Source organism: Pseudomonas sp. MWU12-3103b (assembly GCF_023100615.1).
GTDB lineage: Bacteria > Pseudomonadota > Gammaproteobacteria > Pseudomonadales > Pseudomonadaceae > Aquipseudomonas > Aquipseudomonas putida_A.
This window is the reverse complement of record NZ_JALMEY010000008.1, coordinates 1-230,686: the sequence shown is the minus strand read 5'-3', so window position 1 is coordinate 230,686 and position 230,686 is coordinate 1. Positions and strand designations below refer to the sequence as shown.

Sequence of the window (230,686 nt, the reverse complement as noted above, 5' to 3'; positions counted from 1 at the left end):
CAACTTCGTGAAAATCGCCCAGCGCGTGCCGGTGCGGATCACCATTGATGAGGGGCAGCAGGAAGAGGAGCGCTTGCGCCCGGGGATGTCGGTGGTGGTCAGCATCGACACCGCAGCGGGCGACACACAACCGCATTGACCTGCGCAGATCAAAAATGTGGGAGCGGGCTTGCTCGCGAAAGCGGTGTGTCAGGCGATATTTTCGTATCTGATACACAGCCTTCGCGAGCAAGCCCGCTCCCACAGTCTGATTGGGTTTATCCAGCAATCATCGGCGGCAGGGTACCGAGCAGGGAGACGGCCGCCACCGCACCCATCCCCAACAACCACTCCAGCACCACACTGCGCTTGAGCGCGCCCATCCGCTGTTCGCAATCATCAATGCGCAAGCGATTGAACAGCGCCAGCGCGAGCATGCCCAGCACCAGCAAGGCCTTGATCAGCAGAATCAAGGCAAACCCTGCAAAGAGCGGCGTCGGCCACCATTGCCCGGTCAGCACGCGCACGTTGATCAACCCGGTGATCAGAAGGCCGCCAACGATCGCATAACCGACACCGCTGAAGCGTTGCAGGATCCGCCCCATCGCTGTGCTCGGCTGACGCAGGATCAACACCAACAGCAACAAGCCGCCCAGCCATGCAGCGACGCAGGTCAGGTGAACGATCTGGTTGAGGATCAGCAGTTGCCCGCTGAGGCCGTCGAGCATCGCGCCGTGACCGACCGGCGCCAGGGTCGCCAAGAGCAGCGCACTCAAGCCCAGGCGCAGCAGCACATTCGAACGCCACGGTGTGAACAGCAGTGCCAGCAACAGCGCGTTGATCAGCAGATGCCAGCGCCAGACCTGGCCGAAAAAGGTGTTGCCGAGCACCACGCCAACAGTGTCCGGATCGAACGCTGCCGCCGCCGAACCGGCCATGCTCGCGGTGATCAACAGTGCCCAGGTGACACCGCTGACCAACGCAATCGCGGTCAGCCCACGCGCCAGTCGCGCCAGATGCCGATCCAATGTCGGCACTGGTGCCTTGAGCAGCAACGGCCGAAACAGCCAGGCGCCGAACAGCATCAACACCGCGCTGAAATGCACAAAACGGCACAGCACCAGCGCTTCACTCATGAATTACTGACCAACCTTGAACTGGTAGGCGCCTTCGCTCTTGTGTGTGTCGACCGACACCGCGTGCCATTCGACTTTGTATTCACCGGCGGCGAGTGGTGCGGCGGGGGTGACGATCAGGGTTTTCTTGTCGCCTTCGGTGGTCAGCGGTTTGATTGCGACCGGGGCGCCGTCGTGGGTCAGGCTGACTTTGGTGAAACTGGCTTCGACGCCTTCAGAAAAGGTCAGGCGCAGATCGGCCGGCGTGGCGACGGTACTGTCGGCGGCCGGGGTGGCACTTTTCAGGTGGGCGTGGGCGAAAACCGAAGATGCGGCGAACAGCGAAGCGAGCAGGGCAGTGGTGGTCAGGACGTTCTTGAACAGCATCGCGGATACCTCTGAGGCAGGACAAAGAAGCGCCAGTTTAGCCATGCGCCGGCCTTCATACGAAGTTTTGTTTGCAGCGGTCGCCCCGAGGCCAGAGCGGATGCTAGTCTTCAACAACGTCGTTGTCAGGGAGCCCTCATGGGCAATCACAAGATCGAGATCCGTCGCAGTAACGTCGAGAAAATCCTGCTCGCGGCGGAAAAAGTCTTCGCCGAAAAAGGCTTCGGCGGCACCGCCATGGCCGACATCGCCGCCGAAGTGCAACTGCCGCGCTCCAATCTGCATTACTACTTTTCCACCAAGAGCGAACTGTACAGCGCGGTGCTGTTCGACCTGCTGGAAGTGTGGAAGCAGGACGCACTGTGCTTCGAGATGTTCGATGACCCACGGGTGGTGCTCAGCAGCTACATCCGCGGCAAGATGAACCACTCGCGCAGCCGGCCGCACGGCTCGAAAGTCTGGGCTAACGAGATCATCCACGGCGCGCCAACGTTAGGCGAGGCGCTGGATGTCAGCCTGTATGACTGGGCGAAAATGAAGGAAGCGAAGATCCGCCAATGGGTTGAGGACAAGCGGATTCTGCCGGTGGAACCGTCGAGCCTGCTGTACATGATCTGGGCTTCGACCCAGCATTACGCCGACTTCGACCATCAGGTGAATATTCTCAACGAGCATCAGCCGCTGTCGGACATGCAGTTCGAACGGGCGGTGCAGACGGTGACCAGTGTGATATTGCGCGGGATCGGGTTGGAGCCCTGAAGCAAAAGCTGACCCTCACCCCAGCCCTCTCCCGGAGGGAGAGGGGGCCGACCGAGGTGTATTTAGAGGTACATCGACCTGAAAGACCGGGTCGATTATGGATTCAGAGCGCAGCTCTAGCAGCTTCGGTTATGGATTCACAGCGGAGTTCTATCTGTTTCGGTGATGGATTCAACGCAAGACTTTCACGTCGGTGCAGTTCGTCAATATCCCCCGGTCGGTTCCCTCTCCCAAGGGGAGAGGGCTAGGGTGAGGGGGCTGTTGGATCAGCCGGCGATCTAGACGGCAACGTGGTAAGGATTCCTCGGATCATGATTCCAGTCCAGAAACGGCTTGCCGGTTTCCATCGGCACCATCTCGATACAGTCCGCCACTGGGCAGGTGATCTGGCACAGATTGCAGCCGACACACTCATCATCGATCACTTCATATTTATGCGTGCCGTCAGCCTGTTTCAAGCTGCTGATCGCCTGGTGTGAAGTGTCTTCGCAGGCAATGTGGCAACGCCCGCAACCGATGCACGCGTCCTGGTCGATCCTGGCGATCACCTGATAGTTGATGTCGAGGTATTTCCAGTCGGTGGTATTGCCCACCGCGCGCCCGGAAAACTCGGCGATGTTGGCGTAGCCTTGGCTGTCCATCCAGCGCGACAGACCGTCCTTCATCTCCTCGACAATCCGGAAACCGTGGAGCATCGCCGCCGTGCACACCTGCACCGCGCCACTGCCCAACGCCATGAACTCCGCCGCGTCACGCCAACTGCCGATGCCACCAATGCCGCAGATCGGCAGGCCCTGGGTCTGCGGATCACGGGCGATCTCGGCGACCATGTTCAGTGCAATCGGCTTGACCGCCGAGCCGCAGTAACCGCCGTGGGTGCTTTTGCTGCCGACGGTGGGCAGGGCGACCATGTGTTCCAGATCGACGCTGGTGATCGAGTTGATGGTGTTGATCAGCGACACCGCATCGGCGCCCCCGCGCTGCGCAGCGCGTGCGGCGATGCGGATGTCGGTGATGTTCGGCGTCAGTTTGACGATCACCGGTAGCGAGCAATAGGTCTTGCACCAGCGCGTCACCTGCTCGACGTACTCCGGCACCTGACCGACCGCCGCGCCCATGCCGCGCTCGGGCATGCCGTGCGGGCAACCGAAATTCAGCTCGATGCCATCGGCACCGGTGGCTTCCACCAGCGGCAGGATGTGTTTCCACGATTCCTCGACGCACGGCACCATCAGCGAGACGATCAGCGCACGGTCCGGCCAGTCCTTCTTGACCTGGGTGATTTCGCGCAGGTTGATCTCCAGCGAGCGGTCGGTGATCAGTTCGATGTTGTTGATGCCCAGCACTTCACGGTTGTTGCCGTAGTGTGCCGAGTAGCGCGACGAGACGTTGACCGCTGCCGGGTCCTCGCCGAGGGTTTTCCAGACCACGCCACCCCAGCCGGCCTCGAAGGCGCGGACCACGTTGTAGGCCTTGTCGGTCGGTGGCGCGGAGGCCAGCCAGAACGGATTGGGCGCTTTGATACCGGCGAAGACTATCGAGAGATCGGCCATTTATGCAGCCTCCACGTTGAGCATCAGTTGCGCGTTGATCGCTTCGGCGGCGAGTTTGCCATGCTGCACCGCTTGCACGGTGAGGTCCTGATCGAGGCTGGTGCAGTCGCCACCGGCATACACGCCGGGAATGCTGGTGCGCAGGTTGTCATCGACCTGAATCCGTTCGCCCTGACGCTTGAGTTCACGGGCCAGCGGGTCGGCGAGGGCGCTGCTGTCGAAGGCCTGACCGATGGCTTTGAAGATCGCGTCGGCGGCCAGTTCGAAGGTCTCGCCAGTGGTTTGCAGGCGACCGTCGACCAGTTGTGTACGGGCGAAACGCATACCGCGCACCTTGCCTTGCGCGTCGAGCAGCACTTCCTCCGGTTGTGCCCAGGTCAGCAGGCGCACCTGATTGGCTTTGGCGATGTCTTGTTCGTGACCGGTGGCGCCCATGTCCGCCGCACCCCGGCGATACACCAGATTCACATCGCGGGCACCGAGGCGGGCCATCTGCACGGCCATGTCGATCGCCGTGTTGCCAGCGCCGAGGACGATGCAGCGTTCGGCCAGTGGCAGTTGCGTCAGGTCATCGGCCTGGCGCAGTTCACGGATGTAATCGGTGGCGGCGAGCAGGCCTGGGGCGTCTTCGTGCGGCAGACCGAGCTGTTTGCTGGCGTTGAGGCCGAGGCCGAGGAACACCGCGTCGAACTGCTGATGCAGCTCGCTGAGGGTCAGATTCTCGCCGAGTTTCTGTCCGTGACGGATTTCGATGCCGCCGATCTGCAGGAGGAAATCCAGCTCCTTCTGCGCGTAGTCGTCGACCAGTTTGTACTTGGCGATCCCGTATTCGTTGAGGCCGCCAGCCTTCTCCCGTGCTTCGAAAATCACCACGTCATGCCCGTGCATCGCACTGCGGTGGGCGCAGGACAAACCCGCTGGCCCGGCGCCGACCACGGCGATGCGCTTGCCGGTGCTCGCCGCACGCTGGAACGGGTGCTCGGTGAAGTGCGCGTTGTCCACGGCGTAGCGTTGCAACAGGCCGATCAGCACTGGCGCGCATTCCTGGGCGTTGTTGCGCACGCAGGCTTGCTGGCAGAGGATTTCCGTCGGGCAGACCCGGGCGCAACTGCCGCCGAGGATGTTCGCCGAGAGAATTTTCTGCGCCGCACCGGGCACGTTGTCCTGATGGATGTTGCGGATGAACGACGGAATATCGATCTCGCTTGGGCACGCGTTGACGCATGGCGCGTCGTAGCAATACAGGCAGCGCGAGGCTTCCAGATGCGCCTGCCGGGCGTTGAGCGGTGGCGCCAGATCGGTGAAATGGCCGGCGAGGGCGGCCGCGCTTTCGTGCGGGTGCGGGAGATGGTTCAGGGTCTCGATCACGGTTTTGTGCCTCACGGTTATTGAGGTTCTCTGCCTCTGATGGGCAGTGGTTTTTGTGTTGTCTGGACGGGCCCCTTCGCGAGCAAGCCCGCTCCCACATTTTGGAATGCGTACACCCTGTGGGAGCGAGCTTGCTCGCGAAGGCCGAAGGCCTGGATTTCAGCGTTTCACAGCCGTCGGCTTGTGCCTCTCAGCCCGCTTGCTCAGCAAGTCAAACACCGCCGGATACGCCGGCCGTTCGATGTACCGCCCGGCCCCACGCTCGGCGCGCAGGTCGCCGTCGGCCCAGACCACTTTGCCTTGGCTGACGGTATGGCTCGGTACGCCGCGCACGGTCTTGCCTTCGAAAATGTTGAAGTCCACCTGCTGATGGTGGGTCTTGGCGGAGATGGTGCGGGTGCCTTGCGGGTCCCACAGCACCAGGTCGGCATCGGCGCCGACGCGGATCGCGCCTTTGCGCGGGTAGAGGTTGAAGATTTTCGCGGTGTGGGTGGAGGTGAGGGCGACGAAGTCCTGCATCGACAAACGTCCGCTGTTGACCCCTTCATCCCATAGAACTGCCATGCGGTCTTCGATGCCGGCGGTGCCATTGGGGATCTTGCTGAAGTCGTCGCGCCCGGCGGCTTTTTGCTCGGCGCAGAAGCAGCAGTGGTCAGTGGCTGTGGTGTGCAGATTGCCGTTTTGCAGACCGTGCCACAGCGCTTCCTGATGCCCGCGCGGGCGGAACGGCGGGCTCATCACGTAACCGGCGGCGGTCTGCCAGTCCGGGTGCTGGTAGACACTGTCGTCGAGCAGCAGATGCCCGGCCAGCACTTCGCCGTACACCGGTTGACCCTTGCTGCGGGCGTAGGTGATTTCGTCCAGCGCTTCCTTGGTCGAGACATGCACCAAGTACAGCGGCGTGCCGATGGTCTCGGCAATACGAATCGCCCGGCTCGCCGCTTCGCCTTCCACCTGCGATGGCCGCGACAGTGGGTGCGCTTCCGGCCCAGTGATGCCCTGGGCCATCAACTTGCGTTGCAGGTGATAGACCAGCTCACCGTTTTCCGCGTGCACAGTCGGTACCGCGCCGAGTTCCAGGCAGCGTTCAAAACTTGCCACCAGCGTGTCGTCGGCGGCCATGATCGCGTTCTTGTAGGCCATGAAATGCTTGAAGCTATTGATCCCGTGATGGCTGACCAGCTCGGCCATTTCCTCACGTACTTGCTCGCTCCACCAGGTGATCGCGACGTGGAAGCCGTAGTCCGATGCCGACTTCTCGGCCCAGCCGCGCCACTGATGAAACGCTTCCATCAACGACTGCTGCGGATTGGGAATCACGAAGTCGATGATCGAAGTGGTCCCGCCAGCCAGACCCGCAGCGGTGCCGCTGTAAAAGTCTTCACTGGCCACGGTGCCCATGAAAGGCAGTTGCATGTGAGTGTGTGGGTCGATGCCGCCGGGCATCAGGTATTGGCCGCTGCCGTCGAGCGCTTCGGCGCCGGCGGGAACATCCAGGTTCTGACCAATGGCTTTGATCACGCCGTCGGCGCAATAGACGTCGGCGCGATAACTTTCATCATGGGTAACAACGGTGGCGCCACGGATCAACAGAGACATTCCGAGTTCCTCGCAGGCATGACCGACTTGTGCCGGTTCTAAATGTTTTATTGATGTACAACGCTGATCGGCGTATTCCTGTCAGCGCTGTCAGGAATAGAAGCTAGTCGCAGTTTTGCAATTGATCAAGATTATTTTTTATAAGCTTATGTCTGTTTTAACTGTATGAAAAATAACGATAAAAACTGCAAATCACCAAAATGGTGAGGCTGTTCACCATTTTGACGCACTTGACAGGATGGAAATATGAGCAAGATTTCCTATGTGAAATCAGCCGCTTGAAGTTGAGCTGCGGTTGAGCGCCCGTGATGAAAAAAAGTGCAGTGCACCAGATTGAGTCCTGACAGTTCGAACAACTTGGCAAACGTTTGGCCTGAGCGTGCAGACAAGTTATCGCGGACTCTTTCGGTGAATAATTAAAACCGAGCAATATCAGAAAGTTGCAATGTGTTTGAACCACGGCCCTACCGTTAAGCGGGGCACCCGGCACGTTTATTGATGCCGCCGCTGACACCATGGCCGGTACACGAAAGTTGTCAGTTCCTCCGGCCATCGTCCGGCTCGCACCCCGTGTGCAGCCGCCTGATGAGCAAAAAAATAATCAGAAGAACAGTGGAGCGGCCATGCAACAGAACAGATCGCAAGTGACCGAGCGCGACGGCTTGTTCGAACTCGAAGCCGGCAGTGACGTCCTCGACAGTCCCCGTTACAACCACGACATGGCACCGACCAAGGTGCGCGAACGAACCTGGAATAAATGGCACATCACCGCGCTGTGGGTCGGCATGTCGGTGTGCGTGCCGACTTACACCCTCGGCGGCGTACTTACCGCGTATTTCGGCCTGACCGTCGGCGAAGCGCTGATGGCGATTCTGCTGGCCAACGTCATCGTGCTGATCCCGTTGACCCTCAATGCTTTCCCCGGCACCAAGTACGGCATTCCATTCCCGGTGTTGCTGCGCTCGTCATTCGGCGTGCTCGGTTCCAACGTGCCGTGCCTGATTCGTGCACTGGTGGCGTGTGGCTGGTTCGGCATTCAGACCATGTTCGGCGGGCTGGCGATTCACCTTTTTCTCGGCTCGATCTTCGACGGCTGGAAATCCCTCGGCGGAACCGGCGAGGTGATCGGCTTCATGATCTTCTGGTCGCTGAATCTGTGGGTGGTGATCCGCGGGGCCGAGTCGATCAAGTGGCTTGAAACCCTGTCCGCGCCGTTGCTGGTGGCGGTCGGCATCGGCCTGCTGATGTGGGCGATGCCCAATGTGTCGATGACCGAGCTGCTGGCGATTCCACCGAAACGCCCGGAAGGCGCGAGCGTGGTCAGTTACTTCGCCGCCGGGCTGACGGCGATGGTTGGCTTCTGGGCCACGCTGTCGCTGAACATTCCTGACTTCAGCCGTTACGCCAAGAGCCAGAAGGACCAGATCCTCGGGCAGATTTTCGGTCTGCCGCTGACCATGTTCCTGTTCGCTTCGCTGGGTGTGGTGATGACTGCCGCGTCGGTGAAACTGGTCGGCGTGACGGTGTCCGACCCGGTGAGCCTGATCGGCCATATCCAGAGCCCGCTGTGGGTGGCGGTGGCCATGGCACTGATCATCATCGCCACGCTGTCGACCAATACCGCAGCGAACATTGTCTCGCCGACCAACGACTTCCAGAACATCGCGCCCAAGGTGATCAACCGCACCAAAGCGGTGTTGCTCACTGGTTTCGTCGGGCTGGCGTTAATGGCCCATGAGTTGCTGAAAAAGCTGGGGCTGATCGTTTCCGATGTCAGCCTGGAAACCGTGTATTCAAACTGGCTGCTGGGCTATTCGAGCCTGCTCGGGCCTATCGCCGGGATCATGGTGGTGGACTATTTCCTGATCAAGAAACAGCAACTGGACCTGGCCGGGTTGTACCGCGATGACGTCTATCCGGCGTTGAACTGGGCCGGGTTTACCGCGTTTGGCGTGCCGGTGGTGCTGACCCTGCTGTCGCTGGGCAGCGATGCGTTCAGTTGGTTTTACAGCTACGGCTGGTTTACCGGTTCGGCGCTGGGTGGGGTGATTTATTACGGGTTGTGTTCGATGCGAAGCAGCCCCTCTGTTGTGAAATCTTCGGTGTGAGGAATGGCCCCTTCGCGAGCAAGCCCGCTCCCACAGGGTGAACGCATTCCAAATGTGGGAGCGGGCTTGCTCGCGAAGACGGCCTCAAATACACACAAGAACTGCCTGTAGAAACTCATAAAAAAACTGCCTGAGGAGATCAACATGAACGCAGCCGTAGACGTTCTGCAATCCACCCATCAGCACATCAACCGCGACCGCCTCTGGGCCTCGCTCATGGAACTGGCCAAGCTCGGTGCCACGGTCAAGGGCGGGGTCTGTCGCCTGGCCCTGACCGACCTCGATCGTCAGGCCCGTGACCTGTTCGTGCAGTGGTGCAAGGACGCCGGGTGCAGCGTCACGGTGGATGAAGTCGGCAATATCTTCGCCCGTCGTCCGGGTCGCAATCCGAACCTGCCACCGGTGATGACCGGCAGCCACATCGACACCCAGCCCACCGGTGGCAAGTTCGACGGCTGCTTCGGCGTACTCGCCGGGGTCGAAGTGCTGCGCACCCTCAATGACCTCGGCGTGGAAACCGAAGCACCGCTGGAAGTGGTGGTCTGGACCAACGAAGAAGGCTCGCGCTTCGCCCCGTGCATGATGGGCTCCGGGGTGTTCGCCGAGAAATTCACCCTTGAAGAAACTCTGGCCAAAGTCGATGCCGAAGGCGTCACCGTTGGCGAAGCCCTGAATGCGATCGGTTACGCCGGGTCACGCAAGGTCAGCGGACATAAGGTCGGTGCCTATTTCGAGGCACACATCGAACAAGGCCCGATCCTCGAAGACGAACAGAAAACCATCGGTGTGGTACTCGGCGCACTCGGGCAGAAGTGGTTCGACCTGAAGTTGCGCGGCGTCGAAGCCCACGCAGGGCCAACCCCGATGCACCTGCGCAAGGACGCGCTGGTCGGCGCCTCGGTGATCGTTGGTGCGGTCAACCGCGCCGCCCTCGGCCATCAACCCCACGCCTGCGGCACCGTCGGTTGCCTGCAAGCCTACCCCGGTTCGCGCAACGTCATCCCCGGCGAAGTGCGCATGACCCTTGACTTCCGGCATCTGCAACCGGAGCGGCTGGATTCGATGATCAGCGAGGTGAAACAAGTCATTGAGGCGACCTGCGAAGAACACGGCCTGACCTATGAACTGACCCCGACGGCCGACTTTCCGCCGCTGTATTTCGAGAAGGGTTGCGTCGAGGCGGTACGCGGCGCGGCAAAAGGCCTTGGCCTGTCGCACATGGACATCGTCAGCGGCGCCGGGCATGACGCGATCTTCCTCGCCGAACTTGGCCCGGCGGGGATGATCTTCGTACCGTGCGAAGGCGGGATCAGCCACAACGAAATCGAGAATGCCGCGCCGGATGATCTGGCGGCTGGGTGTGCGGTGTTGTTGCGGGCGATGCTGGCGGCTTCGGCGATGGTGGCGGAGGGGCAGCGCGCGGCCTGAAAACGCGGCGTGATCTGTGGGAGCTGGCTCGCCAGCGATGGCGGTGGACCAGTCGACACTGGATTAACTGAAAGTCCGTCATCGCTGGCAAGCCAGCTCCCACAGGTTTTTGTTCAGTTGAGTAAAGCGATCAGCCGGGCCGGTCATTCTTGCCCGCTGTGCCCTGGCGTCGGTCGGGGCCGTTGGGGTTGCCGATATCCAGCAACCGTCGTTCTACCAGCACATTCTCCAGCGCCTGACGCTCGACCGGCGCCATTTGGTGTTCGCGCTTTTTCAGCTCCAGCAGAATCGGGCTGGACCAGGTGCGATAAGTCTGTTCGATGTTGCGACGCGACGTCATCAGTCTCTCCTTGATCAAGAGCCCGGTGGATCTGGCAGGGGCTCAATCCGATGAGGGGGTAACCTTAGTCGAGAATCCCCGAGTCCGCGAATGCCGGGCTTTTCTGTGGGAGCGGGCTTGCTCGCGAAAGCGGTGGTTCAGTCGGCACATTTGCTGAATGACACACCGCATTCGCGAGCAAGCCCGCTCCCACCAGGGATTTTGGGAGATATTTGGATCAATCGTCGACGTTCATCATCGCCTGCACACCTTCCCATGCCTCGGCGCGCATCCGTTCGATATCCAGCCCCGGAATCACGCCGTTATCGACCACGATCCGGCCGCCCACCAGGCTGTACTTCACCGTGATCGGTTCTCCCGCGACCACCGGTGCAACCGCACTGTCGTGGAAACCGAAGAAGCGTGGGTGATCAAGGCTGTAGATCACCAGATCCGCCGCTTGCCCGATTTCCAGCGTACCGACCGCGCCCAGTCCCAATACCTGCGCGCCGCCCGCCGTGCCCCAGTGGATCACGTCTTCGGCAGTGGTCGCCGAGGCGCCTTGTTCGGCGCGGTGGATCAGCCACGCGGTGTTGGCTTCGCCGACCATGCTTCCGGATTCGTTGGACGCGACGCCGTCGACGCCGAGGGAAATCTGCACGCCGGCCTCAAACATTTGCGGCACCGGGGCGACACCGCTGCCGAGGCGCGCGTTGCTCACCGGGCAATGCGAGATGCCGGTACCGGTCTGGGCGAGCATGCGGATTTCGCCGGGTTGCAGGTGCACGGCGTGGGCGAACCAGACGTCGGGGCCGAGCCATTCGTGTTCGGCGACGAATTCCACCGGCAGGCAGTTGTATTTCTCGCGGCAGAAATTCACGTAGTTCTGCGTTTCCGACAAATGCGTGTGCAGACGCAAACCGAGGCCGCGCGCGGTGTGCGCCAGTTCGCGCAGCAGGGTCGGCGGCAGCGAAAAGGTCGGTGTGGTTGGCGCGACGACCACCCGGCGCAGGGCATCCGGGGTGTCCTGGTGATACAGCGATTTCAGTCGCTCGATATCGCCGACCATTTGTTCAAGGCTTTCCGGTTGCAGCGCGGTTTTCGAGAAACCCGGGTGCGCGCTGGCGGATTCCAGCGCGCCACCGCGACACAGCACAAAGCGCAGGCCGAACTCATCGGCTAGATCGAACAGCAGGTCCCCGGTCTCGGTGGTGCCGTGGGCGTGGTAGAGATAATGATGATCGGCGCAGGTCGTCACCCCGGACAAAAGCAATTCGACCATGCCCAGCCGAGCGGCGATCCGCGCCAGTTGCGGGGTAAAGCGGTTCAACCTTGGGTAGGGCACGCTCGCCAGCCAGCCTTGCAGATCCTGATTCAAACCTTCGGGCACGGCTTTGAGCAGGTTCTGGAACAGGTGATGGTGGGTGTTGATCCAGCCCGGATAGACCACGCAGTTGCGTGCATCGATCACGCGCTCGCCGGGTTGCGCTTGAAGGTCGGCGGCCATTTCGACGATGCGGCCGTTGACCACGCGAATGTCCACCGCACCGGCCCGGGCACGCGGGCCGCGCAGGCCGGTCATCACCGCCAGCGGGTTTTTGATCAGGATGTTTTGAAGTCGAGTCATGGGCAGGCTCCAGTCAGAGAATGTGCGAGGCGGATTTGCCGGGTGTGGTTTCTGGCACGCTGACGCCGTTGAGCGCCGCGTTGAGCAGCACCGACACCAGGCAGGCGATGACCACGCTGCTGTGCAGGAACGGCTGTGACCACTCGGGCATTTGTTTGAACAGGGTGGGGGCGAGCACCGGTACCAGCGCGGCGGCGATGGTGAAACCGACGATCAATACGTTGTAGCGATTGCGCTCGTAATCGACCTTGGCCAGGGTCTGGATCCCCGCCGCCGCGACCACGCCGAACATCGCAATACCGGCGCCGCCCAGCGCCGCGGTCGGCATCGACGCGATGATCGCCCCAGCCTTGGGCACCAGCGCAATCGAGCACATCAGCAAGCCGCTGACCGCCACCACCCAACGGCTGCGCACGCCGGTCAGGATCACCAGACCGACGTTTTCCATGAAGGCAATGAACGGAAACGCGGCGAACATCCCGGCGATGGTGCTGGCCAGGCCATTGGCGCGCAGGCCATTGACCACTTGCTGGTCTTCCACCGGTTTGTCGACGATGTCGCCGATGGCCACGAACAGCCCCATCGACTCGACCATCTGCACGATCATCACCACCACCATGGTCGCGATAGGGATCAGGCTGAACGTCGGCAGGCCGAAGTAGAACGGGTAGGGCACGGTCAGCCACGGCGCCTCTTCAACACTGTGGAAATTGCCCATGCCCAGACCGTAGGCCAGACCGGCGCCGACCAGCATGCCCACCAGCACCGCCATGTTGCGCAGCAGCGGACTGCCATAGCGATTGACCAGCAGAATGGTCAGCAGCACCACCACCGCCACCGCGAGAAATGCCGGGGCGCCGAAGTTGCTCGCGTTGCGCCCGCCACCGACCCATTCATAGGCGATGGGGAACAGCTGCAAACCGATCACCGTGACGATGCAGCCGGTGACCACCGGCGGGAAAAACCGCCGTAATCGGCCCACAAACGGCGCCATCAGCAGGGTGAAAATCCCCGCGCCGATCACCGCGCCGCAGACTCCCGCAAACCCCACTTCGGGGTTGCTGCCAATGGCAATCACCGGACCGACGCTGCTGAACGCCACGCCTTGCAGGATCGGCAGGCGTACACCGAATTTCCAGAAGCCGACGGTCTGCAAAAGGGTGGCGATGCCGGAGCAGAACAGCGTGGTGCTGATCAGCACAACCGTGTCGGCGTGGGACATCTTCAGGGCGCTGGCAACAATCAACGGCACGGCGATGGCGCCGATGTACGAGACGGCCATGTGTTGCAGGCCGAGGGTGAGCATCTGTCGCACCGGCAGAACGCGGTCGACGGGGTGCACGGTGGAGGAAGGAGTGGCTGACGACATGGAATCACCTCTGGCTGTTTTTATGCGGTAGAGAGGGGTATTCGTCTGATGCCGCGTAGCGCCAGAACACGGTGTAACCCTGTGGGAGCGGGCTTGCTCGCGAAAGCGTTGTGTCAGTCGACATCACTGTGCAATGACCCACCGCATTCGCGAGCAAGCCCGCTCCCACATGTTCTGCGCCAGGCGAAAGAACATCAGTCATTCGTGCTGCGAAGCCGCCATCCACCGGCTCCGATGCCTTGTTCAGCCTGCCAGGCAGGCGGCAAAGCCCTGGTTCAGCGCCGCACGGTCCAGGTCGCGGCCGATGAACACGATCTTGCTCGAACGGGGCTCCATGCCCCAGGCGGTCGAGGCGCGGAATTCCACCAGGCTGTGCACGCCCTGCAGCACGTAGCGCTGGTCTTCGTTGGCCACGGCGAGCACGCCTTTCATGCGATAGAGGTTGTCGGCCTGGGACGAGCGCAGCTCGCTGATCCAGCGGTGGAACGCCATCAGATTGACCGCGCCGTCGACGGTGATGCCCACCGATGACACGCTCGGATCGTGTTCGTGGTCTTCTGATTCATGGTGGTGGTCATGGTCGTGATGCTCAGGTTCCGCGCCGATTTCCATAAGCTTCTGCGTGCACTCGAACGCACCGATGCCGAGGATTTTCGTCAGGTCGATCTGCGCGTGGGTGGAGGTCACCAGATCTGCGGTGGCGTTCAAACCACGGATCTTGCCGCGCAGAATGTCCACCTCTTCAGGGCTGACCAGATCGACCTTGTTGATCACGATGCGGTCGGCGCAGACGATCTGATCCACCGCCTGATTGTCGACGCCATCCAGTTGCAGATCCTCCAGGTGCTGGGCGATGTGCTTGGCGTCGACCATGGTCACGATCGCGTCGAGTTCGACTTCTTCGGCAATCGGGTCATTGATGAAAAAGCTCTGCGCCACCGGGTACGGATCGGCGAGGCCGCTGGTCTCGATGAGGATGTGATCGAGGCGCACCGGGCGCGCCACCAGCTCGCGGACGATGCGCACCAGGTCCTCACGAACCTCGGCGGTGCAGCACACGCAGCCGTTGACCATTTCGTAGATCTCTTCGGTCTCCGAGCTGAGCACCAGATCGCCGTCGATGCCGACCTCGCCGAACTCGTTTTCGATCACGGCAATCTTGCGCCCGTGGTTTTCCTTGAGGATGTAGTTGAGCAGGGTGGTTTTGCCGGCACCGAGGAAGCCGGTGAGGATGGTCACGGGGATTTTGGTGTTGGGGGTTGGGGCGTTGAAGGGGGTGTTCATCTGGAGCTCCTTGATGGACGCGGATTTGCTTTGGGTGGGAGCGGGCTTGCTCGCGAATGCGGTGGTTCAGCCACCATCATTGTTGAATGACCCACCGCATTCGCGAGCAAGCCCGCTCCCACAGGGTTCTCGGTGTTCTTTCCAGCGGGTGGCAACGCCGGCATCGAGGCCGAACAGGTCGAGCACCCGGCCGAGGCTGTGATCGACCATCTGCGCCAGGCTCTCGGGCCGGGCATAAAACGCCGGCACTGGGGGCGCGATGATTCCGCCCATCTCGGTGACGGCGGTCATGTTGCGCAGGTGGGCGAGGGTCAGCGGGGTTTCGCGGGCCATCAGCACCAGCGTGCGGCGTTCCTTGAGGGTGACGTCGGCGGCGCGGCCGATCAGCCCGGAAGACGTGCCGGTGGCGATCTCCGCCAGCGTGCGCATCGAACACGGCGCGACCACCATGCCCAGGCAGCGAAACGAACCGCTGGCGATCCCGGCCGCGACGTCATCGGCGCGGTGGTAGTGGCTGGCGAGCGCAATGACGTCGGCCAGTTTGTAGTCGGTCTCGTGGGCCATGGTCAGCAGCGCGGCGCGGCTGATGATCAGGTGGCTTTCGATGTCCAGTTCGGCGAGCAATTGCAAAAGACGCACGCCGTAGATGAAGCCGGACGCGCCACTGATGCCCACCACCATCCGCTGACGGTTCACGATGCCAGCCCTTTGAGCAGTTGCCGGGCACGTTCGAGCACGTTCTGATCGAGCTGCGCCTTGATCCCGTCGAAGCCAGAGCCACGGGTGGCGTCCAGGCCCATGCGCGAAGTGGTGCCGTTGACCGAGGACGACGGATCCAGCGGGCTGCCGGGCAAGCCGTCGATCATGAACAGATCCAGATGCGGCTGGAAATGCGTGGCCAGCGCCCACAACACTTGGCTGTCGTCAGTGATGTCGATATCGCTGTCCACCGCGATCACGCTTTTCAGATAAGGATCCCAGCCGAGCAGGGCCAGCATGATTTGCCGCGCCTCACCGTCGCGGCTCTGATCCAGTGCCACGTAGCAATGAAAATGCGTGCCGGAGTTCGGGTAATGCACGGCGGTGACGGCGGGGAAACGCGCCTTGAGCTTTTCGCTCATTTCCGCTTCGCGCGGCAGCCGGGCGAGGGTCAGGTGTTCGGCGTAGCGGCCGCCCATCACGTCCACCAGCCAGGCGTCCTTGCGCCGCAGCAGGGTGTCGACGCGCAGCACGTTGTTGGTCGAGCGATCCGAGGAGTAACCGCTGAACTCGCCGAACGGGCCTTCCTCGGCGTAGGCCGTCGGGTCGATGGCGCCTTCGAGGACGAACTCGGCGTATGCCGGGACGCCGATGCCATAGCGCGGGGTCTTGACCAGTTCCAGCGGCGCGCCGAACAAGCCGCCGGCTACGGCGCGTTCATCGCTGCCGTAGGGCAAACGCGCCGCTGCCGCGAGCATGAACATAGGGTGCGCGCCGACCACCATCGCCACGCGCAATTCTTCGCCGCGCTCACGGGCGGTCTGCAGCATCCGCCACAGGTGTCCGCGCGAGTGCAGGCTGGTCGCCAGGGACTGGCGAGCGTGGCGCATCGAGCGGTGGTAGCTCATGTTGGCGATGCCGGTCAGCGGGTCCTCGGCGATGATGATCGCGTTGGTGATGTACGGCCCGCGATCGCTGTCGAAGTGCTTGAGCATCGGCAGCAGCGCCAGATCCACGGCTTCGCCTTCGAACACTTCATCGAGCACCGGGCCGCTTTCCACGTAGCGCGGGGCGATGGGCTGGTTGGCGCGACGCTGGAAGGTTTCGTGCAGTTGTGCCGGGGTGACATCGAACAACCGGGCAATGCGGGTGCGGGAGGCGAACAGGTTAGTTGCCACCGGTACCTTGAGGCCGCCGACGTTGTCGCAGATCAGCAATGGATCGCGGCCCTGTGTGGCGAGGGCATCGACCAGGGCGGTGATGTCCTGATCGGCAGAAAGGGTTTGGGTGATGGTCAGCACATCGTCCGGGTACTCACGGCGATAGGCGTCGATGAACACGTGAAAATCCTGAGAATCGCCGAGCGTCGAACGGGTCATGGTTTCACCTCGTAAAAAGCAGGCACGCAGGGGTGAGAGGGCGTTCGATCGAGCAGCAGTTGGCCTGCCGGTCGAGGGAACGCCGGGTCATCTTCGTGCCTGTAAAGTCGCTGTGTAACTGTCGTAACACGGCCCCAATGTGGGAGCGGGCTTGCTCGCGAATGCGGTGGATCAGCCACCTTCATTGTTGAATGACGCACCGCTTTCGCGAGCAAGCCCGCTCCCACATGGATTGTGTGTGGCTACAAGTACGTGGTGGTCAGGCGAATATCCGCCTCAACCAGATCCTTCGGCGGTGGCGTCGGCTCGATCCCGCACAAACGGGCGATGTTGTTGCCCAGGTAGTCCTCCAGATGATCCTCATCGATGCCCAGACCTTGCGGCGCCGGTGAGCACAACACCTCCAGTTCGCGCAGCCACATGCCCGGTTCGTTCGGCGGCGAGTCGGTGCCGAACACGATCTTGTTGCGCGGCAGCTCCTTGGCGAATTCGACGATCCGCGACTGGAAGCACCAACCCGATTCGCAGTACACGTTCGGCGTGTCCATCGCCATCCAGAACGCCTCGAACGAGTAGTTGCCGCCGGTCTGGATGCCGAAGTGGCCGATGATGAAATTGACCATCGGGAACTCACGGATGATCGGGTAGAACATCGTCGGAATGGTGTACGGGCCGTCGCCGGTATGGATCAGCACCACGATGTTGTACTTGGCGCAGACTTTCATTGCCGGGCGCAACCAGTCCAGCGCCCGATCCGGGCGATAGCCGTGCATGTTGGCGTGCAGCTTGAGCATCTTGAAGCCGTATTCCTTGATGTGGAATTCCAGCTCCGCCGCACCGTTTTCCGGTCCCCAGCGCGGGTTGAAGTTGAAGTTGCCGATGAAGCGATCCGGGTACTTCACGCAGAGTTCGGCGACGTACGACATGTAGTCACGCACGCCCTCGCGGCCACGGCGGTTACCGTCGCGATAACCGGTGTTGCCCGGTGGCGGCTGGATGAAACCCATGTCGATGCGGCGCGGTTTGCCGTTGATCATGTACGGGCCGTCCATCAGTTTGAGCATGCGCTCGCCAGTGAACGGTTCGCCGGTGTGGCGCCAGGCTTCGTCGACCAGATTGGTGGGGTGCAGATGGGTGTCGATGATCATCGGTTCAGCTCCTGGCCAGTTGCGTGGTGACGGGGCGCTTGAGTTGCGCCTCTGCTTCGGAAACGGAACGCGGCGGCGGGGTCGGTTCGAGGCCGATCATCCGCGCGGTGTTGTTGCCCAGGTATTCCTCGAGGGTGTCTTCGTCGAGGTTCAGGCCTTGCGGCGGCTCGTGGCACAACACTTCGAGCAGGCGCAGCCACATGCCCGGTTCGTTCGGCGGGGTGTCGGTGCCGAACAGGATCTTGTGCGTCGGCAAGACCTTGGCGAACTCGACGATCCGCGATTGCAGGCACCAGCCCGATTCGCAGTAGACATTGGGCAGCTCCATCGCCCATTGCATCGGTTCGAACACGTAGACCCCGCCGGTCTGCACGCCGAAGTGGGCCATGATGAAATTCACGTTGGGGAATTCCTTGATCATCGGCACCCATTCCGACGGGATGCTGTACGGCCCGTCACCGGTGTGCAGCTTGACCGGAATGCCCAGCTCGGCGCATTTCTCGAAGCACGGGCGCACCCAGTCCAGTGCACGATCAGGCCGGTAGGCGTGCATGTTGGCCTGCATCTGCACCATCTTGAAGCCGTGTTCCTTGACGTAGCGCTCGATCGCCTCGACGCCGTTTTCCACGCCGCAGCGCGGGTTGTAGACGAAGCAGCCGATGAAACGATCCGGGTAGGTCTGCACCATTTTCAGGGTGTAGGCCATGTAGGCGTCGATGGATTCACGGCCCGAGAGTTCGCCGTCGGTCCAGGTGTAAATGGTGTTGCCCTGCGGCGGCTGGATGAAGGCTTTGTCGATCCGGCGAGGTTTGCCGTTGACCATGTACGGGCCATCCATCATCTCCAGCAAACGCTCGCCGGTGAACGGGTCACCGTCATGCCTCCAGGCGAGGTCCACGAGATCCGTGGGATAGCAGCTGATATCGATGATCATTGAAGTCGATCTCCTGATAGCGGGGAAGGGAGCCTTGCGGCTCTCGGCATCCACGCCCCGGGCTATCGGCCATTTCTATGCGCAGCACTCGCGCATTCCCTCGCCTGTTCGCATCCGGCCCGGGTGGGTGGTTGCTGAGGGCGAGTATTGGAAGGCGGGGGAGGGTTCGTACAATATTAATTGGGTGGGGTGGTGATACTTCTGGGATATGGGCCTTGGATCAAGAGCCTTGCCCTCACCCTAGCCCTCTCCCGGAGGGAGAGGGAACCTACGGAGGTGTCTTTCGGTTTACATCGACCTGAAAGATCCAGTCGATTATGGATTCACAGCTGAGCTTTCACGTCGGCGTAATTCGTCAATATTCCCCAATCGGTCCCCTCTACCTCTGGGAGAGGGAACTTACGGAGGTGTCTTTCGGTTTACATCGACCTGAAAGATCCAGTCGATTATGGATTCACAGCTGAGCTTTCACGTCGGCGTAATTCGTCAATATTCCCCAATCGGTCCCCTCTACCTCTGGGAGAGGGATAGGGTGAGGGCAGCGTTCTCAAGCGTACACAGAGCCAACTGTTTGATGACCTCAACCACCGGCGCCACACGCTCGGCCTGCCCATGCGGCCAAACCGCATACAGGTTGTAATGCGCAGCAATCTGCGCCTCGTTCAACGCCACCAGCCGCCCATTGCGCAACGCATCGGCGGCGAGTAAACCGCGCACCAGCCCGGCACCAACCCCGGCTTCAGCCGCCGCAATCAGGTTCGCCGCATTATCGAAAATCACCCGCGCCGCTGGCTCTACCGGGGGCATTCCGGCCGCATCCAGCCACGGAATCCACGAGCGCCGCGTATAGCCCAACAGCGGCAATTCAAGAATCTGCGCCGGGCTCAGCGGCAACTGCAAACCATAGCGTTCAAGCAGCGCCGGTGAAGCCACCGCCAGCACCCGGTCGCCGCAGATCTGCGTCATCTCGCAGTCATCCCAATCGCCATAACCGTAACGCAACGCCAGATCGACCCGCTCAAACGTGCTGCGATCACTGCGTGGCATCGACAGCAGCGTCACCTCGTAATCCGGAAGTCCGTCGAGCAACTCCGGCAGGCGCGGATTGAGCCAGCTCTGCGCCAGTTCACTGTCGACGTCCAGGGTCAGGCGTTGCGCCACGCTGCGGTTTTTCACCGAGGACAGCGCCCGGTCGATCTGCGCCAGACCGTCCGACAGCACGCTGGCAAACAGTTGCCCGGCATCGGTCAGGTTGCTGCCGCCGCCTTCACGCACGAACAGCGGCTGGCCGATGAATTCTTCGAGAGCGCGGATTTGCTGGCTGATCGCGCTGTGCGTCAAGTCGAGCTTGCGCGCGGCACTGGAGAAACTGCCGCTGCGCGCCGCTTGGATGAACGCGCTCATGGACTGCACCGACGGGTATCGCTTGTACATGTTGTTAGTCCTGCTTACACCGGTTGGCAGAAATCGTCGCTGGCCGCGTGTTGCGTGGGCTTCCAATAATCGGTCACCAGGCCCGCACAAAGACGGGCCGCTCTTTTGGAGCCTGACAATGATCGCATTCACGGTTAACGGCGAACGACGCGAGCTGGATGAAGCGTCCCCCTCCATGCCCTTGTTATGGGTACTGCGTGATCAACTGAAACTCACCGGCACCAAATTCGGCTGCGGCATGGGCCTGTGCGGTGCCTGCACCGTGCATCTGGACGGCGTCGCGGTGCGTTCCTGCCAGCTGCCGCTGGCCGCCGTCGCGGGCCACAGCATCACCACCATCGAAGGCTTGTCGCCGACACAAAATCATCCGCTGCAACTGGCCTGGGTCGCCGAAGATGTGCCGCAATGCGGCTACTGTCAATCCGGGCAGATCATGTCCGCCGCCGCGCTGCTCAACACCGGCGCGGCGGTGACTGACGATTCGATCCGCAATGCGATGTCGGGGAATATCTGCCGTTGCGGCACTTACGCGCGGATCAACAAAGCGATCAAACGTGCGGCGAACGCGCCGAAGGAGGCGTGATGAGCCGGCTCGACGACACCTTGCTCGAACCGTCCCGCCGGGTGTTTCTCAAGCAAGCGGCGACGGTCGCTTCGGGCCTGGCGATTGCCTTGTATCTGCCCTCCGGCAGCGCCGCCAGCGACCCGAAAGCTCCGGCGCCGGCCACCGAATTCGGGCCCAACGCCTGGGTGCGGATCTTCCCCGACGGCACAGTGAAACTGGTGGTGCACAAACACGATTCCGGCACCGGCACGCAAACGGCGTTGGCCGCGTGTGTGGCCGAAGAGCTGGATGTGAACCCGATGACCGTGCAGGTCATCACCCCGGAAGATCCGTTCTTCGAGACCTACATTCATCCGGTCTGGAAAGTCTTCTCCACCGGCGGCAGCACCAGCGTGTCGCTGGAGTACGAACGCTTGCGCATGGCCGGGGCCACGGCGCGGGCGCTGCTGATCGCGGCGGCAGCGCAGCAATGGAAAGTCAGCCCCGACAGCTGCAGCACCGAAGAAGGTCGGGTGGTTCATCTGCCCAGCAAACGCAGCCTCGGCTACGGCGAACTGGTCGGCGTGGCGGCGCATTTGCCGGCGCCGGCCAGTGTCACGCTGAAGGATCCGACGCAGTTCAAATACATCGGCAAACTGCGGCACAAGCGCGATGCCACGGCCAAGGTCTGCGGGCGCTTCAAGTACAGCATCGACGTGCAGTTGCCGGGGATGCTGGTGGCAGTGATTCAGCGCGCGCCGGTGGTCGGGGCGAAAGTCGTCAGCGTGGATTCGGCGGCGGCATTGCAGGTGCCGGGCGTGCGCCAGGTGCTTGCAGTCCCCGGGCGCCCGGACGTGCTCGGCGGCAATCTGGAAGGCGTCGCGGTGCTGGCCGAGACGTTCTGGGCGGCGCAGCAGGGGCGCAAAGTGCTGGAGATCAAATGGAGCGATTCGCCGCTGGCCGGGTTCGACAGCGCGGAACTGGCCAAGGCCCAGGCTGCCGCTATTTCCGACCCGAACAGCCAGACCATCAAAGCCATGACGCATGGCGATGTCGGCGCGCAATGGCCGCACGCGGCGCAACTGATCGAAGCCGATTACCGCATGCCGTACAAGGTGCAGAACCCGCTCGAGCCAATCTGCATCACCGCGCACGTGCAGGACAAGGCGATCACTTATTGGGGCGGCGTGCAGGTGCCGTCGTCGGCGCTGGAAGCTGCGCAAACCGTATGCGGCATCGCCAAGGAGAAGGTCACCATCAATGAGCTGGTGTCCGGCGGCAGCTTCGGCGCGCGGGAGGCCAAATACTGGTTGTTCGAGGTGGCGTATCTGGCGCAGCAGATGGGTGTGCCGGTGAAATTACTGAACAGTCGCGAAGATGAAATGCACGCACTGTTCAATCACCCGGCGACGCTGCACCGGGTCAGAGGCGCGCTGGATGCCCAAGGCAAACTCAACGCACTGCAACTGCACGCGGTGTCACCGGCCTCGCCGGAGCAGTGGGAGCCGGGCTATTTCGAACGCCCGGATCACATGGATTACAGCACTACCGAAGCGATCACCGCGTGGGACTTCGCCTACCGTCCGCCGCACCTGGAGTTGAACTGGGTCAAGCACGAAAGCCATGTGCCCAGCGGCTGGTATCGCTCGGTGAGCTTTATTCCCAACGTGTTCGCCGTCGAGAGCTTCATGGACGAGTTGGCGCATGCGGCAGGCGCGGATCCGCTGGCGTTCCGTCTGGCCAACATGCAGGAGCGGCCACGGCATGTGGCGGTGCTCAAACAGGCTGCCGAACGCGCCGGATGGGGCCAGTCATTGCCGCCGGGCACTGCGCTGGGGATTGCGACCCATCAGGGTTACAGCAGTTTTATTGCGGTGGTGGCGCGGGTCGCGATGGTCGATGGCCAGCCGAAAGTCGAGAAGCTGACCTGCGTGGTCGATTGCGGTCTGGCGGTTTCGCCCGGCGGGGTCGAGGAGCAGATCTACGGCGGACTGATGTGGGGCTTGGGCCATGCGTTGTTTGATCGCCTCGACATTCAACAGGGCAGGGTGGTGCAGAGCAATTTCCACGACTACCGCGTGACCCGCATGTCGGACATGCCGGCCACCGACATCGTGGTGCTGGATGGCGAGCCGGGCAAGCCCGGTGGCGTAGGCGAGTTGGGCAGTCCGTCGGTGGCGCCGGCGATTGCCAACGCCTTGTTTGCGCTGACCGGCGTGCGCCAGCGCTCAACGCCGCTGAGTCTGGGGTAAGCGCCATGGACCTGCGTCTGCTGCGGTACTTCATGGCCCTGGCCGATGAGCTGCATTTCGGCCGCGCCGCCGAGCGTTTGCACATCTGCCAGCCGCCGCTGAGCCAGCAGATTCGCCTGCTGGAGGAGGAGTTGGGCACGCCGCTGTTCGAGCGCAGTCACCACCGGGTCGAACTGACAGCGGCGGGGCAGATGCTCAAGGAGCAGGCGCCGCTGGTGTTCGAACAGCTCGAACGAGCGCTGGACCTGACCCGTCAGACCGGGCGGGGACAGCTCGGCGAGCTGGAAATCGGTATGATCAGTTCGGTGATGGTCGGCGTGCTGCCCAAGGCCTTGCATCTGTTTCGCGAGCGCTATCCGCAGGTGAACTGGCGGCTGCATGAAATGACTCCGGCGGCACAGGTCAAGGCGTTGAAGGAAAAGCGTATCGACGCTTGCGTGTTCCGCGTCGGTTATGACGATCCGTTGCTGCGCAATGAGTTGCTGATCTACGAGCCGATCCATGTGGTGATGCCGGCCGATCATCCGCTGGCCAAGCGCGAATTGCTGGCCCCGGCGGATCTGGCCCAGGAGCCGTTTGTTGCGCTGGAGCTGAAGCAGTCGCGGTTCGCCAACTTCCTTTATCAGTGCTGCATTCAGGCCGGATTCACCCCGCAGATCCGCCAGCAGGTGATCGAGGTGCAGACCTTGCTCAGTCTGGTGCGCGCGGGTTTCGGGGTGGCGCTGCTGCCTGCTTCTATCGAGCAGTTGGCCCCGGCGGGGCTGGTGTTTCGCAAGCTGACACCGGCGCTGCCGGAGGTGCCTTTGTATGCGACTTACCGGGCGGATGATGCCTCGCCGGTGCTCAAGCTGTTTCTCGATACGTTGCGGGAGTTGGTGGAAATGTCGGGCCAACCTTGATCCCCCTTGTGGGAGCGGGCTTGCTCGCGAAGGCGGAGTGTCAGTTAAAAATCAGTTGAATGACACACCGCCTTCGCGAGCAAGCCCGCTCCCACAGGGGGACTGTGGTGGTGCGGGAATTTATGTTCGGCACGATCACGAACGCCTGCGGTCGTAATCTTCACACGCGAATTCCCTGTGGAGATCCAATGAGCCAGGAAGTCCTGACCACTGAAACTAACCGTCGCCAGCTGCAGCAGATCATCGCCGGGCTGTCCGACGGGGTGATTCTGCTGGAGCTCGATCAGAGCATCCTCTGGGCCAATGAGGCGGCGCTGGCGATGCACGGTGTCAGCCGGATCGGTGAGCTGGGCACTAATGCCGATGAGTATGCCAAGCGCTTCAGCCTGCGCTATCGCAACAATCATACGGTGCCCCCGGAACACTACCCGATCAGCCGCGCTGCACGCTGCGAAGCCTTTAACGACGTGCTGATCGAAGTGTCAGCCGTGAATGATCCCGAACACGTCTGGGTGCACAGCGTGCGCAGCATGATCCTGACTGATCGCGAAGGGCAGCCGGAGTCACTGGTGCTGATCATGAGCGACGTCACCGATTGGGCCAACGCCGAGCAGCGCTTCGAAAAGACCTTCAATGCCAACCCGGCGCCGGCGGTGATCTGCCGCCTCAGCGATTTGCGCTACATCAAGGTCAATCCGGGGTTTCTGGAGATGACCGGTTACACCCGCGAGCAGGTGATCGGCACCTCGGCCTATGAAATCGACATCTTCGAACAGGCCGAAAAAAAGGATCTGGCGATCCAGCGCCTGCGCGATGTGGCGACCATTCCGCAGATGCAGGCTCAACTGCGCCTGCCCGATGGCGGCAGCAAGCAAGTGATCGTCGCCGGGCAGCCTCTAGTGCTCAATGATGAGGATTGCATGCTGTTTTCCTTCGTCGACATGGAGCTGCGCCACAAGGCCGAAGTGGCGCTGCGTCAGAGTGAAGAGCGCTTTGCCAAGGCGTTCCGCCTGACTCCGGTGCCGATTCTGATCTGTACCGCCGACGAACAGCAGGTGATCGATGTCAATCAGGCGTTCCTCGACACCCTGGCGTACGAGAGTGACGACGTCGTCGGCAAAACCGTGACGCAGCTGAATTTCATTGACGACGATGGTGCGCGGACCCGACTGCTGACCGCCTTGGCGAAAAGCGGACGAGTGGATCGGGTCGATGTGCGGGTGCGCAAGAAGGACGCGGATCTGCTGGAGTGCGCGGTGTCTGCGGACACCGTGAATATTCAGGACACGCCGTGCTATCTGCTGGTGCTGATGGACATCACCGAACGCAAGCGCACCGAGCTGGAGCTGGTGGCGGCGATTGAAGAGGTGATGAAAGACGCTTCGTGGTTCAGCCGGACGCTGATCGAAAAACTGGCCAATGTGAAGAAGGTCAACTCGCCGCAACTGCCGAGCGTGTCGTTCACTGACCTGACGGCGCGTGAGCGCGACGTGCTGGGGCTGATCTGCGAAGGCCTGGCTGACAAGGAGATCGCCGCCCGCCTGAAGCTCGCACCGAATACGGTGCGCAATCATGTGGCGACCGTGTATTCCAAGCTGGATGTACACAGCCGCAGCGAGGCGATTGTCTGGGCGCGGGAGCGTGGTCTGTTTTCTGGCGAGCGCGGCGCGAAGGGTCAGCGGTAGGTGCAAATGCACTAGCTGATGCGGTGCAAATGCAGGTTCTGGTGAGATAGGGCAGTTCTTAGTCTGTTGGGGTGCGATACGAGCCTGTTGGCTTGGGATCGTCTCCCTTCGAAACAGCTAAAGGAACAGGCTCCATGATGAATCTTGCGCAGTTGCGCGCCAGCCTCGAACAGAGTTTTTCGCCATTGGCGTGCGAGTGTTCAGTGGATGGGGATCATTCGCTGACGGTGAAGTTGTATCACCCGGATTCGGGGCAGGTGGATCTGGTGATCAGCGGGTTGAAGCTCAATGCGTTGCGTACGCCGGAGGCTGTGGCGGCGTTGGTTGATGAGTTGCGGTATGAGTTGGAGAGCAATTCTTTGCGGGCTGCTCGGGATCCGGATATGGCCTAGGGTTTTGGTGTTGGTTTGTTTTGGGTGTATATCCGTTGCTGCGGGTGTTGCTGATTAGGGTTCCGCCCTTACGGCGGGTCACTTTTTCCAGACGCCGAAAAAGTAACCAAAAAGGCTTTACCCTGACGTTCGGCCCTCGCCTAGGCTCGGGTTCCTTCGCTGCGGGATTCATCCGGGGGGCAGCGCCTACGGTTTGCTTCGCTGCACCTCCTCTCGCTGTGTTTGGCTGCGCCAAACGGTCGCTGCGCTCCCACCCCCGGACAAATCCCTCCACTCAGCCTGCCGACGGGCCCTCAGATCAAAAGCGGTACTCGAGCTAACGCTCATTGTGTTGAGTGGGGCGGCTTCGCCGCATGGGGGGCTCGCTCTCTGAATTGCAGGAGTCAGCCTGCTGGTGAAGGCGGCCTGACAGCCGACCCATTTCCAACTGAACACACCCATTCCAACTGTGGGAGCGGGCTTGCTCGCGAAGGCGGCCTGACAGCTGACCCATTTCAGTCAGGAATACTCAACCCCTGTGGGAGCTGGCTTGCCAGCGATGGCGGCCTTCCAGCGAACAGATTTCTTGCTGACGTACTCCTTCAATAAGGTCTGCTCCCCACAAAATCGACAGCCAATTCCTCCATCCCCCTCCATTTCACTGGCGCTTACAGGGTGGTCGGCTATAAAGAATGAGTGGTCAGGTCTTCCGTCATCCGCAGTATTCGTGCGCGATTGCGGAAGTGGCTCTTCCATTCATCGCGGGTCGTCCTATGAATAATCCTGGGAAACGCGTGTATCTGCCGTTGTCGCTGGCTTTCTCTGTCGCGCTATTGAGCGGCTGCGCCAGTCCTCCGCCACCGCCTCCTGCTGCACCGCCACCACCGCCGGTGCGTACCTGTCAGACTCTGGAAAACACTCAGGTGTCGGGCGATATGTATGTTGACGAGCAGGTCACCCGGCATATCACCACCACCCGGTGTGTCACACAGTAGTGCTGTAGGGGTGCTTGCCGGTGCACTTTGTCAGGCAATTACCCAAAGTCACTGTCTTACGGATAACCCCTGTGGGAGCGGGCTTGCTCGCGAATGCGGTGTGTCATTCAAGGCAATGCTGCCTGACACTCCGACTTCGCGAGCAAGCCCGCTCCCACAGGGTTGTCAGAGAGATCAGGACAGGAACCCACCATCCACATTCAGCGAAACCCCGGTGGTGTAGCTCGATGCATCACTTGCCAGATACAGCACCGCCCCGGCCATTTCACTCGGATCGGCCACGCGCTTGAGCGGGATCTGCGTCAGTGCCTGCTTGAGGATCGCGTCATTCTTCACCAAGGCCGAAGCGAATTTGGTGTCGGTCAGGCCCGGCAGCAAGGCGTTGCAGCGGATGCCGAATTGCGCGCATTCCTTGGCGAAGACTTTGGTCATGTTGATCACGGCGGCCTTGGTCACCGAGTAGATGCCCTGGAACACGCCCGGTGAAATCCCGTTGATCGAGGCGACGTTGATGATGCTGCCGCCACCGTTTTCGCGCATAAGCTTGCCGGCTTCCACCGACATGAAGAAGTAGCCACGGATGTTCACGTCGACAGTCTTCTGGAACGCACCCAGATCGGTGTCCAGCACGTTGCAGAACTGCGGGTTGGTGGCCGCGTTGTTCACCAGAATATCGAGGCGACCGAACTGTTCCTTGATGCCGGCGAAGACCTGGCTGATCTGTTCCATTTCACCGATGTGGCAGGCCACGGCGGTGGCGTTGCCGCCAGCGGCGATGATGGCGTCGGCGACGTGCTGGCAGCCTTCGAGCTTGCGGCTCGAGACGATCACGTGGGCGCCTTGCTGTGCCAGCAGTTTGGCGATGGCTTCACCGATGCCACGGCTGGCGCCGGAGACGAATGCGATTTTGCCGTCGAGGTCGAACAACTGAGTCATGGACATAAAGGTTCCTTGGTGTGGGCCGTCAGAGGCTCGATTTCGCAATGACCTGCAGGCTCATGTGCTCCAACAGTTTGTTCATGTGAATGAACTGCGCGAAGCGTTTGTCCTGAGTCTGGCCGTGGTAGAAGCGGTAGTAGATCTGCTGCACGATGCCGGCCAGACGGAACAGGCCGTAGGTGTAGTAGAAGTCGAAATTGTCGATCTGGATGCCCGAGCGTTCGGCGTAGTAATCGACGAATTCGCGTCGAGTCAGCATGCCCGGGGCGTGGCTCGGCTGGCGGCGCATCAGTTGCACCGGTGCCGGATCATCGGCCTGAATCCAGTAGGCGAGGGTGTTGCCCAGGTCCATCAGCGGATCGCCGAGGGTGGTCAGTTCCCAGTCGAGCACGCCGATGATCTGCATCGGGTTGTTCGGGTCGAGGATCACGTTGTCGAAGCGATAGTCGTTGTGGACGATGCTCGAGGTCGGATGGTCGGCCGGCATCTTGTCGTTGAGCCAGGCTTTGACTTTCTCCCAGTGCGGCGCGTCCGGGGTCAGGGCTTTTTCGTAGCGCTCGCTCCAGCCTTTGATCTGACGGGCGACGTAGCCTTCAGGCTTGCCCAGATCGCCGAGGCCGCAGGCGTTGTAGTCAACCCGATGCAGCTCAACAAAGCGGTCGATGAAGCTCTTGCACAGAACTTCGGTTTTCGCTGCATCGAGGCCCAGTTCTGGCGGCAGGTCGGAGCGCAGGATGATGCCCTTGACCCGTTCCATCACATAGAACTCGGCACCGATCACCGACTCGTCGGTGCAGTGCACGTAGGCTTTCGGGCAGTAGGGGAAACCGTCGCGCAGTTGATTGAGGATGCGGAATTCGCGGCCCATGTCGTGGGCGGATTTGGCCTTGTGGCCGAACGGCGGCCGGCGCAGCACGAACTCCTGCTGCGGGTATTCCAGAAGGTAAGTCAGGTTCGACGCACCGCCAGGAAACTGGCTGATCTGCGGGGTGCCGGTCAGGCCCGGAATGTGCGCCTTCAAGTATGGATCGATCAGGCTGGCATCGAGTTCTTCGCCAGAGCGGATCCGGGTGGACTGGTCAGTAAGCGCCATGCTTATCCCTTCTGCTTATTTTGGAGGCCAGACATCATTGGCTAATCTAATGGCGCACTCGGGCGGCCACAAGCGCGCAGCGGTCTTATAGGTTAGCGTGTTGCAGGATAATCAGCGTTTCGAATAGGTACGGCAGCAGGGCGCTGCCGGCTCTTTTCAATGCACGCGTTGGTTGTTGAGCCTGGGGGGCAGGGCGATGGGCGTCAGCACCGGTTGCCCTGAGAAGAACGCCACGAGGTTTTTTCCCACCAGTTCCACCGTGCCTTGGGTGGCCTCGGGTGACAGGCCGGCGACGTGTGGCGTGAGAATCACATTACTCAGGGTTTTCAGCGCATCCGGCACCTGCGGTTCGTGATCGAACACGTCCAGTGCGGCGCCGGCAATCCGCCGTTGCTCAAGGGCGCTGATCAGCTCAGCGGTGGCGATCACACTGGCCCGCGCGATGTTGACGATGAAACCGTTCGGGCCAAGGGCGTCGAGCACCGGGCGAGTCACCAGATGCTGGGTGCCAATCCCGCCCGGCGTGGCGACGATCAGAAAGTCCGAGGCCCGCGCCAGTTCGGTCGGCGTCGAGCAGAACGTATAGGGCACATCACTGCGCAACTGACGGTTGTGGTAACTGATCTGCATGTCGAAACCGAGGTGAGCACGTTTGGCAATCGCCATGCCCACCGCGCCCAGGCCGAGAATGCCCAGGCGTTTATTGGCCAGCGACGGGCGCATGATCTTCGGCCATTCACCCCGGCGCACCGCCGCGTCGCAGCGCGGAATGTCGCGCACCAGCGCCAACAGCATCGCCATCGCATGATCGGCCACCGACGAGGCGTTGACCCCGGCACCATTGGTCACGGTGATCCCGCGATCGCTGGCAGCCTGCAGGTCAACGTGTTCATAACCGGCGCCGATCACGGTGATGATTTTCAGCGCCGGCAGGGCGGCGATTTCCTCAGCGGTCAGTCCCAGCGGGCCACGGGTCAGCACCGCGTCGATCCGTGCGCCGTGGCTGGCGATGGCTTGCGCACGTTCGGCAGGGGTTGGTGCGAGGATCAGATGAAAGCCCTGATGCTCGAGAATCGGCAAATAGTCATTGATGGTTTCAACCAGTACCAGAACGGTGGCGGGCATTGCGCGGCTCCTGTGATCTATGATGGTGTGGTCGCGAAAGTCGTGTCAGAGTGCTGATTCCAGAGCGGTTTGGCAATGGTGGCCGCAGCCCCGCTTCAGCCAGTGTAGGAGCTGAAACGGGGAGCGCGCGGGCGCTTCGTCAGAAGCTCACGTCGGCGCTGTTGATCAGCCGTGCAAATGCTCCGCCGAGGGTGGCGTTATGGTGCTCGATGATGACCTGGGCGGGTAATGCCGGTGTGTCCATGCAAGTGTGGGCGTCGGCCACCAGCAACGGTTTGAAGCCCAGATCGGCAGCGGCGCGGCAGGTGGCGTCGACGCAGAACTGAGTTTTCATGCCGACCAGGTAAAGGTCGTCAATCTGATTAGTGTTGAGCTGCTGCGCCAGATCGGTGCCATGGAAGGCGTTGGGTCGGGACTTGTCGAACACGTGGTCGGACTCGGCATCCAGTTCGAGTTCCGGCAGCAGTTGCCAGAAGGGGCTGCCGGCGGCAATCGGCGAACCTGTCGGGCCGGTGTGGCGTACGGCGTAGATCGGCACGTGTTGCTGGCGTGCCTGGCGGATCAGCTGCTGGATGTTGGCGAGCACACGCTCGCCGTCGTGGGGTTTTTCCGGGCCATGGAACAGACCGACCTGCATATCGATGATCAACAATGCTGCGGACATGATGTTTCTCCTTGAGGGCTGCAAAAGCCGCAGGGACGGGAGAAACAACAAGGCCCCGTCCATTGCTGGCGGGGCCTTGGGTTCACTGCGCTGGATTCATCTCAGGCAGCAACACCACGACCCGCCGGTGGCGGTCGTGGTGGTACGGGTGAGGTGCAGCGGGCGAAGGTTCATGCCGCCGATCATGCTGGCGGCGGCGAAGGGCTGTCAACTGGCGTATTGAGCGATGCCGTTGCCGAACGACCAATTCTCCTTTTTGACTTCCACCAGATTGATGAACACGTCTTCCATGCGAATGCCCAGTTGGGTGTTCAGGCTGTGCGCGATGGTCTGGTACAGGGCTTTTTTCTGCTCCAGCGTCCGACCTTCATTGAGGGTGATCTGGATGATCACCAACTGATCGCTGCGCTGGATGCCCAGGTATTGCGGGTCGAAGATGAAATGCTCGCCGTCGTGCTCGTTGAGGATCTGGAAATTATCGTGTTCCGGCACATTGATGGTGCTGCGCATGGCGGCGTAGATCTGCTCGCCGATGCGTTTGGCGAAGGTGGGGTCGGTGTGCTTTTTGATTTCGACGCGGACGAGGGGCATGGGCAGAGACTCCGTGAGGCAGGGGACTGATCTCACGCTAGAACATGTCGGCCAGATTGAAAGTGTAGGGTGATGAACTCGCCGCTGTTTTTGTACGAGGCTACCTACGTTTTTCGCGGATTTTGCCTACGAATTTGGCGGATGCGTCTGCTACCGGAATGGTGATGAACGCGAAATCATGGAGGCACAAAGTAGCTTGGGCAGTGACTACCAACAGCCAAGGAAGGCAAATGCTTCAAAACAATCGAGAACACCTGGAACTCGAAAGGATAATGAGCGAAATACGGAAACTGGCGGCCGAGAGAAAAAAGCTTATAGCGGAAGAAAAGAAGTTGAGGTGGGATACGTATTTTTATCCGTTTGCGGTAGTCACTGGGGTGTTGACCGCAACAGCAGCCGTAGTAGGACTTTCACTCAAGGTTTAAGTGTTTGCGTTTGTACCATTCAGACCCCTCTCTAAAAAAGGAAATCGCCATGAGTACATTTGACCGTCAGGCCATGATTGAACGGGCAGATCGAGAATACGATGAGGACGTTGAAAGAATGCGCATTAAAAACAAGGGCGATATGTACCCAATCTGGGGAATGCTGGCGTTCGGCCTGTTTTGCATGTCACTCGGATTCATGCTGGCTCGATCAATCTGATCAAGTCTTCCCGCTCGTATTACATTGGGACTTGCCGGAAAACGACATCTCACGTATCCGGAGCCGACAGCCATTTTCCCGAAAACGACAACCCGCTGATCTGCTCCGCACAACCATTCCTCAGCTAAGTCTTTGCTTCTGCTCATTTATCGCGGAGAATCGCGCCCCTGTTTCGGCCGGAGCATGTCTGTCGGTTTTTTCCGACGCGTCCTGACCGAGTGGCAAGTGACCGGAATGCGGAGATCCGACCGGATGAATGATCAGGCCAATAGCGTCGACGCACGCTATGAAGCGGCAGCACCAGCTGAACTGTCGAGCTGGAATCGCCATGACACCACGTGGATGTTGGGACTGTTCGGGACGGCCATTGGCGCCGGTACCCTGTTTTTGCCGATCAACGCGGGTCTGGGTGGCTTCTGGCCGCTGGTGATCCTCGCGCTGCTGGCCTTCCCGATGACATTCTTCGCTCACCGCGGCCTGACCCGCTTCGTGCTCTCCGGTCGCGAAGGCGCCGACATCACCGAGGTGGTCGAGCAGCATTTCGGCATCAAGGCCGGCGCGCTGATCACCCTGCTGTACTTCTTCGCCATCTTCCCGATCCTGCTGATCTACAGCGTCGGCCTGACCAACACGGTCGCCAGCTTCCTCGAACACCAACTGCACATCACGCCGCCACCGCGCGCGCTGCTGTCGTTCGTGCTGATCCTCGGCCTGCTGGCCGTGGTGCGTTGCGGCGAGCAGGCGATCGTCAAGGCGATGAGCCTGATGGTGTATCCGTTCATCGTCGCGTTGCTGTTCCTCGCGGTGTACCTGATTCCGCACTGGAATGGCGGCATTCTCACCACCGCTTCGCAAGTGCCGGCACCGTCGGCACTGCTGCACACACTGTGGCTGGCGATTCCGGTGATGGTGTTCTCGTTCAACCACTCGCCGATCATCTCGGCCTTCGCGGTTGATCAGAAGCGTCGTTACGGTGCCAATGCGGAGCAGCGCAGCTCGCAGATCCTCTGCCGCGCCCACCTGCTGATGGTGGTGATGGTGCTGTTCTTCGTCTTCAGTTGCGTGCTGACCCTGTCGCCGGAACAACTGGCCGAAGCCAAGGCGCAGAACCTGTCGATCCTGTCGTACCTGGCCAACCACTTCAGCAACCCGGCCATCGCCTTCGCGGCGCCGTTGATTGCCTTTGTGGCGATTTCCAAGTCGTTCCTCGGCCACTACATCGGTGCCAGCGAAGGCCTCAAGGGCCTGATCGTCAAGAGCGGCAAGCGTCCGGGCGCCAAAGCGCTGGATCGTATCGTGGCGGCGTTCATGCTGGTGGTGTGCTGGATCGTTGCAACCCTGAACCCGAGCATTCTCGGGATGATCGAGGCCGTCGGCGGTCCGGTGATTGCGGCGATCCTGTTCCTGATGCCGATGTACGCGATTCGTAAAGTACCGGCGATGGCGCGCTATCGCGGTCAGGCGTCGAACGTATTCGTTACCCTGGTCGGTCTGGTGGCCATTTCGGCGGTGATTTATTCGCTGACGGCGTAAGCCAAAGCGCCAGAGACTCAGCTACAGTGGCCGCTGTGCGTGATACGCACAGCGGCTTTTTTTCGTCTGGAGACAGTGGATTGTCGAGCGCGCCCCAATCTGTAGAGCCACCCAATCGCTGGCAGGATATCCTCGCCGGTCTGTCGATTGCCGGTCTGCTATTACCTGAAGCGGTCGCCTATTCGACCATCGCCGCACTGGCGCCCCAGGCCGGGGTGATTGCGCTGTTTGCCGGGTTGCTGTGCTATGGGTTGTTTGGCACCAGCCGCTTTGCCATTGTCTCAGCCACGTCTTCGTCAGCGGCGGTGCTGGCGGCGGCCACCGCGACCATGGCTAATGGCGACCCGCAGCTACGCGCGACGCTGGCGGTCGGGTTGGTGCTGGTCACCGGTGGGCTGTTCTTGCTGGCGGGGATCTTTCGTTTCGGCAGCGTCACTGCGTTTATCGCCAAACCGGTGCTGCGCGGCTTCGCCTTCGGCCTCGCGCTGACCATCATCCTCAAGCAGGTCGCCAGCGTGGTCGGCGTGCACCTGATCGACGCCAATCTGGTGCGCTTCGCCCCGCAACTGCTCGAACAACTGCCGCAGTGGAACTGGCCGGCGGCGGCCGTCGCAGCGGTGGCGTTGCTGCTGTTGGGACTGTTCTCGCGCTTTCCACGGGTGCCAGGCGGTTTGCTGGTGGTGGTGATCGGCATCGTCGCTGGACAATGGCTGAACCTTCCGGCGTATGGCGTGAACATGATTGGCTTGATCGACCTGAGCCTGGAGGTGCCAAGCCTGCCGGTGCTGCCGTTTGCCGACTGGCTGCGGCTGGGGGAGGTGGGGTTTGCGCTGGTGATGATTCTGTACGCCGAGTCGTACGGCTCGATCAGTTCGTTCGCCCTCAAGCACGGTGATCGTGTGACCTCCAACCGCGATCTGCTGGCACTCGGCGCAGCGAACTTGTTGTCCGGATTGTTCCATGGCATGCCGGCGGGGGCCGGGTATTCGGCAACGTCGGCGAACGAGGCCGCTGGCGCGACTTCTCGCTGGGCCGGTGGGGTGGCGGCGCTGGTGGTGCTGGTGATCGTGCTGACGGTGCTGCCGTGGATCGCCCTGACACCGGAGCCGATTCTGGCGGCCATCGTGGTTCATGCGCTGGCGCGGGGCTTGAGTCTGCAGCCACTGGGGCGCTACTTCGTCTGGCGCCGGGATCGGCTGCTGGTGCTGTGCGCGGTGGGGGCGGTGTTGGTGCTGGGCATTCTCGACGGCTTGCTGGTGTCGGTGGCCATCAGCGTGTTGCTGATGCTCAAACAGATGTCGGCGGCGGACATTCAGGTGCTCGGTCGGATCGACGGCGGCCATGATTTTGTCGATCTGCAGCGTCACCCAACGGCGGTGACTGAGCCGGGAGTGCTGATTGTGCGGCCCAGTGAGGCGTTGTTCTTTGCTAACGTCGAGCGAGTTCTTGGTGCAGCTTTGCACTTGATTCGTCATTCGGACGTGGCGCTGCACACGGTGATTCTCAGTCTGGAGGAAACCCCGGATCTGGACGGCACCAGCATTGAGGCGATCCAGGAGTTCTTCCTGCGGGTGCATCAGGAGGGCAAGCGCCTGATTCTGGCGCGACTCAAGCATGAGGCACTGGCGGTGCTGGAGGTGTTGCCTGAAGTGCAAGCAAATGGCGTGACGCTTAGCGGGCTGAGCGTTGATGGCGCGGTCCGGCAAGCCCTCAAACTCAACACTTAACCCCCCTGTAGGAGTGAGCCTGCTCGCGATAGCGGTGTGTCAGTCGATACAAATGTATCTGACACACCGCTATCGCGAGCAGGCTCACTCCTACAGGGGACGGTATTCCAAGGCATAAAAAAACGCCGCGCATCTCACGATGGGCGGCGTTTTCTATTGCTTTGTAACGTTAGGCTTGAACGACTGGAATCTTGGCGTTCGCAGCTGCTTCACGGAACTCGGCGATCTGGTCGAAGGACAGGTAGCGGTAGACATCGGCCGCCATGCTGTCGATCTTGCCAGCGTATTCCATGTACTCCTCGACGGTCGGCAGGCGACCCAGGATCGAAGCCACGGACGCCAGCTCGGCCGAAGCCAGATAGACGTTCGCGCCGTCGCCCAGACGGTTCGGGAAGTTACGGGTCGACGTCGAGACCACGGTGCTGTTCGGCTCAACGCGTGCCTGGTTACCCATGCACAGCGAGCAGCCTGGCATTTCCATGCGTGCGCCGGCCTTGCCGTAGATGCCGTAGTAGCCTTCTTCGGTCAGTTGGTGAGCGTCCATCTTGGTCGGCGGCGACAGCCATAGACGGGTTGGCAGCTGACCCTTGACCTGATCCAGCAGCTTACCGGCAGCGCGGAAGTGACCGATGTTGGTCATGCACGAACCGATGAACACTTCGTCGATCTTCTCGCCAGCCACGCTGGACAGCAGACGGGCGTCGTCCGGATCGTTCGGCGCGCACAGTACCGGCTCGTTGATGTCGGCCAGATCGATTTCGATGACTTCGGCGTATTCGGCGTCGGCATCGGCTTCCATCAGCTCAGGGTTGGCGATCCAGGCTTCCATCGCTTGCGCGCGACGTTCCAGGGTACGTGCATCGCCGTAGCCTTCGCCGATCATCCAGCGCAGCAGGGTGATGTTGGACTGCAGGTACTCGGTGATCGACTCTTTCGACAGCTTGATGGTGCAACCGGCAGCCGAACGTTCGGCCGAGGCGTCGGACAGTTCGAACGCCTGTTCCAGGGTCAGACCTTCCAGACCTTCGATCTCCAGGATGCGGCCGGAGAAGGCGTTTTTCTTGCCTTTCTTCTCGACGGTCAGCAGACCGTTCTGGATAGCGAAGTAAGGAATGGCATGAACCAGGTCACGCAGGGTGATGCCAGGTTTCATTTTGCCTTTGAAGCGCACCAGGATCGATTCCGGCATGTCCAGCGGCATGACGCCGGTGGCAGCGGCGAACGCGACCAGACCGGAACCGGCCGGGAACGAGATGCCCATCGGGAAACGGGTGTGCGAGTCACCACCGGTACCTACGGTGTCCGGCAGCAGCATGCGGTTCAGCCACGAGTGGATGATGCCATCGCCCGGACGCAGGGAAACGCCGCCGCGGGTCATGATGAAGTCAGGCAGGGTGTGGTGGGTGGTCACGTCGATCGGCTTCGGATACGCCGCGGTGTGGCAGAAGGACTGCATCACCAGGTCAGCGGAGAAGCCCAGGCACGCCAGGTCTTTCAGTTCGTCACGGGTCATCGGACCGGTGGTGTCCTGAGAGCCCACGGTGGTCATCTTCGGTTCGCAGTAGGTGCCAGGACGAACGCCTTTGCCTTCCGCGAGACCGCACGCCTTGCCGACCATTTTCTGCGCCAGGGTGAAGCCCTTGGTGCTTTCAGCCGGTGCTTCAGGCTTCTTGAACAGATCGAATGCTGGCAGACCCAGTTCGGCGCGAGCCTTTTCGGTCAGGCCACGGCCGATGATCAGCGGAATACGACCGCCGGCACGGACTTCGTCCAGCAGCACAGGGGTCTTCATTTCGAAGGTGGTGATGACTTCGTCGGTACCGTGCTTGCAGACTTTGCCAGCGTGCGGGTACAGGTCGATCACGTCGCCCATGTTCATGTTCGACACGTCGAACTCGATTGGCAGTGCGCCGGCATCTTCCATGGTGTTGTAGAAGATCGGAGCGATTTTGCTGCCGAAGCAGAAACCGCCAGCGCGCTTGTTCGGCACGTAAGGGATGTCGTCGCCGAAGAACCACAGCACCGAGTTGGTTGCCGATTTACGCGAGGAACCGGTACCGACCACGTCACCGACGTAGGCGATCGGGAAGCCTTGACCGCGCATTTCTTCGATCTGCTTCATCGGACCGGTCTTGCCTTGCTCGTCCGGAACGATGCCGTCACGGGCCATTTTCAGCATGGCCAGGGCGTGCAGCGGGATGTCAGGACGCGACCAGGCGTCTGGTGCCGGGGACAGGTCGTCGGTGTTGGTTTCGCCGGTGACCTTGAACACGCGCAGGCTGATCTTGTCGGCCAGGACAGGGCGTTTCTTGAACCACTCGCCATCAGCCCAGGATTGCAGCACGGCTTTGGCGTGAACGTTGCCGTTCTTGGCTTTTTCAGCCACGTCGTGGAAGGCATCGAACATCAGCAGGGTGTGCTTGAGTTCTTCGGCAGCCACTGGCGCCAGCTCGGCGTTGTCCAGCAGTTCAACCAGAGTCACGATGTTGTAGCCGCCCTGCATGGTGCCGAGCAGTTCTACAGCGCGCTTCTTGTCCAGCAGAGGGGAGGTGACTTCGCCTTTGGCCAGGGCCGACAGGAAACCGGCTTTGACGTAAGCGGCTTCGTCCACTCCTGGTGGTACGCGATTGGTGATCAGGTCAACGAGGAAAGCTTCTTCGCCAGCCGGAGGATTCTTCAGCAGCTCGACCAGGCCTGCAGTTTGTTCGGCGTTAAGCGGCTGGGGAACGATACCCAGGGCTGCACGCTCTTCGATATGTTTGCGGTAGGCTTCAAGCACAGTTATTACCCTCATCAGTGGTCCCAAATGGGTGTCCGGGACGCTCATCCCGAAATTGCCGTACTCATGCACCGCACGACGTTGTGGGTCGTTTGGCCAGAATTACCGGCAATTCCTTACAGAAGCTGCTTTCAAAGTTTTACGCCTGCAGAACGGGGAGCTGATGAGGGTTGGCGTTGGGCTTTTCCCCGCTGGAAAAACCCTTCGCCAACACCGCTCTGAAGGAACGACTGTGCTCGTGACGCTTTGAAAACAGCTTCTAACGGACATTGGCGCCTTAAAAGGCTGGCTGATTCTACGGCAAAAAAAATTTAAAGGTAAGTCGCGCTCTATTGGACTTTGGTGGCGTTGTGCGCGGGCGAGGCAAACCGCGAGCCAGCGCTTGCCCCTGACGTTTGAGGGGTGATCAATGCCCGACAAAGGGCTAACATGCCGGCCTGTTCCGCGTTTCAGTGTTTTGCCAATTTATGCCCAATCAGACCATCAAGACCCCCTGCGTCGGCCTCTGCTCCACTGTTTACGGAGATCTGGTGTGCCGTGGCTGCAAGCGTTTCCACCACGAAGTGATCCACTGGAATGGTTACGGCGAGGAGGAAAAGCGTGCGGTGTGGTTGCGTCTGGAGCAATTGCTGTCACAAGTGATGGCGAGCAAGGTCGAGATCTTCGATCCGGCGCGCCTGCGCCAACAGCTGGAACAGCGCAAGATCCGCTTCGTGCCGCATCAGTCGGAATATTGCTGGGCCTATCAGCTGATTGCACGCGGAGCGCGGGTGATCATTAATCTGGAAGCCTACGGGATGGTGTTGCTGCCGGAGTTCCGCGACTGGAACCTGCCGGAGTTGCGCGATGCCATTGATCGGGAATTCTTCCTGCTGTCGGAAGCGCATTATCAGCGCTATATCGCACCGGGCTTCCTCAAGGACGTCTTTGGCGCCTGAAGATCAAAAGCTTCGCGAGCAAGCCCGCTCCCACAGGAGATTGCATTCCAAATGTGGGAGCGGGCTTGCTCGCGAAGACTGACTTTCAAACGCCGCAGTCCTTAATGCTTCACCGCCAACTCCACCAGATGATCCTCAACCTCCTGCGGCTTGAGCACCAGCACGTCGCTTTCCAGAGCATCCAGCACCACTTCGGCGGTATTGCCGATCAGTGCGCCCGACAACCCGGTGCGCGCCACGGTGCCGATCACGGTCACTGCCGCCTGCAGCTTGTGCGCCATGAACGGAATCAGCACATCCGCCGGGCCTTCCTCGATGTGCAGGTGTTCGTCGTCCACATCGAACTCGGCCTGAAACGCCTTGCACTGTTCGCGGTATTTCGCCTCGATGGTTTCCTTGAGTTGAAAGGTCGGATCCGCTGCCGAGAGCATGGGTGACGGATGCGCCGTGATCACATGCAGATGCGCCTTGGCGAGGCTGGCAATGTCGTAGCCGTGATCAATGATCGTGGTGTGCAAATGCCGGTGTTCGCCATCGGCATTGCCCACGTCCACGGCCGCAAGAATCACCCGGTCTTTCCAGGAAGTGGATGTTTTTACCAATAGCACCGGGGTCGGGCAGTGGCGCAGCAGTTTCCAGTCCGCCGGCGTCAGCAGAGCCTTTTTCAGCGCACTGTCGGGATAGTGCTGCTTGATCACCAGCCCGCAGCCTTCGGCCTGCTGCACATCGATGATGGTTTCATGCAGGCTCTCGTTCCATGCCTGTTCGGTGGTCGCGCTGTAGCCATCCGCCAGCAGCGCGGCTTTGAGCACGCCGAGCATGCCGGCGTGGTCGTGCTTGCGGTCGCACACCAGCAAGTGGAGATGGGCCTGGGTCACGCCGGCGATCAGCTTGGCGCGCTTGAGCGCCAGGCTTTCCGAATGTTCGGGTTCGATGACCACCAGAATGCTGCGAATGGCTTGCATGAGCGGAGTCTCCAGCAAAGAAAAGGCACGGCGTTGCACAACTATAGTTGCTGCTCATGCGCCTGCGACTTGATGCATATCAACGCCTGCGACTGGTGGTCTGCGGGCAGGCCGGTATAATCGGCGCCCTTCGCGCCAATACCTTTACCGTGAGCCCCATGATCCTTCCCGAAATCCACGAATTCCTTGGCTGCCGCACGCCCGACGCCTGGGTCCAGGCGGCACTGGCCGATCAAGAAACCCTGCTGATCGACCACAAGAACTGCGAGTTCAAGGCCGCCAGCACCGCGCTGAGCCTGATTGCCAAGTACCATTCCCACGTCGACCTGATCAATATGATGTCGCGTCTGGCCCGGGAAGAACTGGTGCACCACGAACAAGTCATGCGCATCATGAAACGCCGCAAGATCGAGCTGCGCCAGTTGCACGCCGGGCGTTACGCCTCGGGCCTGCGCAAAGTGGTGCGCAGCCATGAGCCGGTGAAACTGGTGGATACCCTGGTGGTCGGTGCATTTATCGAAGCGCGCAGTTGCGAGCGTTTCGAAGCGCTGGTGCCGCATCTGGACGAAGAACTCGGCAAGTTCTATTTCGGCCTGCTGAAAAGCGAGGCGCGGCACTTCCAGGGTTATCTGAAACTGGCTTACCAGTACGGCGACGCGAAGGACATCGCTCAGGTGATCGACAAGGTGCGTGCTGCCGAGCAGGAGCTGATCGAGTCGCCGGATGAAGAATTCCGCTTTCACAGTGGTGTGCCGGCCGCGGCCTGAAACACAAACTGTTAAAAACTCTTAAGAGTATGAAATATCACCGAGAACCGGCCCCTGCGACCGGTTTTTGCTGCCCGAAACAACGCCTCGCCGACGAATCCCGCCATACTGTCGCCCACTTCACACATGGGTTGGCAGACGGTCGTTATGGATAACCTGGGTTTTGGCAAAGTCCTGCTGGTCGAAGACGATGAGCGTCTGGCCACGTTGATTGCGCACTTTCTCGAACAACATGGCTACGAGGTGCGCGCGGTGCATCGCGGCGATCTGGCAGTGGCCGCGTTTCTCGAGTTCCAGCCCAAAGTGGTGGTGCTCGACCTGATGCTGCCGGGGCAGAGCGGCCTGCACGTGTGCCGGGAAATCCGCAGCGTGTCGGACACGCCAATTGTCATCCTTACCGCCAAGGAAGACGACCTCGACCATATTCTCGGCCTGGAATCCGGCGCCGACGACTACGTGATCAAACCGATCAAACCGCCGGTACTGCTCGCTCGGCTGCGCGCCTTGCAGCGGCGGCAGATGCCGGAAGCTGGCGTGGTCAGTGCGCTGGAGTTCGGGCGCTTGAGCATCGATCGCAGCTGTCGCGAAGTGCGTCTGGCCGGCGAGATCATCGAAATGACCACCATGGAATTCGAGCTGCTGTGGTTGCTGGCCAGCGCCGCCGGCAAGACCCTGTCCCGCGATGACATCCTCAATCGCATGCGCGGTATCGCTTTTGACGGGCTCAACCGCAGCGTCGACGTGTACATCAGCAAGTTGCGCAACAAACTCAAGGACAATCCCCGCGAACCGGTGTGCATCAAGACCGTGTGGGGCAAGGGGTATCTGTTCAATCCGTTCGCGTGGGAGCTGTAGATGCTGCGGTTATTCCTCGGGCTGTTTCTGGTGATGACGGTGGGCCTGGTCCTGGCCCTGCAAACTGTCGAGCGTACGTTCGATGCCTTGCTCGACTATCAGATGCAGGACTACAACCGCGAGGCGGTGCGTGGCCAGGCCTGGACGCTGGGGGAGTTGCTGCGCAACCTCGACGGCCCGGCCCGTGAAAAACAATTGCAGGCCCTGCGCCCGCACTATGGCCTGGGGTTGACCTTGGTCGACGCCGATCAACTGGCGCTCAGCGACGAGGAAAAAGCCGAGCTGGCGCAAGGCTTGCTGGTGATCCGCGACAAATACACCCAATACATTTCAGCCATCGACGGCGGCTCGCAACTGCTCAGCATTCGCTTGCCCGCCGAACCCAGCCTGATGCCGTTCTACATTGCCGGTGCCTACTTGATGATCGCCGTGCTGATCGGCTGTGTGTTGTTTTTCTGGGTGCGTCCGCACTGGCGCGATCTGGAAAAACTGCGTCTGGCCGCCGAGCGCTTTGGCGACAACGACCTGTCGGTGCGCATTCAACTGTCCAAGCGCTCGAACATTCGCGATCTGGCTGAACACTTCAACCTGATGGCGGCGCGCATCGAGAGTTTGATCGCCAATCAGCGTGAGCTGACCAACGCGGTTTCCCACGAACTGCGCACGCCGATTACGCGATTGTCGTTCGAACTCGACCAGCTCAAGCAGCAACCGGACGCCAGCCAGAACCGCGAACTGATCGCCGACATGTACGCCGACCTTGGCGAACTGGAAGAAATGGTCTCCGAGCTGCTGACCTACGCCAGCCTCGAACGTGGCGCGACGGTGATCAAGTGCGAAAACATTCAAGCGGCCAACTGGCTCGACAGCGTGGTCGGCAGTGTGGCGCTGGAGGCGGAAGCGGCGGGAGTGCAGTTGCTGATTGGTGATTGCCTGCTCGACACCGTGCGCATCGAGCCGCGGTTCATGGCGCGGGCGGTGATCAATCTGCTGCGCAACGCCATTCGTTATGCCGAGCAGCGAGTCGAAGTGACGCTGGTGCGCAGCGGCGATTACTACGAAGTGCGGGTCAACGACGACGGCCCGGGTGTGCCGGTGGAAGGTCGGGAGAAGATCTTCGAGCCGTTCTCGCGGCTGGATGCCAGTCGCGACCGTCGTACCGGCGGTTTCGGCCTGGGTCTGGCGCTGGTGCGGCGGGTGTCGCAGTCTCATGGCGGGCAGGTCGAGGTCGGGGAATCAGTGTGGGGTGGGGCGTCGTTCCGGATGACCTGGGCGCATCTGGACTGATTTGTGTAGACAGGTTGGGCCCTATCGCGAGCAGGCTCACTCCTACATTTGGAATGCATTCCCTTGTAGGAGTGAGCCTGCTCGCGATAGGGCCATTAATCACAACACCCCCCCTGTCATTTGACCAACCCCAACCGCTCATGCCACTGCGCAATCGACTCCTCGGGATACACCGCAAACTGCTTGTCCTTGGGCTTCGCATCCACCTCGACCCAGGCCGCCTTCGACCCCAGCATCAAATGCGTGTGCTGCGGCGGCACCGGCAGTGGCGTATCGATGGCCGAGGCGAATGGATGAATCAACTCCGGCCATTCCGGGCTGAACAGCCACAAGCCGCTGCCGCACTGTGAGCAGAAATGCCGCTCGGCGGTGCTGCGATGGGCACGTTTTTCACCTGCTTCCTTCATCTTCGCGTGGTAGATGCTGATGTGCTTGCGCCCCTGAACCTTGAGGCTGGCCGCATCGCCACCGAGGTTGATCGCGTAGCCGCCACCGCCTTGAGTCTTGCGGCAGATCGAGCAGTAGCAGCGTTGATAGGGGTAGGGATGGGCGCTGGTCAGGCTGAAGGTGACGGCGCCGCAATGGCAGGAGCCTTCGAGGTGCATGTTGGGCCTCCGGTTGGCTGAAGTGGGTGCGGTTGAGCCTAGAAGATTTGTGGTGATCATGTTGACGCCTTCGCGAGCAAGCCCGCTCCCACAGGGGAACGCATTTCAAAGTGTGGGAGCGGGCTTGCTCGCGAAGAACGATAACGCGGTGCCACTGGACGCCTGCTCAAGGCCCGGTCAGCATGTCCCAAAAAAAGGCACCCCAACCCATGCGAAGACTCCCATCACTGGCCGCCCTGCGAACCTTCGAATGCGCCGCCCGCCACGCGCATTTCGGCCGGGCTGCCGCCGAGTTGTGCGTCACCGACAGCGCGGTCAGCCACCAGATCCGTCAGCTCGAAGAGCAGCTCGGCGTCTCGCTGTTCATCCGCGAAGGCCGGCAGATCCGCCCGACCATCGCCGCCGGACGCTTGATGCAAAGCCTGCAACAGGCCTTCGAACTGATCGGCGAGGCCTGCGATGAACTGCGCGATCCTTCCTCGCTGGCGGTGTTGCGCCTGGCGGTCACCGCCGAGCTGGCGCAAAAGTGGCTGATGAACCGCCTCACCGATTTCTACGCACGCTATCCGCACATCACCCTGCATCTCTACGAACAGCCGATCGACGCCAGCGCGCCGGGCGAAGACATCGACCTGGCGATCACCTACGGCACCGGCCCGGTGGACAGCAGCGCCTACTTCGTACGGCCGTTGCCGGCGCTGCAGTTCTTCCCGGTATGCAGCCCGGGGCTGTTCAACCAGGGCACTCTGAAAACCCCGAAAGACCTGGCGCGCCACTGCCTGCTGCATGACGATCAGGACGGCAAGACCTGGACCGCCTGGCTGACCAGTCACGCCGGCGATCTGCGCCCGCAGCGCCAGTTGTATTTCGCCCATGCCGGTCTGGCGCTGGAAGCGGCGGCGCAGGGGCAGGGTGTGGCGATGGGCGACAACCTCACCGCGCAGGAGGACTTGCTGAGCGGGCGGCTGGTGCGGCCATTCACCTCGAGCATGACCGCGCTGGGCCAATACGCGCTGGTCTGCGAGCGGCTGCGCCTGGAGCGGCCGGCGGTGGCGCAGATGCTTGAATGGTTCAACGATCAACTGGCCGATTGATGAGTTGAATTCAACTGTTCCGCAATAATCATCGTTGGCGGGCCAGCCGTCCGCGACCGTAGCCTGTGGTCATTCCCAACCCCAAGACGAGGTTTGACCATGGCACGTTTGCTCGACTCCACCCCCAAGCGCGACGGCTTCCGTCTGCCCGGCGAATTCGAAGCCAAGTCCGGCTGCTGGCTCGGCTGGCCGGAGCGCAACGACGTGTGGCGCAACGGCGCGAAACCGGCGCAGAAAGTCTGGGTGCAGATCGTCACCGCCATCTCCCACAGCGAACCGGTCACCGTGTGTGCCTCCGCCGCGCAATTCGCCACTGCGCGCCGCCAGTTGCCGCCGCAAGTGCGCGTGGTCGAGATGACCTGCAACGACACCTGGTTCCGCGACAGCGGTCCGTGCTTCGTGGTCAACGACCAGAGCGGCGAAGTGCGTGGCGTCGACTTCGAATTCAACGCCTATGGCGGCCTCGACGGCGGGCTGTACTACCCGTGGGACAAGGACGATCAGATCGCCAGCAAGATCCTCGAAATCGAACGCTTCGACCGTTACCGCGCACCGCTGATTGCCGAACTCGGCGGCATCCAGAGTGACGGCCAGGGCAGCATCCTCACCACCGAACAGTGCCTGCTCAACCGCAATCGCAACCAGCATCTGGGCAAGGATGAAGTAACCCGGCGCCTGACCGATTACCTCGGCGCCGAACAAGTGATCTGGCTGCCACGCGGCTGCAAGTTCGACGAAACCGATGGCCATGTCGATGACCTCGCCTGCTTCGTGCGCCCCGGCGAAGTGGTGCTGCAGTGGACCGACAACCGCGACGATCCGCAATGGGAAATCTATCAAGAGGCCTACGACATCTTGCGCAGCACCCGTGACAGCCGTGGCCGCGAGTTGATCGTGCACAAGCTGCCGCAACCGGACGTGCTGGAGTGGACCGCTGAGGAAGCCGAAGGCCTCGATCAGCAGGACAGCACCCACACCCGTCAGGCCGGCACCAGAATCTGTGCGTCGTATATCAACTACTACGCCGGCAACAGCTCGATCGTGGTGCCGCTGTTCGGTGATCGCAACGATCAGGTGGCCATGGCGACTCTCGCCGAGCTGTTCCCGCAGCACAAGATCGTCGGCATCGAAAATTCCCGGGAAATCCTCCTCGGTGGCGGCAACGTCGCGTGCATCACCATGCCGCAATACGCCGGCACGTCTAATCGCAAGGGGGTGTGATGATGGGCCTGCACAAACTGACTCAAGCGTTATTGCTGGTGCTTGCACCCCTGTGTGTGCAGGCCGCCGACACCGCCAGACCGGTGGTTAATCTGTATATCTGGGGCGAGTACCTGGCCCCGGATACGCTGAAGAACTTCGAGGCGCAGACCGGTATTCATGTGGTCGCCGATCACTTCGATTCGCTGGAAACCGTGGAGACCAAACTGCTCACCGGACGTAGCGGGTATGACCTGGTACTGACCGCCGGCCAGCACCTGTCGCGGGCCATTGAAAGCGGTGCGATCCAGCCGCTGGACAAGGCGCGGGTGCCGCATTTTGCCGGAGTCGGTGACGAGTTCCGCCAGCACATGGCGGTGTTCGATCCGGGCAACCGTTATGCCGGTATTTATGCATGGGGCACCACCGGTGTGGGTTATCAGGAGCAGGCAATCAAGCAGCGTCTGTCGAACGCGCCGACCGACAGCTGGGCGATGCTGTTCGACCCGGCGGTGGTCTCGAAATTTGCCGATTGCGGAGTGAGTCTGCTCAACGATCCGAACGAGGTGTTCGCGGCGGTCATGAAGTACCTGGGCCTGGACATCAACCGGCAGAACCTTGATGACTTGAAACTCGCCGAGCAGCAACTGGCGAAGATCCGCCCGTACATTCGCTACTTCGACAACGATCTGAACATCAGCGACCTGGCCAACGGCAATACCTGCGTGGCGATGTCGTGGAATGGCAACGTGGCGATTGCAGCAGGGCAGGCGCAAGCGGCGAACAAGCCGTTCCAGCTCAGTTACCGTATCCCCAAAGAAGGCACGTTGATCTGGTTTGACGCCATGGTCATTCCCAAGGATGCGCCGCATCCGCAGGCGGGGCTGGCGTTGATGGATTACCTGATGACCCCTGAGGTGATCGCGCCGATTACCGACACCATCCACTACGCCAATGCGATCACGGCGGCGGATGGTCTGGTGGATGCATCGATCCGTAATGATCCGGGGACGTATCCGTCGGAGGCGGTGCGGGCTTCGCTGTACAGCAAGAATGACAATGGCAAGGCGTTCAATCGGGCTTTGATTCGGGCGTTCAGCAAGTTGAAATCTGGCCTCTGAAAAGCCAACCCTCACCCCAGCCCTCTCCCAGAGGGAGAGGGAGCCGACCGAGGAGTCTTGCGTAATACATTGACCTGAAAATCCTGGGCGACTATGGATTCGCAGCAGCTATTACAGGTCGGCAAACATCTCCAGTCTCCCCCAGTCAGTTCCCTCTCCTGGAAGGACAGGGAGCCAACCGGGGCGACTATGGATTCACAGCCGCTATTTCAGGTCGGCGGATATCTCCAATCTCCCCCAGTCAGTTCCCTCTCCCTCCGGGAGAGGGCTAGGGTGAGGGCAGCGGTTTTGGCACGCGCCACAAATACCACGCCGCCACCGTCCGATACGGACTCCACGCCAAGCCGATCTCGATCATCTGCCTGCGCGTCGGCTGTACCTCCAGCGCCTTCAAGCGGCGATAGCCCTCGCGCACGCCAAAATCATCCGCCGGCAGAATATCCATGCGCTCCAGGCTGTAAATCAGCAGCATCTCCACGGTCCAGCGGCCAACCCCGCGCAGGCTGACCAGGCGTTCGATCAGCGCTTCATCCTCCATTGCCAGCGCGGTGGGATAATCCGGCACCACACCGTCCAGCGTTGCCCGGGCGATGCCCTGAATGGTCGCAATCTTGCCCGCCGAAAAACCGCAGCCGCGCAGTTGATCGAAGTCGGTCGCGAGAATCTGTTCCGGCCGGGGAAACGTCTGCCCCGGAAACAGCGCCACCAGACGCCCGACAATTGCGTCCCCAGCCTTGGCGTGCAGTTGCTGATAAGCAATTGCCCGCACCAGCGATTCGTAAGGGTCACGCGCCGGGTGCGGTTGATGCAGGCACTGGCCGACGGCTGCAACGTGGCGCTGCCAGTCCTCGTTGAGCGCGGCCAGAAATTCGCTGGCCGCCTGATAACGATCCGGCATGCTATTTCAGCAGTCCGTTGACTTCGCCGTAGGTCAGCGCCTTCAGGTCGTGGGTGTCGAGCTTGCCGCTGGCGAGGAAGCTTTTCACCAGCGAACCCATCGCGCCGTAGAGGAACTCGGCGATCCCGGACCCGGCGCTCAAGCGCCGCACGCCCAGAGCTTGCAGCTCGGTCGGCGACGGCAGGCAGGCGAAGCCGAGCACGTTCACCGGCAGTGACGTGCCCTTGCAGATTGCCTCGATTTCATAAGCGGCGGTCACGCCAGCGGCAAACAAGCCATCGGCCCCGGCGGCCTGGTACAACGCTGAACGGTGCAGGGTTTCGGCGACGCGATCCTCGGCCGGTACCAGGCCCTTGAGGTAGACGTCAGTGCGTGCGTTGATGAACAGCTTCACACCACGCTTCTGAGCGATCTGCCGTGCTACTTCGATCTTGCGCGCCAACAGCTCCGGGGCGCCGCTGCCGTCCTCGATATTGATCCCGACCGCACCGGCGGCGAGCACCGCGTCGACCACTTCGGCCACACGGCCAAGGTCATCGGAATAACCCGCCTCGATGTCCACGCTCAGCGGCACCTGGATCACCCGCGCGATGGATTCCACGGTTGAAATCAGCCGTTCGAGGGGCAGGGTGTTGCCGTCTGGATAGCCATGCGCCCAAGCGACTGCCGCGCTGCTGGTGGCGACCGCTTGCCCACCCGCGTGCTCGACCAGCCGCGCGCCTGTGGCGTCGGCGACGTTGGTCAGGATCAGCAGACCTTCCTGGTGTAACTGGCGGAACCGAGTGTCGAGCGCGTTCATCGAAATCCCTTCTTGTGAGTGGTGCGAAGCGTCAGAAAGCCAGTGGTTGCGTGAGCTGCACCGCAGCGTTTTCCAGCCTCAGCAAAAACGCCTTGCGCGGCTGTCCACCACCATAGCCGGTCAGCGAACCGTCCGCACCGATCACCCGATGGCACGGGACCACGATCGACAGCCGATTGTGCCCATTGGCCAAGCCTACCGCGCGACTGGCGCCGGGTTTGCCCAGGCGTGAGGCGATGGCGCCGTAGGTGCTGGTCTGGCCATAGGGAATTTGCAGCAGTTGCTCCCAGACTTGCTGGTCGAACGCGCTGCCGGGCAGATGCAGCGGGACGCTGAATGCACTGCGCGTCCCGGCAAAATATTCGTTGAGTTGCTCTTCGATCTGCCGCAAAGGCGCGTTGTGTCCCGGGGCGACCACGTAGCCATGACGGCTTTGCAGCTCTTCGACTTCGCGGGTCAGCGCCGGGCGATCGAGAAACTCCAGCAACACCAGTCCGCGACGTTCGGCCATGGCGATCATCGGCCCCAGCGGCGTGGTCAGGCGGGTGAACAGCAGCGGTTCACTGTTGGCCGCGCGGCCCGGGGTGATGTGGAACGACTTCTGGAACGCATCGCGAAAACCGCTGAGCGATTCGTAGCCGGAGTCGAACGCCGCATGGTCAATCGAGGTGCCTTGGCGAATCCCGCCCAGCGCCATACCGAGCCGGCGCGTGCGTAGCCAGGCATGGAAGGTCATGCCGAAATGCTGTTTGAACCAGCGCCGCAGCTTCAGCGGTTCGATGCCTTCGGCCAGCAGTTGCGCATCGCTCCAGCGCATTTCCGGGTCGGCATCGACGGCGGTGAGCAGGCGCTGCACCCAGTCGGGGGCGATGGCTGCGGCGTCCAGCGGTTTGCAGCGCAGGCAGGCGCGATAACCGGCGCTCAAGCACTCATCGGCATGGGCGAAGAATTCGACGTTCTCCGGTTTCGGCTTGCGCGCCGTGCAGCTGGGGCGGCAGAAGATCCCGGTGGTTTTCACGGCCGTGAAGAACACCCCTTCGTAGGCGGTGTCGCGTTCGAGCATGGCGCGAACCATCTCGGCGCGGGGTGGCAGGAGTGCGGTTTGTATGTTCATGGGCAGAGCTTAAATCCAGGATTTCGATGGCTCCACCGAAAAATCGACAGTGAATTTTTTCGATTCTGCACCACAATCAGCGGATCGCCGATTCGCTGGAGCCAACCATGCCACCGTTCATCATTCAACACATCGATCACATCGTCCTGCGTGTCGCCGATCTGCAACGCAGTATCGAGTTCTACCGCCAGGTCTTCGGCGCCGAGGTGGTCAGGCACAACGAACCATTGGGTCTGGTGCACCTGCGCGCCGGCACCTCGATGATCGACCTCGTCGACTTGCAAGGCGAACTTGGCAAAAGGGGCGGCGGGGCGGCCGGTGCCGAGCGGCGCAACGTCGATCACTTCTGCCTGCGCATCGAGCCGTTCGATGAGCCGGCGCTGATCGAACACTTGCAGTCCTGCGGCCTGAGCGTCGAAAAAGCTGCCAGACGCTTCGGCGCCGAGGGCTACGGCCTGTCGTTGTATTGCTTCGACCCGGACGGCAATCAGGTCGAACTCAAAGGGCCGTCCGAGGCCTAGGTATCACGCGCGTTTCGCCAGCAACAACACCGAAGCCGCTGCCGACAACAGCCCTGCGCAGCAACGGTTGAAGATCCGTTTGCCGCGCGGCTCGGCGAACCAGCGGCGCATGTGCAGGCCCATCCACGCGTAGGCGCCGATGGCAATCCATTCCAGCAGCAGAAACAGCGCGCCGAGCACGGCGAATTGCGCCGCCACCGGGCGGCTCGGATCAACGAATTGCGGCAGAAACGCGGTGAACAACAGGATCGCCTTCGGATTGCCCGCCGCCACCAGAAACTCCTGACGTGCCAGCCGCCAGAACCCCACCGACGCTCCTGCGACCTGCTGCTCGGCCTCGGGGTTGGCCCGCCACAGTTGCCAGGCCAAGTAAAGCAGGTACGCCGCGCCGATGATCTTGATCGCATGGAACAGCCATTCCGAGGTCTGCAGCACCACCGACAGTCCCGCGCCGGCGAGGGCGATCATTGCGGCGAATGCAACGATTCGCCCGATACCGGCGGCGCAGGCCCGACGATAACCGTAGCGGGTGGCATTGCTCACCGACAGCAGGTTGTTCGGGCCGGGGGCCATGTTCAGGGCGAAACAGGCCGGGAGAAACAGCGAGAGCGTGGCGAGATCCATGGGCTTGGGCTCCAGAAGCGATGACGCTTTTTTATCACAGGCTGAGGGCGCCTTGACCCGTACAGTCACGTGGTGCTGTCGCGGTACAGCATCGGCAGCCCTTTAATCGAGTCGAACTTTTCTGATTCTTCAGAACTCTGAAAGGTCAGAAGGCGCTGGTTTCGTCAGAAAAATCTGTGCGCCAAGTCAGAAAAAGGCGTTTGCCGTGTAATATCCGTCCAAAGCTGCAAACACCCTGCCGGCCCCGAAGCGGCCCCACCAAGAGCGATCTACATGCAAGCAAAGGCCCGTGAAGTTTATGTGCCACCGGTGCTGCAAGATCTGCGAGCCGGCACTGCCGAACTGCACATCGCACTGGAAAAACGTCTTCCTTTTTTCTCCGATACCCTCGATTCCAACGCTTTTTTGCGGTTGATGCAGGCCTACTACGGCTTTTATCGACCGCTGGAAAGTGCACTGCTCGACAGTGGCGTGATCCCGGTCGATTTCGATCTTGCGCCACGTCTCAAGGCACCGACCCTGTTCAATGATCTGAGGGCCCAGGGTCTGTCGGTCGAGGCTATCGCCCGTTTGCCGCTGTGTCAGGCGCTGCCCGTGATCGACTCCAACGCTGCCTGTCTGGGAGTGACGTACGTGCTGGAAGGGGCAACCCTCGGCGGGCAGATCCTGCGCCGCGAAATCGCCTCGCGGTTGAGCCTGAACGCCGACAATGGCGCGGCATTCCTCGACATTTATGGCGCCGCCACCGGCCGCCGCTGGCGCGCTTTCATTGAATACCTGGGCAGTCGATCGCTGGATGCGAGCGAACGTGAAGCCGTGGTTGCGGCGGCCCGAACCACATTCAGTTGTTTCGAGCGCTGGCTCGAAAGCCGGGAGGTACTGGCATGAACCCGCAAGACCAAGAAGCCTTTGAAGAACTGCTGGCCAACTGTGCCGACGAACCGATCCGCTTTCCCGGGGCAATCCAGCCCCATGGCCTGTTGCTGACCCTGAGTGAGCCGGCGCTGGAAATCATTCAGATCAGCGCCAATGTCGAGACCCTGCTGGCACGCCCGGCGCAGGAACTGATCGGTCAGCCGCTGCACCAATTGCTGGGTGAGACGCACGCGGCGGCCGTGCGCGAGGCGTTGCAACAACCGGTATTTGCCGATGCCGCACCGCTGCACTTTCGCCTCAACGGCACCGCGTTCGAAGGTCTGCTGCACCGGCATCAAGGCGTGTTGATTCTGGAACTGGAAATCCACGTCGAGAACTTCCAGCCGCGTAACGTCGCCGGCAACCAGACCCATCTGGGGCGCATGCTCCAGCGCTTGCAAGCGGCCACTTCGCTGCAGGCCCTGTACGACATCAGCGTCAAGGAAATCCAGGCGATGACCGGTTACGACCGGGTGCTGATCTACCGCTTCGAGGAGGAGGGCCACGGTCAGGTGATCGCCGAGGCGTCCGATCCGTCGATGGAAGTGTTCAACGGCCTGTTTTTCCCGGCCTCGGACATCCCCGAGCAGGCGCGCGAGCTGTACCGCACCAACTGGCTGCGGATCATCCCGAATGCCGATTACCAGCCGGTGCCGCTGGTGCCCAAGCTGCGCCCGGACACCCAGACCCCGTTGGACCTGAGTTTCGCCACCCTGCGCAGCGTCTCGCCGATTCATTGCCAGTACATGAAGAACATGGGCGTGCTGTCGTCGATGAGCATCTCGCTGCTCAAGGGCGACAAACTCTGGGGCCTGATCAGCTGCGGCAACCGCCAGCCGTTGCATGTGCCGCACGAACTGCGCAGCGCGTGCCAGACCATCGGTCAGGTGCTGTCGCTGCAGATCAGTGCTATGGAAGCGCTGGAAATCAGCCGCCAACGCGAGGAGAAAGTCGAGGCGCTGGCGCTGCTCAATCAAGCCATGATCGACTCGCCGGAAAATGTCTTCGATGGTCTGGCGCAGCAACCGCAAGTGCTGATGGCGCTGGCCGGGGCGGGGGGCATTGCGATCATCGAAGACAAGCAGTTGCACCGTTATGGCAACTGCCCGGAGCCGGAAGACATTCGCGCCTTGCACAAGTGGTTGCAGGAAACCGGTGAGCCGGTGTTCGCCAGCCATCATCTGGCGAGCGTCTATCCGCCAGCCGCGCAGTTTCAGCAAGTGGCCAGCGGCGTGCTTGCCATGAGCCTGCCCAAACCGGTGGACAACGGGGTGATGTGGTTCCGTCCCGAGGTCAAGGAAAACATCAACTGGAGCGGCGACCCGCGCAAACCGCTGGATCTGGAAAATTCCGACGCCGGCCTGCGTCTGCGTCCGCGTACTTCGTTCGAAATCTGGAAAGTCGAGATGGCTGGAATCTCCACCAAATGGAGTCACGGTGATCTGTTCGCGGCCAATGACCTGCGCCGTTCGGCACTGGAAAACGACCTCGCCCGTCAGGTGCGCCGTGAGCAGGAGGCGGTGCGCGCCCGTGATGAACTGGTAGCGGTGGTGTCCCACGACCTGCGCAACCCGATGACGGTGATTTCCATGCTCTGCGGCATGATGCAGAAGACCTTCAGTTCCGACGGCCCGCACACCTCGCGGCGCATCTCCACGGCGATCGACACCATGCAGCAGGCGGCCGGGCGGATGAACACACTGCTCGAAGACTTGCTCGACACCTCGAAGATCGACGCCGGGCGCTACACCATCGCCCCGCAGACCCTGGATGTCGGGCAGATGTTCGAGGAAACCCAGTCGCTGCTCGGGCCACTGGCGCTGGACAAGGACATCAGCATCTCGTTCGAGGCCGATCCCGACCTGAAAATCCACGCCGACCCGGAGCGCCTGTTTCAGGTGCTGTCGAACCTGATCGGCAACGCGATCAAGTTCACCCCGCGCAAAGGTTCGGTGGGCGTGTTGGCCAAGTCTGACGGCAAAGAGATCGTGTTTACCGTGCGCGATACCGGCGAAGGCATTCCCAAGGAAAACCTGGCGCGGGTGTTCGACCGTTACTGGACGGTTAAGGAGGGCAACCCGACCGGAACCGGACTGGGCTTGTACATCACGCAGGGGATTGTTGAAGCCCATGGCGGGCGGATCGAGGCCAGCAGTGAGCCGGGTGAGGGCACGGAGTTTCGGTTTACGGTGCCGGCGCTGGTCGGGAACGACTGATAGCCGTACATCGGGACAAGAACAGCCCGGCGGGTGAATGCCCGCCGGGCTGCTGCTACTCGCAGTTAAAGGCTTGCCAGTGTTCCATCGACGCCATGAATTGCGCTGAATGCTTCTTTCGAAAGCGGGTTGAAACGGTTGCGTCGTAGCTCGCTGATTGCGAACAACGCACGGCCTGTGCGGCCATTGCCGTCACCGAACGCATGGAAACCCACAACCGCACCGAGCAGTTGCTTGCCGAAGTGTTCATGAGCGGGGTTCAGTATTTTCAGATGATCCTGCATCAACGCGAAGCCGCTGATGTCGCTAACATATTTCGCCTCATTCAAGCCCACGCGAACGACGTCGGCGGTGGCGGGCGCGATCCTAAGATGTAACTGCGCTATGACCGCAGGATCGGTCAGCGATTTACTGCTGGCCGCGTATTCGCGCAGTGCCGCGACGATGCTGTCAAAGTTGTTACCTTGCGAGTTCGATGCATAAACAATCCATGCGCCGGCTCGCTCGGCATTATCGCTGAGGCCTCGTATGTTGTATCGCGACTCATCCAATATCCCATTGTAAGGGGCGGCGCCCAAGTCCTGTTTCAGCAGATTCTGCTGATAATTTTTGATGTAGTTAGCTTTGCGGACTTCGACCTCGGTGAGCGTTGCCAGCGAGGTTGCATATGCATTGGCTAGTGTACGAGTAGAGCTGTAGTCGAACGCATTTTTGGACATGAAGGTTTTTAGCAGATCTTCCACAGCCGTCTTGCCAATCAGTTTCTCAAGCTCTTGAGCTGATTGCAGTTTGCGTGTGGTATCGAGAATCGAATTCCGGAAAAGGTGATCCAGCTCAAACGCGCTGACATCCTTGGGGAGCGCAATGGTCTTGTCAGTCATGCGAGTCAGGATCTGGCTTGTGCTCTCGATGGTGTCATCCTTGAACAACGCTCTGGCATGCGCCAGCGTCGGCAACGTCATGCGAATCTCTGCTGCAACCCCGGTCTTGCTCAGTGCCTTGACCAGATCGTACGAGCCGCTGCTGGTACTGCTCAGCGCTCGGAGTTGTCCGGCTCCGGCCCGGATGACGGTATGGCCGAAATGGCTGAGTTTCATCACGCCTTTGCCGACCAGTCTGGCGCCACCGTAAACCAGCTTCGGAACGCCATCGAGCGGATTGAACACCGACAGCGCTACGCTTGCGCCGACCTTGCTCAGGCTTAACAGTCTTGTACTGCTGCCCAGCGCCTTGCCGAACGGCCCCAGGGCTCCGGCAAAGACGAAGAGGATCGCGGTCAGGTCCATCACACAACTGAATATGGCGCCGCTGCGAAGATCCGGGTCACTGGAGGACAGGCCCCTGATGCATTGGCGGAACGGGATGACGACGTCGAGAATGGTTTCGGTGATGTTGTCCCAGTCATCAAGATTCTTCTCCAGGGCGGTTTTGTCGTAACTGATTGCATAAAACTGATCGTAATGGGTCGGCGGATTATGTTCGGCAATGATTTCGCCGATCTTGTTGAAACGTTCCGAGTTGAAACTGTGCATAGGGCTACGCGTAAAGGGTAGCGCGTCGTCAGGCTCATCGAATTCGGCAAAGCGTTCGAGAATGATGCCCGGCCTGTCTCGCAGCTCCTCGCCCAAGGGGGCCTGGCCTTCGAAGTAGGCGGTTTTTTCGATTCGCGTATGAAGATACGTCAGCGACTTGAAGTCGTTGTCGCCGTTCGGCCCTTCGGTAAACCATCCGATCTCATCGAGTGTCTGGCCGCGGACGTAGGCCTCAGCAAGAGCCGGATTATTGCGGCAAATGCCTTGCAGGGGGAATATCTCAAAACAGTAAAACTGCAATCCATACTTGCAAAACAGCAGGGTGCCGAAGCGCGCTGTTTTACGTGGATCAAAAGGCACAAAGCTGCTGTTTATCGGGGTTTGTATGGAGAATTCGCGAACGATGAATATGGCTGCCTTGCCAAATTCAAGTGCCATCCGTTCTTCCTGTGGCAGTCGTGAAAGTGTCAGGCGCATAGTGGTGTTGATGGCCGCTTTGTATTGCTTGAAGTATTCTTTTACTTTTGCCTTGTAAAGGTCATTGATTGGTTCGAGTCTCAGCAGATCCGGATGTGCCTTGTAGATACTTGTGCCGGATTGCCTGTCATAGTCCTTTTTGAACAACAGGTTGCGCGTCATATAAACATCAAGTACGGAATGATAGTTGCGTTTGAATCCGTATTCGACCGGCAACGATATTTCTGTCGTCGGATCGCAATCAATGTCGTACAGCTCGGCTTTCGCCAGCTTGCGCCGACTGACCGGTGGGGTGGCGAGCGTTGTCAGTGCGGCGCTGATCGCGTCGAGGTGGGCGTTGTATTGGCTGGCTGCCTGCTTGAACAGTTCCTGGGTTGGCAGTTCATTGGCATTTTCCGGTTCCAGGCCATTCAGCATCGACCAGTCCATGATGCCTTGCAGGTTTGCCCAGTCATGCAGGGTCTGCTGTTGCGCACTGGTGGGCAAAATCGCGCCCAATTCAAGCAACTTGTCATAGGACATCTGACTGGACAGGCCCGGCGCGACGCTCTCGGCCAGACTTACCGATTTGCGCAGAATTACCCAACCAGGCGTGCCGATCTGCAGAGTTGCGGGTGTCCTGACCAGGAACTCAGGTGCAAGTCCGGCGAGGATCAGTTCCAGCGTCATGGGAACTGCATATTCCTTGATACGTCGGCGTCCGAGTGCCTGTTCCAGTGCCAGGTTGACCTCATGGGAGGTAGCCTGCACGTAACCTGGGTTATAGATATTCTGCTCGATGAAGTTCTGGTTCTTGTCTTCGCGACCCAACGACAAATCCAGCATGACCGCTGCGACCAGCAGGCGACTGCGCTGCGCTGTGCTCAGCACAGTCGCATTGGCCATGGACGGTCCATTCAACGCTTCAAGGCAGGACTGGACGAAAGCTCTGGCTTCTTCGGTCTCGATCAGCAGTGTCCAGGCGCGACGCGGGTATTCGCGCAGGGCTGTCGGCGTCTCTTTCTTGAGCAGTGCAGCCGCCAGATAATTGATCAGCGGTTCCGTGCGCGGCTCGCCCTTGTCCATCAACTTATGGATGACCTGGTAGATAGCCGATTGCTGATCTTCGTCGATGCACAGCTCTGTTGCGCCGGTTTCGTTCGATATCCCCCAGTAGTTGCCATGCGTGGGCGGCAGCGGCAACGTCAGTTCGAGCCAGGCAATCAGGTTTTGCAACTGATCTGCGGTCTCGGGCAGGTTCAGTTGCTGGAACTGCAGCCAGTTGAGCAAGGGCAGACGGTCGCTTGAAGACACGATGCCGCCTGTCATGACTGCACTGCTGGCCAGCAGTTGCAGGTCGGCTTTCAACGAATCAATCTCGTTGATCTGCTGGGTGATATCAATGCGCTCGATAAACGTCCCGACAGTTGTTTCGATTTCATGGACTTGAAAGATTTCGCCCTTTTTATTGACCAGTGTCCAGTTGTCATCATTGATTTTTAACGTATCGACGATTGCAACGAATTGTGGCTGACGTACCAGTTGGCGCAGGACGATGTGTGCCGAAAAATGCGCTTGATTGAATAGACTTCCCTCAAGAGTCGATATGCACAGTTGTTTGTTATTAACACGGTTGGTGGGGTAGGCATAGTTGTCGCTGGCCTTGGCCTTTTCCCACTTTCCGAGCATGGCTCTCATTGTCTGCGCAATATCACGTCGCTCAACTTGCTCACTTGATAAGGGGGCAGGGGGAAAAAGATTGGTTAAAGTCGTCATTGGGTGTCAGTCCTTCCGTGGCTTTATAAGTGGGTCAATAACGGGTGCCGCGAAGATTTGTTTTCGCGTGGCGACTATATCGGCGCAACCAGGGTTTGTTTTGCAGTATTGGTTTCAACGTATGTTTCGTGTCGGTCGATACGAGGGCAATTTTGTTCAATACAGCAGGCCGTGCCTTAGTTAGCCTGAGTCTCTTTCTCCCCACTCTGCAGCAGGTGCGTAATGAGTCTGATTGTGTCGATGGCGGCGTTTGCGCTGGTGGCGTCCATAACCCCGGGGCCGGTGAATATAGTGGCGCTGAGTTCCGGTGCGCAGTTCGGCTTTCGGGCCAGTCAGCGGCACGTGGCAGGAGCGACGCTGGGTTTTGTGCTGTTGCTGGTGCTGATGGGCCTGGGGCTGCATGAGGTCCTGAAACTGTGGCCATTTCTGACCCGGGTGGTGCAATTGGCCGGGGTGGCGTTTCTGTTGTTCATGGCCTGGAAACTGGCTGCCGATGATGGCCAGTTGCATGCCGGCGAGGCGGGTCGGGCGCCGTCGATGTTGTACGGCGCGGTGATGCAATGGCTCAACCCGAAAGCCTGGCTGGCGTGTGTGGCAGGGATGGGCGCGTTTGTCGCCGATGGCGAGGCACGGCTGGTCTGGCAGTTCGCCGCGGTGTATCTGGTGATCTGTTATCTGTCGGTCGGTTGCTGGGTCTATGCCGGGACGTTTCTGCGTGGGTATCTGGGCAATCCGAAGGGGATGCGCCTGTTCAATCGGTTGATGGCCTTGTTGCTGGCGGCGAGCGCGGGTTATCTGCTGTTGCCGTGAGCCCGGCGCCAGGATCAGCCGCGATATTGGCCGGGAGTCGCCGCCAGATGCTGTTTGAATGCGCGCTGAAAATGCGCCTGATCGGCAAATCCTGCCTCCAGTGCGACATCAGCAATCAACTGGCCGCTGCGCAGACGTTCGCGGGCGAACTGGATGCGCTGGTTGACCACAAACGCGTGCGGAGTCATGCCGTAATGCTGCTTGAACGTACGGATCAGATACGACGGTGACAACTGCGCCGCCGTGCAGATGTCCTCCAGGCTGAGCAGGTCAGTGCAGTGTTCGCGAATGAAGTCGGCGGCGCGTTCGAGCTTGAAATTCGGTTCGCGCAACGGTGGTTCAGCCGGGTTCAGGCGAAGTTGCAGATCGCTGAAAAACTCCACCGCTGCGCTGTGTTTGCGCAGTACGTCCTGCTGCTCGTCGACAAGGGTGGCGTAAAGCCCTTGCAGGTCACGAAACAGTCGCGGGTCATCCAGATGAGTAGTGGAAAACCGCCGAAACTCCTGCTCCGCACTGAACTCCAGTTGATGCTGCAAATCCGTCAGCCACGGCGTCTCGACATACAACATCAAGTACGACCACGGCTGATCATCGATCGGATTGCAGGCATGCACGTCGCCGGGATTCATCAGCACCACGGTGCCGGCGGCGACTTCGAACGTCGATTGCTCATGCACATAAATGCTCCGTCCGGCGGTGATCGCACCGATCGAAAAATGCGCATGGGAATGACGCGAGTAGCAGACCTCACGGCCATCGGCGATGGCCCGCGCTTCGATGAAGGGCAGGGCATCGTCGCGCCAGAAGCGAGGGGCTTTTTCAGGATTTTTGGCGGCAGCGTGTTTCATCGTTATGGTTCCCGGCGGGCCAGACACCGGAGTGTATTAGCTCTGGCCGGCGAAGGCCCGCTCCAGTTCGGCGATGTCGAGTTTTTTCATCTTGAACATGGCCTGCATTGCCCGTTGCGACTTGCTGGTGTCGGGGTCCAGCATCATGTGCATGAACGCCACCGGCACGATCTGCCACGACACCCCGAACTTGTCCTTGAGCCAGCCGCATTGCTGGGCCTCGACCGGGCCGCCTGCCGACAGGTTGCCCCAGAAGTGGTCGACCTCTTCCTGATTCTGGCAATTGACCTGAAACGAAATGGCCTCACTGAACTTGAACATCGGCCCGCCGTTGAGGCCGGTGAAGGTCTGGCCGTCGAGTTCGAAACTGACGGTCATCACCGCGCCTTCCGGCTTGCCGTGAAATTCCTGGCCAACCTTGCTGTAGTGGGTCAGGCCGGTGATTTTCGAATGATCGAAGATCGAGCAATAGAACTTCGCGGCGGCTTCGGCCTGATCATCGAACCACAGGCACGGTGTGAGTTTTTGAAAGCGTTGCATGGCAGTCATCCTCGGCAGGTTAGACACGCAGGATTTACAGCGTAGTCAGTCCTTGGTCGAATGGCGGTGCCGTAGATCGACAAGTGCGGCGCTTGCTGACAAACCCTGTAGGAGTGAGCCTGCTCGCGAAAGCGTCGGCACATGCGGCAACGAGCCTGTCAGACACTCCGCATTCGCGAGCAAGCTCGCTCCCACAAGGGGTTCGAGTCGCCCCGGTCAGCGCCGTTCGGCGATCAGCAACAGCGACTGCGGCACCGGGCTTTGCGGATGCTGCGGCTCTTGCAGGCTGACCAGGTGAAACCCGGCCATGTCCAGCGCGTTGCACCAGCTCGACAGCGTGCGGAAATACCATGGCATCGGCTGCCACTGGCCCTTGAATCCGGCGAAGGACTCTTCACGCCAGCCATCCTGATAATTGCCCGCCGCCACGGCCCACGGATGCAGGGTCTGAATGATCATGGCGCCGCCCGGAACCAGCAACGCATGCATTGCGGCGAGCAATGGAATGATGTCCTGATGCAGCAGCGAGAAGTTGGCGCAGATCAAATCGTAGTCACGGCCAATATCAATTTCGGCGTCGACCAATGCCGCATAACTGGCAACATGCAGCTTGGCCGAACCGGCCTCGCGTGCAGCTTCTATCAAGGTCGCATCGCCATCGACGCCCGCCGAATCGATACCGCGATCCGCCATCGCCCGCAACATCCAGCCTTCGCCGCAACCCAGATCCAGCACGCGTCCCGGTTGGCGGCCCATGATCGCCAGCAGGATCGCCTGATCGGTGACCTGCTGACGGCTTTCGATGGCACCGCTGCGGATCGCGTCGATCCAGGCATCAGCGTTGGTGTGCCAGCTCTGTAACAAGATGGATTCAGGGGAGGGCATGGAGCGGTCTCCGGTAAAGGCCGATTGTGGGCGTTCGCTTGTTGGCTGCTATGTTCAAAGGCTGAACAGAGTCTGGCAGAGGATAGACACCATGAACTCATTAACTGGCGGCTGCCTGTGCGGCGATGTGCGTTTCGAAGCATCGGGCCAACCTTACCGCGTCGGCATCTGCCACTGCCTCGATTGCCGCAAACACCACGGCGCGTTGTTTCATGCCTCGGCGATATTTCCCGAGAATGCGGTGACCGTCAGCGGCAAGACCGGCGAGTATCAAGGGCGAGTGTTCTGTCCGCGCTGTGGTTCGCCGGTACTGGCGCGTTCGGGTGATGAAATTGAAGTGAATGTCGGCTCGCTGGACGCGCCGAACCAGCTCAAGCCGACTTATGAACTGTGGACTGTACGGCGCGAGTCATGGTTGCCGGCGCTGCCACTTGCGCACCACTACGAACGTGATCGCGAACGCACGGGGCGCACCGAGGAATAGCAAAAAGTCCGGGCAAGCCCGAGTCCCCTGGTGGGAGCGGGCTTGCTCGCGAAAGCGGTGGTTCAGCCAACTCGATATCGACAGACCGATTGCCTTCGCGAGCAAGCCCGCTCCCACAGGATTTATGTTGGATAGATAGAATTGTTTGCACCACCGACCTTGGTGGGAGCGAGCTTGCTCGCGAAAGCGGTGATTCAGTCAACCTGATATCGACAGACAGATAGCCTTCGCGAGCAAGCCCGTTCCTACAGGGGAGTCAGCTGACTTCGGTTATCTCAACCGCGAATAAACGCCAGCAAATCGGCATTGATCGTCGCCGCCTCAGTCGTCGGCATCCCGTGCGGAAACCCCGGATACGATTTCAGCGTGCCATTTGGCAGCAGTTTCGCCGACAAAGGCCCCGAGTTCGCATACGGCACGATCTGATCATCCTCGCCGTGCATCACCAGCACTGGCACGGTGACCTTCTTCAGGTCTTCGGTGAAATCGGTCTGGGAGAAGGCGACGATCCCGTCGTAATGTGCCTTGGCGCCGCCGATCATGCCCTGACGCCACCAGTTGCCGATGATCCCCTCGGAAGGCTTGGCGCCCGGGCGGTTGTAGCCGTAGAACGGGCCAGTGGGAATGTCGCGATAGAACTGCGCACGATTGGCCGCCAGTTGCGCCTGAAAATCGTCGAACACCGATTTCGGCAAGCCACCCGGATTGCTTTCGGTCTGCACCATCAACGGTGGCACCGCGCTGATCAACACGCCTTTGGCGACGTTGTCCTGACCATGACGGGCGATGTAGTGGATGACCTCGCCGCCGCCGGTGGAGTGGCCGACATGCACCACGTTCTTCACCCCCAGGTGCTGAACCACCGCCAGCGCATCGTCGGCGTAATGGTCCATGTCGTGGCCATCCCAGACCTGGCTCGACCGTCCATGGCCTCGACGGTCGTGAGCAATCACCCGAAAGCCCTGGGCCAGAAAGAACAGCATCTGCGCATCCCAGTCGTCCGAGCTGAGCGGCCAGCCGTGGTGGAAGTGGATCACCGGGGCGTCCTTCGGGCCCCAGTCCTTGTAGAAAATATCGACGCCGTCTTTGGTGGTGACAAATCCCATGTTCGCTACTCCTGACCAATGTGATGGGTAACCCGCGCGCCAGTCGCAGATCGATCGTGGTGGCTCGGGTGAGAGCCGTTATCAGCGGTAGGATTAAAGTCGACATTTTCAGGGACTGGCATGACCGGTGGTCGCAACGTCTGGCTTCACGCGCAAATTAGGCTTTGCTGAAAGGGATAAGCCGAGGCGCGCACAGGCTTCGATGGCCGTAGCGACGCCCCTTCAGAACACCGTGAGTCTGAGGAAAATCCCCGATGCTGACCTTGAATATCAATGGCAAGGATCAGGAGCTCGATGTGCCGGCCGACATGCCGTTGCTCTGGGTCCTGCGTGACGTTGCGCACCTGACCGGTACCAAATTCGGCTGTGGCATGGCCCAGTGCGGCGCCTGCACCGTACACGTCGATGGCGCACCATTGCGTGCCTGTATCACGCCCGCCACCGCCGTGGCCAACGGGCAGAAAATTCTCACCATCGAAGGCCTTTCGACCGATGGCTCGCACCCGGTGCAGCAGGCCTGGGCCGAACTTGATGTGGTGCAGTGCGGTTACTGCCAGTCCGGGCAGATCATGTCTGCCGCCGCGCTGCTGGCGAAAATCCCCAAGCCCACCGACAGCGATATCGATCAGGCGCTCTCCGGCAATATTTGCCGCTGCGGTACCTATCCGCGAATCCGCGCGGCTGTGAAACGTGCGGCCGAGATCGGCTGATTGGGAGATAGACGATGAACAGTCCTGTATCGCGTCGCGGATTTCTCAAGGGCAGTGCCGTGCTGGGTGGCGGTCTGGTGGTGGCGTTTGTCGTCCCCGGTGCCCATCGTTTTGCTCTGGCGGCGGAGAATGAAGGCAAGGTCTTCGCGCCGAATGCGTTTTTGCGCATTGCCGCCGACAACAGCGTGACTGTGTTGCTCGGGCATTCTGAAATGGGCCAGGGCATCTGGACCGGCCTGACCATGCTGATCGCCGAAGAACTGGACGCCGACTGGTCGACGATCCGCGTCGAGCACTCGCCGGCCTCGGCGGCCAATTACGGCATGCCCGCGTTTGGCGGGATGCAGATTACTGGCGGCTCGACCTCGACCTGGATGGAATTCGACCGCTACCGGCTCGCCGGGGCCACGGCGCGGCAGATGCTGGTGGAAGCGGCGGCCAAGCGCTTCAACGTCGCTGCGTCGACGATTCGCACCGAGTCCGGCGTAGTGATCGCCGGCGATAAACGCGCGACGTACGGCGAACTGGCGGACGCCGCCGGGCAACTGCCAGTGCCGGATCCAAAGTCGATCACCTTCAAGGAGGCCAAGGACTGGAAAGTCATCGGCAAACCGACCAAACGCCTCGATACCCCGGAGAAAATCACCGGCCGCGCCAAGTTCGGCATGGACGTGCAATTCGAGGGCTTGATGACCGCGATGGTCGCCCGTGCGCCGGTGTTCGGTGCCACGGTCAAATCCTTCGAGGGCGCCGAGGCACTGGCGGTGCCCGGTGTGCACAAAGTGGTACAGGTGCCGACCGGTGTGGCGGTGATTGCCGATCATTACTGGGCGGCGAAACTTGGTCGCGATGCGCTGAAGGTCGATTGGGATCTCGGGCCGCACGCTGACCTGAGCAGCCAGGGCCTGCTCGACAGTTTCCGCAAACTGGCAGCGACACCGGGCACTTCCGCCAGCCAGGCTGGGGATCCGAAAGGCAACTTCGACAAGGCGGCGAAGAAAATCGACGTCGAATACAGCGTGCCGTATCTGGCGCACGCACCGATGGAACCGCTGAACTGCACAGTGAAGATCAGCGCCGAAAAGTGCGAGATCTGGACCGGCACGCAATTCCAGACCCTCGATCAGATGGTCGCCGGCAAGATCACCGGACTCAAACCGGAACAGGTGGAAATTCACACCGAATTTCTTGGCGGCGGATTCGGGCGGCGGGCCAATCCGACCTCGGACTTCGTCGCCGAAGCGGTGCAAGTGGCGAAAGCCGCGGGGCTGCCGGTGAAAACCGTGTGGTCCCGCGAAGATGACATTCGCGGCGGGTATTACCGCTCGATGTTCCTGCATCAGGCACGCATAGGCCTGGACGGGCAGGGCATGCCGCTGAGCTGGCAGCATGTGCTGGTCGGCCAGTCGATCATGGCCGGCACCATGCTCGAACAGACCATGGTCAAGAACGGCATCGACGCGACTTCGGTCGAAGGTGTGGCCGACAGCCCGTATATCAAGGGCCTGGCCCATCAACAGGTCGAGCTGCATTCGCCGCAGACCGGAATCAATGTGCTGTGGCTGCGTTCGGTGGGGCACAGCCACACCGCGTTCGTCATGGAGTCGCTGATCGATGAGATGGCCACGGCGGCGGGCAAGGACCCGATCGAATATCGACGCACCTTGCTCAAGGACCATGCGCGGCATCTCGGGGTGCTGAATCTGGCGGTGGAGAAGGCCAACTGGACAGCGCCGTTGCCTGACGGGCATGCATTGGGCGTGGCGGTACACGAGTCGTTCGGCAGTTATGTGGCGCAGGTGGCCGAGGTCTCGCAGGACAATCTGGCGATTCGCGTGCACCGCGTGGTGTGTGCGGTGGATTGCGGGATAGCGGTCAACCCGCAGAGCATCGCGGCGCAGATGGAATCGTGCATCACCTTTGGCCTGGGCATGGCGCTGCACAGCAAACTGACGCTCAAGGATGGCGCGGTGGTGCAATCCAATTATCACGACTATCAAGTGCTGCGGCTCAACGAGATGCCGCTGGTCGAGGTGCATATCGTGCCCAGCAGCGACAAACCCGGCGGTATCGGTGAGGCCGGGGTTCCGCCCACAGCGCCGGCGGTGGCCAATGCCGTGTATGCGCTGACCGGGCAGCGCTTGCGTGAACTGCCGCTGCAACTGTCGGGGGTGTGAGATGAAACGACATCTGCTGTTGGGCACGGTGATATTGCTGGGGCTGGGCGGCTACGCCTCGGACCTGTTTGCCGATGATCAGGAGGCGCTCAAGGCGTTCGGCACGGTGCAGAAGGTGTTCCAGAGCCCGCGCTGCCAGAACTGCCACATCCCTGGCGACTCGCCGCTGCAGTTCGACGCCGGAACCCCGCACGCGATGAATGTGGTGCGCGGTATGGACGGCAAGGGCGCTGCCGGTTTGCCTTGCGCCACCTGCCACGGCGAGACCAATCCGCCGGCCAATTATGGCCTGCATGCACCTCCGGGAGCGCCGCACTGGAGCTTGCCTCCGGCGGCGCACAAGATGGCGTGGATCGGCCTGCCACCCGACAAGTTGTGCGCAATGATCAAGGACCGTTCGAGCAATGGCGACCGTGATTTCACCGCGCTGATCAAACATGTCAGCGACGACAAACTGGTGTTGTGGGGCTGGAACCCCGGAGCAGGGCGCGCACCGGTGCCGGTGCCGCATGACATTTTTGTGGCCCAGTTCAAGCTTTGGGCCGATGCTGGCGGGCCATGTCCGGTGGCGGGCGGTTGAGTGTGTGAGTCGCTGGCGAATCAAGCTACTCTAACGGTCATTGACCCTGATGGAGTGCGTGATGCTGGCCCCGATCAAACCCGCCAATGAAGCCACCCGAATTCAAGCGTTGCACGGCTTGAAGGTTCTTGATTCGGCGCCGGAGGAGCGTTTTGACCGGCTCACGCGGCTGGCCAAACGCCTGTTCAACGTGCCGATTGCGCTGGTGACGCTGGTGGACAAGGATCGGCAATGGTTCAAGTCGTGCGTCGGGCTCGAGGTCAACGAAACCCCGCGTGATGTGTCGTTCTGTGGGCACGCGATTCTTCAGGACGAATTGCTGCTGGTGCCTGATGCCAAGCAGGACAAGCGCTTTCATGACAATCCGCTGGTCACCGGCGAGCCGAAGATTCGTTTCTACGCGGGCTACCCGCTGACCGTGCCCAACGGCAACAAAATGGGCACGTTGTGCCTGATCGACATCAAGCCGCGTGAACTCGACGACGAGGAGCGTGCCCTGTTGCGCGATCTCGCCGGCATGGCCGAGCAAGAGTTGATGGCGGTGCAGATGGCAAGCATGGACGAGCTGACGCTGCTGTCCAACCGCCGCGGCTTCAAGACCCTGGCCCAGCATGCGCTGGACGCCTGCAAACACCGGGACAAACCGGCGACGCTGCTGTTTTTCGATCTCAATGACTTCAAACAGATCAATGATCGTTACGGCCATGCTGAGGGCGACAGTGCGCTGAAGACCTTTGCCGATGTGCTGCGCATCGCTTTTCGCGAGAGCGACGTGGTCGGGCGCCTGGGCGGTGACGAGTTCGTGGCGCTGCTGACCGGCTCCAGTCACGTCGAAACCACAGCGATCATGGCCCGGCTCAAGGAAATCCTCGACGAGCGCAATGCGATGTTGCAGCGCGGCTACGAGATTCGCTTCAGCGTCGGCCAGATCGAATACGATCCGCAACGCCATGAAACGGTAGATCGACTGCTGGCCGATGCCGACGAGGCGATGTATGCGCACAAGCAGGCGTTGAAACGGCGCTGATTCGGGCCTCATCGCTGGCAAGCCAGCTCCCACAGGCTTATCGGCTGCCCACGAAATCCAGATACACCGCAGAACCCTGTGGGAGCGGGCTTGCTCGCGAAAGCGTCCGGTCAGGCGATATCCATGTCGAATGTGCCGGCCTCTTCGTGAGCAAGCCCACTCCCACAGGTTTATCGGCTGCTCACAAAATCCAGATACACCGCAGAACCCTGTGGGAGCGGGCTTGCTCGCGAAAGCGTCCGGTCAGGCGATATCCATGTCGAATGTGCCGGCCTCTTCGTGAGCAAGCTCACTCCCACAGGTTTATCCGCTGCCCACAAAGTTCAGGCGCATTGCAAAACAGTGTGGGAGCGGGCTAGCTCGCGAAAGCGTCCGGTCAGGCGATATCCATGTTGAATGTGCCGGCCTCTTCGTGAGCAAGCTCACTCCCACAGGTTTATCGGGTGCTCACAAAATTCAGGCATATCGTAAAAACAGTGTGGGAGCGGGCTTGCTCGCGAAAGCGTCCGCTCAGGCGATATCCATGTCGAATGTGCCGGCCTCTTCGTGAGCAAGCTCACTCCCACAGGTTTATCGGCTGCTCACAAAATCCAGATACACCGCAGAACCCTGTGGGAGCGGGCTTGCTCGCGAAAGCGTCCGGTCAGGCGATATCCATGTCGAATATGCCGGCCTCTTCGTGAGCAAGCCCACTCCCACAGGTTTATCCGCTGCCCACAAAATTCAGGCACATCGTAAAAACATTGTGGGAGCGGGCTTGCTCGCGAAAGCGTCCGGTCAGGCGATATCCATGTTGAATGTGCCAGCCTCTTCGTGAGCAAGCCCACTCCCACAGGTTTGTCGGCTGCCCACAAAATTCAGGCACATCGTAAAAACAGTGTGGGAGCGGGCTTGCTCGCAAAAACGTCCGGTCAGGCGATATCCATGTTGAATGTGCCGGCCTCTTCGTGAGCAAGCCCACTCCCACAGGTTTGTCGGCTGCCCACAAAATCCAGATACACCGCAGAACCCTGTGGGAGCGAGCTTGCTCGCGAAAGCGTCCGGTCAGGCGATATCCATGTTGAATCTGCCGGCCTCTTCGTGAGCAAGCCCACTCCCACAGGTTTATCCGCTGTTCACGAAATTCAGGCTCACTCCTAGAGGGGATTTGGGGTGTTCAAGACATTGCAGGCACAAAAAAACCCGCCGATTGGCGGGTTTTTTATCGGCAGAACGAAGATTACTCTTCGATGTTGCCCATGGCGGTGGTGTTGAAGCCGCCGTCCACGTACATGATTTCACCGCTGATGCCCGACGCCAGGTCGGAGCACAGGAAGGCGCCGGCGTTGCCGACTTCTTCGATGGTGACGTTGCGGCGCAGTGGGGTTTGCGCTTCGTTGGCGGCCAGCATCTTGCGGAAGTTCTTGATGCCCGAGGCTGCCAGGGTACGGATCGGGCCGGCCGATACGCAGTTGACGCGGGTGCCGTCCGGGCCCAGGGAGCCGGCCAGGTAACGCACGCCAGCTTCCAGCGAAGCCTTGGCCATGCCCATCACGTTGTAGTTCGGCATGGTGCGCTCGGCGCCCAGGTACGACAGGGTCAGCAGGCTGCCGTTGCGGCCTTTCATCATTTCGCGGCCAGCCTTGGCCAGGGCCACGAAGCTGTAGGCGCTGATGTCGTGAGCGATGCGGAAACCTTCACGGGTGGTGGCTTCGGTGAAGTCGCCGTCCAGTTGGTCGCCCGGGGCGAAGCCGACGGAGTGCACGATGCAGTCCAGGCCGTCCCACTTCTTGCTCAACTCTTCGAAGACCTTGGCGATTTCTTCATCGCTGGCCACGTCGCACGGGAAGCACAGCTCAGGGCTCGAACCCCAGCCTTGAGCGAATTCCTCAACACGACCTTTCAGTTTGTCGTTCTGATAAGTGAAGGCAAGCTCAGCGCCCTCGCGATGCATGGCGGCAGCGATGCCGGATGCGATGGACAGCTTGCTGGCGACACCGACGATCAGTACGCGCTTACCGGCGAGAAAACCCATGTGTTGCTCCTCTTTCAGGTTATTGCGCAGTGGCTGGTGCCAAAAAAGCGGCTTCCAGCAACTGCTGTGTATACGGATGTTTGGGGGCGGCAAAAATATCTTGCGCGTCTCCCTGTTCGACCACTTGGCCATGCTTGACCACCATCAGCTGGTGGCTCAGCGCTTTGACGACAGCCAGGTCATGGCTGATGAACAAATACGTCAGGTTGTACTTGGCTTGCAGTGAACGCAACAGCTCCACCACTTGCCGCTGCACCGTGCGGTCGAGCGCGGAAGTTGGCTCGTCCAGCAGGATCAGCGCCGGTTTCAGCACCAAAGCCCGGGCAATGGCGATACGTTGCCGTTGCCCACCGGAAAATTCGTGAGGGTAGCGGTGCCGGGTTTCCGGATCCAGACCTACCTCCTTCAATGCCGCAATAATCGCCGCTTCCTGCTCGGCCGCGGTGCCCATCTTGTGAATCCGCAGGCCTTCGCCAACGATGTCGCTGACGCACATTCGCGGGCTCAGGCTGCCGAACGGGTCCTGAAACACCACCTGCATCTCCCGCCGCAACGGGCGAACCTCGTTCTGCGTCAGGCAGTCTAGCTGTTTGCCCTCAAAGCGAATCGCGCCTTTGCTGCCGATCAGCCGCAAAATCGCCAGACCCAGCGTGGATTTGCCGGAACCGCTTTCCCCCACGATCCCCAGCGTCTGTCCCTGAGGCAGGCTGAAATTGATGCCGTCCACTGCCTTGACGTAATCCACGGTGCGCTTGAGCAGGCCTTTCTTGATCGGGAACCAGACTTTGAGGTTCTCGACTTCGAGCAGCGGCGCCCCGATTTTATTGGTCGCCGGGCCTCCGCTGGGCTCCGCGCCGAGTAATTCCCGAGTGTACGGATGCTGCGGCGAACGGAACAGCTCTGCGCACGATGCCTGTTCGACGATGCAACCGCGCTGCATGACACATACGCGATGCGCAATTCTTCGCACCAGGTTCAAATCGTGACTGATCAGTAGCAGCGACATGCCCAATCGAGCCTGAAGTTCCTTGAGCAAATCGAGGATTTTCAGCTGAACGGTCACGTCCAGTGCGGTGGTCGGCTCGTCGGCGATCAGCAGTTCCGGCTCGTTGGCCAACGCCATGGCGATCATCACCCGCTGGCGCTGGCCGCCGGACAATTCGTGGGGCAGGGCCTTGAGGCGTTTGTGCGGCTCGGGAATGCCGACCATCTCCAGCAGCTCCAAAGTGCGCTTGGTCGCGACTTTGCCGCTCAGACCCTTGTGGATGCCGAGGATCTCGTTGATCTGCTTCTCGATCGAGTGCAGCGGGTTGAGCGAGGTCATCGGCTCCTGAAAGATCATCGCGATGCGGTTGCCACGAATATGCCGGATGGTCTTTTCGCTCAGCCCCAGCAGATTCTGCCCGGCATAGTTGATGCTGCCGGCCGGATGGCGGGCCAGCGGGTAGGGCAGCAGGCGCAGGATTGAGTGCGCCGTGACCGATTTGCCCGAGCCGGACTCGCCGACCAGCGCCAGGGTTTCGCCGCGTTTGATGTCGAAGCTCACGCCCTCGACCACCCGGTGCAGCCGCTCGTTCAAGCCGAACTCGACGGCGAGGTCGCGCACTTCGATCAGATTGTCCTGATTCATTTCACTTCCTCGGGTCGAAGGCATCGCGAGCGGACTCGCCGATAAACACCAGCAAACTCAACATCAGCGCCAGCACCGCGAACGCGCTCATGCCCAGCCATGGTGCTTGCAAGTTGGATTTGCCCTGGGCCACCAGTTCACCCAGCGACGGGCTGCCGGCCGGCAAACCGAAGCCGAGGAAATCCAGCGCGGTCAGGGTGCCGATGGCGCCGGTAAGAATGAACGGCATGAAGGTCATGGTCGAGACCATCGCGTTGGGCAGGATGTGGCGGAACATGATTGCGCCGTTCTGCATGCCCAGCGCCCGTGCCGCACGTACGTATTCGAGGTTGCGGCCACGCAGGAACTCGGCGCGCACCACGTCGACCAGGCTCATCCACGAAAACAGCAGCATGATCCCCAGCAACCACCAGAAATTCGGCTGGACGAAACTGGCGAGAATGATCAGCAGGTACAGCACCGGCAAACCCGACCAGATCTCCAGAAAGCGCTGCCCGGCCAGATCGACCCAGCCGCCGTAAAAGCCCTGTAAAGCGCCCGCAATCACGCCAATGATCGAACTCAACACCGTCAGCGTCAGCGCGAACAGCACGGAAATGCGGAAGCCGTAGATCACCCGTGCCAGCACATCGCGGCCCTGATCGTCGGTGCCCAGCAGGTTGTCCGCCGAGGGCGGGGCCGGGGCCGGGACTTTCAGGTCGTAGTTGATGCTCTGGTAGCTGTAGGGGATCGGCGCCCACAACACCCACGCATCCTTGGCCTTGAGCAGTTCGCGGATGTACGGACTCTTGTAGTTGGCTTCCAGCGGGAATTCGCCGCCGAAGGTGGTCTCCGGGTAGCGCTTGATCGCCGGGAAGTACCAGTGGTTGTCGTAATGCACCACCAGCGGCTTGTCGTTGGCGATCAGCTCGGCGCCGAGGCTCAGGCCGAACAGGATCAGAAACAGCCACAGCGACCACCAGCCACGCTTGTTGGCCTTGAACAGTTCGAACCGGCGGCGGTTGAGAGGGGACAGGTTCATCTCAATGCTCCCGGCTGGCGAAGTCGATGCGCGGATCGACCAAGGTGTAGGTGAGATCGCCGATCAGTTTCACCACCAGACCGAGCAGGGTGAAGATGAACAGGGTGCCGAACACCACCGGGTAATCGCGGTTGATCGCCGCTTCGAAACTCATCAGACCGAGGCCGTCGAGGGAGAAAATCACTTCCACCAGCAACGAGCCAGTGAAGAAGATGCCGATGAACGCCGACGGAAACCCGGCAATCACCAGCAGCATGGCGTTGCGGAACACGTGGCCGTAGAGCACACGATTGCGCGTCAGGCCCTTGGCCTTGGCGGTGACCACGTACTGCTTGTTGATCTCGTCGAGGAAGCTGTTTTTAGTCAGCAGGGTCATGGTCGCGAAGTTGCCGATCACCAGCGCGGTCACCGGCAGCGCGAGGTGCCAGAAGTAGTCGAGGATCTTGCCGCCCAGGCTCAGTTCATCGAAGTTGTTCGAGGTCAGCCCGCGTAGCGGGAACCAGTCCAGATAACTGCCGCCGGCAAACACTACGATCAGCAGAATCGCAAACAGGAACGCCGGAATCGCATAGCCGATGATGATCGCCGAACTGGTCCACACGTCAAAATGGCTGCCGTGCCGCGTGGCCTTGGCGATCCCCAGCGGGATCGACACCAGGTACATGATCAGCGTGCTCCACAGCCCGAGCGAGATCGATACCGGCATCTTTTCCTTGATCAGGTCGATAACCTTGGCGTCGCGGAAAAAACTGTCGCCGAAATCCAGCTTCGCGTAGTTCTTGACCATGATCCACAAGCGTTCCGGGGCCGACTTGTCGAACCCGTACATGTGCTCGATTTCCTTGATCAGCGCTGGGTCGAGGCCTTGCGCGCCACGATAGGCGGAGCCGGCCACCGAGACCTCGGCACCGCCACCGGCGATGCGGCTGGTGGCGCCTTCGAAGCCTTCGAGCTTGGCGATCATCTGCTCCACCGGGCCGCCGGGCGCGGCCTGGATGATCACGAAGTTGATCAGCAGGATGCCGAACAGGGTCGGGATGATCAGCAGCAGTCGCCGAAAGATATACGCCAGCATCTGATTACTCCGTGCCCACAGGGTCGGCTTGCAGTTTGGTTTCGACTTCTATGGCGGGTTTTGCGTCGGGCTTGACCCACCAGGTGTTAATCCCGATGTCGTATTTGGGCGAGACTTTCGGGTGACCGATGTGGTTCCAGTACGCCACGCGCCAGGTCTTGATGTGCCAGTTGGGGACCACGTAGTAACCCCATTGCAGCACTCGATCCAGCGCCCGCGCATGCGCCACCAGGCTGCTGCGCGAGTCGGCGTTGATCAGGTTTTCCACCAGTTGATCGACGATCGGATCCTTCAGGCCCATGGTGTTGCGGCTGCTCGGTTTGTCGGCGGCCGCGCTCATCCAGAATTCGCGCTGCTCGTTACCCGGCGAGTTGGATTGCGGAAAGCTGCCGACCATCATGTCGAAGTCCCGCGAACGCACGCGGTTGATGTATTGCGAAACGTCGACGCGGCGGATCACCAGATCGATACCGAGGTCGGCCAGATTGCGTTTGAACGGCAGCAGCACGCGTTCGAATTCGGTCTGCGCCAGAAGGAACTCGATGACCACCGGTTTGCCGTTGGCGTCGACCATTTTGTCGTCGACGATCTTCCAGCCAGCCTCCTGCAACAGCTGATAGGCCTCGCGCTGCTGGGCGCGGATCATGCCGCTGGCGTCGGTCTTGGGGTTCTCGAAGGCTTCGCTGAACACCTGGGCCGGCAGTTTGCTGCGAAACGGTTCGAGGATCGCCCGTTGCTCGGCGTCGGGCAGGCCGGTGGCGGCCATTTCCGAGTTCTCGAAATAGCTGCGGGTGCGGAAGTAGGCACCGTTGAACAGCTGTTTGTTGGTCCATTCGAAATCAAACAGCAGGCCGAGCGCCTGCCGCACCCGCACATCCTGAAACACCGGACGGCGCAGGTTGAAAACGAAGCCCTGCATGCCGGTCGGGTTGCTGTTGGCGATCTGTTCCTTGATCAAGCGACCTTCGGTGACCGCCGGGATGTTGTAAGCGTTGGCCCAGTTCTTCGCGGTCATTTCCAGCCAGTAATCGAACTGGCCGGCCTTCAGCGCTTCGACGGCGACGGTGTTGTCGCGGTAGTAATCGGTGGTCATTACGTCGAAGTTGTAGAACCCGCGATTGACCGGCAGATCCTTGCCCCAGTAGTCCTTGACCCGTTCATAGCGCACCGAGCGCCCGGCTTTCACTTCGGCGACCTTGTACGGGCCGCTGCCCAGCGGGATCTCCAGATTGCCCTTGGAAAAATCACGACTGGCCCACCAGTGTTTCGGCAGCACCGGGAGCTGACCGAGGATCAGCGGCAACTCGCGATTGTTGGTGTGCTTGAACTTGAACAGCACCTTGAGCGGGTCTTCGGCGATGGCCTCTTCGACATCGCTGTAGTAGCCGCGAAACAGCGGCGAGCCGTCCTTGGTCAGGGTCTGGAAGCTGAACACCACGTCTTCGGCGCGCACCGGATGGCCGTCATGAAAGCGCGCTTCCGGGCGCAGGTAGAAACGCACCCAGCTGTTGTCCGGGGCTTTCTCGATCTTCGCGGCGATCAGGCCGTACTCGGTGAACGGCTCGTCGAGGCTGTGCTTGGTCAGGGTGTCGTAGATCTGCCCGACATCATCGGCCGGCACGCCTTTGCTGATGAACGGGTTGAGGCTGTCGAAGCCGCCGAACCCGGCCTGACGGAAGATCCCGCCCTTGGGCGCGTCGGGGTTCACGTAATCGAACTGCTTGAAGTCCGCCGGGTATTTCGGCGGCTCGTTGTACAGGGTCACGGCGTGTTGCGGGGCGGCAATCACCAGCCCGGCGAACAGCAGACCGCTGGCCTGCACGAGCAGGGCGCGGATGGGCGTCATTTATTGTTCTCCGAAGATTTCAGCCACCACGCGCTCAGGCCCAGGGTGTAGGGCGGCGTGGTGACGAAGGCCAATCGGTTGCGGTAGGCCAGTCGGTGATAATTGAGGTACCAGTTGGGAATGCTGTAGTGCTGCCAGAGCAGCACGCGGTCCAGCGCCTTGCCGGCCGCGACCTGTTCGTCGCGGGTTTGCGCGGCGAGCAATTGTTCGAGCAGGTGATCGACCACCGGGTTGGCAATACCGGCGTAATTCTTGCTGCCCTTGACCCCGACCTGACTGGAATGGAAGTACTGCCATTGCTCCAGACCCGGGCTGAGGGTCTGGTTGAGGGTCATCAGTATCATGTCGAAATCGAACTGGTCCAGACGCTGCTTGTACTGGGCGCGATCCACCGTGCGCAGGCGCGCGTCGATGCCGATGCTGTTGAGGTTCTCGATGTACGGCTGGAGGATCCGCTCAAGGTTCGGATTGACCAGCAGCAGTTCGAAGCTCAGCGGCTGCCCTGCGGTGTTTTGCAGGCGCTGGCCGTTGAGCTTCCAGCCGGCCTCGGCGAGTAGCGCCAGCGCCTTGCGCATGGTTTCTCGCGGGATGCCACGGCCATCGGTTTGCGGCAGGGTGAACGGCTCGGTGAACAGCTTGGCCGGTAGTTGCTCCTTGTACGGCTTGAGCATCAGCCATTCATGCCCGACCGGCAGCCCCGTCGCGGAAAACTCGCTGTTGGGGTAGTAGCTGGTGGTGCGCTGGTAGGCGTCGCTGAACAGCGCGCGGTTGGTCCATTCGAAGTCGAACATCAGGCCCAGCGCTTCGCGCACCTTGACGTCGCTGAAGGTCGCGCGTCGGGTGTTCATGAACAGGCCCTGGCTCTGGGTCGGGATCTGGTGCGGGATCTGCGCCTTGATCACTTCGCCACGGCGTACCGCCGGGAAGTTGTAACCGTTGGCCCAGTTCTTCGCCTGATGCTCGATGTAGATGTCGAATTCGCCGGCCTTGAACGCTTCGAAGGCCACGTCGCTGTCGCGGTAGAACTCGACTTCCATGCGATCGAAGTTGTACTTGCCGCGATTGACCGGCAGGTCCTTGCCCCAGTAATCCTTGACCCGCTCGAAAATCAGCTGCCGCCCCGGCGTCACCGAGGTGATGCGGTACGGGCCGCTGCCCAGCGGTGGTTCGAAGGTGGTGGCCTTGAAGTCGCGATCCTTCCAGTAATGCTGCGGCAGCACCGGCAACTCGCCGAGGCGCAGGATCAGTAACGGATTGCCCGAGCGTTTCATCACGAAACGAATGCGCTGCGGGTTGAGGATGTCGACCCGCGACACTTCCTGCAGGGCGGTGCGGTACAGCGGGTGGCCGTCCTTGAGCAGTGTTCGGTAGGAGAACGCCACGTCGTAGGCGGTGATCTGGGTGCCGTCGTGAAAGCGCGCTTCCGGGCGCAGATTGAACACCACCCAGCTGCGATCTTCGCTGTACTCCACCGATTGCGCGATCAGGCCATAGCTCGATGCTGGCTCGTCGCCGGACGGTGAATACTGGCCGGTGCCGACCATCAGCGGCTCGTTCAGCTCGTTGATGCCGTACTGCAGGAAATTCGGCGTGGTGACCGGGCTGGTGCCCTTGAACGTGTATGGATTGACCGTATCGAAGGTGCCGAACGCCATCACCCGCAACGTACCGCCCTTGGGCGCTTGCGGGTTGACCCAGTCGAAGTGGGTAAATCTGGCCGGGTACTTGAGCGTGCCGAACTGCGCATAACCGTGACTTTCGGTAATCGTCGCGCTTGCGGGTGAGCTCAAGGCCAGGCTGATCAGGAGCAGGAGGAGGGGACGCTTCAAGTCAGATCCGATCCAGGCGGCTTGGGCTTTGTGGGCCGTACAGTAACAGCTTGTCTGGACAGGAAAAAGACAGAGGTTAATGTGGGGTTAATCGGCAAGGCCAAGAGCCCCTCACCCTAACCCTCTCCCGGAGGGAGAGGGGACTGACCGAGGTGTTTATGAGAAGTACGCCAACCTGAAATATCGAGTTGAACCCAGGTTTGAAAAAAAAACCAATCTGCTCCCTTTCCCCCTCGCCCCCTTGGGGGAGAGGGTTGGGGTGAGGGGGGAGAAATTTTGAGGGCGCCAACAAAATCAAGCCAGGCGTCAGGCGAAAAAAAGCCCCTGAAAATTCAGGGGCTCTTCTGTCAGTGCGGCTGGTAAACCGTGAGCATCTGCCCGGGCTTGAGGGCCTTGCCGGCACCCGGGTTCCAGCGCTTGAGATGCTGCATCTCGACGTTGAAACGCTTGGCCACCACGTACAGGGTGTCGCCACGCTTGACCTTGTACTGGGTCTGCTGCTGGCTGTCGGCCTTGCCTTTGGGCTTGCTGTTGGCGGCGATCACCGTGTTGACCCGGCCACCGCTGCGCGCCGGGGTGCGCTTGGTGTTGTCCTGCATCACCAGGGTCTGGCCGACCTTGAGGTTTTTGCCGGTTAGCTTGTTCCAGCGCTGCAGGTCCTTGACTTCGACCTTGTTGGCCTTGGCGATGGAACCGAGATTGTCGCCGCGTTTGACCCGATAGGCGCGCTTCAGCTTCGCCACTTCAGTCGGGTCGGCACCGTCGAACACCGGCTTCAGCGAGCGCGGGCTGATCAGCTCTTCAGGCCGCATGGTCTGCAGGCTGGCGGTCAGCAATTGCGCCTTCGACGTCGGCACCAGCAGATGCTGAGGGCCGTCGATGGTGGTGCGCTGCTTGAAGGCCGGGTTGAGCTGGAACAGCTCGTCTTCGTCGATGTTGGCCACCGCTGCGACCTTGGACAGGTCCATGCGCTGGTTGATTTCGACGACCTGGAAATACGGTTCGTTGGCGATCGGGTTGAGGTTCACCCCGTAGGCTTCCGGGGCCAGTACCACTTGCGACAGGGCTAGCAGCTTCGGTACGTAGGCCTGGGTTTCCGCCGGCAACGACGACAGGTTCCAGTAATCGGTCGGCAGGCCAAGCTTCTCATTACGCTCGATGGCGCGGCTGACCGTGCCTTCACCGGCGTTATAGGCCGCCAGGGCCAGCAGCCAGTCACCGTTGAACATGTCGTGCAGACGAGTCAGGTAGTCCATCGCGGCGGTGGTCGAGGCGGTGATATCGCGACGGCCATCATAGAAGCGGGTCTGGCGCAGGTTGTAGTAACGACCGGTGGACGGAATGAATTGCCACAGGCCCGAAGCGTCGGCCCGGGAATAGGCCATCGGGTTGTAGGCGCTCTCGATCACTGGCAGCAGGGCCAGCTCCAGCGGCATGTTGCGCTCTTCGAGACGCTCGACGATGTAATGAATGTAGAGACTGCCGCGTTCGCCGGCGTTCTCCAGAAAGGACGGGTTGCTCGCAAACCACAGCCGCTGCTGCTCGATGCGCGGGTTGACGCCCAGGCCGTCCTGCAGCTGGAAACCACCGCGCATGCGCTCCCAGATGTCCTGAGGCACCTGCGGGCTAGGCTTTTCGCTGAGCCAGATCGGTTTCTGCTTGGCTCGCGCAGCAATGTTCGGCGTATGGCTCGCTTCAGGCTGCGGAGCATGGCTGGAACAGCCCGCCAACGTGGCGGACACAGCCACCGCGATGGCTTGCGCCAGGCGGGTCAGCGTGTCTGAATTGACGGACTTACGTATGGATGACGACATTGGCTGGAAGTAAGTTCCGGGCAAAAATGTCGGGCGATTCTAGAAAGCGCACCCCCTGCGGTCAACCATTCAGAATTTTTGTACCAGCTGGTGAGTCACTTAGAACTTATCTTTCCATGCCCGCAGAGCCGCAAAAACCTCACTCGGCGCCCGGTTTTGAGCGCCTGCCCGTTCGTCCACTTTTTGTGTAACTAATGTTTCAGCGGTACGCAAAAACGGATTTGTGAGCTTTTCCAGGGCCAGGGTCGAGGGCAGGGTCATCACGCCTTTTTCCCGTTGTTGGGTGACTTTTTCCAGACGGGCGGCAATGTCCGGGTTACTCGGTTCGACGGCCGCGGCAAATTTCAGATTGCTCAGGGTGTATTCATGGGTGCAATACACCAGCGTATCCTCGGGCAAGCTGGCGAGACGGCCGAGCGAGTGGTGCATCTGCTCCGGCGTGCCTTCGAACAGGCGTCCGCAACCGGCGGCGAACAGGGTGTCGCCGCAAAACAGCAGGCCGTGGTGGTAATAGGCAATGTGGCCGAGGGTGTGACCGGGCACCGCATAGACATCGAAGTCCCAGCCGAGGACGCTGACCTTGTCGTTGTCCTTGAGCGCCACGTCGCGCCCCGGGATGTTTTCGCTGGCCGGGCCGTAGACTTTGGCGCCGCTCGCCGCTTTCAGGCGTTCGACGCCGCCGACGTGATCGTGATGGTGATGGGTGATCAGAATGTCGCTCAACACCCAGCCCGGGTGCGCGGCCAGCCAGGCCTGCACCGGCGCGGCATCGCCCGGGTCGACCACGGCGCAGCGCTGGGTACGGTGATCCTGTAACAACCAGATGTAGTTGTCGGTGAACGCGGGCAGGGCACTGATCTGTATCATCGTCGGAATTCGCCAAGCGGAAAACATTGGCGCATCTTAGAGCTTCTAGCGGCGTTGGAGAATGACATGACCGATAAAGCGTTCGCTCAGGCCGATCCCGACTGGCTGGCGTTGATCGGCGCGGCCCGTGAATGGCTGGCCGGCCCGCTCGGGCAATTTCTGCTGGATGAAGAACGGCGCATGCTCGAAGACGAGTTGGGGCGGTTCTTCGGCGGCTACCTGGTGCATTACGGGCCGTCGGCCCAGACCCCGCCGTCGGCGCCGCAGGTGCAGCGCAACGTGCGGCTCGGCGCACCGTTGCCGGGTGTCGAGATCGTCTGCGAGGAACAGGCCTGGCCGTTGAGCGAGCACGCCGCCGACGTGGTGGTGTTGCAGCACGGTCTGGATTTCTGCCTGTCACCCCACGGTTTGCTGCGCGAAGCGGCAAGCAGCGTACGCCCCGGCGGACATCTGCTGATCATCGGCATCAACCCCTGGAGCACCTGGGGTTTGCGCCACGTATTCGCCCACGACGCCTTGCGCCAGGCACGCTGCATCTCGCCATCGCGGGTCGCCGACTGGCTCAATCTGCTGGGCTTTGCGCTGGAGAAACGCCGCTTCGGGTGCTATCGTCCGCCGCTCGCGTCGCCCAAGTGGCAGGCTCGACTGGCCGGCTGGGAACGCAAGGCCGGCGACTGGCAGCTGTCGGGCGGTGGCTTCTATTTATTGGTCGCGCGCAAGATCGTGGTTGGCCTGCGTCCGGTGCGTCAGGAGCGCCGCGAGCCGATGGGCAAGCTGATTCCGCTGCCGATGGCCAAGGTCAACCGCCGTCGTATCGAACCGTAAACCTTCTTTTTATAGTGGCCGGACTTGTTCCGGCCGCGGCCATCGTCGATCCGCGATTGACGGGGCCAGGCATTTTTCTGGATAGAGTGGCATGAGCGAAAGCGTCGATAGCGTAGAACTGTTCACCGACGGCGCCTGCAAGGGCAACCCCGGCCCGGGCGGCTGGGGCGCCTTGCTGGTGTGCAAGGGCGTCGAAAAGGAACTGTGGGGCGGCGAAGCCAACACCACCAACAACCGCATGGAACTGCTCGGCGCCATCCGTGGCCTCGAAGCCTTGAAGCGTCCGTGCGAAGTGCTGCTGGTGACCGATTCGCAATACGTGATGAAGGGCATCAACGAGTGGATGGCCAACTGGAAAAAACGCGGCTGGAAGACAGCGGCGAAAGAGCCGGTGAAAAACGCTGATCTGTGGAAAGAGCTGGACGAGCAGGTCAACCGGCACAAGGTCACCTGGAAGTGGGTGCGCGGGCACATTGGTCACCACGGTAACGAACGGGCTGACCAGTTGGCCAACCGTGGGGTGGATGAGGTTCGCGGATACAAGCAGAGCTGATTCCCTCCGTTGCACCGAGTCGTGGCCTTCGCGAGCAAGCCCGCTCCCACACTGGATCTCCTGCGTACATCAACATTGTGACCACCGCAGATCCTGTGTGGGAGCGGGCTTGCTCGCGAATGGAGCGACTCGGTCTACCTGAAACACCCCCACCGAGCGTGTTAACATCGCCGCTTTTGCACGATTGACCCCGTTGAGAATTGAACACTGATGGCCACCAGATCCGTTATGATCCTCTCGATTGTCAACGCCTCTGTAAAAAATATTTTTTTGCCCCCAAACTCCCGCGTCCTCTGATCCCCAGAGGCCCACCGCTTCCTGAAAAACCTCTGAATTCGTAAAAAGTGTAAAAAAGGGCCCTGTTTGGGCCCTTCTGTTTACATTCCTTCTGGGTCTGTCTGGCGATCTATCAATCAACGCCTGCAGCAGATCTCCAGCAATTGACGTTTGCTCCTGATGTGGCGGTGACTCGCGCGGATCTTGGTATCCCAATGGGAGGAGGGAAACCTAGTCAGATCTACTGTTGGCTTTCAGCAGACCACTAGAGCAGTGCCGTTGCCAGTATTATGATGGCCACTTTGAGGTAGGACTGTTTGGCAGTGACTGCCGTTGGGAATGACGGCGCTCGGCGTCCTTGAAACCTCAGAGTCGTCAGGCGCACGACCAGAAAGCCTAAGCCCCTGCAACTTCCTGTCTTTGAAATAGCCAGGGATATGGCGCCATTAGTTATGAAAAGGTGTTTTTACTAAACATGATTGATGAAATTGAAACGAAGCACGGCGTCAAAGAAATCTTTCTGGTTATGCAGGGAGGAGGCGCAAAAGGCATTGCTCATGCAGGTGGGCTCATCGCGATCGAAGAAGAAAAACTGATCGTAAAGGGTGTTGCGGGTACGTCGGCTGGATCTATTGCAGCGGCGCTTGTGGCCGCAGGCTATTCGGGGAGAGATCTAGCGGATCCTGAAGAGAAAAAGCACATTTTTCTTCGCCCTCCTTTCGGGAAGAAGAAGGGTGATTTGCCTTATAGCAAGCCCACGCAGCTATTCACCCTGCAAGGTTGGCTGATTCTATATTTGCTCAAATCGCTGCCTGGCCTGTTCAAGGGGATTCTGCTCCCGGTTAAAAAGACATGGGGTCTGATGCTCTGGTGGTGCTTCCTCATTGGCCTACCCCTTGGTGCGTTGATCGGGCTGGCAATGAGAGCGCCCGAGGCCTTTGATGCATATTCGACTGGGTTGTGGCAGCTCGTAGTGCTCGTAGCCCCTTGGACATTGGGTTTTCTGATCATCTGCCTTGTTTGGGCGTTGTGGGGGATTACTTCAGTACGGAATGTTCGAAAAATCATCGATTTGACTTTGGCAAGAAAGCTAAAGGAACGCTTGGAGAAAGTCGGCATCAAGAAGGATGGCGATATCACTTTTGAGGACATGGAGAAGGCGGGTTGCCCGTCCCTCAAGATCATCGCCACCAATACGGCGACGGAGAGCCTTGAGCTGTTCTGTGCCGAGCGAACGCCCGACGTTGCAGTTGCAGATGCAGTCGCTGCATCCATCTGTCTACCTATAATCTTTAAGCCGAAGAAGCTGAGGTTTACCCGAAGAACTCCTTTTGATGACCTGCCGATGACTGGGAGGTTTTTGGATGGAGGGCTAGTCTCAAACCTTCCAGCGTGGGCATTGGATGAGGAGAGATTGCTGCACCCAGGTGTCCCTACGATTGCTTTGAGCTTGTCCCCCCCATCGCCGGTAAACAGTAAGTTTTGGATCTCGGCGCTGACAGGCACGGTTGTCAATGGATCAAGCGAGGTTCACACGCGGACGCCTAACAAAATTCTGACTGTCGCGCTGAGTACGAAAACAACACTTCTGGATTTTGATTTACCAGCAAACGATGTTTACAAGGAGGTTGCAAATGCGCGAAGCAGGGTCATGCAAGAGCTTTCCATCGCGCTTCGAGGGCCTCTGGTTCTCCAAGAGGCTGTAGAAGGGTTGTATGGGGAATTACAAAAGGTATTTTCACTTTTCCGTGGCTCTCTTTATCGCGGGCATGCAAAAGATCGTCTACGTGTGGCAATTGCGGTGCAGCGCGGGAACTCCATGAAGTCACTGTCAACAGCGTTTACCTATGGTTATCGCAAGGATGACCCCGATGAGCGGTTGACAGTCTTGATCAAAGATAGCCACCCGGGCGCTGCATGGCTGGGAAGGGAAGTCATTGCCGACGATCTAAAAAATGGTGTTCGACCACGTCACACAATTTCTCCATCGTCGTGGGCAGATAGGACGTGGATTCTCTGCCTGCCTATCGTATTCGACGCGCAGCCAGGTCAAAAAGCACGCCCCTTCGTCTTCATCATCGACTGCAATTTGGCTTTCGATCGGGCATCACCTGATTTTGAAGACCTGTACAACGAATTTTGCACTTTCATTACCCTTACCGCAGAGCGCTATACTGGAAATACGAATTTAGCGCGGTTTGCACAGGGGGCTAACACATGGCTTTAAAAGTTAGTTTTTCGAGAGGATCCTCCAGAATCCTCAGTGACACTGAGATTGATCAGGCCAATGCCAAGCTTGATAAAATTTTGTCTCCGAATTTTGGCAAGGGCAAAATTCGGGACATGATTGCTGATGGGCTTGAATTGAAGCGTTTGAGCGAAGAGCTTGAGTCCGGTGTGAGCGGAGATGAAAGGGCTGAGCTGGAAAAGGCGTTCTATTCCTTGGCCGGTAAGATTCGTGAGGAGACCGACGCTCTCGTTGAGAAAAACGGCAGGGAGCGATCTGCCACGGGCGTAAATGGCGAGACAAATATGTCCCCAGAAGGTAGAGCGCAGGCGGAGCCTCATAGTCGTCCTTCCAATGGGCGACCTGCGATGGTGATCCATGTTGCGGGAGATAACCGACTCCATGGCGTGAGGGTATCCTTGCGAAACGACGCCCGCACCGACGAACCTTCTCATGATAGTGAGGAAGGGTATATGAAGGGGCGGTGACCTACGCGTTAACAGCGCTTTCGTCACCGTACTCTTCTCTGCTGCTCAGGAATGGGCTTAATTTCTTGGTATTTGACAAAAAATGCTAAGCATTGATGCATTGGGCGGGAGCAATTTTCTTTGAAGTTGGATACCAAACCCAGTTTCTGGAATTTTTTTCCGTGAAGTGGGCGAATACGAGTACATAGTTCGTGATGTTTTCTTTAAATATCGTTTCGTACGTTATTTTTAATCTCAACCCCATTTGAACTGTTGACGCTTGTGGCCTGCGCGCCTCAGGCGGGATCGAGTCGTACAGTCGATTGAATGCGTCGTTTTTTTCGTTGAAGTCGGCAGGTTCGGGTGAAGCATCATACAGGCAGTAGTTGCTTTCTTTAGCACCTATCAATGCGCTTAATTCTTCTACGGAAATAAGCGGAAAAAAACCCTCCGTACCAGCCGGGATAGTGAGTTTTCCGGTCTCGGATGACTTGTAGTAGTTGCTCTTTATTAGTTTGATTTTTTTTGACTTTGCAAAGGGCGTATTTTTGCTTTCGTTAATGATATCGATAGATACGTTGAGGGCGGGGATTTCTGATTTGTTTTCTATCGTTGTGCTTAGAAAATTCTTGCCATCATCAACAATAAATCGCAAAAAGCTCATTCCCTTAATTGTATCTTTGTTGGGTGCGTAGCTATTAAGTATGCGTCTTGTGGCGAAGAACCGTATTTTTTTGAATTTTCGGTTGTTGAGCTATTGCGCGCACTGCTTACCGGAAGAAGGCGATTGACGAGTTCGTCAAATACGTGCCGCTTGCAACTGTTTGTTTCTTTGATTGCGTCTAGCACTTGATGTCGCAGAACGCCGACATGAGATTCCTGTGAGTAGTCTGCAGCCAAGCCAATTTTTGCATCGCCTAATTTTTTAACAAGCGCTCCTAATTTTGCATCGATCGACCCTTTCAACTCAGCTTGGTGATTTGATCCAGCAGTCTGGGCTTCAACGCAGAAATCTACCGCCATTTTGCGGATCATGTCCAAGGCATCAGTTTCTTTAATCGCGGCTTGTTGAGCGTTGATAGGTGTAGCAAAAAAAATAAGCAATGTTGTAGTGGCAAGAATAGTAAATTTCATCGTCCTATCTTTTTAAAAGTTTTATTTTTCAATCGAGCTTGCTCTTTGTAACGGCAAACAAAATACTTACTTGAGTGGTGCGTCTGAAAAATATGAAAGTGTGAGAGGCTTGGGGGCATATTTCAACGCTTGAGTGCCTGGGAATCCAAAGTACTTTAAGTCAGCCCCGCGATGGGAGTGACTATCAAGCGGCGGTGAAGGTAGAGCTCAAGAGCGGCAATCATAGGACGTTGGAGGTGTTTTGAGCTCAAGCTCGGCCCGGTCACTATTCAGTAGGTATGAGGCGGCAGATTGAGGGAGAAAGCCCTAATGCAGGGCTTTCTCAAAGCAACAGCGATATGATCAATCTGCACTACGCCAATGATCTGGCTTACCGATATCGGTATTTCTCACCCGGGCGATATTGGGTTTGTGACCAAGCTCTTTCGCTTTATCAATAGCCTCTTTCTGGGTTGGGAAGGTGCGGTCGATTAGCTTTGTGCCACCGGCCAGCTTCAATTGGTATCCGGTGATTGCGCTACCTTCAGGGCGGCCTGTTGGCTGCGGTTCTACGTATACGTTAGGCATTTTTGAATCTCTATAAGCGCCGAATTGGCCAGACTAATATGTATCAGAGCTGGCACGAGCCACAATGGATCCAATCGTATGCTTAGGTCTCATTGACATCAGATATGTCACACCGCCCAGATTTCGAGCTATTGTTGGGTTTGAACGCGAACTTAGCGATTCAATCCCAGCTCTGCCCGGATCTCTGCGTGCCGATGCTTTGAGGACTCACCTGCTAATCCATTTCGGAAAAGTAACGGCATTGAGTGCAAATTTAGTCAAAATTATCGTTCTCCTGACCAACCTGGCGGCCCAACTCGACGATGATTCAAGTTTTCCGGCTATTCACATCATTGCAAGTTGTGCCACCGCTTCTGCAATCCTGTCATGAGGCGGCTTGACCCGAACGATTTAGCAATAATCGTCAGATCGCTTTCAGATAGGTCACCAGGTCTGACATCTTTCAATACGGCATCGGTGCCAACGGTTTTAGCCCAGGCGGCCATGAGCCCTTTGGCAGTTTCAGAAGCCGCGTTCGGAAGTTCGCCTAGCAGAACCTTGGCGTACTCCAACTTTTCTTCTTGTGTCTGAAGACGTCTGTTGATTTGGGGGCGCAAGGTGCTGACTGCAGCCCAGCAGAGCGGGCTATCGGGAATTTTGAGGAGGTGGATGGCTAACTGCGGTACCTCCTTGGATTCTTTTGGATCTTGGTTGACTTGGACTATCTGTGTGAATACGCGCCTGCGTTGTTCATCGTTGATTTCGTTACTATGCAGCAGGGTTTTGAGTTCGGCGAATGCGCTTCCTTGCAGCGCACGACACCAGACTGTCAACGCGAGATCAGGATCTGCCGTGTTTCCAAACGAGCCTTTGAGCAGCACGGCCTTGGTGGTTTCAAGGTAATCCGACATTGGAAGCTCGGGAATTAAAGATTTCCAGGTTTTTTCCAGCAGGTTGACCTGTTGCTCATTGTTGAAATTAACAGCTTCAGCTAAACCGGATATCTGGTTGATCGACAGTTGTTTGTCACCATTGCTCAAGCAATCTGTCGCTTCTTCAGGCGACTGCCGCCATACAAGGCACGCCGTTTCAATTAGCTGAGGATGTAGGGTGGCTGGCACAATTTCTGTATTCAGCATGCTCTCCATGGATGCAAGCGTGTGGCGGCCAACAAAACCTGGGGACGTTTCTGCGAGCTGTCTGGCCTCCATAAAAAGTGAGTGTGGTGCATACCCAGTTGGAAGGAGTTCCATGGAAGGCCAGCGCCCGCTGAAATAGCGGTGCAGCGATTCGAATGTGTTTTTAACCGCTCTAGCGCTACTGAACAGCTTTTGTAGCGAGGGGCCCAGGAGGGAAGGAGAGGCGTGGATAAATACTCGGGAGAACCCTGGGATCACCTGCGCCAGATAGCTATCCCAGTTGTTGACATTGGCCAGCAGCACCTGCAGAACTCTATCCAGATGAGTTCGTAGCGAGTCATCACTCCAGTGCTTCTGCGAAATGCTTGAAGTGGCATCTGCGTAGAGCGATCCATCCTCCTCATCGAGCTCTGCACGATTGATAAGCTCTGTTAGGTGCTCGGCGAGCAATTGCCGATCTTGTTCGGTCAATTTTCCATAGGACTCGAAAAGAGAAACGCGACAGATGCTTGGGACATTTTCGAGAGGGTAATTGATCCATCGTTCTGCCACTCTGCTGAGCGAGCGCGTCTCATGGATAACAAAGGTGCGGAAGACTTCAGCTGCGTCCTGTTCGCACCCGTCAATTTCAGCCAGTGCAATAGAAAAATCCGCGTAGGCTTCGTAGTGCTCTTCATTGAACAATGTTCTGCGCATTGCACCTAGGTCTACGACTAAGCGGAATGCGTGTTTGTAGTCGAGAGAGTGTTCATTGAAGTCGGCTACCCGACTGCTGAATCTGCAGAGACATTCCAGCAGTTGTTCGTCATCAGCTAGCGAGGCGTACCGCTCCAAGGCCACGATTACGCAACCAATCATCTCTGGAGCGGCCATCGTGGAGAGATGGGTGATTTGTTCCCAGAGCTTTTCACGGCTTTCTTCGCCTTCACCGGCCAGACGCTCCCAAACCGTGTTAATTCGATGTGCAGTCAAGGGCATGTCTAGGGTGTCGAGCGGCTCAGCGTTGTCGTCAGCGTTTTCTTCAAAAAGATGGAGTGCTGCTGTGAGCTGACTGACATAGACCGTTCCAATTTCAGGAAGAAGCAATGTTTCGTAAGCGTCCATCCATTGTTGCAGGCTCATGAAGGGGAGGGTGTATGAACTTGATGCTGTAGAGACAGTGCGTTCACACAGCCATTTCAACAGCAGTTCTTTCGCATGTCCTGGCAAACCTGTTTCGGCAAATACAGAGAGTGCGATTTCGACCGCCTTTGTGGCCATGCTTATCGCTTCAGTGATGTTAGGAGTCTGGCCACTAGGCAGGCGCATTGTGCTCACGCTCCCGCTGGTGAGCAGTTCGTCAATAAGTACGGTGGCAATGTATTGCTGGTCGACGGCGTTGGCGACAGCGGTGATTCGTCCAATCTTCTCAACGCCAAGCATTGACCGGAGCTCCCCTGAAGTAACAATGTCGTTGCTCAGGACTCCAAGAATCAAATTTCGGGTACGTGGTGGCAGACGGTCGATAATGTCCGCAACCACACGCATGGCGTTGAATTTGAGAGCTTCCTCGGTGCTATGGAGCTCGCTGAGCATACCGTGTAGCAACTGCACTTCCTGATCGCTGAGGTACTCATTCGCGCGCGGGGAAAGGGCTTCCAGGAAGCTCTGAGTATCACCGGAAACCAGAGCGGCATAAATCCGAGTTGCGTGGCCTCCGTATTGCCGGGTAACGGAGTCCTCCGAGAGCAATAACAGGCTTTGCAAGGATTCTGGCCAGGGAGTTCCTACCAAGCTCGCCAGGAACTGACGAAGATCTCGGCATCCCTCAATAAGTACTGTCTTTTCATTTTCGTCCTGTGTCACATACCGCTTGAGGACGTGATGGGCGTCCAGAGGCTCGTCTTTAAACGGTGTTTGTCTGACCATGAGATTGGTCAGACGCAACAGCAGTTGAGGGTCTTCCTGCAGATCTCGATAGAACGCTGGAAAGCTCACGCGTGCAGCACTCAGTGCGCCAAGGGCGATCGGATGTTTGGTGACTGCCCCTTCGTGCAGGCCGCCGGGGCGGTCGCTGCCAATCGCGTCGAGTTCTCGGGCCTTGGCGAGCCACCAGGTTTGCGTGAAGGCATTGACGATTTGGAGAGCATTGCGGGGATCGGTAACGTTAACGTGAATCATGCGATCGACGACCTGTTCAACCGATGCGCCTTTGTCCGCAATCTCCTTCACCAGATCCGGGAATGATTTGAGCTTTGAAAGTGCAAACTGCCTCATATCGTTTCGTGGAGGAGGGGGAATCTCCAATCGGAACTGGAAGATCCGGTCGAGATAGCGCCTGGCGTCTGTCGGGTTGAAAATGGAGCCTGGTTGTTCGGGGTTACCGCGTCGACGTGAAAGAGCATCAGCAACCTTGCCTTCATCACAGGAGATTACGAACACCAGGCCCAGGTTTTCCGGGAGCTTGTCTGTAGGGATTTCCATGAAGGTTCTGACGGCGTCCAGGCCTAATACCATCTCTTCCGCAGATAGACGATCGAGGTCGTCCACGAATATGACGAGGCGTTCGTAGGGAACTGCGTTGTCTTTGGCAGGCTTGAATTTACGCAGTTGCTGGAGCAGTAACTCCTCATATTGTTCAGCGTTGACGCTAGGGAGATGTACTCGGGTGATGGTATTGAATGGATTGACAGTGGAGGGCTTCATCACCTTGATGAGATAGGCGTAAATGCCGCTGACTGCCGCGATGAAAGACGACTGCGTGATCCCATTATCAAGTGGCAACCATGCCAGGCCGGCGGTGATAAACATGAGAAACACAATAAACGCGATTGCGAAGGCGGGCGCCGGCGCTGCCCAACTGATTAGGTGTTGTTTGATCAAGTCACCGATCGGTTTGGCGACTGACTCCGTATGCGTCACATTTCGATAAAGATCGTCGTGCAGCTTGCTTTCATCCCCGCCAAGCTCAAGGAAGACATGTCTGAGCAATGCGCGTTTGATGTCTTGCTCTTTCCCACCAAAACGCCAGGCATTGAATGTGATGCTTTTGAAGCGTTGACTGCGCGGGCGGCGGCCACCGAGAGTTGAGGTGTCATCAGCCAAGGCTCGTGTGTAGAGCTCTTTAACTGAGCTTTTCCCTGTACCCCAACCACCCAAGAGACCAATGCTGAACGGTGGCCGATGCCCTTCGTCCTCAATCAAGCAGCGTAAGGCTTGAGCGTAATGCCGGTGTCCGAAAGCATCTTGATCTTCTGTCTCGATTTGACGATCCAGTACGGCAGGCATTGAGTTACGAGAATCTAGCATTCGATCATCCCTAATCTCATATGGCGTTTAGCTATCTTGAGAGGAGCTTACTGCGCTCTGCAGATAGGAGCCAGTAATACGAGGAGGCGCAACAATCTATAAAATTGCCATGAGGCATGAACCGAGTATCAAGCAGATTTTTTTACATGGCTGATTCAAGTCTTCGGTTACTAAGGCGCCCTGCGAGAGGAGATTGGCTGATTAGATCTCTACCTATAAGAATGATGAACCAGGATCTCCCCCCAGCCTCGCGATCCCCTGCTTGATATGCCCAGCGTTCTCACCAATCCTTTCAAGTGCGCCACGTGCATTGTCACAAGCTTCAGATGACCCGCGCTGCTCCTCCAGCAGCACAAGCTCCATCAGCGCTGCTTCGATCGCCAGTTGGTTTTCGTACAGCCTGGCCAAAATGTCTGGAAGGGAATATTGCTCGGCCATGATTCGACTCCGTTCGGATAGAGAGCAAAAGCATAGCAGTGGTTCGAAGATGGTCTGGATTGCCTGGCGGGCGAGGGCATAGACAAGAAAGAGCAAAAAGCTCAGTCCGAGCGATTCCAATGGCGCTGAACGGTGGTTTTTGCCATCCCCAGCTTAATAGCTACTTCAGCCCGCGAAAGACCTTGCTCCTTGAGCACCCGGACGGCCTCTCGTGCTTGGGCTGCTGCCGTAATCCGTGGGTGAACGGGTTGTTCAATTTCCACCGGGATCGATCCCTTCAACAGCTTCAGCGATTTCAGATCCCTTTCAGCATTCTTCAGGATCTCGCCGGCGCTCATATCGTCCTGCACTCCACATACGATTGCCATCAGCGCAACAGGACTGATCTCCAACGCGTCGGCGAGCTCAATGATGGCCTCCAGGCTTGGTGAGGTCTTCTCATTTTCGATGCGACTGACATGTGATTGATCGACCTTTTGGCTCAGCGCTTGCTGCGTGAGATCACGTTTTGCTCGCAAGAGCTTTAAGGTCGCGGCAAATGCGGTGCGGACAGACATTTTTCCGTTCCGTAAAAACAGAGCTGTATGCCGCGATTGCCATGATCCACTCAAATGTATATATTCATAGGAGTGGATCTAATGGCTCGTTAGTGCAGCGACACGCTTTGGAGGCTCAACGACGTGACTATCGTTGGTCATTCAATTTAGCTGTAAATCGAGATCAAGATCGGGAGTCAGATCGAATCTGTGCAGCGAACGCTCATCAACTGAGCCTCTGCTCCATTGCTTCGCCTGGCCGTGCTGTGTCCATCAAACATAATGCGTCAACGGCGCCCATCCGAACGCACGGCGGGGGCGGATGTGCGTGAACCACGAACCTCTATTTTTAGTAAAGAAGGGCGGTCTGAATGGTCGATGGTCTCGGCGAGATTTTGCGTGATAGGAGCGTCGCTACCCTAGTGACAGTCCGGCTTGATGATTGATCAACAGAGTCTTTCATGTGTCCCGGCAGCCGTCGCTGTGGCGATGGAAAAGGACTTCGGAGTGCCCGTTACGGCGTACTTATTCGCCGCCATCGACAGTCCACCTGTTCTGATGGGAACGGTTTACGGCGATACCACTGGGCGATTTCGCGAGGGAACAAGCATGCGGACGTCGAGGATCATAGGCGTGCTGTTCATCGATGGTTATTCGCTATTCAGAACCATCGCCGGCAGCCTCTACGTGGTGGTCAGCTGGATACCTGGAGGAAGCAATATTTATATGAATCGCGTTTATCACTGAGTATTTTTTGGCTAGATGCTTTTTTCAACAACTCGCTGCGGCAATCAGGTTGGCGAGGGTAAGGGCACTGTGAAAGAGCTCCTCTTCGCGTGCAGGGTAGAGCGGTAGGTTTGATTGGCAATGGAAAAAATGAGCGTTACAGATGTTGAGTTGTTGGGGGATTTGTTTTTTGGGCCGGCCACCGTCTTGGGTGGTTCAGGGTTAGACGACGGGGCACTGAAGCAGGCCGCAATGGAATCATTCCCTGAAAAGCGCAGCTGCGTGGTGCGTGAGTGGATGCTCCTCGATTTGATGCTTGAGGATGAGTGTCAGCGGGAGATGAGGGGCCAAGGGTTAGTACCTACCATCCTGTACACCCAAAATCTGGTGTTCGACAGCGCCCAAAAACTTCCTGAGCGAGGCCTATTCAGAACGCATTTTGCGACCTCTGTAGAAGGTTGCTTCTTCGAAACGACCGATACGGTTTTCGTACTCGCTGGCAGAGGCAGTCGTAAGTATGCAAGTCTTTGTGCAATCAGCGCACTGGACTTGGCCATTAAGATGCAACCGATACGCTAAGCCAAGCAAGCGCATCAGTTTGAACGCAACGAGACAATTCGACACTTTCAGGCAAGCAGACAGCACGTCCAAACAGGGTACAACGTAAGCGGGACATTGACCGTGATGACCATGACACCGTCGGGTCGGAGGACGGGCATTTCCGACGACTCGGACTTCACTCTGCTGGTGTCCTTCCGATGCCGCGCGGATACGAACTGAGCGACGCTGCGCTAAAATCGCGCGATGTGAACAAGTGATCAGGTCTATTCGATGGATGAAGCAACAATCTCTCGCCTACAGTGGCTGGACGAGTCGGCCAGCGAGCACGGTTGGAACAATCGCGAGGAAATTAACGCGAGCGTGAGGTGCATCTGCAGCGCCTGCGGCCAATGGTCAGAACCCGCCCAAATCACAAAGTGGTACAACGAAAAGCACGCCTGTTGCCCTTACTGTGGGCTGACCGGCGTTGTTGTTGGCTCCAAGTCGGGATTGCCGCTTGAGGAATACGAGAGCTGTCGAATTCCTGAGTAGCGCACCACCAAACAATTCGCTCGTTGAGCAAATCCAGAACCCGCCATTGAGCGGGTTTTGTCATTTATGAAACAGAGGACGAGCCCATGGTTGGCATCCAAATGCCGAGGGATTTATTCGAGCCAATCCCGGAGAACGGCTCGAAGCACTTCCTGAATGAGTGCCTGCACCATTTTTTCAGCAAGAAACTGGGCTGCGGATTTAAAGCGGCTCTTTTGTCGCATGGGCATTTCCTTCTCCATTGATTGAAATTTCAACAGGGCTATCGAGGCAGCAACTGTCAGAGCTGTTGCCGTCATAACGTGTTGAACAGATGCAATGGTGAAGGCAAAAAAACCTGCTTTTGTGGCAGGTTTGCATGGTTTTCACGTCGAGCGTGAGTGTTCCAGGATCAAGTTGTTTTCAGGTTCTTCGCTGGGAGTGTTGGCTCATTCAGATGACTCACCAAGGCCTCGCGTAGCGTCTCCAGAGCATCCTGTAGGCGCCGCTTCTCCCTCGGATCATCTCCCGTCGGCACAAAGCTCTCGCAATGCCTGATCAATGCCTCACAGTCGTTTGCATTCAAATCCAACTCAATCATTTTGAATCCGCTCCCGGTGCGCTTTGAGATGTTCCATTTTCCGTACCCATAGTCGTAAAAAGAGTCGCCAGTCACTTACATATCGTTCCTGGAGGAAGCGGTTTGCAAATACGCTGGATAAAAATTCTTATCGCGTTCGGACTAAAGGGTATTGTAGTTCTTAGGCTGGCCCTAGGTGCCGCCCGAGTGTACTTTTGCGATCGATAGCTTTTTATAAGATGTAGAAATATTTGAAAAGATGCTGCATTCTAGAATAAGTTTTGATCATTAGGTGAAGCGCTTCTGTTATACTTTTTAAGTAGAAGGTGGGGTTTCTAATGGTTAAATTTTGCCAAATAATTGAGATGATGTGATGAAAAAAGGAAATGAAGCTTTTGGCGGCAAAAAAGATGATTGTGCAATTCGGCGCGGTTGGGTTCCTGTGGTTGTTGTGGTACTGGGTGTTTTGGGCTCTCTTGGTAGTGTTGGATTCTGCTTTTATGTGTATGGCTACTTGTTGGTATTGATAGCTTCTCTGATTATGGCTCTTTCGTTTAGCTTGGGGGTTGTTGGTTATTCTGTGTATTCTTTTCAAGGATCTAAGAAGGCTTGGTGTGGGTGGCAGGGGTTGCTGAGCATTGCTGTTAGTTTTTTTTGTAGTTTTTTGTTTTTGTTAATTTTTTTAAGTTTTGTACTCTGTTTTAAATATTTAATATCCATGGTTTGGTCTGGCGCAACAGATACTTTGCGATTTTCTTTGTTGGTGGGTTTTTTTACTTTGGTTGTGGGTGGATTTCTTTTTTTAGTACGTTTAAAGTGGAGAGCTACCTATGGGCTTTCTGAAGTGGGGGTGGGTTTTTTAATTGCTTCGCATCGAGCTTATGGGGAGCAAGTATTAAACAATGTAAACTCCGACTTTTATCTTGCGGTATTGGTCGGAGGGATTTATCTGGTGGTTCGAGGTCTAGATAATTTTTATCAAGGGAGAGAGCTTGAGAAAGACCCTGTGATGAAGTTGATTTCTTGGGTGAGATCCAATGCGCCAATTACGAATTTCGAAAAAAATTAGGGCGGGCATGGGGAGCAAAAAAGGGGTTAAACTGTCGGAAAGAAAGCGCTGATATGAGTCAGTGATGCAAGAGGTATTTGGATCAGACTTAACTTAGCGGAGAAGGCATGGGCCGTGCCTCTCATCAACTTGGTCATCGATAGCTAAATGTGCGTTTGTAACTTAGCCATGCTGCGAGGACGGCGCGTATCCTTCGTTTCAGCGGTGCTTGCACGACTGCGAGGAAGGCAGAGCTGCGCCAATTTACTGTGATGGTGGCGCGGCCTGCCTTGAATCGACCTTTCTTGACATAGCTATCAGGTGGCAGGCTTCTGAGGATCGGTTTCGATCGACCTTTTGACCTCCGCTGCCATTTCGGGTTTTAGCGGCATCCGGAGGGCCTTGCTGTTTTTTGTGACAACACAGTAAGCCGATTTGGCTGGCCAATCTTTGAGTTCGGTTTTGATCAGTTTTTCTGGGCAAAGCAGCAACACATCTCCGAAAGAAAAGAGTGGAAATGCGGAGGCTAGAGGATATTTGCGCACCGTCTCCACAGTGCCCCAAACCTCAGGATCGAGATCCTCTTTCGCATAATTTTCGGTCAGCAAAAACTTTGCTGCGGTATGGTCGCGGACGTTCATCATCGAAGACGCCGTGTACACAATGGTCAGAGGGCCTCCTGGAGAAGCGCCAATGATAATGACCAGGATTACGAATGCTGCTGCCAGACACTGCGAAACACGTTTGAAAAGATCGGTTCTGCTGTCATAGAAAACGACGACAGGGATCAATGTCATACTGGCGAAAACAATGGATATGAGATTTAGCTTGATTAAGGCTTCGGGCGTATCTTCACCGGAGTAAGATTTAAGGATGAGGCTGACAGGTAGTACGGTTGATAGGACAGTGCTGATCAGAATGCATGCCAGCATGACCAAAAAAACGACACGTGTTGCCTTGTTTTTTAATTTTCCAGGTGAGTCCGTCGTTGCGCAACGGTTTATAGCCTTTCTGAACGTCGGGCTTCTCTGCAATGCCAGAATTGTCAAAATGCCATAGGCAACTACCCAGATCAGCTTATAGCCATCGGTGACTTCTATACCTCTAAATATCGTCACCATCAGCACTGCTATTCCGAGCAGTACCGGTAAAAGAAGCAGTTTCATCACGTCAACTTGGAGGTCTGGACTTTTGTTGAAAAGTGATACTGAGAGCCCGAATAGTACACTCGTCGTCATGAGAACTAAGAAATAGGCCGCGACTAAGAATGCGATTACTGCGAGCCAAAGGAGCAGTGCTGATTTAGCCTCAATCGCTGAAGCCATCAAGTCTGGACGACCGATCGCTGTCGTATAGGCCGATATCGTATAAAATCCCAAAATGGTACCGAGACCACCCAAGATCACACTGATTGGTGCCCAATAGGTGAAAATCCGTTTGATGTTTTTCTTCAATGCCGCTTGGAAGGTCAAAGGCCTCTTGAAGGTCATGAATAGGTTCCTTGCAAGGATTTAAATGAGGGGCATCCGAGCCTGCTGGCTTCACAGGAGTGATCGAGATAGCAAAACCGAAAGCCTGATGGGCGCTGTATCGCCCGGCGCTTATTTTGCTTGATGAAAATTTATTTTTTTTTCGCCCCTTGAAAATTTTTTTGTGCGACGGATCTTTATATTTGAGGACAACAGAAAAGCAGCGATCTTGGCGCCTCTCCGTTCACCGGTCTTCCTGGACAACCTATGTGGTTTTTCGCTGTTGCTGTGCTCTTGCTTCTGGCTTTTCCTTGCGACTTATCTTGGCTGACGCCGGTGTATGGCGGCCTCATGTGTACAGCAAAATCGTCCCTTAGCGGCTGAAAGCCGCTGCTAACCCGTTTGATTTCAAATTCACGGTCTTTTTTTTGAAAAAATACCCGTGTCGGACAACTTCGTGCGAGTCAGTCCGCAGATCAACTGGAAAGAGCAGATGGAAGACGAGATTGAGTCTCAGGTTTGGCGCACGGCGCAGCAGGCATGTAGCAAGGTGTCGTTTGCGCGACTGCTTGAAGAGGCGGTCGCCAGTTTCAAGAGAATCCCTGGGCTTGATCCTATCGTGCGGCTGCACGTGTCAGTAATCGGTGCTGAGAGCATCAAAGTGCTACGTGATGCCCTGAAACGTCATCATGCGCTGGCCCAACTGAAAGTTACGTCGAGCTTAGATCTCGTCTGAGAACGCACCTGAGAAGCCATCTGCAATGGCACCTTATGGATATAGGGATGGCCACTGACGAATTGAAGGATGATTTTTTGGGTCGAGATCTGGGGCTGTAGAAGGCTTCGACTGAATGTAAGCGTCTGTGCGGTATTCCTTGGGTAAAGAAACTGATCTTTCCCGAGTTGAAATCGCAAAGTCAGGGTTGCTGAAAGTGATCCCTTGAGCTCATGTGGACGTGGGCTTGGTGAGCGGTGAAGCCGAAGTCAGAGCGATGGCCGTAAGCTAGGTGTGCCTATCTCAGCTGCGAACTTATCCGTTGCTGTTAAACACTTTGGGGATTAAATATTCCATGGGTGTGGTGATTGCTATCCTTGCATAGGAGGTTCGTGAGGGTGGACAACGTGGGATTACCTTGAGTCCAACTTTTATGCGAACCATGCTCTAGGTGTGAATAGCCCCAGACCGAAAATGGCGTTAGCATTCCCCCCACTCGGCTTAAACAGCCTGTTTTTCAGATCAGGGTCGCATCGTGGAAAAGCTAAAACGCCTCGAAAGTGGAATCGAAGGGCTCGACGCTCTGCTCAAGGGCGGGTTGGTAGCAGGCTCTTCATACATAATCCAAGGGCGCCCAGGGTCTGGAAAAACGATCCTCGCGAACCAACTTGGGTTTCATCATGCGAGCAATGGAGGCCGGGTTCTGGTCGCCACGCTGTTGGCCGAATCGCACGATCGACTCTTTCAGTTCCTTTCTACTCTGAGCTTTTTCGACTCTTCCAAGGTCGGGGCTGAAATCCAGTTTGTCAGCGCGTTTGACACTTTGGAAAATGAAGGTTTGGATGAAGTAGTGAAACTGCTCAGGCGCGAGATAAGCCGTCAGAAAGCTACCGTAATGGTTGTGGACGGTTTGCTCAATGCACGCTCAAAAGCTGATTCACATATCGACACCAAGAAATTCATTTCCGAGTTGCAAGGGCACGCCGCTTTCGCTGGCTGCACGGTGCTGTTTCTCACAAGCTCTCGACTCGACGATGGCAGCCCTGAGCACACGATGGTTGATGGAGTTATTGAGATGGGCGAGGAGCTTTACGGCACTCGCTCAGTGCGTCGAATTCAGCTTCGTAAGACTCGCGGCAGTCCAGCAATGACCGGCCTCCACGAGTGCGAAATCACCGAAGTTGGCCTTGTGGTTTATCCGCGACTCGAAAGCCTTTACAGCCATCCGTCTTCTTCAGACAGCGCGGATATGACGCGTATCGCCAGTGGCATTCAATCGCTGGACGAGATCTTGGGGGGAGGTCTGCACAGCTCCAGCGTGACTCTTGTCATAGGCCCATCCGGGATTGGGAAAACGACCCTTGGCCTCAAGTTTCTGGCTGAGTCGACAGTGGAATCTCCGGGCCTACATTTTGGCTTTTACGAAAGTCCACAACGTCTGCGGCTCAAAGGCCAATCGCTGGGTATAGATATCAAGGGCATGGAAGACAGCGGAGCGCTGAGCATTGCCTGGCAGCCCACCACAGAGGGGCTTCTGGATGGCCTAGGTGCACGGCTGCTGAGTATCGTTGAAGAAAAGGGCATTAAGCGTCTGTTCATCGATAGCCTGAGTGGCATGACGCGAGTCACAACAAATCCAGCGCGTATTACTGACTTCTTCAGTGCTCTGATGAACGAGCTACGATCCAGGGGCGTTACGGTATTCGCCTCCTGGGAAATGCGTGATTTATTTGGCTCCGAGGTCAGCGCACCAAACTCTGATCTGTCCAGCATCGTCGACAACCTGATGCTGATGCGATTCGCTGAAAATCACTCTGAACTAAGCAGGACGCTTTCCATTCTTAAAGTACGAGACAGCTCTTACGATCCCTCACGATTTGAGGTCGTCATCCGTGATCATGATGTTTTCCTGAAAAAGGCTTCAAGACATGAACCTTCAGTCCCCACTGAGTCATCGCCCGGTTCAAGATCTTAAGCCTTTGTGCGGGTTGAATTAACATGGCCACTATCCTGGTCGTCGACGACGAGTACTTGATCGCTGATATTCTCAGCTTCGCATTGGAGGATGAGGGGTTTATGGTAGTGACGGCCAGCAATGGTCGAAAAGGACTAGAGGTGCTGGATAGAGAGCGGCCAGCCTTGATAATCACCGACTTTATGATGCCGGTCATGGACGGCCTAGAATTTGCCACAGCCGTCCGAGCTCTCCCTTCCGCCAATCATCTGCCGATAATCCTTATGAGCGGTGCCCAAGCTCACATCGGTATGGAGAGATCTGATCTCTTTGATGCGGTGTTGGCGAAGCCATTCAACATAGACTTGATCATTGCCGAGGTTAAAAAGCTCTTGTCGGCTTATTAGTCAGCTATCTAGCTATTAGAAAGTGTACTAGGAATTGCGGATAAATTAGGCGGCAAACAGTATTGTGATGTGAATTCGCGATGTGAGTTTTGGTGTATTCTTAATGTACAAACCACCCATCGAGAACTTCCATGTCTAAGCTTGCCGAATTCCGCCAGCTCGAAAAACACCTCGCCGAACAACTCCAAGCGCTCGAAGCTCTGAAAGGCGATGCAGGGCTTCAAAAAGAAATTGATTTCGAAAAGAAGCTGCGCGATTTGCTCGCAAAATACGGCTACAGCCTTAAGGACGTGATCAATCTGCTAGATCCACAAGCAGGTCGTCGCGCTCCAGCGGTTGAGTCCAAAGCAGGTAGCCGCAAGCCTCGTCAGTTGAAGGTTTATAAAAACCCTCACACAGGCGAAGTCGTAGAAACCAAAGGCGGTAACCACAAAACGCTTAAAGATTGGAAAGCGAAGCACGGCGCCGCGACTGTTGAGTCTTGGCTGACAAAGTGATTTTGGTTTGAGTATTAAAGGGCCTGTGATGGCCCTTTTTTATCGTGCAAATCACGGATGAGCGTGATATCACAACTTTTTGAAAGTAGTGAAACTGATGACCTCGGTGTGTACCAGACCCTTTCATCGAGCGACTTTCTTTGACTACCTCCTCATACTTAGTGCAAGCCCACAATTAGTTGCTCACGGCACATGACCCACAGCCGTCGAATCATTGATATTTGATAATGTTTTGCAGGATCAGTGGGCCGCCCAAGCCCAGCAGCTTCCCACCTTCATCAATCTCACCCAAGGATATCGGGGCAAAGCCCAACTGATCCACCAGTTGGGTAACGGTCGTGTTGGCTTCCTGATTCCGGCTCCACACAAACATCACTTGGCGCCCTCCATCTCGTGCAGGATCTTTGGCGAGCATTGCCGCAGGGAGCTGGTTGAAGGTTTTCACCACCCTTGCGCCGACAAAAGCGGTGGCGACGACGTCAGTGGAAGCGCGGTCGTCAAGTTCCTGAGGCGGCACGCCATAAGTGTTCATGGCATCGATGACGATCCTGTTCTTCCAGTTCGCGAATCGCTGGCCAATCTCTCGATGAGCGCCGAAAGGAATGGCGAGAATGACGATGTCTGCTTCCAGAGCCTGTTCAAGAGGCTGCGCCGTCACGGTGTTGCCCAACTCATTGATGAGCGGTGCGAGGCTTATTGGATCTCGGGTGTTAGCGATTGCGACGGGAATGCCATTACGGGCGAATTGGCGGGCGAGGGCGGTGCCGACCTTGCCGGAACCGATGATGGAGTAAGTCATGCTCTAGTCCTCTATTGCGGAAAAGGGAAGCGCGGTTGGTGATCAGCCGGTGATGGCAGCGATATCTTCGAGAGCTTTAGCGATGGCGGCATCTTTGACCTGCGCATTGATAGCCAAGCCTTCAGCGCGGATAAGCTTGGTATCGCTGATGCCCAGGAATCCCAGCAACCCGATCAAGTAGGTTTCTTGATGTTCCAAAGGCGCCGCAGGACTACCAGAGGAATACACGCCACCGCGAGAAGACGCGATGTAGGCCTGTTTGTTTTTCAACAGGCCTGCGGGGCCTTTGTCGGTGTATTGGAAGGTTTTGCCGACCAATGAGATTCGGTCAATCCACGCTTTAAGCGGAGTAGGGATCGTGAGGTTGTACATTGGCGTGCCGATGACAACGACGTCCGATTCGAGCAGTTCTTGCAGATACGCAGTGCCTTTGTAGAGATCTTCCGTGAGCATTGCATCGTCACTTCCCGCACCCTGCCAAGCGGCCAGATGCTTGCCGGAAAGGTGCAGGGCCGGGTCGAGCGCGAGATCTCGGTAGATCACATTGCTGTCAGGATGCAGGGCCTTCAACCGTCCAACAATGTTTGAGGACAACTGGCGACTCACTGAAGCGGCGCCGAGAATGCTGGAGTCGAGATGGAGAATTTGCATGGTTAAGTCACCTTTATCGTGTGGATTGAACGTCACGAGAACGATGAACTTTGAGGCTGCATCTGAATAGACGGTATATTGAGATGTAAAGTATCTGCCAATGAGATGGATGGAGAATGAAATGCTCGATGGCGTATCGCTCGATCAACTGCGAACCTTTATCGCTGCGGTGGATGAAGGCAGTTTCTCGGCAGCAGCTAGAAAGCTAAACCGGGTTCAATCAGCCGTCAGTGGTTGGGTCGGAAGCCTGGAGGATCAGATTGGGGTCGTACTGTTCGACCGCTCTGGACGATTCCCCAAACTGACGCCTCAAGGCGCGCTATTACTCACCGATGCACGCAACATCGTCTCTGGAGTGGACACTTTGAAGGCCCGGGCCAAACTCATGGCCTCAGGTCTTGAGCCAGAGTTGTCGGTGGTGGTGGATGTGTTTTTCCCCACCTCGGCAATTACCGCCGTGGTCAAAGAGTTCGCCGAACGTTTCCCGCTGACTCGATTGAAAATGTTTGTGGAAGGGCTTGGCGCAGGTTATCAGCCGATATTGGATGGCCGTTGTAGTCTGGGCATCCTGGCCTCGCTGCCAATCAACTTTCCCTCCTTATCCATCGAGCGCATTGGTGAGTTTTCACTGGTGATGGTGGCGGCCGCCGATCATCCGCTGTCCAGCCTGACAGGGAGACTATCCAAACGTGAATTGGCAAAGCACATTCAGTTGGTGCTGACAGACCGTTCGGAAATGCTGGGAGGACAGGATTATGGCGTGATGTCGCCATTGACGTGGCGCTTGGCCGATCTATCGACCAAGTACGCGTTCCTGAAAGATGGCGTTGGCTGGGGCAGCATGCCGTTGCATATGATTGAACAAGATCTCGCAGCAGGCACATTAGTGATGCTGGATGTCGAGAGCATCCCCAGAGAGGGGGTGAAGATCGATTTTTCTGCAGTTCACTCGACCAATACATTGCCCGGGCCGGCAGGGCGCTGGCTAATTGATCGCATCAAGATCAGCCCGCTCAATTAGTATTGGCTGCCAACCTCGTTCGCAATCACCGACACTGGGTAGATCGCCGTGAATGCGCCGGCATCGACGCTCAGCGCCCTGCAATCAACCCCATACACCTGCGCGAGATTTTCTGGGGTTAATGTGGTTCTCGTTGGGCCGCAGCAATGCACGATGCCCTGATCAAGCATGAGCGTGTCGTCGGCGTATCGACTGGCCAGATTCATGTCATGGAAGATCGCCAGCGTGACGATTTTGTACGTGCGTGTGTACTCGCTTACGGCATCAAGAATCTGCAATTGATTGGCTAGATCCAATGCCGATGTGGGCTCGTCCAGCAGGAGCAATTGCGGACTGCGAACGAGCGCAAGGGCAAGGGAAATCATCTGTCGTTCGCCCCCGGAAAGTCGCCCTGGCTGGCTCTCGGCGAAACGTTGCAATCCCATTAGCTCAAGCAGTTCGGCTGCCTTGTATCGCGCCTCTACGCTGGTCTTCCAACTGCGCGCACTGCCTTGCTGAGCGAGTAGCAAGAGCTCGTAGGTGGACAGTCGTACGTCGAGATGTGGGAGATCCTGCGCGACGTAGCCAATCATCCTCGCGCGGGTGGCAGGAGACATCCCCAATAATGCCGTACCGTTGATGCTGGAAAAACCGAAAGCAGGCACCAGTCCGCACAATCCTTTCATGAAGGTCGACTTTCCCGCGCCGTTTGCACCCAGCAACGCCATTGTGTGGCCGGCGGCAACGTGCACGTTCAGTCCCTTGAGAATGGGCTTGCCGCGCAAAGTTACCCGGTAGTCGGAGGTAGAGAAACTCATCGGGACGTCAGCCTCCGGTCGCGCAGGATAAGAATGATGAAGAACGGCAGACCGATCAGTGAGGTGACCATGCCGATGGGTAACACGGCACAGGGTACGATCAATTTGCTTGCCAGAGAGGCTAGGGTCACGAAGATGATCCCGCAGGCAATGGTCACGCCGATGGTGAAGCGCTGATCCTCGCCCACCAGCAGTCTGGCCACATGCGGCGCGACAAGGCCCACAAAGCCGATCACACCCACCACCGATGTGACAGCGCCCGCCAGCAGCGCCGCCAGTACCAACATTGTCGTACGCAGTCGGCGCACCGGAATGCCGAACACCACCGCCTGTTCGCCAAAACTTCGCAGGGCGGTTAACGCCCACGCTTGTAGTAGCACGACCGGAATGGCGATGGCTGCGATCACCGCACACAACGTGACTTTGTTCCAAGTGGCATGCAGCAGCGAGCCCATCAACCAGAACACGATGCTTTGCAATTGATCGGTGCTCGCCACGTATTGAGCCATCCCCAGCAGTGAGCTGAAGACAAAGTGCATCGCGATTCCCAGCAGCGTGATGGCCTGAAGGCCCACCTGTCCGCGTGTCAGCAGCAGGATGATTCCAACGGTCATTAACGAGAACAAGAACGCGTTGGCGGTGACGATCAGATCGGCACTCAGTCCTGGTAACGCATGGCTGAAGGATAGGTTGAAGGCTAGGGCCAGTGACGCACCGAAACCGGCGGCTGACGAGATACCCATCGTAAAGGGCTCTGCGAGCGGGTTGTCGAGGACAGACTGCATCATCAATCCCGAGAGCGACAAGCATGTGCCGGCCAGTACCGCCATCAGTGTCATCGGCATCCGTAGTTCCCAAAGGATTACCCGGGTGCTGGAATCGACACTGTCGGGACGCAGCAACCCGGTTATAGCTTCACCCAGTGTGAGCGTCCCGGAGCCGACGATCAGGTCAGCAGTGAATGCTGCAAGTGCCAGCACCAACAATAGGGTCAGTAACGCGCTACGTCGCCAAACGGTATGAGCGTAGTGGGCCTGGGGGGAGGGCGAGACCAGAGTACCCGGCATCGACATGGCTTCTGGTAACTCATTCATTGGCAGGCGCAGGCGAGTAGAGGACGGCGGGCACGGCTTTCAATCCGGTAAGGCTGAAAAGCGTGGCGAGGCTTTCGGCTGTATCGAGGCGCTGCGCGCTGTCGGGATAGAACGCTTGATTGAGGTATTCGAGCGCGAGAATGTTCCAGGAGCTCGCGTAAAACTGGTGATAGATTCGTACACTTGAGCGTTCTGGCTGGCTTTCAATTGGGCGAATCCAGGACGCTCCTGCAGCAGGCTCAATGAGCGATCTATCATCGGCTGCTGCACACTGCCACCGAAACCAAATGGCGGCGCGACAGAGGTCGAACCTGGGAACTGTGAGCCAGTCATCACATAGACGTCGGGCTGTTTGCCGAGCACCGTTTCCAGTGTCACGTCACCGGTCGCACCGGGCAGTGAGCTAGACCCTAAGTTCTGCCCTCCGGCGGCTTGCACGAGTTTCCCCCAATACACGTCACCATGAGTGAAACAGCATGCAGACGCACCGCCTTGGCCGGCTTTTGCCTCGACGAACACCAAGGGTTTTTGCGTGTGTTGCTTGATGTTCTGATCGATCTTGGCGAGGTGATTCTGATAGAAATCAAGGTATGCCTTGGCCTCTGTTTCGCGATTGAGAACTTTGCCTAGTGGAGCAACGGTTTTTTGGCTGTTGGTCACCGGATCAATGTCGCTATCGACAAACACCGCGGGGATTTTGAGTGCCGCGAGCTTTTGCGCGACACCAGCACTCTCCAAGGAAGCGCGGGCGCGGGTCTGGAAAACCAGCAGGTCAGGATGCGCCGAAACTATCGCTTCCAGATTGAGATCGCCTTCATCGCCGAACTTCATGTCCGTCGCACGATTCGCCGATTCCGGCCACTGCTGCTCGAACACCTTCCAGGTGTTCGGATCGGCACACTTGACGATGTTGTTCCAGGCGACGATGCGCTTAAAAGGATCCTGGCGGTCGAGCAGAGCCAAGGTAAATAGGTCACGACCATCCTGAAGGACGATTCGCTTAGGCCCGTGCGCAATCTCTACTTGGCGATTGGCAACATCGGTCACCGTTACGGGATACGTCGTCGCATTTGCCATTGACTGGCCTGCAACTAGCAAACCGATACTCGCGATGAGATTTTTCAAATGTTGCATAGGAATTTCCATACGCGATGCCGAATGCGGGTCGCGTCTCAAATCACTTGGAGAAAACTCAGGAGATTTAGCAATGGCTACTACTCTTTCGTTGGCCCCACTTTTCCGTCACTCGGTCGGCTTTGACCTTTTCGAATCGGCGCTTCGCAGTGAGGCCGGAACTTCCTATCCTCCCCACAACGTCGAAAAGCACGGTTATGACCATTACCGAATTGTCATCGCGGTGTTAAGCTGCGGGCACCATTCGGTCGCTCATCATGGACTCCACTCGGTTGCGTAACCAGCGCTCAGCAGGGTCAGTATCATCAACGCTGCGCCACACCATGGACAGCTCTAACTCGGGCGTAGCGAATGGCATCGGTTCATCGAACAGCAACCCAGAAGCAACCATCGGCTTAGCTGCATAATCGGGAAGCCCAGCTAGCATCTCAGTATTAGCTAATAGCGCCGGCAGAACACTGAATTGAGGTATTGAGAGCACTACGTTTCGTTTGCGGCCAATAGAATTTAACCATTCATCAGCGTGACCGACGATATCCCCGTTGGGTGAAACTAAAATATGCGGGCGTGAGCAATACTCATCCAAGGTCAATAGCGTGTTTGTGTTGTCCGCGCGAAGGACACGATGTCTAATTTTACGCAGTAGCTTACGTTTGGCGTTTGCTGGCAGTTCTTTAGTCTGACTGATCCCCAAGGTGATATCGCCTTGGGTTAATAACTCATTGATGAGTGTGTGGTTCGCGTGTCGGATTACGATCACTACATTTGGTGCTTCCCTCCGTAACATACATAGGACGTCTGGTAGTAACCCAAATTCAACGTCGTCTGAAATACCAACCCGAAATGTTTTAGTACTCGATGCGGGGTCAAAATCATTGCTGGAGCTTAATGCGTTGGACATCGCGTCCAGTGCCGGAACAAGGTTCTGAAGTATTTCGTGCGCACGCGCCGTAGGCTCCATGCGGCGACCAATGGAGACCAATAAAGGATCGTTAAAAAGAATGCGAAGTCTGTTAAGTGATGAACTCACAGCAGGCTGTCCTAGAAAAAGCTTATTCGCAGCACGCGTCACATTTCTTTCTTTCATCAATACTTCAAATATAACAAAAAGATTGATATCTGCTTTGCGTAGTTCGCTACGATTCATAGAATGTGTTTCTCGTTGTTTGGTTGTATTAGAATTCCAGATCTTTAAATTTTGTTGGAGGCTAAAAGTTCGGTGTGTGCTTTGGCTTGTAGTATAGTTTCAAGCTATTTTTGGAGATTCTATAAAAAACAGCTAGTGCTCTAAAATTTGGGGAGCATGGCACTAGCCAGAAAATTAAATAAATATGGGGTATAGCTGTACTTTGATTTTCATGAGCTCTGAAGTACACTAATGTCCAGTGTTGTTAATGTCCTCGTCAGCCTTTAGCCCTTTAGAAATTATGTATTGTTTCCTTAGTAACAAAGGGATTTGAGATCGCGATAAACTAGCCAACTAAAATAGAGCCTCCCGATTTCCCTATCGGGGAGGTTTAAGATTACTGCGTGATTTTCAAAGCGATTTTCGCTACGTATTCACCTTGATGTCGGGCTAGCTCTAACTCACGAGTATCTGGCTGACGTGATCCGTCTGCGCCAGCGATTGTAGCTGCACCGTAAGGAGTGTTTCCGCTCACATTTGAGATGTCGAAGCTTGCTGGGTGACTGTAACCAGGTGTAACGATGATCATCCCGTGGTGCGCTAGAGTCGTCCAGGTTGAAGTGATTGTCATCTCTTGACCGCCACCGGTGCCCGTGGAGGTGAAAACGCTACCCACTTTTCCTATTAGTGCTCCCTTGGCCCACAGCCCGCCTGTCTGATCGAAGAAATTTCTCATTTGAGCAGACATGTTACCGAAACGAGTCGGTGTACCAAAGATAATGGCATCGTAATCGGCCAGTTCGCTTGGGCTTGCTATAGGTGCTTGCTGATCCACCTTACCGTAAGCTGCTTTGAAGCGATCAGGATCCATGGTTTCCGGGACACGTTTCAGCGTGACTTCAACGCCTGGTACTTGCTTGGCACCTTCGGCGACTTTGTAAGCCATTGTTTCGACGTGACCGTACATCGAATGATAAAGAACCAGTAATTTAGCCATTTTTATTTCTTCCACGTTAGGGGGTTAAGATATTAGATCATATCTTCCATGATTCATTTATTATGAAGACTATCGTTTTAGCCAAAGCATAGACATCAGGACGCCATCCTTTTCAATAAAGTGGTGCTTGAGGGCCATTATCACATGGCCAATAATCAACAGCCCTGCGCCAAACGCTAGATATTGGTGAACCATTTGTGCAATGGGCGCCATAGTCTTATTCGTCTCAACCAAAGCTGGGATGGTCACTATGAAGAGTACAGGAACAGGGTAACCGCTTAACCAACTGGAGATACAGCCAGAGATGGGAAGGATCAGCAACGCCACATAAAGCATAATATGCCCTAGATGCGCCAGGCGCTTCATATTTATATGCATCGATTCTGGCAGTGAAGGTGCGGGATGCGTATATCGCCAGAATATTCGAACAAGCGCTAGAAATAGAATAGTCATTGCGATGCTTTTGTGTGTGATAATCAGATTGTATTTTAGATTTGCACTTTCAGTGTAGGATGTAAATGTCGCGCTATAAAACCCAATAATCCAAGCGGCCAAGAAAATTGCGGCCATGATCCAGTGGAGCGCTTTCGCAGTATTTGAATAAGACGGTCTGATTCTATCGTTCATTATATATTCCTGAAAGGATAAGTCTTGCGCTACATTTGCTTTTAGCCGTACGTTCTTGCATCCCGGCTGCTTGAGGTAATTTCGCATTGTGTCGCTGGTTCGAATTTTTGGCGATGCCATACAACATATGATTACAGAAACTTTAAATCAGCATTGCAAAAAGCATGCTAGAAATTTTCGCCAGTTAAACTTGTGCTCTGCCAACCACTTACGTGCCGGCGGCACCAGGATTCGCGGCGTTGATCGTTGTACTCATAACCAATTTTGAAATCTGAATAATATAATCCATAGTTTTTTTCTATCGATTGATGCTGAGGTAGATCGCTACCTATTGGCAGCAGAGCTCGGATGATGTTATAAAACCTCAACCATGCTTGAGGTCAAGCTTATGAATGAAAATATTTCTTCGGCCCAACGCATGAGCGTTGGAGAGGTATCTAAGCGAAGTGGAGTTGCGGTCTCTACGCTTCACTACTACGAGACGAAGGGGCTTCTTGAACCGCAACGAACGGCTGGAAATCAGCGTGTTTACAGCCGTGGTGTACTTCGCCGCATAGCAATTATTCGGGTGGCCTTGTCGGCGGGTATTCCCTTAGCGGAAATAAAGAAGGCGCTGGAACCGATTCCCCATGATCGGAAACCGTCGGCTTCCGAGTGGGCGGAGGTCTCAACCGAATGGTCAGCTGAATTGAGCCGACGGATTATTCAGCTACAAAAGCTTCAAGGAAATCTCGAAAACTGTATCGGATGCGGGTGCTTGTCGCTCATACATTGCCCTTTACGCAATCCACAGGATATTCTGGGGAGCGCGGGTTCTGGCCCAGTGAGACTTTTGCATGAAGATCAACTCGATTAGTAATTGTTCGAGTGATAATTTCATAGCTATCGTATTTGTGAGCTACTTAATGAATTTTATTCAGCTTTAGGCTTGGAAATGTTCGAGGTTCTGGTAAGTTCAGAATCGTAATGGGTTTAATTTATAGTTAGGGTGGTAGGTGGAACCTTATGTGCCCATTGTGTTATGCAGCTAATATTTCAAGGTGGTCTTTAATAGATACTGAGCGTTCTAATGCCTCACCGGCGCCCACACTGTCAGTGCGTGCTGCAAGTGGCGGGGGAGTTAAGTGAGATTTGGGCGATTGGACTGATTTTTGGTTGAGTACAAATAAGGGCCTTCTCAGGGTCTTTTTATTGGCGCAACGTCCACCGTGTAGCCGATGGGTATTGAGGTCAGGGCGGGTATGCTCATTTCTCTTTAACCAACGATATGCCGCCATCGGTATGGTATTTATGTGGTGCTCCGAGGTTTTCCCCTGCGCGAAATGGACGTAGTCAACGAGTAAGTCTTTCATGTCGAATGCGCGAACACTCCAGACTCCCCATTTCAACGTCCTGCTCTGAACAGAGAAGCAACGCCGGATAAGTTGGAATGTGCCTTGGGCTACTGGCGCCTAAGGGGGGGATCTAGCTCTACTCAAAGGGTGATAGCGCTCGGTTCAATCGATGCGAGCGGTCATTTCAACCAAGACGGCTAAGCTAGGCCTCAGTCTGATGATGTTAATAACTGATGGTGTTGCGTAATGCCACGGTTCTAACCGAAATCGAAGTGCAAAGTAAATATGACCAATCATAAAGCAACTCCCACTTGTAGGCGCAATGGCTTAGTTACGCGGGCAAGTATTGAAATTAGAGGCTACGCGGGCAGTTACGCACTATTCACCCACACCGAAGGTATGAGTTCTTAGGTTACATATCCCGATGACAGTGGAATCCGCTAAGGGCAGTTCCCCCCAAGGCAGCGATCCCATTCTGGTGTGAACCCTTGAAAAACTGGCCGATAGCATTGAGGATCATGCACGAATAATCGGAACCAATGGCCACGCATTCCGCCCTTGTAGACTTCGTCGAATTGATCACTCATGAACTGCAAGAACCTGCTTTTTATCCTACCCAGCCGCAGAGTTGACCGTTCCCTTCTCGGCTGCGGTAGGCATTTGCTGGATTCTGCTCAAGTCGCATCATTCCGATTTGATAAGGAATTGTGATAAAACTCTGCCTCCGAGGTGGAGGTCATCACTTGGACGTATAAAAGATAATGTACCCGTTCATATAAATCGGCATGGTCTGTAGTGACCTCTTGGCATTCTGATTGATAGCTAAGAAGTTACTTTGAAAGGCATCCAACCGGCGACGTAGACAAGAGCGGGATTCTAGGACGTTTTCGAGCGAGAAAACCTGCTAAACGCAGACTGGCGTTCCGTTTTGCCCTGTATTATACGGAGGCTTTACTCCAACAATATTGCGGATGTTTATTATGGATCAGAGTGCGGCCAAGGCGGTAACCGTCGTGGTCTTGACTTTGATGGCAGCGGTGGCAGTTGTCGGATCGAATGGGCTATTACTCAGCCCGATACTGGGAAAGGTCTCCCATGCACTAAACGCTTCTGTAGAGTCTGTCGCCAAAGTAATGGCTGCCTACGGTGGAGGCACTTCGCTATCTGCTCTCGTCCTGGCGCCATTGATTGATCGGATTGGTGCAAGACGATCACTGCTCATAGGACTATCGGTGCTACTGGTCGCCTTGCTCGCCAGTTCAATGGCGACGCACCTAATTATGTTGGGCGCTGCGCAGGTTCTCGTAGGTTTTGGAGCAGGGCTCGTATTGCCAAGCGCCTACGCGCTTGCGACGAAAATCACGAGTCCACAGCAAGCCTCCCAAGCACTGGGACGTTTGTTGATAGGATGGTCGCTGTCTATGGTAGTCGTTGTTCCTATTGGTGCTTATATTGCTGAAAATTCCAGTTGGCGATTCGCTTACCTTATGTCGGCAGTCGGACTAGTGATGGTATTACCCAGAATCTACTACTTGCCCAGAGATCTGGATAATGCAGTGTCATATGATCAACCAAAGGGGGCCGCCGTCGCCTTGCGATACCCTGGTGTTGTTCCAATGCTAAGTATCAGCTTTGTCTTCTCGACCGCGTTTTATGCGGTTTATGCATTTTTGATGCAGGAGGCACAATCCACCTTACATATCCCGACGGGCGAATCCGGACTACTTGTTCTCGCTTATGGATTTGGCTTCGCGATAACGACTGTCGCAGGGAAGATCATAGGTCGTTTAGGGCCAAAAAAATTGCTGTCCATGGCGCTTATCGCCAACGCATTGCTTTTTGCTTTGCTGTTACCTGCGATGCATAACTTCGTTGCATTATTTTTCGTGGTTGTAACGTGGGGTATCGTTGAACATCTTTGTCTCGGAAGTATGGTTCTCCTCTTGTCTCAAGTGCGACCAGACAGGCGCGGAATGGTACTTGGGCTTAACAGCGCAATCACTTACGTAGGCTTCATGTTTGGAACTGCAGTAGCCAGTGACCTATACCCCAAAACCGGGTTTATCTCATTGGTCATCGCCGCTGTAGGGTTACATATTGTTGCGACAGTGATCTTCATGTTCAGGAGGCAGCATATCGACAAAACGATACGGTTTTGGGAGGCCACCTCGAACATCCCTAGAACCATCGGCAATAAGATGATCTCCTAAGTAGTAAGCGTTTCGCCTTTTCATCCTCAATTCGCTTCAACAGTCTTAGATTACGCCACGTAAAATCCGGTCGGCGTTGAAAATCGAGCGACATATGACACCTCCGCCGATCAGAAGCTGACCAGGCTTCCCAGCGATAACCCATTACCTTTGTCACTCCTTCCAGAAGTCAGCCCGGCAATTTCCGCTGCTGAACGGGTTTGTCATTTTCGCTTTGCGGAGTCACAGAGTGTGTTGATGCAGAAAATATGCAGGCGTGGAAAAAAAACGCAGTAATCATGTGTTATCGGCCGCTTTATAGACGTATTGCAGCGACGTAGGGTCAATAAACTGGTGCCAACAAAAAACACGCTAAGTGGTCGCCATGAAAAACCTTTCCAAAACTGCACTGAATCACCTCGCCCGCCCAGAACTCCTGGAAACACGCGCCTACATCAATGGAGAGTGGATTGATGCCGATAATCGCCTGGCTGTTACAGATCCGGCCACTGACGAAAAGATCGCAGAGGTCGCCCATTGTGATGTCATTTGGGTTGATCGCGCCATTGAAGCGGCCAGTGCCGCATTCCCTGCATGGCGCGATCTGCTACCAGTTCAGCGGGGCGTAATTCTCCGCAAATGGGCAGCGTTGACTCGCGAGCATGCTCAGGATTTGGCCGTAATCATGACTGCCGAACAAGGCAAGCCTCTCGCAGAGTCCCTAGGAGAAATCTCTTATGGTGCGAACTTCCTTGAGTGGTTTGCGGCTGAAGGTGAGCGCTGCTATGGCGAGACAATCCCAAGTCACCTAGCAGGTAGTCAGCTACTAACAAAGTTGCAACCTATTGGCGTTACGGCTGCGATTACCCCTTGGAATTTTCCAAGCGCGATGATTACTCGTAAGGCAGGTGCAGCTCTCGCTGCTGGATGCACAATGATTGTAAAGCCTGCACCTGAGACCCCTCTGTCAGCGCTCGCGCTGGCCAAGCTCGCGGAGGAGGCTGGTATTCCTCCTGGGGTATTCCAAGTTTTGACTGGCGACGCTATCGACCAATCTGCGCGCTTGCTGAAGCGTCCAGAAATCCGCGCTTTCAGCTTCACCGGTTCGACTCAAGTAGGAAAGCTTTTGCTAAAGCAGTCCGGTGACACGGTGAAAAAAGTGTCGCTAGAGCTGGGTGGTCACGCGCCTTTCATCGTATTTGATGACGCTTCGATTGAAGAGGCGGTTACTGGCTGCATCGGCGCCAAGTTCGCAACCTCGGGTCAGGATTGCCTGGGTGCCAATCGGATTTACGTTCAGCGCGGCCATTATGAAAAATTCATTGAGGCCTTCGCTACTGCAACAGCCAAATTGAAGGTGGGACACGGGTTCGAAAAAGGTGTCGATATAGGCCCTATGACTCGCCTCTCAGTAGCGACCAAGTGCCGTGATCATATTGAAAATGCGGTCTCATTGGGTGCGCGCATTGTGGTTGGTAGCGCGGAAATAAACGGTAATTTCGTTACTCCGACCGTACTGGCGGATGTCTCCGACGAGATGGATATCGCCTTTGAAGAAACATTCGGCCCGGTCGCAGCAATTCTTCCTTTTGATACGGAAGAAGAAGTGCTACGTCGCGCCAACAACACCGAGTTCGGCCTAGCTGCCTATGTATACACCAATGATCTGCGTCGCTCGCTGCGTATGTCGGATCGGTTGGAGTACGGAATGGTTGCGTTTAATACGCCTAAGTTTACAGGCGCACCAATCCCGTTTGGTGGCTGGAAACAATCCGGTCTTGGTCGAGAAGGTTCCAAGCATGGCATAGCCGAATACATGGAACTGAAATACGTCTGCTTTGGCAGCTTGTGAGAATTGAGGAAATAAAAATGAATAAGCAAGAACAAGATTTGATCTCGGCCCAGGATCGTAATTCCGTCCTGCACCCGTTCACAAACCTGAAGGATTTCGCGAGCGGTAAGCTCGGCGACCCTACTATCATTGAAACTGGTAAAGGCATTCGTATCACCGACGCCACAGGCCGTGAATACATTGACGGGTTTGCCGGCCTGTACTGCATGAACGTTGGTTATGGTCGTACCGAGGTGGCGGATGCTATTTCTCGCCAGGCGCACAAGCTCGCCTACTACCATAGCTATGCAGCTCACACCACAGACGAGCTGGCGCGACTCTCGGATCGCTTAGTGCGTATGGCACCAGGCAAAATGAGTAAGGTGTTTTACGGCCTCTCAGGTTCGGACGCAAACGAAACCCAAGCGAAGCTGGTCTGGTACTACAACAACCTGCGCGGGCTTCCAAGAAAGAAGAAGATCATCACCCGTGATCGTGGATACCACGGTTGCTCGGTTGTATCGGGCTCAATGACCGGTATGAGCTTCTATCACGACTTCATGGACTTGCCAGTCACCGGCATTTTGCGTACCGGTGTGCCGCATCACTATTGGGGTGCTGAAGCGGGTGAGACTGAAGAGCAGTTCTCCGCTCGCCGTGCTCAAGAGCTGGAAGAACTGATCCTGAGTGAAGATCCAGATACCATTGGCGCTTTCATTGCAGAGCCAGTGCTGGGCACCGGCGGCATTACTCCTCCTCCTGCAGGCTACTGGGCTGCTATTCAGCCAGTCCTGAAAAAGTACGACATTCTTCTGATCGCTGACGAAGTGATCACCGGTTTTGGTCGTACCGGAGCGATGTTTGGTTGCGATAAGTATGGCATCGAACCAGATCTTATTACGGTGGCTAAAGGCTTGACCTCGGCCTACGCACCTCTGTCCGCAGCTATCGTTGGCGAGAAGGTTTACAAGGTGATGGAAGAGGGAGCCGATCGTGTCGGCGCGTTCTCTCATGGTTACACCTATTCTGGCCATCCAATTGGCGTCGCCGCGGCGAATGCCGTGCTCGACATTGTTGAGCAGGAAGACATCCCTGGAAACGCCGCTCGTGTGGGTGCGTACTTCCAGAATAATCTCAAGGAGGTTTTTGGAGGCTTGCCAATCGTTGGTGAGGTTCGTGGCGTTGGCTTGATGGCGGCCCTGGAGTTTGTCGCGGATCCGGCTACCAAGAAACGCTTTGATCCAGCATTGAAAGTTGGTGCACGAGTTTCTAAGGCCGCTCGCGATCTGAATCTGATTGCACGCGCTATGCCTCATGGCGAGATCCTGGGTTTCGCTCCACCTCTCGTTACTACCGAAAAAGAAGTAGATCAAATTATTGATCTTGCTCACCAAGCGGTACAGAAGGTAATCAAAGAATTGGCTGCTGAAGGCGCAATTCGCTGATTTCTTGAATGAATCATGCGTTTTACACTCTTGGCCGGAACCTCACCGGCCTTTTTTTTTGTGTTTGCGCTTATTTGAGTTGCATGTTGATTTCGCCGTTTTCGTACAAGTCTTATAAAATTAAAATGGTTTTAGGTGTAAGTATGATTGATGCAAAGAAAGTTGAGGAACGTCGTAATGACGACGTATCGCGACCAGCTGGATTGAGCCGAGAGCTTTCTAATCGACATATACAATTCATCGCATTGGGCGGAGCAATTGGCTCAGGATTGTTTATGGGTGCAGGGAAGACTATCAGTGTTTCAGGTACTTCAATTGTTTTTACCTATATGTTGATAGGGGTTGTCCTGTATTTTGTGATGAGAGCAATGGGTGAGTTATTGCTTTCTGATCTAAAGTACAAGAATTTTGCTGATTTTTGTACAGATTATATTGGCCCGTGGGCTGGTTTTTTTATAGGTTGGTCATATTGGCTTACCTGGGTGGTTGCGGCAGTCGCTGACAGCGTGGTAATCGGAGGTTATATTCAATACTGGTACCCTGATCTAGATGCCTGGGTCGCGGCATTGACCATTCTTACGGCTTTAATATTTTTAAATTTTTTGACTGTTAGAATGTTCGGTGAGTTAGAGTTTTGGTTTTCTCTAGTGAAAGTAATCGCGGTCGTAAGTTTGATTGCAGTGGGAGGGGTGCTGATTGCAGTATCTTTTGTATCTCCAAGCGGTGTTACAGCCTCACTATCTCATTTAGTTGAAAAAGACGCCGTATTGCCCTATGGTTTTAGTGGTTTTTTTGCAGGATTTCAGATAGCAATATTTTCTTTTGCCGGCATTGAAATGATTGGTGCAACGGCGGCAGAAGCTAAAGACCCGCATAAAACGTTGCCACGAGCTATAAACGCCGTTCCCATTAGGGTTATGGTGTTTTATGTCTTGTCGCTAATTTGCATTATCAGTGTTTCGTCGTGGCATGCGATTTCTGCTGATAAAAGCCCTTTTGTGCAATTATTCTTGATTTCAGGATTGCCGATGGCGGCAGGTATGATAAATCTTGTAGTGACGACGTCAGCTATATCCGCTGCGAATAGCGGTATTTTCTGTACCAGTAGAACGCTATTTGGCTTAGCAACTGTTAAACAAGCTCCTTCAGTGTTCGGATCTATTACTCGAAGGAAGGTTCCAGGTGGGAGTTTGATATTTTCATGCTTTTGCATCGCGCTAGGTGCGATGTTGTTAATATTCATACCAAGTGTGATGACGGTCTACACAATAGTAAGCACCATCGCGTCCGTGCTTCTTATTTTTATCTGGTCATTAATTTTAATTGCATATATCGTCTATCGTAAAAAAAGACCAGAGCTTCATGCATCGTCTAAATTCAAAATGCCATGCGGCATTCCACTTTGCATTTTTTGTCTTGTTTTTTTCGTCTGTATGATTGTTTTGTTAGCTTTAGAGCCAGATACTTTGATGGCGTTATCACTGATGCCTATATGGTTCGCGTGGTTAGCACTGGTATATTTTTTGAAATATAGGCATATCAATGCTGCCAATCGCAGTGTTGGTGAGGAAGCCTACAGCTAAACTGATCTACTCTGGATCAATGGGCGGCAATTGTTTTTACAATTGCCGCGTTTTCGTTTTTTGGTGAGGGCGGCGGTATTGCAAAATTCCAAGCGCCGTATTTCGGTTCTGCGTCAAGATAAAAGTTGTTTGCTGTTGGAGGGCTGAACTGGGAAGGTTTGCCTGCTTAAGGACAGGTCTCAAGTATGTTTGAGTATTGCAATAAATCTACCGCAAGGTTCGTAATAACTAAAGTGGCGCCTTGAGGTAGATTTTTATGTGGAGATTAGTTACATACAACGAATGTCTTCATCGAACCATTTTTTTGAAATTTTTTCGTAGGTTCCATCTGATTGAATATCCGCTAGGATCTTATCATAAGCAGATGATAATTCATTGTTGCCATTCTTTGTTGCGGAGGCCACCGTCGCTTTCGTCACAAAATCACCAATTTTCATTCCTTGATCTGGCTGGGATGCGATTGCAAGTTTTGCGACAAATTTATCGGACAGCCATGCATCTGCTCGACCTGAGACCATTGCGTTACGTGCATCACTATCAGAGGCAAAGTTTCGAATTTGCTTGATTCCTGGAATGTCACTTGCTTTTTGGAAAAATATTGATCCTGTCTGTACAGCAACGGTTTTTCCATCTAGATCAGAGATAGTTTTAATATTGGGCTTTTTACTTACTATGACTCCCCCTGTGCAATAAAGAGGAGATGTAAAATGAACGGATTTTGCTCGCTCGGGTGTAACAGTGAATGAAGCAATAACAATGTCCCAGCGATCCTGGTTTAGTCCGGCTAATAAAGAGTCAAACGACATTGGCTTCCATTCCGGAGTTACTCCTAGACGTTTGGCAACTTCATTACCGATATCAATTTCGAAACCACTTAATTGTCCCTTGTCAAAGTATTGAAAAGGCGGAAATGTACCATCGGTACCTATGACGATTTTCCCAGAAGCCTGGATGTCCTCAAGTGTCTTCGCTTGAGTAGGTGCAACCAAAAGCGAACCCATCAGCGATACGGTTATGAGGAATAGTGAATTTTTTTTCATCTGTAAAACTCCCACTTATATTAGTTGTTGAAGGCAGTATTTGACGATGAGTTTGAATTTTTTTGCGCTCTCTTTCGGAGTACTGTTGCCTTGCCCTTGAGTCAACAGGATCATTTTGAGCCTGTGCGATGAGACTAAGACTAAGCGGCTATGGTTTTCTGCTTATTTTATTTTATTTTGCAGTAATGCTGCGTTATTTATGTGGTTTCGAATAAGTTCTCCAGCCCCAATGATTTAAATATTGGCTTGGGGGCCGTTAGGTTTCCAAAGCTTTTAAATTGTTTCAATACGTGAGTCATTATCCGGCTGGCCTGTGACTCGTGAGTGATGCGGTTGCTAGTGTTCTCAGGTTATAAAGTTTAAATTCAATACAGTTCAAGGGTTTAAGATGACAGATGCAACTCGTAAAAACCCAATAATATCGACTGTCGATTTCGGGCGCGACGGTGTCCAACATGGATATTTAAAGCTGCCTTACTCACGCGACGACTCCGCTTGGGGAGCTGTGATGATTCCCATCACCGTAGTGAAAAATGGAACGGGGCCAACTGCATTGCTTACAGGTGGAAACCATGGCGACGAATATGAGGGGCCGATAGCCCTGAGCAAATTGGCACTGACATTGATGGCCTGTGATATCCAGGGACGCGTGATTATCGTACCGTTTATGAATACTCCTGCTTTTCACGCCGGCACGCGAGTTTCACCTATTGATGCAGGCAACCTTAACCGCAGTTTTCCGGGGCGTCCCGACGGTACAGTTACAGAGAAGATAGCGGACTATTTTCAGCGCACGTTGCTTCCGATGGCAGATATAGTCCTGGATATTCACTCTGGTGGGAAAACTTTGGATTTTGTTCCGTTTGCAGCCTGTCATGTGCTCTGCGACAAAGCCGCTCAGTCGAAGGCTGAAGCTGCGATGCTGGCGTTTGGCGCTCCTTACGCCATGCGGATGCTTGAACTTGATGCTGTGGGTATGTTCGACACTGCAGCCGAAGAAATGGGAAAGGTATTTGTAGCAACGGAATTAGGCGGAGGAGGATCAAGCAGTGCGCGTACGGTCGCCATTGCTGATCATGGTATTCGGAACCTGTTGATTCATTCAGGCATCCTACGCGGTGAAGTTCAACTCAACGAATCGGCTTTACTCGATATGCCAGACGGCGATTGTTTCGTGACTTGTGAAGACAGCGGACTTCTGGAAATGTGTCGGGATCTTGGAGAAAAGGTTTCTCGCGGAGATCTGTTGGCGCGGATCCACAATATTCACCGTACAGGTGCCACTCCGGTTGAGTATCGCGCGAAACGCTCTGGATTGTTAGTCGCGCGACACTTCCCTGGCTTAGTTCAGTGTGGAGATACATTGGTTGTAGTTGCTGATGTTCTAGTTTGATGAGTGAGGCGTTTCCAATAAGGATTCGCCTCCTTAAGATTTGCTAGATCAGATTCTAAAGCCAGCAACGAGCTGCGTAAGAATCGACGCTTGTTTTTCTAGCTCCATACACGCGGCTAGCGTCAGCTGCGAATTTTTCACACCCTGCTGATTAAGTGAATTAATCTGCGTGATGTCTAAATGTATAGAGTCAACCACAGCAGATTGCTCTTCGGTAGCAGCGGCAACGGAATGACTCATGCCATCAATTTCATCCATCTTGACAGCGACATTTGTGAGTTGCACGCCAGCTTTGTTAGCGATGGTAACCGTTTGTCCGCTTTCGGCTTGACTGTCTCTCATCAACTGGGCGGCCTGTGTTGCGCCTCTTTGCAGCTCTTCAATGAGTGTTTGAACCTGCTGAGCTGATTCTTGGGTTCTATATGCTAGGTTCCTAACCTCATCTGCGACCACTGCAAAGCCACGTCCGGCTTCACCAGCTCTTGCAGCTTCAATCGCTGCATTCAGAGCTAGTAGATTCGTTTGTTGAGATATTCCTGTGATAACGTCTAAAATTTGACCGATGTTGATGCTCTGATGATTGAGGTTGTGTATCTCATCATGTGCAGCACCAATGCGAATCGATAGATTATCAATTGCATTAATTGTTTGTCCGACTACATCTTTGCTCACTCCCGCTAGGTTTCGAGCGTTGCTCAAGTTCTCTGAGGTGAATGCAGCATTACGCGATATTTCGAGGGCCGCCGCCCCGAGCTCGGTAATCGCAGTAGCGACACTGTTAGTCCGGTACGCCTGGTCATCTGAATTGCTAATTGATGCATTGGATGCATAGGTGACCTGACGGGCAACAATATTGAGGTGATCCGTAGCAGAAGAAACCTTACGTATAGACACATGAATACGGTCAACAAAACGATTGAATGATCTTGCAAGCTCGCCGAATTCATCGTTCCCTTGAGCCTCCAGGCGTTGGGTCAAGTTACCTTCACCCTCGGCAATCTCTTGCATTGCAATACTCATCGCTCGCACTGGTCGCATCAGAGTGCTAATCAGCAGTCCTAGTCCAATTATAACTGTGATAATTGCTATAAGCGTGACGATGAGTGCCGTTTCGCGAAAGCTCTGAAGGGCCGCGTATGCCTTCTCTTTATCTATGGAAATGCCGATGTACCATTTGACCGATGGAATTCCAGAGATTGGTGTGAAACTAATTATTTGTTGTTTTCCGTTTTGTTGTACTTCAGATGCTTTGGATTTTGTAGTGAGCGAGTTGTCAGAAAAAATATCGGAAAGTGTTTTTCCAACTAAATTGTTATCTGGGTGAACTAGAATCTTTCCGTTCTCATCTGTCAGAAAAGCGAAGCCTTTGTTGTCAAAATTTAGAGTGTTGATTTTTTTAACGATGGTATCTAATTGGAGATCACCGCCGACAACTCCCCATTGCTGACCATTTTTTTGCAGCAAAGGAGTCGCGATTGTTATTACAAGTTTTCCTATATTGCTGTCAAGGTAGGGCTCCGTTAGGATGGTTTGGCCTGCCTGAGTAGCGCTGACGTACCATGGGCGGTTTCTAGGGTCGTATCCTGAAGGCATTTCCTCCCAAGGTTCCTGAACAAAATTCCCATTCCGCTCACCTACGTAGGTAAATAAAAAGTTTGATTGAAGAGTTCCTCGTTTAAGCTTCTCGCTTATCGATGATTGTTCTGGAGACTCTGCAAGATCCTCGGCAAGAGCTTCTATACGAAGAATTTTTCCAGATAGCCAGTCTTGTATTCCGCTGGCGGTGCTAGCCCCCATTTCCTGTATGTAATTATCTAGATCTTTTTTGATTGACGCTCTCTGCTGACTATCGTTGTAAAAGGAGAACAAAGTGAACGCGGCTGCAATGATGAGTGCCGCTGTGCCCAGGATCTTTCTAGCAATGCTGATTTTTATTTTCATAAGCTACTGTCAAGTAATGGCGGAGGGAGGCAAGCAATTGCGGTTCTAATTTTGTACAGCTATCAAGCATCTGGCAGTTTAAAAATTCAATCTAATTGAAGTCGGCGTTTTATTAACGATTACGCCGTATTCATGCATAAAAAAGCTAAATTTAAATTAAACCTTCACGCTGTTATGGAATGAGCCAGCGCAAGCCTTGCGGCAGAGCATTTTTGTTAGTGCGCTATCGAATTCGGTACGGATCGTGATCCGACAAGTGGGTGTAACGAACGTTACAAAACGTGTTGCCGATTGAAACTTTGGATGCTAATGTTTCAATCGTTACAGAAAAAAGAGCTTTGATAAAAGGTGGAACAAAAATAACAGACGCTAATGCAATGCTTCACTGCCGGGACAAACAAGAATAATTCTCAATATTTTGACGAGGGAAACGTGGATGGACATGGTCATGCTCACCTGCACCTCGGAGGAAATCGCAATGAAACAAGGCACAAATACCCCTGGACTTGCACATTTTGTCAGTCAGGACTACTCCGGCATTACTCGCGGGCGAGGGTTCCCGCAGCAAAGATTGGAAGGTTATCTGCGCAAGGGAGTGTGCTGGACACCTGCAAATCTCGGCATCAATATGTTCGGATCCATCGTTGAAAATGAATGGGGCGCTCAGGGCGATATCCTAATGATGCCTGACCCCGCCACTAAGGTTTTTGTCGACAATGGAACTGCAGTTACACCATTGCACTATTACCATTGCGATTTTTTGAATCTTGATGGTTCTCCTTGGGACGCCTGCCCACGTAGTTTCCTGAAACGTCAAATCGATACGCTTGCTTCAATGGGAATCAAGGTGATCGCCGCGTTCGAGCATGAGTTCATGCTCACAGACATTGCGAATCCCGCTCCGCCGTTTTCTCTCGAAGCCTCTCGTACAGAGGAGTCTCTTTGCAGTGAAATTGTCGATGCGCTGCGGCAAGCCGGCGTAGACCCCGAAATGTGCTTACCTGAGTACGCTCAACGCCAATTCGAGGTTACCTGTAGTCCAGTCGAAGCGCTTCAAGCCGCTGATCGTGCAATCAATGTTCGAGAGGTAGTTAGGGAGATTTGCCGACAAAATGGCCGCAAGGTGTCTTTCTCGCCAATGGTGACTGGAAACTCTGGTACGAATGGCGTCCATGTGCATGTTTCTCTTTGGAGCACCGCTGGCGAACCACTGACATACGATCCGACTCGACCTGGTCAACTTTCCGAGGTGGCTAGTCAGTTCACGACAGGCATGCTTGAGCATATGGCGGCACTGACTGCACTGACGGCACCTGGAGTCGTTTCTTATCAGCGACTTCGCCCAAATAGCTGGAGTGCTGCGTATGCCTGTATTGGCCAACAGAATCGCGAAGCTTCTCTACGAATTGCGCCTGTTAGCAATGTGAATGCTGACGCTGCAGCAAAGCAAGCAAACATCGAATTCCGCGCCGCCGACGCCTTATCGTCTCCTTATCTCGTGTTAGGAGCACTGCTCGCCGCAGGTATCGATGGTATTCAACGCTCGTTGGTTATGCCCGAATTGGTCGCGGTTAATCCTTGCCTGATTCCTAAGGATGAGCACTCACGGTTCGGCCTGAAAGCACTGCCTGGTTCCCTCGGTGATTCATTGAAGGAATTGGAGAACGACGCCTATTTGAAGGCAGCAATGGGCACCTCGTTGCTTAGCTGTTACCGAGCCGTTAAGCAGAGCGAAATACATGAAACTGCTGGAAAGGACGATTTTGCCATTCGGGACATGTACTCGGCCGTTTACTAAGGAAGATTTTAGCTAGTTAAGGTCAATTATTCTTGCTGTCCCACACGACGATCGTGAGGCAAAAAAATGAAAAATAATACCGAGAATGTAGAACTTAAGCGAAGTCTGAAACTACGTGACTTAGTGGTTTACGGAATGGTTTTCATGATTCCGATTGCTCCGATGGCGATCTACGGATATATCGTCAGCGACTCCAAAGGAATGGCTACGCTTGCCTACCTAATTGGTATGGTAGCGATGCTATTCACAGCTTTAAGTTATGCTCGCATGTCTGAGACTTGCCCCAAAGCTGGATCGGTTTATGCGTATGCAAGCCATGCTATCGGCCCACGGCTTGGATTTTTGGTGGGCTGGATTGTCTTGCTCGATTATATTTTGATTCCTGCGTTGTGCTACGTCGTTGCCGCCATCGCTTTAGAAGGTGTCACGGCTATTTCCAAGTGGATCTGGCTAGTTGCTTTCATTGCGTTCAATACGGCAATCAATATCCGTGGCATTCAACTCACGGCTAGGGTTAACAATGTTTTCGCAATTGTACTGGTAGCAGTGTTGATCTGGTTTGTAACTGCGGGGCTATATATGGTGTTCAGCGGCTCGCTCGGGCATCCATCTACGTTGCCTCTATACAATCCTGAGACATTTAGCCCTTCGCTTGTGATGAGTGCTGTGTCGATTGCAGCGCTGAGCTTTTTGGGCTTCGACGCGATTAGTACCTTGGCAGAAGAAAGCTCAGGCAATGCCAAAGATGTGGGACGTGCAACTGTCATCGTTCTATTCTTGATGGGGGGGTTATTTATCCTTCAGACCTGGGTTGCTGGCATGGCGTGGCCTGACTTTGGCTCATTGGGGACGGATAAAGATAATGCCTTCTACCTTATTGCTAATGCCGTTGGAGGCCCATCATTGAAGGCTGCCTGTGCTGTCGCTACCGCAGTTTCCTGGGGGTTTAGTTGCGCACTGGTTGCTCAGACTGCGATTTCGCGGATTTTGCTCAATATGGCACGTGACGGGAAGCTGCCCTCTGCTTTGGCGCGTCTACATCCTCGCTACCAGACTCCATTCATCAGCACCCTGTTTGTTGGAGCAGTTTCTCTGGTGGTCAGCGTTTGCTTCATCAGCGATGTTAGTGCGCTTACGTCTTTGGTCAACTTTGGAGCGCTGACAGCATTCTTCGTCTTGCACCTGTGTGTCTTGAATCAATTCATGGTTCGAACTCCAAGTCGCCGTTGGTTTAAAGATGGCGTGGTGCCTGTATTAGGCCTGATTATCATTGGCTACATATGGTTAAGTCTGGATGCGCACGCAAAAAGCATGGGTCTTATTTGGGTAGTAGTGGGCGTTGTCTATCTCTGTATCCTTGGGCGAAGAGCTAGAACATTACAGTTTAGTTAACCTGAATATAGTCACTTTTTAACGGCGCCCTTTAGGGAGGGCGCTTGGAGTGGTAATCATGGAACAACATCATCATCCCATTAAAGGGGTGTCACTAGGAACCTTTCGAGAGATCGTTAGCTTCCAGTTCAAAGGACGGGTATCGGGCGGCCAGAAGGTTTACATTCAGGCGGGATTGCACGCAAGCGAGCTCCCTGGATTGCTTGTCGCACATTACCTTCGGGAAAAGCTATTGAAAGAGGAGGGGGGCGGATTCCTCGTTGGTGAAGTAATATTAGTTCCAGTATCAAATCCAGTTGGGTTGGATCAAACACTTCTGACTTATCAAATGGGGCGTTTCGACCTTGCGAGCGGTGAGAATTTCAATCGATATTTTCCTTCGCTAGTCGAAGAGGTCGCGCTCCAAGTCGATTGTGTGCTTACGAATAATGCTCAAGAAAACGTAAAAATTGTTCGTCGTGTGCTGTCAGATGTGATCTCAAAAAGAGAGACCGCACGAGCAGTCGATTCTTTGCGTAATACATTGCTAAAGCTCTCTTGCGATGCAGACATCACCTTGGATTTACATTGCGATTGTGAGTCCGTTCTTCATCTTTATACACATCCGAGCTCGATAGATGACGTAATGCCACTTGCAGCTCTCATGGGCGCGCATGCAACTCTCTACGCTTTGGAGCAGGGAAATAATTGTTTCGACGAAATCGCTGCTAGTTTTTGGGCGAAGTTGCAGTTGCGGCTTCCAAAATTTCCTATCCCAGTTCCTACGATTAGCGTTGCTGTAGAACTGCGCGGGCAGCTTGACGTTTCCCATTCTCTTGCAGAGCAGGATGCTGAAAGAATCCTCGATTTCTTACGGGTGCGCAGGGTTCTGACTAGCCCGCTATCGATAGAAATGCCAAAAGCAAACCATGAGCCCACTCCATTGGATGGTACTGAGGTGTTGGTCGCACAAAGGCCAGGTGTAATCGTCTATCTCCAGAATTGCGGGGCATATTTGAAGCCAGGCGATCCGGTGGTAGACGTCGTCGACCCCATCTCAGGAGAGTCCACACGGTACTGCTCAGGCGTAGAGGGTGTTCTGTTTGCTAGGCAAAACCGGCGCTATGCGATGCCGGGCATGGATTTGGCGTACATCGCCGGCGACATTCCTTTAGGGCGTGGATCGCTGCTTTCAGCCTGACCCATCGGAACGAATAACAAGTTTGTTGAGGATAAATTAAGTGAATAAAATAGAATTTAACGGCATCTCTCGGGATACCCAAGTCAATCCCAAGCGTACCGCTTTACTGGTAGTAGACGTGCAAAATGCGGAAGTTTCGAGTTACGTTAAAGAGAAGCAACCAGCCTACTACCAGGCAGTTATGGAGCGGGTTGTTCCAAACATACAGTTGTTGATCAGTGCGGCTAGAGAGTCTGGTGCCGAGGTGATCTACACTACGATTGAGAGCCTTACCCGGGATGGTCGTGATCGATCGTTGGATCACAAGTTGTCGGGTCTCCTTGTTCCTAAAGGGGCTTGGGAGGCGAAGGTCATCGATCAGGTCGCACCTGGAGATGACGATATCGTGCTGCCAAAAACCTCGTCGGGGGTTTTCAACTCAACCAATCTTGATTACGTGCTCCGCAATTTGGGAGTCGATGCTGTCATCGTAGTAGGCATGTTGACTGATCAGTGTGTTGATATGGCTGTGCGTGATGGAGCTGATCGAGGGTATTTTATGGTATGTGTCCCTGATGCCTGTGCAACCTATTCTGAGGCCAGGCACAACGCTGCGTTGGCTGCTTTTGGGGGATACTGCAGGACTACGAACACCCAAGAGATGATCGCAGAGCTTAATCGTCCGCTCTGACAGGTTGGGTCGCAATGAAGCCTCGAATCTCACCGAGGCTTTTTTGTAGTGCCTAGGACGTCGCCGTCTTTCTAGCCCCCCGGGACTCCTGTGACCTGCGACATCCGATAGCTCCCCCCTTGCTTCAGTCATACGCACCTCTTCCGCTTTAGTGGCTTTGAAGGCGCGTGTAATAATCGTTACGGAAATCCTTAAAATCAGAAATTGTGCAATAATCGCTTCACTTACCTATTTTTGAAAAAGCCATGACAGCAAGCCGTTCGATTAAAAAGCTCATTCAGGACGCGAACCCAACGTTCACACCAAGTGAACGTAAGCTGGTGCGATTTCTCAACTCTGCAACGCCGGTCATTGCTCTGGGATCAGTGCACCAGTTGGCCGAAAGGGTAAGTGTCAGTGCTCCAACGGTCATGAGATTTGCGGTGAAACTCGGTTTTTCTGGCTATGCCGACTTCCAACAGGCGTGGGTCAATGAGCTTGAGTCGATGCTCACTTCTCCTTTAACTCTGATTGATCATGGCGCCCCGCCTTCTGAAAACCTCTTCGGTCGAGAGCTGGGGAAAATGGTGGAACAGGCAATAGATGAGGTTGCTGGAGGAGAAGGGCTCTTAGATGTCCTTCTTGATTCCAAACGACGAATTTATCTCAGGGGCGGACGGTTTAGTCAGCCCCTCGCTGAATACTTCTATGCGCATTTACGAGAGATCCGAGGCAATGCCGAGATCTTAGGTAGAAGCGCTTCCCACGATATCGACCTCACCCTTGATTTGTCCAAGAAAGATGTAGTTATCGTTTTCGACTATCGGCGGTATCAGGCAGATACGATTCATATAGCCAAGCGCGCGTCGGAGCAGGGGGCAACAGTTGTGCTTTTTACAGACCGCTGGCAGTCCACTGCCGCTGAGTTTTCACGGTATGTGGTTGTTAGCGATATTGCATCTGGATCTGCGTATGACTCTCTAGTACCTGCCATGGCCCAAGTGGAGTTCTTGGCAATGGAGATGGTCAATCGTTTAGGCGACAGCGCCACTGATAGGCTGAGACGCTTGGAGGCGGTAAGGGGGGGGCAGGCACCTGCAATTGACCGTGACAAAAGTGATCTTAACTAAACTCTGATTGTTCAAACCTTCATCCTCACGAAGTCACTTTGGAAGACTGTCATAGTCGTGATTTGTTGGTACGAATATCCCTTTCTTGAAGGTTTGCAGAGTGACATTTGTGGTTACGCGACGAATAATAGGATTTGCAGCCACTAGACGTTGTGTAACGTCATTGTATGACTCTACGTTAGCTGCCACGACAATTAAATATAAGTCTGCTGACCCTGTCGTATAGAATGCTTGCTGAACTGAAATCTCATGAGTCAGCCAGTGTTGTAGCTTTGCTAATTGCTCTTTCTGTTCCTTTACTATCTCAAGAGCGGTAACAAACGTGAGGTGTACGCCAAGTTTGTTTTTATCCACAACAGCCACTTGGCCACGAATCACTCCGTCACCTCGTAGTTTCTTTACACGCCTCAGCACTGACGAAGCAGACAGACCTATTTTTTCTGCGATTTTCTCCGCCGGGAGCAAACAGTCGCGCTGTAGAAGCGATAATATGCGGCAATCTGCTTTGTCAAGTATTGAGTCTGTCATGAGATACACCAATTTATATAAGCATTTGGCTGGGGTGTGAGGAGTTGAAGGCTATGGTCGATGAGTTATATATTAAATGGGCCTTTAAAAAATGCATTGGGCGGGGTGACCAAACCGTACCCAATGCAAAACGACCTAACACGGTAAAAGCCATTTTCAATGGAATGAAGTATTCCGTAGTCTCTTCGATCAGGGGAGGATCAAAAAATCTTGATGATATTATAGGTTATCATTTTTGCCTGTTTTACGCGTTAATTGGAATTTTTGCGCCGGAATTATGTGCACCTATCGAATATGAGGCATAAAAGCTGTGATAGTGTTTTTGGGTTATTCGAACTAGGCGACTTTGGTGTGAGTAACGAAAAAAAATCCCTGCTAAAGCCTTTGCCGGGCTTTGGCAGGGATACTTGCCCTCACTGAGGGTGTTGGCGCGTATCAATCCGCCTTCAGTATACGAGGGTTTGAATTACCCCACACAGTGTATAGATCGGCGAGTAGTGCGCCGTTAAAGTCCTCAAGTTCAGCCTGAGTGATCTCGACTGATCCTTGTTTCCCGAAAAGGACTACTTCGTCTCCTGGTTTCACCCCACCTTTAATATCGGTGACATCGACCATCAGAGTGTTCATAGAAACCTTTCCAACTGTTGGAACACGTTGTCCGTTAATCAGAACGTATGCCTTGTTAGTGAAAGCGCGTCGATATCCATCAGAATATCCGACAGGGACATTTGCTAATACGGAATCCCGTTTCAGCGTGTAGGTTCGATCATAACCAACGGTATTGCCGGATGGGTAATTATTTACGGAAGCCACATTGGCTTTGAAGGACATGACACGTTTGAATTCTTCACTGTGTTCAACGGGGTCACCATAGATCAGGTTGCCAGGTCGAACCATGTCAAGCCAGGCTTCTGGTACGTTCTGTATAGCGAATGATGCAGCAGAGTGTAGAGTTATTTTCGAACGATCAAGTTTTGCATTGTCGATAAGCCATTGAGATTCTTGTTTGAATGTATTCAAACCTCTGAGTACATCTTCACGATCTTCAACAGCGTAGTGCGTCATAATTCCGACTACGTCTATGCCCTTTTGTTTAACCATTTCCAAGGCCGCTTTTTTACCCTCTTCAGTATGCATTTCCAAGCCATTACGGCTCATGCCAGAGGAGTTCAGTGCAATGTGAACCCGCAATAATTTTCCATGCTTTATTGCGATTTCCGCAGCTTTTTGAGTGAATTCCAGGCCACCGACAAGCTCCTCAACATCATATTTTAATGCATTTTCAACTTCTGCCAGTGTTGCTGTACGAACACGCATCAGTCTCCCCGAAAATCCTTTTTCGCGCACTACTCGTGCTTCTTCATTGCTTGCTACGGCTATGCACGGCACATTCATAGCGATTACTGAAGGTACAAGAAGGGCAATACCATGGCCGTACGCATCTGCTTTCATCACTGCACATATCTGGCTCTTACCCTGCAGCTTATTTTGAAGAGTCCGAATGTTATTTTCGAAAGCAACTTTGTCGATTTCAACCCAAGAATTTGTAGCTCGGATCTGCTCTGCGGGCGTGAGACTTGAAACATCTGCAGAGAGCAGCGGAGCGGCGTGCACTTCGCCAATCAATACTGTTGCGACTGCGAGGGATAGGAGAGAGCGAGAAAATGCATTCATAGGTTATTGTCCTTTTTATTGGTTTTTTTTTATAGCGGAACATGATACTGCATTTTGGGTTTGGTGAATTTTTAGTAAGGTGGAGTGTATGCGTTGCTATTAGTTATATGCGTTGTTAATTTGTGTTTTGTTATTGTGGTGGGTAAGGTTGGTAATTGGTTCCTTTGAATTCGTGGATTTCATAAATCACCAAGTAAGTCGCACAACGTTTTAACCGTTGTGCGAACTGCTTTAGATACCTGGTTGCAAAACGCGACCTAAGAATGCTTTAACTCTAGGGTTATTGCTTTCCCCAAAGAACTGCGAAGGCGGGAGGTCTTCTGCGATTTCGCCTTGATCGAAGAAAATCACGCGATCAGCCACCTGACTAGCAAACCCCATCTCGTGAGTAACAATGAGCATAGTAATGCCCGTAGCGGCTAACCGTTTCATTACGTCGAGCACTTCATTAACCATTTCAGGATCGAGTGCTGAGGTTGGCTCGTCAAAAAGAAGAACGCGAGGTTCCATCGCTAGCGCACGTGCGATTGCTACGCGCTGTTGTTGCCCACCTGATAAAGCGTGCGGATACTTATGGCTATGTTCCGACATGCCTACTTTAAGCAGCAAATCACTTGCTAGTGCAACTGCCTTTGCTCTAGATAGTCCGCGGACTTTCATAGGAGCCAAGCATAGATTGTCAAGAACACTCAAGTGCGGAAAAAGATTAAACGATTGAAAAACCATTCCGACTTCGCGACGCAAGGCCGCCAAATTAGAGGGCTTATCTGAGACTTCAACACCATCGATTACAATGGAGCCTTCTTCATGCTTTTCCAATCGATTCAGAAGTCGAAGGAAGGTTGATTTACCTGACCCGGAGGCGCCTAGAATTGCGATGACCTCGCCAGCCTTAACCTCGACGCTCACACGCTTCAGTACACACGTCGTGCCGTAACTCTTCTTCACACCTGCTACGTTAATCAATGTAGGAGCAGTATTGTTACCCATATTTATCTCCTTTCCACGCTTAGGTAGCGTTCAAGCGCATTTGTAACCTGGGTCATCCCGGTCGTTAGGGTGAGATAGATGATGGCTGACGTAATGAGTACTGGCACGGGTTCGAACGTTGCAGATTGAATTCGACTCGCTGCGTTGGAAAGCTCAACAACCCCGATGGCGTATGCCAGCGAAGAGTCTTTGAGGAGTGACACGCCGTTGTTCACTAGGGGGGGGAGGCAGATTCTCAGAGCTTGCGGCATTACAACATTGGAGAATATCGTGAAGCGCGAAAGTCCAAGCGCATGGGCAGCCTCAATCTGCCCTTTCGGGACTGATAGCAAGCCGGAGCGAATGGCTTCCGCATTGTATGCGCCAATGTTGAAAGCCAATGCCACCACGGCGGAAGTAAAGTCATTGAACTCCAAGAAGGGAAGGAGTACGGGCAGAGCGAAAAATACGAACAGGATCTGTAAGAGTAAAGGTGTACCTCGAGCTACCCAAACGTAGAATGAGCAGACCCAGCGGAAAGGCGCAAAGTTTGATGCCTTACCCAAGGCAATTACAGTGCCTACGACTACACCTACCGCACCCGCCGCGAGGGTCAGTTTTACAGTTACCCATACAGCTTCTGCCAGTTCTTTAGCGTTTGGGGATATGGGATTTGGAAATAGCTTGAGTATTACCTCCATTGCGAATAGCACAACAATTGTAATGAAAATAGCAGTTAAGCCTTTAAGCAAAGATTTGTTCAGCTTGAACCCCTTGCTTGGGGGGATACAAACTTTTGCGCTTGTAGACATGATGCGACCTCGAAAACTGATAAACCTACACTTGCACGCTATTGAAAGTTAAATGCAACGAATATCTTCGTTGAACCACTTCTTAGAAATTTTTTCGTAGGTACCATCGGATTGCATATCTGCAAGCGCTTTGTCGTATGCTGCGGCTAGCCCGTCATTGCCATTTTTAACTGCGGAAGCGATTTTTTCCGAAAACAAAAAATCCCCAATTGCCATTCCGCGCGCCGGTTGTTTATCAATGGAGAGTTTGGCTACAAATTTATCAGTGATCCAGGCGTCAGCACGTCCCGATACCATTGCGTTGCGAGCATCACTGTCTGAAGCAAAATTTCGAACCTGCTTCACTCCAGGGATAGTGGCTGCTTTCTGGAAATATGTTGATCCGGTTTGTGCGGCTACCACCTTACCATTCAGATCAACAGCAGTTTTGATTCCAGGTTTGTTGCTTACAACGACTCCACCGCTGCAGTATAGTGGGGACGTAAAGTGAACCGCTTTCGCTCGTTCATCGGTGACGGTAAACGAGGCAATAACAATGTCCCAGCGATCTTGTGATAGACCTGCAAGTAGTGAATCAAAGGACATCGGTTTCCATTCGGCAGTCACGCCTAAACGTCGTGCGACTTCATTCCCTACATCGATTTCAAATCCCGTAAGCTTTCCGTTATCAAAGAACTGGAAAGGAGGGAATGTCCCATCTGTGCCGATCGTGATTTTTCCAGAGCTTTGAATTTCTTCTATGCTTTTAGCTTGGACGTTAGCAATGAAGAGTGAAGCAACGAGCCCGACGACTCCCAGGAATGGCGTGATTTTTTTCATCTTTGGAACTCCCACTTTGATTTTTGTTAAAGGCAGTTTTGATGAGATGAGAAAGGTTTGTCTTTATTGTTTGCACCAGGCATCCGCAATGCTGGCTAGGCAGTCCTTTCTCTCGAAGTCCTTTCCCTGCACCTTTGGCGCAATTTTCCCCGTTGCCGTGAATGCCAGTTTATGAGATCTTTGGCACAGAAATCAGCGTTGATGGAAATATAGCGATTTATTACTGCGTAAAAATATGACTTTACGAGGAAAAGCTGCATGATCAATTTAGATCGAATTGATGCGAGTATTCTAAATGCGGTTCAGAGAAACAATCGCATCACGTCTGAAGAGCTCGGTGAGACAGTCGGTCTATCAGCAACCGCTTGCCAAAGGCGTTTGAAGGCGCTGCGCAAAGAAGGAGTGATTGAGGCTGACGTTTCGATCGTTTCACCAAGAGCCGTAGGTCGCCATGTATTCATGTTGGTTTTAGTCTCTCTTGAAAGAGAGCGAGTAGACATAATAGATAAGTTCAAAAAATCAATAAGAAATACACCAGAAATTATGACGGGGTACTACGTGACAGGTGATTCTGATTTTGTGCTCGTTGTCACTTCTAAGGATATGGAAGATTACGAGCGATTCACAAGAAAGTTTTTCTACGATAATTTGGATATTAAGAATTTTAAGACGTTGGTTGTAATGGATAGAATTAAGCCTGGCTTTACTCTTCCAATAGAGATTGAGTAGTTGTATTGCTCACCATCTCGTAACTCAAAGGAGTTGTCTATCCATTTGTATATGGTTAGGGCGGCTATCAATATTTTTTTTCACTTCGGTCGTCGACTTGAAGCGGAAGTTTCGTATTGGTGACGCTGATGGTGATTTTTTTAAGGTCAGCGCGTCGCTTACTCAAAGTAAAGATGAATTCAGCCTGGCTTTAAATGTCGTGAATTTTTAATGTTAGCATATCAAGCTGTTCAACATCCGAACGGCCTTTGAGCCTTACCATTAACACTTCTTAGCATTTCCCATTGTCAGCGGAAAGCTCAATCGGTGATCAAGTTTTTATCTTCAGGCCACTACGATATTCATAACGACATCCAATTTGCCCAATGAGCATTGCTCAGGCCGATCAAGCTGGGGAGTTTCGGGACGAAACTGTCGAACGAATTTCACTATCAGCGCAATGAACTCGCAAAGTGCGAGCAGAAGATCAAGCGTCTTTAGTTCAAGAAATCAATCTTGGTGTGCATCGGATCGCGCGCGATTGGCTCCATAGCCAACCTAGCTCAATACCGAGTAAAGGCGGTCGATGAGTTTAATTTTATCGCTACTCTTCTAAGAAAATTGTTGGGAGAATTCAAAAATTGATACCGCTCTTATTGGTATGTATTGATAGAAACGACTCGGTGCATGTCAACAATAGAGGGATTTGGTGAGTGCAAGTCCTGAACCCACCAAAATCACTTCTTCAAGCGTTGACCGCCATTGCTTTTTGCCTGCGATATAAAATCGTCGTTGCGGTGAATCCACACAGAGCGGCAAACATCAACCAATAGGCAGGCGACGCTTTGTCACCTGTTGCCTGCACTAGGATGGTGGATACGGCGGGTGTAAAGCCACCAAACACAGCTGTCGCCAAACTGAATGCGAGGGAAAATCCCACGACTCGTACGTTCTGAGGCATCACCTCAGTCAATGCCGCAACCATCGCGCCGTTGTAAATGCCAAAGAAGAAGGAGAAGTACAACAGCACAGCGAGGAGGCGCTCAAAGCTTGCAGCTGCGGCCAGCCAATGCATGGAGGGATAAGCGGTGAACAGACACAGCAAGGAAATTGCCAACAACAAGGGGCGACGGCCTATGCGGTCGGAGAGTGTGCCGCCGATGGGTAGCCAGATGAAGTTGCTCAGGCCGACGAAGAGCGTGACCACCAGACTGTCGGTGGTGCTTAGGTTCAGTACAGTCCTTCCGAAGGTAGGTGTGTAGACGGTAATCAGGTAGAACGTCGTGGTGGTCATTGATGCCAGCAATCCGCCCGCCAGCACTGTGCGCCAGTTATCTCGCATGGAGCGAAACACTTCGTTGGCACTTGGGTGGTGCGTGCGTGCTTTGAACGCATCAGTTTCCTGTAGCGAACGGCGAATGATGAAGATGAACGGAATGATCACGCAACCTATAAAGAAGGGGATCCGCCAGCCCCAGGCGGCTACTTCGGTAGGTTCCATGGACGCGTTGATCGTGTAACCCAAGGCTGCTGCGAGAATGATCGCCACCTGCTGGCTGGCCGACTGCCAACTGGTGTAGAAGCCGCGGCGACCCGGCGTGGCAATTTCAGCCAGATACACTGATACACCACCCATCTCCGCACCGGCGGAGAAGCCCTGCAATAGTCGTCCTATTAATACCAGTATAGGTGCCGCGGCACCAATGCTGGCATAGCTTGGCACGAGAGCAATCAATACCGTTCCTGCGGCCATGATTGACAGCGTCACGATCAATCCCTTGCGCCGTCCCACCTTGTCGATGTAAGCCCCTAGCACGATAGCGCCAAGTGGGCGCATCAAGAATCCCGAGCCAAATACGGCGAAAGTCATCATCAGCGAGGCGAACTCGCTGGTGGCTGGAAAGAACGTCTGGGAGATGTAGGTCGCGTAAAACCCAAACAGAAAGAAGTCAAACTGTTCGAGAAAGTTGCCGCTGGTGACCCGTAAAATGGCGCCCAGCTTCGATCCCTTGGATCGGCTGGCTTGAGTTGTTGTTTTCATTATGGTTACCCAGGTTATCAATATTGTTATTGGAATGAGTGGCACTACGATCAGTCGCTTCCAGCGTTAATCGGATTGGGTTGGCGTTTTTCGATGGAGTACTTGAGCAGTGCGGCGCTACGGTAGATGCCATGGGCGAATTTGCTGTAGGGCATGGTTAGGAAGAACGCCATGACCAGGCCGAGATGGATCGCCAGCAACAGGCCCATGGCTGCGGTTTCACGGAACGCCAGGAGTGCCAGGCCGCTGGCGCTGACCATCAACAGCAGCGCGATAAAGCCACGATCCATGGGTTTCTGATTTTCGTCGCCGTGTTCGGGATTGCGACGTAAGTTCAACCACAACAGGCCCGCCGGGCCGACCAGCAATCCGAGTCCACCGCTCATACCCAGCATCACCGGTAAGCTCAAGACGGGGTAGGGCGCCGACCAGTCCAGAAGGAAATGGTAGAGTGTGGCGACCCCAGTGGCTGCGAAGCACAGCATGAAACCGTAGAAGGTGAAGTGGTGGAATCGCCGCCGCCACAAAGTGAATCGATCATCAGCGTTATTGCAGCCCTCGCCATGACCGCCGTCTAGGAATTTGAGCCGGGCGACGTTGGCCGTGGCTTCCAGCGCAGCAGCAGTTTTTTCCTGCGCGGGGGTATCGGCCGGTGAAATATTGCGCCAGAAGCGTCGCACGCCAAGGGTCAAGGCAATTACCACGAATCCGAAAACTGCACCGAACATTATGGCAAGGGTGTTGTGCGGGAAGATCGCGTAGAAATTGCCACCGGGCATTGCGGTGAAGAGGTTGCCCATCACCTTCAACGTGAGACTTAGGAACAGGGTTAAACCGGCAGCGGCTGAAAGTCCCAGAGTCAGTCCGTTACGGCGGTATAGCGTGCCCATCAGTTGCGGCCAAGCGTACTCGGCGTAAGTGTCGAGGCGAACTTTTGCCATGGCCTTAGGCACATTGATTGCGAACTCATGAGGTGCGGCGTACTGACAGGCATGCAGGCATGCGCCGCAGTTGTGGCAAAGGTTGGCCAGGTAATGGATATCAGCCTGGGAAAACTCCAGGCGTCGTGTCATGGCCGGAAATACAGCGCAAAAGCCTTCGCAATAACGGCAGGCATTGCAAACGGTCATTTGTCGCTGAACTTCAGTTTCATCAAGGTTAAGCACCGGAATCAGATCGTTCGGTGCCTTGGGATCAAACAGCTGCATGTCTAGATTCCGTTTGTAGACGAGAAACAAAGCCTGCTGAAGCGGCAGCCTGTACACCGGCAATTCGACCAAAGGCCGTACCAATGGCCATGCCGATTCCGGCGGTATAGCCCTTGCCCAGTACGTTGCCCGCCATCATTTCTCCTGCCACAAACAGGTTGGGGCTGGCATTGCCGCTAAAGTGGACAGCGGCGGTTTCGTCGGTCGCAAGACCCAGATAGGTGAATGTCACCCCAGGCTTGAGTGGGTAGGCGTAGAAAGGAGGCTTGACCAGAGGACGAGCCCAGTGAGTTTTGGGCGGGGTCAGGCCTTCGGTCTGGCAATCATCCAGTGCAGTGTGGTCGAACGTGCCGATACGACAGGCCTTGTTGTACTCCTCAATAGTCTTGACGAGTCGTTCCGCAGGGAGCTTCAACTGGTGGGCGAGGTCTTCTATAGAGTTGGCTTTAGTGCCCGGAAAAACCGGAGGCATGAAGCGCCCGATAGCCTGCTGGTCGATGATTGAGTAGGCCTCTTGGCCCGGTTGGCCGGCTACTAGCCGGCCCCATATTGCGTAACGCTTAGGCCAGAAGTCTTCGCCTTCGTCATAGAAACGTTCGCCGTCGCGATTGACGACCACCCCCAGAGACACGCAGTCGATACGGGTGCAAATCCCACCGTCATACAGGGGCGCGCGCGCATCGATGGCCACCATGTGAGCCTGCGTTGGATCGCCAATGATATCGGCACCCAACTGCTGCATGCGGCGTAGCAGGACACCTGTATTGAAGCGCGTTCCGCGGATGAGGAAATTATCCGATGGCCACTCGCCCAGCTCGTTTTGGCCCCAAGCTTCACGCAACCATTCGCGGTTCGATTCGAACCCTCCAGCGGCCAGAACGCAAGTCTTGGCCTGGATCCGCTCTGCGGGAAAATGTTGCCCATCAACGTGGAGTTCACCGATGTGAGCCGCGATGAACTTTCCATCCTGCAACTCAATGTCTGTGACCTGGGCGTTGTAGCGAATCTTGACGCCTAGCCGCTCGGCGGCACGGAAGTAGGCGTTGATTAGCGCTTTGCCGCCGCCCATGAAAAACGCATTGGTGCGCGCAACATGGAGGGCGCCAGACAAGGGCGGCTGAAAATGAACACCGTGGGAGCGCATCCAGTCACGACAACTCGACGACGCGCGAATGGCGATACGGGCGAGCTTTTCGTTGGTGAGCCCTCCAGTCACCTTCAGCAGATCCTGCCAGTACTCTTCTTCGGGGTAGGCGTCCACAAGTACATCTTGCGGTGCATCATGCATGCAGCGGAGGTTGCGGGTGTGTTGCGAATTGCCGCCGCGCCAGATTCTAGGGGCACCTTCCAGCAGTGTGACGCTCGCTCCTGCCTCTCGGGCCATCAACGCCGCACACAAAGCGGCGTTACCGCCGCCAATTACTAAAACATCAATCATCATCGCTCCTCAATCGCAAGGAGGCATGAACGAAGTGCTCCTTACGAGTGGAGGAGAAGGTAGGGTGGTGAGCTTATTGTCGAAAGGCGCGAAATGACTTGGGGTGTTTAATTTTTATAAAGGCTTTGTTGGATTGGAAGTAGCCTCTGAGGCATGGGCGTGGTTGGGGTCACGCCGTGGCATCCTTGATCCAAGTGGCTCCGGGCCATTGTTGGTCAATGACCAACTGTCGAGCGACATCGGTGATGACTACCCGAGCAGCCAGCGCCGCGGGGGATAGTTCATCGTCAGCCAGCGTTGCCAAAAGATTTCGCCGCCCTACGTGAGCATCGGAAATTTGCACTACCGAAAATCCCGACTCACCTTTGAGCGCTGCCGCAGCACCGGGTTGGATGGTGGCGGCATGGCCGGCGCGGACGGCATTCATCAGTACGGCAAGACCATCGACCTCCATTATGATGTTTGGGGCCAAACCCGACCGTTCAAAAGCAGTCGTCAGGGTCGAACGCAAGCCATGTTGAGCACTGGGCATTACAAGCGGCAATTGACCTAAGTCTGCTAGCTGCACACTGTTGCCAGTCGGTGCATGTGGTAAGCACGGTGAGGTGATGACAAATAGCTTTTCATCAAGCAGCGGTGTCACGCTCCAGCGCTTGGCGCCTTCGAGTTGGAACAGAATAGCCAGGTCGATGTGCCGAGCATTGAGTTGGGTGGCCAAGTGTCCAGAGAGCATCTCCACCAGATGTAACTGAATATCCGGATAGCGCTCCCGCATTGCGTTGATCAATGGCAGAGCAAGAACTGTGGCGGTAGTAGGGGGTAATCCGACTGTGACATAGCCACTCATTCGTCCACGATGGGCTGCCATGATGGCGTTATCGGCTTGACGCAGGCACAACTGGGCATGGTGTAAAAATGCCATGCCGGCGCTCGTCGGTGTGACACCGGTTGTGGTGCGATTTAGAAGTCGGGTTGAGAGTTCGCTTTCAAGTTTCGCAATCTGCTGGCTTAGGGCTGATACCCCTACGTCCAACTCCATCGCTGCACGTCCAAGACTGCCTTGTTCGATGATTTTTACGAAATAGCGTAGTTGTCTTAATTCCAAGCGTTGCTGCTCCGCTGAGGGTTTTCAGGGCTTTTCTCAATAATTCGTCACAGGATCGAACCATTTGCATTTCTTTTATGTGTAGCCTCAAAGCGTTAGAACGATAAGCATGCGAACAATAGACTCAGTTATATTAGAGGTGGGAGAGCGTTTTGCTCCCTGATAATGTTAATGAGCACATGCAGTGCTGGATGGTTGTACCTACGACTGCCGTAATAGATATGAAAGGGTTATTCAGCTAATCCGTGCTGCGGCAGTATCAACTGTAGCGCACCCGACTCCAAGTCCTGCGCGATCCTTGCTTCCAGCACATAGGCGATACCCATTCCTGCTTTGGCCGCAGAGATAGTTGTAGCTGTATCATTGATCTGGTACCTGCGCTCGTCGACGCGTTGCGAAAGGCTTATCCAAAAGTGCAGATCGAGCCATCAGTGGAGCTGAGCAGTGAGTTGTTTCGAAAACTGGAAAATGACCAGCTCGATTTGGTCATCGTGCCTGACGTATACAACGATGCCCGGTTCGTCAGTACGCCACTTCAAAGTGTCGAGAGTGCTTGGATGTGTGCTCCAAGCCTGATAGCTGATCTAGATCCTGTGAGCCTTGAAGTCCTGGACGGGTTTACAGTGCTGACCCAAGGTTCCCGGTCAGGCACAGGCTTGGTCTATGAACGATGGCTGGCCTCTCATGACGTGCAAATGCCCAAGACCCTCACCAGTCATAACTTGTTGGTACAGGTTGGCCTGACATCGTCCGGAGTGGGCGTAAGCTATCTGCCCAAAACCTGTCTTTCTCATTTGATCGAGCGCGGAGCGTTGCGCGCATTGGTCACAAAGCCTGGATTGCCGAGAATTCGCTATGCGGCGCTTCATCGTACCGACCGCCAATTTGGCCTGAATCAGAATGTGGCGCAGTTGGCAGTCGAGTGCTGCGACTTTTCACAACTATTGCTTTGAGCATTTTAGCGGTTAGGCGCGGGCTTTGTCGTCAACCTGCCTCCTTCAAATGCGATAAAAGGGTATCTCTCAATTCGAGCAGTGCCTCACGCAGTCGCTGATCTTCACGAGCATCGCCAGTATCCGGATCGAATGTTTGTGCATGCCGAAGCAAAGCTTCGGCGTCGTTTGTGTTGAGATCAAAGGTGATCATGTCGATCCTCGACGAAGGGGAGCACTAACAGGCGAACCCATGACTGAGCCTATTGAGTTCTGCTTTCACGGCTTCATATCCCACTCGACTGTGAGCCAGTTGCAACCGCGAGCAATCACCGGTTTCAACTGTCGGCTGGTTCAGCCAATGATCGGCTTTCGCTTTGTCGCCAAAGACCTGCTCGGCTAGGCGACGGATAAGTTCTGGCGTCGTTGAGTCTTGGCCGTGATTTTGTTTTGAGTCCATGAAAGGCACCTCCTTCAAAGCATTCGCTTCAGACTTCGAAAAATCTCAGCCATCAGGCCAAGACTCTTCGTCATTTTTAAAAGCATTGAGAGGGTGATGGGTATAGGGTCAGCGCATTATAATGCGCCAAGTCCCCTCATTTCTTAGCTTATAGCGCAATATAATGCGCTGATGTATGACCAACTCCATCCAAGCGCTCGCTGATGGGCCTAGCAAGACACCTCTACCCTCAGCCCGAATCTGAAAATCTCTTGAATCCGCGAGAACGCCTGCGTCATTGGTTACCCCGACTTTTGCTTGTCTGCCAAATACGCATTGGCCTTGATCTGGACTCATCTCAACCTGATTCACTTTATTGGCTCTAGGAATGTGTGCTGCTGTGCGCTCGTTTCAATTGGACGTGGAGGCTGATGCAGGGGCCTTTGCGCAATATTCGCGAAACGCCTTGATGCCGCGCGTGATGATCAGCATTGGCTTGATCATGTAGCGATAGCTGACGAACAAATTGAGTGCGATCCAGCCCAATTGGTAGGACGAGCCGTGGAAGCCCCGATGGTAAGCGCTGTTCCCCCAGAAACCATAGGCAACGAAGATCGTGAAGATGGCGACCATCAGAGGCAGGATGCTGAGCCTTCCCAGGGAGACAGCAATGAACGGGACATTGACGACCGAGCGGACTGGTTCTCCGTCGACCTGAATCGCCCAGATTCTGTTGACCTTGTCTTTGCCGTATTGGGAGGTCACTCGAACTCGATCACCCGCCTTTATATGCGCATCAAGCGTATCCGGGATTTCGAGCGTTTCGAGTTTCTTGCCGTCAATTTTCCAGTAGTGGTAGCTGACCATGTCCCCGCCGAAGCCACGCGATTTTTCTTCGAGTCGCCCGTCTGTGATCTGCATTTCCTTCATTTTGATCCCTGTCCTTGCGTTTGGAGTGATGGCAAAAGGATATTTCTGCCGAATACTAAGGAATACTTAGTATCTGCTCAAGCCGAATCTAAGAATCTCTTAGCCTTTCGGCGATGAGAAATGACGACGTTCAGCAAGCGGTTGAAGGAGGCGCGCAAGGCAAGAGGGATATCCCAGGAGCGCTTGGGAATAGATGCTGGGATTGAGCCAGCGTCGGCGTCGGCAAGGATGAATCAGTACGAGAAGGGGGTTCATCAGCCGAGTGAAAGCATCGTGAAGCAGATTGCTGCTGTCCTAGATTTGCCGGTGCCGTATTTTTACAGCGAGGACGATGAGACGGCGCATCTTCTGCAGTGCTTTCATTTGTTGAAAGAGAAGGATCGCAAGGATGTGGTTGATCTGGTTGAGAAGCTCGCTTTCAAACACTGATCTCTGAGGCGGATAGGTTTGTGGTCACTTTGGGCCTCGACAGGGGAGCAGCGGCAATTAAGCTGCCGCCGGCATGGTCTATGATCTGCGCCTATCCGCTGCCTGGAGTAACCCAGTCGAATCGAAAAAAAGGCGGTGTCACTGACTGAGCGTGAGGGGGATGCAATCTTCATTGATAACGCGTAAAAGCATGCCGAAGCGGGTTATCCAGATTTTACGAAACTGATATCAATAAAGAGCGGGAGGAGATGAGTGTCGCTCAGGAGCTTGAAGCCTTGGTTGCATTCAGGCTCGGCCGCAGGTCATGAGTCCAGCTCTCTGCTTCAATTGTGGCTACAGGACGGATGAGCCATGCTTGGCAAGGTTAATGAAGAATGTAATGGCTGTAAGTTCGATCAAAGAATCAATGACCGATTTGAGTACGACGACAAGGTGGGGGCGGGAAGGGCGATGGAGAAAAGGTTTCATGCGGTCAGCATGGTTCCTACAACGAGTTCAGCTACATTTATAACACGTTGCTCCAGCCCTTGATCGATAACAAAAAAATCACAAAGCAGGACGCGCTTGATGCTATGGACGAAGCATGTGACCTACCTCAGCCGCGCTTAGGTGGCGATTATCATGACAAGCTGGAGGAACTACTGGGTATAGCAATTCGATAGCGCGCTTAGCGCGTTCGATTCGTAGAAAGAAATGCAGTTTTGAATTGATGGGCAAGCCTGGAGGCTGGAAGCTAACAACGAGTTTCAGTCTTCTTCCGTGGGTAGATTGGATATCGAGATAAAGATTAGCTTAGCCCGCTGCATATGGTTTTGAACCGGTACGCGCTGGTTCAAGATTAATTTTCGTTCGTTGTCGTTGCGAAATATATCAACTGATTTGGGTTTCTATATTCTAACTGCGCCCACCAAGATACACAGGAGTGCGGATTGCAGCCACTGGGGTTGGCTGAAAGCTCTAGGCAAGTGCTGAAGCGCCATTCGTTATGACCCTAGAGCTGATTAGGGCTCGTAATCGTTTTCAGTCTTCTTGTTTGGTTTGGAAGATGTGGACTGAGCGCGATTTTTTCGAGGACTTTGGCTGCTGTGACGTTCCTCCCAATACTCGCGTGCCGCGGCAGCGCCTGAGTTGAGCGTTTTCATGATTTCATAGAATCTTTCTTTGTCGCCACTTTTAACCCACTCTGCGTAACCGACTTGATCAAGATTTTTCTCAAGCTCATCTAGTTCATTGCTTTGGCGAATGAGCTCGCGCACTTCGCTAGCTGTTTCTCTGATTTCTTCAATATAATTAGAAGTGGTATCAGCAGACGATTTTTTCGCAATGATACGAGTCTTCGAGTTCGAAGAAATGACGGTACCACCAGGCATGCGTAACTTTATTTCCATTTGTTTTGGCCCTGCACGTAATTTGCAATTCCAACGTCGTTAGCATAATCATGCACGGCGCGTTGAGCCTTTGTCAAAAAGTCAAGAAAGTTTTCGTACGCGTCACGGCTATTTCGAATTGGCATATCACAATCAATTTTGATAATGCATGGACGGATTTTTTGCAGCGATCCCTGGATGATCTGTTCACCATACCGGTTAGCGATGCACACTTTGTCCTTGGGGTATGAAGGAATGCAAACCATCCAGCTCATTGCAGGCCAAGCATTTTCCATCATCGGCTCATCGTGTGGTTCACCGGTCGCATACGCCTCTTTTTGCTTCCAGGCATTTCCGGCGTAGGAGCCCATCAAGGGAACGGTGGCATACCGGTCTGGATCACCGAAATCATAACCATGGTCGAAGACAAAGGTGATGTCCGACGTTGAGTAGCCAATCTGCGCGCCCAGTGCGACCCTCAATCTAAAGCGTGGCACTTTCTTGGCGAACTTGCGCCCATCATCTTTCAGAATCTGTTCAAGGATTGCATGAATGTCCTTTGCTCCCTTGCTTAGCGTGTTCGGAGCGTGAATGAGCTCATTACCGACATCTTTCAAAGCTTTGACCTTGGCCCTCTCCACCTCCGCATAAACAACTTCCGCAGATACGTCGAAATCCAAGAGATCTAGTGTAGTCGGAAGCGCAACGGTCGCCATTGAGCCAGCTGCCCGGGTATGGATCTCTCCTGATCCATTGACCACTGTATTAGCGATGGATAGCAGCCAATGCATCTTATCCTTCGGAGCGGGACTTTCAAGGCTAAATGCCACTGTAGTGGCGTCGGCTTGCTTAAGCCTTTCTTCATCAAACGCCCAAGCGGGCAGGTTCGAAACGAGTCCCCCATCCAGGAATTTGCCATAAACTTTCTCAACACCTGTTGGTGTTTGGCGAAAGAAGTTGAATTTCCAGTGCCTGAAGATAATGGGAAGGCAGATCGAAGCCGCCACCGCGTCAGCTACTCTCACACGAGGCGTGCGACTGTACGAAAAGTATTCAAGTCGCTCGGAGCTTTTGTTTGTAGCGATAATTTTTAGGGGAATGCAGCCTGCATTGTGCATATCACGAAATGTGATGTTTTTTTCTTTGTGTGTTTTGCCGTTTTCTCTGAGTTTGAAGGCGATCGCAGCGTCTATGAAATTCCGGACTTTACGCACCGTCGTTAGGCCGACAAGTGCCCAGACGAAGAAAATGACTATCCCAACCCCGGTGAGCACTAAAGGCCAAGCCGGCATGGGCCAAGTTTTATAAAAGCCTAGTGATACCCATGTTGCGATGATGAACAGCCAGATAGAGTTGGCCGTCGTTTCCACTTTAGAGTCGCCGGGCCACGGCCAGAGGATCTGCAGCGCTTTACTGAGTAGCAAGGTAGATTTGATCGTAATCCAGCCCCGGAGGGTAAACAGATGCGTTGGCTTCGAGTAATTCAGCTGACCCTTTTCTTTGCCAAAGAGCTTGGCTCCAAAAAAGTGCTTTTTGGCGTCGGGGTCAACTAGATCCTTGGAGCTGAATCCTGCAGCAATCAGCGCGGCGACCATTGAGCCCGCTGATGTGCCCGATACTGCCCGAATGTCAAAGTTGAGCTCTTCCAGAGCTGCGATGCCACCAATGTGGACGATCCCCTTGGCGCCGCCGCCCTGAAGCGCGAGGAACAAGGGCGATTTGGGCACCGGCTCGCTAGCACCTGCTTTTTCGAATATCTCGTCGTTAGCGCCCTTCGGGATAAAGGAGGCTTCGCGCTTTTCAACAGCATCTTCCGTTTTGCTTGTCATGTTGTACTATCGGATCCGGTTGATATCTAGGCGCACACTCACTGACATGCTCATCATATTTCTGAGGCGCAAGCGCAGAGCTTGTTGAAATTGGTCAGGCGCATGTACGACCCCATAACGTGGCCTATGCGACCCTTGGGGCGTTCTGGTTACATGTTTTGGCTGAAGCGATGATATCACGGAATGGCTGTTTGCTATTACTTGGCATGACCGTGCGCGATGCTTATTCAATAGTTCCACAGGCAACCTTGCATCACTTAGGGATGGGCTGAGTTAGCTGCGTACTGACATGAGCGTTTGACTGATTCCCGCGCCAGGATTCTGGTGGCGGATCGGGAAAGTGTTGCCGAACACTCCCGATCCAGGAAAGCTCAGGGTTGAGGCGTCGTAGGGGACGCGGTTTTGGTGGGTTCTGATTGATCGGCTTTGGTCTGTCCGCTACGTGTTTTATCGATACCCCAAACCGCCTTCGCGACTTCCTCGATCTTCGCGACGAACTTGTCGACATTGAAGCCGGCTATGAAGGCCAGCGCGAAAAATCCAATTTCGCTTGCTCCGGCGTTCGCGGTCGACTCCAGTACCAACAAGCCAGCTTTCAAAAACAGGTAGCTCACTGCGCCGGCGATTGTGCTGGTAATAGGGCGGATGAAATACCAGACGTGCCAATCCGGATCCCAGCGCTTGTGAACGCACTTGTTGAGGTAGATCGCGCGGAAGCAGTACAGGGCTCCTCCAACGTAGGCGATCGCGCCGCACATCAAGGGCACTCTTAACGGCCTATAGGGTTCGGAAAGCCAACCCAATGCCATCGCACCGATGGAGTAGGTCGCGAAGATCAGGAGTGCCAGTAGATAGATGATGATGACGATCGTTAGATCTGTCTTTGGCTTGGCGGGAGTGGCTTCACTCATTTATTGCGGACTCCCTGTGAGCGTTTTCAATCCGAAGCATCACGATTTGCTGATGCTCACTAACCGGGTCGCCCGGCTCCACATTCAGGTTCAGCCGACGGCTTAAGTAATACAGCTGCGCCTGACGAGCCCTTAGTCGAGCTTCACCATTCACCATCTGGTAGTCATGCTCGATCGCTTTTCGCTTTTGTGGTGGGTAGCTCGGATTCGGGCCGATGACTATATCGATGAAGGTCTCCCATTCAACGTCCTCTGGTACCTCTGAGGGAGGGGCGAACGAAGCTTCCAAGGTATTGATGCGACCGAGAACGAAATCCTTGAAGGCCTTTGATTTGAAGCAGAAGGCTCGGGTATGCCAACGGAAACCGTCATGGGCAAACGACATTGGGAAGATTGTTCGAACGGCGGGTTCATCGAGGTTGGTCATTGATCGATAGTCGACGTTCACGGCCTCGCCGGCTTGGAGCGCCCGAATCAGCTTGATCAGGATCTGCTGATCAACTTGCCTCGTGGGGGACGGCAGGCTTGCAACGGGGGGCGCCCAACCGATGAAGCTATCCGTGGGGGCGATATTTCCAATGCCGCGCTGCAGCAGCTCATTCAAATAGTGCGCAGGATCTGGGTTGGTCAGGACGGGTTTGAAGTCAGTCCCTGCCACATAGGCTTTTAGCGTTCGGTCATAGGCCATGTTTTCAGGGGCAAGCTCCTGGTAGGTCGCGAAATCCAATGACGCTTGGGGGACAGAAATCCCGAAAAAGCTGGTCAGGTCTGAGCGATTGAGTTTTCGCTCCCACAGCAGCCGAAAGTCAATGAATTCAAGGCGACGCTCCTGTCCCCAACGTCCGGTACGAGTAGTAGTAGCAGTCATCTGAAATCAGCCTGTTCATTGATGGGTATAAAATATATTCGCATAGTATCTAGACGCATTTAATTTCTATACGTATCTTACCTTAGCTGTAGCGTTTCTCAAAGATGGCGCACTGCCCGGGGAGGGATAAATGGCTGCCAAGGTGACGTTCTTCCAAGTAGGTACCGGTGACATGACGTTGATTCGGCTAGCCGATACGTCTGTCACCAGCATTCTGATTGACTCCCGGATCCGCCAGGCGGCGGACAACCCGGACGATGACACACCTGACGTGGGGAGGGCGCTGAGGGAACGGCTGCAGTGGGATGCCAAGGATCGCCCATTCGTCAACGCCTTCCTGCTGAGTCACCCTGACCAAGACCATTGTGCGGGTCTGAGAAATCACTTCTGGCTCGACGATCCTGCGGATTACCCTGACGATGACAAGAATCGTTGGGAAAAACGTATTTTGATCCGTGAAATGTGGTCGTCGCCGCTGGTATTCCGTCGGAGTTCGAAAAACCACATCCTCTGTGACGATGCGAAAGCTTTCGATAAAGAGGCCCGGCGTCGAGTGAGCTACTGGCGCAACCATCGGGTCGCAGGTGATGGGAACCGGATTCGCATCATGGGAGAAGACAACCAGGGAAAGACTGACGACCTGGGCCCCATCCTCGTTAAAGCCGGCCAGACTTTCAGCCAGATCGCGGGTGAAAGCCTGCCGCAGTATTTCACTTCGCATCTGCTTGCTCCGGCACCGCATGAAGATGATGCGGATCTGGAAGACAAACTGTCGAAAAACGAGTCGAGCGTGATCATGAATATTCAGATCTCGCCATCTGCTTACTCGCAAACAAAAACCAAGTTCTTGGTCGGAGGCGATGCTGAGGTGTTGATCTGGGAGCGGATGTGGAGTCATTACGCGTCCACGCCCGAAGTGCTTGAATATGATCTGCTCCTTGCTCCGCACCACTGCTCCTGGCACACCTTGTCGTGGGACAGTTGGTCAGGCAAGGGGGAGGATGCCAAGGTTAGTTGGGATGCTCGTCAAGCCCTGAGCCAGGCGCGCCATGGCGCAACGATCGTCTCCAGCAGTGTCGAGATTCTTGACGATGATTGCGATCCGCCCTGCATTCGGGCGAAGAGGGAATATCAGGACATCCTGGACGAAGTGGATGGTTGGTTCTCTTGCACGGGGAATCTTGGTGAGAAGGCTTGCATGGACTTCGAGGTTCGGTCGGATGGCAAGGTCAAGCTGCTGGCGGTTGCTGCAGCGCTTGCCGGAGCAGTACCGAGTTCTGTAGCGGCGTCGATTCCGCCACGCGCGGGCAAGTGCGAATGATCGAGTACTATGAGCTCGGTAAGCCGTGGGCCGGGTCAGGGGAGGATCAACTCTATCCCCAGACCCTGGCGCTGCTCAACGCCTTACGGGCATGTCCCTACACCGATGTTCGAGAAATCCGGACGGACAAGCCGGGGTCGACACTCAGCGAATACATCGTCATCGATGCTGGGGACGGTACAGTGGATTCTGGAAATCCCGCCGGAATAAGGCGACGCGAGCGACTGGCTGTGCGGGTGAACCCCGATTCCCGCGTGCCGGTGGTGGTTTATACGCTGCGCAAAGACTTTCCTGTGCTGTCGCACCAGCATCCACCGTCCCCAGGCGGAGCCAGGGTGCTTTGTTTGTATGACCGCGCGTGGTCGACAGTCGAGCGAACCTGGACGCCGGAGCGCTTTATCGCCCGGATATTCTGGTGGCTGCGAGAGTCTGCGTTGTTGAAGTTGCACAGGGATGATCAGCCGCTTGAGCAGCTTTTTTACCTAAGCCCTTACCAGCTCATTCTGCCTTCCAACTATGCCGACTACGCGAAGTCAGGTGGTAATACGCTGACCGTTTGCAAAGTGGATGTGGGTGATTCGATCATCTTGAGGGCCGACCCCACCGAGCCAGGTGATCAGTCGAAGAAGGTCAGGATGGTCTCAATGGTAGTTAATCCCGTGGGATCGACAACGTTAGCTGGTTATCCCGAGACATTGGGTGATCTGCATGACCAACTGGTCTCCTGGGGCAGCGATCTCTATCAAGTACTCCATGCGAACGTTTATGAGGCCGTTGAAGGCGGTGTTTCTGCTGCGTCCGCCCAAGGCCAAGGCGTCCTCATCACTGTCTGGATTCCGCGCATACGCGATAGCGAGGCCGAGCGATTTGACGTCGCTGGGTACATGCTGGACGTCTCTCTGTTTGACCTTGCAAAGGCCTTGGAGATGTTGGCGCCGCCCGATTCGAACGGGGTGAGTCACCGTAGCTTCGTCATTGGCGGAACTGGCGGCACTGCCTGGCGAGCGTTCACGCTTATGTCGGTAGAGGTTCGAACGGCTCTTACTCCCAAAGCCGCCCGCGATCTATCGGGCACCCCTGAAGAAAACAGTGACCTCCAAGGCGTCCTGGCAGGGGTAGGGGCCTTAGGTAGCGTATTGGCTGATCTGTGGATTCGCCAGGGCTGGGGCCGGTGGACGTTCATAGACCCTGATCGAGTAATGCCTCACAATTTATGTCGCCATGTGGCGTTCGATTCGTGCGTTGGGTTGCCAAAGGCCAATGTCGTGAGCGAACTGGCTATCGCGATCTTTCCGAATTGGGATCCACCCAAAGCAATTGCCAAAAGCCTGCTTGATGGCAGTGAAGAGATAGCTTCGTCGTTGAGCGCTGCGCAAATCGTGGTGGATGTGACGACCACTTTGGAAGTGCCGCGTGAGCTCGCACAAAGACAGGATGTTCCCCGTACCGTGAGTTTGTTCGTTACGCCGTCGGGTCTCTCAAGTGTGATGATTCTCGAAGATCAGGGCAGGCTTCAGCGCATCGATGGCCTGGAGGGGCAGTACTACCGAGCCATTTTAGAGAACGACTGGGGGCGTGAGCATTTAGCCTTGCCTTTGGGGGATCGCTGGGTGGGCGGTGGCTGCCGTGACATTTCGGTAAGGATGTCAGGCGAGTCCATCCATGGTCATGCGGGGATTCTTTCCCGGCAGCTACGGCAGTCAGTGGCCAAGCAGCAGGCCAGGATTTGCATCTGGGAGGCATGTGATCAATCCGGATCAGTCACCGCGCACGAGATCGACATTGCGCCAGTGCATACAGTGCAATCATCCGGCTGGACGGTAAAGTACGACGAGTCACTGGTTCACAAATTGTACGCTGCTCGGCAGAAGGCCCTGCCGAACGAAACAGGTGGCGCGATCCTCGGCGTCACGGATCTGAAGACAAAAACGATTGTTGTTGTTGACGTTCTGCCGGCACCGGCAGACAGCGAGGCCAGTTCGAGCCATTTCATCAGAGGACAAGAAGGCCAGGCAGAAGCGCTGGAGGTGGTACATCAACGTACTGCCGGCATGGTGGACTATGTGGGCGAATGGCATTCGCATCCCGATGGCTGTCCCGCTCGTCCGAGTGAACTCGACGAAAATCTGTTGAGCACCCTACATCGTAAGATGAGCGTTGAAGGATTGCCGGCGCTCATGGTGATCGCTGCCGAAGGTGCGATAGGGATCTTTGTTCGTTGATAAAAGCACATGCGTTATGAGTTTGAGGGAAGGTGAAACGGGTATAGAAACACATCGATTGGGGGGAGTTCTGTTACGACACCTTCACGAAATTGGATCAGTTCAGAGCGTGAGTCGCCGCCATGGTCGTGACGGACGCGGCTGATTGTTGACGTGTTTATAGCGTGAGCTTTCTCTGAGAGCAGGTGGCTGAGCAAGTTTTAAGCAACATTAGATGACCCAGGTTTTGCCGTGCGCGGCGTTTATGGAAGTGAATGTATGTTCAAGGATATTCTCGAAGCTCTAGGGAAGGTGAAGTCCCGCTCTCTGACAATAGTGTTTCTGGCGTTAGCATTTTCTACCTTTCTAGAGGAGGGCGGGACAATTGCCCATCCTTTTTCTGCGATCAGTTTGATACTGCCAATACTGGTGGTGGCGGCTTCGGTCTTTGTGATCGCTTGGGTGCAATTCATTAATCGCCTCAATAGCTACCTGGCTGACCATGATCACGCTAGCTGGGGGCCAATAACGGGTGGAGGGATCCTGGCATTTTGTTTGTCTGTCACTTTTTGGTATGTATCCAGCGTGCCTGACCCTATAAATCTCCAGCTCCTCGGTACGTCGAATTTCATTCGTATGTTTGCGCTCTATCTGTTCGCTATTGAAACCATCAATATTGATCGTTACTTCGTTCGCAATGAGAGAACGGCAAAGCTTGGCTGAAGCATAGGGGTGAATGTCTGTTGAAGGAGCACTGTGTTTTGCCGTCTGCGAGACCGGCGGCGCTTCCTCCCTAGTGACCAAAAGACCCGTTCCAGATTCGATACGGCCAGAGCGACCAGCGCAAGGCCCGCAATGATCCAGAAATCTCGATGCCCGCCAGGTAATCCCATTCCGATCGGACTGGGTCTATGACTTGCTCCTAATCTTTGACTAGAGTAGCGCTATTGGATCGAGCAAAGACAATGTCGCTCGCAGAGCGTGAGGGGTTGCAATCGGTAATTGATAACGCGCGAAAGCATGCCGAAGCGGGTTATCCAGACTTTACGGAGAGTGATCCTGCTACGTTCGATGCGGACTTTGTTATCAATAAAGAGCGAGAGGGGATGAGTGTCGCTCAGGCGCTTGAGGCACTCGTCGCATTCAAGCGCAGCCGCAGATTTTAAAGCTTACTTGCTGCTAACTTTCGGTTTGGGTGTTTTGGCTCTGCCAGGTATTTAATAGCTTCATCTGTCGTCCATCTCTATAACAATTCCGGCTTTAGTCCCAAAGTTCACATGACTCATGGGCGTGTGAGCGATTGTTTAGGGCACCTTGGTGCGTTAGAGCCCGCCACCGTCCAACCGCCGAGCGTCTGTATACAGGCGTGTGGCAGTCCGAGGCTTGCCGCGTGATCGTCACGCTGAAACCCCTGGCATTGCCTGCGCGTCTTTGTACCGAGCCCTGAGTCACAAGCTAGAGCGTCTCGCTACTCATGATCCGGATCGCGATAAAAAACTGGTAAATGCGGATCCAAAAGATTGCCAAATCTACATGTTGTGCTTTAATTTTATAGAAGGCACATCATGTGGTGTTTTCTTTCATGAATAGATCAAGTATTCAACAAGACGTCGCTCTGCTGCACCGGGAAATTTGGAAGCAGAAGGAAATGCTGTGGCCCGATCGACAGCTAATGCCCCTACAAATGCTGGAGCCCGATGCTGCAGCGTACCTGCTCGATGTTGAATACTTGATGCTTCCAAACTTGGGATCCTCCAGATTCATGCGCTCTGGCCAAGGCCCTGGTATCGCAGGGCTTATTGATCGTCAAGCCAACAAGATTGCCATCTCGATGGCCTACCCTGAGCAAGTTCAGCGTTTCACCGGTGCTCACGAAGTGGGGCACTTCATGCTTCACGAGGGTCAAGTCATGCACCGTGACCGTCCACTGGACGGCTCTGCCAATGCGGGTCATAGATCAGATATTGAACGCGAAGCGGATTATTTCGCGGCATGTTTTCTCATGCCGCCGAACCTTCTGACGGCACATTTTGAAACGCAGTTTGGATGCAAAGGCGCCTTTAAGTTTACCGAAACGACGTCCTTCCACCTGAACCACAACGATCCTGACTCGTTGCAATATGCTTCACAGGGCTCTCTGGATCGCGAGTTTGCCTTGGCTCGCTGTGAAAATTTCGGCAGCCGAAGAATGAATTCACTGGCAAAACAATTTCGGGTCTCCGACAGCGCGATGGCGCTTCGAATCAAAGAATTGGGGTTGGTGCTGTGGCCATGACATCAAACCAGGAGATAGGCATGAATATTCCCGAACAACACACCATTCAATGCCCTCAATGCGGTGGTATTGAATTCGAGCAGCCGCAGGTTTTGAGCGATGGTGATTGGGTCACCTGCGTGACTTGCACGCAGTCTTTTCCATTGGACGACATCCATCAGGTGGGGATCGACCAAGCGATGGAGGTCGTGATTCCTGAAATCAAAGCTGAGGTTGAAAAAATGCTGGAAGGTTTGTTCAAGGGCAAGTTCAAATGACCTTGTATGAGACGCTGACGCTACTGGTGTCTCTCCTTGCTCTCGCGGTGTCGACCGTGTCTTTGGTTCGCGGTCGTAAATTGGGTCAGGTGCAGGAAGATCTGGCCAATATCACCTCAGAGCTTGCCTTGCGGCAAATTGATTCGCTCGAAATCGCCAAGCAGGAGAAAGCGGTTCCGCTGCTGGGTGTGCATATTACGAGCCTGGCTAAAACAAGCTATTTCATCATCACAAATACGGGGCAGGGGAGTGCTTTTGATGTTGATCTGGAGTTGATCGATTGTCCCGATAATCCGTTGGTCAGGGCGGGTGATCTCTTGCCATGTCCCGAGCTCAAGCCTCGCAGTACGGTGAAACTCTTGGCAAGCTTCCATATGTCGAGTCCGCTTCGATATCAGGTCAAACTGAGATGGACGACGGAGAGCGGGAGAGGGGAATCCGAGGTTTTTTGGGTTTCTCAGGCATAGCGCTGAACGATAGGCTATGACGACATTCAGACGGCTGCCTATGTGAATGAGAAGTGTACCACTCTCTACAAGTGCGATCCTGCAGATAATCACGTACTGCAATGAGCAAAAGCTTATTCCGAAAGGCAGGTATTAGAATATCCTCGCGAGGTTTGCCAGGTGGCGGGGCATCTAGTAAGCCACCCCGCGATGTGTTGCAACCGGATTGGTGACGGCGCGCTCGTAATCGCACCTGTCAGACTCATCTAGCTAGGTGTTGCTGGCGTTCTCTCAGTCAGTAGAGGGAGGCCCATAAATATGTATCAGAGCGCCGAGTGCCACCGTACACGCCAAAATGGCCATGAATAAAGGCAGTTGAGCCGCTTGAGGCCCCTCTACCAACCCATAGACCAAAACGGCTATTGCCACCGTCAACGCAACCGCAATTTTACCCATGTCCGATTTCCAGCTTTGTGCTCAGCTGCCCCTAGAAACCAAGAGCTTCAAGATCATTACTGCTCAGCAGCATACCCAACTGTTCATGCTTACGGTACGGTTGGGGCAAAAACTTTTTTCGCGCAGTTGTTAGTGATAAGCTTCGTTGAAGTGTTGGCGGTAAAGTTAGGTGGAATAATGGAATACAAGGTCAGTGACGGATATTCAGCGGCTCGCAATATGAATGCGATCGTTTGCGGTCTTGGTATGGCTTGGTCAGCTTTGCAGTTTGAACTCAAAACTCTTAAAACCGATACGTTTGGCGAGTTGGATCTTAGTGTTGCTTCCATTCCGCTTTTGTTCGTGGCGGTCATTGCATACTATGCATTTCGTACTGTAATAGAATACATGATGCAATCTGTGGAGGTTCGGCGTTGGAAATATGCGCAGCTTGACTTTAAATCGATCTTCTGGCTAACCCAAGCATCTCTTACACTGTTAGCTGCTAGCGCAATCCATCGTTCCTTTGAGACACTCGCATACGTGGCTCTTGCTTGGATTGCAGTACCCGTCTCCGTGATCTTGCTGACCGTTATCGCTTACGCTTTTACCTTCCCTATCATTCTGTTCATTGGGAAATTAAAGAAGCGCACATCTGTCGCCAGTATGGCATTTGAGGGATTTGCCTGGGCTACATTTGTGGTTATTGTTTTGATTGTGTGTTTAATATTGGGTGGCTCAGTAACTATCGCCAGTTATGAGCCGATTCGGTCGTTATGGTCGACACCGCCAAGTGCTATGAATATTGGTTTGTTCGCAACTGCGGCAATTGCGGTAACTTTTATGATGTTCAGTCGAGAAAACTTATTCATCCATGCTTTTTCAATGAGCCGTGTAAAAGTGCATGAGCGTGACCACACGGGTAAGCCTATACACATGACAATTGGGAACAAGCCTCCTATCACAACTGACTGGTATCAGGTGCCAAAAGATGATTCCGCCTCGTCACCGAAAAGTACAAAAGATGCTTAGGGGTATTCTCTGCCGATAGGTAACGCTGCTGTGCGTTGGACACCGCCTCTTCCACCGCAATGGCTGGGGTCGGCAATCGGCAATCGGCAGTAGGACATTGCCTACGTTGGGGTTTCAGGGTTATACGGACGCATCGTTGTGTCGGGACATCGAAGGTATGGGCCGGGCAGCCTCATAAAAATGTACTGTCTGGCCAAATCTCTGCTACTGAAATGGTGGATGCCTTAAGCCCGCCCTCGAACGACAGGAGATGATAATGAGCTTGGCCCTTCAAACTGACGAAGGGGGAGAGGCGGGCACGTCTGTCGACATGAGACGCATGCAGCGTCGAGGGTTCTCGAAGTATTAGGCCGAGTGAGGGGATGCGACTCGAACCTGTGTCCATATGGACGTCTTCACATTCCCGGTTTTTTCAGGGGTCTTTGGAGATAGGCAGACGCCGACAAGGTGATTGATGCACTTACAGCCGTGAGGTCGCCCTGATTCCATAAGGCTGCAAGTGCCATACAGGGGGAGGCCGCGACAAGCGAAAGGTAAACCCAACGTTTGGGAGGATCTATTCCGTGGTGTGACAACCTACTGTTGAGTGCAGCAATCATGGTGCTTCCTCGGTGATGGGATACCGAAGGATCCTCTCACAAGTCTCTCAGGCGATCATCCCAAACCATGGCAGGAAATACGGCCTGTGCTCTTGCTAATGAGGGCATGGCAAGAAGGGCGCAGAACCAACAGCTGCAAATTCGCTGTCTCGTGAAAAGCCTTCTCCTGGCTAACCTTTTCTATCCGGCTTAGGAATCGGATTCATCAGCTTGTCCCGAGTCAATCCATTCAACGCAGCGTTGTGAATGAATATTTGAGCAGTTTCGGCCATGAGCTGGAGTTCTTTTTTCAACCGATTGTTCTCTTCCTGCAGTCTGAGAATCTGCTCCGCTGCAGCGGTGAGGCTTTTCGGCAATGGCATACTCGCCATGCGATCCCGGTCTGAAGTGATCTCCGCTTTTCTAACTTTGTAAGCGTTAACAACCAATGCTTTTCCCGCCAGCGCTTGGCGGGTTGGAACAAAGCCCAAGGCCGATTGAGAGGCTTCGCATATAGCCTCCCAAGTCAGCTTTTTCTTCGACGGCCACTCTCTGATAATGGCCGTTATAGCTTTAAGCTCCTTCGCGGTGAACGCGCTAGGCATCGTTGTTTTCTTCCATTAATTCTTTCAGGCAGCTTAACAAATCGTCGCTGTAGACGTCACTGAGCCCACTGGACTCAAGCAATTCAGGGTGTTTGGTCGTCAATATGCGCTTGGCGTGTGTGAAGTCATGACCCACCATTTGCACCGGGCTACCATCCGGAATCGCTGGATTTTTGTGCATCGCCACAATCTCATCCAGGCGCACCAGGTACAGTTGATGCCGATCGACCCAACGTGTCGCCGCACGATTGCCTGCCTCGATTTCCTTGAGTGCTGCCTCCAGGTTTTCCGCAACATGCGCGCGCTCGCGCTCCACGGCCTTCAGAGAGTTCTTGTGCCCTTTACAATGCAGCAGTTCTGAGCAGTTCAGGCAGTCCGCAGCCTTCTCACAGGCCGACACCGTCCATGGATGAGTACAGATGCCATACCGGGTCGTTATGTGGGGCCCCTTGCCGAGGATGCTGTATTCCTGCTCCGTAATCGGAGTGTGCGTGGTATCCGTCACCGGTATCAAACGATCACCAATTTCCCTTGCAGTCCGCTTCGGGTCTTTATGCATGTACGTGCGTGATTGCTGAACAGATGCGCGACCGCTCCATGCAGTAATTCGTTCGATGGCAACACCCGCCTCTTCAGCGGCGGTGTTCAAGAAGTGCCGGAGTTGATGGGATTTCAGGGTGATGTTTTCGTAACCATGTCGGTGCAAGAAGGAAGGGTAGGTCTTGCCATTGAGCTTGCTCACGTTGTTCTGAGACAGACGTTTGTTGTAGTAATCACCATTGATGGGGGCCAGGAAAATCGGGCTCGTCGCAAAGCCATCCGCCAATTGGAATTCGCGGAAGCAAAGGAGTGATTCCGACATTTTGGGCGGCGTGATGGAACAGAGCCTCGGGTCTACCTGGTAAGGGAAGAACGGGTTGTTCTTTTTGTGATACTCAACCACGGATGCCCATAGTGTCCTAAGCGTCCATCCCGTCAACTTTCGATGGCCCTCCATCCACTTCATGAGGTTTTCTGCTGACTTGAGGGTAGGGCGGCCCAGTGCCGCGACGGCTTGGTCGCGTGTCAGAACCTGATTAGGGGGAACATCAGGACAGGTTTCGTGCGGATAGAAGTCCTTCGCGCCTGATTCGTAATAGCGCGCGAGCTTTCGACCTTCTTCAGTGATTTTTTCCAGGCGTCGGAAAGCCTCTTCGCAGTGGCTTGCCATCACCTGCGGAATCTCTTTCGTGACAATCTTGTTTATCTTTGGAGAGTAGTGCCGCAGGAATTTCTGAGGTTGGCCGAGGGTGTCGAAATCCTCTTCGAGCGATACGGATTTCAGCCAGCTCTGCTCGTTGATACGAAAAGGTGCCGAAAGGAAGATGGCCGTAATACTAGTGATGTAGGTTGCCTCATCATTCAGATCACCTGTGTGGCCGTTTGCAAAGATTTCGGCGAGCGCCAACAGTGTTTCGTCAAGGGGAAGCTTCGTTTCTCGGTCGTAGGTAGCGCCAGGTTCTCGTAGGCCTCGGAAAGGGTGCTGCCAGTGGCGAATGCCGCTAGAGGTGATGTTGTGCTTGGTGACTTCATCAACCAAGTTTTTTAGCGCCGCGCCCATACCTAAAAGATCGACATAGGTCTCCTTGATGATGGCAGAGGCGCGATCAAGGTGCTGCTCCGAAAGCCGAGTAATGTCTGCATAGCCGTCTACTTCAATGAGCGCTTGTTCAACGACCATTATTATGGAGAGGTCTTTTGAGGGCACCTTTGTGGCGCTTCCGCGTCGCGTTTCCACGATGTAGGCCTTGGCGAACTCAATAAACTCTGGTGCTAGTTGTTGGCTTGCCGAGGGCGTGACGCTCTTATGCAACCCCGCGTTCTGCAAGTTCACAAAGCGAAGCCTGCCACGAGGTAGTACCCATACGTTGTCGCTCCAGTTAAAGCTTGAGAGACTGGCATATGTTGGGTTCACATGCCTCGCATTGAAAATGTAGTTGGCAAGGTTTTGAGCGTTCGCGATAGCGGCTTTTGATTTGAAAGGTGTTGGCATTAACATTTTATTTTTCTTCCAATTCGGCTTTGCGTTTCTCGCACAATGCAATAACCGTTTTGACGGCCCTGATATCCTTGTCAAGCTGAAGAGGTGCCAACATTCGGCGCGACTTGCTCGGCAAATGGATGTTGTTTTCTTCTTCTTGGCGATCAATGAGCCGAATCAAGACCTCTTCGTGTGGCCCGTACACCCAGGGCTGAAATTTGCTGCACCGGTAGCAGGGGATCGGTACCGAAGCGGAGCAAAATCCTGATTCGCCGCAAGTGCCCACACCCTTGCGTCCATCCAACTCAATTCGGCTGGTCGGATCATCGCCTCGAATAGCGTGGGACTCGTCATCCCTGATTACTCCGCTGAATGCTTGTGCCAAAGGAGCAAGCAGCGTCCCAACGTCGTTGTTGAGGGTTCGCGAGCGTTCAGCTGGATCGTCATAGTAGGAATCGAGAGAAATTGGGGACTCGTGCCCCATCCAGTACTGAAGAACCTTCCTCGGTACTCCCAACCTTGCCAATTGACGGGCGCGTGTATGCCGCATCCGATACGCAAACTCGTGAAGAAGTTCTCCTGTCCTCTCGGAGAATACGGGGCTACCATCTTTCCTTAGAAGGATTTGGGAGATTGATGACGCGCTTTTGTGCCAGATTAGCGAATAGTAGTATTCGCCAACATCAGCATACTTATCTGCAAGATTTTTCCTTCTCTTAAGTGCCGGCTCATAAAGCGTAATGAAAAAAGGAAGCTGGGCTCGTTCGGTCTCGCTCAGAGTTTTTCCGAAAAAAAGCTCGAAAGATTCGATGGAGTTTTTGATCTGAAGTTGGCAGATATCCCAGAGGTCATCCCCCATTGGGTGAACTTCAAATTTTCCGTCGCGAAACTCTCCGGAATGCTCGTCCTTTACGCTAGGGAAGGATACGCGCTTTCCCGAGACGCCAAAGTTTGATCCCGCTGCCTCAAAGTCCATGTTTTTTAAGTATGAAAGTTGTTTGGGGCGTCTGCCGTATTGAGCATTTAATAGCATAGCTACGCTATTTTGTAGACTAACCTGACCTGTACCATAGTCATGCCACATCGTGCTGACAAGGTCGTCATATTCTTGTTCCGAATACCAGCCGGTATCGATATTACCCGCCACGGCTCTACTGTTCGGCTTATGATAGGGTCGGTGTAGTCTATGAACAGTGTCAATCACCTCATCACTAACGCCAGGGATACCTAGCGAGTGCCAGACGATTAATAGGTTGCCGATATCGTTGGTCGTTTTGTTGTTTTCGGAACTAATAAGTTTCGAATATGATTCTGGTGTGAAAGCTAATGTCGGGTTAATTCGCAAAACCTTTGACAAGCAGCGAATTCCGTTGCGCATTGTACTGGCGGACAGTTTTCCGGTGCGGCCAATAGTTGTTACCATGGATTTAAAGCCATCAACGGTTTTTTCATCCATGGCAAGAATTGAAGTGATCTCCATTCCATAGTGGCCGACCAGATTTAGATGATCTCCGTTGAACTCAGCAATAAACCCTCTTTTGTTTTTAACGCTGCTTTTATCAAATTCTTCAAGTGTGACCAGAATCTGTGCTGGGGTGTCAAGCTTTTCACGGGCGCTCATTTGTTCTTCCTGCTTTTACTGTCTTTTGCTGTATCTTCAGCAATTGCCAAACCTGTTTTAAATGCGGACTCGCGCACGTATCGACGATCATAGACTTTGGCGGATTCTGATCCTGCCGCCCACCCCATGAGATACTCTCTGTCAGAGCGTTCTTTTGCCTCACTCAAACCCTCTTTCTCACACTTAAGTGAAAAACGGTAGTTCCAATCATGGCGGAGCAAATGAGGGTGAAGATGCCTCAAGCGCGCGTCTTTTTTGATCATCTCCGTAAGAGCAGCCCTGAAAGTATTCAGAGTGATCTCTCGTCCTTGACCTTCTCCCTTTTTGTGCTTTACGAAAATGAAAGCGGTCTTCTCAAAGCCCACATTGGGAATGTCGGCGCGCCAAGTCCCTAAGTATTCAAGGATCTTCTTTTCAAGTTCGGGAGAGATCGCGATATCTCGGCCTAATGTCTTCGCGACAGGCTGCATTTGACGGCGGTCATACCGATCATCATGGTTGCGCTCAACAACAATGTAGGGATGATCACCACCCCGGGCGGGAAGGAAGTGCTCTAACTTCAGGCTTAAGAGCTCTCCCGCTCTCATGCCAGTATCGTAAAGAATGTAGAGTGCCAGCGCATTGCGAAAGGCAATGCCCTTATCAAATGCGGTTGCATCGTCATCGTAGGGATTGGCGAACATCTCCAGCAACGCTTCCCGAGTGACCTCATTCAGCTTTTTGTCGAGTTGTTTTTGTTTTGCTGCTGAAGAGGAGCCGGGTTTGACCTTGCGCTCCAATAGGCTCTTCTCAAGCTTCTCGATGAGCGCATAGTTTTCCGGTGCGTTCGAGTCCTGGGTGAGGTGACCAAAGAGCCAAAGTAGATAACGGGCAAGTACCTTCAGAGAGTTGTTGATGCGTCTGCCCGTCACCTGAGTGCCATCGTCCTCGCGGCTGCTAACGGAGATGTGTTGGGTCAGGGACTCCACTTCAGGGAGTGATAGCAGCTTCTTGGTGGCGAACCGTAGCTCAAGGTCGATGCCTTGGTTACAGGCCCAGGTGTACAGGCTTTTCAGGACGTAGAGGTTCGACCTTTGGGTGTTCGCCGTAAGGCTTGCCATCCGAAGGGTGGTGTAGGCCGTTGGATAGAACAGCGGAAAACCGTCACCATCGGTATCATAGAGGAGGGCGAAGCGCCTGCCGTTCCTGGCAATGTGATCCTTCACCTTCAGTGTCTGTTTACGTTTTTGATCGGACTTTGTATTTTTCATTTTTGGTTTTTACATTTTTTAGCCGGATTTTGGAAGCGGATCTCCCTCACGGGCTGCTACCATAGGGCTTCTAGGTCGAGGTTATTTACTCTTTATGGTTAACAGGTTAGTAGTACTCGATACCGAAACCACCGGCATGCCGGTGACCGATGGTCACCGGATCATTGAAATCGGCTGTGTCGAACTGATCGGTCGGCGCCTGACGGGCCGGCATTTTCACGTCTACCTGCAACCGGATCGCGAGAGTGACGAAGGCGCGATCGGCGTTCACGGCATCACCAACGAATTCCTCGTCGGCAAACCGCGTTTCGCCGAAGTGGCCGACGAGTTCTTCGAGTTCATCAACGGCGCGCAACTGATCATCCATAACGCGGCGTTCGACGTTGGCTTCATCAACAACGAATTTGCCTTGATGGGTCAGCACGATCGCGCTGACATCACGCAGCACTGCACCATCCTCGACACCCTGATGATGGCCCGGGAACGTCACCCGGGGCAGCGCAATAGCCTCGACGCCTTGTGCAAACGTTATGGCGTCGACAACTCCGGCCGTGAACTGCACGGCGCCTTGCTCGACTCGGAGATTCTCGCCGACGTCTACCTGACCATGACCGGTGGCCAGACCAGCCTGTCGCTGGCCGGCAACGCTTCCGACGGCAATGGCACGGGCGAGGGCGCGGACAACTCCGCCACGGAAATCCGTCGTCTGCCGGCGAGTCGTCAGCCTGCGCGGATCATTCGGGCGACGGAAGATGAACTGGCGGCGCATATGGCGCGGCTGGAAATCATCGCCAAATCCGCCGGTGGCCCGGCGCTGTGGACGCAGATTGCCGAGGCTGATGCTCAAGCTTGACCCCCTCTGTGGCGAGGGAGCTTGCTCCCGCTTGGCTGCGAAGCAGTCATAAAACCTGAATGCACTATTGATGCTGAACGAATACTGGGGGCCACTTCGCGCCCCAGCGGGAGCAAGCTCCCTCGCCACAAAAGCCGAGTCAGGCTGAATGAAGCCAACTGGCCACCCTCGCCACTTTCGCTGCAACCCTCTACCCTGAGTGCATTGGCAGACTTTGATCCGCCGCCTCGGGACACTGAGCCTCATGTACAAAGATTTGAAGTTTCCGGTGTTGATCGTCCACCGCGACATCAAGGCCGACACGGTCGCCGGTGACCGTATCCGTGGCATCGCCCGGGAGTTGGAGCAGGAAGGTTTCAATATCGTTTCGGCCATCGACTACACCGAAGGGCGGTTGGTGGCCTCCACCCATCATGGTCTGGCGTGCATGCTGATCGCTGCCGAAGACGCCAGCACCAACTCGCATCTACTCCAAAACATGGCTGAACTGATCGGTCTGGCGCGAGTGCGGGCGCCGGATCTGCCGATCTTTGCCCTCGGCGAACAAGTCACCCTGGAAAACGCCCCCGCCGATGCCATGGCCGAGCTCAATCAACTGCGCGGCATTCTCTACCTGTTCGAAGACACTGTGCCGTTTCTGGCGCGGCAAGTGGCGCGGGCCGCGCGCAAGTATCTGGACGGTCTGCTGCCGCCGTTTTTCAAGGCGCTGGTGCAGCACACCGCCGACTCCAACTATTCCTGGCACACCCCCGGGCATGGCGGTGGCGTGGCTTATCACAAGAGTCCGGTGGGGCAGGCGTTTCACCAGTTCTTTGGCGAAAATACCCTGCGTTCGGACTTGTCGGTATCGGTGCCGGAACTCGGTTCGCTGCTCGATCACACCGGCCCGCTGGCTGAGGCCGAAGAACGTGCGGCGCGCAACTTCGGCGCCGATCACACGTTTTTCGTGATCAATGGCACCTCGACCGCCAACAAGATCGTCTGGCACTCGATGGTCGGTCGGGATGATCTGGTGCTGGTCGATCGCAACTGCCACAAGTCGGTGCTGCACGCGATCATCATGACCGGCGCGATCCCGCTGTACCTGTGCCCGGAGCGCAATGAGCTGGGGATCATCGGCCCGATTCCGCTGAGCGAATTCAGTCGCGAATCGATTCAGGCCAAGATCGACGCCAGCCCGCTGACCAAGGGCCGGGCGCCGAAAGTCAAACTGGCGGTGGTGACCAATTCGACCTACGACGGCCTGTGCTACAACGCCGAGCTGATCAAACAGAGCCTGGGCAACAGCGTGGAAGTCCTGCATTTCGATGAGGCGTGGTACGCCTACGCAGCGTTTCACGAGTTCTTCGCCGGGCGCTATGGCATGGCCACCTCGCGCACAGAAGACAGCCCGCTGGTGTTCACCACACACTCCACCCACAAACTGCTCGCCGCGTTCAGCCAGGCCTCGATGATTCATGTGCAGGACGGCGGAGCGCGGCAACTGGACCGTGACCGTTTCAACGAAGCGTTCATGATGCACATCTCGACTTCGCCGCAGTACAGCATCATCGCTTCGCTGGATGTGGCCTCGGCCATGATGGAAGGCCCGGCCGGGCGTTCGCTGTTGCAGGAAACCTTCGATGAGGCGCTGAGTTTTCGCCGGGCGCTGGCCAATCTGCGCGAGCACATTGCGGCAGATGACTGGTGGTTCTCGATCTGGCAGCCGCCCGGCGTCGAAGGCATCGATCGGGTGCAGACCGAAGACTGGCTGTTGCAGCCGGATGCCGACTGGCACGGCTTCGGCGAAGTCAGTGACGACTATGTGCTGCTCGACCCGATCAAAGTGACCCTGGTCATGCCCGGGTTGAATGCCGGTGGCGCGCTGAGCGAGAAGGGCATCCCGGCGGCGGTGGTCAGCAAGTTCCTCTGGGAGCGCGGGCTGGTGGTGGAGAAGACCGGGTTGTATTCGTTCCTGGTGCTGTTCTCGATGGGCATCACCAAGGGCAAGTGGAGCACGCTGCTCACCGAATTGCTGGAATTCAAGCGCAGTTACGACGCCAACGTCAGTCTCGCGACCTGCCTGCCGTGCGTGGCGCAGCAAGACACCGCGCGCTATCGCGGCATGGGCCTGCGTGACCTGTGCGATCAACTGCACGCCTGTTACCGCAGCAATGCCACGGCCAAACATCTCAAACGCATGTACACGGTGCTGCCGGAAATCGCCATGAAGCCGGCCCATGCCTATGATCATCTGGTGCGCGGCGAAGTCGAGGCGGTGCCGATCGATGAGCTGGAAGGAAGGATCGCGGCGGTGATGCTGGTGCCGTATCCACCGGGAATTCCATTGATCATGCCCGGCGAGCGCTTTACCGAGGCAACCCGCTCGATCATTGACTACCTGAAGTTTGCCCGCACGTTCGACAGCAGCTTCCCCGGTTTTGTCGCTGATGTGCATGGACTGCAACATGAAGACGAGGGCAATGGACGGCAGTACACCGTCGATTGCGTCAAGGAATGAGGACTTTTCCGAGTATGCAACCGGTCATGAATCCGAAATACCCAGGGCTGTCGGTGCGCGTCGCCGACGATGGTTTCGCGGCGTACATCTGGGGCAGCGACTTCAGTTTCGAGGTCGCCGCGTACGGTGCCGCCGTCATTGGCCAACCGGTCGAGCGCTGGGCGGTGACGCCGATCGTGCCGTACCGCAAGTGCTATGGCATCGACCCTGAAGAGTTCAGCAGCTATCGCGATGCCGCCGACAGCGCGATTTTCATGGCGTATCTCGATGATGAGCCGGTCGGTCATCTGGTGATCAGCACTAACTGGAATGGCTTCGCCCATATCGATGAGCTGGCGGTGCACGCACCGGCGCGCCGGCATGGTGTGGCCAAGGCGTTGCTGGATGTCGCGCAGTTCTGGAGTCGCAAGAAAAAACTGCCGGGGATCATGCTCGAAACCCAGAACAACAACCTCGGCGCCTGTCGTTTGTATGAGCGTTGTGGCTACGAGATTGGCGGTATCGACCATTTGCGTTATCGCGGGATTGATCCGAACACTGCGGAAATTGCGTTGTTCTGGTACCGGCTGTTCGATAACCCGCTGGAAAACCCGCTCAGCTCGCCAGCATCGCCTCGGCTTGTTCCGTGACAATCGTCAGCAGGGTCTGAATCGCTGTCGGCGTGGCGCTGTGTCGGTAGGTCAGGGCATACAGGCTGATCGGCACCGCCGGTGACAACGGGCTGACATCCAGTCCGCTCGTCCGCGCGCCGAGGGCGGTGAACGGGTCGACGATGGCCAGGCCTTCGCCGGCCTCGACCATGCTGCGCATCATCTGATGGGTTTGCACTCGGGTCTGGATGCTCGGCGCCGGGCGTAGGGCCTGGAGTTTGTTCTCCAGCGCCGGGCTCAATGGGTCGTGGCCTTCGAGGCCAACCATTGCCTGGCCAGCGAGATCCTGCAGGGAAATGTATTTCTGCTTCGGTTGCAGCCAGCCGTGGGGCGCGAGCAGTTGCAGCTTGCCGTGGGCCAATGGCTGGCAGTGGATGTCGGGGTGTTCCGGATCGTGCAGGCTCAGGCCCAGATCGCTTTCGCGCAGCAGCAGGCTGCGGACGATGTCGCAGGTCGGAGAGCTGAGCAAGCGGCAAGGAGCGTCGGGCAAGCGTCGGCGCAGCAGCGCGATACTTTGCGGCAACAGCTGTTGCGCCAGCGGCGGGGTGCCGATGATGCGCAGGGGCGGGGCGAGGTATTGCTTGAGGCTGCTGGCCAGACGCTGCACCGGTTCCAGTGCCTCATAGACGTGAGCGATTTCCACCTGCAACGCCCGCGCTTCAGGCGTCGATTGCAGCCGGCCGCGTACGCTGGCGAACAGCATGAACCCCAACTCGCTCTCGGCTTCGCGCAAACGCTCTTCGACCTCGGTCACCGGGAGCTGCAGCCATTCGGCGGCGGTGCCCAGGTGACCGGTCTGCAAGAGCGCCTGAATCACTTCGATATGACGTAAACGCATGCGTGAAGTCCATGTTCAGCAGGTGGGGTCAGTGGCTGAATCCTACCCCAAGTCTGCGCATATGACTTCTGCTCATAACGGCCAGTTATGACGCGACGGTTGTCTCAGGCTCACGGGTCAGGGTGATACCTGACTGAACCAGGAGAAACTCGGTGTCACTGACTTTGTTGACGCGATCGCCAATGGCCAGTTTGTAAATCGGCTCCGAGCCAGTGGAACCGTCTGCCGACGGGGTGGATTCCTGGAACTCATGCACGGAATAAACGCGGCCTTCCGCATCTCTTGCATGGAACTGACCGACGAGTACTGCTGCCATCTGCTTAGAACCTCTGGAGATAAAACGCTTGATTTGCGGCTTGGTAGACCGTCATCAAGCCCTGTAAGTTTTCCTACAGGAAAAAAATAATCAGCGCGCAGGAATTTCCCTTGCTCGCTGGTGAAACTGTCATCGAATCATCTATAACTACTGGCTCTTCCCACCGACAGTCGAGAGTCTTCCATGAGCAATGTCTACAACGTCGCTGTAGTCGTCGGCAGCCTGCGCAAAGCATCGATCAACCGCAAAGTCGCGCTGGCGCTGGCCGAACTGGCACCGGCGAACCTCAAACTGAAGATTGTCGAGATTGGCGACCTGCCACTCTATAACGAAGACATCGACGGCGATTCACCGCCGGCAGCCTACAGCACTTTCCGCCAGGAAGTCGGTTCTTCCGACGCGGTGCTGTTCGTCACCCCGGAATATAACCGCTCGGTGCCGGCGCCTTTGAAGAATGCGATTGACGTGGGTTCACGGCCGTATGGCAAAGCCGTCTGGAGCGGCAAACCGGGTGCGGTGATCAGCGTGTCGCCGGGGGCGATCGGCGGTTTTGGCGCCAACCAGCATTTGCGTCAGTCCTTCGTGTTTCTCGATGTGCCGTGCATGCAGCAGCCGGAAGCGTATCTGGGTGGCGCGGGTTCGGCGTTTGACGAGGCGGGCAAGTTGAGCGAGTCGGTGAAACCGTTCCTGCAGAATTTCATCAATGCGTATGGGAAATTTGTGGAACAACACAAAAAATAATCTGGTCAGAGCTTCGATAAAACAGAGATCCTGTGGGAGCGGGCTTGCTCGCGAAGGCGGTGTGTCAGACACAAAGTTGTCATCTGACACACCGCCTTCGCGAGCAAGCCCGCTCCCACATTTGGATCTCCACTCATTGAATAATTGAAGGCTGTCGCGAATGCTCGCTGCGTCACTGATCTTCCTGCTGACCATCACCCTTGTCATCTGGCAACCCAAAGGCCTCGGGGTCGGCTGGAGCGCGACGCTCGGCGCCGTGCTGGCACTGATCTTCGGCGTCGTGCACCTGAGCGATATTCCGCTGGTGTGGCAGATCATCTGGAACGCCACCGGCACCTTCGTTGCGCTGATCATCATCAGCCTGTTGCTCGACGAAGCCGGTTTCTTCGCCTGGGCCGCGCTGCACGTGGCGCGCTGGGGGCGGGGCAGTGGGCGCAAGCTGTTTGCCTTCATGGTGCTGCTCGGCGCGCTGGTATCGGCGTTGTTCGCCAATGACGGCGCGGCGCTGATCCTCACGCCGATCGTGATTTCCATGCTGCTGGCGCTGCGCTTTTCCCCGGCGGCGACCTTGGCGTTCGTCATGGGCGCCGGCTTCATCGCCGACACCGCGAGCCTGCCGCTGGTGGTGTCGAACCTGGTCAACATCGTTTCGGCGGACTTCTTTCACATCGGCTTCAACCGCTATGCGGCGGTGATGGTGCCGGTCAACTTCGTCAGCGTGGCCGCGACGCTTGGCGTGCTGATGTGGTTTTTCCGGCGCGACATTCCCAAGGCTTACGACCCCGAACAGCTCGAACAGCCGCACACGGCGATCCACGACAAGGCCACATTCTATGCCGGTTGGGTAGTGCTGGTGATTCTGTTGATCGGCTGCTTCTTCCTCGAACAGCTGGGCATCCCGATCAGCGCGATCTCGGCGGTCTGTGCGGCGCTGCTGCTGGGGATCGCCGCCCGAGGCCACAAGATTTCCACGCGCAAGGTGTTGAAAGAAGCGCCGTGGCAGATCGTGATTTTCTCCCTCGGCATGTATCTGGTGGTGTATGGCCTGCGCAATGCCGGGCTGACTGGGTATCTCGCTGGCTGGCTGGATGTGTTCGCCGGGTACGGCGTATGGGGCGCGGCGCTGGGCACCGGGGTGCTGACGGCGCTGTTGTCATCGATCATGAACAACTTGCCGACAGTGCTGATCGGCTTGTTGTCGATCGATGCCAGTCAGGCCAGCGGTGTGATCAAGGAAGCGATGATCTACGCCAACGTGATCGGCAGCGATCTGGGGCCGAAAATCACCCCGATCGGCAGCCTGGCGACCTTGCTCTGGCTGCATGTGCTGGCGCGCAAGGATATCCGGATTGGTTGGGGGTATTACTTCAAGGTCGGGATTGTCCTGACGGTGCCGGTGTTGTTGATTACCTTGGCGGCTTTGGCGTTGCGGTTATCCATCTAGAACGCGTTGGCCCCTTCGCGAGCAAGCCCGCTCCCACATTTTGAGCAGCATTCCAAATGTAGAAATTGGAATGCCATCCCCTTGTGGGAGCGGGCTTGCTCGCGAAAGGGCCGGTCCAGGCACTGCAGAAACTCAGGCCTGGCCCGGCACATTCGGCCAAAGATCCGCCACCAGAAACAACCGCTCCGCCTCTTCCCATTCGCCCTGCGCATTCTCGGTCAGGCGCACCAGCAGTTGCGCCGGGGCCGTCGGTTCCAGGTCGTCCAGCCACATCTGCAGATGTTCAGCACTCCAGGTCTGATCCGCCGGGTAGTGTGCCGGCGCCAGCCACGCATGGCGGGGCAGGGGTTGCCAGCGCCCGGCCGGACGTTGAGCGACGAACGCCGGCCAATCCTTCTGATGCAGCCAACTGCCACGCAGGTGCTGCGGATGCGCGCCTTTCGGTGGTTCGGCCTGACCGGGCCACGGGTACAGCAGATAACCGCCCAGCCACAACTGCGCACTGAACACCTCGATATCCAGCTTCGCCAGCACCTCGCGACTTTCCGGGCGCGCCGAGATCGGCAGTTGGTGTTCGGCCAGATGCGCCAGTTTGCGGTCCAGTCGATCATGACAACCCGGCCCCAGCCATTGCGCCGGGTCGTGGCCGTCGCCTTCCTGCGGGCCGAGGTAGAGCTTGATCGCCAGTTCAAGGTGATGCACGCCGTCGCGGTCGCGCAGCAGCATGTCCAGTTCACCGAGGGTGTGGCCTTCGCGGCGGATCGGCAGGTTGGCGGCAATCAGCTCGATGCCCGGCGCATGCTGCACGGCAAACTGCCACAACCGTTCGTAATACAGGCCCAGCCGCCGGGTACGCGCCTGCGACAGCCAGTGCAGCAAACCATAACTGTCACGATCAAGTTGCCGCAGCCAGTGCTCCAGGCGCTGCGGATCACTGACCCAGTCGCTGCCGGCCAGCGGATGGCGCTGCGGCCACGGCGTCGCGGCCAGCATTGGCGGGGCGAGAATCACCCACGCCAGGTCACGCACTTCGGGATGGCGTAATTGGTGTGGCAACTGGAGCAGGTCGGGAAACAGGATCATCTTGCGAGCATAGCCTTAAACACGCGCGCACCCTTGTGGCTGAAAGGATTTTGTCTATGGCGGGCTTTCGCCCATAATCGTGTTTTTCGCGTTTTCGATTGTCCGCAGAGGTCCCATGGAGCAATTTCGTAATATCGGCATCATCGGTCGCCTGGGCAGTTCCCAGGTGCTGGATACCGTCCGCCGACTGAAACGCTTTCTGCTCGATCGTCACCTGCACGTGATTCTCGAAGACACCATCGCCGAAGTCCTGCCGGGCCATGGCCTGCAAACCTCGTCACGCAAGATGCTCGGCGAAGTCTGCGACATGGTCATCGTCGTCGGCGGTGACGGCAGCCTGCTCGGCGCCGCGCGGGCGCTGGCCAAGCACAATATTCCAGTGCTGGGGATCAACCGTGGCAGCCTCGGTTTTCTCACCGACATTCGCCCCGATGAGCTGGAAGTTGAAGTGGCCAAGGTGCTCGACGGCCATTATCTGGTGGAAAACCGCTTCCTGCTGCAAGCCGAAGTTCGCCGGCATGCCGAGGCCATTGGCCAGGGCGATGCGCTGAACGACGTGGTGCTGCACCCGGGCAAATCGACGCGGATGATCGAGTTCGAGCTGTACATCGACGGCCAGTTCGTCTGCAGCCAGAAGGCCGACGGCCTGATCGTCGCTACGCCGACCGGTTCCACCGCGTACGCGCTGTCCGCTGGCGGGCCGATCATGCATCCCAAGCTCGATGCCATTGTGATCGTGCCGATGTACCCCCATATGTTGTCGAGCCGGCCAATTGTGGTCGATGGCAACAGTGAGCTGAAAATCGTCGTGTCGAAAAACATGCAGATTTACCCGCAAGTCTCCTGCGACGGGCAGAACCACTTCACCTGCGCGCCGGGCGACACCATCACCGTGAGCAAAAAAGCGCAGAAGCTGCGGCTGATTCACCCGCTCGACCACAACTACTACGAAGTCTGCCGGACCAAGCTCGGCTGGGGCAGCAAGTTGGGTGGTGGAGGCGACTGATGCTCGATCCCGCGCGCAGTTATGACTTGATTGGTGACGTGCACGGATGCGCCCTGACCCTCGAACACTTGCTTGACCGTCTCGGTTATCACAAGCAGGGCGGGGTCTGGCGGCATCCATCGCGCATGGCCGTGTTCGTCGGCGACATCATCGACCGTGGCCCGCGAATCCGCGAGGCATTGCACATCGTCCACGACATGGTCGAGGCCGGGCAGGCGCTGTGCATCATGGGCAATCACGAATTCAACGCACTGGGCTGGAGCACGCCGGCGCTGCCGGGCAGCGGCAAGCAGTTCGTCCGAGAGCACACGCCGCGCCATGCACGCCTGCTGCAGGAAACCCTGACCCAGTTCGAAGACCATCCGGGCGATTGGCATGATTTCCTCAACTGGTTCTACGAGCTGCCGCTGGTGGTTGATGCCGGGCGCTTCCGTGTGGTGCACGCCTGTTGGGATGCCAGCCTGATCGAACCGTTACGCGGGCTGTTTCCCGATGCGCGCATCGACGAGCATTTTCTCCAGGCCTCGGCCGTGCCCGGCAGTTTCGCCTGCACCGTATTCGACCGCTTGCTGCGCGGCACCGACATGCGCCTGCCGGATGGTCTGACCATGACCAGCGGCGACGGTCTGGTGCGTTCGTTCTTCCGCACCAAATTCTGGGAAGACGACCCGAAAACCTACGGCGACATCGTCTTCCAGCCAGATGCGCTGCCGGAGCCGGTGGCGCAGAAGCCGCTGACCTCCAGCGAAAAAAACAATCTGCTGCGCTACGGCATTGACGAGCCGTTGTTGTTCGTCGGCCACTACTGGCGCAGCGGCAAACCGGCGCCGATCCGCCCGAACCTCGCGTGTCTCGATTACAGCGCGGTGCTCTACGGCAAACTGGTGGCCTATCGTCTGGATCAGGAAACACGTCTGGATCCGCATAAATTTGTCTGGGTCGATGTCGAACGGCCGGAGGTGCTGCAATGAGTGCGGTAGCGGTATTGCGTCTGCCGTTGGCGGTGGATCTGAGCGGTTTCGTCAAGCTGCTGCAACGGATGCAGGTGCCGCATCGAGTCAGCGAAGAGGCGGGCGAGCAGGTGCTGTGGGCGCCTTCGGAAATCAGCGAGGACGTGCGTTCGCTGTACGAGCGCTTCCCGGCCGGTGACCCCGATCAGCAACTGGACATCCCGCTGGCGCCGACCTTCAAGCGTCCGAGCTTCGCCGAGCAACTCAAACACGCCAAGGCCACCGGGTTTATCCTGCTGCTGAGCCTGCTGGTCGGTGGCCTGACCTATCTGGGTGACAACCTCGACACCATTCGCTGGCTGACCTTCCTCGACTTCCGCGTGGTCGGCGAGTACATCCAGTTCACGCCGCTGGCCGACAGCCTGGCGGCGGGGCAGTGGTGGCGCCTGTTCACGCCGATGCTGCTGCACTTCGGCATCCTGCACCTGGCCATGAACGGCATGTGGTACTGGGAGCTGGGGCGGCGCATCGAGTCACGTCAGGGCAGCATCAACCTGCTCGGTCTGACCCTGCTGTTCAGCCTGGTGTCGAACTACGCGCAGTTTGCCTGGAGCGGCCCGAGCCTGTTTGGCGGCTTGTCCGGCGTGCTCTACGGTTTGCTCGGCCATTGCTGGATTTTCCAGTTGCTGGCGCCGAACCCGGCGTATCGCCTGCCGCGTGGCGTGCTGGTGATGATGCTGGTGTGGCTGGTGATTTGCATGTCCGGACTGGTCTCGATGATCGGTTTCGGCCAGATCGCCAACGCCGCGCACGTCAGCGGGTTACTCATCGGATGCTTCACCGGTTTGTTGGGCGGTTTGTATAACCGCCGTAAACTGGCCGCCTGAAATTTTAAGTGAATAAAGAGCACGGAGACCCTGATGTCCTCTTTTAACGACATGATCAAAAACATCACCCCGGACATCTACGAGAGCCTGAAACTGGCCGTGGAAATCGGCAAGTGGTCCGACGGCGGCAAACTCACCGCCGAACAGCGCGAGCTGTCGCTGCAGGCGATGATCGCCTGGGAAATCCAGAACCTGCCTGAAGACCAGCGCACCGGTTACATGGGCCCGCAGGAATGTGCGTCGAAGTCGATCGAAGTACCGAACATCCTGTTCAAGTCGGATGCCATCCATTGATCGAGATTGGCCGCGGTGCAATCAGCAAAATGTCGGCGCGCCTGGACGGGCCGAATGTGCAATACGCGTTTCGTCTGGATGACGTCGAGGTGCCGGTCAACCCCATGATCGGCACCACGGTGCGTCTGGAGTACCTGGGGGCGATTCATTGCACCCATTGCGGGCGCAAGACCAAAACCAGTTTCAGTCAGGGTTACTGCTACCCGTGCATGACCAAACTGGCGCAGTGCGATCTGTGCATCATGAGCCCGGAGCGTTGTCACTTCGAGGCCGGTACCTGCCGGGAGCCTGAGTGGGGGCAGAAGTTCTGCATGACTGATCATGTGGTGTATCTGGCCAACTCGTCGGGGATCAAGGTCGGTATCACCCGCGCCACGCAGTTGCCGACCCGTTGGCTGGATCAGGGCGCGAGTCAGGCGCTGCCGATCATGCGCGTATCGACGCGCCAGCAGTCGGGCTTCGTCGAAGACCTGTTCCGCAGCCAGGTGGCCGACAAGACCAACTGGCGCGCGTTGCTCAAGGGCGATGCGGCGGCGGTGGATCTGGCCCAAGTGCGCGACCAGCTGTTCGAAAGCTGCGCCGAGGGCTTGCAAGGCCTGCAACAGCGATTCGGCCTACAAGCAATTCAGACGATTGCCGATGTAGAACCTCTCGAAATCCGCTATCCGGTCGAGCAATACCCGGCCAAAATCGTCAGCTTCAACCTGGACAAGAACCCGATTGCCGAAGGCACGCTGCTGGGAATCAAGGGGCAGTACCTGATTTTTGACACCGGCGTGATCAACATTCGTAAATACACGGCCTATCAGCTCGCCGTGCATCAATAAGGATTCCAGCATGCGCACCGAACAACCGAAGATGATTTACCTGAAAGACTATCAGGCGCCCGAGTACCTGATCGACGAGACGCACCTGACCTTCGAGCTGTTCGAAGACCACAGCCTGGTCCACGCGCAACTGGTGATGCGCCGCAACCCGGAGCGTGGCCCGGGCCTGCCGCCGCTGGTGCTCGACGGCCAGCAACTGGAGCTGCTGTCGGTAACCCTGGCCGACCAGGAACTGAGCGCCGGCGATTATCAGCTGAGCGAAAACACCCTGACCCTGCAACCGGCCAGCGCCAGCTTCACCGTCGACACCAGCGTCAGGATCCATCCGGAAACCAATACCGCGCTGGAAGGCCTGTACAAGTCCGGCACGATGTTCTGTACCCAGTGCGAAGCCGAAGGCTTCCGCAAGATCACCTATTACCTCGACCGCCCGGACGTGATGAGCAAGTTCACCACCACGGTGGTCGCCGAGCAGCACAGCTATCCGGTGCTGCTGTCCAACGGCAACCCGATTGCCTCCGGCCCGGGCGAAGACGGCCGACACTGGGCGACTTGGGAAGACCCGTTCATGAAACCGGCGTACCTGTTCGCGCTGGTGGCCGGTGATTTGTGGTGTGTCGAAGACACCTTTACCACCATGACCAATCGCAATGTTGCACTGCGCATTTACGTCGAGCCGGAAAACATCGACAAGTGCCAGCACGCGATGAACAGCCTGAAGAAGTCGATGCGCTGGGACGAGGAGGTCTACGGTCGCGAGTACGATCTGGACATCTTCATGATCGTCGCCGTCAACGACTTCAACATGGGCGCGATGGAGAACAAGGGCCTCAACATTTTCAACTCCAGCGCCGTGCTGGCCCGCGCCGAAACCGCCACCGACGCCGCGCACCAGCGGGTCGAGGCAATCGTCGCCCACGAATACTTCCACAACTGGTCGGGCAACCGCGTGACCTGCCGCGACTGGTTCCAGCTGTCGCTCAAGGAAGGCTTCACCGTGTTCCGCGACGCCGGTTTCTCCTCGGACATGAACTCGGCCACGGTCAAGCGCATCCAGGACGTGGCGTACCTGCGTACTCACCAGTTCGCCGAAGATGCAGGTCCCATGGCCCACGCGGTGCGCCCGGACAGCTTCATCGAGATTTCCAACTTCTACACCCTGACCGTGTACGAAAAAGGCTCGGAAGTGGTCGGCATGATTCACACCCTGCTGGGCGCCGAAGGCTTCCGCAAGGGCAGTGACCTGTACTTCGAACGCCATGATGGCCAGGCCGTGACCTGCGACGACTTCGTCAAGGCCATGGAAGATGCCAACGGTGTCGACCTGACCCAGTTCAAACGCTGGTACAGCCAGGCCGGGACGCCGCGTCTGGCGGTCAGCGAGTCCTACGACGCCGCGGCGAAAACCTACAGCCTGACCTTCCGCCAGAGCTGCCCGGAAACCCCGGACAAAGTGGAAAAACTGCCGTTCGTGATCCCGGTCGAACTCGGTCTGCTCGACAGCAAAGGCCACGCGATCGCGTTGCGTCTGGCCGGTGAAACGTCGGCCCAGGGCACCACCCGCGTGATCTCGGTGACCGAGGCTGAGCAGACCTTCACCTTCGTCGACATCGCTGAACAGCCGCTGCCATCGTTGCTGCGTGGTTTCTCGGCACCGGTGAAACTGAGCTTCCCGTACAACCGCGATCAGTTGATGTTCCTGATGCAGCACGACAGCGACGGCTTCAACCGCTGGGATGCCGGTCAGCAGCTGTCGGTGCAGGTCCTGCAGGAGCTGATCGCCCAGCAGCAGAAGGGCGAGAGCCTGGTGCTCGATCCGCGTCTGATCTCGGCGCTGAAAACCGTGCTGTCCGACGAGTCGCTGGATCAGGCCATGGTCGCCGAAATGCTTTCGCTGCCGAGCGAAGCGTATCTGACCGAAATCAGCGAAGTGGCGGATGTCGAGGCGATCCACACCGCTCGCGAGTTTGCCCGCAAGCAACTGGCGGACAACCTGTTCGAAGCGCTGTGGCTGCGTTATCAGACCAACCGCGATTTGTCGAAGCAGACGCCATACGTGGCAGAGGCTGAACACTTTGCCCGTCGCGCGCTGCAGAACATTGCGCTGTCGTACCTGATGCTCAGCGGCAAGCCCGAAGTGCTGGCCGCTACGCAGGAACAGTTCGAAAACAGCGACAACATGACCGAGCGCCTCACCGCGCTGGCGGTGCTGGTCAACTCGCCGTTCGAAGAACAGAAGGCCAAAGCGCTGGCGACCTTCGCCGAGCACTTCAAGGACAACCCGCTGGTCATGGATCAGTGGTTCAGCGTGCAGGCCGGCAGCACTTTGCCGGGCGGTCTGGCGCGGGTCAAAGCGTTGATGCAGCACCCGGCGTTCAACATCAAGAACCCGAACAAGGTGCGTGCGCTGGTCGGCGCGTTTGCCGGGCAGAACCTGATCAACTTCCACGCCGCCGACGGTTCGGGCTACCGCTTCCTCGCGGATCTGGTGATCGAACTGAACGGCTTCAACCCGCAGATTGCCTCGCGGCAACTGGCGCCGCTGACCCGCTGGCGTAAATACGACAGCGCCCGTCAGGCGTTGATGAAGGCTGAGCTGGAGCGGATTCTGGCTTCCGGTCAGCTGTCCAGCGATGTATATGAAGTGGTGAGCAAAAGCCTGGCGTAACGCATAACGAAATGTGGGAGCGGGCTTGCTCGCGAAAGCGGTGTGTCAGACACGGAGATGTCGACTGGTATACCGCATTCGCGAGCAAGCCCGCTCCCACAGGTTTTTGCGTTTTCTGTTATTTCAGGTCGAATCGATCCAGCTCCATCACCTTGGCCCACGCCGCCACGAAGTCTTTGACGAACTGTTCCTTCGCGTCAGAGCTCGCATACACCTCGGCCAGCGCGCGCAGGATCGCGTTGGAACCAAACACCAGATCAACCCGCGTCGCCGTCCACTTCACGCTACCGGTTTTACGGTCGCGTCCTTCGAACTCGTCCGCTGCCGCTGACGTCGGCTTCCACTCCACGCCCATGTCCAGCAGGTGGGTGAAGAAGTCGTTGCTCAGGGTTTCCGTGCGCGAGGTGAACACGCCATGCCGGCTCTGCCCGACATTCGCCCCCAATACCCGCAGACCACCGACCAGTACGGTCATTTCCGGAGCGGAGAGGGTGAGCAATTGCGCCTTGTCGATCAGCAGCGCCTCGGCCGACACGGTGTATTTGCCCTTGCTGTAGTTGCGGAAACCATCGGCAATCGGTTCGAGGAAACCAAACGACTCGACATCGGTTTGCTCCTGAGTCGCGTCGGTGCGTCCTGGATTGAACGGCACAGAGACCGAGTGCCCGGCGTTTTTCGCCGCTTGCTCGACCCCGGCGTTACCCGCCAGCACGATCAGATCCGCCAGCGAGACTTTCTTGCCGGATGATCCGGCGTTGAACTCGTTCTGAATGCCCTCCAGGGTCTTCAGCACCTTGTCCAGTTGCTCCGGCTGGTTGGCCTGCCAGAATTTCTGCGGGGCCAGACGCAGACGTCCGCCGTTGGCGCCACCCCGTTTGTCCGAACCACGGAATGTCGAGGCCGCGGCCCAGGCGGTGGACACCAGTTGCGACACCGACAGACCGGACGCCAGCACTTTGCTTTTCAGCGCCGCCGCATCATTGCTGTCGATCAGTGGGTGAGTGGCATCGGGAATCGGGTCTTGCCACAGCAGTTCTTCGTTCGGCAGTTCCGGGCCGAGGTAGCGCGACAGCGGGCCCATGTCTCGGTGGATCAGTTTGTACCAGGCGCGGGCGAAGGCGTCGGCCAATTGGTCAGGATTGGCCAGGAAACGGCGGGCGATCGGCTCGTAGATCGGGTCGAAACGCAGCGCCAGGTCGGAGGTGAGCATGGTCGGCGAGAGTTTTTTGCTTGGATCATGCGCATGTGGAACAGTGCCTGCGCCGCCGCCGTTTTTCGGTTTCCACTGGTGCGCACCGGCCGGGCTTTTGAACAGTTCCCACTCGAAGCCGAACAGGTTTTCCAGGTAGTTGTTGCTCCACTGAGTCGGGGTCGTGGTCCAGGTGACTTCGAGGCCACTGGTGATGGTGTCGGCGCCTTTGCCGGTGCCGAATGCGTTGCGCCAGCCGAGGCCCTGTTCTTCCAGGCCGGCCGCTTCCGGCTCAGGCCCGACATTGTCGGCGGGGCCTGCGCCGTGGGTCTTGCCGAAGGCGTGACCGCCAGCGATCAGCGCAACGGTTTCTTCATCGTTCATGGCCATGCGGCCGAAGGTTTCGCGGATATCGCGGCCCGAAGCCACCGGATCCGGGTTGCCCTCGGGGCCTTCCGGGTTCACGTAAATCAGGCCCATCTGCACCGCTGCGAGCGGGTTTTCCAGATTGCGTTCGCCCTGATCGGTACGGCTTTGCTCTTTGCCGTGCAAGTCCGGTTCGGCCACCAGCGTGCCGTCACCGGGCTCCTGCATGGCTGACTTGTCTTTGCCGTAACGGCTGTCGCCGCCGAGCCATTCGCGTTCCGAACCCCAGTAGACGTCTTCGTCCGGTTCCCACACATCGGGACGTCCACCGGAGAAGCCGAAGGTCTTGAAGCCCATCGACTCCAGCGCGACGTTGCCGGTGAGCACAATCAGGTCGGCCCAGGAAATATTGCGGCCGTATTTCTGTTTGATTGGCCACAGCAGGCGCCGCGCTTTGTCGAGGCTGACGTTGTCCGGCCAGCTGTTGAGCGGAGCGAAACGCTGTTGCCCGGAGCCGGCGCCACCACGGCCATCGGAGGTGCGATAGGTGCCGGCGCTGTGCCAGGCCATGCGGATGAACAGCGGGCCGTAGTGGCCGAAGTCGGCTGGCCACCAGTCCTGCGAGTCGGTCATCAGCGCACGCAGGTCTTGTTTCAGGGCCTGGAAGTCCAGGCTCTGGAAGGCTTTGGCGTAGTCGAAGTCCTTGCCCAGCGGATCGGACTTGGGCGAGTGCTGGCTGAGGATCTTCAGGTTCAGTTGATTCGGCCACCAGTCACGGTTCGTCGTACCACCACCGGCGGCGTGGTTGAACGGGCATTTCGATTCGTTTGCCATGTTCGAGTCCTTATCAGGTCTTGTGCGGCCGGCTCGTGCCGGCTTCGGACTAGTAAGGCTAGACCCGACTTGGGCAGTCAGCTAATAGGCCGACTATTGGGGCGTGATAGGCGCAGTCTTTCGAGACCCTGGTAACGCGGGTCTATTCCATAGCTGCCTGATACTTTGCCGAAAACTGGTTTGATAGCGCCGTTAATGATTTTAAATATTGAACTTTTTATTTCGAATTGGGCTAGCGGCCTGTCAGATATGACAGTAGCGCTCGAAGTAATGGCGCATTAGCTTTGTCAGCGGAAGCAACGGTCTCAAGATTTTTGAGAGCCAATCATCACTATAAAACTATTTTGGAATGCATTCGGATGAACAAATCAATTAATACAAAGGAGCAACTTGATGCGCTGTTGCAGGAGGTTGGTCACGTCTCCGACGGTGTTTTCAATGCATCTGTTGGTAAAAGACCGTTCGTGTCTGCGACGAAGGGGAACGCGGTACTCTATGTAGCAAGAAACGACTTTTTCATTATTGGAGTTGACGACAATGAACGAGGTCATGTTGCTTTCTGCGTTCCACGGAGCCTGGTCGGAGACGGCCCTCATGATGTGGAGTGCTACAAGGGTGACTTGAGTTGGACCGCTGATGACAATGGCAATTACCAGCTTATTAAGTCAGGGCGGGCAAGGGTGACGTTTTTACGAAGAGAAGGATTTCCATACGCTGTTTCAGGTGATATCGATTTTGATTTTTCTGATGATGGGAAAGTAACAGGTAAATTTGAAATTAAGCTCCGTGAGTAAACGTCAAGGGACGGATCCAGCCAATCCGTCCCTTCCCTGATTTCAACTCGATTGCACAGTCTCATCATCCGGCAACGCATCCAGCGGATCTTCCTGCCCCGGCAATTCAGTAATCACACTGAAATCCGTGACCTCGACCGCACCCAATCCATAACCTAGCAAATGAAACGAGAAAGCCTTGCGTTGCTGCGGGTTGTCGAAGCTGAAATCCATCTCCAGCGGCTGATCGGCCGTGGCGACCATCTCGGTCGGCAGGCCCAGTTGCACGTCCTGTTCGAACTCCTTGGCCTTGAGCTGAATGTACGCCGCCTGCTGCGGGTCCACCGAGCGCACGGTCAGGCGCACGCGGGTGTGCGAGCCCTTGGGCATTTCCAGGTATTGCGCACCGATCAGGTTATCGGCCCAGTCATCCTTGATCTGCGCCTGTAGCGGGATGACGTTGTTGCTGCCGAACTGGTAACGCTGATTGAGCGGGGTGCGCAGCAGCGACAGGTCCAGCGCCATGGCCCGCGCGGCAATCTGTCGGGCCTGCTGGCTGCTTTCATTGCCCTTGAAGGTGGCGCGCTCGGCAATGAACCCGGCGCTTTCGTAGTAGCGGCAGCGGCGCGGCATGTCGCACTCGGAAAAGATCCCCTGGCCATTGTGGTAGCGCAGCTTGCCGTTGGTGTAGGACATGATTTCGCGTCCGCTGTCGTAGTCGCGGAACAGCGAACGGCCGCTCAGCGCTGACGGCACCGGCAGGTCGAAATAATCGAGGATCGACGCGCTCAGATCGACATGCCCGTAGACCCCGGCATTCAGTCGCGGCAGTTGCTCATGTTCCGGGGCCAGGGTCAGGTTGAAACCCCAGGACGACGCCAGACGCACGCCGTCGATGCCGTGGGATTCGTCCGAGGTGATCACCACCAGCGTGTCCTTGAGCACGCCCTGACGTTCGAGGCCGCTGAGGAACTGCTCCAGTGCATCGTCGAGGTAACCGACAGCCGCCTGTTTCGGCGTCTCGTAACGCGCCAGGTAGTCTTCCGGCGCGGAGTAGGGCTGGTGGGTGCCGACAGTCAGCAGGGTGAGCATCCACGGTTGCTTCTGCTTCTTCAGTTGGCCGACGTAATCCAGCGCGCCTTCGAAGAACGCCTTGTCATCCTTGCCCCACGGAAACTCCAGATAATTGGCGTTAGTGAACCATTCCAGACCATGGGTCGCATCGAAACCGATGTGCGGCATGATCTTGTCTTTGGCCATGAAACGCAGACCGGCGCCTTGCAGGTAATGAGTGCTGAAGCCGTTTTGCCGCAGCTGCGCCGGCAGGCAGGCCTGATTGCGCTCCTGCTGGGTGAGCATTTCCACGCCTTTGGGCGTGCCGTTGTTGAGCTTGTCGTAATCGCCACAGAGCATGGCGTACAGGCCGCGAATGGTCTGGTGCGTATGCAGCACGTAATCCGGGGTGTTCATGCCGCGCTCGGCCCAGCGGCTGAGATGGGGCATCAGGTCTTCCTGATAATGACTGCCGATGGCCTCGCGATTGGCGCGGATGTACGCGCCGGGGATGCCTTCCAGGGCGATGATCAGCACATTGCGCGCCTGACCCGGTGCGGCCAGCAGCTTGTGGCCATTGAGATCCAGATCGGTCAACCCGGCCATCTGTGGCGCGGGCTCTTCGACGTCACCGTCCAGCCATTCCTCGGCCTGCAACTGCAGCTCGGCGACTTGCGAGGCGAGCAACTGATGCGGCAGGTTGTACAGGCGCCACGGATCTTCCTCGCTTGGCCACTGGTTTTGCACGCCCCAGTGCGCGGCGAACAGCAGCGCCGGTGCGGCCCACACGGCGCGGGGCAGGGCAGCAGAGGTTTGCGTGCGATTGGCCAAGCGCGTCAGCAACCAGAGCAGCAGCGCCAGCAACAGGGCGGCGCCCAACGCCGGGTGGGCGAAACCGCCACCGGTGGAGTTTTCCACGAACTGCGGGTCAATCAGGTAATGCAGGTCGGACGGGTTCGGCAGTCGGCCGACAGCGCTGACCAACTCGGCCGTCGCCACCGCCAGCACCCCCCAGAACAGCAGCAACGGCAACGCGAGCCACCACGCGCGGCGATGCAGCAACAGCACCAGCAAACTGCCAATCGCCAGGTCGGATAAATAGCCCAGCGACGACGACCAGCCCAACGCCGCGCGCAGGCACACCGGTACGATCAGCACCAGCAGAATCAGGGAAAACAGGCGGGCATGCGGCTGCCGTAACCAACGCAATAAAACGCTCACAAACAAAGACCTTCCAGCCATCAAACCGTCATAAAAGTGTGCGCGATGATACCAAGGGTGGGCTGTCTGATCGCCCTTTTAAACACCCGGCTGATCCGCTCTCGCAAGCGCGGCGCAGGGCTTGAGGCCGTGACTGGCGTTGGTGTCAGCCCGCTAGCGACGGACGCCCAGCTTGTAACCGGTGGCAGATTTATTGTTTCAGGCTGTTTAAACCGGCGCACGATGGCAAACGTGAGCGTGCTATGGATATTCGATAACGGTATTTAATTTCTGTTTTTTATAGCGATAGAGTTCGGCCTTTCAGCAATCCACCCTGCTGCGAGGTTGTCATGGCCATACCGTTCAAACGTTCTGCGCTGACTCTGTTGGCCGCATCCCTGGCAGGCAGTCTGCTGTTCAGCACCGGCGCTCAGGCCGAAGGCAAGATCAGCATCGCCCAGCAATTCGGCATCGGTTATCTGATTCTCGATGTGGTGCGTGATCAGCAGTTGATCGAAAAACACGGCAAGGCGCAGGGGCTGGAGATCAAGGTCGACTGGAACAGCATCTCCGGCGCCACTGCGATGAACGAAGCGCTGCTGACCGGCGCGCTGGACGTGGTCTCCGCCGGGGTGCCGCCGATGCTCACCGTGTGGGATCGCACCCGTGGCAAACAGAACGTCAAGGCGATTGCCTCGCTCGGCTCGATGCCCAATTACCTGCTGACCAACAACCCCAACATCAAGACCCTGAAGGATTTCAGTGACAAGGATCGCATCGCCGTGCCGGCGGCGGGCGTGGGGTTCCAGTCGCGGACCCTGCAGATCGAAACGGCCAAGGAATTCGGCAATGACCAGTACAAAAAATTTGACGACATCTCGGTCAGCCTGCCGCATCCGGACGCCACGGCGGCGCTGATTGCCGGTGGTTCGGAAATCAACTCGCACTTCTCCAGCCCGCCGTTCCAGTATCAGGCGTTGCAAAACCCCAACGTGCACAAAGTGCTGAGTTCCTACGACGTGCTCGGCGGTCAGGCCACGTTCAACGTGCTCTACACCACGGAAAAATTCCACGACGAAAATCCCAGGACCTACAAGGCGTTCTACGACGCGTTGGCCGAAGCGGAAAAAATCATCAAGGCCGACAAGCCCGCCGCCGCCCAGGCGTACATCCGCGTCGAACAGTCCAAGCTGCCGCTGGCGCTGGTCGAGCAGATCGTCAAAGACCCGGAAATCGACTTCACGGTAGTGCCGCAGCGCACGTTTAGCTATGCCGAAAAATTGCAGGAACTGGGCGTGCTGAAGAACAAGGCTGACAGTTGGAAGGATTACTTTTTTGAAGAGGCGCATGGTGGCGCGGGGAGCTGACACCTCTCAGACAGCGCCCACCGTCAGCCAATTCGGCGATCAGTCCAAACCGTCGTCGAAGATGCTTTCAATCGGTAGCTCGAACGCCCGGGCAATCTGAAACGCCAGTGGCAGGCTAGGGTCATAACGCTCGTTTTCGATGGCGTTGATCGTCTGGCGCGACACCTTGAGGCGTTCAGCCAGATCGACCTGCGACCAGTTGCGCTCGGCGCGGAGTGCCTTGAGGCGATTTTTCATTGGTAGCGACGTCGCGCGATTTGCAGGCCGAGAATCCACATGGCGCCCATCACAGGCCACACGCAAGTCCACGGTATGTGTGGGGCGCCGACGTTTTCCAGAAAACCGTAACTGAAGGTCAGCAGCGCTGAGGCGGCGAAGGCAAATCCCAGCGCTTCGAACTGTATACGCAGATGCATTTCGTCCATGCGCCGCATGTTGCGCACGATGCTCCAGCACATCAATCCTGCCGGGATAATCGGTGTCAGCGCGACGGCTGAACGCAGAATCATGTTGGCATCCGTCAGGTATTGCGTAGCGATCACTGAGGCCGTCAACACCAGCATATAGAGGATCAACGCCGCGCCCATTTCAAGGTAGTACCGGTTCATTCTTCAACTTCCTGTGTAAAAGACCCTTTACATACTTGCTAAAATTTTTCCTTATGTAAAGCAAGCTTTCCATAAACCTCGACCGGGTTGTTTCTGGACAGCCTGATGGCCACTCAGTAGCATTCGAGCCCAACGGATTTCCCTTCGCACGTCGTCCGACGTGGAGTTCTCAAGGAATCGACATGCGCGACACCCCCAATGGCGAACAACGAACGGTCGTGACCTTGGTCAACGGCGAGATTCATCACGAAACCCAGATCAGTTTCAGTTCGGTGTCGGTCGTCAATGGCGAAGTGCGGGTGCATACCGCTGAAGGCAATCAGATAAATGTCCAGGTACCGGGGGCGGATTTCTCATTGCGCTTTGATCTGGATGGAGTGCAGCAGATTCCAGTGGCGCAGCAGGCACCGGTTGAAACGGTGCCCGTCGACAACAACCTGAAGCTGTTCACCTGGAAAACCGTACTGATCACCCTTGGGCTGTGGACGGTGGTCAACCTGATCACTGGTTGGCTGGGATTTTTTGCGGCGGCCGGTTATCTCGGTTATCGCTGGAGTCAGGTGTTGAAGCGCAAGCAGCAGTTGGCGGCGGCGCCCGTGGAGAAAACTGCGGCGGCATCGCGCTCGGGGATGTCGAGAGAAAGCGTGCGCAATGCACTGGCCCGCAAGCGCGGCTGACATGCGCGATAAAAAAGGGGCGACCTGATCATCGATCAGGCCGCCCCTTTTTATTGCCGCCAAGTCAGATCAATGCATCTTGCTGTGATCGTGGCCTTCCATGTGCGTCAGCGCACGGACTTCGGCTTTGACTTCGACGGTTTCTTTCTCGCCCTTGGCGTTTTCCACGGTCAGGGTCAGCGGTACGCTTTCGCCTTCCTTGAGCTGGCCGGTCAGGCCCATCAGCATCACGTGGTAGCCGTTCGGGTCGAAGGTGACGGCTTTGCCGGCTGGCAGGTCGACCGATTTGACCGGGCCCATGCTCATCACGTCGTTCTTCATCGACATTTCGTGGATCTGCACATCCTTGGCCACTGGCGAGGCCACGCTCAGCAGTTTGCTGTCGCTGTCCGCGGTGACGGTCATGAACGCGCCGCTGGCCGATTGGGTCGGCACGGTCGCACGCACCCAGGCATCATCGACCTTGGTCTGAGCCGAGGCTTGAAACGCCAGGCCCAGCAGGGACAGGGCGAAAACGGCGCGTTTGATGTTGTTCAAAACGGGGTGCATCAGCAGACCTCCATAACGGTGAGCAAATCTTCCGTGCACTCTTGTGCCGAAAGCGATACAGACAGACCCATGCGCAACTGGCCGCGCGAGTCGTAGACGTAACTGGTGGACGTGTGGGAGATCGTATAGGTGTCGCCGGCCGGCACCTTCTCGAAGAACACGTCGAATTCCTTGGCGGTGGCCTGGGTTTCTTCCAGCGTGCCGTACAGTGCGACGAAGCTCGGGTCGAAGGCTTTGACGTAGGCGTCGAGGATCTGCGGCGTGTCGCGTTCCGGGTCGAGGGTGATGAAGATCACCTGCAGACGGTCGCCGTCCTTGCCCATCAGCTTCTTGATTTGCGCGGCGCGGGCGAGGGTGGTCGGGCACACCGCCGGGCATTGGGTGAAGCCGAAGAAGATCATCGGCATCATCCCGCGAAAGCTCGACAGCGTCATGGTTTCGCCGTCGGTGTTCTTCAGCTTGAAGGTGCGTCCGAGGATCTTGTCACTCAGGTCCTTGCCGTACTTGTACGACAGTTGGCCACGGGTGTCGCAGCCGGCGAGCAGGCCCAGGCCCAGCACGCCCATTCCCGCAAGCACCTTGCGGCGAGTCAACAAAGCCGTCATCTAATACCGCCTTTTGCAGCCCGTCAGTCGGCAGGACTGGCGGGGGGTTAACCGTAAAAGCGGCGCATGATACCAAACTGACGGCAGACGCCGGCCACGGATCGCCGCGCGGCGTCGGATCGGGCGACAAAAGGTGTAAGAAAAAGTGACGAGGGGCTACTGAACCCGGCCCTCATCGGCCCGCCAGCCGCCGCCCAGCGCGGTGTACAGGTTGACCTCGGCAACCAGCTGCGCCAGCCGATCAGTGATCAGCCCCTGCTGTGAACTGAACAGTGAACGTTGCGCATCAAGAAACGTCAGGCTGCTGTCGACACCGTTTTGATAGCGGTGCTGCGCCAGGTTGTAGTAGTCCTGTGTCGCCTGCACCAGATCGCGTTGCGCCTGCAATTGCTGCTGATAAGTGCTGCGCGCCGCCAGGCCGTCGGCAACTTCCTGAAACGCGGTTTGAATCGATTTCTCGTATTCGGCGACCGCGACGTCTTTCTGCAATTTCGAATAATCCAGACTCGCGCGCAGGCTGCCGGCGTTGAAAATCGGCAGGTTGATTTGCGGCTGGAACGTCCAGGCGCCCGAGCCGGCGCTGAACAGGCCGGACAGATCGCGGCTGGAGGTGCCGGCGCTGGCGGTCAGGCTGACACTGGGGAAAAACGCTGCGCGCGCTGCACCGATATTGGCGTTGGCCGCTTTCAGTTTGTACTCGGCCTGGAGAATGTCCGGGCGCCGTTGCAGCAGGTCCGACGGCAATCCGGCCGGCAATTGCTGAACCAGATCGCTGGCCAGTGGTTGCGCCGGCAGTTGCTCGGGGACTGGCGCGCCAACCAGCAGTGTCAGGCTGTTGAGATCCTGCGCCACCTGGCGTTTGTATCGCGCCAGATTGGTCCGCGAACTGTCGACGCTGGTTTGCGCCTGCGCCTGTTCCAGCGCCGAAGACTTGCCGGCCTCACGGTTGCGCGTGGTCAGGCGCAGACTTTGCTGATCGGCGGCCAGGGTCTGGCGCGTCAGTTCGAGCAACTCCTGATCGGCGCGCCAGGTCAGGTAGGCATTGGCGACGTTGGCCACCAGACTCAGCTCGGCACTGCGCCGCGCCTGTTCGGTCGCCAGCCAGGTTTGCAGCGCCTGCTCGCTGAGGCTGCGCACTCGGCCGAAAAAATCCAGTTCATAGGCACTGACGCCCAGATTCACCGCATAGGTCGAATTGATCATGGCTTTGCTGCGGGTCACGCTGGGCGGCATGCGCTGGCGCGACTCGCTGGCATTGGCCGACACCGCCGGCAGCAAATCGGCGCGCTGGATGCGGTATTGCGCCTGAAACGCCTCGACGTTAAGCGCCGCGACCCGCAGATCGCGATTGTTCACCAGCGCGCTTTCGATCAACTGTTGCAGCGCCGGGTCGCTGAACAGCGTGCGCCAGTCTTCAGTGCGCGCTGCGGCGGGTGTCGGTGCCGGGTAAACCGCGCCTTGCGGATACTGCGCCGCGCTCGGTGAGGCAGGGCGCTGGTACTCGGGAATCAACGAACAACCGGCCAGCAGGGCGGCGAGGGACAGCAGGGAAATGCGCAGCATCGAACGCTCTCATGCAGAAAAAACACGTGCCGGGGACCGCGTCCCCACACCACCATCGAACACTGTTGAACACGACTGCGCGGTTACGCCCCGGCCATCCAGCGCGCCAGACCATGCCGTCCGCTGACCCCCAGTTTGGCGGTCGCCCGTTTGAGGTAGGTCTCGACCGAACTGCTCTTGACCCGCAGCTTCTCGGCCAGTTGCGGCACGGTACCGCCGGTCAACAAACCCAGGCAGACTTCTTTCTCTCGGGCCGACAGCACGACGCCGCCCAGCGCCAGGCGTTCGTCGAACACCTGCTGCAACGGCGCCTGCTCCAGATCGGCCAAGGGCAGGCGCGGCTGTTTGGCGACAATCTGCCGACTGAGCTGCGCGTGCCGTTCGATCAGCGGCAACAGCGTGTCGGATAGGCTTTTAAGAAACGACAGCTCCGGCAAGGAAAACACTCGTTGCGTATGCGGTCGGTAGAACGAGATGACACAGCGGCGGTTAGAGGTGCGGGACACCAGATTGCACTGGTGCACGCTGTGCTGCGGATGTTGCGGCTGGAGCGACGCTTTGAGTTGAATCAGCAGGGAATCATTCATCTCGATCATCTTCTGCAACAACGGATGATCGTCCGGACTTTTCAACGGGTCCGGTGGCGGGAAGGTCTGCGGCAGTCCGGCGCTGCCCAGCGCCTTGATCTCGACCACGCTGGCCTGACGTTCGTCCAGCGTCCACTCACTGAGATCGACGCGATTGACTGGCACCAGGGTGTCGACCAACTGGAACAGGTTGCTGGCGAAATGATCGTCGCCGGTGCTGGCAATCAGTTCCCCCAGTTGCCAGTAGAAATGCGGGTTTTCCATGTTGCGAATGCTGCCGGTCAGATTCATATCCTTGTCATCCCTGGTTCCGAGTCATCACCGAGTCGTCCGCTGTTTATGCAAAAGCCGCCCACGCAATCGTCTCTCCTTGAAACTGATCTGGGGCGGGATTTAAGCCTATGGATTTGTCCTACGTCTGTAGGGGAAAACAGGGACACAAAGTGCCATCATTTCTGAAAGTTGGCGCCGGGCTTCTGACGCCGTTTGCGACAGGTGTTGCACATCGCGTGACTGTTTGGTCACGTCAAGACCTTGAAAACCGGGGCAGTTGCGTTTTTTTGAGGTCACAACGCAGGTCGATGGCAGCGCTGGTGTGTGGCATTTTTCCTACAGAATTTTCAGTCTTTCCTCTCCGAACTTTTAGTGGGTTCCCACCCAATCAGGGGCTACAAGCGCTGACAGGCCAGCCCCCGGGGCGGGGTTGTCCGGGTTTTACGTGTCATGTCGGCATCAGGGCCGATGCTTGAATAGGCGCAAAATCACATGAGAAGGATCTTATGCCGCCTATTTCTGCCCCTGCGGTGGCCACGCCGTCCGCATCGCTCCAGACGTATCCGCTGACCGCTGCGCAGCTGGATATCTGGCTGGATCAGCTGAGTCGCGGGGATTCGCCGCTGTACAACATCGGCGGCTACCTGGACCTCAGCGGGCCGCTGGATCCGGCGCGGATGCAGGCTGCGCTGGAAGCACTGGTAGCCCGGCATGACGCGCTGCGCACGATTCTGCTACCGGGCGCCGGCGCCGATGGCCTGCCTTTGCAGCAGTTCGCACGGTCAGTAGCGGTGCCGATGCCGATCAGCGATGTGTCGGCGCACAGCGACCCGGAATCGGCGGCGCGGGCATTGGTGCAGGCGCGCATCGATCAACCCTTTGTGCTGGACGGCGGCTGCCTGTTGCGCTTTCTGTTGATCCGCCTCGATGACCAGCGACACTGGCTGTCCGTTCAGGCTCATCACTTGATCGTCGATGGCTGGGGCTTCGGCGAAATGTTCAAGTCGCTGGACGAGATCTACAACGCGCTGGCGCACGGCCAACCGACACCGGTCGCGGCGCCGTCGTACATCGACTTCATCGAGGACAATGCGCGCTATCAAGCGTCGCCGCGTTATGCGCAGGATCGCGCCTACTGGCTGGACAAGTACCGACAATTGCCCGAGCCGCTGTTGCTGCCACGGCATCAGCAGAGTCTGGCCGGCCAGACCGCGCAGACGCAGGTCTACGCGCAGCCCTTGCCGGCGTTGCTGCACGAGCGCATGCAGCAGGTGGCCCGAGCGTTCGGCGCCTCGGCGTTCCATGTGCTGCTGGCGGCGCTGCATGTCTACTTCAGCCGCACCGCACAACGTGACGAATGGGTGGTTGGATTGCCGATTCTCAACCGCTCCGGCGCGCGCTTCAAATCCACGCTTGGGCTGTTCGCCCAGGTCAGCGCGGTGCGTATGGGCTTCGGTCGCCACTGCACGTTCGCTGAACTGGTCAAAGCGATCCGTGAGGAACTGCGCAAGGATTTCCGCCATCAGCGCTTCCCCGTGAGTGAGATGAACCGCGCCCTCGGCCTGCTGCGGGAGGAGCGCTCGCAGCTGTTCGAAGTCACTGTTTCCTACGAGCAGGGCACTCATGATTATCGCTACGGCGAGGCGTCGGGACGGATCATCAAGGCCTCGAACGTCGAAGAGGCCACACCGCTGGCGGTGCACTTGCTGAGCAATCTGGCCAATGACGACGCGCGGCTGTACCTGATCTACAGCGAGGCGTATTTCAGCGCCGATGAAGTCAAGGCACTGGCTGAACGCTGGTTGTTGATTCTGGAGCAGGGGCTGGAAGCGGTGAATCTGGCGGTGGCGGATTTCGATCTGAGCACGCCGGAAGAAACCGCGCTGCTGCAACAGTGGAATGCCACGCGGGTGGACTACCCGGCCCCGACGACCATTCAGCAGCGTATCGAAGCGCAGGCGACGCTACGGCCGCAGGCGCTGGCGGCGGTGGATCAAGGGCAAGGCCTGACCTATGCCGAACTCAATCAACGCGCCAACGCGCTGGCTCATCATCTGCTCGATCTCGGGGTGCGCCCGGATGACCGGGTGGCGATCGTTGCCCGGCGCGGGCTCGACACGCTGGTCGGACTGTTGGCGATCCTCAAGGCTGGCGCCGCGTATGTACCGCTGGATCCGGCGCATCCAGCCGAGCGCCTGAGCTACCTGCTGGAGGACAGCGCGCCCATCGCGGTGCTGACCCAGCGCGCGCTGCGCGGGCATTTGCCGGCGTTGTCGGTGCCGGTGATCGAGCTGGATCAGCCGAGTTGGTCGGCTGGCCGGATCGGCGCGCCGAAGGTGCCGGGGCTGACCCCGGCCAACCTCGCTTATGTGATTTACACCTCCGGCTCGACCGGCCTGCCCAAGGGGGTGATGGTCGAGCACCGCACCCTGTGCAATCTGGTCGATTGGCACGCTGATGTCTTCGACCTGCATGCCGGCAGCCATACCTCAAGCCTCGCCGGTTTCGGTTTCGATGCGATGGCCTGGGAAGTCTGGCCGGCGCTGTGCGTGGGCGCGACCCTGCACCTGGCGCCGGCCAGCGAGGGCAGCGAAGACATCGATGCGCTGCTCGACTGGTGGCGTGCGCAGCCGCTGGACGTGAGTTTTTTGCCGACGCCGATCGCCGAATACGCGTTCAGCCGCCAGCTCGATCACCCGACGTTGCGCACGCTGCTGATCGGTGGCGATCGCCTGCGCCAGTTCCCGCGTCAGCCATCGTTCGAAGTGTTCAACAACTACGGCCCGACCGAAGCCACGGTGGTGGCGACCTCGGGGCGCATCAGCGCCGGGCAGGCGCTGCACATCGGCAAACCGGTGAGCAACGCCACGGTGTATCTGCTCGACGAGCAGCAGCAACCGGTGCCGCTTGGCGTGACGGGCGAGTTGTACGTCGGCGGGGCCGGGGTAGCCCGTGGTTACCTGAACCGCGCCGACCTGAGCGCCGAGCGTTTCCTGCGCGACTCGTTCAGCGCTGAGCCGGGCGCGCGCATGTATCGCACCGGCGACCTTGCACGCTGGCGCGCCGACGGCAATCTGGAGTATCTGGGGCGCAACGACGATCAGGTGAAAATCCGTGGCATCCGGATCGAGCCGGGGGAGATCGAGAGCGCACTCGCCAGCCATGCGGCGGTGCGCGAAGCGGTGGTGCTGGTGCGCGACGGGCAATTGCTGGCGTGGTTCACCGAGCAGGCGCCGCTGGACATCAATGAGCTGCACGCGCAGCTGAAAACCCGCCTGAGCAGCGCCATGCTGCCGAGCGCCTACGTGCGTCTTACGGCGCTGCCGCTGACCGCCAACGGCAAGGTCGATCGCAAGGCCCTGCCGGCGCCCGGGCCGGACGATCTGATCCGCCGCGAATACGAGGCGCCGCAGGGTGAGGTCGAAATCGCCCTGGCGCAGATCTGGGCCGAAGTCCTGCAAGTCGAGCGGGTCGGACGTCACGATCACTTCTTCGAACTCGGCGGGCATTCGTTGCTGGCAGTGATTCTGATCGAGCGCATGCGTCAGCTCGATCTGAGCAGCGACGTGCGCGTGCTGTTCAGTCAGCCGACCCTGGCGGCGCTGGCGGCTTCGGTCGGCAGCGGCCGGGAGATCGAAGTGCCGGCCAACCGCATCGCCGCTGATTGCACCCACATCACCCCGGATATGCTGACCCTGCTGCAACTGGATCAGCCGACGCTCGACCGGATCGTTGCGACGGTACCGGGCGGCGCCGCCAACGTGCAGGACATCTATCCGTTGGCACCGCTGCAGGAAGGCATTCTCTACCACCACATCACCGCTGAGCAGGGCGATCCGTACCTGCTGCAATCGCAACTGGCGTTCGACAGTCTTGAGCGCGTCGAGGCTTTCGCGGTGGCACTGCGCGAAGTCATGGCGCGCCACGACATTCTGCGCACTTCGGTGCTCTGGGAAGGCCTGAGCACCCCGGTGCAGGTGGTGTGGCGCGCGGCAATTCTGCCGTTGCAGGAGGTCGAACTGGACCCGGCCGACGGCCCGATCACCGACCAGTTGCACGAGCGTTTCAACGCCCGGCGTTATCGCCTCGACGTCAGCCAGGCGCCGCTGATGCGCCTGGTGTATGCCCGTGATCCGGCGCTGGATCGGGTGGTGGGGATTCTGCTGTTCCATCACTTGGCGATGGATCACATCGCCCTCGAAGTGATGCGCAGCGAAATGCAGGCCAGTCTGTCGGGGCAGGTCGTGGCGCTGGCGCCGCCGGTGCCGTATCGCAATTACGTGGCGCAGACGCGGCTGGGCGTCAGCGAGCAGGAACACGAGGCGTTTTTCCGCGCGCAACTGGCGGACATTGATGAGCCGACCCTGCCATTCGGCCTGCAGGAAGTGCAGGGCGATGGACGCGGCATCGACGAAGCGCAGCAGGCGCTGCCGGCTGACGTCTATCAGCGTTTGCGCACCCAAGCACGACAGGCCGGGGTCAGCGTGGCGAGTCTGATTCATCTGGCGTGGGCACGGGTGCTGGCGGCGACATCCGGCCAGCAGCGTGTGGTGTTCGGCACGGTGCTGATGGGGCGCATGCAAGGCGGCGAGGGCGCTGACCGGGCCTTGGGCGTGTTCATCAACAGCTTGCCGTTGCGCATCGATGTCGATGCCGGGGTGCTCGACGCCGTACGCGCCACCCATGCGCGGCTGACCGCGCTGCTCGGGCATGAGCACGCGTCGCTGGCACTGGCCCAGCGTTGCAGCGGGGTGGCGTCGCCGTCACCGTTGTTCAGCGCTCTGCTCAATTATCGGCACAGTGACGAGTCCGAACTGCTGGAGCCGTCCAGCCATGCCTGGAAAGGCATCGAAACCCTGGCCAACGAGGAGCGCACCAATTACCCGCTGACCATGAGCGTGGATGATTTTGGCAACGGCTTGCGCCTCACCGGCAGGGCCGTGGCGCAGATCGGCGCGCAGCGGATTTGCGGCTACATGCAAACCGCGTTGAGCGGCCTGGTACAGGCCTTGGAGCAGACTCCGCAACAACTGTTGAACCGCTTGCCGATCCTGCAAGCCGAGGAGTTGCAACGTTTGCTGATCACGTTCAACGCCACCGAGGTCGATTGTCCGCTGGACCAGCCACTGCACGCGTTGTTCGAAGCACAGGTGCGGCGTAAGCCGGACGCCATCGCGCTGCAATCCGCGCAGGGAACCCTGACTTACCTTGAGCTCAATCAGCGCGCCAATCGTCTGGCCCATCACCTGCGTGAACTCGGCGTGCAACCGGACTCGCGCGTAGCAATCTGCGTCGAGCGCGGACTGGATCTGATCGTTGGTTTGCTCGGCATCCTCAAGGCCGGTGGTGCTTATGTGCCGCTGGATCCGGACTATCCGCTGGAGCGCCTGAACTACATGTTGCAGGACAGCGCGCCGGTCGCACTGCTGGTGCATGACGCCACGCGGCAATTGCTCGGCGAACCGGGTGTGACGCTGATCAATCTGGATCACGGCAGTTGGGAGCAGCAGTCGTCAGGAAATCCGCAGGTGCCTGGCCTGAATGCTTCGAATCTCGCGTACATGATCTACACCTCGGGCTCCACCGGGTTGCCCAAAGGCGTGATGATCGAGCATCGCAGCGCCTGCAACATGGTGCATTGGGGCTCGCAGCTCAGTCCGCCGACCGAACACGGTGCGCTGCTGCAAAAAGCGCCGTTCAGCTTCGACAGTTCGGTGTGGGAGATCTTCTGGCCGCTGTGTTCCGGCATGCGTCTGGTGCTGGCGCGGCCGGACGGCAACCGCGATTCGGCGTATGTGGTGCAGACCATTCGTGAGCAGCAGGTGACGGTGGTCAAGTTCGTTCCTGCGCTGCTGCAGCAGTTCATCGAGCAGGACGGTGTCGAACAGTGCACCAGCCTGACCGATGTGCTTAACGGTGGCGGCGAACTCAGTGCAGCGCTGGCCCGCCAGGTGCGCGATCGCCTGCCGTGGGTGCGTTTGCACAATGTTTACGGCCCAACTGAAACCACGGTGGACAGCACGGGCTGGACGCTGGAACCGGAAATGCCGGTACCGGCCAACGTTGTGCCAATTGGCACAGCCTTGAGCAACACGCGGTTGTACGTGCTCGATGCGTACGGTCAACCGGTGCCGCAAGGCGTCAGCGGTGAGTTGCACATTGGCGGCGTAGGCGTGGCACGTGGTTATCACGGCTTGCCGGAGATGCAGGCCGAGCGCTTCATCGACAGCCCGTTTGTGCTGGGGGATCGCCTTTACCGCACTGGCGATCTGGCGCGCTACAACAATCATGGGGAACTGGAATTCCTCGGCCGCAATGACTTCCAGATCAAGCTGCGTGGCTTGCGCCTGGAGCCGGGGGAAATCGAGGCGCGGTTGATCGAGCATCCGGCGATTCGCCAAGCGGTGGTGATGGTGCGCGATGAGCGTCTGGTGGCCTGGTACAGCTTGCGCGCCGGCATCGACGCGCCATCGTTGGAAACCTTGCGCGGCCATGTGCTGGAGCGTTTGCCGGAGTACATGGTGCCGGGCGCGTTTGTGCTGCTCGACGCGTTGCCACTGACGCCAAACGACAAGATCGACCGCAAAGCCCTGCCGGAACCGGGGGCAGATGCAGTCATCAATCGCCCATACGTGGCGCCCGAGGGTGAAGTCGAAACCACACTGGCGCAGATCTGGGGCGAGGTGCTTGGCGTCGAACAGGTCGGACGGCACGACAATTTCTTTGAACTCGGTGGGCATTCGTTGCTGGCGGTGAGTCTGGTGGCGCGCATGCATCAGAGCGGCCTGCACACCGACGCCCGGGCGCTGTTCAGCCAGCCGACGCTGGCGGCACTGGCGCTCAGCACCACACCCGAGGCGCAGCACGTGTTCATCCCGCAAACCACCATCCCGAGCCTCACCCGCAAACGCCGGCTCTAGCCCGGAATTGATTGTGTAAACCAAACCCTGTGGGGGATTGCGGCGGCCGAGCCGGCGGCTTGTCCCCGCTTCCCATGTCAGCCCCGCAAGCCCCGATGTTTTAGTTTTTCCAGGCTGCGCACAGCAGGCACGGACTCGCGGCTGCGCGCTCCTTTTTCTCGTATTTACAGCAGGTTATCCCATGCATTTCAGCGAACTGATGGCTGTTCTTTCCACCCATGCGATCCGCCTTCAACAGGAAGATGAAGACCTGGTCATTCTGGGCAGCGACGACGCGCTGGACGATGCGTTGTGGGACAGCCTCAGCGAACACAAGGCGCAGTTGCTGGAACTGGTCGCGCAAAACGGTGGCGACTGGCTGAGCCCGGCGTTTCGCATCACCTCGGACATGCTGCCGCTGGTGACTCTGGATCAGCCGACCATCGATCGCCTGGTCGCCAAAGTACCCGGCGGCGCCGCCAACCTGCAGGACATTTACCCGCTGGCGCCGCTGCAGGAAGGCATGCTCTATCTGCACCTGTCGGCGCCCGCCGGCGACCCCTACGTGTCGCAAGCGCGATTCGCCTTCGACAGCCGCGAACGGCTGGAGGCTTTCGCCGAGGCGCTGCAATGGATGATCGAACGCCACGACATCCTGCGGACCTCGTTCGTCTGGGAACGCCTGGACGAACCGCTGCAAGTGGTGCAGCGGCAGGCTCGTCTGTATTGCGAAGAAATCGCCCTCGACCCGGGTGCGGATGCTCTGACTCAACTGCTGGAGCGCCACGACCCACGGTTCTTCCGCCTCGACATCCAGCAGGCGCCGCTGCTGCGTCTGGTGTACGCCATGGATCCGGCCAACGGACGCGTGGTTGCGCTGTTGCTGTTCCACCACCTGATCATGGACCACGTCGCCCTCGACGTGGTGCGCCGCGAAACCCGCGCGCACCTGCTCGGCCAGACCGCGCAGGTCGGGCCGCCGGTGCCGTACCGTGATCACCTGGCCAAGGCGCGCATGGGCCTGGACGAAAAATCCCATGAAGGGTTTTTCCGCGAGATGCTCGCCGACATCGACGAGCCGACCTTGCCCTGTGGTCTGCAGGATGTGCAGGGCGATGGCCAAGGCATCGAAGAAGCCTTGCTGATGCTCGACACCGATTTCAGCCGGCAACTGCGTGGCCAGGCGCGTCAGCTCGGCGTCAGTGTCGCCAGCCTGATGCACCTGGCGCTGGCGCGGGTGCTCGGCCAGTTGTCCGGGCGCACGGCGGTGGTGTTCGGCACCGTGTTGCTGGGGCGGATGGAGGCGGGTGAGGGCGGCGAACAGGCGCTGGGGATGTTCATCAACACCTTGCCGCTGCGGGTGGATGTCGGGCAGGACGGCGTGCGTGCCGGGGTGCTGGCCACCCATCGACGCCTGACCGCGTTGCTCGGCCATGAACAGACCTCACTGGCCCTGGCCCAGCGTTGCAGCGCAGTGGCGGTGCCGACGCCGTTGTTCAGCGCGATCCTCAACTATCGCCACAGCAGCAGTGAAGAGATCGCCGAGGTCAGCGAACTGGCCCCCGGCGTGCAAGTGCTGGGCGCCCGCGAGCGCACCAACTACCCGCTGACGATCAACATCGACGACCTCGGCGAAGACTTGCGCATCACCGCGCTGGCGGATGCGGCGCTGGGTGCCGAACGCATCGCCGCTTACCTGCACACCGCGTTGCACAGCCTGCTGCAGGCCTTGCAATCGACCCCGGATGCACCGCTGCAACGCCTGAATATCCTGCCGGCGGCCGAGCGCGAATACCTGCTGCACGGGGTCAACTCGCCGTTGCCGCAGTTCCCGGAAACCCCGCTGATTCACCAGCAGTTCGAAGCCCACGCGGCGGCGCGTCCAGAGGCCACAGCGCTGCTGCTCGAGGAGCAGACGCTGAGCTACGGCGAACTCAATCGCCGCGCCAATCAGCTTGCGCACCACCTGCTGGCGCGGGGGATTCGTCCGGATCAGCGCGTGGCGATCTGCGTCGAGCGCGGCCCGCAGATGATCATCGGCCTGCTCGGTATCCTCAAGGCCGGCGCCGGTTACGTGCCGATCGACCCGGCGTATCCACTGGAGCGCATCGCTTACACCCTGGAGGACAGCGCCCCGGTGGCGGTGCTGACCCAGGCCGATACGCTGGATCGGGTTGGCGCGCTTGGCGTGCCGATCATCGATCTGGACAGCCTGCAGTTGCAGGCTGAACTCAGCAGTAATCCGCAGATTCCCGAGCTGACCCCAAATCACCTCGCCTACGTGATCTACACCTCCGGTTCCACCGGGCTGCCCAAGGGCGTGATGGTCGAACACCGCAACGTGGTGCGGCTGTTTTCGGCGACCCACGACTGGTTCAACTTCAACCCGCAAGACGTGTGGGCGCTGTTCCATTCCTTCGCTTTCGACTTCTCGGTGTGGGAAATCTGGGGTGCGCTGGCGTTTGGCGGGCAATTATTGCTGGTGCCGCAGGCCGTCAGGCGCTCGCCGGACGACTGCTACGCGCTGCTGTGCCGCACTGGCGTCACTGTGCTCAATCAGACCCCGAGCGCCTTCCGCCAGTTGATCGCCGCGCAGGGCCGCAGCCCGTTGCAGCACTCGTTGCGCGAAGTGATCTTCGGCGGCGAAGCCCTGGAACCGGGCCTGCTCAAACCGTGGTACGCGCGGGTTGGCAATGCCGGTACGCGGCTGGTGAACATGTACGGCATCACTGAAACCACGGTGCACGTGACCTATCGCCCACTGGAGGCAGCGGACGCGCTGCTGGTCGGGCGCAGCCCGATCGGTGTGGGCATTCCCGACCTGCAACTGTACGTGCTCGACGCGCAGCGCGAACCGGTGCCGGCCGGCGTGATCGGCGAGTTGTACGTCGGCGGCGCCGGGGTCGCCCGGGGTTATCTCAATCGTGAAGCGCTGACTGCTGAACGCTTTATCGCCGACCCGTTCAGCGGCCGTGCCGAGGCGCGACTGTACAGGACCGGTGACCTAGCGCGCTGGTCAGCGGATGGCAGCCTCGAATACCTCGGGCGCAACGACGATCAAGTGAAGATCCGTGGTTTTCGCATCGAACTCGGTGAAATCGAAGCTCGCCTCGCCGCCTGCGCCGGTGTGCGCGAAGCGCTGGTGATTGCCCGCGAAGACAGCCCCGGTGACAAGCGTCTGGTGGCCTACTGGCTGGCCGCAGCAGGCATTGAGCCGAGCGCCGCGCAATTGCGCGACGAGTTGCTGCTGTCGCTGGCCGACTACATGGTGCCGAGCGCCTTTGTGCGCCTCGACGCCATACCGCTGACCACCAACGGCAAGCTTGATCGCAAAGCCTTGCCGCAACCGGACAGCGATGCGTTTGCCCGGCGCGGTTTCGAAGCGCCAGTGGGGGAAGTCGAAACCCTGATTGCCGGGATTTGGCAGACCCTGCTCGGTGTCGAGCAGGTCGGGCGGCATGACAATTTCTTCGAACTCGGCGGCCATTCGCTGTTGGCGGTGAAACTGATCGAGCGCATGCGCCAGCACGACTTGCAGTGCGACGTGCGCGTGCTGTTCGGCCAGCCGAGCGTTGCGGCGCTGGCGGCGACCTTGAGTCACAGTCACGCCCTGCGGGTGCCGGACAATCTGATTGCCGCCGATTGCCCGCGGATCACCCCGGACATGCTGCCCCTGGCGACGCTGGATCAGGCCGCCATCGACCGCGTGGTCGCCACTGTGCCCGGCGGCGTTGCCAATGTGCAGGACATCTATGGCCTGGCACCGTTGCAGGCAGGGATCCTCTATCACCATCTGGCGACCAGCGCCGGTGACCCGTACGTGTTGCAGGCGCAATTTGCCTTCGCCGGACTGGCGCAGATCAAGGCCTTCGTCCGTGCGTTGAACGCAGTGATCGAACGCCACGATATTCTGCGCACCAGCGTGGTCTGGGAAAGCCTTGAAGAGCCGGTGCAAGTGGTCTGGCGCGAGGCGCCGCTGGCGCTGGAACGGGTCGATGCCGACTTGCTGGAGGGCGATGTGCTGGAGCAGATGCAGGCACGTTTCGATCCGCGGCACTATCGCCTCGACTTGCGCCGGGCGCCGCTGATGCGTCTGGCTTACACCGAAGACCGTGAGCAACAGCGCTGGGTCGGCATCCTGTTGCTGCACCACATCGTGCTCGACCACACCGCACTGGAAGTGTTGCTGGCGGAAATGAACGACAGCCTGTACCCGAGCGGCGCCGATTTGCCGATGCCGGTGCAGTACCGCAACTACGTGGCGCAGGCGCAGCAACAGGCCAATGCCGAGGCGCATGAAGCGTTCTTCCGCGACATGCTCGGCGACATCGACGAGCCGACCGTGGCCTTCGGTGTGCAGGACGTACATGGCGACGGCAGCAGCATCGTCGACAGCGAGCAGGCGCTGGATTCGAGCGTGGCCCAGCGCTTGCGCGAGCAGGCGCGCCGCCTCGGCATCAGCGCCGCCAGTCTGGTGCACCAGGCCTGGGGCCAGGTGCTGGCGCAGGTTTCGGGGCGCGAAGAGGTGGTGTTCGGCACCGTGCTGCTCGGACGCATGCAGGGCGGTGAGGGCGCCGATCGCGCACTCGGCATGTTCATCAACACCTTGCCGTTGCGGGTCAGTGTTGGCGCGACTGCGGTGGAGCAAGGCGTGCGCGCTACTCATGAGCGCCTGGCGCAACTGCTGGCGCATGAGCAGGCCTCACTGTCGCTGGCCCAGCGTTGCAGCGGTGTGTCGGCGTCGCTGCCGCTGTTCAACAGCTTGCTCAACTACCGTCACAGCGCGGCGGAGCCGGCAGGCGTGGCCTGGGACGGGATCGAGATTCTCAGCTCGCGCGAGCGCAGCAACTATCCGCTGGTGGTCAGCGTCGACGACCTCGGCACCGGTTTCCGCCTGAGCGTGCAGGCGGTGCCGCAAGTGGATGGCGCGCGGGTCTGCGATTACCTGCAAACCGCGCTGCACAACTTGCTGACCGCTCTGGAGCACTCGCCAGCAACGTCGCTGCGGCAGATATCGGTGCTGTCGCCGAGCGAACGCCAGCGGGTCCTGGTCGGCTTTAACATCAGCGGTCGCGACTACCCGCCGGCGCAAACCGTGCAGCGTTTGTTCGAGGCCCAGGCGGCCGCGCACCCCGAGGCATTGGCGGCGGTGCAAGGCGCGCAGCAGTTGAGCTATGGCGAACTCAATCAGCGGGCCAATCGCCTGGCACATCACCTGATTGGCCTAGGCGTGCAGCCCGATGACCGGGTCGCCCTGTGCGCCCGGCGCAGCCCGGACATGCTGGTCGCGCTGCTGGCGATCCTCAAGGCCGGCGCCGGTTATGTGCCGGTCGATCCGGCGTATCCGGCGGAACGCATCGCCTATCTGTTGCAGGACTGTGCCCCGGTGGCGGTTGTGGCGCAGGCGTCGACTCGCGATCTGCTCGTTGGCGTGCCGGTCATCGATCTGGACCGCGACCTCTGGCAGCACCTGTCGGATGCCAATCCGCAGGTGCCGGCATTGACGCCGAAGCATCTGGCGTACGTGATCTACACCTCCGGCTCCACCGGCCAACCGAAAGGGGTGATGGTCGAGCATGCGACCTTGGAAAACCTTGTGCACTGGCACGCCGAAGCTTTCGACTTGCAGGCCGGCAGCCAGACCGCGAGCGTCGCCGGCTTCGGTTTCGATGCCATGGCCTGGGAAGTCTGGCCGGCACTGTGTGTCGGCGCGACCTTGCATCTGCCGCCGCCGTCGACCCGCAACGAGCACCTCGACGAGTTGCTCGACTGGTGGTGCGCGCAGCCGTTGCAGGTCAGCTTCTTGCCGACGCCGGTGGCCGAATACGCGTTCAGCCGTCAATTGCAGCACCCGACCTTGCGTACGCTGCTGATCGGCGGCGACCGACTGCGTCAGTTCAGTCGTGCGCAAACCTTCGATGTGATCAACAACTATGGCCCGACCGAAGCCACGGTGGTCGCCACCTCGGGGCGGGTCGAACTGGATCAGCCGCTGCATATCGGCCGGCCGATTGCCAACGCCAAAATCTATGTGCTGAACGCCGAGCAGCGTCCGGTGCCGGTGGGCGTGGCGGGCGAGTTGTATGTCGGCGGGGCAGGCGTGGCGCGCGGCTATTTGAATCGTCCCGAGCTGAGCGCGGCGCAGTTCCTCTTCGATCCGTTCAGCGACGAGCCGCAGGCGCGCATGTACCGCACCGGCGATCAGGCGCGTTGGCTGGCCGACGGCAATATCGAGTACCTGGGGCGCAACGACGATCAGGTCAAACTGCGTGGCGTACGTATCGAACTCGGTGAAATCGAAGCCGCGCTCGGCAGCCACGCTGCGCTGCAGGAAGCCGTGGTGCTGGTCCGCGATGGACGGCTGATTGCGTGGTTCACCGAGCGCACGGCGGTCGATATTCAACAGTTGCATACGCATTTACAGGCACGCTTGCCGGATGCGCTGCTGCCGGCGGCTTACGTGCGGCTGGACGCGTTGCCGCTGACCGCTAACGGCAAGATCGACCGCAAGGCCTTGCCGGAGCCGGAACAGGGCGCGTGGCTCAGCCGCGAATATGAAGCGCCACAAGGTGCGGTGGAAACCGCGCTGGCGCAGATCTGGATCGACGTGCTGAAAGTCGAGCGAGTCGGGCGTCACGACAACTTCTTCGAACTGGGCGGGCATTCGCTGCTGGCGGTGAGCCTGATCGAGCGCATGCGCCAGATCGACCTCGCGGCCGACGTGCGCGTGCTGTTCAATCAGCCGACTCTGGCCGCATTGGCCGCCGCCGTGGGCAGCGGTCGCGAAATCGAGGTGCCGGCCAACCGCATCCCGTCGGGCTGCACCCGCATCACCCCGGACATGCTCAGCCTGACTGAACTCGATCAGGCCAGCATCGAGCGCATCGTCGCCACGGTTCCGGGCGGGGCTGCCAACGTGCAGGACATCTATCCGCTGGCACCGCTGCAGGAAGGCATTCTTTACCACCACTTGAGCGCCGAACAGGGCGATCCGTACCTGCTGCAATCGCGGCTTATCTTCGACAGCGTCGAGCGCCTGCGCACCTTCAGCCAAGCCTTGCAGCAGGTCATCGCGCGTCACGACATTCTGCGCACCAGCGTGGTCTGGGAAGGGCTGGCGAGTCCGCAGCAAGTGGTCTGGCGTCAGGCGCCGCTGGTGGTGCAAGCGGTGCCGCTGGATCCGGCGCAGGGTGACGTCCTCGAGCAGTTGCATGCGCGGTTCGATGCCCGGCACAACCGCCTCGACCTGAGCCAGGCGCCGCTGATGCGCATCGTCTACGCCGAAGACCCGGCGCAGCAACGGGTGGTGGCGATCATCCTGTTCCAGCACTTGATTCTCGACCACACCGCCATGGAGGTGGTGGGCCAGGAAATGCGCGCGTTCATGTTCAATCAGGCCGACAGCCTCGGCACGCCGATGCCGTACCGCAACTACGTGGCGCAGGCGCGTCTGGGCGCCAGCGAGCAGGAACACGAAACGTTCTTCCGCGACATGCTCGGCGATATCGATGAACCGACCCTGCCGTTCGGCCTGCATGATGTGCAAGGCGATGGCGGCGACATCGAGGAGGCGCAGCAAGCCGTCGATGCCGGATTGACCCTGCGCCTGCGGGAACAGGCGCGGCAGTTGGGTGTCAGCCCGGCGAGTCTGATGCACCTGGCCTGGGCGCAGGTGGTGGGGGTGCTTGCCAACCGCCGCGACGTGGTGTTCGGCACGGTGCTGTTGGGGCGTTTGCAGGGCGGTGAGGGCGCGGATCGCACCCTCGGCGTGTTCATCAACACCTTGCCGCTGCGGGTGGATGTCAGCGAAGGCGTGCGCGCTGCGGTCAAGACTACCCACGCACGGCTGACCGCGTTGCTGGCCCATGAACACGCGCCATTGGCGCTGGCCCAGCGTTGCAGCGCGGTGTCCGGGGCGCCGCTGTTCAGCGCCTTGCTCAACTACCGGCATACCGCTGCCGAAGCGCAGCCGCGTGACGGTCAGGGCATCTGGGAAGGCGTGCAATTGCTTGGCGGCGAAGAGCGCAGCAACTATCCGCTGACCCTCAGCGTCGACGATCTCGGCGAAGACTTTTCCCTGTCCGTGCTGGCGTTGGCGCAGATCGGCGCGCAACGGATCTGCGGCTACATGCACACCGCGCTGGAGCATCTGGTGCACGCGCTGGAACAGGCGCCGCAACGTCCGCTCAACCGCTTGCCGATTCTTGCGGTCGAGGAATACGAGCGCTTGCTGGTCGGTTTCAACCCGACTGCGGCAGCCTACCCGCGCGGTGCAACGATTCAGGCGCTGGTGCAAGCGCAGGCCGAGCAGCAGCCGCAGGCATTGGCGGTGGTGCAGGGCACGCAGCAACTGACCTATGCGCAACTCAATCAGCAGGCCAATCGCCTGGCGCATCACTTGCTGGGCCTCGGCGTGCAACCGGACGACCGGATTGCCGTGTGCCTGCAACGCAGTCCGCAGATGCTGGTGGCGCTGCTGGCGATTCTCAAGGCCGGCGCCGGTTATGTGCCGGTCGATCCGGCTTACCCGGCCGAACGCATCGCCTACCTGTTGCAGGACAGCGATCCGGTGGCGGTGCTGGCGCAGGGCGCAACCCGCGAGCTGCTGGGCCGGGTGCCGGTGATCGATCTGGACAACGCCCTCTGGCAACACCTGCCGGCTACCAATCCGCAACTGCCGACGCTGACCCCGGCGCATCTGGCCTACGTGATCTACACCTCGGGTTCGACCGGCCAGCCGAAAGGCGTGATGGTCGAACACGCAACCCTGGAAAACCTTGTGCACTGGCACTGTGAGGCGTTCGACCTGCGCGCCGGCAGCCACACTGCGAGCGTCGCCGGTTGCGGTTTCGACGCGATGGCCTGGGAGGTCTGGCCGGCGCTGTGTGTCGGCGCGACCCTGCACCTGCCGCCGCCGTCGATCAGCAACGAACACCTCGATGAACTGCTCGACTGGTGGCGCGCGCAGCCGTTGCAGGTAAGTTTCCTGCCGACGCCGATTGCCGAATACGCCTTCAGTCGTGAGTTGGGTCACCCGACCTTGCGCACGCTGTTGATCGGTGGCGACAAGTTGCGGCAGTTCTCGCGTGAGCAGACCTTTGACGTGATCAACAACTACGGCCCGACCGAGGCCACGGTGGTTGCGACTTCCGGTCAAATCCATGCCGGGCAATTGCTGCACATCGGCCGGCCCATCAGCAACGCCAGGATCTACCTGCTCGATGAACAGCAACGTCCGGTGCCGGTTGGCGTGGCGGGCGAGCTGTACGTCGGTGGCGCGGGTGTGGCCCGTGGTTATCTGAACCGTCCCGAGCTGACCGCCGAACGCTTCCTCGAAGACCCGTTCAGTGACGAACCGCAGGCGCGCATGTACCGCACCGGCGACCTCGCGCGTTGGTTGGCCGACGGCAATATCGAATACCTGGGGCGTAACGACGATCAGGTCAAACTGCGCGGCGTGCGGGTGGAGCTGGGTGAAATCGAAGCCGCGCTGTCCAGCCATCCGGCAGTGCAGGACGCGGTGGTGCTGGTGCGTGAGGCGCGGTTGATCGCCTGGTTTACTGCTCGCACAACAGTCGATAACGAGGATCTTCGTGCGCATCTGCAAGCGCGTCTGCCGCAGGCACTGGTGCCGGCAGCCTACGTCCGGCTTGAGGCGCTGCCGCTGACCGCCAACGGCAAACTCGACCGCAAGGCCTTGCCCGAACCGGATCAGGACGCCTGGCTCAGCCGCGAATACGCAGCCCCGCAAGGGCCGGTGGAAACCGCGCTGGCGCAGGTCTGGGCCGAGGTGCTGCAAGTCGAACAGGTCGGACGGCACGACAACTTCTTTGAACTAGGCGGACATTCGCTGCTGGCGGTGACCCTGATCGAGCGCATGCGTCAGCTCGGCCTGAGCACCGATGTGCGCGTGCTGTTCAGCCAGCCAACCCTCGCCGCACTGGCCGCCGCCGTCGGCAGTGGTCGCGAAGTCGCGGTGCCGGCCAACCTGATTGCGCCCGGTTGCACGCGCATTACCCCGGACCTGCTACCGCTGGTGGAACTGGATCAGGCCAGCATCGAGCGTATCGTCGCCACGGTGCCCGGCGGTGCCGCCAACGTGCAGGACATCTATCCGCTGGCACCGTTGCAGGAAGGCATTCTTTACCACCACTTGAGCGCCGCGCAGGGCGATCCATACCTGCTGCAATCGCGCCTGGCATTCGACAGCCTTGAACGCTTGCAGGCCTTCGCCGCCGCGCTGCGCCAGGTCATGACACGTCACGACATTCTGCGCAGCGGAGTGGTTTGGGAAGGGTTGTCGACGCCGGTGCAAGTGGTCTGGCGCGAAGCTCAACTGCCGGTGCAGGAAGTCGCACTCGACCCGGCCGGCGGTGACGTACTCGCGCAATTGTTTGAGCGTTTCGACGCGCGGCATTTCCGCATCGACCTCAGTCAGGCGCCGCTGATTCGCCTGGTGTATGCGCAAGATCCGGCCAACCACCGGGTGGTCGCCATGCTGCTGTTCCATCACATCGCCATGGATCACACGGCGCTGGAAGTGGTGCAGCAGGAACTGCAGGCGCTGCTCTTCGGTCACGGCGAAGCCCTGATCCCCGCCGTGCCGTATCGCAATTACGTGGCGCAGACCCGGCTGGGCGTCAGCGAGCAGGAGCACGAAGCGTTCTTCCGCGCGATGCTCGGCGAAATTGACGAACCGACGCTGCCGTTCGGTCTGCTCGATGTGCACGGTGACGGCCATGACATCGAAGAAGTCCGGCAGCGCGTGCCCGACGCCTTGGCGCGGCGCTTGCGCAGCCAGGCGCGGCAGATGGGCGTGAGTGTCGCGAGCCTGTTTCATCTGGCGTTTGCCCAGGTATTGGCGGCGACCTCCGGGCATGACCGCGTGGTATTCGGCACCGTGTTGCTGGGGCGGATGCAGGGCGGTACCGGCGCTGATCGCGGTCTGGGAATGTTCATCAACACGCTGCCGCTGCGGGTAGATTTGGGTGATGTTTCGGTGCGTGCCGGGGTGCGCGCCACCCATGCGCAACTGACCGCATTGCTCGGCCATGAGCATGCGTCACTGGCACTGGCCCAGCGTTGCAGCGGGGTGGCCGCGCCGTCGCCGCTGTTCAGCGCCATGCTCAACTACCGGCACAGCGTCAGCGAGGAACAGTTGCAAGCCAATCGCCTGGCTTGGCAAGGCATCGAAAACCTGTCCAGCGAGGAGCGCACCAACTATCCGCTGAGCTTCAACGTCGATGACCTGGGTCAGGGCTTTGACCTCACGGCCATGACCCCTTCGCAGATTGGCGCGGCGCGGGTGTGTGGCTACATGCAGCAGGCGTTGGCGGGGCTGGTCGAGGCGCTGGAACAGACACCGCAGCAGGCGTTGAATCGCCTGCCGGTGCTGGCGGATGCCGAGCGCCAGCAGTTGCTGTTCGGCCTGAATGCCACGCAGGTCGATTACAACCTCGATCAGACCATTCATGGGCTGTTCGAAGCACAAGTGGCGCGCTCGCCGCAGGCACCCGCCGTGGTCGCGGGTGAGCAGCAACTGAGCTACGCCGAACTCAACGGCCGAGCCAATCAACTGGCGCGGCACCTGCGCGAATTGGGCGTAGGGCCGGATGCGCGGGTGGCGATCTGCGTCGAACGCGGTCTGGACATGGTGGTCGGGCTGCTGGCGATCCTCAAGGCTGGCGGCGGTTATGTGCCGCTGGACCCGGCGTATCCGCTGGAACGTCTGGCCTACATGCTGGAGGACAGCGCGCCGCTGGCGGTGCTGGTGCAGGGTTCGACGCGTTCGTTGCTCGGCGAAGTCGCCGTGCCGGTGATCGATCTGGATCAGCCGCACTGGCAGTCGCTGCCGACTGACAATCTATCGCTCGCTGAGTTGACCGCGCAGCACACCGCGTACGTGATCTACACCTCCGGCTCCACTGGTCAACCGAAAGGCGTGATCAACGAACACAGCGGGGTAGTCAACCGCCTGCTGTGGATGCAGGACGCCTATCAACTGACCTCCAGCGACACGGTATTGCAGAAAACCCCGTTCAGCTTCGACGTCTCGGTCTGGGAGTTCTTCTGGCCGCTGATGACCGGCGCACGTCTGGTCATGGCCCGGCCCGAGGGGCACAAGGATCCGCAGTACCTCAGCGAAATCATCGAACGCGAACACATCACCACGTTGCACTTTGTCCCGTCGATGCTCGATGTGTTCCTCGCTCACGCCGACACCGCACGTTGCGGCAGTCTGCGGCAAGTCATGTGCAGCGGCGAAGCCCTGCCGGGCAGCGTGGTGCGGCGTTTCAAACAGCAACTGCCGGGCAGCGAACTGCACAACCTCTACGGCCCGACCGAAGCGGCAGTGGACGTGACCGCGTGGAACTGCGCCGGGCCGCTGGAACAAACGCCAGACAACACACCGATCGGCAAACCGATCGCCAACACCCGCATGTACATCCTCGATGCCCAGCAACAACCGGTGCCGCACGGCGTGGTTGGCGAGTTGTACATCGGTGGCGTACAAGTGGCGCGCGGTTATCTGAATCGCCCGGAACTGAACGCCGAGCGCTTCCTCAATGATCCGTTCCAGAACAATGGGCGGATGTACCGCACCGGCGACGTCGCCCGTTATCTGCCGGACGGCAACATTGAATACCTGGGTCGCAACGACGATCAGGTGAAGATCCGTGGCCTGCGCATCGAACTCGGTGAAATCCAGGCACGCCTGACCCAGATCGATGGCGTGCAGGAAGCCGCCGTACTGGCCCGCGAAGACGTTCCGGGCGACAAACGTCTGGTGGCGTACTACACCGGCGCACGCCTGGAAATCGAAACGCTGCGCAGCCATCTGCTGGAAAACCTGCCGGACTACATGGTGCCCGCCGTGTTCGTGCATCTCGATGCACTGCCGCTCAGCCCCAACGGCAAACTCGACCGCAAGGCACTGCCGGCCCCGGATCAGGCCGCTTTGCCGGTGCGCGAATACGAAGCCCCGGTGGGCGAGGTGGAAATCACCCTCGCACGGCTCTGGGCTGAACTGCTCAACGTCGAGCGGGTAGGGCGCCACGATCATTTCTTTGAACTGGGTGGTCACTCGCTGCTGGCGGTCAGTCTGATCGGCCGGCTGCGTCAGGAAGGCATGGAAGCCGATGTCAGGTCGCTGTTCGAACATCCGACCCTGGCCGGCTACGCCGCAATTACCGAACGAATGGAGATCGTCCTGTGAACGTGATCGAACTGTTGGCCACATTGAAGGCTAAAGATATTCAGCTGGCGGTCGCGGACGACCAATTGCGGGTCAACGGCAACAAGCAGGCGTTGAACGACCCGGCGTTGCTGGCGCTGTTGCGCGAGCACAAACCGGCGCTGATCGAGCTGATCAAGGCCGGGCAGTACTCGGCCAGCAAGCACGGCCAGGTCGAGGTGCCGGCCAACGGAATTGTTGCGGGCACCACGCACATCACCCCGGCGATGCTGACGCTGGTCGAGCTCGACCAAGCGACCATTGACCACCTCGTCGCACAAGTCCCCGGCGGCGCGGCCAACGTGCAGGACATCTACCCGCTGGCGCCGTTGCAGGAAGGCATCCTGTATCACCACGTCAGTGGCGGTGACGGTGATCCGTATGTCATGCAATCGCATTTCGCCTTTGCCAGCCGCGAGCGTTTTCAAGCGTTCGCTCAAGCGCTGCAAGCGGTGATCGATCGCCATGACATTCTGCGCACCGCTGTGCATTGGGCAGGGCTGGACGCGCCGGTGCAGGTGGTCTGGCGTCGGGCCGAACTGCCAGTGGAAGAAGTGACGCTGCCAGAATCCGCCAGCGACGTTCTGGCGTATCTGCATGAGCGTTTCGACGCCCGGCACTTCCGCCTCGACGTTACCCAGGCACCACTGATGCGTCTGGCCCACGCCTGGGATGAAGCCGGGCAACGGGTGATCGCCACGCTGCTGTTCCATCACATGGCGCTCGACCACTCGGCCCTCGACGTGGTGCGCCACGAAATGCGCGCCTGCCTCACCGGGCAGCGTGAACTGCTCGGGCGCCCGGTGCCGTTTCGCAACTACGTGGCGCAGGCGCGTCTGGGCGTCAGCGAAGCCGAGCACGAGGCGTTTTTCCGCGAAATGCTCAGCGATATCGACGAGCCGACGCTGCCTTATGGTCTGCAGGATGTGCAGGGTGACGGCAGTGAAATCGTCGAACTCAGCGTGCCGGTGCCAACGTTATTGGGCCAGCGTCTGCGGGCGCAGGCGCGAACCCTTGGCGTGAGTGTCGCGAGCCTGTTCCACCTCGGCTGGGCGCAGGTGCTGGCCGCGCTGACCGGCAAGCAGCAGGTGGTGTTTGGCACCGTGCTGATGGGCCGCATGCAGGGCGCCGAAGCGATTGACCGGGCGCTGGGAATTTTCATCAACACCTTGCCGTTGCGGGTGAATATCGATGGGCAGGATGTGCGCGCGGCGGTCAACGCCACCCACGCACGGTTGACCACGCTGATGCGTCACGAACACGCACCGCTGGCCCTGGCTCAGCGCTGCAGCCACGTGGTGGCGCCGACCCCGCTGTTCAGCACACTGCTCAATTATCGCCACAGCCACAACGTCGCCACCGCCAGCGCCGAAACCCTCGCGGCGTGGGACGGTATCTCCACGTTGCACTCCGAAGAGCGCAGCAACTATCCGCTGACGATGAGTGTCGATGACCTCGGTGACGCCTTCAGCCTGACCCTGCTGGCCAGCACCCAGACCGATCCGCAGCGCATCTGCGATTACCTGCACTGCGCGCTGGAAAACCTCGTGCTCGCGCTGGAGCAGGCGCCGCAGACACCGGTCAATCAACTGCCGATCCTGCCGGCGGCGGAGCTTGCGCAGGTACTGCTCGACTTCAATGCCACCCAGGTGGATTTCCCGGCTGCACAGACCATCCAGCAACGTTTCGAGGCACAGGTAGCCGAACGGCCGGACGCGCTGGCGGCAGTGTTTGCCGATGCGCAATTGACCTACGCCGAACTCAATCAGCAAGCCAATGCCCTGGCGCAGCATCTGATCGGCCTGGGCGTGAAACCGGATGACCGCGTGGCGATCGTTGCCCGCCGTGGGCTGGACACCCTGGTCGGGCTGGTGGCGATCCTCAAGGCCGGCGCCGGTTACGTGCCGATTGACCCGGCGCACCCGGCGGAGCGCTTGAACTACCTGCTCGACGACAGCGCGCCGGTGGCGGTGCTGACTCAAAGCAATCTGCGCGAGCGACTGCCGGCGCTGAACGTGCCGGTGCTCGACCTCGACCGCTGCACTTGGCCGCTGACTGCCACACAAAACCCGCAGGTAGCGGGCCTGAGCACCGCAAATCTGGCCTACGTGATCTACACCTCCGGCTCCACCGGCCTGCCCAAGGGGGTGATGGTCGAGCACCACACGCTGAGCAATCTGGTCGACTGGCACTGCACCGCGTTCGACCTCTGTGCCGGGCGTCACACCTCAAGCCTGGCCGGTTTCGGCTTCGATGCGATGGCCTGGGAAGTCTGGCCGGCGTTGTGTGCGGGCGCGACCCTGCATCTGGCGCCGACTCACGAGGGCGGCGAAGACATCGATGCCTTGCTCGCGTGGTGGTGCGCGCAGCCGCTGGACGTGAGCTTCCTGTCGACCCCGGTGGCCGAATACGCCTTCAGCCAGAACCTCGAACACCCGACCCTGCGCACGTTGCTGATCGGCGGCGACCGCTTGCGTCAGTTCAATCGCAACCAGCATTTCGACGTGATCAACAACTACGGCCCGACCGAGGCCACAGTGGTCGCCACCTCAGGTTTGGTGCAAAGCGGCGACGCGCTGCACATCGGTAAACCGCTGAGCAATGCCACGGTGTACCTGCTCGACGAACAGCAGCGCCCGGTGCCGCTTGGCGTGGCGGGCGAGTTGTACGTTGGCGGTGCCGGGGTTGCCCGTGGCTACCTGAATCGCCCGGACATGACTGCCGAACGCTTTCTGCGTGACCCGTTCAGCCGCGCGCCGAACGCGCGGATGTACCGCACCGGCGACCTTGCACGCTGGCGTGAAGACGGCAACATCGAGTACCTGGGGCGCAACGACGATCAGGTGAAGATCCGTGGCGTGCGCATCGAGCTGGGCGAGATCGAAACCTGCCTCAACCAGTTGCCGGGGATTCAGGAAGCGGTGCTGCTCGCTCGCGAAGATCAACCCGGCCAGCCGCGCCTGGTGGCCTACTTCACCGAGCAGGCGCAGGTCGAAGCGCTGCCGGTGGGCGAGTTGCGCGCGCAATTGCTCAGCCGGTTGCCGGAGTACATGGTGCCGACGGCGTTCGTCAAACTCGCCGCGCTGCCGCTGACCGCCAATGGCAAGGTCGACCGCAAGGCCTTGCCGGCGCCCGATCTGGCAGCGCTGTTCACCCGCGAGTACGCAGCGCCCGAAGGCGAGGTGGAAACCGCGCTGGCGCAGATCTGGGCCGACGTGCTGCAGGTCGAGCGGGTCGGGCGGCAGGATCACTTTTTCGAACTCGGCGGGCATTCGTTGCTGGCGATGCGCATGGTCTCGCAAGTGCGCCAGCGTCTGGGTGTCGAGCTGGCGCTGAGCGATCTGTTCGCCAACGCCGAACTGGCGGCGGTCGCGGCAGTGCTGAACGCGGCCGGGCGCTGTGCGCAACCGCAGATCGTGCCGGTACCGCGTGACGGCGCGTTGCCGCTGTCGTTCGCCCAGCAACGCCTGTGGTTCCTCGCGCAAATGGAAGGCGCCAACACCGCCTACAACATTCCCGTGGCCCTGCGTCTGCGTGGCCGTCTCGACGACGCGGCGCTGCAACGCGCGCTGGCGCGGATCGTCGCCCGCCACGAAACCCTGCGCAGCCGCTTCGCCCAATTCAACGACGAAGCGCAAGTGCTGATTGCCCCGGTGGACACCGGCCTGTTGTTGCGGGTCGAAGACCTGCGCCAGCACCCTCAGCCGGACGAAACCCTGCAAGCGCTGATTCAGGGCGAAGCCTCCGGGCCGTTCGACTTGCAGGACGATCCGTTGATTCGCGGGCGCCTTGTGCGGTTGGCCGACGATCACCATGTGCTGTTGCTGACCCTGCACCACATCATCTCTGACGGCTGGTCGATGGGCGTGCTGACCCGCGAACTGATGGCGCTGTATCAGGCGTTCAGTCACGGCCAGCCGGATCCACTGCCGCCGCTGGCGCTGCAATACACCGACTACGCGGTGTGGCAGCGGCGCTGGCTCAGCGGCGAGGTGCTGCAACGCCAGAGCGAATATTGGCAACGGACCCTCGCTGGCGCCCCGGCACTGCTGATGCTACCGACCGATCGGCCGCGCCCGGCGCAGCAGGACTATGCCGGCAGCAGCGTTGCCGTCGTGCTCGACGAACGCTTGAGCGCCGGGCTCAAAGCCTTGGGCCAGCGCCACGGCGTGACCCTGTACATGACGCTGATGAGTGCCTGGGCGATGCTGCTCAGCCGCTTGTCCGGACAGGCGGAAGTGGTGATCGGTTCGCCAGTGGCCAACCGCACCCGCGCCGAGATCGAAGGCCTGATCGGCATGTTCGTCAACACTCTGGCCTTGCGCATCGACACCTCGGGCGAGCTGAGCGTCGAAGCGCTGCTGGCGCGGGTCAAGGCGCAAACCCTGCAAGCGCAGGCGCATCAGGATCTGCCGTTCGAGCAAGTGGTGGAAATCACCCGGCCCGTGCGTAGCCTGGCGCACAGCCCGTTGTTCCAGACCTTGCTCAGTTGGGATGGCCTCGAAAGCCCGGCGCTGGCCCTCGGCGAACTGACGCTGGAAGGCGTGGCCGAGCCGAGCCACTTCGCCAAGTTCGATCTCTCGCTGAGCCTCAGTGAGTCCAACGGCATCATTCGCGGATCGCTGGAATACGCCACGGCGTTGTTTGACCAGAGCACGGTCGAGCGCTTCACCGGTTACTTCCTGCGCCTGTTGCAGGCGATGGTCACCAACGATCAGGCAGTGCTGGAACACGCGCCGCTGCTGGCGCAGGAAGAACAGCAGCGCTTGCTGGTCGAGTTCAATGCCACGGCGGTCGATTACAACCTTGATCAGACCATTCATGGTCTGTTCGAAGCGCAAGTGGTGCGCTCGTCGCAGGCGCCAGCGGTGGTCGCTGAAGAACAGCAACTGACTTATGCCGAACTCAACGCCCGAGCCAATCAACTGGCGCGGCACCTGCGCGAATTGGGCGTAGGGCCGGACTCACGGGTGGCGATCTGCGTCGAGCGCGGTCAGGACATGGTGATCGGGCTGTTGGCGATCCTTAAGGCCGGTAGCGGTTATGTGCCGCTGGACCCGGCGTATCCGCTGGAACGACTGGCCTACATGCTGGAGGACAGCGCGCCGCTGGCGGTGCTGGTGCAGGGTTCGACGCGTTCGTTGCTCGGTGACCTTTGCGTGCCGGTGATCGATCTGGATCAGCCGCACTGGCAAGCGCTGGCGACGGAAAACCTTTCGCTCGCTGAATTGACCCCGCACCACACCGCCTACGTGATCTACACCTCCGGCTCCACCGGCCAACCGAAAGGCGTGATCAACGAACATCGCGGGGTGGTCAACCGCCTGCTGTGGATGCAGGACGCCTATCAACTGACCGCCAGCGACACGGTGTTGCAGAAGACCCCGTTCAGTTTTGACGTCTCGGTCTGGGAGTTCTTCTGGCCGTTGATGACTGGCGCACGTCTGGTCATGGCCCGGCCCGAGGGACACAAGGATCCGCTGTATCTCAGCGACATCATCGAGCGCGAACACATCACCACGCTGCACTTTGTCCCGTCGATGCTCGACGTGTTCCTCGCTCACTCCGACACCGCACGTTGCAGCAGTCTGCGGCAAGTCATGTGCAGCGGCGAAGCGTTGCCGGGCAGCGTGGTGCGGCGTTTCAAACAGCAACTGCCGGGCAGCGAACTGCACAACCTCTACGGCCCGACCGAGGCCGCGGTGGACGTAACGGCGTGGAACTGCGCCGGGCCGCTGGAAAGCACCCCGGACAACACACCGATCGGCAAACCGATCGCCAACACCCGCATGTACATCCTCGATGCCCAGCAGCAACCGGTGCCGCACGGTGTGGTCGGCGAGCTGTACATCGGTGGCGTGCAGGTGGCGCGTGGTTATCTTAATCGCCCGGAACTGAACGCCGAGCGCTTCCTCACCGATCCGTTCCAGAGCAACGGGCGGATGTACCGCACCGGCGACGTCGCCCGCTATTTGCCGGACGGCAATATCGAATACCTGGGCCGCAACGACGATCAGGTGAAGATCCGTGGTTTGCGCATCGAACTTGGCGAGATTCAGGCACGCCTGACCCAGATCGATGGCGTGCAGGAAGCCGCCGTACTGGCCCGCGAAGACGTGCCGGGCGACAAACGTCTGGTCGCGTACTACACCGGCGCACCCCTGGAAATTGAAACACTGCGCGGCCACTTGCTGGAAAGTCTGCCTGACTACATGGTGCCCGCCGTGTTCGTGCATCTCGATGCATTGCCGCTCAGCCCCAACGGCAAACTCGACCGCAAGGCACTGCCGGCCCCGGATCTGGCGGCGCTGACCGCCCGTGAATACGAAGCACCGGTCGGCGAAGTAGAAATCGTCCTCGCGCAGCTCTGGGCGGAACTGCTCAAGGTTGAGCGGGTAGGGCGCCATGACCATTTCTTTGAACTCGGCGGCCACTCGCTGCTGGCGGTGAATCTGGTGGCGCGGATGCGCCGTGCCGGCCTGACCGCCGACATCCGCGTGCTGTTCAACCAGCCGACCCTGGCTGCACTGGCCGCTGCCGTGGGTGGCGAGCCCGAGGCCGAAGTCGCGGCCAACCTGATCACTGCGGACTGCACGCGCATCATCCCCGAGCTGCTGCCACTGGTGGCGCTCGACCAGCCGAGCATTGACCGCATCGTCGCCAGCATCCCCGGCGGCGTGGCCAACGTGCAGGATATTTACCCGTTGGCGCCGTTGCAGACCGGCATCCTCTTTCATCACCTGTCCGCCGCCCAAGGCGATCCGTATGTGTTGCAGGCGCAGTTCGCGTTTGCCGATGAGCAACGCCTGAACAGCTTCACCCAAGCCTTGCAGAACGTAATCCAGCGCCACGACATCCTGCGCACTTCGCTGTTCTGGGACGGGCTGCAAGACCCGGTGCAAGTGGTCTGGCGTGAGGCGCCGCTGGCGTGCGAAGCGCTGGAGCTGAATGGCACGGACGGCGATGTACTGGAGCAATTGCGCCGGCGTTTCGACGCTGCGCAGTACCGCATGGCCGTCAATCAGGCGCCGCTGATGCGCGTGATGCACGCCTGGGATTCAGCCAATCAGCGGGTAGTGGCGTTGTTGTTGTTCCATCACCTGGTGATGGACCACGTGGCGCTGGAGGTGCTGCAACACGAAATGCAGGCGTTCCTCAGCGGCCAGCCGCAACGTCTGGCCGAGCCGGTGCCGTATCGCAATTACGTGGCGCACAGCCGTGGCGCAATCAGTGATCAGGCGCATGAAGCGTTCTTCCGCGAAATGCTCGGTGACGTCAGCGAACCGAGCGCGCCGTACGGCCAGCACAGCATTGCCGAGGGCCACGCCGCAGAAGCACGACGGGTACTCGACCTCGATCTGAGTCAGCGCGTCAGGGCCAAGGCCCGGCGTCTGGGGATCAGCGCCGCGAGCCTGATGCATCTGGCCTGGGCGCAGGTGCTGGGAAAACTCTCCGGGCGTGACGCGGTGGTGTTCGGCACCGTGTTGCTGGGGCGGTTGCAGGCGGGCGAGGGCGCCGAGCGCGCGCTCGGGGTGTTCATCAACACCTTGCCGCTGCGCGTCGATCTCGGGCAACGCTCGGCGCAGGAAGCCGCGCTCGCCACCCACCAACAGTTGAATGCTCTGTTGCAACATGAGCATGCGCAATTGGCACTGGCCCAGCGTTGCAGTGGTATGCCCGCCGGCACGCCGTTGTTCAGCACGCTGTTCAACTATCGCCACAGCGCCGCTGCCGGCACGCCTTCCCCGGAGGCGGCGAACGCGTGGCAAGGCATGCAGTTGCTCAATACCCAGGAACACACCAATTACCAGTTGAGCGTGAGTGTCGATGACCTCGGCGAAGGTTTCGGCTTCACCGCACTGGCTGCCCCCGGCATTGATCCCGCACGCATCTGCGAGTACCTGCAGCGAGCGGTGAGCAACCTGCTGCGGGCGCTGGAGCAGACACCGCAAGTGAGCGTTGATCAAGTGTCGATTCTGGCGCCGGACGAACGCCGGCAATTGCTGGTCGAGTTCAACACCACCGAGCGGGAATACCCACGTGCGCTGACCGTGCACGCATTGTTCGAAAGGCAAGTGGCGGCAGATCCACACGCCATCGCTGTGGTGCATGGCGGGCAAACGTCGAGTTATGGCGATTTGAATGATCGGGCCAACCGCTTGGCCCACTACCTGATCGCTCAAGGCGTACAGCCGGGCGCTCAGGTGGCGATCCTGCTGCCGCGCTCGCGGGAGCTGTTGGTCGCGCAGCTGGCGATTGCCAAGTGTGCGGCGGCTTATGTGCCGCTGGACATCAACGCGCCGAGCGAGCGCCAGGCGTTCATGCTTGAGGACAGCCGCGCCGTGGCGTTGCTGACACTCAGCAGCGAAGAGATCGACTACGCCGCGCCGCGCATCGACCTCGACCGGCTCAAGCTCAGCGGTCAGTCGACGCACAATCCGAATCTGGCGCAAAGCTCGGACGCGCTGGCGTACATCATGTACACCTCCGGTTCCACCGGTACGCCGAAGGGTGTGATGGTGCCGCACCGTGGCATCGCTCGTCTGGTGCTGAACAACGGCTACGCCGATTTCAACCCGCAGGATCGCGTGGCGTTTGCGTCCAACCCGGCGTTCGACGCCAGCACCATGGACATCTGGGGGCCGCTGCTCAACGGCGGACGCGTGGTGGTGATCGATCACCAGACCCTGCTGGATCCGAACGCATTCGGTCGCGAATTGAGCGCCAGCGGCGCGACAATCCTGTTTGTCACCACCGCGCTGTTCAACCAGTACGTGCAACTGATTCCGCAGGCCCTGAAAGGCTTGCGCATGGTTCTGTGCGGCGGTGAACGCGGCGATCCGGCAAGCTTCCGCCGCTTGCGGGCCGAGGCGCCGCAGCTGCGCATCGTGCATTGCTACGGCCCGACCGAAACCACCACTTACGCCACCACGTTTGAAGTGCACGAAGTGGCGGAAAACGCCGAAAGCGTGCCGATTGGCGGGCCGATCTCCAACACTCAGGTGTACGTGCTCGACGCGCATCAGCAACCGGTGCCGATGGGCGTGACCGGCGAGTTGTACATCGGCGGGCAGGGCGTGGCCCTCGGTTACTTGAACCGTGCCGATCTGACGGCGGAAAAATTCCTGCCCGATCCGTTCAGCGACCGTCCGGGCGCGTTGCTCTACCGCACTGGCGACCTCGTGCGCTGGCTGGCGCCGGGGCAGCTCGATTGCATCGGGCGCAATGACGATCAGGTGAAAATTCGTGGTTTCCGCATCGAACTCGGTGAGATCGAAAATCGTCTGCTGAGCTATCCGGGGATCAACGAAGCGGTGGTGCTCGCCCGGCGCGATGGTCAGGAACCGCTGCGGCTGGTGGCCTACTACACCGCGCACGACGGCACGCTGGAACTGGCTGACCTGCGTGAGCATTTGCAGACGCAATTGCCGGAATACATGGTGCCGAGTGCCTGGGTGCAGCTCGATACCTTGCCGCTGAACAACAACGGCAAAGTCGATCGCAAAGCCTTGCCCGAACCGGATGCTGCGGCGTTGTTCACCCGTGAATACGTTGCGCCGCAAGGTGAACTGGAAACCGCGCTGGCGCAGATCTGGGCCGAAACCCTGCAAGTCGAGCAGATCGGCCGCCATGACCACTTCTTCGAACTCGGCGGGCATTCGTTGTTGGCGATGCGCATGCTGTCGCAGGTGCGTCAGCGTCTGGGCGTCGAATTGCCCCTGAGCGAGTTGTTTGCCGATCCGCATCTCAGCGCGGTGGCCGAGGTGCTGAACCGCGCCGGGCGCAGCACGCTGCCAGAGATCGTCGCGGCCGCGCCGGATCAAGCGCTGCCGCTGTCCTTCGCCCAGCAACGCCTGTGGTTCCTCGCGCAAATGGACGGCGGCAACTCGGCGTACAACATTCCACTTGGCCTGCGCCTGCGCGGGCGGCTCGATGTCGAAGCTTTGCAGCGCGCGCTGACGCAGATCGTTGCGCGGCACGAAACGCTGCGCAGCCGTTTCGTCAGCGTCGACGATCAGGCACAGGTGACGATTGCACCGGTCGATAGCGGTCTGCTGTTGCAGGTGGAAGACCTGCGCCAGGATCCACAGGCCGAAGCCACAGTGCAGGCACTGCTCGCGCAGGAAGCCGTGACTGCCTTTGATCTGCAGCACGATCCACTGATTCGCGGACGCCTGCTGCGTCTGGCTGACGAGCACCATGTGCTGTTGCTGACCGTGCATCACATCGTCGCTGACGGTTGGTCGATGGGTGTGCTGACCCGCGAGCTGATGGCGCTGTATCAGGCCTTCAGTCACGGTCAGCCGGATCCATTGCCACCACTGGCGCTGCAATACGGCGACTACGCCGTGTGGCAGCGGCGCTGGCTTAGCGGTGAAGTGCTGCAGCGGCAGAGCGATTACTGGCAGCAGACCCTCGACGGCGCGCCGGCCTTGCTGACCTTGCCCACCGATCGTCCGCGTCCGGCGCAGCAGGACTTTGCCGGCAGCAGCGTCGAAGTACGGCTGGATCAGCGTCTGAGTGCCGGGCTCAAAGCCTTGAGTCAGCGTCACGGCGTGACCCTGTTCATGACCCTGATGAGTGCCTGGTCGCTGCTGCTGAGTCGTCTTTCCGGGCAGTCCGACGTGGTGATCGGCTCGCCGGTGGCCAACCGCACCCGGGCCGAGATCGAAGCCCTGATCGGCATGTTCGTCAACACCCTGGCGCTGCGCATCGACACCTCGGGTGAACCGAACGTGGCCACGCTGCTGGCGCGGGTCAAGGCGCGCACGCTGGAGGCGCAGGCGCATCAGGATCTGCCGTTCGAGCAAGTGGTGGAAATCGCCAGGCCGGCGCGCAGTCTGGCGCACAGCCCGTTGTTCCAGAGCACGCTGAGCTGGGACAGCAACGTGGGGCCGAACCTGGCGCTGGGCGATCTGCGCCTCGAAGGTGTGGCCGCACCGGGCCGGGTGGCCAAGTTCGACCTGACCCTGACCCTGGGTGAGGTCAACGGGGTGATTCGCGGTTCGCTGGAATACGCGACGGCGTTGTTCGATCAAGCGACCGTCGAGCGTTATGTCGGCTACTTGCAGCGCCTGCTGGCGGCGATGGTCAACGATGAGCAGACAGTGCTGGAGCATGTGCCGTTACTCACCGAGTCTGAGCGTCAGCGCTTGCTCTACGACTTCAACGCCACTGCACGCGAATACCCGCAAGCGCTGACCGTGCACGGGATTTTCCAGCAGCAGGCAGCGGCGCATCCGAAGGCGGTGGCGGCGGTGCATGGCGAGCATTCGCTGAGCTACTTTGAGCTGAACGCCCAGGCCAACCGTCTGGCGCATCACTTGATCAGCCAAGGCGTACAGCCGGGCGATCATGTGGCGATCCTGCTGCCGCGCTCGCTGGAACTGCTGGTGGCGCAACTGGCGATTGCCAAATGCGCGGCGGCGTATGTGCCGCTGGACATCAACGCGCCGAGCGAGCGGCAGGCGTTCATGGTCGAAGACTGTCTCGCGGCGGCGTTGCTGACCCTCAGCGGTGAAGTCATCGACTACGCCGCGCCACGCATCGACCTCGACCGCTTGACCCTCAGCGGCCAACCCACGCACAACCCGAACCTGGCGCAGTCCTCGGAGTCGCTGGCGTACATCATGTACACCTCCGGCTCCACCGGCACGCCGAAAGGCGTGATGGTGCCGCACCGCGCCATCGGCCGCCTGGTGCTGAACAACGGTTACGCCGATTTCAACCCGCAGGACCGCGTGGTATTCGCCTCCAACCCGGCGTTCGACGCCAGCACCATGGACATCTGGGGACCGCTGCTCAACGGCGGGCGCGTGGTGGTGATCGATCACCAGACCCTGCTTGATCCGAACGCGTTCGGCCATGAATTGAGCGCCTCCGGGGCGACCGTGCTGTTCGTCACCACTGCGCTGTTCAACCAGTACGTGCAGTTGATTCCGCAGGCGCTCAAAGGCTTGCGCATTCTATTGTGTGGTGGTGAGCGTGGCGATCCGGCTGCGTTCCGTCGACTGCTGGCCGAGGCGCCGGCGCTGCGCATCGTGCATTGCTACGGCCCGACCGAAACCACCACTTACGCCACCACCTTCGAAGTGCGTGAAGTGGCGGAAAACGCCGAGAGCGTGCCGATTGGCGCGCCGATCTCCAACACTCAGGTGTACGTGCTCGACGCGCATCAGCAACCGGTGCCGATGGGCGTGACCGGCGAGTTGTACATCGGCGGACAGGGCGTGGCGCTTGGTTATCTGAACCGCGCCGATCTGACCGCCGAGAAGTTTCTGCGTGATCCGTTCAGCGAGCAGCCGGGCGCGCTGCTGTATCGCACGGGTGACCTCGCACGCTGGCTGGCTCCGGGGCAGCTCGATTGCATCGGGCGCAATGACGATCAGGTGAAGATTCGCGGTTTCCGTATCGAACTGGGCGAAATCGAAAACCGCCTGCTCAACTGCCAAGGGATCAAGGAAGCGGTGGTGCTGGCGCGCCGCGATGGTCAGGACATCACGCGTCTGGTGGCCTACTACACCGCGCACGCCGGCCGTCTGGACAGCGCGGATCTGCACGCGCAGTTGCTGGCGCGACTGCCGGAATACATGGTGCCGACCGCCTGGGTACAACTGGATGTACTGCCGTTGAACAACAACGGCAAGGTCGACCGCAAGGCGCTGCCGGCACCGACGCAGGCAGCGCTGCTCAGCCGGGTGTATGTGGCGCCGATCTCGGCGCTGGAACAACATTTGGCGCGGATCTGGGCCGGTTTGTTGCAGCTCGAACAGGTCGGTCGTCACGACAACTTCTTCGAACTGGGCGGGCATTCGTTGCTGGCGATGCGCATGCTGTCGCAGGTGCGCCAGCAGTTGGGCGTCGAGCTGACACTCGCCGAGTTGTTCGCCAATCCCGAGCTGGCCGCTGTCGCCGAAGTGCTGAGCCGGGCGGGGCGCAGCACCTTGCCGGAGATTTTGCCGGCGCCCCGCGACCAGCTATTGCCGCTGTCATTCGCCCAGCAACGCCTGTGGTTCCTGGCGCAGATGGACGGCGGCCACAGCGCCTACAACATCCCGGTCGGTTTGCGCCTGCGCGGTCGACTGGATGAAGACGCGCTGCAACGGGCTCTGGCACGCATCGTCGCCCGACACGAAACCCTGCGCAGCCGCTTCAGCCAGATCGACGATCAGCCGCAGGTGCTGATTCTGCCGGCCGAGAGCGGTCTGCTGCTGACGGTAGAAGACCTGCGTCAGCACCCACAGGCTGACAATGCCTTGCGTGGTCTGATCGAGGAACAGGCCTGCGCTTCGTTCAATCTGCAGCACGATGCGCTGCTGCGCGGACGTCTTGTGCGTCTGGCCGACGACCATCATGTGCTGTTGCTGACGCTGCACCACATCATCGCCGATGGCTGGTCGATGGGCGTGCTGACCCGTGAGCTGGCGGCGTTGTATCAGGCGTTCAGCCGTGGCGAGGACGATCCGCTGCCGCCGCTGGCGCTGCAATACACCGACTACGCGGTGTGGCAACGGCGCTGGCTCAGTGGCGAGGTGCTGCAGCGTCAGAGCGATTACTGGCAGCAGACCCTGGCCGGCGCGCCGGCCTTGCTGACCCTGCCCACTGATCGTCCGCGACCGCCACAGCAGGACTATTCCGGCAGCCGCGTCGACCTGCTGCTCGATCAACACTTGAGCGCCGGTTTGAAAGCGTTGTGTCAGCGTCGCGCGGTGACGCCGTACATGGTGATCATGAGCGCCTGGGCGATGTTGCTCAGTCGTTTGTCCGGGCAGAGCGACGTGGTGATCGGTTCGCCAGTGGCCAACCGCACCCGCGCCGAGATCGAAGGCCTGATCGGCATGTTCGTCAACACCCTGGCGCTGCGCATCGACACCTCGGGTGAGCCGAGCGGCGAGGCGCTGCTGGCGCGGGTGAAGGCGCAAACCCTGGACGCTCAGGCGCATCAGGATCTGCCGTTCGAGCAAGTGGTGGACATCAGCAAACCCGTCCGCAGTCTGTCGCACAGCGCGTTGTTCCAGACCATGCTCAGTTGGGACAACAATGACGACCCGAGCCTGACCCTCGGCGACCTGACCCTGGAAGGCGTGGCCGGCGACAGCCACTTTGTGAAATTCGACCTGTCACTGAGCCTCGGCGATTCCCACGACGGGATTCGCGGTTCGTTGCGCTATGCCACGGCGTTGTTCGATGAGTCGACGGTGCAGCGTTTCGTCGGCTATTTCCAGCGGCTGCTGGCGGCGCTGGTCAACGACGATCAGGCCGTGCTTGCGCGAGTGCCGTTGCTCGCACCGCAGGAGCAGCAGCGTTTGCTGGTCGATTTCAATGCCAGCGCCGTTGATTGTCCGCTGGAGCAGCCGTTGCATGGCTTGTTCGAAGCGCAGGTGCGGCGCAAACCGGACGCCATCGCGCTGCAATCCGCGCAGGGAACCCTGACTTACCGCGAGCTCAATCAGCGTGCTAACCGTTTGGCCCAGCATCTGCGCGAACTCGGTGTGCAGCCGGATGCGCGGGTGGCGATCTGCGTCGAGCGCGGGCTGGATTTGGTGGTCGGTCTGCTCGGCATCCTCAAGGCCGGTGGTGCCTATGTGCCGCTGGACCCGGGGTATCCGGCGGAGCGTCTGGCGTACATGCTCAAGGACAGCGCGCCGACCGCGGTGCTGGTGCAGACCGCTACTCGCGGGTTGTTCGATGACGCGGTCGCCACGGTGATCGACCTTGACCGCAGTACCTGGCAGCAGCTGCCGGATCACGATTCGCCAGTGCCGGGCCTCAGTGCTTCGAATCTTGCGTACATGATCTACACCTCGGGTTCTACCGGGTTGCCGAAAGGCGTGATGATCGAACACCGCAGCGCCTGCAACATGGTGCACTGGGGGTCACAGATCAGTTCGCCAACCGAGCACGGTGCGCTGCTGCAAAAAGCGCCGTTCAGCTTCGACAGTTCGGTGTGGGAGATCTTCTGGCCGCTGTGTTCCGGGATGCGTCTGGTATTGGCGCGACCGGACGGCAACCGCGATTCGGCGTATGTGGTGCAGACCATTCGTGAGCAGCAGGTCACCGTAGTCAAATTCGTTCCGGCGCTGTTGCAGCAGTTCATTGAGCAGGACGGTGTCGAGCAATGCACCAGCCTGACCGATGTGCTCAACGGTGGTGGTGAACTCAGTGCAGCGCTGGCCCGCCAGGTGCGCGATCGCCTGCCGTGGGTGCGGTTGCATAACGTTTACGGCCCGACTGAAACCACGGTGGACAGTACGGGCTGGACGCTGGAACCGCACATGCCGGTGCCGGACAACGTGGTGCCGATCGGCACAGCCTTGAGCAACACCCGTTTGTACGTGCTCGATGCGTACGCTCAACCGGTGCCGCAAGGCGTCAGCGGCGAGTTACACATCGGCGGCGTAGGCGTGGCACGTGGTTATCACAGACTGCCGGAGATGCAGGCCGAGCGCTTCATCGACAGCCCGTTTGTGGCGGGTGATCGCCTGTACCGCACGGGAGATCTGGCGCGCTACAACAACCACGGTGAACTGGAATTCCTCGGCCGCAACGACTTCCAGATCAAGCTGCGTGGCTTGCGCCTGGAGCCGGGGGAAATCGAGGCACGGCTGATCGAGCATCCGGCGATTCGCCAAGCGGTGGTGATGGTGCGTGATGAGCGTCTGGTGGCCTGGTACACCGTGCGTTCCGGCGTAGAAGCACCGAGTCTGGAGGCCTTGCGCAGCCATGTGCTGGAGCGCCTGCCGGAATACATGGTGCCGGGCGCGTTTGTGCGGCTCGACGCTTTGCCGCTGACACCGAACGACAAGATCGATCGCAAAGCCTTGCCGGAACCGGGTGCAGACGCGGTGATCAATCGCCCCTACGTGGCGCCACAGGGTGAAGTCGAAACCGCGCTGGCGCAGATCTGGGGCGAGGTGCTTGGCGTCGAACAGGTCGGCCGTCACGACAACTTCTTCGAACTGGGCGGGCACTCGTTGCTGGCGGTGAAGCTGGTCAATCTGATGCAACGGGCCGGGCTGTCGCTGTCGCTGGCCGAACTGTTCCAGCATCCGAGCATCGAGGCTGCCGCTGCGCTGCTCGGTCAGGGCGAGGCGCTCAGTCAGCCTGACGGGCTGGTCGTGGTGCGTGCCGGGGCGCACGGTACGCCGCTGTTCCTGCTGCATGAATTCAGCGGCAGGGACGTGTACTTCCCGACGCTGGCCCAGCACATCGGTGGCGAGTTCCCGATTTACGGCCTGCCTGGCGTGACGCTCGGTCAGCCGCAATTGCGCACGCTTGAGTGCATGGCGCAGCGCATGGTCGGGATCATCCGCGCGGTACAGCCTCACGGGCCGTATCGGCTGGCGGGCTGGTCGTTCGGCGGGGTGCTGGCGCATGAGGTCGCGCAGCAATTGCTCGGTCTCGATGAACCGGTGGAATTCATCGGCATGCTCGACAGCTATGCGCCAAACCCGCTCGCCCAGGACAAGGCAATGTGGAGCGGCGAGGGCCTCGACAAGCGTCAGTTGCTCGGCCATTGCCGTGGGCGTTCGCTGATGCTTGGTGCTGGAAGCGAGACGGCGCTGGCGGCGGTGCAAGCGCTGGAAGCGCAAGTCGAACAACTGGATTTCCCCGAGCTGTTCAAGCGCTGTCAGGCGCAGCAACTGACCGATCCGGAACTGGCCACGGTCAGCGCGGCGGACGCCTGGCATTACTTTGATCGCGAAGCGGCGCATCGTCTGGCGCTGGCGCATTACCGGGTCAGCCCGGCGAGCCAGCCGATCCACCTGTTCCGTGCCCAGGAACTGATGGAAGGTCAGTCATTGCCGAGCCCGACGCGCGGCTGGGAAGAGCGCTTCGACATTGGCTTGCTGCGTTGCATCGACATCCCCGGCGATCACCGGACCATGATGAAGCACCCGCACATTCAGGCACTCGGCCAGGCCATTACCCAGGCGCTGGAAACCCTGGTGATGCCGGAACCGACGCTGTATCAACCGCTGCTGACGATTCAGACCGGGCAGCCGGGGCATGCGCCGATTTTCTGTGTGCCGGGGGCGGGTGACAGTGTCACCGGGTTCATTCACCTGACCGAGGCCATCGGCCCGGAATGGCCGATCATCGGCCTGCAACCCCGGGGGCTGGACGGCGTCAGTGTGCCGCACAGCGCGGTGGAAGCGGCTGCGGCGTTCTACCTGCAAGCCATCGAGCAGATCCACCCGCAAGGGCCGCTGCACCTGATCGGCCATTCGTTCGGCGGCTGGGTCGCGCATGCCATGGCGGCGCAGTTGCAGGCCGCCGGGCGCGAGGTGGCTTCGCTGACCTTGATCGACAGCGAGGCACCCGGTGGTGACGGCACGGCGGGCAAGCCGTACACGGCCACTGCCGCGCTGCAACGGCTGATCGACACCCTGCAATTGTCCTGTGGCAAATCGCTGGGTATCGATCCTGCGACCTTCGCCAACGCCGACGACACCACGCAACTGCGTCTGCTGCACGCAGGCATGGTGCGCGCCGGGGTGTTGTCGGAGCGCGCGGCGCCGGACGCGATGCATGGCCCGGTACGCACCTTCGCCAGCGCCTTGCGCACGGTCTATCAACCGCGTCTGGCCTACACCGGGCCGGTGCGGCTGGTGCTGGTCCATGACCCGACGCTGGACGAGTGGGGCAATCAGCGCGAACAGGCGGCGGCGCTTGAAGGCTGGCAGCGGCAGGTCAGCGATCTGGCGGTGTGGTACGGGCCGGGCAACCACTTCACGATTCTCAAGGCGCCCAACGTCTTCAGTTTCGCCGCGTGGTGGCATGACGGTCTGACGCTGACGGTCGGCGAAGTGCTGTCCTGAGTGTGGTTGTTCTATCAAGACCCGGCCGCTGGCCGGGTTCATCCCTGAACGGACTTGTGGTTATTTATGGAAAAGTCGAAGTTGCGCAAAGTCGGTATGGGGTTGGCGTTGGCGGCGGTGGCCGGGTTGGTGCTGTACACGGTGCAGGCACCGGCCGAAGCGCCGAAATACCAGACCGCCCCGGTCGAACGCTCGGATATCGAAAACACCGTGCTCGCCACCGGTTTGCTGGAAGGCGTCAAGCAGGTGGACGTCGGCGCTCAGGTGTCGGGGCAGTTGAAGTCGCTCAAGGTCAAGGTGGGCGACAAGGTGAAGAAGGGCCAGTGGCTGGCCGAGATCGATCCGCTGGTGCTGCAGAACACCCTGCGGCAGGCTCAGGTCGATGAGGAAAACCTGCAAGCGCAAAAGCGCGCCACGCAGGCCCAGCTCAAACAGACCAAAGCGATTTACCAGCGCTATCAGAACCTGCAGGAAGATGCGTCGATCTCGCGTCAGGACTTCGAAACCGCGCAATCGGACTACGAGGTGCAGCAGGCCAATCTGCTGTCGCTGGACGCGCAGATCAAAAGTGCGCACATCCAGATCGACACCGCCAAGGTCAACCTCGCGTATACGCGGATCGTCGCGCCGATCGATGGCGACGTGGTCGGCATCGTCACCCAGGAAGGCCAGACCGTGATTGCTAACCAGTTGGCGCCGATCCTGCTGAAACTGGCGGATCTGGACACCATGACCATCAAGGCCCAGGTCTCGGAAGCCGACGTGATTCATATCGCGCCGGGGCAGCAGGTGTATTTCACCATTCTCGGCGAAGACAAACGCTATTACGGCAAGCTGCGCGGCACTGAGCCTGCGCCGCAGAACTTCCTCGAAACGCCGCCGGCCGGCACCCCGAAGCAAAACACCGCGGTGTTCTACAACGCGCTGTTCGAGGTGCCCAATCCCGACCATCGCTTGCGTATCTCGATGACCGCGCAAGTGCGCATCGTCCTCGATACCGCGCAATCGGTGCTGACCGTGCCGGTGGCCGCGCTTGGGCCACGCAACGCCGATGGCAGCTTTCCGGTGCGGGTGCTCGATGCCAAGGGCCAGGCGCAGTCGCGCAACGTGCAGACCGGGATCAACAACAACGTCAAAGTGCAGATCAATCAGGGCCTCAGCGAAGGCGAGCGGGTGGTGATCGGTGATCCGTTGCCCGCCGTGGCGGGGGCTTGAGCATGACGCAAGCGTTGCTGCAACTGACTGGCATCACCCGCAGTTTCACCGCCGGCGACCGCGAGTTTCTCGCGCTGAAGGATATCAACCTGACGATCAATGCCGGAGAAATGGTGGCGATCATCGGCGCCTCCGGCTCCGGAAAATCAACCCTGATGAACATCCTCGGCTGCCTCGATTACGCCACCGCCGGCAGCTACAAGATCAATGGCCAGGAAACCCGCGACCTCGATGATCAGGCGCTGGCTGAGCTGCGCCGCGATTATTTCGGTTTCATCTTCCAGCGCTATCACTTGCTGCCGCACCTGAGCGCGATGCACAACGTCGAGATGCCAGCGATCTACGCCGGCATCCCCGCGCCGCAACGCCACGCCCGCGCCCGCGAGTTGTTGGCGCGACTGGGTCTCGACGGGCACCTGACGCACCGTCCGAGTCAGCTCTCCGGCGGTCAGCAGCAACGGGTGAGTATCGCCCGGGCCTTGATGAATGGCGGGGAAGTGATCCTCGCCGACGAACCCACCGGTGCCCTCGACACCGCCAGCGGCAAAGAGGTGATGCGCATCCTGCTGGAGCTGCACGCGGCCGGGCACACGGTGATTCTGGTGACCCACGACCCGAAAGTCGCGGCCAACGCCGAGCGCATCATCGAAGTCAGCGACGGTGAAATCCTCAGCGACCGCCGCAACCAGCGCGACACCGGGCAACTGCCGGGTGAAGACGTGCCGCCAAAGCCCCCGGCGACCCGCCGCCTGGTGGCCAGCCTCGGGCTGTTCAAGGAAGCCTTCAACATGGCCTGGGTGGCGCTGATTTCGCACCGCATGCGCACTTTGCTGACCATGCTCGGGATCGTCATCGGCATCACTTCGGTGGTGTCAATTTCGGCGATCGGCGAGGGCGCGAAAAACTACGTGCTCAAGGACATTTCGGCGATCGGCAGCAACACCATCGACATCTATTCCGGCAGCAGTTTCGGCGACAAGCGCGCCGCCTCGATCGAGACACTGGTGCCGGCCGACGTCACCGCGCTGAATCAGCTGTATTACGTCGACAGCGCCACCCCGGTGGTCGGTCGCAGCATGCTTCTGCGTTATCGCAACATCGACCTCGATGCGCAGATCAACGGTGTCAGTGATCAGTATTTCCAGGTGCGCGGAATCAAACTGGAGGCGGGCATCACCTTCAGCGAGAGCGACGCGCGGCGTCAGGCGCAGGTGGTGGTGATCGACTACAACACCCGGCATCGGTTGTTCGGCGAGGGTGTCGATCCGCTGGGCCAGGTGATCCTGATCGGTAACCTGCCATGCACCGTGATCGGCGTGGCCGCCGAGAACAAGAACCTGTTTGCCTCGGGCAAAACCCTCAACGTCTGGGTGCCCTACGAAACCGCCGCCGGCCGTATCCTGGGCCAACGTTTTCTCGACAGCATCAGCGTGCGGATCAAGGACGGCCAGTCGAGCAAAGTCGTGGAAAATCACGTCACCCAATTGATGCTGCAACGCCACGGCATCAAGGACTTCTACACCAACAACCTCGACAGCGTGATGCAGACCGTGCAGAAAACCAGCCGCTCGCTGGCCTTGCTGCTGTCGCTGATTGCGGTGATTTCGCTGGTGGTCGGCGGCATCGGCGTGATGAACATCATGCTGGTGTCGGTCACCGAGCGTACCCGCGAGATCGGCATTCGCATGGCGGTCGGCGCACGCCAGTCGGACATTCGTCAGCAGTTTCTGGTGGAGGCGGTGATGGTCTGCCTGCTCGGCGGGGCCATCGGCATTTCCCTGTCGTATGCCATCGGCCACCTGTTTTCGCTGTTCATCAAGGAATGGGAGATGGTGTTCTCCATGGCCTCGGTGCTGACGGCGGTGATCTGCTCGACGCTGATCGGCATCGTCTTCGGTTTCGTCCCCGCGCGAAATGCATCGCGCCTCGATCCGATCGAGGCACTGGCGCGGGACTGATTGCCGAAGCTGATTGGCCGGGCTTGTGCCTGAAGTGCACACATCGAAAGGGACGGGTGATGAACCCGTCCCTGTTTTTCGCTTTCCAACTGTGGGAGCGAGCCTGCTCGCGAAAGCGGCCTCACAGTCGACCAATCCCTGACTGAATGCACTCGGTCAAATGGTGGGAGCTGGCTTGCCAGCGATGACGGCCTACCAGCCGACCAACCTCCCACTGAATGCACGCAATCCAACTGTGGGAGCGGGCTTGCTCGCGAAAGCGGCCTCACAGTCGACCAATCTTTGACTGAATGCACTCGGTCAAATGGTGGGAGCTGGCTTGCCAGCGATGGCGGCCTACCAGCCGACCAACCTCCCACCTGAATGCACGCAATCCAACTGTGGGAGCGGGCTTGCTCGCGAAAGCGGCCTCACAGTCGACCAATACCCAACTGAATACACTCGGTCAAATTGTGGGAGCTGGCTTGCCAGCGATGGCGGCCTACAAGACGATCACCCTCCCACTGAATGCACTCATTCCAACTGTGGGAGCGAGCTTGCTCGCGAAAGCGGCTTGCCAGACACCATCAAAACTACAGGAGCAATCCCGGTTCTCCACACACACAATAAACGCACCCCCGCAACCACGTTTAAAGTACACGAACCGTTACGCCATAACGGCTACAACACCTTGCGCCGTTACCTACGCGTACGCCAGAATCCGCCGGCTTACACGGCTATGGGCCGGGCTATATCGTTTCCCTGTCACTGAAAATCAGTGATCGGGTTTGGTAGCCCGTTTCTAAGTGTGATGGCGACGCCATATGCAGTCCCTTTTCAGGGGGACTCGATTTTTTATGGTGGCCATGCGTGGGGCTCCTTCGGGAGCGCCGGGTTTTCCTGCTTAGACCGGTCTACCAACCCGCGTATGGCCGCCACCCTCGTTTGGTAGCGAGAGTGATGGCTCCTTACTTTTGCTAAGCAGGAGCTTCACCTATGTTCAAAGCCACACCCAACCCCCCAGACACCTCGATCCCGTACGACCCAGCCCTCGACCCGCAGAAGATAAAAGCGGCAACCGACCGCGCCATCAACTTCTACCTCAACCCCGGCGCACTGAAGATCTCCATCCCTTCAGCCTCGTCATGCAAGGCGAACAGAATTTTCCTCATCGACCCCACCGTGGACGAAGAAACGTTGCTCGTCGAAGCCTGCGAATCATTAGCCGCCGCCAGCGACATGGCCCGCGACATCGGCGACACCGTCGACAACCCACAGCGTCGAGCCATGCTGATGCTGCATCAGGTGATCATGCTCAGTGAACTGATGGTCAACCGGGTACTGGACGGCCGCCGCGTGCCGAACTAATCACCGGTCCCGTGTAGGAGCTGCCGCAGGCTGCGATCTTTTGATTTTGTTTTTTAAAAGCAACCTCAAAAGATCGTCCGAACGCGGCCCGAACCTGCGGCAGTTCCTACAGTGAGTAATCCTTTCAAAGTGCCCCGATCGGAGTTCCAGCTGATGCCCGAAACCCCACCCAATCTGCCAATCACAGACCCGGTATCACCCTACGAATCCCTCAACTCCAGAAAGCTCCACGAAGCCACCGAACGCGCCCTCGATCACTACCTCGCGCCCGCGCACATCATGGCCACACCCTACACCCCCAGCAGCATGTTCCTGGTCAACCCACAAACCGACACGGAGTCCCTGCTGGCCAACACCTGCGAATCCCTGGCCTCGGCCACGGTCATGCTCGGCGATTTCGCCGGGACGCTGGAGGGGCCGAGTCGTAATACGGTGTTGGGCATTGCGCAGGTGGTGATGCTGGGGGAGTTGGCGGTGAATCGGGCGCTGGATAATGTTGTGCCCAAGGAATAGGCGCTAACAGTTCTGGCCTCTTCGCGAGCAAGCCCGCTCCCACGGTGGATCTGCGTTGGTCACTTGTTAAGTGCCCGGCAAAGATGCCTTGTAGGCGTGAGCCTGCTCGCAATTGCCATTAAATAAATCTGTCCCCTTATCACTTCTCAGCAACTAGGGTTTAAGGCGAGCAAACCCTTTCGTATCAATTGAATGTGACGGTGAAGGGCGGAGTTATCTGCTTTCCTGTGGGGCCGAAGAAGTTCAGCGTATATATTCCCGGCCCTTTTAGTGTGATACCCCATAATCCGAGTTGACGGGAACCAGGGGATTTAATGTCTAAAGTCCTGCTTTGAAGCTCACCCATGGGGCTACTTAGCGTTACTACATGAGTTCCTATGGCGAGGGATACGACCTGAAAACCCAAGCTCAAGCCCACGTAATTCGAAAATAACAATACGCTACCGTTTTGAGGAAGATACCCGGCGCCTCCTGACGGCAATTGCATCCAAAAACTGAGAACATCTTTTGCATCTATGACAACGATGAGGTACGGGGCAGAAGTCTGATCACTGCCATCTAGAACCTTCGCTGTGAAGATGTGAGTCAACGCGTCAAGCCCCAGCAAGGTGTACGACCATTCTCCGTTTTGCGAGTCTGCCAAGACCTCGCCTATGGCTGTCAGGTTATCCAGAATTTCGACTCTTTGGCCCCTGCTTGCGACCCCGGTCAGAACTATCGTTCTGTCAGCAGTATCACGGCCAGACACAATCATCTGGCCCACAGAGTCTCTTGCCGAAATGATGGTGGGCCGCACATCCTCAAACGCCTTGATCGTATAAGTACGCACCGGAAACTCCACCGCCTCACTCTCCACCGTGCTCTGACCAAGCGCCGCTTTAAACGCCAATTCCAGGCTGCTGTCATCCAGCAGAGCGTTGAGCTCATCGGCTGGAAGCGGAACAGTGAAGAAGCGGTCAGCAATCCAGTCGGGGTTGGTGAAGGCCGTCGGTGCGCTCCAGATCTCGCGTGTGTAGGCGCTGCCGTCGGCATTGGTCCCGCGCAGACGCAACCAGACGTATTGGTTGAGGGCGATCAGTGGCCAGTCACCCATGCGTACGGACGCTTGGGTCAGGTTGCCGGTATGCAGTTCCGGGCCGGCGCCGTCGTTGTCGGCCTGCTCGATGGTGGGGCTGGCCAACGCGCTCTGCGGCATTGCTTGCACCGTCAGGTCAAATTCCCGGGACGGTGTTGGATGACCATCAATGATCACGACGTAGGAGATTTTTACCTGCTTACCCAGGTTGAACGCCACCACGCTGTTGGGGATCGCAAACTCAAGCCCTTCGCTTACCGCACGCGGCACTGAGGTGTGCGACCCGCCGGCCGGTGTGCCGTCAGCGCCAGTCCAGGTGACGCTGATTTCATGGTTTGGCAGCAACGCGCTGTTGTCCGGCACCACGATGGTCAAGGTGTCCCTGACCAGCAGCGGGTTGAGTGCGCTGTCGCCGCTGTTCTCCTTGATCGAGGGGGCGAGCAGTTCCAGCGCGACGCCCACGGTGAACACCAATGGATTCGAAAGGCTGGTCTCATCTGTGGCATTCCGCCAGAGCTGGTAGCGGACGGTGATCTTGCTGCCGCGGTTG

General features: G+C 57.8%; 170 protein-coding genes and 5 pseudogenes (1 of these 175 cut by a window edge). 87 read left to right on the top strand and 88 right to left on the bottom strand.

Annotated features, from left to right (window positions below; genetic code table 11):
* Positions 1-139, top strand: the end of a protein-coding gene (locus M0808_RS14865; protein ID WP_027613204.1) for an HlyD family secretion protein. Its footprint begins 1,004 nt before the window's first position; only the last 139 of its 1,143 coding nucleotides appear in the window; its start codon lies off the left edge, out of view; its stop codon occupies positions 137-139.
* Between the two features lie 118 nt (positions 140-257).
* Here the strand turns inward: M0808_RS14865 and copD are convergent, their stop codons facing one another.
* Both copD and copC read right to left on the bottom strand, forming a co-directional pair.
* Positions 258-1,115, bottom strand: coding sequence for a copper homeostasis membrane protein CopD (gene copD, locus M0808_RS14860; protein ID WP_247841688.1), 858 nt, complete (start codon positions 1,113-1,115; stop codon positions 258-260).
* Between the two features lie 3 nt (positions 1,116-1,118).
* Entirely contained in the window at positions 1,119-1,481 is a 363-nt protein-coding gene (copC, locus tag M0808_RS14855; protein WP_097087997.1) for a copper homeostasis periplasmic binding protein CopC, read from the bottom strand.
* Between the two features lie 138 nt (positions 1,482-1,619).
* Here copC and M0808_RS14850 point away from each other — a divergent pair, with 138 nt between their 5' ends.
* Positions 1,620-2,240, top strand: coding sequence for a TetR/AcrR family transcriptional regulator (locus M0808_RS14850; protein WP_247841687.1), 621 nt, complete (start codon positions 1,620-1,622; stop codon positions 2,238-2,240).
* Positions 2,241-2,518: 278 nt separating this feature from the next.
* Here the strand turns inward: M0808_RS14850 and preA are convergent, their stop codons facing one another.
* The 3 genes from preA to hydA form a co-directional block, all read right to left on the bottom strand.
* A complete protein-coding gene (gene preA / locus M0808_RS14845; protein ID WP_247841686.1) occupies positions 2,519-3,793 on the bottom strand; it encodes an NAD-dependent dihydropyrimidine dehydrogenase subunit PreA in 1,275 nt (424 codons plus the stop codon).
* Complete coding sequence (locus M0808_RS14840; protein ID WP_247841685.1) at positions 3,794-5,161, bottom strand: NAD(P)-dependent oxidoreductase; 1,368 nt, start codon at positions 5,159-5,161, stop codon at positions 3,794-3,796. It abuts the gene before it with no gap.
* Between the two features lie 159 nt (positions 5,162-5,320).
* Entirely contained in the window at positions 5,321-6,760 is a 1,440-nt protein-coding gene (gene hydA, locus M0808_RS14835; protein WP_247841684.1) for a dihydropyrimidinase, read from the bottom strand.
* 623 nt (positions 6,761-7,383) lie between these two features.
* On the opposite strand from hydA, the gene M0808_RS14830 reads away from it, so the two are divergent.
* Together M0808_RS14830 and M0808_RS14825 are read left to right on the top strand one after the other, a co-directional pair.
* Positions 7,384-8,868 (top strand): NCS1 family nucleobase:cation symporter-1, encoded by a 1,485-nt coding sequence (locus M0808_RS14830; RefSeq protein ID WP_247841683.1) that lies wholly within the window; start codon positions 7,384-7,386, stop codon positions 8,866-8,868.
* A 144-nt stretch (positions 8,869-9,012) separates the two neighbouring features.
* A complete protein-coding gene (locus tag M0808_RS14825) occupies positions 9,013-10,296 on the top strand; it encodes a Zn-dependent hydrolase (RefSeq protein WP_247841682.1) in 1,284 nt (427 codons plus the stop codon).
* Positions 10,297-10,426: 130 nt separating this feature from the next.
* Here M0808_RS14825 and M0808_RS14820 read toward each other — a convergent pair whose 3' ends face one another.
* The 3 genes from M0808_RS14820 to M0808_RS14810 all read right to left on the bottom strand — a co-directional run bounded on the left by M0808_RS14820 (position 10,427) and on the right by M0808_RS14810 (position 13,611).
* Entirely contained in the window at positions 10,427-10,636 is a 210-nt protein-coding gene (locus tag M0808_RS14820) for a hypothetical protein (protein WP_247841681.1), read from the bottom strand.
* Positions 10,637-10,853: 217 nt separating this feature from the next.
* On the bottom strand, positions 10,854-12,242 hold the full coding sequence (locus M0808_RS14815) for an amidohydrolase family protein (protein WP_247841680.1): 1,389 nt from the start codon (positions 12,240-12,242) through the stop codon (positions 10,854-10,856).
* Positions 12,243-12,255: 13 nt separating this feature from the next.
* Positions 12,256-13,611 (bottom strand): nucleobase:cation symporter-2 family protein, encoded by a 1,356-nt coding sequence (locus tag M0808_RS14810; RefSeq protein ID WP_247841679.1) that lies wholly within the window; start codon positions 13,609-13,611, stop codon positions 12,256-12,258.
* Positions 13,612-13,659: 48 nt separating this feature from the next.
* On the opposite strand from M0808_RS14810, the pseudogene M0808_RS14805 reads away from it, so the two are divergent.
* Positions 13,660-13,785: pseudogene (locus M0808_RS14805) on the top strand (DUF4381 domain-containing protein); the annotation flags it as partial.
* Positions 13,786-13,854: 69 nt separating this feature from the next.
* Here M0808_RS14805 and M0808_RS14800 read toward each other — a convergent pair.
* The 6 genes from M0808_RS14800 to M0808_RS14775 all read right to left on the bottom strand — a co-directional run bounded on the left by M0808_RS14800 (position 13,855) and on the right by M0808_RS14775 (position 20,489).
* On the bottom strand, positions 13,855-14,895 hold the full coding sequence (locus M0808_RS14800) for a GTP-binding protein (RefSeq protein ID WP_247841678.1): 1,041 nt from the start codon (positions 14,893-14,895) through the stop codon (positions 13,855-13,857).
* 66 nt (positions 14,896-14,961) lie between these two features.
* Positions 14,962-15,576: a UbiX family flavin prenyltransferase gene (locus M0808_RS14795; protein WP_247841719.1), complete on the bottom strand. Its 615-nt coding sequence runs from the start codon at positions 15,574-15,576 to the stop codon at positions 14,962-14,964.
* Between the two features lie 11 nt (positions 15,577-15,587).
* On the bottom strand, positions 15,588-16,973 hold the full coding sequence (locus M0808_RS14790; protein WP_247841677.1) for a UbiD family decarboxylase: 1,386 nt from the start codon (positions 16,971-16,973) through the stop codon (positions 15,588-15,590).
* A gap of 242 nt (positions 16,974-17,215) precedes the next feature.
* Positions 17,216-18,121, bottom strand: coding sequence for an amidohydrolase family protein (locus M0808_RS14785; RefSeq protein WP_003224037.1), 906 nt, complete (start codon positions 18,119-18,121; stop codon positions 17,216-17,218).
* Between the two features lie 4 nt (positions 18,122-18,125).
* Complete coding sequence (locus tag M0808_RS14780) at positions 18,126-19,055, bottom strand: amidohydrolase family protein (RefSeq protein ID WP_007965237.1); 930 nt, start codon at positions 19,053-19,055, stop codon at positions 18,126-18,128.
* Positions 19,056-19,565: 510 nt separating this feature from the next.
* Positions 19,566-20,489 (bottom strand): LysR substrate-binding domain-containing protein, encoded by a 924-nt coding sequence (locus tag M0808_RS14775; RefSeq protein ID WP_247841676.1) that lies wholly within the window; start codon positions 20,487-20,489, stop codon positions 19,566-19,568.
* A 118-nt stretch (positions 20,490-20,607) separates the two neighbouring features.
* On the opposite strand from M0808_RS14775, the gene M0808_RS14770 reads away from it, so the two are divergent.
* The 5 genes from M0808_RS14770 to M0808_RS14750 all read left to right on the top strand — a co-directional run bounded on the left by M0808_RS14770 (position 20,608) and on the right by M0808_RS14750 (position 26,261).
* A complete protein-coding gene (locus M0808_RS14770) occupies positions 20,608-21,072 on the top strand; it encodes a (2Fe-2S)-binding protein (protein WP_247841675.1) in 465 nt (154 codons plus the stop codon).
* Complete coding sequence (locus M0808_RS14765) at positions 21,072-23,285, top strand: molybdopterin cofactor-binding domain-containing protein (RefSeq protein WP_247841674.1); 2,214 nt, start codon at positions 21,072-21,074, stop codon at positions 23,283-23,285. Before M0808_RS14770 ends, M0808_RS14765 begins: the two co-directional genes overlap by 1 nt.
* Before the next feature lie 5 nt (positions 23,286-23,290).
* Positions 23,291-24,184, top strand: a complete 894-nt coding sequence (locus M0808_RS14760) for a LysR substrate-binding domain-containing protein (protein WP_247841673.1) — start codon at positions 23,291-23,293, stop codon at positions 24,182-24,184.
* A gap of 188 nt (positions 24,185-24,372) precedes the next feature.
* Entirely contained in the window at positions 24,373-25,869 is a 1,497-nt protein-coding gene (locus M0808_RS14755) for a helix-turn-helix transcriptional regulator (protein WP_096795929.1), read from the top strand.
* Positions 25,870-26,003: 134 nt separating this feature from the next.
* Positions 26,004-26,261 (top strand): DUF1652 domain-containing protein, encoded by a 258-nt coding sequence (locus M0808_RS14750; protein WP_027613184.1) that lies wholly within the window; start codon positions 26,004-26,006, stop codon positions 26,259-26,261.
* Between the two features lie 1,148 nt (positions 26,262-27,409).
* On the opposite strand, the gene M0808_RS14745 is transcribed toward M0808_RS14750, so the two are convergent.
* The 5 genes from M0808_RS14745 to M0808_RS14725 form a co-directional block, all read right to left on the bottom strand.
* A complete protein-coding gene (locus tag M0808_RS14745) occupies positions 27,410-28,177 on the bottom strand; it encodes an SDR family oxidoreductase (protein ID WP_247841672.1) in 768 nt (255 codons plus the stop codon).
* A gap of 22 nt (positions 28,178-28,199) precedes the next feature.
* Positions 28,200-29,267 (bottom strand): phosphotransferase family protein, encoded by a 1,068-nt coding sequence (locus tag M0808_RS14740; protein ID WP_247841671.1) that lies wholly within the window; start codon positions 29,265-29,267, stop codon positions 28,200-28,202.
* Positions 29,268-29,423: 156 nt separating this feature from the next.
* Positions 29,424-30,392, bottom strand: coding sequence for a 2-hydroxyacid dehydrogenase (locus M0808_RS14735; protein ID WP_096795932.1), 969 nt, complete (start codon positions 30,390-30,392; stop codon positions 29,424-29,426).
* A gap of 139 nt (positions 30,393-30,531) precedes the next feature.
* On the bottom strand, positions 30,532-31,056 hold the full coding sequence (locus M0808_RS14730; RefSeq protein ID WP_247841670.1) for a cysteine hydrolase family protein: 525 nt from the start codon (positions 31,054-31,056) through the stop codon (positions 30,532-30,534).
* Positions 31,057-31,263: 207 nt separating this feature from the next.
* On the bottom strand, positions 31,264-31,647 hold the full coding sequence (locus M0808_RS14725) for a tautomerase family protein (protein WP_098968251.1): 384 nt from the start codon (positions 31,645-31,647) through the stop codon (positions 31,264-31,266).
* Positions 31,648-32,121: 474 nt separating this feature from the next.
* On the opposite strand from M0808_RS14725, the gene M0808_RS14715 reads away from it, so the two are divergent.
* The 3 genes from M0808_RS14715 to M0808_RS14705 all read left to right on the top strand — a co-directional run bounded on the left by M0808_RS14715 (position 32,122) and on the right by M0808_RS14705 (position 35,552).
* On the top strand, positions 32,122-32,292 hold the full coding sequence (locus tag M0808_RS14715; RefSeq protein WP_177325643.1) for a hypothetical protein: 171 nt from the start codon (positions 32,122-32,124) through the stop codon (positions 32,290-32,292).
* A 252-nt stretch (positions 32,293-32,544) separates the two neighbouring features.
* The gene (locus tag M0808_RS14710; protein WP_027613177.1) at positions 32,545-33,825 is read left to right on the top strand and encodes an HAAAP family serine/threonine permease; all 1,281 of its coding nucleotides are present in this window, start codon (positions 32,545-32,547) and stop codon (positions 33,823-33,825) included.
* A gap of 80 nt (positions 33,826-33,905) precedes the next feature.
* Positions 33,906-35,552 (top strand): SulP family inorganic anion transporter, encoded by a 1,647-nt coding sequence (locus tag M0808_RS14705; RefSeq protein ID WP_247841669.1) that lies wholly within the window; start codon positions 33,906-33,908, stop codon positions 35,550-35,552.
* Positions 35,553-35,721: 169 nt separating this feature from the next.
* On the opposite strand, the gene acnB is transcribed toward M0808_RS14705, so the two are convergent.
* Positions 35,722-38,331 carry a bifunctional aconitate hydratase 2/2-methylisocitrate dehydratase gene (gene acnB / locus M0808_RS14700; RefSeq protein WP_027613175.1) on the bottom strand — a complete coding sequence of 870 codons (2,610 nt, stop codon included), beginning with the start codon at positions 38,329-38,331 and terminating at the stop codon, positions 35,722-35,724.
* A 467-nt stretch (positions 38,332-38,798) separates the two neighbouring features.
* Here acnB and M0808_RS14695 point away from each other — a divergent pair, with 467 nt between their 5' ends.
* The gene (locus M0808_RS14695) at positions 38,799-39,269 is read left to right on the top strand and encodes a DUF1289 domain-containing protein (RefSeq protein WP_210559206.1); all 471 of its coding nucleotides are present in this window, start codon (positions 38,799-38,801) and stop codon (positions 39,267-39,269) included.
* 101 nt (positions 39,270-39,370) lie between these two features.
* Here M0808_RS14695 and M0808_RS14690 read toward each other — a convergent pair whose 3' ends face one another.
* Positions 39,371-40,234 carry a universal stress protein gene (locus tag M0808_RS14690; protein ID WP_027613174.1) on the bottom strand — a complete coding sequence of 288 codons (864 nt, stop codon included), beginning with the start codon at positions 40,232-40,234 and terminating at the stop codon, positions 39,371-39,373.
* 158 nt (positions 40,235-40,392) lie between these two features.
* Here M0808_RS14690 and miaE point away from each other — a divergent pair, with 158 nt between their 5' ends.
* The 3 genes from miaE (at position 40,393) to M0808_RS14675 (ending at position 43,143) form a co-directional block, all read left to right on the top strand.
* Complete coding sequence (gene miaE / locus M0808_RS14685; RefSeq protein WP_007965776.1) at positions 40,393-41,001, top strand: tRNA isopentenyl-2-thiomethyl-A-37 hydroxylase MiaE; 609 nt, start codon at positions 40,393-40,395, stop codon at positions 40,999-41,001.
* Between the two features lie 147 nt (positions 41,002-41,148).
* Entirely contained in the window at positions 41,149-41,856 is a 708-nt protein-coding gene (locus M0808_RS14680; protein ID WP_027613172.1) for a response regulator, read from the top strand.
* Positions 41,857-43,143 carry an ATP-binding protein gene (locus M0808_RS14675; protein ID WP_247841668.1) on the top strand — a complete coding sequence of 429 codons (1,287 nt, stop codon included), beginning with the start codon at positions 41,857-41,859 and terminating at the stop codon, positions 43,141-43,143.
* A gap of 116 nt (positions 43,144-43,259) precedes the next feature.
* Here the strand turns inward: M0808_RS14675 and M0808_RS14670 are convergent, their stop codons facing one another.
* A complete protein-coding gene (locus M0808_RS14670) occupies positions 43,260-43,748 on the bottom strand; it encodes a GFA family protein (protein ID WP_247841667.1) in 489 nt (162 codons plus the stop codon).
* Positions 43,749-43,957: 209 nt separating this feature from the next.
* Here M0808_RS14670 and M0808_RS14665 point away from each other — a divergent pair, with 209 nt between their 5' ends.
* From M0808_RS14665 to M0808_RS14655, 3 genes are all read left to right on the top strand, one after another.
* A complete protein-coding gene (locus M0808_RS14665; protein WP_135295512.1) occupies positions 43,958-44,842 on the top strand; it encodes a LysR substrate-binding domain-containing protein in 885 nt (294 codons plus the stop codon).
* Between the two features lie 99 nt (positions 44,843-44,941).
* Positions 44,942-46,063: an agmatine deiminase gene (gene aguA / locus M0808_RS14660; RefSeq protein ID WP_247841666.1), complete on the top strand. Its 1,122-nt coding sequence runs from the start codon at positions 44,942-44,944 to the stop codon at positions 46,061-46,063.
* Positions 46,064-46,065: 2 nt separating this feature from the next.
* On the top strand, positions 46,066-47,163 hold the full coding sequence (locus tag M0808_RS14655) for an extracellular solute-binding protein (RefSeq protein ID WP_247841718.1): 1,098 nt from the start codon (positions 46,066-46,068) through the stop codon (positions 47,161-47,163).
* A 268-nt stretch (positions 47,164-47,431) separates the two neighbouring features.
* Here the strand turns inward: M0808_RS14655 and M0808_RS14650 are convergent, their stop codons facing one another.
* The 3 genes from M0808_RS14650 to M0808_RS14640 are packed head-to-tail and all read right to left on the bottom strand — an operon-like array spanning position 47,432 to position 49,974.
* A complete protein-coding gene (locus tag M0808_RS14650; RefSeq protein ID WP_247841665.1) occupies positions 47,432-48,061 on the bottom strand; it encodes a DNA-3-methyladenine glycosylase in 630 nt (209 codons plus the stop codon).
* A gap of 1 nt (position 48,062) precedes the next feature.
* The gene (locus tag M0808_RS14645; RefSeq protein WP_247841664.1) at positions 48,063-48,860 is read right to left on the bottom strand and encodes an isocitrate lyase/phosphoenolpyruvate mutase family protein; all 798 of its coding nucleotides are present in this window, start codon (positions 48,858-48,860) and stop codon (positions 48,063-48,065) included.
* A gap of 31 nt (positions 48,861-48,891) precedes the next feature.
* Positions 48,892-49,974, bottom strand: a complete 1,083-nt coding sequence (locus tag M0808_RS14640; RefSeq protein WP_247841663.1) for a bifunctional transcriptional activator/DNA repair protein Ada — start codon at positions 49,972-49,974, stop codon at positions 48,892-48,894.
* A 107-nt stretch (positions 49,975-50,081) separates the two neighbouring features.
* Here M0808_RS14640 and M0808_RS14635 point away from each other — a divergent pair, with 107 nt between their 5' ends.
* A complete protein-coding gene (locus M0808_RS14635) occupies positions 50,082-50,495 on the top strand; it encodes a VOC family protein (RefSeq protein ID WP_247841662.1) in 414 nt (137 codons plus the stop codon).
* 3 nt (positions 50,496-50,498) lie between these two features.
* Here M0808_RS14635 and M0808_RS14630 read toward each other — a convergent pair whose 3' ends face one another.
* On the bottom strand, positions 50,499-51,119 hold the full coding sequence (locus M0808_RS14630; protein ID WP_247841661.1) for a LysE family translocator: 621 nt from the start codon (positions 51,117-51,119) through the stop codon (positions 50,499-50,501).
* 273 nt (positions 51,120-51,392) lie between these two features.
* Between M0808_RS14630 and M0808_RS14625 the strand changes: the two genes are divergently transcribed.
* The gene (locus tag M0808_RS14625; RefSeq protein ID WP_247841660.1) at positions 51,393-52,007 is read left to right on the top strand and encodes a biliverdin-producing heme oxygenase; all 615 of its coding nucleotides are present in this window, start codon (positions 51,393-51,395) and stop codon (positions 52,005-52,007) included.
* Complete coding sequence (locus M0808_RS14620) at positions 52,004-54,250, top strand: ATP-binding protein (RefSeq protein WP_247841659.1); 2,247 nt, start codon at positions 52,004-52,006, stop codon at positions 54,248-54,250. The genes M0808_RS14625 and M0808_RS14620 overlap by 4 nt, the downstream gene beginning before the upstream one ends.
* Positions 54,251-54,315: 65 nt before the next feature.
* Here the strand turns inward: M0808_RS14620 and M0808_RS14615 are convergent, their stop codons facing one another.
* Entirely contained in the window at positions 54,316-58,014 is a 3,699-nt protein-coding gene (locus M0808_RS14615) for a hypothetical protein (RefSeq protein WP_247841658.1), read from the bottom strand.
* Positions 58,015-58,236: 222 nt separating this feature from the next.
* On the opposite strand from M0808_RS14615, the gene M0808_RS14610 reads away from it, so the two are divergent.
* Positions 58,237-58,824: a LysE family translocator gene (locus tag M0808_RS14610; protein ID WP_095139638.1), complete on the top strand. Its 588-nt coding sequence runs from the start codon at positions 58,237-58,239 to the stop codon at positions 58,822-58,824.
* 14 nt (positions 58,825-58,838) lie between these two features.
* Here the strand turns inward: M0808_RS14610 and M0808_RS14605 are convergent, their stop codons facing one another.
* Together M0808_RS14605 and M0808_RS14600 are read right to left on the bottom strand one after the other, a co-directional pair.
* Complete coding sequence (locus M0808_RS14605; protein ID WP_247841657.1) at positions 58,839-59,672, bottom strand: AraC family transcriptional regulator; 834 nt, start codon at positions 59,670-59,672, stop codon at positions 58,839-58,841.
* A 36-nt stretch (positions 59,673-59,708) separates the two neighbouring features.
* The gene (locus M0808_RS14600) at positions 59,709-60,212 is read right to left on the bottom strand and encodes a VOC family protein (RefSeq protein ID WP_096795948.1); all 504 of its coding nucleotides are present in this window, start codon (positions 60,210-60,212) and stop codon (positions 59,709-59,711) included.
* A gap of 83 nt (positions 60,213-60,295) precedes the next feature.
* On the opposite strand from M0808_RS14600, the pseudogene M0808_RS28575 reads away from it, so the two are divergent.
* Positions 60,296-60,409: pseudogene (locus tag M0808_RS28575) on the top strand (metal ABC transporter ATP-binding protein); the annotation flags it as partial.
* A 19-nt stretch (positions 60,410-60,428) separates the two neighbouring features.
* Here the strand turns inward: M0808_RS28575 and M0808_RS14590 are convergent.
* Positions 60,429-61,097, bottom strand: coding sequence for a class I SAM-dependent methyltransferase (locus M0808_RS14590; RefSeq protein ID WP_247841656.1), 669 nt, complete (start codon positions 61,095-61,097; stop codon positions 60,429-60,431).
* A gap of 91 nt (positions 61,098-61,188) precedes the next feature.
* Between M0808_RS14590 and M0808_RS14585 the strand changes: the two genes are divergently transcribed.
* Positions 61,189-61,581: a GFA family protein gene (locus M0808_RS14585; RefSeq protein ID WP_098968272.1), complete on the top strand. Its 393-nt coding sequence runs from the start codon at positions 61,189-61,191 to the stop codon at positions 61,579-61,581.
* Between the two features lie 275 nt (positions 61,582-61,856).
* Here M0808_RS14585 and M0808_RS14580 read toward each other — a convergent pair whose 3' ends face one another.
* Positions 61,857-62,687, bottom strand: coding sequence for an alpha/beta hydrolase (locus M0808_RS14580; protein WP_247841654.1), 831 nt, complete (start codon positions 62,685-62,687; stop codon positions 61,857-61,859).
* A gap of 254 nt (positions 62,688-62,941) precedes the next feature.
* On the opposite strand from M0808_RS14580, the gene M0808_RS14575 reads away from it, so the two are divergent.
* The 4 genes from M0808_RS14575 (at position 62,942) to M0808_RS14560 (ending at position 67,181) form a co-directional block, all read left to right on the top strand.
* On the top strand, positions 62,942-63,397 hold the full coding sequence (locus tag M0808_RS14575; RefSeq protein ID WP_025111491.1) for a (2Fe-2S)-binding protein: 456 nt from the start codon (positions 62,942-62,944) through the stop codon (positions 63,395-63,397).
* Between the two features lie 14 nt (positions 63,398-63,411).
* Positions 63,412-65,574: a xanthine dehydrogenase family protein molybdopterin-binding subunit gene (locus tag M0808_RS14570; RefSeq protein ID WP_247841652.1), complete on the top strand. Its 2,163-nt coding sequence runs from the start codon at positions 63,412-63,414 to the stop codon at positions 65,572-65,574.
* 1 nt (position 65,575) lies between these two features.
* Positions 65,576-66,154 carry a hypothetical protein gene (locus M0808_RS14565; protein ID WP_247841650.1) on the top strand — a complete coding sequence of 193 codons (579 nt, stop codon included), beginning with the start codon at positions 65,576-65,578 and terminating at the stop codon, positions 66,152-66,154.
* Positions 66,155-66,215: 61 nt separating this feature from the next.
* Entirely contained in the window at positions 66,216-67,181 is a 966-nt protein-coding gene (locus M0808_RS14560) for a sensor domain-containing diguanylate cyclase (RefSeq protein WP_225138661.1), read from the top strand.
* Positions 67,182-68,400: 1,219 nt separating this feature from the next.
* Here M0808_RS14560 and fabI read toward each other — a convergent pair.
* The 8 genes from fabI to gloB all read right to left on the bottom strand — a co-directional run bounded on the left by fabI (position 68,401) and on the right by gloB (position 79,277).
* On the bottom strand, positions 68,401-69,195 hold the full coding sequence (gene fabI / locus M0808_RS14555) for an enoyl-ACP reductase FabI (RefSeq protein ID WP_003202751.1): 795 nt from the start codon (positions 69,193-69,195) through the stop codon (positions 68,401-68,403).
* Between the two features lie 19 nt (positions 69,196-69,214).
* Entirely contained in the window at positions 69,215-70,825 is a 1,611-nt protein-coding gene (locus M0808_RS14550) for an ABC transporter ATP-binding protein (RefSeq protein ID WP_247841648.1), read from the bottom strand.
* 1 nt (position 70,826) lies between these two features.
* Complete coding sequence (locus M0808_RS14545; RefSeq protein ID WP_007965317.1) at positions 70,827-71,846, bottom strand: ABC transporter permease; 1,020 nt, start codon at positions 71,844-71,846, stop codon at positions 70,827-70,829.
* A 1-nt stretch (position 71,847) separates the two neighbouring features.
* Complete coding sequence (locus M0808_RS14540; protein ID WP_003224148.1) at positions 71,848-72,921, bottom strand: microcin C ABC transporter permease YejB; 1,074 nt, start codon at positions 72,919-72,921, stop codon at positions 71,848-71,850.
* A gap of 4 nt (positions 72,922-72,925) precedes the next feature.
* On the bottom strand, positions 72,926-74,767 hold the full coding sequence (locus tag M0808_RS14535) for an extracellular solute-binding protein (RefSeq protein ID WP_247841646.1): 1,842 nt from the start codon (positions 74,765-74,767) through the stop codon (positions 72,926-72,928).
* Positions 74,764-76,596: an extracellular solute-binding protein gene (locus tag M0808_RS14530; RefSeq protein ID WP_097087921.1), complete on the bottom strand. Its 1,833-nt coding sequence runs from the start codon at positions 76,594-76,596 to the stop codon at positions 74,764-74,766. Before M0808_RS14530 ends, M0808_RS14535 begins: the two co-directional genes overlap by 4 nt.
* A 347-nt stretch (positions 76,597-76,943) precedes the next feature.
* The gene (locus M0808_RS14525) at positions 76,944-78,410 is read right to left on the bottom strand and encodes a LysM peptidoglycan-binding domain-containing protein (protein WP_096795960.1); all 1,467 of its coding nucleotides are present in this window, start codon (positions 78,408-78,410) and stop codon (positions 76,944-76,946) included.
* A 99-nt stretch (positions 78,411-78,509) separates the two neighbouring features.
* Positions 78,510-79,277: a hydroxyacylglutathione hydrolase gene (gloB, locus tag M0808_RS14520; RefSeq protein ID WP_247841644.1), complete on the bottom strand. Its 768-nt coding sequence runs from the start codon at positions 79,275-79,277 to the stop codon at positions 78,510-78,512.
* A gap of 66 nt (positions 79,278-79,343) precedes the next feature.
* On the opposite strand from gloB, the gene M0808_RS14515 reads away from it, so the two are divergent.
* The 4 genes from M0808_RS14515 to M0808_RS14500 all read left to right on the top strand — a co-directional run bounded on the left by M0808_RS14515 (position 79,344) and on the right by M0808_RS14500 (position 83,646).
* A complete protein-coding gene (locus tag M0808_RS14515; protein WP_003224159.1) occupies positions 79,344-80,102 on the top strand; it encodes a methyltransferase domain-containing protein in 759 nt (252 codons plus the stop codon).
* Between the two features lie 91 nt (positions 80,103-80,193).
* Positions 80,194-80,655 carry a ribonuclease HI gene (rnhA, locus tag M0808_RS14510; RefSeq protein ID WP_003224162.1) on the top strand — a complete coding sequence of 154 codons (462 nt, stop codon included), beginning with the start codon at positions 80,194-80,196 and terminating at the stop codon, positions 80,653-80,655.
* A 751-nt stretch (positions 80,656-81,406) separates the two neighbouring features.
* On the top strand, positions 81,407-83,158 hold the full coding sequence (locus M0808_RS14505) for a patatin-like phospholipase family protein (protein ID WP_247841642.1): 1,752 nt from the start codon (positions 81,407-81,409) through the stop codon (positions 83,156-83,158).
* Positions 83,149-83,646, top strand: a complete 498-nt coding sequence (locus M0808_RS14500) for a hypothetical protein (protein WP_247841640.1) — start codon at positions 83,149-83,151, stop codon at positions 83,644-83,646. The genes M0808_RS14505 and M0808_RS14500 overlap by 10 nt, the downstream gene beginning before the upstream one ends.
* A gap of 85 nt (positions 83,647-83,731) precedes the next feature.
* On the opposite strand, the gene M0808_RS14495 is transcribed toward M0808_RS14500, so the two are convergent.
* The 6 genes from M0808_RS14495 to M0808_RS14470 form a co-directional block, all read right to left on the bottom strand.
* Complete coding sequence (locus tag M0808_RS14495; protein WP_247841639.1) at positions 83,732-84,289, bottom strand: hypothetical protein; 558 nt, start codon at positions 84,287-84,289, stop codon at positions 83,732-83,734.
* Positions 84,286-84,759 (bottom strand): hypothetical protein, encoded by a 474-nt coding sequence (locus M0808_RS14490; protein WP_247841637.1) that lies wholly within the window; start codon positions 84,757-84,759, stop codon positions 84,286-84,288. The genes M0808_RS14495 and M0808_RS14490 overlap by 4 nt, the downstream gene beginning before the upstream one ends.
* 342 nt (positions 84,760-85,101) lie before the next feature.
* Positions 85,102-85,326, bottom strand: a complete 225-nt coding sequence (locus tag M0808_RS14485; protein ID WP_247841636.1) for a DUF2188 domain-containing protein — start codon at positions 85,324-85,326, stop codon at positions 85,102-85,104.
* Between the two features lie 329 nt (positions 85,327-85,655).
* A complete protein-coding gene (locus M0808_RS14480; RefSeq protein ID WP_247841634.1) occupies positions 85,656-89,732 on the bottom strand; it encodes a P-loop NTPase fold protein in 4,077 nt (1,358 codons plus the stop codon).
* A 213-nt stretch (positions 89,733-89,945) separates the two neighbouring features.
* Complete coding sequence (locus M0808_RS14475) at positions 89,946-90,170, bottom strand: hypothetical protein (RefSeq protein ID WP_247841632.1); 225 nt, start codon at positions 90,168-90,170, stop codon at positions 89,946-89,948.
* 101 nt (positions 90,171-90,271) lie between these two features.
* The gene (locus tag M0808_RS14470) at positions 90,272-90,727 is read right to left on the bottom strand and encodes a helix-turn-helix transcriptional regulator (RefSeq protein WP_247841630.1); all 456 of its coding nucleotides are present in this window, start codon (positions 90,725-90,727) and stop codon (positions 90,272-90,274) included.
* Positions 90,728-91,144: 417 nt separating this feature from the next.
* Between M0808_RS14470 and M0808_RS14465 the strand changes: the two genes are divergently transcribed.
* The 3 genes from M0808_RS14465 (at position 91,145) to M0808_RS14455 (ending at position 94,152) form a co-directional block, all read left to right on the top strand.
* Complete coding sequence (locus M0808_RS14465) at positions 91,145-91,453, top strand: hypothetical protein (protein WP_244142285.1); 309 nt, start codon at positions 91,145-91,147, stop codon at positions 91,451-91,453.
* A gap of 120 nt (positions 91,454-91,573) precedes the next feature.
* Complete coding sequence (locus tag M0808_RS14460) at positions 91,574-92,011, top strand: hypothetical protein (protein ID WP_192564431.1); 438 nt, start codon at positions 91,574-91,576, stop codon at positions 92,009-92,011.
* Positions 92,012-93,456: 1,445 nt separating this feature from the next.
* Complete coding sequence (locus M0808_RS14455; protein ID WP_247841628.1) at positions 93,457-94,152, top strand: hypothetical protein; 696 nt, start codon at positions 93,457-93,459, stop codon at positions 94,150-94,152.
* 296 nt (positions 94,153-94,448) lie between these two features.
* Here M0808_RS14455 and M0808_RS14450 read toward each other — a convergent pair whose 3' ends face one another.
* Positions 94,449-95,621, bottom strand: a complete 1,173-nt coding sequence (locus M0808_RS14450) for a hypothetical protein (protein WP_247841626.1) — start codon at positions 95,619-95,621, stop codon at positions 94,449-94,451.
* A gap of 472 nt (positions 95,622-96,093) precedes the next feature.
* Between M0808_RS14450 and M0808_RS14445 the strand changes: the two genes are divergently transcribed.
* From M0808_RS14445 to M0808_RS14430, 4 genes are all read left to right on the top strand, one after another.
* On the top strand, positions 96,094-96,336 hold the full coding sequence (locus tag M0808_RS14445) for a hypothetical protein (protein WP_247841624.1): 243 nt from the start codon (positions 96,094-96,096) through the stop codon (positions 96,334-96,336).
* Between the two features lie 511 nt (positions 96,337-96,847).
* Positions 96,848-98,290, top strand: a complete 1,443-nt coding sequence (locus M0808_RS14440; RefSeq protein ID WP_247841717.1) for an ATPase domain-containing protein — start codon at positions 96,848-96,850, stop codon at positions 98,288-98,290.
* Between the two features lie 23 nt (positions 98,291-98,313).
* The gene (locus M0808_RS14435; RefSeq protein ID WP_247841622.1) at positions 98,314-98,676 is read left to right on the top strand and encodes a response regulator; all 363 of its coding nucleotides are present in this window, start codon (positions 98,314-98,316) and stop codon (positions 98,674-98,676) included.
* A gap of 131 nt (positions 98,677-98,807) precedes the next feature.
* The gene (locus M0808_RS14430) at positions 98,808-99,173 is read left to right on the top strand and encodes a histone-like nucleoid-structuring protein, MvaT/MvaU family (RefSeq protein WP_247841620.1); all 366 of its coding nucleotides are present in this window, start codon (positions 98,808-98,810) and stop codon (positions 99,171-99,173) included.
* A 211-nt stretch (positions 99,174-99,384) separates the two neighbouring features.
* Here the strand turns inward: M0808_RS14430 and M0808_RS14425 are convergent, their stop codons facing one another.
* Positions 99,385-99,972: an NAD(P)-binding domain-containing protein gene (locus tag M0808_RS14425; RefSeq protein WP_247841619.1), complete on the bottom strand. Its 588-nt coding sequence runs from the start codon at positions 99,970-99,972 to the stop codon at positions 99,385-99,387.
* A gap of 42 nt (positions 99,973-100,014) precedes the next feature.
* Positions 100,015-100,623: an NAD(P)H-dependent oxidoreductase gene (locus tag M0808_RS14420; RefSeq protein WP_247841618.1), complete on the bottom strand. Its 609-nt coding sequence runs from the start codon at positions 100,621-100,623 to the stop codon at positions 100,015-100,017.
* Positions 100,624-100,744: 121 nt separating this feature from the next.
* On the opposite strand from M0808_RS14420, the gene M0808_RS14415 reads away from it, so the two are divergent.
* Entirely contained in the window at positions 100,745-101,644 is a 900-nt protein-coding gene (locus tag M0808_RS14415; protein WP_247841617.1) for a LysR family transcriptional regulator, read from the top strand.
* On the opposite strand, the gene M0808_RS14410 is transcribed toward M0808_RS14415, so the two are convergent.
* Genes M0808_RS14410 through M0808_RS14400 form a run of 3 tightly spaced genes read right to left on the bottom strand, consistent with a single transcriptional unit; the run spans position 101,641 to position 104,669 of the window.
* Positions 101,641-102,441: an ABC transporter ATP-binding protein gene (locus M0808_RS14410; protein WP_247841616.1), complete on the bottom strand. Its 801-nt coding sequence runs from the start codon at positions 102,439-102,441 to the stop codon at positions 101,641-101,643. The two genes, M0808_RS14415 and M0808_RS14410, sit on opposite strands and share 4 nt — an antisense overlap.
* Entirely contained in the window at positions 102,438-103,535 is a 1,098-nt protein-coding gene (locus M0808_RS14405) for an iron ABC transporter permease (protein WP_247841615.1), read from the bottom strand. The genes M0808_RS14410 and M0808_RS14405 overlap by 4 nt, the downstream gene beginning before the upstream one ends.
* Before the next feature lie 39 nt (positions 103,536-103,574).
* Complete coding sequence (locus M0808_RS14400; RefSeq protein WP_247841614.1) at positions 103,575-104,669, bottom strand: ABC transporter substrate-binding protein; 1,095 nt, start codon at positions 104,667-104,669, stop codon at positions 103,575-103,577.
* Positions 104,670-104,742: 73 nt separating this feature from the next.
* On the opposite strand from M0808_RS14400, the pseudogene M0808_RS14395 reads away from it, so the two are divergent.
* Positions 104,743-104,892: pseudogene (locus M0808_RS14395) on the top strand (heat-shock protein); the annotation flags it as partial.
* 3 nt (positions 104,893-104,895) lie between these two features.
* Here the strand turns inward: M0808_RS14395 and M0808_RS14390 are convergent.
* The 3 genes from M0808_RS14390 to M0808_RS14380 form a co-directional block, all read right to left on the bottom strand.
* Positions 104,896-105,816 carry a LysR family transcriptional regulator gene (locus M0808_RS14390; protein WP_247841612.1) on the bottom strand — a complete coding sequence of 307 codons (921 nt, stop codon included), beginning with the start codon at positions 105,814-105,816 and terminating at the stop codon, positions 104,896-104,898.
* A gap of 376 nt (positions 105,817-106,192) precedes the next feature.
* A complete protein-coding gene (wrbA, locus tag M0808_RS14385) occupies positions 106,193-106,792 on the bottom strand; it encodes an NAD(P)H:quinone oxidoreductase (protein ID WP_247841610.1) in 600 nt (199 codons plus the stop codon).
* A 69-nt stretch (positions 106,793-106,861) separates the two neighbouring features.
* On the bottom strand, positions 106,862-107,419 hold the full coding sequence (locus M0808_RS14380; protein WP_247841608.1) for a cytochrome b: 558 nt from the start codon (positions 107,417-107,419) through the stop codon (positions 106,862-106,864).
* Between the two features lie 388 nt (positions 107,420-107,807).
* On the opposite strand from M0808_RS14380, the gene soxR reads away from it, so the two are divergent.
* The 5 genes from soxR to M0808_RS14355 all read left to right on the top strand — a co-directional run bounded on the left by soxR (position 107,808) and on the right by M0808_RS14355 (position 115,801).
* Positions 107,808-108,275: a redox-sensitive transcriptional activator SoxR gene (gene soxR / locus M0808_RS14375; protein ID WP_247841606.1), complete on the top strand. Its 468-nt coding sequence runs from the start codon at positions 107,808-107,810 to the stop codon at positions 108,273-108,275.
* Positions 108,276-109,733: 1,458 nt separating this feature from the next.
* Positions 109,734-110,963, top strand: a complete 1,230-nt coding sequence (locus tag M0808_RS14370; RefSeq protein ID WP_247841604.1) for an MFS transporter — start codon at positions 109,734-109,736, stop codon at positions 110,961-110,963.
* Between the two features lie 364 nt (positions 110,964-111,327).
* Complete coding sequence (locus M0808_RS14365; protein ID WP_247841602.1) at positions 111,328-112,794, top strand: NAD-dependent succinate-semialdehyde dehydrogenase; 1,467 nt, start codon at positions 111,328-111,330, stop codon at positions 112,792-112,794.
* Positions 112,795-112,811: 17 nt separating this feature from the next.
* The gene (locus M0808_RS14360; RefSeq protein ID WP_247841600.1) at positions 112,812-114,218 is read left to right on the top strand and encodes an aspartate aminotransferase family protein; all 1,407 of its coding nucleotides are present in this window, start codon (positions 112,812-112,814) and stop codon (positions 114,216-114,218) included.
* 143 nt (positions 114,219-114,361) lie between these two features.
* Positions 114,362-115,801 carry an amino acid permease gene (locus tag M0808_RS14355; RefSeq protein WP_247841598.1) on the top strand — a complete coding sequence of 480 codons (1,440 nt, stop codon included), beginning with the start codon at positions 114,362-114,364 and terminating at the stop codon, positions 115,799-115,801.
* Between the two features lie 269 nt (positions 115,802-116,070).
* Here the strand turns inward: M0808_RS14355 and M0808_RS14350 are convergent, their stop codons facing one another.
* Positions 116,071-116,841, bottom strand: a complete 771-nt coding sequence (locus M0808_RS14350) for an ABC transporter substrate-binding protein (RefSeq protein WP_247841597.1) — start codon at positions 116,839-116,841, stop codon at positions 116,071-116,073.
* 388 nt (positions 116,842-117,229) lie between these two features.
* Here M0808_RS14350 and doeB point away from each other — a divergent pair, with 388 nt between their 5' ends.
* Positions 117,230-118,234: a N(2)-acetyl-L-2,4-diaminobutanoate deacetylase DoeB gene (doeB, locus tag M0808_RS14345; protein WP_247841595.1), complete on the top strand. Its 1,005-nt coding sequence runs from the start codon at positions 117,230-117,232 to the stop codon at positions 118,232-118,234.
* A 48-nt stretch (positions 118,235-118,282) separates the two neighbouring features.
* Here the strand turns inward: doeB and M0808_RS14340 are convergent, their stop codons facing one another.
* A complete protein-coding gene (locus tag M0808_RS14340) occupies positions 118,283-120,175 on the bottom strand; it encodes a methyl-accepting chemotaxis protein (RefSeq protein WP_247841593.1) in 1,893 nt (630 codons plus the stop codon).
* A gap of 436 nt (positions 120,176-120,611) precedes the next feature.
* Between M0808_RS14340 and M0808_RS14335 the strand changes: the two genes are divergently transcribed.
* The 5 genes from M0808_RS14335 to M0808_RS14315 all read left to right on the top strand — a co-directional run bounded on the left by M0808_RS14335 (position 120,612) and on the right by M0808_RS14315 (position 126,324).
* Positions 120,612-121,973: a glutamine synthetase family protein gene (locus tag M0808_RS14335; RefSeq protein WP_247841591.1), complete on the top strand. Its 1,362-nt coding sequence runs from the start codon at positions 120,612-120,614 to the stop codon at positions 121,971-121,973.
* 66 nt (positions 121,974-122,039) lie between these two features.
* Positions 122,040-123,365: an APC family permease gene (locus M0808_RS14330; protein WP_247841589.1), complete on the top strand. Its 1,326-nt coding sequence runs from the start codon at positions 122,040-122,042 to the stop codon at positions 123,363-123,365.
* Positions 123,366-123,423: 58 nt separating this feature from the next.
* Positions 123,424-124,545, top strand: coding sequence for a succinylglutamate desuccinylase/aspartoacylase family protein (locus tag M0808_RS14325; protein WP_247841587.1), 1,122 nt, complete (start codon positions 123,424-123,426; stop codon positions 124,543-124,545).
* A gap of 49 nt (positions 124,546-124,594) precedes the next feature.
* Positions 124,595-125,215 (top strand): isochorismatase family cysteine hydrolase, encoded by a 621-nt coding sequence (locus M0808_RS14320; RefSeq protein WP_247841716.1) that lies wholly within the window; start codon positions 124,595-124,597, stop codon positions 125,213-125,215.
* Positions 125,216-125,460: 245 nt separating this feature from the next.
* Positions 125,461-126,324, top strand: coding sequence for a MurR/RpiR family transcriptional regulator (locus M0808_RS14315; RefSeq protein ID WP_247841586.1), 864 nt, complete (start codon positions 125,461-125,463; stop codon positions 126,322-126,324).
* A 33-nt stretch (positions 126,325-126,357) separates the two neighbouring features.
* Here M0808_RS14315 and M0808_RS14310 read toward each other — a convergent pair whose 3' ends face one another.
* On the bottom strand, positions 126,358-126,852 hold the full coding sequence (locus M0808_RS14310; RefSeq protein WP_247841585.1) for an Lrp/AsnC family transcriptional regulator: 495 nt from the start codon (positions 126,850-126,852) through the stop codon (positions 126,358-126,360).
* Between the two features lie 53 nt (positions 126,853-126,905).
* On the opposite strand from M0808_RS14310, the gene M0808_RS14305 reads away from it, so the two are divergent.
* Positions 126,906-127,157, top strand: coding sequence for a hypothetical protein (locus M0808_RS14305; protein ID WP_247841584.1), 252 nt, complete (start codon positions 126,906-126,908; stop codon positions 127,155-127,157).
* Positions 127,158-127,287: 130 nt separating this feature from the next.
* Here the strand turns inward: M0808_RS14305 and alr are convergent, their stop codons facing one another.
* From alr to M0808_RS14285, 4 genes are all read right to left on the bottom strand, one after another.
* The gene (gene alr / locus M0808_RS14300; protein WP_247841583.1) at positions 127,288-128,526 is read right to left on the bottom strand and encodes an alanine racemase; all 1,239 of its coding nucleotides are present in this window, start codon (positions 128,524-128,526) and stop codon (positions 127,288-127,290) included.
* A gap of 231 nt (positions 128,527-128,757) precedes the next feature.
* Positions 128,758-129,516 carry an amino acid ABC transporter ATP-binding protein gene (locus tag M0808_RS14295; protein ID WP_282188298.1) on the bottom strand — a complete coding sequence of 253 codons (759 nt, stop codon included), beginning with the start codon at positions 129,514-129,516 and terminating at the stop codon, positions 128,758-128,760.
* A gap of 2 nt (positions 129,517-129,518) precedes the next feature.
* Positions 129,519-130,307, bottom strand: a complete 789-nt coding sequence (locus M0808_RS14290; protein WP_247841582.1) for an amino acid ABC transporter permease — start codon at positions 130,305-130,307, stop codon at positions 129,519-129,521.
* 48 nt (positions 130,308-130,355) lie between these two features.
* On the bottom strand, positions 130,356-131,126 hold the full coding sequence (locus M0808_RS14285) for an ABC transporter substrate-binding protein (protein ID WP_247841581.1): 771 nt from the start codon (positions 131,124-131,126) through the stop codon (positions 130,356-130,358).
* A gap of 258 nt (positions 131,127-131,384) precedes the next feature.
* On the opposite strand from M0808_RS14285, the gene M0808_RS14280 reads away from it, so the two are divergent.
* The gene (locus M0808_RS14280) at positions 131,385-131,855 is read left to right on the top strand and encodes an Lrp/AsnC family transcriptional regulator (RefSeq protein ID WP_247841580.1); all 471 of its coding nucleotides are present in this window, start codon (positions 131,385-131,387) and stop codon (positions 131,853-131,855) included.
* A gap of 724 nt (positions 131,856-132,579) precedes the next feature.
* Here the strand turns inward: M0808_RS14280 and M0808_RS14275 are convergent.
* The 4 genes from M0808_RS14275 to M0808_RS14260 all read right to left on the bottom strand — a co-directional run bounded on the left by M0808_RS14275 (position 132,580) and on the right by M0808_RS14260 (position 137,626).
* A complete protein-coding gene (locus M0808_RS14275) occupies positions 132,580-133,875 on the bottom strand; it encodes an MFS transporter (RefSeq protein ID WP_247841579.1) in 1,296 nt (431 codons plus the stop codon).
* A gap of 50 nt (positions 133,876-133,925) precedes the next feature.
* On the bottom strand, positions 133,926-135,083 hold the full coding sequence (tcuB, locus tag M0808_RS14270) for a tricarballylate utilization 4Fe-4S protein TcuB (RefSeq protein WP_247841578.1): 1,158 nt from the start codon (positions 135,081-135,083) through the stop codon (positions 133,926-133,928).
* On the bottom strand, positions 135,070-136,521 hold the full coding sequence (gene tcuA / locus M0808_RS14265; protein WP_247841577.1) for an FAD-dependent tricarballylate dehydrogenase TcuA: 1,452 nt from the start codon (positions 136,519-136,521) through the stop codon (positions 135,070-135,072). The genes tcuB and tcuA overlap by 14 nt, the downstream gene beginning before the upstream one ends.
* A gap of 169 nt (positions 136,522-136,690) precedes the next feature.
* Positions 136,691-137,626 carry a LysR substrate-binding domain-containing protein gene (locus tag M0808_RS14260; RefSeq protein ID WP_247841576.1) on the bottom strand — a complete coding sequence of 312 codons (936 nt, stop codon included), beginning with the start codon at positions 137,624-137,626 and terminating at the stop codon, positions 136,691-136,693.
* A 371-nt stretch (positions 137,627-137,997) separates the two neighbouring features.
* Between M0808_RS14260 and M0808_RS14255 the strand changes: the two are divergent.
* Positions 137,998-138,579: pseudogene (locus tag M0808_RS14255) on the top strand (substrate-binding domain-containing protein); the annotation flags it as partial.
* Positions 138,580-138,610: 31 nt separating this feature from the next.
* On the opposite strand, the gene M0808_RS14250 reads toward M0808_RS14255, so the two are convergent.
* The 3 genes from M0808_RS14250 to M0808_RS14240 form a co-directional block, all read right to left on the bottom strand.
* Entirely contained in the window at positions 138,611-138,772 is a 162-nt protein-coding gene (locus M0808_RS14250; protein ID WP_247841574.1) for a hypothetical protein, read from the bottom strand.
* 24 nt (positions 138,773-138,796) lie between these two features.
* Positions 138,797-139,018 (bottom strand): MbcA/ParS/Xre antitoxin family protein, encoded by a 222-nt coding sequence (locus tag M0808_RS14245; protein WP_247841573.1) that lies wholly within the window; start codon positions 139,016-139,018, stop codon positions 138,797-138,799.
* Positions 139,019-139,408: 390 nt separating this feature from the next.
* Positions 139,409-139,927 carry a hypothetical protein gene (locus tag M0808_RS14240; protein WP_247841572.1) on the bottom strand — a complete coding sequence of 173 codons (519 nt, stop codon included), beginning with the start codon at positions 139,925-139,927 and terminating at the stop codon, positions 139,409-139,411.
* Between the two features lie 120 nt (positions 139,928-140,047).
* Here M0808_RS14240 and M0808_RS14235 point away from each other — a divergent pair, with 120 nt between their 5' ends.
* Positions 140,048-140,356 (top strand): helix-turn-helix transcriptional regulator, encoded by a 309-nt coding sequence (locus tag M0808_RS14235; protein WP_247841571.1) that lies wholly within the window; start codon positions 140,048-140,050, stop codon positions 140,354-140,356.
* Between the two features lie 1,001 nt (positions 140,357-141,357).
* Here the strand turns inward: M0808_RS14235 and M0808_RS14230 are convergent.
* The 4 genes from M0808_RS14230 to M0808_RS14215 form a co-directional block, all read right to left on the bottom strand.
* A complete protein-coding gene (locus tag M0808_RS14230; protein WP_247841570.1) occupies positions 141,358-141,726 on the bottom strand; it encodes a hypothetical protein in 369 nt (122 codons plus the stop codon).
* Positions 141,727-141,734: 8 nt separating this feature from the next.
* Positions 141,735-143,552: a patatin-like phospholipase family protein gene (locus M0808_RS14225; protein WP_247841568.1), complete on the bottom strand. Its 1,818-nt coding sequence runs from the start codon at positions 143,550-143,552 to the stop codon at positions 141,735-141,737.
* 371 nt (positions 143,553-143,923) lie between these two features.
* A complete protein-coding gene (locus M0808_RS14220; RefSeq protein ID WP_247841566.1) occupies positions 143,924-144,463 on the bottom strand; it encodes a hypothetical protein in 540 nt (179 codons plus the stop codon).
* Positions 144,456-145,331: a WYL domain-containing protein gene (locus tag M0808_RS14215; RefSeq protein WP_247841564.1), complete on the bottom strand. Its 876-nt coding sequence runs from the start codon at positions 145,329-145,331 to the stop codon at positions 144,456-144,458. Before M0808_RS14215 ends, M0808_RS14220 begins: the two co-directional genes overlap by 8 nt.
* A 130-nt stretch (positions 145,332-145,461) precedes the next feature.
* On the opposite strand from M0808_RS14215, the gene M0808_RS14210 reads away from it, so the two are divergent.
* From M0808_RS14210 to M0808_RS14175, 8 genes are all read left to right on the top strand, one after another.
* On the top strand, positions 145,462-146,652 hold the full coding sequence (locus tag M0808_RS14210; protein WP_247841562.1) for a metallohydrolase: 1,191 nt from the start codon (positions 145,462-145,464) through the stop codon (positions 146,650-146,652).
* Positions 146,649-148,874, top strand: a complete 2,226-nt coding sequence (locus M0808_RS14205; protein ID WP_247841560.1) for a Mov34/MPN/PAD-1 family protein — start codon at positions 146,649-146,651, stop codon at positions 148,872-148,874. The genes M0808_RS14210 and M0808_RS14205 overlap by 4 nt, the downstream gene beginning before the upstream one ends.
* 258 nt (positions 148,875-149,132) lie before the next feature.
* Entirely contained in the window at positions 149,133-149,576 is a 444-nt protein-coding gene (locus M0808_RS14200) for a hypothetical protein (RefSeq protein WP_247841558.1), read from the top strand.
* A 242-nt stretch (positions 149,577-149,818) separates the two neighbouring features.
* The gene (locus M0808_RS14195) at positions 149,819-150,019 is read left to right on the top strand and encodes a hypothetical protein (protein ID WP_247841556.1); all 201 of its coding nucleotides are present in this window, start codon (positions 149,819-149,821) and stop codon (positions 150,017-150,019) included.
* Positions 150,020-150,435: 416 nt separating this feature from the next.
* Entirely contained in the window at positions 150,436-151,128 is a 693-nt protein-coding gene (locus M0808_RS14190; RefSeq protein ID WP_247841554.1) for an ImmA/IrrE family metallo-endopeptidase, read from the top strand.
* A 20-nt stretch (positions 151,129-151,148) separates the two neighbouring features.
* On the top strand, positions 151,149-151,385 hold the full coding sequence (locus M0808_RS14185) for a hypothetical protein (protein WP_247841552.1): 237 nt from the start codon (positions 151,149-151,151) through the stop codon (positions 151,383-151,385).
* Positions 151,382-151,852 (top strand): hypothetical protein, encoded by a 471-nt coding sequence (locus tag M0808_RS14180; protein WP_247841550.1) that lies wholly within the window; start codon positions 151,382-151,384, stop codon positions 151,850-151,852. The genes M0808_RS14185 and M0808_RS14180 overlap by 4 nt, the downstream gene beginning before the upstream one ends.
* A gap of 612 nt (positions 151,853-152,464) precedes the next feature.
* Positions 152,465-153,298 (top strand): hypothetical protein, encoded by an 834-nt coding sequence (locus M0808_RS14175; RefSeq protein WP_247841548.1) that lies wholly within the window; start codon positions 152,465-152,467, stop codon positions 153,296-153,298.
* 769 nt (positions 153,299-154,067) lie between these two features.
* Here M0808_RS14175 and M0808_RS14170 read toward each other — a convergent pair.
* From M0808_RS14170 to M0808_RS14155, 4 genes are read right to left on the bottom strand one after another with little or no spacing between them, the layout of a single operon-like run.
* Positions 154,068-154,481 carry a hypothetical protein gene (locus tag M0808_RS14170; RefSeq protein ID WP_083366139.1) on the bottom strand — a complete coding sequence of 138 codons (414 nt, stop codon included), beginning with the start codon at positions 154,479-154,481 and terminating at the stop codon, positions 154,068-154,070.
* Positions 154,474-156,519 carry a hypothetical protein gene (locus tag M0808_RS14165; protein ID WP_247841547.1) on the bottom strand — a complete coding sequence of 682 codons (2,046 nt, stop codon included), beginning with the start codon at positions 156,517-156,519 and terminating at the stop codon, positions 154,474-154,476. The genes M0808_RS14170 and M0808_RS14165 overlap by 8 nt, the downstream gene beginning before the upstream one ends.
* Before the next feature lies 1 nt (position 156,520).
* Complete coding sequence (locus M0808_RS14160) at positions 156,521-158,122, bottom strand: hypothetical protein (protein WP_247841545.1); 1,602 nt, start codon at positions 158,120-158,122, stop codon at positions 156,521-156,523.
* Positions 158,119-159,372 (bottom strand): site-specific integrase, encoded by a 1,254-nt coding sequence (locus tag M0808_RS14155; protein ID WP_247841543.1) that lies wholly within the window; start codon positions 159,370-159,372, stop codon positions 158,119-158,121. The genes M0808_RS14160 and M0808_RS14155 overlap by 4 nt, the downstream gene beginning before the upstream one ends.
* A gap of 94 nt (positions 159,373-159,466) precedes the next feature.
* Between M0808_RS14155 and dnaQ the strand changes: the two genes are divergently transcribed.
* From dnaQ to M0808_RS14140, 3 genes are all read left to right on the top strand, one after another.
* Positions 159,467-160,225, top strand: a complete 759-nt coding sequence (dnaQ, locus tag M0808_RS14150) for a DNA polymerase III subunit epsilon (RefSeq protein WP_247841541.1) — start codon at positions 159,467-159,469, stop codon at positions 160,223-160,225.
* A gap of 244 nt (positions 160,226-160,469) precedes the next feature.
* Positions 160,470-162,725 (top strand): Orn/Lys/Arg decarboxylase N-terminal domain-containing protein, encoded by a 2,256-nt coding sequence (locus M0808_RS14145; protein WP_096795962.1) that lies wholly within the window; start codon positions 160,470-160,472, stop codon positions 162,723-162,725.
* Positions 162,726-162,739: 14 nt separating this feature from the next.
* Positions 162,740-163,354 carry a GNAT family N-acetyltransferase gene (locus tag M0808_RS14140; protein WP_041067268.1) on the top strand — a complete coding sequence of 205 codons (615 nt, stop codon included), beginning with the start codon at positions 162,740-162,742 and terminating at the stop codon, positions 163,352-163,354.
* Here the strand turns inward: M0808_RS14140 and M0808_RS14135 are convergent.
* Both M0808_RS14135 and M0808_RS14130 read right to left on the bottom strand, forming a co-directional pair.
* Positions 163,320-164,213, bottom strand: coding sequence for a LysR substrate-binding domain-containing protein (locus M0808_RS14135; RefSeq protein ID WP_247841539.1), 894 nt, complete (start codon positions 164,211-164,213; stop codon positions 163,320-163,322). The two genes, M0808_RS14140 and M0808_RS14135, sit on opposite strands and share 35 nt — an antisense overlap.
* Positions 164,214-164,298: 85 nt before the next feature.
* Positions 164,299-164,529 (bottom strand): hypothetical protein, encoded by a 231-nt coding sequence (locus M0808_RS14130; protein WP_007965845.1) that lies wholly within the window; start codon positions 164,527-164,529, stop codon positions 164,299-164,301.
* 183 nt (positions 164,530-164,712) lie between these two features.
* Here M0808_RS14130 and M0808_RS14125 point away from each other — a divergent pair, with 183 nt between their 5' ends.
* On the top strand, positions 164,713-165,270 hold the full coding sequence (locus tag M0808_RS14125) for an NAD(P)H-dependent oxidoreductase (protein ID WP_027613142.1): 558 nt from the start codon (positions 164,713-164,715) through the stop codon (positions 165,268-165,270).
* Positions 165,271-165,430: 160 nt separating this feature from the next.
* The gene (locus tag M0808_RS14120) at positions 165,431-166,714 is read left to right on the top strand and encodes an arsenic transporter (RefSeq protein ID WP_098968286.1); all 1,284 of its coding nucleotides are present in this window, start codon (positions 165,431-165,433) and stop codon (positions 166,712-166,714) included.
* 132 nt (positions 166,715-166,846) lie between these two features.
* Here M0808_RS14120 and M0808_RS14115 read toward each other — a convergent pair whose 3' ends face one another.
* Positions 166,847-167,797 carry a DUF1853 family protein gene (locus M0808_RS14115; protein ID WP_247841537.1) on the bottom strand — a complete coding sequence of 317 codons (951 nt, stop codon included), beginning with the start codon at positions 167,795-167,797 and terminating at the stop codon, positions 166,847-166,849.
* Between the two features lie 115 nt (positions 167,798-167,912).
* On the opposite strand from M0808_RS14115, the gene M0808_RS14110 reads away from it, so the two are divergent.
* Genes M0808_RS14110 through pepN form a run of 6 tightly spaced genes read left to right on the top strand, consistent with a single transcriptional unit; the run spans position 167,913 to position 174,429 of the window.
* Positions 167,913-168,803 carry an NAD(+) kinase gene (locus M0808_RS14110; RefSeq protein WP_003224174.1) on the top strand — a complete coding sequence of 297 codons (891 nt, stop codon included), beginning with the start codon at positions 167,913-167,915 and terminating at the stop codon, positions 168,801-168,803.
* Positions 168,803-169,774, top strand: coding sequence for a metallophosphoesterase (locus M0808_RS14105; protein ID WP_097087910.1), 972 nt, complete (start codon positions 168,803-168,805; stop codon positions 169,772-169,774). Before M0808_RS14110 ends, M0808_RS14105 begins: the two co-directional genes overlap by 1 nt.
* On the top strand, positions 169,771-170,640 hold the full coding sequence (locus tag M0808_RS14100) for a rhomboid family intramembrane serine protease (RefSeq protein ID WP_247841535.1): 870 nt from the start codon (positions 169,771-169,773) through the stop codon (positions 170,638-170,640). The genes M0808_RS14105 and M0808_RS14100 overlap by 4 nt, the downstream gene beginning before the upstream one ends.
* 33 nt (positions 170,641-170,673) lie before the next feature.
* A complete protein-coding gene (locus tag M0808_RS14095; protein ID WP_003224178.1) occupies positions 170,674-170,934 on the top strand; it encodes a DUF1315 family protein in 261 nt (86 codons plus the stop codon).
* Positions 170,931-171,761, top strand: a complete 831-nt coding sequence (locus tag M0808_RS14090) for a DUF2797 domain-containing protein (RefSeq protein ID WP_027613137.1) — start codon at positions 170,931-170,933, stop codon at positions 171,759-171,761. Before M0808_RS14095 ends, M0808_RS14090 begins: the two co-directional genes overlap by 4 nt.
* Before the next feature lie 10 nt (positions 171,762-171,771).
* On the top strand, positions 171,772-174,429 hold the full coding sequence (pepN, locus tag M0808_RS14085; protein ID WP_247841533.1) for an aminopeptidase N: 2,658 nt from the start codon (positions 171,772-171,774) through the stop codon (positions 174,427-174,429).
* A 118-nt stretch (positions 174,430-174,547) separates the two neighbouring features.
* Here pepN and katG read toward each other — a convergent pair whose 3' ends face one another.
* Complete coding sequence (gene katG, locus M0808_RS14080; RefSeq protein ID WP_247841531.1) at positions 174,548-176,818, bottom strand: catalase/peroxidase HPI; 2,271 nt, start codon at positions 176,816-176,818, stop codon at positions 174,548-174,550.
* 359 nt (positions 176,819-177,177) lie between these two features.
* Here katG and M0808_RS14075 point away from each other — a divergent pair, with 359 nt between their 5' ends.
* Positions 177,178-177,612, top strand: coding sequence for a hypothetical protein (locus M0808_RS14075; RefSeq protein ID WP_247841529.1), 435 nt, complete (start codon positions 177,178-177,180; stop codon positions 177,610-177,612).
* 42 nt (positions 177,613-177,654) lie between these two features.
* On the opposite strand, the gene M0808_RS14070 is transcribed toward M0808_RS14075, so the two are convergent.
* Positions 177,655-179,886: an LTA synthase family protein gene (locus M0808_RS14070; RefSeq protein ID WP_247841527.1), complete on the bottom strand. Its 2,232-nt coding sequence runs from the start codon at positions 179,884-179,886 to the stop codon at positions 177,655-177,657.
* A gap of 308 nt (positions 179,887-180,194) precedes the next feature.
* Here M0808_RS14070 and M0808_RS14065 point away from each other — a divergent pair, with 308 nt between their 5' ends.
* The gene (locus M0808_RS14065) at positions 180,195-181,211 is read left to right on the top strand and encodes an ABC transporter substrate-binding protein (protein ID WP_247841525.1); all 1,017 of its coding nucleotides are present in this window, start codon (positions 180,195-180,197) and stop codon (positions 181,209-181,211) included.
* 39 nt (positions 181,212-181,250) lie between these two features.
* Here M0808_RS14065 and M0808_RS14060 read toward each other — a convergent pair whose 3' ends face one another.
* The gene (locus M0808_RS14060; protein WP_098968294.1) at positions 181,251-181,448 is read right to left on the bottom strand and encodes a helix-turn-helix transcriptional regulator; all 198 of its coding nucleotides are present in this window, start codon (positions 181,446-181,448) and stop codon (positions 181,251-181,253) included.
* Positions 181,445-181,819, bottom strand: coding sequence for a hypothetical protein (locus M0808_RS14055; protein WP_003224193.1), 375 nt, complete (start codon positions 181,817-181,819; stop codon positions 181,445-181,447). The genes M0808_RS14060 and M0808_RS14055 overlap by 4 nt, the downstream gene beginning before the upstream one ends.
* A gap of 182 nt (positions 181,820-182,001) precedes the next feature.
* On the opposite strand from M0808_RS14055, the gene M0808_RS14050 reads away from it, so the two are divergent.
* Entirely contained in the window at positions 182,002-182,496 is a 495-nt protein-coding gene (locus M0808_RS14050; RefSeq protein WP_098968295.1) for a hypothetical protein, read from the top strand.
* Positions 182,497-182,565: 69 nt separating this feature from the next.
* Here M0808_RS14050 and M0808_RS14045 read toward each other — a convergent pair whose 3' ends face one another.
* The 4 genes from M0808_RS14045 to M0808_RS14030 form a co-directional block, all read right to left on the bottom strand.
* The gene (locus tag M0808_RS14045) at positions 182,566-183,045 is read right to left on the bottom strand and encodes a copper chaperone PCu(A)C (RefSeq protein WP_027613130.1); all 480 of its coding nucleotides are present in this window, start codon (positions 183,043-183,045) and stop codon (positions 182,566-182,568) included.
* Positions 183,045-183,650: an SCO family protein gene (locus M0808_RS14040; RefSeq protein WP_047599796.1), complete on the bottom strand. Its 606-nt coding sequence runs from the start codon at positions 183,648-183,650 to the stop codon at positions 183,045-183,047. Before M0808_RS14040 ends, M0808_RS14045 begins: the two co-directional genes overlap by 1 nt.
* 156 nt (positions 183,651-183,806) lie before the next feature.
* Complete coding sequence (gene adeC, locus M0808_RS14035; protein ID WP_282188297.1) at positions 183,807-185,213, bottom strand: AdeC/AdeK/OprM family multidrug efflux complex outer membrane factor; 1,407 nt, start codon at positions 185,211-185,213, stop codon at positions 183,807-183,809.
* Positions 185,214-185,296: 83 nt separating this feature from the next.
* Entirely contained in the window at positions 185,297-186,091 is a 795-nt protein-coding gene (locus tag M0808_RS14030) for a helix-turn-helix transcriptional regulator (protein WP_247841523.1), read from the bottom strand.
* Positions 186,092-186,579: 488 nt separating this feature from the next.
* On the opposite strand from M0808_RS14030, the gene M0808_RS14025 reads away from it, so the two are divergent.
* The 7 genes from M0808_RS14025 (at position 186,580) to M0808_RS13995 (ending at position 229,061) form a co-directional block, all read left to right on the top strand.
* Positions 186,580-192,993, top strand: a complete 6,414-nt coding sequence (locus M0808_RS14025) for a non-ribosomal peptide synthetase (protein ID WP_247841521.1) — start codon at positions 186,580-186,582, stop codon at positions 192,991-192,993.
* 181 nt (positions 192,994-193,174) lie between these two features.
* Positions 193,175-206,188, top strand: coding sequence for a non-ribosomal peptide synthetase (locus M0808_RS14020; RefSeq protein ID WP_247841519.1), 13,014 nt, complete (start codon positions 193,175-193,177; stop codon positions 206,186-206,188).
* Entirely contained in the window at positions 206,185-224,028 is a 17,844-nt protein-coding gene (locus M0808_RS14015; RefSeq protein WP_348773039.1) for a non-ribosomal peptide synthase/polyketide synthase, read from the top strand. Before M0808_RS14020 ends, M0808_RS14015 begins: the two co-directional genes overlap by 4 nt.
* 66 nt (positions 224,029-224,094) lie before the next feature.
* The gene (gene macA / locus M0808_RS14010) at positions 224,095-225,243 is read left to right on the top strand and encodes a macrolide transporter subunit MacA (RefSeq protein WP_096797354.1); all 1,149 of its coding nucleotides are present in this window, start codon (positions 224,095-224,097) and stop codon (positions 225,241-225,243) included.
* Between the two features lie 2 nt (positions 225,244-225,245).
* Entirely contained in the window at positions 225,246-227,201 is a 1,956-nt protein-coding gene (locus tag M0808_RS14005; protein ID WP_247841517.1) for a MacB family efflux pump subunit, read from the top strand.
* Positions 227,202-228,176: 975 nt separating this feature from the next.
* Entirely contained in the window at positions 228,177-228,548 is a 372-nt protein-coding gene (locus M0808_RS14000; RefSeq protein ID WP_247841515.1) for a hypothetical protein, read from the top strand.
* Between the two features lie 153 nt (positions 228,549-228,701).
* Positions 228,702-229,061, top strand: a complete 360-nt coding sequence (locus M0808_RS13995; RefSeq protein WP_247841513.1) for a DUF6124 family protein — start codon at positions 228,702-228,704, stop codon at positions 229,059-229,061.
* Positions 229,062-229,245: 184 nt separating this feature from the next.
* Here the strand turns inward: M0808_RS13995 and M0808_RS13990 are convergent.
* Positions 229,246-230,686: pseudogene (locus tag M0808_RS13990) on the bottom strand (hypothetical protein); the annotation flags it as partial.

Excerpts from the sequence above, each read along its gene's own strand:
- M0808_RS14200 (WP_247841558.1), top strand. The coding sequence starts at position 149,133 with ATGTTCAAGGATATTCTCGAAGCTCTAGGGAAGGTGAAGTCCCGCTCT.
- M0808_RS14040 (WP_047599796.1), bottom strand. The coding sequence starts at position 183,650 with ATGACGGCTTTGTTGACTCGCCGCAAGGTGCTTGCGGGAATGGGCGTG.
- M0808_RS14195 (WP_247841556.1), top strand. The coding sequence starts at position 149,819 with ATGTCGCTCGCAGAGCGTGAGGGGTTGCAATCGGTAATTGATAACGCG.
- M0808_RS14060 (WP_098968294.1), bottom strand. The coding sequence starts at position 181,448 with ATGAAAAATCGCCTCAAGGCACTCCGCGCCGAGCGCAACTGGTCGCAG.
- M0808_RS14095 (WP_003224178.1), top strand. The coding sequence starts at position 170,674 with ATGTCCTCTTTTAACGACATGATCAAAAACATCACCCCGGACATCTAC.
- M0808_RS14550 (WP_247841648.1), bottom strand. The coding sequence starts at position 70,825 with ATGAATCAGGACAATCTGATCGAAGTGCGCGACCTCGCCGTCGAGTTC.
- M0808_RS14125 (WP_027613142.1), top strand. The coding sequence starts at position 164,713 with ATGAGCAATGTCTACAACGTCGCTGTAGTCGTCGGCAGCCTGCGCAAA.
- M0808_RS14830 (WP_247841683.1), top strand. The coding sequence starts at position 7,384 with ATGCAACAGAACAGATCGCAAGTGACCGAGCGCGACGGCTTGTTCGAA.
- M0808_RS14625 (WP_247841660.1), top strand. The coding sequence starts at position 51,393 with ATGCAAGCAAAGGCCCGTGAAGTTTATGTGCCACCGGTGCTGCAAGAT.
- M0808_RS14740 (WP_247841671.1), bottom strand. The coding sequence starts at position 29,267 with ATGGCGCTTACTGACCAGTCCACCCGGATCCGCTCTGGCGAAGAACTC.
- M0808_RS14120 (WP_098968286.1), top strand. The coding sequence starts at position 165,431 with ATGCTCGCTGCGTCACTGATCTTCCTGCTGACCATCACCCTTGTCATC.
- M0808_RS14765 (WP_247841674.1), top strand. The coding sequence starts at position 21,072 with ATGAGCCGGCTCGACGACACCTTGCTCGAACCGTCCCGCCGGGTGTTT.
- macA (WP_096797354.1), top strand. The coding sequence starts at position 224,095 with ATGGAAAAGTCGAAGTTGCGCAAAGTCGGTATGGGGTTGGCGTTGGCG.
- M0808_RS14410 (WP_247841616.1), bottom strand. The coding sequence starts at position 102,441 with ATGAGTTTCTCTACCTCCGACTACCGGGTAACTTTGCGCGGCAAGCCC.
- M0808_RS14235 (WP_247841571.1), top strand. The coding sequence starts at position 140,048 with ATGACGACGTTCAGCAAGCGGTTGAAGGAGGCGCGCAAGGCAAGAGGG.
- M0808_RS14450 (WP_247841626.1), bottom strand. The coding sequence starts at position 95,621 with ATGACCTTCAAGAGGCCTTTGACCTTCCAAGCGGCATTGAAGAAAAAC.
- M0808_RS14470 (WP_247841630.1), bottom strand. The coding sequence starts at position 90,727 with ATGTCTGTCCGCACCGCATTTGCCGCGACCTTAAAGCTCTTGCGAGCA.
- M0808_RS14780 (WP_007965237.1), bottom strand. The coding sequence starts at position 19,055 with ATGATCATCGATATCAGCTGCTATCCCACGGATCTCGTGGACCTCGCC.
- M0808_RS14695 (WP_210559206.1), top strand. The coding sequence starts at position 38,799 with ATGCCCAATCAGACCATCAAGACCCCCTGCGTCGGCCTCTGCTCCACT.
- M0808_RS14350 (WP_247841597.1), bottom strand. The coding sequence starts at position 116,841 with ATGAAAAAAAATTCACTATTCCTCATAACCGTATCGCTGATGGGTTCG.
- M0808_RS14325 (WP_247841587.1), top strand. The coding sequence starts at position 123,424 with ATGGAACAACATCATCATCCCATTAAAGGGGTGTCACTAGGAACCTTT.
- M0808_RS14155 (WP_247841543.1), bottom strand. The coding sequence starts at position 159,372 with ATGAAAAATACAAAGTCCGATCAAAAACGTAAACAGACACTGAAGGTG.
- katG (WP_247841531.1), bottom strand. The coding sequence starts at position 176,818 with ATGGCAAACGAATCGAAATGCCCGTTCAACCACGCCGCCGGTGGTGGT.
- M0808_RS14180 (WP_247841550.1), top strand. The coding sequence starts at position 151,382 with ATGACCTTGTATGAGACGCTGACGCTACTGGTGTCTCTCCTTGCTCTC.
- M0808_RS14275 (WP_247841579.1), bottom strand. The coding sequence starts at position 133,875 with ATGAAAACAACAACTCAAGCCAGCCGATCCAAGGGATCGAAGCTGGGC.
- M0808_RS14620 (WP_247841659.1), top strand. The coding sequence starts at position 52,004 with ATGAACCCGCAAGACCAAGAAGCCTTTGAAGAACTGCTGGCCAACTGT.
- M0808_RS14045 (WP_027613130.1), bottom strand. The coding sequence starts at position 183,045 with ATGCACCCCGTTTTGAACAACATCAAACGCGCCGTTTTCGCCCTGTCC.
- M0808_RS14585 (WP_098968272.1), top strand. The coding sequence starts at position 61,189 with ATGAACTCATTAACTGGCGGCTGCCTGTGCGGCGATGTGCGTTTCGAA.
- M0808_RS13995 (WP_247841513.1), top strand. The coding sequence starts at position 228,702 with ATGCCCGAAACCCCACCCAATCTGCCAATCACAGACCCGGTATCACCC.
- wrbA (WP_247841610.1), bottom strand. The coding sequence starts at position 106,792 with ATGGCTAAATTACTGGTTCTTTATCATTCGATGTACGGTCACGTCGAA.
- M0808_RS14825 (WP_247841682.1), top strand. The coding sequence starts at position 9,013 with ATGAACGCAGCCGTAGACGTTCTGCAATCCACCCATCAGCACATCAAC.
- M0808_RS14580 (WP_247841654.1), bottom strand. The coding sequence starts at position 62,687 with ATGGGATTTGTCACCACCAAAGACGGCGTCGATATTTTCTACAAGGAC.
- M0808_RS14820 (WP_247841681.1), bottom strand. The coding sequence starts at position 10,636 with ATGACGTCGCGTCGCAACATCGAACAGACTTATCGCACCTGGTCCAGC.
- M0808_RS14525 (WP_096795960.1), bottom strand. The coding sequence starts at position 78,410 with ATGTCGTCATCCATACGTAAGTCCGTCAATTCAGACACGCTGACCCGC.
- M0808_RS14790 (WP_247841677.1), bottom strand. The coding sequence starts at position 16,973 with ATGACCCGTTCGACGCTCGGCGATTCTCAGGATTTTCACGTGTTCATC.
- M0808_RS14290 (WP_247841582.1), bottom strand. The coding sequence starts at position 130,307 with ATGTCTACAAGCGCAAAAGTTTGTATCCCCCCAAGCAAGGGGTTCAAG.
- M0808_RS14800 (WP_247841678.1), bottom strand. The coding sequence starts at position 14,895 with ATGAACACCCCCTTCAACGCCCCAACCCCCAACACCAAAATCCCCGTG.
- rnhA (WP_003224162.1), top strand. The coding sequence starts at position 80,194 with ATGAGCGAAAGCGTCGATAGCGTAGAACTGTTCACCGACGGCGCCTGC.
- M0808_RS14770 (WP_247841675.1), top strand. The coding sequence starts at position 20,608 with ATGATCGCATTCACGGTTAACGGCGAACGACGCGAGCTGGATGAAGCG.
- M0808_RS14245 (WP_247841573.1), bottom strand. The coding sequence starts at position 139,018 with ATGGACTCAAAACAAAATCACGGCCAAGACTCAACGACGCCAGAACTT.
- M0808_RS14785 (WP_003224037.1), bottom strand. The coding sequence starts at position 18,121 with ATGATCATCGACACCCATCTGCACCCCACCAATCTGGTCGACGAAGCC.
- M0808_RS14390 (WP_247841612.1), bottom strand. The coding sequence starts at position 105,816 with ATGAATCGTAGCGAACTACGCAAAGCAGATATCAATCTTTTTGTTATA.
- M0808_RS14665 (WP_135295512.1), top strand. The coding sequence starts at position 43,958 with ATGCGAAGACTCCCATCACTGGCCGCCCTGCGAACCTTCGAATGCGCC.
- M0808_RS14295 (WP_282188298.1), bottom strand. The coding sequence starts at position 129,516 with ATGGGTAACAATACTGCTCCTACATTGATTAACGTAGCAGGTGTGAAG.
- M0808_RS14545 (WP_007965317.1), bottom strand. The coding sequence starts at position 71,846 with ATGAACCTGTCCCCTCTCAACCGCCGCCGGTTCGAACTGTTCAAGGCC.
- M0808_RS14575 (WP_025111491.1), top strand. The coding sequence starts at position 62,942 with ATGCTGACCTTGAATATCAATGGCAAGGATCAGGAGCTCGATGTGCCG.
- M0808_RS14725 (WP_098968251.1), bottom strand. The coding sequence starts at position 31,647 with ATGCCCCTCGTCCGCGTCGAAATCAAAAAGCACACCGACCCCACCTTC.
- M0808_RS14030 (WP_247841523.1), bottom strand. The coding sequence starts at position 186,091 with ATGAATCTGACCGGCAGCATTCGCAACATGGAAAACCCGCATTTCTAC.
- M0808_RS14170 (WP_083366139.1), bottom strand. The coding sequence starts at position 154,481 with ATGCCTAGCGCGTTCACCGCGAAGGAGCTTAAAGCTATAACGGCCATT.
- M0808_RS14675 (WP_247841668.1), top strand. The coding sequence starts at position 41,857 with ATGCTGCGGTTATTCCTCGGGCTGTTTCTGGTGATGACGGTGGGCCTG.
- M0808_RS14635 (WP_247841662.1), top strand. The coding sequence starts at position 50,082 with ATGCCACCGTTCATCATTCAACACATCGATCACATCGTCCTGCGTGTC.
- M0808_RS14225 (WP_247841568.1), bottom strand. The coding sequence starts at position 143,552 with ATGACAAGCAAAACGGAAGATGCTGTTGAAAAGCGCGAAGCCTCCTTT.
- M0808_RS14020 (WP_247841519.1), top strand. The coding sequence starts at position 193,175 with ATGCATTTCAGCGAACTGATGGCTGTTCTTTCCACCCATGCGATCCGC.
- M0808_RS14565 (WP_247841650.1), top strand. The coding sequence starts at position 65,576 with ATGAAACGACATCTGCTGTTGGGCACGGTGATATTGCTGGGGCTGGGC.
- M0808_RS14730 (WP_247841670.1), bottom strand. The coding sequence starts at position 31,056 with ATGTCCGCAGCATTGTTGATCATCGATATGCAGGTCGGTCTGTTCCAT.
- tcuB (WP_247841578.1), bottom strand. The coding sequence starts at position 135,083 with ATGCAGCTGTTTGATCCCAAGGCACCGAACGATCTGATTCCGGTGCTT.
- M0808_RS14335 (WP_247841591.1), top strand. The coding sequence starts at position 120,612 with ATGGACATGGTCATGCTCACCTGCACCTCGGAGGAAATCGCAATGAAA.
- M0808_RS14465 (WP_244142285.1), top strand. The coding sequence starts at position 91,145 with ATGATTGATCAACAGAGTCTTTCATGTGTCCCGGCAGCCGTCGCTGTG.
- M0808_RS14220 (WP_247841566.1), bottom strand. The coding sequence starts at position 144,463 with ATGAGTGAAGCCACTCCCGCCAAGCCAAAGACAGATCTAACGATCGTC.
- M0808_RS14065 (WP_247841525.1), top strand. The coding sequence starts at position 180,195 with ATGGCCATACCGTTCAAACGTTCTGCGCTGACTCTGTTGGCCGCATCC.
- M0808_RS14505 (WP_247841642.1), top strand. The coding sequence starts at position 81,407 with ATGATTGATGAAATTGAAACGAAGCACGGCGTCAAAGAAATCTTTCTG.
- M0808_RS14330 (WP_247841589.1), top strand. The coding sequence starts at position 122,040 with ATGAAAAATAATACCGAGAATGTAGAACTTAAGCGAAGTCTGAAACTA.
- M0808_RS14405 (WP_247841615.1), bottom strand. The coding sequence starts at position 103,535 with ATGAATGAGTTACCAGAAGCCATGTCGATGCCGGGTACTCTGGTCTCG.
- M0808_RS14340 (WP_247841593.1), bottom strand. The coding sequence starts at position 120,175 with ATGAAAATAAAAATCAGCATTGCTAGAAAGATCCTGGGCACAGCGGCA.
- M0808_RS14655 (WP_247841718.1), top strand. The coding sequence starts at position 46,066 with ATGGGCCTGCACAAACTGACTCAAGCGTTATTGCTGGTGCTTGCACCC.
- M0808_RS14070 (WP_247841527.1), bottom strand. The coding sequence starts at position 179,886 with ATGGCTGGAAGGTCTTTGTTTGTGAGCGTTTTATTGCGTTGGTTACGG.
- M0808_RS14105 (WP_097087910.1), top strand. The coding sequence starts at position 168,803 with ATGCTCGATCCCGCGCGCAGTTATGACTTGATTGGTGACGTGCACGGA.
- alr (WP_247841583.1), bottom strand. The coding sequence starts at position 128,526 with ATGAATGCATTTTCTCGCTCTCTCCTATCCCTCGCAGTCGCAACAGTA.
- M0808_RS14005 (WP_247841517.1), top strand. The coding sequence starts at position 225,246 with ATGACGCAAGCGTTGCTGCAACTGACTGGCATCACCCGCAGTTTCACC.
- M0808_RS14810 (WP_247841679.1), bottom strand. The coding sequence starts at position 13,611 with ATGTCGTCAGCCACTCCTTCCTCCACCGTGCACCCCGTCGACCGCGTT.
- M0808_RS14645 (WP_247841664.1), bottom strand. The coding sequence starts at position 48,860 with ATGAACGCGCTCGACACTCGGTTCCGCCAGTTACACCAGGAAGGTCTG.
- M0808_RS14415 (WP_247841617.1), top strand. The coding sequence starts at position 100,745 with ATGCTCGATGGCGTATCGCTCGATCAACTGCGAACCTTTATCGCTGCG.
- M0808_RS14600 (WP_096795948.1), bottom strand. The coding sequence starts at position 60,212 with ATGCAACGCTTTCAAAAACTCACACCGTGCCTGTGGTTCGATGATCAG.
- M0808_RS14815 (WP_247841680.1), bottom strand. The coding sequence starts at position 12,242 with ATGACTCGACTTCAAAACATCCTGATCAAAAACCCGCTGGCGGTGATG.
- tcuA (WP_247841577.1), bottom strand. The coding sequence starts at position 136,521 with ATGATTGATGTTTTAGTAATTGGCGGCGGTAACGCCGCTTTGTGTGCG.
- M0808_RS14210 (WP_247841562.1), top strand. The coding sequence starts at position 145,462 with ATGGCTGCCAAGGTGACGTTCTTCCAAGTAGGTACCGGTGACATGACG.
- M0808_RS14230 (WP_247841570.1), bottom strand. The coding sequence starts at position 141,726 with ATGCCTGGTGGTACCGTCATTTCTTCGAACTCGAAGACTCGTATCATT.
- M0808_RS14670 (WP_247841667.1), bottom strand. The coding sequence starts at position 43,748 with ATGCACCTCGAAGGCTCCTGCCATTGCGGCGCCGTCACCTTCAGCCTG.
- M0808_RS14145 (WP_096795962.1), top strand. The coding sequence starts at position 160,470 with ATGTACAAAGATTTGAAGTTTCCGGTGTTGATCGTCCACCGCGACATC.
- M0808_RS14240 (WP_247841572.1), bottom strand. The coding sequence starts at position 139,927 with ATGAAGGAAATGCAGATCACAGACGGGCGACTCGAAGAAAAATCGCGT.
- M0808_RS14750 (WP_027613184.1), top strand. The coding sequence starts at position 26,004 with ATGATGAATCTTGCGCAGTTGCGCGCCAGCCTCGAACAGAGTTTTTCG.
- M0808_RS14615 (WP_247841658.1), bottom strand. The coding sequence starts at position 58,014 with ATGACGACTTTAACCAATCTTTTTCCCCCTGCCCCCTTATCAAGTGAG.
- M0808_RS14430 (WP_247841620.1), top strand. The coding sequence starts at position 98,808 with ATGTCTAAGCTTGCCGAATTCCGCCAGCTCGAAAAACACCTCGCCGAA.
- M0808_RS14570 (WP_247841652.1), top strand. The coding sequence starts at position 63,412 with ATGAACAGTCCTGTATCGCGTCGCGGATTTCTCAAGGGCAGTGCCGTG.
- M0808_RS14775 (WP_247841676.1), bottom strand. The coding sequence starts at position 20,489 with ATGTACAAGCGATACCCGTCGGTGCAGTCCATGAGCGCGTTCATCCAA.
- M0808_RS14605 (WP_247841657.1), bottom strand. The coding sequence starts at position 59,672 with ATGAAACACGCTGCCGCCAAAAATCCTGAAAAAGCCCCTCGCTTCTGG.
- M0808_RS14000 (WP_247841515.1), top strand. The coding sequence starts at position 228,177 with ATGTTCAAAGCCACACCCAACCCCCCAGACACCTCGATCCCGTACGAC.
- M0808_RS14630 (WP_247841661.1), bottom strand. The coding sequence starts at position 51,119 with ATGGATCTCGCCACGCTCTCGCTGTTTCTCCCGGCCTGTTTCGCCCTG.
- fabI (WP_003202751.1), bottom strand. The coding sequence starts at position 69,195 with ATGGGTTTTCTCGCCGGTAAGCGCGTACTGATCGTCGGTGTCGCCAGC.
- M0808_RS14115 (WP_247841537.1), bottom strand. The coding sequence starts at position 167,797 with ATGATCCTGTTTCCCGACCTGCTCCAGTTGCCACACCAATTACGCCAT.
- M0808_RS14075 (WP_247841529.1), top strand. The coding sequence starts at position 177,178 with ATGAACAAATCAATTAATACAAAGGAGCAACTTGATGCGCTGTTGCAG.
- adeC (WP_282188297.1), bottom strand. The coding sequence starts at position 185,213 with ATGCTGCGCATTTCCCTGCTGTCCCTCGCCGCCCTGCTGGCCGGTTGT.
- pepN (WP_247841533.1), top strand. The coding sequence starts at position 171,772 with ATGCGCACCGAACAACCGAAGATGATTTACCTGAAAGACTATCAGGCG.
- M0808_RS14445 (WP_247841624.1), top strand. The coding sequence starts at position 96,094 with ATGGAAGACGAGATTGAGTCTCAGGTTTGGCGCACGGCGCAGCAGGCA.
- M0808_RS14475 (WP_247841632.1), bottom strand. The coding sequence starts at position 90,170 with ATGGCCGAGCAATATTCCCTTCCAGACATTTTGGCCAGGCTGTACGAA.
- doeB (WP_247841595.1), top strand. The coding sequence starts at position 117,230 with ATGACAGATGCAACTCGTAAAAACCCAATAATATCGACTGTCGATTTC.
- M0808_RS14250 (WP_247841574.1), bottom strand. The coding sequence starts at position 138,772 with ATGATCACCTTTGATCTCAACACAAACGACGCCGAAGCTTTGCTTCGG.
- M0808_RS14710 (WP_027613177.1), top strand. The coding sequence starts at position 32,545 with ATGAATGATCAGGCCAATAGCGTCGACGCACGCTATGAAGCGGCAGCA.
- M0808_RS14130 (WP_007965845.1), bottom strand. The coding sequence starts at position 164,529 with ATGGCAGCAGTACTCGTCGGTCAGTTCCATGCAAGAGATGCGGAAGGC.
- copC (WP_097087997.1), bottom strand. The coding sequence starts at position 1,481 with ATGCTGTTCAAGAACGTCCTGACCACCACTGCCCTGCTCGCTTCGCTG.
- M0808_RS14400 (WP_247841614.1), bottom strand. The coding sequence starts at position 104,669 with ATGCAACATTTGAAAAATCTCATCGCGAGTATCGGTTTGCTAGTTGCA.
- M0808_RS14190 (WP_247841554.1), top strand. The coding sequence starts at position 150,436 with ATGAATAGATCAAGTATTCAACAAGACGTCGCTCTGCTGCACCGGGAA.
- dnaQ (WP_247841541.1), top strand. The coding sequence starts at position 159,467 with ATGGTTAACAGGTTAGTAGTACTCGATACCGAAACCACCGGCATGCCG.
- M0808_RS14460 (WP_192564431.1), top strand. The coding sequence starts at position 91,574 with ATGGAAAAAATGAGCGTTACAGATGTTGAGTTGTTGGGGGATTTGTTT.
- miaE (WP_007965776.1), top strand. The coding sequence starts at position 40,393 with ATGATCCTTCCCGAAATCCACGAATTCCTTGGCTGCCGCACGCCCGAC.
- M0808_RS14760 (WP_247841673.1), top strand. The coding sequence starts at position 23,291 with ATGGACCTGCGTCTGCTGCGGTACTTCATGGCCCTGGCCGATGAGCTG.
- M0808_RS14515 (WP_003224159.1), top strand. The coding sequence starts at position 79,344 with ATGACCGATAAAGCGTTCGCTCAGGCCGATCCCGACTGGCTGGCGTTG.
- M0808_RS14590 (WP_247841656.1), bottom strand. The coding sequence starts at position 61,097 with ATGCCCTCCCCTGAATCCATCTTGTTACAGAGCTGGCACACCAACGCT.
- M0808_RS14165 (WP_247841547.1), bottom strand. The coding sequence starts at position 156,519 with ATGTTAATGCCAACACCTTTCAAATCAAAAGCCGCTATCGCGAACGCT.
- M0808_RS14420 (WP_247841618.1), bottom strand. The coding sequence starts at position 100,623 with ATGCAAATTCTCCATCTCGACTCCAGCATTCTCGGCGCCGCTTCAGTG.
- M0808_RS14285 (WP_247841581.1), bottom strand. The coding sequence starts at position 131,126 with ATGAAAAAAATCACGCCATTCCTGGGAGTCGTCGGGCTCGTTGCTTCA.
- M0808_RS14495 (WP_247841639.1), bottom strand. The coding sequence starts at position 84,289 with ATGAGCTTTTTGCGATTTATTGTTGATGATGGCAAGAATTTTCTAAGC.
- soxR (WP_247841606.1), top strand. The coding sequence starts at position 107,808 with ATGAATGAAAATATTTCTTCGGCCCAACGCATGAGCGTTGGAGAGGTA.
- M0808_RS14365 (WP_247841602.1), top strand. The coding sequence starts at position 111,328 with ATGAAAAACCTTTCCAAAACTGCACTGAATCACCTCGCCCGCCCAGAA.
- hydA (WP_247841684.1), bottom strand. The coding sequence starts at position 6,760 with ATGTCTCTGTTGATCCGTGGCGCCACCGTTGTTACCCATGATGAAAGT.
- M0808_RS14370 (WP_247841604.1), top strand. The coding sequence starts at position 109,734 with ATGGATCAGAGTGCGGCCAAGGCGGTAACCGTCGTGGTCTTGACTTTG.
- M0808_RS14435 (WP_247841622.1), top strand. The coding sequence starts at position 98,314 with ATGGCCACTATCCTGGTCGTCGACGACGAGTACTTGATCGCTGATATT.
- M0808_RS14680 (WP_027613172.1), top strand. The coding sequence starts at position 41,149 with ATGGATAACCTGGGTTTTGGCAAAGTCCTGCTGGTCGAAGACGATGAG.
- M0808_RS14650 (WP_247841665.1), bottom strand. The coding sequence starts at position 48,061 with ATGCCGGATCGTTATCAGGCGGCCAGCGAATTTCTGGCCGCGCTCAAC.
- M0808_RS14535 (WP_247841646.1), bottom strand. The coding sequence starts at position 74,767 with ATGACGCCCATCCGCGCCCTGCTCGTGCAGGCCAGCGGTCTGCTGTTC.
- M0808_RS14490 (WP_247841637.1), bottom strand. The coding sequence starts at position 84,759 with ATGAAATTTACTATTCTTGCCACTACAACATTGCTTATTTTTTTTGCT.
- M0808_RS14205 (WP_247841560.1), top strand. The coding sequence starts at position 146,649 with ATGATCGAGTACTATGAGCTCGGTAAGCCGTGGGCCGGGTCAGGGGAG.
- M0808_RS14480 (WP_247841634.1), bottom strand. The coding sequence starts at position 89,732 with ATGCTAGATTCTCGTAACTCAATGCCTGCCGTACTGGATCGTCAAATC.
- aguA (WP_247841666.1), top strand. The coding sequence starts at position 44,942 with ATGGCACGTTTGCTCGACTCCACCCCCAAGCGCGACGGCTTCCGTCTG.
- M0808_RS14500 (WP_247841640.1), top strand. The coding sequence starts at position 83,149 with ATGGCTTTAAAAGTTAGTTTTTCGAGAGGATCCTCCAGAATCCTCAGT.
- M0808_RS14110 (WP_003224174.1), top strand. The coding sequence starts at position 167,913 with ATGGAGCAATTTCGTAATATCGGCATCATCGGTCGCCTGGGCAGTTCC.
- M0808_RS14310 (WP_247841585.1), bottom strand. The coding sequence starts at position 126,852 with ATGACAGACTCAATACTTGACAAAGCAGATTGCCGCATATTATCGCTT.
- M0808_RS14185 (WP_247841552.1), top strand. The coding sequence starts at position 151,149 with ATGAATATTCCCGAACAACACACCATTCAATGCCCTCAATGCGGTGGT.
- M0808_RS14025 (WP_247841521.1), top strand. The coding sequence starts at position 186,580 with ATGCCGCCTATTTCTGCCCCTGCGGTGGCCACGCCGTCCGCATCGCTC.
- M0808_RS14315 (WP_247841586.1), top strand. The coding sequence starts at position 125,461 with ATGACAGCAAGCCGTTCGATTAAAAAGCTCATTCAGGACGCGAACCCA.
- M0808_RS14540 (WP_003224148.1), bottom strand. The coding sequence starts at position 72,921 with ATGCTGGCGTATATCTTTCGGCGACTGCTGCTGATCATCCCGACCCTG.
- M0808_RS14305 (WP_247841584.1), top strand. The coding sequence starts at position 126,906 with ATGGTCGATGAGTTATATATTAAATGGGCCTTTAAAAAATGCATTGGG.
- M0808_RS14215 (WP_247841564.1), bottom strand. The coding sequence starts at position 145,331 with ATGACTGCTACTACTACTCGTACCGGACGTTGGGGACAGGAGCGTCGC.
- M0808_RS14795 (WP_247841719.1), bottom strand. The coding sequence starts at position 15,576 with ATGGTGGTGGGCATCAGTGGCGCGTCCGGCTTCATCTACGGCGTGCGT.
- M0808_RS14715 (WP_177325643.1), top strand. The coding sequence starts at position 32,122 with ATGAGTACATTTGACCGTCAGGCCATGATTGAACGGGCAGATCGAGAA.
- M0808_RS14360 (WP_247841600.1), top strand. The coding sequence starts at position 112,812 with ATGAATAAGCAAGAACAAGATTTGATCTCGGCCCAGGATCGTAATTCC.
- M0808_RS14135 (WP_247841539.1), bottom strand. The coding sequence starts at position 164,213 with ATGCGTTTACGTCATATCGAAGTGATTCAGGCGCTCTTGCAGACCGGT.
- M0808_RS14140 (WP_041067268.1), top strand. The coding sequence starts at position 162,740 with ATGCAACCGGTCATGAATCCGAAATACCCAGGGCTGTCGGTGCGCGTC.
- M0808_RS14355 (WP_247841598.1), top strand. The coding sequence starts at position 114,362 with ATGATTGATGCAAAGAAAGTTGAGGAACGTCGTAATGACGACGTATCG.
- M0808_RS14280 (WP_247841580.1), top strand. The coding sequence starts at position 131,385 with ATGATCAATTTAGATCGAATTGATGCGAGTATTCTAAATGCGGTTCAG.
- M0808_RS14380 (WP_247841608.1), bottom strand. The coding sequence starts at position 107,419 with ATGAACGATAGAATCAGACCGTCTTATTCAAATACTGCGAAAGCGCTC.
- M0808_RS14055 (WP_003224193.1), bottom strand. The coding sequence starts at position 181,819 with ATGAACCGGTACTACCTTGAAATGGGCGCGGCGTTGATCCTCTATATG.
- M0808_RS14610 (WP_095139638.1), top strand. The coding sequence starts at position 58,237 with ATGAGTCTGATTGTGTCGATGGCGGCGTTTGCGCTGGTGGCGTCCATA.
- M0808_RS14560 (WP_225138661.1), top strand. The coding sequence starts at position 66,216 with ATGCTGGCCCCGATCAAACCCGCCAATGAAGCCACCCGAATTCAAGCG.
- M0808_RS14850 (WP_247841687.1), top strand. The coding sequence starts at position 1,620 with ATGGGCAATCACAAGATCGAGATCCGTCGCAGTAACGTCGAGAAAATC.
- M0808_RS14100 (WP_247841535.1), top strand. The coding sequence starts at position 169,771 with ATGAGTGCGGTAGCGGTATTGCGTCTGCCGTTGGCGGTGGATCTGAGC.
- M0808_RS14735 (WP_096795932.1), bottom strand. The coding sequence starts at position 30,392 with ATGCCCGCCACCGTTCTGGTACTGGTTGAAACCATCAATGACTATTTG.
- M0808_RS14160 (WP_247841545.1), bottom strand. The coding sequence starts at position 158,122 with ATGAGCGCCCGTGAAAAGCTTGACACCCCAGCACAGATTCTGGTCACA.
- preA (WP_247841686.1), bottom strand. The coding sequence starts at position 3,793 with ATGGCCGATCTCTCGATAGTCTTCGCCGGTATCAAAGCGCCCAATCCG.
- M0808_RS14050 (WP_098968295.1), top strand. The coding sequence starts at position 182,002 with ATGCGCGACACCCCCAATGGCGAACAACGAACGGTCGTGACCTTGGTC.
- M0808_RS14690 (WP_027613174.1), bottom strand. The coding sequence starts at position 40,234 with ATGCAAGCCATTCGCAGCATTCTGGTGGTCATCGAACCCGAACATTCG.
- M0808_RS14755 (WP_096795929.1), top strand. The coding sequence starts at position 24,373 with ATGAGCCAGGAAGTCCTGACCACTGAAACTAACCGTCGCCAGCTGCAG.
- copD (WP_247841688.1), bottom strand. The coding sequence starts at position 1,115 with ATGAGTGAAGCGCTGGTGCTGTGCCGTTTTGTGCATTTCAGCGCGGTG.
- M0808_RS14455 (WP_247841628.1), top strand. The coding sequence starts at position 93,457 with ATGAAAAAAGGAAATGAAGCTTTTGGCGGCAAAAAAGATGATTGTGCA.
- M0808_RS14485 (WP_247841636.1), bottom strand. The coding sequence starts at position 85,326 with ATGCCTAACGTATACGTAGAACCGCAGCCAACAGGCCGCCCTGAAGGT.
- M0808_RS14745 (WP_247841672.1), bottom strand. The coding sequence starts at position 28,177 with ATGTCCATGACTCAGTTGTTCGACCTCGACGGCAAAATCGCATTCGTC.
- M0808_RS14175 (WP_247841548.1), top strand. The coding sequence starts at position 152,465 with ATGGAATACAAGGTCAGTGACGGATATTCAGCGGCTCGCAATATGAAT.
- gloB (WP_247841644.1), bottom strand. The coding sequence starts at position 79,277 with ATGATACAGATCAGTGCCCTGCCCGCGTTCACCGACAACTACATCTGG.
- M0808_RS14425 (WP_247841619.1), bottom strand. The coding sequence starts at position 99,972 with ATGACTTACTCCATCATCGGTTCCGGCAAGGTCGGCACCGCCCTCGCC.
- M0808_RS14640 (WP_247841663.1), bottom strand. The coding sequence starts at position 49,974 with ATGAACATACAAACCGCACTCCTGCCACCCCGCGCCGAGATGGTTCGC.